This window comes from Campylobacter sp. CN_NE2 (assembly GCF_027797465.1).
In the GTDB taxonomy this organism is placed as follows: domain Bacteria; phylum Campylobacterota; class Campylobacteria; order Campylobacterales; family Campylobacteraceae; genus Campylobacter_B.
The window spans coordinates 288,013-518,698 of sequence record NZ_CP115608.1 but is presented as its reverse complement, the minus strand read 5'-3'; the positions used below and the strand labels follow the sequence as shown (position 1 = coordinate 518,698).

The 230,686-nt window shown below is 35.6% G+C and carries 201 protein-coding genes, 3 tRNA genes, 2 other RNA genes and 1 pseudogene (1 of these 207 cut by a window edge); 94 read left to right on the top strand and 113 right to left on the bottom strand.

What is annotated here, in order from left to right; translation table 11 throughout:
- A protein-coding gene (murG, locus tag PF028_RS02505) for an undecaprenyldiphospho-muramoylpentapeptide beta-N-acetylglucosaminyltransferase (RefSeq protein ID WP_270861170.1) crosses the window boundary here: on the top strand, positions 1–530 show its 3' portion. It extends 481 nt beyond the left edge of the window; only the last 530 of its 1,011 coding nucleotides appear in the window; the start codon falls outside the window, past its left edge; it ends in the stop codon at positions 528–530.
- A gap of 25 nt (positions 531–555) precedes the next feature.
- Here murG and PF028_RS02500 read toward each other — a convergent pair whose 3' ends face one another.
- The 3 genes from PF028_RS02500 to PF028_RS02490 form a co-directional block, all read right to left on the bottom strand.
- Positions 556–1,155: a DedA family protein gene (locus tag PF028_RS02500; protein ID WP_270861169.1), complete on the bottom strand. Its 600-nt coding sequence runs from the start codon at positions 1,153–1,155 to the stop codon at positions 556–558.
- 75 nt (positions 1,156–1,230) lie between these two features.
- The gene (locus PF028_RS02495) at positions 1,231–2,106 is read right to left on the bottom strand and encodes a peptidylprolyl isomerase (protein WP_270861168.1); all 876 of its coding nucleotides are present in this window, start codon (positions 2,104–2,106) and stop codon (positions 1,231–1,233) included.
- Positions 2,107–2,258: 152 nt separating this feature from the next.
- The gene (locus PF028_RS02490; RefSeq protein ID WP_270861167.1) at positions 2,259–3,035 is read right to left on the bottom strand and encodes a MetQ/NlpA family ABC transporter substrate-binding protein; all 777 of its coding nucleotides are present in this window, start codon (positions 3,033–3,035) and stop codon (positions 2,259–2,261) included.
- A 218-nt stretch (positions 3,036–3,253) separates the two neighbouring features.
- Here PF028_RS02490 and PF028_RS02485 point away from each other — a divergent pair, with 218 nt between their 5' ends.
- Complete coding sequence (locus PF028_RS02485; RefSeq protein WP_270861166.1) at positions 3,254–3,898, top strand: ferritin family protein; 645 nt, start codon at positions 3,254–3,256, stop codon at positions 3,896–3,898.
- 65 nt (positions 3,899–3,963) lie between these two features.
- Here PF028_RS02485 and PF028_RS02480 read toward each other — a convergent pair whose 3' ends face one another.
- The 10 genes from PF028_RS02480 to pbpC form a co-directional block, all read right to left on the bottom strand.
- The gene (locus PF028_RS02480; protein ID WP_270861165.1) at positions 3,964–4,728 is read right to left on the bottom strand and encodes a methionine ABC transporter permease; all 765 of its coding nucleotides are present in this window, start codon (positions 4,726–4,728) and stop codon (positions 3,964–3,966) included.
- Positions 4,725–5,690 carry a methionine ABC transporter ATP-binding protein gene (locus tag PF028_RS02475; protein ID WP_270861164.1) on the bottom strand — a complete coding sequence of 322 codons (966 nt, stop codon included), beginning with the start codon at positions 5,688–5,690 and terminating at the stop codon, positions 4,725–4,727. The genes PF028_RS02480 and PF028_RS02475 overlap by 4 nt, the downstream gene beginning before the upstream one ends.
- A gap of 83 nt (positions 5,691–5,773) precedes the next feature.
- The gene (locus PF028_RS02470; RefSeq protein WP_270861163.1) at positions 5,774–6,511 is read right to left on the bottom strand and encodes a hypothetical protein; all 738 of its coding nucleotides are present in this window, start codon (positions 6,509–6,511) and stop codon (positions 5,774–5,776) included.
- A gap of 66 nt (positions 6,512–6,577) precedes the next feature.
- The gene (locus tag PF028_RS02465) at positions 6,578–7,561 is read right to left on the bottom strand and encodes a diaminopimelate dehydrogenase (RefSeq protein WP_270861162.1); all 984 of its coding nucleotides are present in this window, start codon (positions 7,559–7,561) and stop codon (positions 6,578–6,580) included.
- A gap of 115 nt (positions 7,562–7,676) precedes the next feature.
- Positions 7,677–8,045, bottom strand: a complete 369-nt coding sequence (locus PF028_RS02460) for a DMT family protein (protein WP_270859445.1) — start codon at positions 8,043–8,045, stop codon at positions 7,677–7,679.
- The gene (locus PF028_RS02455; RefSeq protein WP_270861161.1) at positions 8,042–8,590 is read right to left on the bottom strand and encodes a DUF3226 domain-containing protein; all 549 of its coding nucleotides are present in this window, start codon (positions 8,588–8,590) and stop codon (positions 8,042–8,044) included. The genes PF028_RS02460 and PF028_RS02455 overlap by 4 nt, the downstream gene beginning before the upstream one ends.
- Positions 8,590–9,576: an AAA family ATPase gene (locus tag PF028_RS02450; protein WP_270861160.1), complete on the bottom strand. Its 987-nt coding sequence runs from the start codon at positions 9,574–9,576 to the stop codon at positions 8,590–8,592. The genes PF028_RS02455 and PF028_RS02450 overlap by 1 nt, the downstream gene beginning before the upstream one ends.
- Positions 9,577–9,589: 13 nt before the next feature.
- The gene (locus PF028_RS02445; protein WP_270861159.1) at positions 9,590–12,211 is read right to left on the bottom strand and encodes a valine--tRNA ligase; all 2,622 of its coding nucleotides are present in this window, start codon (positions 12,209–12,211) and stop codon (positions 9,590–9,592) included.
- Between the two features lie 144 nt (positions 12,212–12,355).
- Positions 12,356–17,488, bottom strand: coding sequence for an alpha-2-macroglobulin family protein (locus PF028_RS02440; RefSeq protein WP_270861158.1), 5,133 nt, complete (start codon positions 17,486–17,488; stop codon positions 12,356–12,358).
- Positions 17,489–17,561: 73 nt separating this feature from the next.
- On the bottom strand, positions 17,562–19,739 hold the full coding sequence (gene pbpC, locus PF028_RS02435; protein WP_270866832.1) for a penicillin-binding protein 1C: 2,178 nt from the start codon (positions 19,737–19,739) through the stop codon (positions 17,562–17,564).
- A gap of 64 nt (positions 19,740–19,803) precedes the next feature.
- On the opposite strand from pbpC, the gene PF028_RS02430 reads away from it, so the two are divergent.
- The 4 genes from PF028_RS02430 to PF028_RS02415 all read left to right on the top strand — a co-directional run bounded on the left by PF028_RS02430 (position 19,804) and on the right by PF028_RS02415 (position 24,505).
- Positions 19,804–21,831 carry an ATP-dependent helicase gene (locus PF028_RS02430; RefSeq protein WP_270866833.1) on the top strand — a complete coding sequence of 676 codons (2,028 nt, stop codon included), beginning with the start codon at positions 19,804–19,806 and terminating at the stop codon, positions 21,829–21,831.
- An 85-nt stretch (positions 21,832–21,916) separates the two neighbouring features.
- Positions 21,917–22,486, top strand: a complete 570-nt coding sequence (locus PF028_RS02425; RefSeq protein WP_270866834.1) for a low molecular weight protein-tyrosine-phosphatase — start codon at positions 21,917–21,919, stop codon at positions 22,484–22,486.
- Positions 22,487–22,591: 105 nt separating this feature from the next.
- Positions 22,592–23,143, top strand: a complete 552-nt coding sequence (locus PF028_RS02420; RefSeq protein WP_270861154.1) for a cytochrome c3 family protein — start codon at positions 22,592–22,594, stop codon at positions 23,141–23,143.
- A 15-nt stretch (positions 23,144–23,158) separates the two neighbouring features.
- Positions 23,159–24,505 (top strand): multiheme c-type cytochrome, encoded by a 1,347-nt coding sequence (locus PF028_RS02415; protein ID WP_270861153.1) that lies wholly within the window; start codon positions 23,159–23,161, stop codon positions 24,503–24,505.
- A gap of 349 nt (positions 24,506–24,854) precedes the next feature.
- Here the strand turns inward: PF028_RS02415 and PF028_RS02410 are convergent, their stop codons facing one another.
- The 3 genes from PF028_RS02410 to PF028_RS02400 form a co-directional block, all read right to left on the bottom strand.
- Positions 24,855–26,093 carry an ArsS family sensor histidine kinase gene (locus tag PF028_RS02410; protein ID WP_270861152.1) on the bottom strand — a complete coding sequence of 413 codons (1,239 nt, stop codon included), beginning with the start codon at positions 26,091–26,093 and terminating at the stop codon, positions 24,855–24,857.
- A complete protein-coding gene (locus PF028_RS02405) occupies positions 26,090–26,776 on the bottom strand; it encodes a response regulator transcription factor (RefSeq protein ID WP_270861151.1) in 687 nt (228 codons plus the stop codon). The genes PF028_RS02410 and PF028_RS02405 overlap by 4 nt, the downstream gene beginning before the upstream one ends.
- Before the next feature lie 102 nt (positions 26,777–26,878).
- Positions 26,879–28,294 carry a Do family serine endopeptidase gene (locus PF028_RS02400; RefSeq protein WP_270861150.1) on the bottom strand — a complete coding sequence of 472 codons (1,416 nt, stop codon included), beginning with the start codon at positions 28,292–28,294 and terminating at the stop codon, positions 26,879–26,881.
- A 176-nt stretch (positions 28,295–28,470) separates the two neighbouring features.
- Between PF028_RS02400 and PF028_RS02395 the strand changes: the two genes are divergently transcribed.
- The 6 genes from PF028_RS02395 (at position 28,471) to gatB (ending at position 33,973) form a co-directional block, all read left to right on the top strand.
- Positions 28,471–29,361: a J domain-containing protein gene (locus tag PF028_RS02395; RefSeq protein ID WP_270861149.1), complete on the top strand. Its 891-nt coding sequence runs from the start codon at positions 28,471–28,473 to the stop codon at positions 29,359–29,361.
- Between the two features lie 10 nt (positions 29,362–29,371).
- Entirely contained in the window at positions 29,372–29,749 is a 378-nt protein-coding gene (locus PF028_RS02390) for a heat shock protein transcriptional repressor HspR (protein WP_270861148.1), read from the top strand.
- 14 nt (positions 29,750–29,763) lie between these two features.
- Positions 29,764–31,404, top strand: coding sequence for a cation:proton antiporter (locus PF028_RS02385; protein WP_270861147.1), 1,641 nt, complete (start codon positions 29,764–29,766; stop codon positions 31,402–31,404).
- A 194-nt stretch (positions 31,405–31,598) separates the two neighbouring features.
- Positions 31,599–32,282, top strand: a complete 684-nt coding sequence (locus PF028_RS02380; protein ID WP_270861146.1) for a F0F1 ATP synthase subunit A — start codon at positions 31,599–31,601, stop codon at positions 32,280–32,282.
- Positions 32,283–32,364: 82 nt separating this feature from the next.
- A complete protein-coding gene (locus tag PF028_RS02375) occupies positions 32,365–32,502 on the top strand; it encodes a hypothetical protein (protein WP_270861145.1) in 138 nt (45 codons plus the stop codon).
- 52 nt (positions 32,503–32,554) lie between these two features.
- The gene (gatB, locus tag PF028_RS02370) at positions 32,555–33,973 is read left to right on the top strand and encodes an Asp-tRNA(Asn)/Glu-tRNA(Gln) amidotransferase subunit GatB (protein ID WP_270861144.1); all 1,419 of its coding nucleotides are present in this window, start codon (positions 32,555–32,557) and stop codon (positions 33,971–33,973) included.
- 54 nt (positions 33,974–34,027) lie between these two features.
- Here gatB and lolA read toward each other — a convergent pair whose 3' ends face one another.
- Positions 34,028–34,540, bottom strand: a complete 513-nt coding sequence (lolA, locus tag PF028_RS02365; protein WP_270861143.1) for a LolA-like outer membrane lipoprotein chaperone — start codon at positions 34,538–34,540, stop codon at positions 34,028–34,030.
- 121 nt (positions 34,541–34,661) lie between these two features.
- Here lolA and secA point away from each other — a divergent pair, with 121 nt between their 5' ends.
- The 4 genes from secA (at position 34,662) to PF028_RS02345 (ending at position 44,223) form a co-directional block, all read left to right on the top strand.
- Positions 34,662–37,289 carry a preprotein translocase subunit SecA gene (gene secA / locus PF028_RS02360; RefSeq protein ID WP_270861142.1) on the top strand — a complete coding sequence of 876 codons (2,628 nt, stop codon included), beginning with the start codon at positions 34,662–34,664 and terminating at the stop codon, positions 37,287–37,289.
- 39 nt (positions 37,290–37,328) lie between these two features.
- Positions 37,329–38,942, top strand: coding sequence for an LTA synthase family protein (locus PF028_RS02355; protein ID WP_270861141.1), 1,614 nt, complete (start codon positions 37,329–37,331; stop codon positions 38,940–38,942).
- A gap of 100 nt (positions 38,943–39,042) precedes the next feature.
- Positions 39,043–40,233, top strand: coding sequence for an ABC transporter permease (locus PF028_RS02350; protein ID WP_270861140.1), 1,191 nt, complete (start codon positions 39,043–39,045; stop codon positions 40,231–40,233).
- Positions 40,234–40,521: 288 nt separating this feature from the next.
- Positions 40,522–44,223 carry an autotransporter outer membrane beta-barrel domain-containing protein gene (locus tag PF028_RS02345; protein ID WP_270877205.1) on the top strand — a complete coding sequence of 1,234 codons (3,702 nt, stop codon included), beginning with the start codon at positions 40,522–40,524 and terminating at the stop codon, positions 44,221–44,223.
- Between the two features lie 69 nt (positions 44,224–44,292).
- On the opposite strand, the gene PF028_RS02340 is transcribed toward PF028_RS02345, so the two are convergent.
- Both PF028_RS02340 and rarD read right to left on the bottom strand, forming a co-directional pair.
- On the bottom strand, positions 44,293–44,706 hold the full coding sequence (locus PF028_RS02340; RefSeq protein WP_270861358.1) for a hypothetical protein: 414 nt from the start codon (positions 44,704–44,706) through the stop codon (positions 44,293–44,295).
- Positions 44,699–45,577 carry an EamA family transporter RarD gene (gene rarD / locus PF028_RS02335; RefSeq protein ID WP_270861357.1) on the bottom strand — a complete coding sequence of 293 codons (879 nt, stop codon included), beginning with the start codon at positions 45,575–45,577 and terminating at the stop codon, positions 44,699–44,701. The genes PF028_RS02340 and rarD overlap by 8 nt, the downstream gene beginning before the upstream one ends.
- A 99-nt stretch (positions 45,578–45,676) precedes the next feature.
- Here rarD and PF028_RS02330 point away from each other — a divergent pair, with 99 nt between their 5' ends.
- From PF028_RS02330 to PF028_RS02315, 4 genes are read left to right on the top strand one after another with little or no spacing between them, the layout of a single operon-like run.
- Positions 45,677–47,023, top strand: coding sequence for a class II 3-deoxy-7-phosphoheptulonate synthase (locus tag PF028_RS02330; RefSeq protein ID WP_270861356.1), 1,347 nt, complete (start codon positions 45,677–45,679; stop codon positions 47,021–47,023).
- Entirely contained in the window at positions 47,020–47,970 is a 951-nt protein-coding gene (locus tag PF028_RS02325) for a fumarylacetoacetate hydrolase family protein (RefSeq protein ID WP_270861355.1), read from the top strand. The genes PF028_RS02330 and PF028_RS02325 overlap by 4 nt, the downstream gene beginning before the upstream one ends.
- A gap of 12 nt (positions 47,971–47,982) precedes the next feature.
- Positions 47,983–49,416 (top strand): MBOAT family O-acyltransferase, encoded by a 1,434-nt coding sequence (locus tag PF028_RS02320; RefSeq protein WP_270861354.1) that lies wholly within the window; start codon positions 47,983–47,985, stop codon positions 49,414–49,416.
- Between the two features lie 9 nt (positions 49,417–49,425).
- Complete coding sequence (locus tag PF028_RS02315) at positions 49,426–50,565, top strand: hypothetical protein (RefSeq protein ID WP_270861353.1); 1,140 nt, start codon at positions 49,426–49,428, stop codon at positions 50,563–50,565.
- A 2-nt stretch (positions 50,566–50,567) separates the two neighbouring features.
- Here the strand turns inward: PF028_RS02315 and PF028_RS02310 are convergent, their stop codons facing one another.
- The 8 genes from PF028_RS02310 to PF028_RS02275 form a co-directional block, all read right to left on the bottom strand.
- Positions 50,568–51,251, bottom strand: a complete 684-nt coding sequence (locus PF028_RS02310) for a lysophospholipid acyltransferase family protein (RefSeq protein WP_270861352.1) — start codon at positions 51,249–51,251, stop codon at positions 50,568–50,570.
- Positions 51,232–52,506: a hypothetical protein gene (locus PF028_RS02305; protein WP_270861351.1), complete on the bottom strand. Its 1,275-nt coding sequence runs from the start codon at positions 52,504–52,506 to the stop codon at positions 51,232–51,234. Before PF028_RS02305 ends, PF028_RS02310 begins: the two co-directional genes overlap by 20 nt.
- The gene (gene purQ / locus PF028_RS02300) at positions 52,500–53,165 is read right to left on the bottom strand and encodes a phosphoribosylformylglycinamidine synthase I (RefSeq protein WP_270861350.1); all 666 of its coding nucleotides are present in this window, start codon (positions 53,163–53,165) and stop codon (positions 52,500–52,502) included. Before purQ ends, PF028_RS02305 begins: the two co-directional genes overlap by 7 nt.
- Positions 53,162–53,398 (bottom strand): phosphoribosylformylglycinamidine synthase subunit PurS, encoded by a 237-nt coding sequence (purS, locus tag PF028_RS02295; protein ID WP_270861349.1) that lies wholly within the window; start codon positions 53,396–53,398, stop codon positions 53,162–53,164. Before purS ends, purQ begins: the two co-directional genes overlap by 4 nt.
- An 8-nt stretch (positions 53,399–53,406) precedes the next feature.
- Positions 53,407–54,123 (bottom strand): phosphoribosylaminoimidazolesuccinocarboxamide synthase, encoded by a 717-nt coding sequence (purC, locus tag PF028_RS02290; RefSeq protein ID WP_270861348.1) that lies wholly within the window; start codon positions 54,121–54,123, stop codon positions 53,407–53,409.
- A gap of 9 nt (positions 54,124–54,132) precedes the next feature.
- A complete protein-coding gene (locus PF028_RS02285; protein WP_270861361.1) occupies positions 54,133–55,419 on the bottom strand; it encodes a S41 family peptidase in 1,287 nt (428 codons plus the stop codon).
- Positions 55,420–55,596: 177 nt separating this feature from the next.
- Positions 55,597–55,791, bottom strand: a complete 195-nt coding sequence (locus PF028_RS02280; protein ID WP_270861347.1) for a YbdD/YjiX family protein — start codon at positions 55,789–55,791, stop codon at positions 55,597–55,599.
- Complete coding sequence (locus PF028_RS02275; protein ID WP_270861346.1) at positions 55,775–57,850, bottom strand: carbon starvation CstA family protein; 2,076 nt, start codon at positions 57,848–57,850, stop codon at positions 55,775–55,777. Before PF028_RS02275 ends, PF028_RS02280 begins: the two co-directional genes overlap by 17 nt.
- A gap of 241 nt (positions 57,851–58,091) precedes the next feature.
- Here PF028_RS02275 and PF028_RS02270 point away from each other — a divergent pair, with 241 nt between their 5' ends.
- On the top strand, positions 58,092–60,665 hold the full coding sequence (locus PF028_RS02270) for an ATP-dependent Clp protease ATP-binding subunit (RefSeq protein WP_270861345.1): 2,574 nt from the start codon (positions 58,092–58,094) through the stop codon (positions 60,663–60,665).
- Between the two features lie 53 nt (positions 60,666–60,718).
- On the opposite strand, the gene PF028_RS02265 is transcribed toward PF028_RS02270, so the two are convergent.
- Positions 60,719–61,750, bottom strand: a complete 1,032-nt coding sequence (locus tag PF028_RS02265) for a hypothetical protein (protein ID WP_270861344.1) — start codon at positions 61,748–61,750, stop codon at positions 60,719–60,721.
- A gap of 105 nt (positions 61,751–61,855) precedes the next feature.
- Here PF028_RS02265 and truD point away from each other — a divergent pair, with 105 nt between their 5' ends.
- From truD to PF028_RS02220, 9 genes are all read left to right on the top strand, one after another.
- Positions 61,856–62,965 carry a tRNA pseudouridine(13) synthase TruD gene (gene truD / locus PF028_RS02260; protein WP_270861343.1) on the top strand — a complete coding sequence of 370 codons (1,110 nt, stop codon included), beginning with the start codon at positions 61,856–61,858 and terminating at the stop codon, positions 62,963–62,965.
- 116 nt (positions 62,966–63,081) lie between these two features.
- Positions 63,082–63,819 carry a hypothetical protein gene (locus PF028_RS02255; RefSeq protein ID WP_270861342.1) on the top strand — a complete coding sequence of 246 codons (738 nt, stop codon included), beginning with the start codon at positions 63,082–63,084 and terminating at the stop codon, positions 63,817–63,819.
- Positions 63,820–64,032: 213 nt separating this feature from the next.
- Positions 64,033–64,388: RNase P RNA component class A (rnpB, locus tag PF028_RS02250), an RNA gene on the top strand.
- Positions 64,389–64,483: 95 nt separating this feature from the next.
- On the top strand, positions 64,484–66,586 hold the full coding sequence (locus PF028_RS02245; protein ID WP_270861341.1) for a dynamin family protein: 2,103 nt from the start codon (positions 64,484–64,486) through the stop codon (positions 66,584–66,586).
- A complete protein-coding gene (locus PF028_RS02240; protein WP_270861340.1) occupies positions 66,583–68,391 on the top strand; it encodes a dynamin family protein in 1,809 nt (602 codons plus the stop codon). Before PF028_RS02245 ends, PF028_RS02240 begins: the two co-directional genes overlap by 4 nt.
- A gap of 196 nt (positions 68,392–68,587) precedes the next feature.
- Positions 68,588–69,046, top strand: a complete 459-nt coding sequence (locus PF028_RS02235) for a rhomboid family intramembrane serine protease (protein ID WP_270861360.1) — start codon at positions 68,588–68,590, stop codon at positions 69,044–69,046.
- Entirely contained in the window at positions 69,033–69,854 is an 822-nt protein-coding gene (locus PF028_RS02230) for a ferritin-like domain-containing protein (protein ID WP_270861339.1), read from the top strand. The genes PF028_RS02235 and PF028_RS02230 overlap by 14 nt, the downstream gene beginning before the upstream one ends.
- A gap of 9 nt (positions 69,855–69,863) precedes the next feature.
- Positions 69,864–70,436: a SixA phosphatase family protein gene (locus tag PF028_RS02225; RefSeq protein ID WP_270861338.1), complete on the top strand. Its 573-nt coding sequence runs from the start codon at positions 69,864–69,866 to the stop codon at positions 70,434–70,436.
- Between the two features lie 33 nt (positions 70,437–70,469).
- Positions 70,470–70,874 (top strand): hypothetical protein, encoded by a 405-nt coding sequence (locus PF028_RS02220; protein ID WP_270861337.1) that lies wholly within the window; start codon positions 70,470–70,472, stop codon positions 70,872–70,874.
- Positions 70,875–71,144: 270 nt separating this feature from the next.
- Here PF028_RS02220 and PF028_RS02215 read toward each other — a convergent pair whose 3' ends face one another.
- The 13 genes from PF028_RS02215 to PF028_RS02155 all read right to left on the bottom strand — a co-directional run bounded on the left by PF028_RS02215 (position 71,145) and on the right by PF028_RS02155 (position 79,798).
- Complete coding sequence (locus PF028_RS02215) at positions 71,145–71,405, bottom strand: hypothetical protein (RefSeq protein WP_270861336.1); 261 nt, start codon at positions 71,403–71,405, stop codon at positions 71,145–71,147.
- Between the two features lie 7 nt (positions 71,406–71,412).
- The gene (gene hypA, locus PF028_RS02210; protein ID WP_270861335.1) at positions 71,413–71,754 is read right to left on the bottom strand and encodes a hydrogenase maturation nickel metallochaperone HypA; all 342 of its coding nucleotides are present in this window, start codon (positions 71,752–71,754) and stop codon (positions 71,413–71,415) included.
- Between the two features lie 25 nt (positions 71,755–71,779).
- Positions 71,780–72,439 carry a hypothetical protein gene (locus PF028_RS02205; RefSeq protein ID WP_270861334.1) on the bottom strand — a complete coding sequence of 220 codons (660 nt, stop codon included), beginning with the start codon at positions 72,437–72,439 and terminating at the stop codon, positions 71,780–71,782.
- A 135-nt stretch (positions 72,440–72,574) separates the two neighbouring features.
- Entirely contained in the window at positions 72,575–73,579 is a 1,005-nt protein-coding gene (gene hypE / locus PF028_RS02200; protein ID WP_270861333.1) for a hydrogenase expression/formation protein HypE, read from the bottom strand.
- Positions 73,580–73,615: 36 nt separating this feature from the next.
- Entirely contained in the window at positions 73,616–74,713 is a 1,098-nt protein-coding gene (hypD, locus tag PF028_RS02195; RefSeq protein ID WP_270861332.1) for a hydrogenase formation protein HypD, read from the bottom strand.
- 6 nt (positions 74,714–74,719) lie between these two features.
- Positions 74,720–75,235, bottom strand: a complete 516-nt coding sequence (locus PF028_RS02190; RefSeq protein WP_270861331.1) for a pyridoxamine 5'-phosphate oxidase family protein — start codon at positions 75,233–75,235, stop codon at positions 74,720–74,722.
- Positions 75,236–75,240: 5 nt separating this feature from the next.
- A complete protein-coding gene (locus PF028_RS02185; RefSeq protein ID WP_270861330.1) occupies positions 75,241–75,753 on the bottom strand; it encodes a hypothetical protein in 513 nt (170 codons plus the stop codon).
- Positions 75,754–75,759: 6 nt separating this feature from the next.
- A complete protein-coding gene (locus tag PF028_RS02180) occupies positions 75,760–76,041 on the bottom strand; it encodes a HypC/HybG/HupF family hydrogenase formation chaperone (protein WP_270861329.1) in 282 nt (93 codons plus the stop codon).
- Positions 76,041–76,865, bottom strand: coding sequence for a hydrogenase nickel incorporation protein HypB (hypB, locus tag PF028_RS02175; RefSeq protein WP_270861328.1), 825 nt, complete (start codon positions 76,863–76,865; stop codon positions 76,041–76,043). The genes PF028_RS02180 and hypB overlap by 1 nt, the downstream gene beginning before the upstream one ends.
- 20 nt (positions 76,866–76,885) lie before the next feature.
- Entirely contained in the window at positions 76,886–77,026 is a 141-nt protein-coding gene (locus PF028_RS02170) for a hypothetical protein (RefSeq protein ID WP_270861327.1), read from the bottom strand.
- Positions 77,027–77,051: 25 nt separating this feature from the next.
- The gene (gene nikR / locus PF028_RS02165) at positions 77,052–77,477 is read right to left on the bottom strand and encodes a nickel-responsive transcriptional regulator NikR (protein WP_270861326.1); all 426 of its coding nucleotides are present in this window, start codon (positions 77,475–77,477) and stop codon (positions 77,052–77,054) included.
- Positions 77,478–77,617: 140 nt separating this feature from the next.
- On the bottom strand, positions 77,618–79,027 hold the full coding sequence (locus tag PF028_RS02160) for an alanine/glycine:cation symporter family protein (RefSeq protein WP_270861325.1): 1,410 nt from the start codon (positions 79,025–79,027) through the stop codon (positions 77,618–77,620).
- A 114-nt stretch (positions 79,028–79,141) separates the two neighbouring features.
- Positions 79,142–79,798 carry an NlpC/P60 family protein gene (locus tag PF028_RS02155; protein ID WP_270861324.1) on the bottom strand — a complete coding sequence of 219 codons (657 nt, stop codon included), beginning with the start codon at positions 79,796–79,798 and terminating at the stop codon, positions 79,142–79,144.
- Positions 79,799–79,915: 117 nt separating this feature from the next.
- Here PF028_RS02155 and murA point away from each other — a divergent pair, with 117 nt between their 5' ends.
- From murA to PF028_RS02100, 11 genes are all read left to right on the top strand, one after another.
- Positions 79,916–81,178, top strand: a complete 1,263-nt coding sequence (murA, locus tag PF028_RS02150) for a UDP-N-acetylglucosamine 1-carboxyvinyltransferase (protein WP_270861323.1) — start codon at positions 79,916–79,918, stop codon at positions 81,176–81,178.
- Complete coding sequence (locus PF028_RS02145; RefSeq protein WP_270861322.1) at positions 81,175–82,362, top strand: molybdopterin molybdotransferase MoeA; 1,188 nt, start codon at positions 81,175–81,177, stop codon at positions 82,360–82,362. The genes murA and PF028_RS02145 overlap by 4 nt, the downstream gene beginning before the upstream one ends.
- 40 nt (positions 82,363–82,402) lie before the next feature.
- A tRNA-Gly gene (locus PF028_RS02140) sits at positions 82,403–82,477 on the top strand.
- 25 nt (positions 82,478–82,502) lie between these two features.
- Positions 82,503–83,054, top strand: a complete 552-nt coding sequence (locus PF028_RS02135; RefSeq protein ID WP_270861321.1) for a UbiX family flavin prenyltransferase — start codon at positions 82,503–82,505, stop codon at positions 83,052–83,054.
- Complete coding sequence (coaD, locus tag PF028_RS02130; protein ID WP_270861320.1) at positions 83,051–83,521, top strand: pantetheine-phosphate adenylyltransferase; 471 nt, start codon at positions 83,051–83,053, stop codon at positions 83,519–83,521. The genes PF028_RS02135 and coaD overlap by 4 nt, the downstream gene beginning before the upstream one ends.
- 3 nt (positions 83,522–83,524) lie before the next feature.
- Positions 83,525–84,121: a dTMP kinase gene (gene tmk / locus PF028_RS02125; protein ID WP_270861319.1), complete on the top strand. Its 597-nt coding sequence runs from the start codon at positions 83,525–83,527 to the stop codon at positions 84,119–84,121.
- Positions 84,118–85,356 (top strand): histidine--tRNA ligase, encoded by a 1,239-nt coding sequence (gene hisS / locus PF028_RS02120; protein WP_270861318.1) that lies wholly within the window; start codon positions 84,118–84,120, stop codon positions 85,354–85,356. Before tmk ends, hisS begins: the two co-directional genes overlap by 4 nt.
- Positions 85,349–87,184, top strand: a complete 1,836-nt coding sequence (gene speA, locus PF028_RS02115; protein WP_270861317.1) for a biosynthetic arginine decarboxylase — start codon at positions 85,349–85,351, stop codon at positions 87,182–87,184. The genes hisS and speA overlap by 8 nt, the downstream gene beginning before the upstream one ends.
- Before the next feature lie 8 nt (positions 87,185–87,192).
- Complete coding sequence (gene cysE / locus PF028_RS02110) at positions 87,193–87,891, top strand: serine O-acetyltransferase (protein WP_270861316.1); 699 nt, start codon at positions 87,193–87,195, stop codon at positions 87,889–87,891.
- Positions 87,892–87,969: 78 nt separating this feature from the next.
- Entirely contained in the window at positions 87,970–89,142 is a 1,173-nt protein-coding gene (locus PF028_RS02105; protein ID WP_270861315.1) for a pyridoxal phosphate-dependent aminotransferase, read from the top strand.
- A gap of 320 nt (positions 89,143–89,462) precedes the next feature.
- Positions 89,463–98,684, top strand: a complete 9,222-nt coding sequence (locus PF028_RS02100) for a hypothetical protein (protein WP_270877204.1) — start codon at positions 89,463–89,465, stop codon at positions 98,682–98,684.
- A 64-nt stretch (positions 98,685–98,748) separates the two neighbouring features.
- Here PF028_RS02100 and lpxD read toward each other — a convergent pair whose 3' ends face one another.
- From lpxD to PF028_RS02080, 4 genes are all read right to left on the bottom strand, one after another.
- Positions 98,749–99,696, bottom strand: a complete 948-nt coding sequence (gene lpxD / locus PF028_RS02095; protein WP_270861430.1) for a UDP-3-O-(3-hydroxymyristoyl)glucosamine N-acyltransferase — start codon at positions 99,694–99,696, stop codon at positions 98,749–98,751.
- A gap of 21 nt (positions 99,697–99,717) precedes the next feature.
- Positions 99,718–100,194 (bottom strand): acetolactate synthase small subunit, encoded by a 477-nt coding sequence (gene ilvN, locus PF028_RS02090; RefSeq protein ID WP_270861429.1) that lies wholly within the window; start codon positions 100,192–100,194, stop codon positions 99,718–99,720.
- Between the two features lie 11 nt (positions 100,195–100,205).
- Positions 100,206–101,891, bottom strand: coding sequence for an acetolactate synthase large subunit (locus tag PF028_RS02085; protein ID WP_270861428.1), 1,686 nt, complete (start codon positions 101,889–101,891; stop codon positions 100,206–100,208).
- A gap of 114 nt (positions 101,892–102,005) precedes the next feature.
- Positions 102,006–102,551 carry a hypothetical protein gene (locus PF028_RS02080; protein ID WP_270861427.1) on the bottom strand — a complete coding sequence of 182 codons (546 nt, stop codon included), beginning with the start codon at positions 102,549–102,551 and terminating at the stop codon, positions 102,006–102,008.
- A 123-nt stretch (positions 102,552–102,674) separates the two neighbouring features.
- Between PF028_RS02080 and pta the strand changes: the two genes are divergently transcribed.
- Both pta and PF028_RS02070 read left to right on the top strand, forming a co-directional pair.
- Positions 102,675–104,165: a phosphate acetyltransferase gene (gene pta / locus PF028_RS02075; protein ID WP_270861426.1), complete on the top strand. Its 1,491-nt coding sequence runs from the start codon at positions 102,675–102,677 to the stop codon at positions 104,163–104,165.
- Complete coding sequence (locus PF028_RS02070) at positions 104,165–105,361, top strand: acetate kinase (protein WP_270861425.1); 1,197 nt, start codon at positions 104,165–104,167, stop codon at positions 105,359–105,361. Before pta ends, PF028_RS02070 begins: the two co-directional genes overlap by 1 nt.
- 40 nt (positions 105,362–105,401) lie before the next feature.
- Here the strand turns inward: PF028_RS02070 and PF028_RS02065 are convergent, their stop codons facing one another.
- The 9 genes from PF028_RS02065 to PF028_RS02025 form a co-directional block, all read right to left on the bottom strand.
- The gene (locus tag PF028_RS02065; RefSeq protein WP_270861424.1) at positions 105,402–106,844 is read right to left on the bottom strand and encodes a Mur ligase family protein; all 1,443 of its coding nucleotides are present in this window, start codon (positions 106,842–106,844) and stop codon (positions 105,402–105,404) included.
- An 8-nt stretch (positions 106,845–106,852) separates the two neighbouring features.
- Positions 106,853–107,773: an alpha/beta fold hydrolase gene (locus tag PF028_RS02060; RefSeq protein WP_270861423.1), complete on the bottom strand. Its 921-nt coding sequence runs from the start codon at positions 107,771–107,773 to the stop codon at positions 106,853–106,855.
- A gap of 80 nt (positions 107,774–107,853) precedes the next feature.
- Entirely contained in the window at positions 107,854–108,075 is a 222-nt protein-coding gene (locus PF028_RS02055; RefSeq protein WP_270861422.1) for a type II toxin-antitoxin system prevent-host-death family antitoxin, read from the bottom strand.
- Between the two features lie 60 nt (positions 108,076–108,135).
- On the bottom strand, positions 108,136–109,188 hold the full coding sequence (locus PF028_RS02050) for a D-alanine--D-alanine ligase (RefSeq protein ID WP_270861421.1): 1,053 nt from the start codon (positions 109,186–109,188) through the stop codon (positions 108,136–108,138).
- A 24-nt stretch (positions 109,189–109,212) separates the two neighbouring features.
- Positions 109,213–109,767, bottom strand: a complete 555-nt coding sequence (gene ruvA, locus PF028_RS02045; RefSeq protein ID WP_270861420.1) for a Holliday junction branch migration protein RuvA — start codon at positions 109,765–109,767, stop codon at positions 109,213–109,215.
- Entirely contained in the window at positions 109,764–110,315 is a 552-nt protein-coding gene (locus PF028_RS02040; protein WP_270861419.1) for a hypothetical protein, read from the bottom strand. Before PF028_RS02040 ends, ruvA begins: the two co-directional genes overlap by 4 nt.
- Positions 110,315–111,226, bottom strand: coding sequence for an MlaD family protein (locus PF028_RS02035; protein WP_270861418.1), 912 nt, complete (start codon positions 111,224–111,226; stop codon positions 110,315–110,317). The genes PF028_RS02040 and PF028_RS02035 overlap by 1 nt, the downstream gene beginning before the upstream one ends.
- A gap of 2 nt (positions 111,227–111,228) precedes the next feature.
- Positions 111,229–111,972, bottom strand: a complete 744-nt coding sequence (locus PF028_RS02030) for an ABC transporter ATP-binding protein (protein WP_270861417.1) — start codon at positions 111,970–111,972, stop codon at positions 111,229–111,231.
- Positions 111,969–113,072, bottom strand: coding sequence for an MlaE family ABC transporter permease (locus tag PF028_RS02025; RefSeq protein WP_270863790.1), 1,104 nt, complete (start codon positions 113,070–113,072; stop codon positions 111,969–111,971). Before PF028_RS02025 ends, PF028_RS02030 begins: the two co-directional genes overlap by 4 nt.
- 83 nt (positions 113,073–113,155) lie before the next feature.
- Between PF028_RS02025 and murJ the strand changes: the two genes are divergently transcribed.
- The 8 genes from murJ (at position 113,156) to pgsA (ending at position 122,293) form a co-directional block, all read left to right on the top strand.
- A complete protein-coding gene (murJ, locus tag PF028_RS02020) occupies positions 113,156–114,553 on the top strand; it encodes a murein biosynthesis integral membrane protein MurJ (RefSeq protein WP_270861415.1) in 1,398 nt (465 codons plus the stop codon).
- Complete coding sequence (gene cysS, locus PF028_RS02015) at positions 114,540–115,946, top strand: cysteine--tRNA ligase (protein WP_270861414.1); 1,407 nt, start codon at positions 114,540–114,542, stop codon at positions 115,944–115,946. The genes murJ and cysS overlap by 14 nt, the downstream gene beginning before the upstream one ends.
- Positions 115,943–117,685, top strand: a complete 1,743-nt coding sequence (locus PF028_RS02010; protein WP_270861413.1) for an ABC transporter ATP-binding protein — start codon at positions 115,943–115,945, stop codon at positions 117,683–117,685. The genes cysS and PF028_RS02010 overlap by 4 nt, the downstream gene beginning before the upstream one ends.
- A gap of 61 nt (positions 117,686–117,746) precedes the next feature.
- Positions 117,747–118,811 carry a quinone-dependent dihydroorotate dehydrogenase gene (locus PF028_RS02005; RefSeq protein ID WP_270861412.1) on the top strand — a complete coding sequence of 355 codons (1,065 nt, stop codon included), beginning with the start codon at positions 117,747–117,749 and terminating at the stop codon, positions 118,809–118,811.
- Entirely contained in the window at positions 118,811–120,064 is a 1,254-nt protein-coding gene (locus tag PF028_RS02000; RefSeq protein ID WP_270861411.1) for a M16 family metallopeptidase, read from the top strand. Before PF028_RS02005 ends, PF028_RS02000 begins: the two co-directional genes overlap by 1 nt.
- Entirely contained in the window at positions 120,057–120,953 is an 897-nt protein-coding gene (gene dapA / locus PF028_RS01995) for a 4-hydroxy-tetrahydrodipicolinate synthase (protein WP_270861410.1), read from the top strand. Before PF028_RS02000 ends, dapA begins: the two co-directional genes overlap by 8 nt.
- An 11-nt stretch (positions 120,954–120,964) precedes the next feature.
- Complete coding sequence (locus tag PF028_RS01990) at positions 120,965–121,741, top strand: enoyl-ACP reductase (RefSeq protein WP_270861432.1); 777 nt, start codon at positions 120,965–120,967, stop codon at positions 121,739–121,741.
- Positions 121,742–121,756: 15 nt separating this feature from the next.
- A complete protein-coding gene (gene pgsA, locus PF028_RS01985; RefSeq protein WP_270861409.1) occupies positions 121,757–122,293 on the top strand; it encodes a CDP-diacylglycerol--glycerol-3-phosphate 3-phosphatidyltransferase in 537 nt (178 codons plus the stop codon).
- Between the two features lie 517 nt (positions 122,294–122,810).
- Here pgsA and PF028_RS01980 read toward each other — a convergent pair.
- Positions 122,811–130,097 carry an autotransporter outer membrane beta-barrel domain-containing protein gene (locus PF028_RS01980; RefSeq protein ID WP_270877203.1) on the bottom strand — a complete coding sequence of 2,429 codons (7,287 nt, stop codon included), beginning with the start codon at positions 130,095–130,097 and terminating at the stop codon, positions 122,811–122,813.
- 356 nt (positions 130,098–130,453) lie between these two features.
- Here PF028_RS01980 and rseP point away from each other — a divergent pair, with 356 nt between their 5' ends.
- Positions 130,454–131,566: an RIP metalloprotease RseP gene (rseP, locus tag PF028_RS01975; protein WP_270861312.1), complete on the top strand. Its 1,113-nt coding sequence runs from the start codon at positions 130,454–130,456 to the stop codon at positions 131,564–131,566.
- Positions 131,566–132,213 carry a YggS family pyridoxal phosphate-dependent enzyme gene (locus tag PF028_RS01970; RefSeq protein WP_270861311.1) on the top strand — a complete coding sequence of 216 codons (648 nt, stop codon included), beginning with the start codon at positions 131,566–131,568 and terminating at the stop codon, positions 132,211–132,213. Before rseP ends, PF028_RS01970 begins: the two co-directional genes overlap by 1 nt.
- Before the next feature lie 146 nt (positions 132,214–132,359).
- Here PF028_RS01970 and PF028_RS01965 read toward each other — a convergent pair whose 3' ends face one another.
- The 12 genes from PF028_RS01965 to mltG form a co-directional block, all read right to left on the bottom strand.
- A complete protein-coding gene (locus PF028_RS01965) occupies positions 132,360–133,484 on the bottom strand; it encodes a GDSL-type esterase/lipase family protein (RefSeq protein WP_270861310.1) in 1,125 nt (374 codons plus the stop codon).
- A complete protein-coding gene (locus PF028_RS01960; protein ID WP_270861309.1) occupies positions 133,474–134,658 on the bottom strand; it encodes a DUF459 domain-containing protein in 1,185 nt (394 codons plus the stop codon). Before PF028_RS01960 ends, PF028_RS01965 begins: the two co-directional genes overlap by 11 nt.
- Complete coding sequence (locus tag PF028_RS01955; RefSeq protein ID WP_270861308.1) at positions 134,658–136,022, bottom strand: MBOAT family O-acyltransferase; 1,365 nt, start codon at positions 136,020–136,022, stop codon at positions 134,658–134,660. Before PF028_RS01955 ends, PF028_RS01960 begins: the two co-directional genes overlap by 1 nt.
- A gap of 134 nt (positions 136,023–136,156) precedes the next feature.
- A complete protein-coding gene (locus tag PF028_RS01950) occupies positions 136,157–136,639 on the bottom strand; it encodes a flavodoxin domain-containing protein (protein ID WP_270861307.1) in 483 nt (160 codons plus the stop codon).
- Positions 136,640–136,754: 115 nt separating this feature from the next.
- Positions 136,755–137,306 carry a 2-oxoacid:acceptor oxidoreductase family protein gene (locus PF028_RS01945; protein WP_270861306.1) on the bottom strand — a complete coding sequence of 184 codons (552 nt, stop codon included), beginning with the start codon at positions 137,304–137,306 and terminating at the stop codon, positions 136,755–136,757.
- Positions 137,303–138,148 carry a 2-oxoglutarate ferredoxin oxidoreductase subunit beta gene (locus PF028_RS01940; protein ID WP_270861305.1) on the bottom strand — a complete coding sequence of 282 codons (846 nt, stop codon included), beginning with the start codon at positions 138,146–138,148 and terminating at the stop codon, positions 137,303–137,305. The genes PF028_RS01945 and PF028_RS01940 overlap by 4 nt, the downstream gene beginning before the upstream one ends.
- A 1-nt stretch (position 138,149) precedes the next feature.
- Positions 138,150–139,271 carry a 2-oxoglutarate synthase subunit alpha gene (locus PF028_RS01935; protein ID WP_270861304.1) on the bottom strand — a complete coding sequence of 374 codons (1,122 nt, stop codon included), beginning with the start codon at positions 139,269–139,271 and terminating at the stop codon, positions 138,150–138,152.
- A 3-nt stretch (positions 139,272–139,274) separates the two neighbouring features.
- Complete coding sequence (locus PF028_RS01930; protein ID WP_270861303.1) at positions 139,275–139,577, bottom strand: 4Fe-4S binding protein; 303 nt, start codon at positions 139,575–139,577, stop codon at positions 139,275–139,277.
- Positions 139,574–140,494 (bottom strand): lactate/malate family dehydrogenase, encoded by a 921-nt coding sequence (locus PF028_RS01925; protein WP_270861302.1) that lies wholly within the window; start codon positions 140,492–140,494, stop codon positions 139,574–139,576. Before PF028_RS01925 ends, PF028_RS01930 begins: the two co-directional genes overlap by 4 nt.
- A gap of 20 nt (positions 140,495–140,514) precedes the next feature.
- The gene (locus tag PF028_RS01920) at positions 140,515–142,713 is read right to left on the bottom strand and encodes an NADP-dependent isocitrate dehydrogenase (protein WP_270861301.1); all 2,199 of its coding nucleotides are present in this window, start codon (positions 142,711–142,713) and stop codon (positions 140,515–140,517) included.
- Between the two features lie 116 nt (positions 142,714–142,829).
- Positions 142,830–143,546 (bottom strand): acyl-[acyl-carrier-protein] thioesterase, encoded by a 717-nt coding sequence (locus PF028_RS01915; RefSeq protein ID WP_270861300.1) that lies wholly within the window; start codon positions 143,544–143,546, stop codon positions 142,830–142,832.
- Positions 143,547–143,552: 6 nt separating this feature from the next.
- Positions 143,553–144,494 (bottom strand): endolytic transglycosylase MltG, encoded by a 942-nt coding sequence (gene mltG / locus PF028_RS01910; protein WP_270861299.1) that lies wholly within the window; start codon positions 144,492–144,494, stop codon positions 143,553–143,555.
- 131 nt (positions 144,495–144,625) lie between these two features.
- On the opposite strand from mltG, the gene PF028_RS01905 reads away from it, so the two are divergent.
- Complete coding sequence (locus PF028_RS01905) at positions 144,626–147,208, top strand: YhdP family protein (RefSeq protein WP_270861298.1); 2,583 nt, start codon at positions 144,626–144,628, stop codon at positions 147,206–147,208.
- Entirely contained in the window at positions 147,205–148,266 is a 1,062-nt protein-coding gene (locus PF028_RS01900; protein WP_270861297.1) for a tyrosine-type recombinase/integrase, read from the top strand. The genes PF028_RS01905 and PF028_RS01900 overlap by 4 nt, the downstream gene beginning before the upstream one ends.
- Here the strand turns inward: PF028_RS01900 and PF028_RS01895 are convergent.
- The 4 genes from PF028_RS01895 to PF028_RS01880 all read right to left on the bottom strand — a co-directional run bounded on the left by PF028_RS01895 (position 148,256) and on the right by PF028_RS01880 (position 150,969).
- Positions 148,256–148,909 carry a DUF3137 domain-containing protein gene (locus PF028_RS01895; protein WP_270861296.1) on the bottom strand — a complete coding sequence of 218 codons (654 nt, stop codon included), beginning with the start codon at positions 148,907–148,909 and terminating at the stop codon, positions 148,256–148,258. The genes PF028_RS01900 and PF028_RS01895 overlap by 11 nt on opposite strands.
- A gap of 279 nt (positions 148,910–149,188) precedes the next feature.
- Positions 149,189–149,542 (bottom strand): holo-ACP synthase, encoded by a 354-nt coding sequence (acpS, locus tag PF028_RS01890; protein ID WP_270861295.1) that lies wholly within the window; start codon positions 149,540–149,542, stop codon positions 149,189–149,191.
- 188 nt (positions 149,543–149,730) lie between these two features.
- The gene (locus tag PF028_RS01885) at positions 149,731–150,222 is read right to left on the bottom strand and encodes a peptidylprolyl isomerase (RefSeq protein WP_270861294.1); all 492 of its coding nucleotides are present in this window, start codon (positions 150,220–150,222) and stop codon (positions 149,731–149,733) included.
- A gap of 9 nt (positions 150,223–150,231) precedes the next feature.
- Positions 150,232–150,969: a YebC/PmpR family DNA-binding transcriptional regulator gene (locus PF028_RS01880; RefSeq protein ID WP_270861293.1), complete on the bottom strand. Its 738-nt coding sequence runs from the start codon at positions 150,967–150,969 to the stop codon at positions 150,232–150,234.
- Positions 150,970–151,228: 259 nt separating this feature from the next.
- Between PF028_RS01880 and PF028_RS01875 the strand changes: the two genes are divergently transcribed.
- From PF028_RS01875 to PF028_RS01825, 11 genes are all read left to right on the top strand, one after another.
- Entirely contained in the window at positions 151,229–151,426 is a 198-nt protein-coding gene (locus PF028_RS01875; protein WP_270861292.1) for a heavy-metal-associated domain-containing protein, read from the top strand.
- 24 nt (positions 151,427–151,450) lie between these two features.
- Positions 151,451–153,619 (top strand): heavy metal translocating P-type ATPase, encoded by a 2,169-nt coding sequence (locus tag PF028_RS01870; protein ID WP_270861291.1) that lies wholly within the window; start codon positions 151,451–151,453, stop codon positions 153,617–153,619.
- Positions 153,620–153,782: 163 nt separating this feature from the next.
- On the top strand, positions 153,783–156,335 hold the full coding sequence (locus PF028_RS01865) for a bifunctional aconitate hydratase 2/2-methylisocitrate dehydratase (RefSeq protein ID WP_270861290.1): 2,553 nt from the start codon (positions 153,783–153,785) through the stop codon (positions 156,333–156,335).
- A 167-nt stretch (positions 156,336–156,502) separates the two neighbouring features.
- Entirely contained in the window at positions 156,503–157,759 is a 1,257-nt protein-coding gene (locus PF028_RS01860; RefSeq protein ID WP_270861289.1) for an ankyrin repeat domain-containing protein, read from the top strand.
- 34 nt (positions 157,760–157,793) lie between these two features.
- Positions 157,794–159,482, top strand: a complete 1,689-nt coding sequence (locus PF028_RS01855; RefSeq protein WP_270861288.1) for a Na+/H+ antiporter NhaC family protein — start codon at positions 157,794–157,796, stop codon at positions 159,480–159,482.
- The gene (gene trmA / locus PF028_RS01850; RefSeq protein WP_270861287.1) at positions 159,483–160,589 is read left to right on the top strand and encodes a tRNA (uridine(54)-C5)-methyltransferase TrmA; all 1,107 of its coding nucleotides are present in this window, start codon (positions 159,483–159,485) and stop codon (positions 160,587–160,589) included.
- Positions 160,586–160,981 carry a CoA-binding protein gene (locus tag PF028_RS01845; RefSeq protein WP_270861286.1) on the top strand — a complete coding sequence of 132 codons (396 nt, stop codon included), beginning with the start codon at positions 160,586–160,588 and terminating at the stop codon, positions 160,979–160,981. The genes trmA and PF028_RS01845 overlap by 4 nt, the downstream gene beginning before the upstream one ends.
- Positions 160,981–162,192: a threonine ammonia-lyase gene (gene ilvA / locus PF028_RS01840; protein ID WP_270861285.1), complete on the top strand. Its 1,212-nt coding sequence runs from the start codon at positions 160,981–160,983 to the stop codon at positions 162,190–162,192. Before PF028_RS01845 ends, ilvA begins: the two co-directional genes overlap by 1 nt.
- Positions 162,193–162,295: 103 nt before the next feature.
- A complete protein-coding gene (locus PF028_RS01835) occupies positions 162,296–163,009 on the top strand; it encodes a DUF4230 domain-containing protein (RefSeq protein ID WP_270861284.1) in 714 nt (237 codons plus the stop codon).
- Between the two features lie 80 nt (positions 163,010–163,089).
- The gene (locus tag PF028_RS01830) at positions 163,090–164,070 is read left to right on the top strand and encodes a YceI family protein (RefSeq protein WP_270861283.1); all 981 of its coding nucleotides are present in this window, start codon (positions 163,090–163,092) and stop codon (positions 164,068–164,070) included.
- A gap of 292 nt (positions 164,071–164,362) precedes the next feature.
- Positions 164,363–164,596: a hypothetical protein gene (locus PF028_RS01825; protein ID WP_270861282.1), complete on the top strand. Its 234-nt coding sequence runs from the start codon at positions 164,363–164,365 to the stop codon at positions 164,594–164,596.
- Positions 164,597–164,893: 297 nt separating this feature from the next.
- Here PF028_RS01825 and PF028_RS01820 read toward each other — a convergent pair whose 3' ends face one another.
- Together PF028_RS01820 and PF028_RS01815 are read right to left on the bottom strand one after the other, a co-directional pair.
- Positions 164,894–165,364 carry a hypothetical protein gene (locus PF028_RS01820; RefSeq protein ID WP_270861281.1) on the bottom strand — a complete coding sequence of 157 codons (471 nt, stop codon included), beginning with the start codon at positions 165,362–165,364 and terminating at the stop codon, positions 164,894–164,896.
- Positions 165,364–165,576, bottom strand: a complete 213-nt coding sequence (locus PF028_RS01815) for a hypothetical protein (protein ID WP_270861280.1) — start codon at positions 165,574–165,576, stop codon at positions 165,364–165,366. The genes PF028_RS01820 and PF028_RS01815 overlap by 1 nt, the downstream gene beginning before the upstream one ends.
- 367 nt (positions 165,577–165,943) lie before the next feature.
- On the opposite strand from PF028_RS01815, the gene PF028_RS01810 reads away from it, so the two are divergent.
- The 10 genes from PF028_RS01810 to PF028_RS01765 all read left to right on the top strand — a co-directional run bounded on the left by PF028_RS01810 (position 165,944) and on the right by PF028_RS01765 (position 174,220).
- Positions 165,944–166,330, top strand: a complete 387-nt coding sequence (locus tag PF028_RS01810) for a hypothetical protein (RefSeq protein WP_270861279.1) — start codon at positions 165,944–165,946, stop codon at positions 166,328–166,330.
- Positions 166,331–167,022: 692 nt separating this feature from the next.
- Entirely contained in the window at positions 167,023–167,247 is a 225-nt protein-coding gene (locus tag PF028_RS01805) for a hypothetical protein (protein ID WP_270861278.1), read from the top strand.
- A gap of 292 nt (positions 167,248–167,539) precedes the next feature.
- Complete coding sequence (locus tag PF028_RS01800; RefSeq protein WP_270861277.1) at positions 167,540–167,683, top strand: hypothetical protein; 144 nt, start codon at positions 167,540–167,542, stop codon at positions 167,681–167,683.
- 4 nt (positions 167,684–167,687) lie between these two features.
- Positions 167,688–167,816: a hypothetical protein gene (locus tag PF028_RS01795; RefSeq protein WP_270861276.1), complete on the top strand. Its 129-nt coding sequence runs from the start codon at positions 167,688–167,690 to the stop codon at positions 167,814–167,816.
- Between the two features lie 28 nt (positions 167,817–167,844).
- Complete coding sequence (locus PF028_RS01790; protein WP_270861275.1) at positions 167,845–169,299, top strand: hypothetical protein; 1,455 nt, start codon at positions 167,845–167,847, stop codon at positions 169,297–169,299.
- Positions 169,299–169,700 (top strand): hypothetical protein, encoded by a 402-nt coding sequence (locus PF028_RS01785; RefSeq protein WP_270861274.1) that lies wholly within the window; start codon positions 169,299–169,301, stop codon positions 169,698–169,700. Before PF028_RS01790 ends, PF028_RS01785 begins: the two co-directional genes overlap by 1 nt.
- A complete protein-coding gene (locus PF028_RS01780) occupies positions 169,700–170,788 on the top strand; it encodes a zonular occludens toxin domain-containing protein (protein ID WP_270861273.1) in 1,089 nt (362 codons plus the stop codon). Before PF028_RS01785 ends, PF028_RS01780 begins: the two co-directional genes overlap by 1 nt.
- Positions 170,727–171,875 carry a type II secretion system protein GspD gene (locus PF028_RS01775; RefSeq protein WP_270861272.1) on the top strand — a complete coding sequence of 383 codons (1,149 nt, stop codon included), beginning with the start codon at positions 170,727–170,729 and terminating at the stop codon, positions 171,873–171,875. The genes PF028_RS01780 and PF028_RS01775 overlap by 62 nt, the downstream gene beginning before the upstream one ends.
- Positions 171,876–172,014: 139 nt before the next feature.
- Entirely contained in the window at positions 172,015–173,349 is a 1,335-nt protein-coding gene (locus PF028_RS01770; protein ID WP_270861271.1) for a rolling circle replication-associated protein, read from the top strand.
- Positions 173,309–174,220 (top strand): tyrosine-type recombinase/integrase, encoded by a 912-nt coding sequence (locus PF028_RS01765; RefSeq protein WP_270861270.1) that lies wholly within the window; start codon positions 173,309–173,311, stop codon positions 174,218–174,220. The genes PF028_RS01770 and PF028_RS01765 overlap by 41 nt, the downstream gene beginning before the upstream one ends.
- 117 nt (positions 174,221–174,337) lie before the next feature.
- On the opposite strand, the gene PF028_RS01760 is transcribed toward PF028_RS01765, so the two are convergent.
- The 3 genes from PF028_RS01760 to ssrA all read right to left on the bottom strand — a co-directional run bounded on the left by PF028_RS01760 (position 174,338) and on the right by ssrA (position 174,972).
- A tRNA-Met gene (locus tag PF028_RS01760) sits at positions 174,338–174,412 on the bottom strand.
- Positions 174,413–174,436: 24 nt separating this feature from the next.
- Positions 174,437–174,511: transfer RNA gene (locus PF028_RS01755), tRNA-Gln, on the bottom strand.
- Between the two features lie 101 nt (positions 174,512–174,612).
- Positions 174,613–174,972, bottom strand: a transfer-messenger RNA (tmRNA) gene (ssrA, locus tag PF028_RS01750).
- A 105-nt stretch (positions 174,973–175,077) separates the two neighbouring features.
- Here ssrA and panB point away from each other — a divergent pair.
- From panB to PF028_RS01720, 6 genes are all read left to right on the top strand, one after another.
- Positions 175,078–175,872: a 3-methyl-2-oxobutanoate hydroxymethyltransferase gene (panB, locus tag PF028_RS01745; RefSeq protein ID WP_270861269.1), complete on the top strand. Its 795-nt coding sequence runs from the start codon at positions 175,078–175,080 to the stop codon at positions 175,870–175,872.
- A 154-nt stretch (positions 175,873–176,026) separates the two neighbouring features.
- Complete coding sequence (locus tag PF028_RS01740) at positions 176,027–176,230, top strand: hypothetical protein (RefSeq protein WP_270861268.1); 204 nt, start codon at positions 176,027–176,029, stop codon at positions 176,228–176,230.
- A 148-nt stretch (positions 176,231–176,378) separates the two neighbouring features.
- Positions 176,379–177,401 (top strand): Holliday junction branch migration DNA helicase RuvB, encoded by a 1,023-nt coding sequence (ruvB, locus tag PF028_RS01735; RefSeq protein WP_270861267.1) that lies wholly within the window; start codon positions 176,379–176,381, stop codon positions 177,399–177,401.
- Positions 177,402–177,434: 33 nt separating this feature from the next.
- Positions 177,435–178,481 carry an AI-2E family transporter gene (locus PF028_RS01730; protein ID WP_270861266.1) on the top strand — a complete coding sequence of 349 codons (1,047 nt, stop codon included), beginning with the start codon at positions 177,435–177,437 and terminating at the stop codon, positions 178,479–178,481.
- Positions 178,482–178,841: 360 nt separating this feature from the next.
- Positions 178,842–179,495, top strand: coding sequence for a tetratricopeptide repeat protein (locus PF028_RS01725; protein ID WP_270860947.1), 654 nt, complete (start codon positions 178,842–178,844; stop codon positions 179,493–179,495).
- A 20-nt stretch (positions 179,496–179,515) separates the two neighbouring features.
- Positions 179,516–181,297 (top strand): Na/Pi cotransporter family protein, encoded by a 1,782-nt coding sequence (locus tag PF028_RS01720; RefSeq protein ID WP_270860946.1) that lies wholly within the window; start codon positions 179,516–179,518, stop codon positions 181,295–181,297.
- A gap of 90 nt (positions 181,298–181,387) precedes the next feature.
- Here the strand turns inward: PF028_RS01720 and PF028_RS01715 are convergent, their stop codons facing one another.
- The 9 genes from PF028_RS01715 to PF028_RS01675 all read right to left on the bottom strand — a co-directional run bounded on the left by PF028_RS01715 (position 181,388) and on the right by PF028_RS01675 (position 190,158).
- On the bottom strand, positions 181,388–181,726 hold the full coding sequence (locus tag PF028_RS01715) for a chaperone NapD (RefSeq protein ID WP_270860945.1): 339 nt from the start codon (positions 181,724–181,726) through the stop codon (positions 181,388–181,390).
- Complete coding sequence (locus tag PF028_RS01710; RefSeq protein ID WP_270860944.1) at positions 181,723–182,625, bottom strand: hypothetical protein; 903 nt, start codon at positions 182,623–182,625, stop codon at positions 181,723–181,725. The genes PF028_RS01715 and PF028_RS01710 overlap by 4 nt, the downstream gene beginning before the upstream one ends.
- 65 nt (positions 182,626–182,690) lie before the next feature.
- Entirely contained in the window at positions 182,691–183,212 is a 522-nt protein-coding gene (locus PF028_RS01705; protein ID WP_270860943.1) for a nitrate reductase cytochrome c-type subunit, read from the bottom strand.
- A complete protein-coding gene (napH, locus tag PF028_RS01700) occupies positions 183,209–183,988 on the bottom strand; it encodes a quinol dehydrogenase ferredoxin subunit NapH (RefSeq protein WP_270860942.1) in 780 nt (259 codons plus the stop codon). The genes PF028_RS01705 and napH overlap by 4 nt, the downstream gene beginning before the upstream one ends.
- Positions 183,985–184,725 (bottom strand): ferredoxin-type protein NapG, encoded by a 741-nt coding sequence (gene napG / locus PF028_RS01695; RefSeq protein WP_270860941.1) that lies wholly within the window; start codon positions 184,723–184,725, stop codon positions 183,985–183,987. Before napG ends, napH begins: the two co-directional genes overlap by 4 nt.
- A gap of 2 nt (positions 184,726–184,727) precedes the next feature.
- Positions 184,728–187,505, bottom strand: coding sequence for a nitrate reductase catalytic subunit NapA (napA, locus tag PF028_RS01690; protein ID WP_270860955.1), 2,778 nt, complete (start codon positions 187,503–187,505; stop codon positions 184,728–184,730).
- Between the two features lie 388 nt (positions 187,506–187,893).
- The gene (locus tag PF028_RS01685) at positions 187,894–188,685 is read right to left on the bottom strand and encodes an energy transducer TonB (protein WP_270860940.1); all 792 of its coding nucleotides are present in this window, start codon (positions 188,683–188,685) and stop codon (positions 187,894–187,896) included.
- A gap of 2 nt (positions 188,686–188,687) precedes the next feature.
- Complete coding sequence (locus PF028_RS01680; RefSeq protein WP_270860939.1) at positions 188,688–189,422, bottom strand: class I SAM-dependent methyltransferase; 735 nt, start codon at positions 189,420–189,422, stop codon at positions 188,688–188,690.
- Between the two features lie 10 nt (positions 189,423–189,432).
- Entirely contained in the window at positions 189,433–190,158 is a 726-nt protein-coding gene (locus PF028_RS01675) for a molybdenum-dependent transcriptional regulator (protein WP_270860938.1), read from the bottom strand.
- A gap of 134 nt (positions 190,159–190,292) precedes the next feature.
- On the opposite strand from PF028_RS01675, the gene PF028_RS01670 reads away from it, so the two are divergent.
- Genes PF028_RS01670 through PF028_RS01655 form a run of 4 tightly spaced genes read left to right on the top strand, consistent with a single transcriptional unit; the run spans position 190,293 to position 195,048 of the window.
- The gene (locus PF028_RS01670) at positions 190,293–191,291 is read left to right on the top strand and encodes a FecCD family ABC transporter permease (protein WP_270860937.1); all 999 of its coding nucleotides are present in this window, start codon (positions 190,293–190,295) and stop codon (positions 191,289–191,291) included.
- Complete coding sequence (locus tag PF028_RS01665; protein ID WP_270860936.1) at positions 191,288–192,052, top strand: ABC transporter ATP-binding protein; 765 nt, start codon at positions 191,288–191,290, stop codon at positions 192,050–192,052. The genes PF028_RS01670 and PF028_RS01665 overlap by 4 nt, the downstream gene beginning before the upstream one ends.
- Positions 192,049–193,059 (top strand): ABC transporter substrate-binding protein, encoded by a 1,011-nt coding sequence (locus tag PF028_RS01660; RefSeq protein ID WP_270860935.1) that lies wholly within the window; start codon positions 192,049–192,051, stop codon positions 193,057–193,059. Before PF028_RS01665 ends, PF028_RS01660 begins: the two co-directional genes overlap by 4 nt.
- A 9-nt stretch (positions 193,060–193,068) precedes the next feature.
- Entirely contained in the window at positions 193,069–195,048 is a 1,980-nt protein-coding gene (locus PF028_RS01655; protein ID WP_270860934.1) for a TonB-dependent receptor, read from the top strand.
- Positions 195,049–195,217: 169 nt separating this feature from the next.
- Here the strand turns inward: PF028_RS01655 and modD are convergent, their stop codons facing one another.
- Both modD and PF028_RS01645 read right to left on the bottom strand, forming a co-directional pair.
- Positions 195,218–196,063 carry a ModD protein gene (gene modD, locus PF028_RS01650; RefSeq protein WP_270860933.1) on the bottom strand — a complete coding sequence of 282 codons (846 nt, stop codon included), beginning with the start codon at positions 196,061–196,063 and terminating at the stop codon, positions 195,218–195,220.
- 114 nt (positions 196,064–196,177) lie between these two features.
- Entirely contained in the window at positions 196,178–198,019 is a 1,842-nt protein-coding gene (locus tag PF028_RS01645; RefSeq protein ID WP_270860932.1) for a menaquinone biosynthesis decarboxylase, read from the bottom strand.
- 167 nt (positions 198,020–198,186) lie between these two features.
- Here PF028_RS01645 and PF028_RS01640 point away from each other — a divergent pair, with 167 nt between their 5' ends.
- Entirely contained in the window at positions 198,187–199,050 is an 864-nt protein-coding gene (locus tag PF028_RS01640; protein WP_270860931.1) for an EamA family transporter, read from the top strand.
- Positions 199,051–199,056: 6 nt separating this feature from the next.
- On the opposite strand, the gene PF028_RS01635 is transcribed toward PF028_RS01640, so the two are convergent.
- The 11 genes from PF028_RS01635 to PF028_RS01585 all read right to left on the bottom strand — a co-directional run bounded on the left by PF028_RS01635 (position 199,057) and on the right by PF028_RS01585 (position 208,129).
- Positions 199,057–199,878, bottom strand: coding sequence for an alpha/beta hydrolase (locus PF028_RS01635; RefSeq protein ID WP_270860930.1), 822 nt, complete (start codon positions 199,876–199,878; stop codon positions 199,057–199,059).
- Between the two features lie 8 nt (positions 199,879–199,886).
- The gene (gene hemC / locus PF028_RS01630; protein ID WP_270860929.1) at positions 199,887–200,831 is read right to left on the bottom strand and encodes a hydroxymethylbilane synthase; all 945 of its coding nucleotides are present in this window, start codon (positions 200,829–200,831) and stop codon (positions 199,887–199,889) included.
- The gene (locus PF028_RS01625) at positions 200,828–201,250 is read right to left on the bottom strand and encodes an FxsA family protein (RefSeq protein ID WP_270860928.1); all 423 of its coding nucleotides are present in this window, start codon (positions 201,248–201,250) and stop codon (positions 200,828–200,830) included. The genes hemC and PF028_RS01625 overlap by 4 nt, the downstream gene beginning before the upstream one ends.
- Before the next feature lie 72 nt (positions 201,251–201,322).
- Complete coding sequence (locus PF028_RS01620; protein ID WP_270860927.1) at positions 201,323–202,117, bottom strand: DUF3298 and DUF4163 domain-containing protein; 795 nt, start codon at positions 202,115–202,117, stop codon at positions 201,323–201,325.
- Position 202,118: 1 nt separating this feature from the next.
- Positions 202,119–203,834: a proline--tRNA ligase gene (locus PF028_RS01615; protein WP_270860926.1), complete on the bottom strand. Its 1,716-nt coding sequence runs from the start codon at positions 203,832–203,834 to the stop codon at positions 202,119–202,121.
- Positions 203,824–205,131: a glutamyl-tRNA reductase gene (gene hemA / locus PF028_RS01610; RefSeq protein WP_270860925.1), complete on the bottom strand. Its 1,308-nt coding sequence runs from the start codon at positions 205,129–205,131 to the stop codon at positions 203,824–203,826. Before hemA ends, PF028_RS01615 begins: the two co-directional genes overlap by 11 nt.
- Positions 205,131–206,036, bottom strand: coding sequence for a polyprenyl synthetase family protein (locus PF028_RS01605; RefSeq protein ID WP_270860924.1), 906 nt, complete (start codon positions 206,034–206,036; stop codon positions 205,131–205,133). Before PF028_RS01605 ends, hemA begins: the two co-directional genes overlap by 1 nt.
- A gap of 2 nt (positions 206,037–206,038) precedes the next feature.
- Positions 206,039–206,287 carry a DUF2018 family protein gene (locus PF028_RS01600; RefSeq protein ID WP_270860923.1) on the bottom strand — a complete coding sequence of 83 codons (249 nt, stop codon included), beginning with the start codon at positions 206,285–206,287 and terminating at the stop codon, positions 206,039–206,041.
- A 66-nt stretch (positions 206,288–206,353) separates the two neighbouring features.
- Positions 206,354–206,974 carry an HAD family hydrolase gene (locus PF028_RS01595; protein ID WP_270860922.1) on the bottom strand — a complete coding sequence of 207 codons (621 nt, stop codon included), beginning with the start codon at positions 206,972–206,974 and terminating at the stop codon, positions 206,354–206,356.
- Positions 206,971–207,672, bottom strand: a complete 702-nt coding sequence (locus PF028_RS01590; RefSeq protein WP_270860921.1) for an SIR2 family NAD-dependent protein deacylase — start codon at positions 207,670–207,672, stop codon at positions 206,971–206,973. The genes PF028_RS01595 and PF028_RS01590 overlap by 4 nt, the downstream gene beginning before the upstream one ends.
- Positions 207,673–207,796: 124 nt before the next feature.
- Entirely contained in the window at positions 207,797–208,129 is a 333-nt protein-coding gene (locus PF028_RS01585; RefSeq protein ID WP_270860920.1) for a hypothetical protein, read from the bottom strand.
- A 204-nt stretch (positions 208,130–208,333) separates the two neighbouring features.
- On the opposite strand from PF028_RS01585, the gene PF028_RS01580 reads away from it, so the two are divergent.
- The 5 genes from PF028_RS01580 (at position 208,334) to PF028_RS01560 (ending at position 211,751) form a co-directional block, all read left to right on the top strand.
- Complete coding sequence (locus PF028_RS01580) at positions 208,334–209,626, top strand: O-acetylhomoserine aminocarboxypropyltransferase/cysteine synthase family protein (protein WP_270860919.1); 1,293 nt, start codon at positions 208,334–208,336, stop codon at positions 209,624–209,626.
- Between the two features lie 10 nt (positions 209,627–209,636).
- Complete coding sequence (locus tag PF028_RS01575) at positions 209,637–210,050, top strand: RrF2 family transcriptional regulator (RefSeq protein WP_270860918.1); 414 nt, start codon at positions 209,637–209,639, stop codon at positions 210,048–210,050.
- An 11-nt stretch (positions 210,051–210,061) separates the two neighbouring features.
- The gene (gene cysK / locus PF028_RS01570) at positions 210,062–210,976 is read left to right on the top strand and encodes a cysteine synthase A (RefSeq protein ID WP_270860917.1); all 915 of its coding nucleotides are present in this window, start codon (positions 210,062–210,064) and stop codon (positions 210,974–210,976) included.
- A gap of 99 nt (positions 210,977–211,075) precedes the next feature.
- Entirely contained in the window at positions 211,076–211,495 is a 420-nt protein-coding gene (locus PF028_RS01565; protein ID WP_270860916.1) for a VanZ family protein, read from the top strand.
- Between the two features lie 97 nt (positions 211,496–211,592).
- Positions 211,593–211,751, top strand: coding sequence for a DUF1328 domain-containing protein (locus PF028_RS01560; protein ID WP_270860915.1), 159 nt, complete (start codon positions 211,593–211,595; stop codon positions 211,749–211,751).
- A 52-nt stretch (positions 211,752–211,803) separates the two neighbouring features.
- Here the strand turns inward: PF028_RS01560 and hypF are convergent, their stop codons facing one another.
- The 14 genes from hypF to PF028_RS01490 all read right to left on the bottom strand — a co-directional run bounded on the left by hypF (position 211,804) and on the right by PF028_RS01490 (position 227,587).
- Positions 211,804–214,134: a carbamoyltransferase HypF gene (gene hypF / locus PF028_RS01555; RefSeq protein ID WP_270860914.1), complete on the bottom strand. Its 2,331-nt coding sequence runs from the start codon at positions 214,132–214,134 to the stop codon at positions 211,804–211,806.
- A complete protein-coding gene (locus tag PF028_RS01550; protein WP_270860913.1) occupies positions 214,094–215,626 on the bottom strand; it encodes a hypothetical protein in 1,533 nt (510 codons plus the stop codon). The genes hypF and PF028_RS01550 overlap by 41 nt, the downstream gene beginning before the upstream one ends.
- Positions 215,616–216,161, bottom strand: coding sequence for a HyaD/HybD family hydrogenase maturation endopeptidase (locus tag PF028_RS01545; protein ID WP_270860912.1), 546 nt, complete (start codon positions 216,159–216,161; stop codon positions 215,616–215,618). The genes PF028_RS01550 and PF028_RS01545 overlap by 11 nt, the downstream gene beginning before the upstream one ends.
- Positions 216,158–216,829: a Ni/Fe-hydrogenase, b-type cytochrome subunit gene (cybH, locus tag PF028_RS01540; RefSeq protein ID WP_270860911.1), complete on the bottom strand. Its 672-nt coding sequence runs from the start codon at positions 216,827–216,829 to the stop codon at positions 216,158–216,160. The genes PF028_RS01545 and cybH overlap by 4 nt, the downstream gene beginning before the upstream one ends.
- 10 nt (positions 216,830–216,839) lie before the next feature.
- Positions 216,840–218,558, bottom strand: coding sequence for a nickel-dependent hydrogenase large subunit (locus PF028_RS01535; RefSeq protein ID WP_270860910.1), 1,719 nt, complete (start codon positions 218,556–218,558; stop codon positions 216,840–216,842).
- 2 nt (positions 218,559–218,560) lie between these two features.
- On the bottom strand, positions 218,561–219,715 hold the full coding sequence (locus PF028_RS01530; RefSeq protein WP_270860909.1) for a hydrogenase small subunit: 1,155 nt from the start codon (positions 219,713–219,715) through the stop codon (positions 218,561–218,563).
- A 205-nt stretch (positions 219,716–219,920) separates the two neighbouring features.
- On the bottom strand, positions 219,921–221,762 hold the full coding sequence (gene htpG, locus PF028_RS01525) for a molecular chaperone HtpG (protein WP_270860908.1): 1,842 nt from the start codon (positions 221,760–221,762) through the stop codon (positions 219,921–219,923).
- 219 nt (positions 221,763–221,981) lie between these two features.
- On the bottom strand, positions 221,982–222,986 hold the full coding sequence (locus PF028_RS01520; RefSeq protein ID WP_270860907.1) for a bifunctional 3,4-dihydroxy-2-butanone 4-phosphate synthase/GTP cyclohydrolase II: 1,005 nt from the start codon (positions 222,984–222,986) through the stop codon (positions 221,982–221,984).
- Positions 222,987–222,995: 9 nt separating this feature from the next.
- Positions 222,996–223,487, bottom strand: a complete 492-nt coding sequence (locus PF028_RS01515) for an HIT family protein (RefSeq protein ID WP_270860906.1) — start codon at positions 223,485–223,487, stop codon at positions 222,996–222,998.
- A gap of 46 nt (positions 223,488–223,533) precedes the next feature.
- Positions 223,534–224,328, bottom strand: a complete 795-nt coding sequence (gene trpC, locus PF028_RS01510; RefSeq protein ID WP_270860905.1) for an indole-3-glycerol phosphate synthase TrpC — start codon at positions 224,326–224,328, stop codon at positions 223,534–223,536.
- Positions 224,325–225,617, bottom strand: a complete 1,293-nt coding sequence (locus PF028_RS01505; protein WP_270860904.1) for a hypothetical protein — start codon at positions 225,615–225,617, stop codon at positions 224,325–224,327. Before PF028_RS01505 ends, trpC begins: the two co-directional genes overlap by 4 nt.
- Positions 225,593–225,970: a YkgJ family cysteine cluster protein gene (locus PF028_RS01500; RefSeq protein ID WP_443101174.1), complete on the bottom strand. Its 378-nt coding sequence runs from the start codon at positions 225,968–225,970 to the stop codon at positions 225,593–225,595. The genes PF028_RS01505 and PF028_RS01500 overlap by 25 nt, the downstream gene beginning before the upstream one ends.
- Positions 225,951–226,640, bottom strand: a complete 690-nt coding sequence (locus PF028_RS01495; RefSeq protein WP_270860903.1) for a tRNA1(Val) (adenine(37)-N6)-methyltransferase — start codon at positions 226,638–226,640, stop codon at positions 225,951–225,953. Before PF028_RS01495 ends, PF028_RS01500 begins: the two co-directional genes overlap by 20 nt.
- The gene (locus PF028_RS01490) at positions 226,637–227,587 is read right to left on the bottom strand and encodes an NAD(P)-binding domain-containing protein (RefSeq protein WP_270860902.1); all 951 of its coding nucleotides are present in this window, start codon (positions 227,585–227,587) and stop codon (positions 226,637–226,639) included. Before PF028_RS01490 ends, PF028_RS01495 begins: the two co-directional genes overlap by 4 nt.
- 77 nt (positions 227,588–227,664) lie before the next feature.
- Between PF028_RS01490 and PF028_RS01485 the strand changes: the two genes are divergently transcribed.
- On the top strand, positions 227,665–228,897 hold the full coding sequence (locus tag PF028_RS01485) for a glutamate-5-semialdehyde dehydrogenase (protein WP_270860901.1): 1,233 nt from the start codon (positions 227,665–227,667) through the stop codon (positions 228,895–228,897).
- Positions 228,898–228,930: 33 nt separating this feature from the next.
- Positions 228,931–230,112 (top strand): replication-associated recombination protein A, encoded by a 1,182-nt coding sequence (locus PF028_RS01480; protein ID WP_270860900.1) that lies wholly within the window; start codon positions 228,931–228,933, stop codon positions 230,110–230,112.
- A gap of 185 nt (positions 230,113–230,297) precedes the next feature.
- Here PF028_RS01480 and PF028_RS07755 read toward each other — a convergent pair.
- Positions 230,298–230,510, bottom strand: a pseudogene (locus tag PF028_RS07755) (hypothetical protein); the annotation flags it as partial.
- Positions 230,511–230,686 lie beyond the last annotated feature (176 nt).

Here is a 230,686-nt window from a genome sequence, read left to right as displayed (position 1 = left end):
CTAGGGTGCGAGAAAGCGTGAGTACGATTATATTTTTAGGCGGTTCGCAAGGAGCTAGTTTTATAAATTCACTTGCTACCAAACTTGCGCCAAAGCTTGTAAATTTAGGATATGAGATAATTCATCAGTGTGGCGAAAAAGAATTTGAAAAAATTTCGCAAATTTACAAAGAGCAAAATTTAAGCGATAAAATCACGCTTGTGGGTTTTTGCACAAATTTACACGAACTTGTTGCAAAGGCGGATCTATGCGTAGGCAGAAGTGGCGCTAGCACACTTTGGGAGCTATGTGCAAATGGGATTCCTGCGATATTTATACCATTTCCTTACGCAGCAGGAGATCATCAGTTTTATAATGCTAAATTTTTGCAAGAGCAAGGTTTGTGTGCTATCGTTCGCCAAAACGAAGCAGATGAAGAAAAAATTCTGAATTTAATCCAAAATTACGCCGTTAAACAAATAAGCGAAAATTTACGCCATACTATCGATAAAAACGGCGCAAAAACCATAATCGACGATGTTTTGAAATGATTAGCCAAAAAATGATGATAAAAATCTATTTGCTTCTTTTTACAAAAAACAGATAAATCGCCGAACTTAGGACGATAAAGATAAATAATAAAATCGTGATTAAATGTAGTTTTTCTTTTATCAAATTTTCATTTTCGCCGATAAAATAGCCAAGAGCGAGTAAAATCGCTACCCAAATTCCAGCACCCAAGCCGGTAAAAATAGAAAATCTAAAAATATTCATTTTTGCTAAACCTGCCGGTAGGCTTATATACTGGCGAATTCCAGGGATCAAACGGCAGTTAAATGTCGAAATCTCGCCGTGGCGATTAAAAAAATCTTCAAATTTAGCAAATTTTTCATCCGTTATGCCAATAAATTTGCCGTATTTTTCTACTAAATTTCGACCGAAAAAATAGCATAAATAGTAGTTAAATATCGCTCCTGCTAGACTTCCGCCCACTCCACATAAAAATGCCGCCGATAAATTCATTTCGCCTTTACTGGCTAAATAACCAGCCGGAATCATCGCTACTTCGCTAGGAAACGGGAAAAAGCTACTTTCTAAAAACATCATGCAAAAAATTCCGATATATCCCCATGAGCTGACGGTTGAAACGATAAATTCGATAATTTGTGAGAGCAAATTTGACCTTTTTCTGTGAATTTAAAAAGGCGAATTTAACACAAAAATAGCATTAAATTCGCAAGATTTTAAAAATTATTTTTTAGCAGGAGCTGCTTTTTCATCAGCCTTTGGCGCAGGTAAAGGCATTTTGTATTCAACTTTTGCTTTTTCAAATAAATCATCGGCTTTTTTATCCAATGTTTCTTTGAATTTTTGACCTTTTAAACCTTCTTTAATGCGCTCTTTGAGTCCGTCAAAAGGCATTTTTTCGGCTTTTTTGCTTCCTTGTTTATAGATTACATGGTAGCCAAATTGCGTTTTTACAGGCTCTTTTGAGATTTCGCCGTCTTTTAGAGCAAATGCAGCATCTTCAAATTCTTGCACAAAGATACCTTTGCGAACAGAGCCTAAATCTCCGCCATTTTCTTTGGCACTTGGATCTATCGATTTTTCTGTTGCAAGTTTTTTAAATTCATCTTTTAAGCTCTCTTTTTTAGCTTTTGCTAAACTTGCGATTAACTCTTTTGCGACTTTTTCATCTTCAACCAAAATATGGCTAACGCTTACTTCTTCCGGATTTGTGAAAATATCGCCGTTTTCGTCATAATATTTTTTGGCTTCTTCATCGCTTACGCTAACTTTTTTGAATTCATTTTCTTGCCACATATTAAAGATAATACCTTCTTTTGCTAGTTCGATTTGTTTTTTAAATTCAGCGCTATCTTCGATACCGCTTGCTTTTGCTTCTTTCATCAATAATTTATATTTAATATAGCTATCAACTATATTTTTTTTGTCTTCATCTGTGATTTTGCTGGGTTCTGCGCCCATTGCGTGCATACTTTGTGCTTCTACAAGCGGAGCTATATCTTCATCGCTTACACTTATATCGCCTGCGGTTGCTAAAACTGCGGCATTTAGGCTCATTGCAACAGCCAAACTAAGAGTTGTGAAAAGAAATTTTTTCATTGTTATTCCTTAAATAAAAAATTCACGCTATTATAGAAAAATAGTTTAAATGATAATGCAATGCGAAGCGAAAATTTGGATTTTTTGTTAAATTTTGTATGAAAATTTGATAAATTTGCCCGAATTTTACGGGCAAATTTAGGTTTATAAATTTAAAAAGCAGAGATAACTGCGCCTTTGTATTGTTCGGCGATGAAATCTTTTACTTTTTGGCTTTGTAAGGCTTCATTTAGAGCTTTGATTTTTGGAGCGTTTTCGTTACCTTCTTTAACTGCAACGATATTTGTGTAAGGGTTACCTTCTGCGCTTTCTAACACCAAAGAGTCTTTAACAGGATTTAAATCTGCGTTAAAAGCGAAGTTTGAGTTGATAACTGCGATTTCGACATCATCAAGCGTTCTAGGAAGCGCAGGGCTTTCAAGCTCGATAATTTGCAAATTTTTTGGATTTTTTGTTATGTCGATTGGAGTGCGAAGCGCTACGCTCGTATCTACTTCAATAAGACCTGCGCTAACTAGCAAATCCAAAGCTCTGCTTTCGTTTGTCGGGTCATTTGGCACTGCGACTTTTGCGCCGTCGCTTAGTTCGTTAATAGCTTTGATTTTTTTGCTATAAACTCCCATTGGCTCTAAATGAACGCCGATAGTTTTAACTACTTTTGTGCCGTTATTTGCGTTAAATTCGTCTAAATACGGCTCGTGTTGGAAGTAGTTTGCGTCCAAATCACCACTATCTGTGGCTTTATTTGGCGTAACATAGTCGTTGAAAACCTTGATTTCAAGATCAAAACCTTTTGCTTTTAGATCGTCTTTTACAACCTCTAAAATTTCAGCGTGTGGAATCGGGGTAGCACCGACAACTAAACTCTCAGCCAAAGCTGAACTTACTAGGCTTGCACCAAGCAATGCTGTTAGAATTAATTTTCTCATTTTTTATCCTTTATTTAAAAAATTTCGTTATTATACAAAAAGCAAAAGTAAATGTCAAGTCTTTTTATAATATTTTTTATAATATTTTATAAAAATCCCTAAAATATGGATTTATAAAAATATATTATTTTACTATTTTTATATATAAAATATTTCTAAGCACAATTTAAATCGCTTTGAGTTATCATAAATTTCAAATTTTTGATAAAGGAGAGAGTATGAGACAATATGAAACATACAAATGCGACAAATGCGGCTGCGAAGTCGAAGTGCAAAAAGTAGGTGGTGGCACACTTTCGTGCTGTGGCGAGCCGATGAAATGTATCACAGAAGATCTAACGCAAGTAAATTTAATGAAAGCGTTTGCCGGCGAATCACAAGCTAGAAACAAATACGATCTTTACGGAGATTTAGCCAAAGAAGCAGGTTTTCACGCTATCGCAAGGCATTTTTACGAAGCAGCCGAAAATGAAAAATGGCACGCAAGAGCCGAGCTAAAAGCTCACCACGCAGCAGCAGGGATTCCGCTAGATAAAATGGATAAAAACCTAATCGACGCCGCAGCCGGAGAGAGATACGAGCATGAAAGCATGTATCCTGCGTTTGCTCAAATCGCGACAGAAGAAGGCAAAAAAGAAGTCGCAAGGCTGTTTAATGCTATCGGCAAGGTTGAAGTCGAACACGAACGCGAATACAACGAACTTCAAAAAATCTTGCTTGAAGAAGGATTTTTTGAAAGTTTTGATGAAGAAGTTTGGGTTTGCGAAATTTGTGGCCATGTGCATCGTGGCAAAAAGGCTCCGGGTGCCTGTCCTTTATGCAAAGCTCCAAAAGAGTATTTCAAAAAACAAAGATTAGTTTGATTTAGAAAATTTCGTATCACTTTTGGGTGATACGAAATTTAAAATTTGGCTAAAAAATTTAGATTTTATTTTTTCGTAACCTTATATAGCAAATCCCCAAAACTCTGAATAATCTGCACGATAACGATGAGAATAACAACCGTATAAGTCATAATATCAGGGCGAAAGCGTTGAAAACCAAAGCGAATAGCCACATCGCCTAAACCGCCGCCGCCCACAGTCCCAGCCATAGCTGTAAAGCCGATGATGACGATCAAAGTTAGCGTTATGGCGTTTATAATCGACGGCAAGGCTTCTACAAACATTACGCGAAATATGATTTGGGCTTTGCTGGCTCCAAAACTCTTCGCAGCTTCGATGATGTCGCTACTTACTTCAAGCAGAGCATTTTCGATAAGTCGTGCGATAAACGGAGCCGAGCCGATTGTCAGTGGCACGATGGCTGCTGTTGTGCCGATACTCGTGCCGATAAGAAATTTGGTAAATGGAAAAAGCACAACAATAAGTATCAAAAACGGAAAGCTTCTAAGCGTATTTACGACGACATCAAGCGTGCTATAAATGGCTTTGTTTGGCATAAGTCCGTCTTTGCGAGTCAAAATCAGCAAAATGGCAAGTGCTGAACCAATAATAAAAGCCAAAAGCGTAGAAGTAAAAGTCATATAAAGCGTGTCGATGACTGATTTTTGGAGTTCTGCATAAATTTTATCGTTAAATTTATAGCCTTTTAATCCCCAAAATTTTTCACTCCCAAAAAGCACCAAAAATGTAATAAATAGTGTTAAAGCAGTTTTAAAACCAAATTTCAAAAATAAATTTTTCTCGCTCATTTTCTCTCCACAATCTCGTAAATCACGCCTTTTTCGGCTACAAATTTTTCCACAGCTTCAAGCTGACTTGGAAGCACATTTATCACTAGGCTTCCCACGACGCTTTTATCAAGGCGCTCTAACTTACCCCAAACTATGTTGAAATTTATGCCAAGCTCGTGCGCCATGTGCGTAATAATGCTATCAAACGCCACACTCGGCGGAAAGAAAAGCTTAACATTTATATTATTTTGTGGCAAAATTTCTTCTTCGCCTAAAAATTCCTTCATGTTTTCATCAGGGTGCAAAAACAGCTCCACGATGTCGCCACTGCCCACGACAACGCCGTCTTTAAGCAAAATCGCACGATTTGCAATGCTTTTGACGACCTCCATTTCATGCGTAACAAGAACAATGGTAATGCCAAGCGTTTTGTTGATTTCTTTTAACAAATGCAAAATCTGCGTTGTGGTGTTTGGATCGAGCGCAGAAGTGGCTTCGTCGCTAAGTAGGATTTGCGGTTTTAACGCCAACGCCCTTGCGATCGCCACTCTTTGCTTTTGACCGCCTGAAAGTTCGCTTGGGTAGGCGTTTGCCTTATCTTTAAGACCGACTAGAACGAGTAGTTCGCCGACACGCTCTTTTATGTGATTTTCATCAAATTTCCAAAATCTAAGCGGTGTAGCGACATTTTCAAAGACGCTCTTTCGGCTCATCAGCGCAAAATGCTGGAAAATCATACCGATATTTTTGCGAAATTCACGGATTTCATCGCCTTTTAGGTTTGCGACTTCCTTACCTGCGACTTTGACACTTCCTGCTTGGTAATCTTCTAGCCCATTTATACAGCGAAGCAGGGTGCTTTTACCTGCGCCACTATGCCCCACAATAGCGAAAATTTCGCCTTTTTTAATATCGGCTGAAACACCTTTTATAATCTCGTTATCGCCAAAACTTTTATGCAAATTTTCGATTTTTATCACTAAATTTTCCTTTTAAATTTTCAATCCGATGGATTTTAACCAAATTTGCATAAATAGTGAATAAAAGCAAATTTATAGTGAATTTAGTTATTAGGTTGAAAATTGAATTTTCTAAATTTTATTTTTTTACTAAAAACTGAAAGAGTTCGTGGAATTTCATCTATATCCATATCGAGCCTTTCTATAAAATATTCTTTTAAATTTTGATATTCGTCTTTTGTGGTTATTAGAATATTAATCATGCGCAAATCGCTAGTTTCGCCGTATAGAACAAGCTGGTCATAAATGCCAAAAAATCCTGCACTTCCATTATGTAAATGCATAAAAAATTTTGTTCCAAAAAGATTTATCGCCACCACCACAAGCAGAGCCAATCCATCGTGAAATTTACCCATCATACATATTCCGCTAAACCAAAACAATAAAAATAAAATCATCGGCAAAGTTATCTTTTGGTGCTGTCCCCAACGATAATCAAAGCTTATAGCCATTGCACCAATTTGATTTAAATTTAAAGATTTATAAATTATATTCTCTTTGTAATATTCAACAACCGAATTTTTTAGCACAAAATACACATTATTTTGATGCCCCATACGAATAAAAAATATTATCAAAACAAAAGGTAATAATCTAAAATTTTCAACCTTAAATGATGGACTTGAAACCATAACTGCGACAAAAAATACAACACTGATAATCGCCGATATGATAGAATATTTCATATAATCGTAAAATGTATAATCCTTGATGATTATCGGCTCTTTGTCATAATCCCTTAAATTCGTAATTTTCAAATTCTCTTTGTCGTTTAAATTCACAATTTCTACTCAAAAATTCTTTTTAAATCTCGCCGTGCAAATTACAAATTCGCACGGCAATAAATTTTACAAAATCTCTTTTCTGAGCTGCTCAGGGGTTTTTGGCGAGATTAGCGCAGGTGCGATGTCAAAAATGCTAAATGCACCGCTTTTGCCCTCTTTATGCAGTCGGTGCGCCGCTCTTGCATACGCCACTAGCACGCTAGCTGTGAATTCAGGGTTTGAATCAAGTTTTAGGCTAAATTCGATTAGGTGTTTTGTCTCGCCGTGCTCTCCTGTGCTACCGCTTCTTAGCACGAAGCCACCATGCGGGATTCCGCCGTGTTCGCGTTTTAGTGTTTCAAGGTCGATAAAATGCACGGTCGTATCGTAATCAGCGAAATAATTTGGCATTGTTTTGATTTCGTTTTCGATTTTCGCCTTGTCTGCGCCGTCTTCTACTACCACGAAACACTCACGCAAATGCTTTTCACGGGTGCTTAAATTTGGATTTTCTCCGGCTCTGACACTTGCTAACGCGCTTTCTATCGGCACTGTGTATTGTCTAGCATCGACTACACCTTTGATTCGGCGGATAGCGTCAGAATGCCCTTGGCTCACGCCTTTGCCCCAAAATGTGTAGCTCTCGCCGCTTTCTAGCACGCTTTCGCCCACAAGGCGGTTTAGCGAAAATAGACCCGGATCCCAGCCAATAGCGATAATGCCGACATTTCCGCCGCCTTTGGCTGCGTTATCTACATTTGCGAAGTGTTCAGGGATTTTGGCGTGTGTATCGAAACTATCGACAACGCAGAAGTTTTTGGCAAACTCTGGCGTTTGAGTTGGCAAATCAGTCGCCGAGCCACCGCAAAGCACCAAAACATCGAATTTTCCCTTGAAATTTAAGATTTCATTCACACTATAAACACTCGCGCCGCAGGTTTTCACGCTAGCTGGCTCACGGCGAGAAAAAACGCCAAAAACTTCCATATCGCTTGTGTTTCGCACGGCTAGTTCGACGCCACGACCTAAATTTCCATAACCTAAAATTCCTACTTTGATTTTACTCATCTTTTGTCCTTTTTATTAAATTTTATTTCTGAATTTTGCCTATTTTGCGGGTTTCACGGAACCATCTCAAATCGCCAAAATCGTTTTGAAAAACCAAAAAATATCATAAAATTTCCTATTTTTTAAACATAAAATACACAGCCAAAACTAGAAAAACAAAGCTTATAATGTGGTTTATCCGAAAGGCTTCGCTTTTGAAAATCAGCAGTGCAAACACGCTAAAAACGCTAAGCGTGATGACTTCTTGCATGACTTTTAGTTGCCAAATGTCAAACGAACCGCCGTTGCCGATGTAGCCGTATTTATTGGCTGGGATCAGCAGACAATACTCGAAAAACGCCACGCACCAGCCAAATAGAATAATCCCAAAAAGCCCAAGGTTGCTAAAAAACGGGATTTTGGTAAATTTCAGGTGCGCATACCAGGCAATCGTCATCAAAACATTTGAAAAAATCAGTAAAATTATGGTGTAGTATGGTTTCATTGTGCGCCACCTAAATTTTTTTCTAAAAATTCTTTTAGTGGTTTTAAATAATCATCTTCAAAATTAAAAGCATTTCTTAGTTCGTCTAATTTAATTTTTTCGTAATTGGTTTTTAAACCACAAGCTTCTAAATACGCATAAATTTTTGATTTGTTTGATAGTTGCTGATTTATACACTTTTTGTATTTTTCAAAACACTCTATAAATTTTGTATTCGTGGCAATTTTTACATACAATGTTTCTAAATTTCCATTGTCTTTATTGTTTGGAAAAAGAAAAATTTCATATTGAGCATTTGAATTTATATTGCTTATTTGTTCTTTAATATTATCTTTGGCTGCTTCTAAATCATCATCGGCATCGAAAATAACCAAAAATTTATCTTCAATTTTTTCTATTTCATTGGTATGGATAATATTATCTTTTCCACCTTTTTTATCTTCTTCGCCTACGACTGTAATTTTGTAATTATCATTTATATTTAAATGTTCTAAATAAAATTTTATAAAAATTTTATCACTTTCGCCTTCAACAAAAATTCTCATTAAAAGCCCCTAATTTCATTATCTAAATCAAGTTCTCTAATAAATTCTTTTTGTGAATATTTTATATAATCAGTAGAACCGTCTTTTTGTTTAAAAATATTAAATACGCTTACCAAATCCCCAAATTTTCCACTATCTAATATAATATTTGCTTTTTTTAAAAATTCTAAACTATGTGTAGAAATAAAAAACTGAATATTTTCATTTTTTGCTTTATCAAATATTATATTTAAGACCATATCTAACGCAGAATAATGAAGTCCATTTTCTATCTCATCTATGATTATAGTTTTATCGCCACGCACAAGCAAAGCACAAATAGTAGCATAAAAAATAAAACCTTGACCCATTTGTTTTATATTTATTGGTTTTTGTAAAGAACGCATACGAATGTATAGATTATCTTTTTTTAATTCACACTCATAGATGTCTTTGTTTTCTTCGTCAAACATTTTAATATAATCTAAAAATTTTTCTTTTTTTTCATTGTTGTCAATAAGTTCATTGTATGCGTTTGCTAAAATTTTTGCTTGATGATTACTATATATTAAATTTGCAGTTTCTGATACATTCATTGGTTTATAAGTGCGTTGCACTTGTTGATTTGTATGAATTGTGTTACCAATAATCGGATCTTTTAGCTCATTGGTTTTAAAACTAAATGTTAAAGTTCTTAAATTTGTTTTTATGGTTACTTTATTATCTGTATTCTTACCGTAAAATAAACCTTCGAGTGCATCGTCATCATATATTTGTTGAATAATGCCATATTGTGAAATTTGCTGTTGCATAACTTTTTGTTCTCTAAATTCCAACATATTGTCAAAAGCATAATTTTTTGGTCTTTCATATAAGAGACTTAACGCCTCTAAAACACTTGTTTTACCAGTATTTGCTTTGCCGACAAATATATTTATATGAGATAAACCACTGATTTCAAGCTCTTTCATACTTTTAAAATTTTCTATTTTCAAATATTCCACCATTTTGACACTCCTTTTAATTTTTCACTCCCAAATTTGCGAGTTCCCCGCAAACTTTACTAAATTGCTCTTTTGCGTTTGCTAAGCCGTTGCGATTGGTTTCGATGACGCTAGCTGGGGCTGAGGCCATAAATTTCTCATTTCCTAGCATATTTTCTAGTTTGCTAATCTCTTTTTCAAGCTTTGTTTTTTGCGAATTCAAGCGATTTATGATAGGGTTTAAATCCACGCCTTCAAGCGCGACAAAGCTTTCTAAATTCGCACTCACATCACGCACGGCATTTGCCACAGGGGCGCTTACAAACTCAATTTCATCGCATTTGGCAAGAGTTTTGATATAATCTTTCGCCTCGCTTAAATCAAATGAGCTTAGCACAAAAGCCTTTGCGATTTTGGCATTTCCTAAATCAATCGTCGCTTTTGCACGACGAATGCTCACAATCGCTTCAATCACGCGCTCAAAAAGCTTTTCGATCCCTTCGTTTTGTGCCGAAGTTTTTGGGTATCTCATCATGGTTACGGATTCTCCGCTCTCCAACGAAGTGCCGCTAAGCTCATGGTAAAGATACTCGCTGATAAACGGCATAAATGGGCTTAAAAGCTTCAAAGCTTCTTTAAAAATCATACCAAGCTCAGGGATTGCAGCCTTGTTTGCTTTACTTAGCTCAATCCCCCAGTCGCAAAATTCGTCCCAGAAAAATTTATACAAATCAGTCGCAGCGTCGTTGAAGCGGTATGCGTCGAGATTTGCCCTGATCGAATTTACACACGCCTTAAAACGGCTTAGCATATACTCTCCAAGCTTCGTTTGAACCAAATTTTCGTCCAAATCACCGAATTTAGCCGAATTTAAAAGCAAAAATTTACTTGCGTTATAAAGCTTATTTACAAAATTTCTATAAATCAAAAGCTTATCATCGCTTAGGCGTAGGTCGCGACCCTGCACGCATAAAACGGTCAGGGTAAATCGCAAAATGTCGGCTGAATACTCATCGATTTTATCGAGCGGATCGACGATATTTTTGCTTGATTTACTCATTTTTTTGCCGTCTTTGTCCTTAACTAGGGCGTGGAGATAGACATCGTGAAATGGCAATTTGGCAGTAGCATTTTCGCATTGGAAAAACATTCTTGCAACCCAAAAGAAAAGTATGTCAAAGCCCGTAATCAGCATAGTATTTGGGTAAAACTCTTCCAAATCGCTCTCATGCCATTTTTCATCTTTTAGCGCGTCGCCGTTGCCCCAGCCAAGTGTCGAAATCGGCCACAAGCCGCTAGAAAACCAAGTATCAAGGACATCTGGGTCTTGCGTGAATTTCGAACTACCGCATTTTGGGCATTTGCTTGGGCTTTCATTTTCGTCCGCCCACTCATGTCCGCACTCGCAGTAAAACACAGGAATTCGGTGTCCCCACCAAAGCTGACGGCTAATGCACCAGTCTTTTAGCTCTCTCATCCACGCATTAAAGCTATTTATCCAGTGCGCTGGGAAAAACTCAGCCCCACCGTCATTTACCATTTTTATGGCGTTTTTAGCGATGTCTGATTTGACAAACCATTGCTTTGAGATATAGGGCTCGACGACATTTTTACAGCGGTAGCAATACCCAACTTGATTTTCGTAATCTTCGATTTTTTCGATAAAGCCTAGCTCATCAAGCTTTGCGACGATTTTATCTCTGGCTTCAAGGCGTTCAAGTCCTTTAAATTCGCCACAATATTCGTTTAAAATACCCTTTTCGTCAAAGATTGTGATAAATTCCAAATCGTGGCGATTGCCGACTTCGTAGTCGTTTTGATCATGCGCTGGGGTAACTTTTACGCAGCCTGTTCCAAATGCCATATCGACATGCTCGTCGGCGATGATTTGAATTTTGCGGTTTATTATCGGTAAATTTACGAACTTGCCGATTAGGTGTTTGAAGCGTTCGTCGTTTGGATTTACCATTACTGCGGTATCGCCGAAATATGTTTCAGGTCTAGTAGTCGCCACTACGATAAATTTATCTTTTTCGCTGTCTAAATAGTATCGCACATAATAAAGTTTGCCCTTATTTGCCTTGTGTTCGACTTCCACATCGCTAAGTGCGCCGTCGTGAGTGCACCAATTCACCATATAATTGCCTCGCACGATTAAGCCCTTTTCGTATAAATTTACAAAGGCTTTTCGCACGGCGTTTTTAAGCCCGTCGTCCATGGTAAATCTCTCTCTACTCCACGCTGGACCCACGCCAAGGCGGCGGATTTGGCGAACTATCGTGCCGCCGCTTTGCTCTTTCCATTTCCAAACATGTTTTAAAAACTCTTCCCTGCCGATTTCTTCTTTTTTTATGCCTTTGGCTAAAAGTTCGCGTTCGACGACATTTTGAGTGGCGATTCCTGCGTGATCGAGTCCTGGTTGATACAGCGCTTTGTATCCGTCCATGCGTTTATAGCGCGTCATAATGTCTTGGAGTGTGCAAGTCAGCGAGTGTCCTATGTGCAAAACGCCCGTTACATTTGGCGGGGGCATCATAATGCAAAATGTTTTGCCTTTTTCTTGGATATTTTTGTTGCCGTCGATCTCGAAATAACCGCGCTCTTCCCAAATTTTATAAAATTTTTCTTCAACTTCTTTTGGATTGTAAAAATCTGCCATGTTTTCGCCTTTTAAATTTGTGAATTCATAATAAATTCGGCGATTTTATCAAAATTTGTATAAAGAGTTGATTAAAGCTGAATTTACGGATATTTTAAAGTGAATTTTGGCGAAAATTTATTTCGCCAAAATTTATAAATTTTTTCACTCGCTAACCTTAAATTTAAGCATTTCTAGGTCGTAGTCGTTTAAGCTTTCATCTTGCATATATTCGGCTTTTACAGCAGGAAGCGAGCATTCGCCGCTTATGACGACATTTAGCGGCGTAAAAATGGTAATCTCGCGCGTAAAATCATTTGGAAAATAAAGCACTCTATCGAAAAGATATTCTTTGTGGTTAAATTTGGCTTTATCTTGCGTAAATTTTGTGCGAGTGCTAGGATAAAGTCTTTCATTTACCGTTTCAAAACAGCTACTAACGGCTTCATCGATAGCTAAATTTCTCACCCAAAAATTCGAATAAACCTTAATTTTAGAAAAAATTCTATCGCCGACTTTTAGGCTATTTAGATCTACTTTTTTGCCGTTCGTATCGGTGAATTCTCTAAAAATTTTAAGCTCGGGATTAAATTTTGCAAAAGGTTTATCAAATTCGCTAGGATCGAAATCCTTGTGTTTTAAAGGCACTTTTTCATAACCAAATGATAAAAGTGAATAAAATACGCCTTTTTCATCTTTTGGCATAATCGAAATTTGAGGATTTTCAAGAGCAAATTGCCTTGAAATTTGAGCACTGAATTCATCTATTTTTCCGTCAAATTCAAGTGCAAAATTCGCCTTTGTATCGCCATTTTTAAAATATTCATCAAAAGCTCTGACTATAAAAGCTCTTTCTTGCGTGCTTTTGATATTTTCAAAATTATTTGTTAAATAGTCTATAAAACTTAGCGAATTTTGGTTTGGCTCTAATGTCAAGGCATGGACAAAAAGCGCAAAAGCGATATTTCTATAACTGCTATCAAAAACAACATCATCAAATTTACCAATATCGTTTAATTGCGAATTTATTTTTTGCAAAACAATATCAAATTCTTTTTGCATATTATTTGTTTTTAAAATGTGCGCCATCATATAGCGACTATGCAAACTTACATCGTAAATAAGGTTATCAAACATAAAATTTATCTCGCTTACCGGTAGCTGTTTGTGGCGATTTAAAATAAAATTTGCATAGGTTTTTAAAAAGTTATTTTTGAAATTTGTTTTCAAATATCTAAATATCAGTTTGCGTTGATTTTCGCCGATGAAATTATATTTTTCATCAAATTCTAGCAAAATATCAGCTGCATAAACCGAAGCATACTCGTTTGTATGCCCGTAAGCCGACCAGTAGCCAAAACTGCCGTCATTTTTAAGACGAGAAATAACTACCCTTGCGTTATCTTTGATTTTATCTAGCGTTGTGGCGTTTTTATCTCTTTGATAAAGATGATTTAGCGCGACCATTTTTGAAGTGATTTGCTCGGTGCAACCATACGGATATGAGTTTAAATCATGCACAAAAGAGATTGCATTTGGCGTTGCCGAAACATTTACAAAGGCGTTTTTATAGCTTTCATCGCCTAGATTTAAATCTATTTTTGACTTTGCAAAGCCTGATTTGAAAAATTTACTTGCAGGGAATTGCGAAATAACGCTAAATTTGAGTTTGTTTTTATAGATTTTATCTTTATCTTGGACTATAAAATTTAAACTCGCATTTCCTAAATCACGCGCATTTAGGCTGAATTTTTCATGCGAATTTGAAAGAGCTTTAAGGTTTATATTTTTATTAAATTCTCCAAGGTTTAAATTTGGCGAATTTTCAATTTTTAGCGTTAAATTTTTATCCGAATTTGTCGTATTCATAAGCGTTAAAGAAAAATCAATCTTATCATTTTTAACCAAATATGTAAGCTCGGAAGGTTTTATAACCACTTCGTCTTTTATGTCGATATATGAATTTGTAGAATTTATCGTGTTATCATCGACACTTAGGGCTGAAATTCTAACTTTTGAATTAAAATTGCTTGGGAATTTTAGTTCAAATTCAGCCGTTCCTTGTTCGTTTGTTTTTCCGCTTTTCATAATGACAAAAGAGCGTTCCTTGCGTTTTTGCACAGGACTTGCATCTCGCTTCATGGCAGCGAAATTTGCCATAACCATATCGCCGCCGAATTTAAGCTCATCGGCATTAGTAAAATATGTGCTTAAATCATTGTAAATATCATAATATCGCATTGCAAAATAAATCGGCGTATCAAAAGCCTTAAAAGCGTCTAGTTCTTGCTGGTTGATGATATTTAAAATTCCCATATCCGCGGCAAATAAAACAACTTTTGAGTTTGGTTCTGCGCTTACTATTATCTTTGTTGTTTCGCCGTTTTTGCTTGATTTATCGTGAAATAGCGAAATAGGGGATTTATGAGATGAGTTATCGACTTTTACTGCTAAATTTGCAAATGTTCGTAAAGGCGCATTTGTAGGCGTTGCAGGGCGGAAAATAGAAGCTGAGATATGACCGCCTGTGAAGTTTTGCGGAACTTTTAGCTCAAATTCGCCACTGCCTTGTTTGAACTCTTTTACGACAAAATCAGCAATATCATCGCTAACTAACGAAACGCTTAAAATTCCATTTTCAATCGGCGAATTTATAATACCTTTTATGATTTCTCCCGGTTTAAAAGAGGTTTTTTCTAGCACTATTTTTGCCGTTGTTATGGATTTTGCATCAAGTTTGCCATAGTATCCCCAGCCGCTAACATCGACTTTGATACTAGCGCTACTTCCGCTTAGATAATCATGAGCTACAACCAAATAATCGCCACCGCTTTTAAATTTATAATCAAATTGCGAATTTTTAGTTTTAAAACTATCCATAAGTACGAAATTTAGCTGTTCTGCGTAATAATCTCCATTAAAAACATAATCGTAATCTTTTTTGTAAATTTCAATATCAATTTCACCGGAAATTGGCTTTTTAGCCGCGCTATCTAGTAAAATAGTTTGAAAATTTACACTATCATCTGTTTTTGTAAAGCGTTTGTTTGCGCTAATGCCGATTATGTTTTTATACGGAAAATAGGCAACATCTTCATAAGCATTTACCATTTTTCCGCCGTCATTGACGCTGAAATTTAGCAAAATATCATAAGCATTTGATACATTTTGATCTTGCAAAGGTGCGATGATTAGCTCTTTTTCGCCGTTTTTATCAAGTCTAAAAAATATATTTTCAAATTCGGTATTACCGGCTTTTTGCAATAGCTCATTTTCAAATGAAAAATCTTTATATTCATCGAATTTAAGCTTTTTATCAAACATTGTAGCGATTAAATTTCCGTCCATATCGCTACTTGGAGCGCCCAAAAGGTAGTTAGATACGGCTTTTATTTTTATAAATTCATTTCCAAAATACTCTTTTTTATCCGTTATAATGTCGTTTTTAATGCGATTTGGAATAAAATTTTCAACGCTAAAATTTTTACTTGCTATAATTTTGTTTTCGAAAATAGCGTCAATGCGATAAATTCCTGTCATCTCGCCCATTTTTTCATCGATTTCAACAACACCAAAATCATCGGTTTTAACGCCTTTGCTTAGAATTTCTATATTTTTTGGATCAAAAATGCGTAATTTTATCGGAACGCCTTTTATGGCAGAAAAGTCGCTATTTTTTAGTATAAAAACGCCCTGAATTTGCTCGTTTGGATTGATTAAATCACTAGCTAGATACAAAAAGCTTCGTTTTAGATTTTTTGTCGGCTCAGACTCCATAACGGCATTATTAAAAATCAAAAATGCACTTTCTTTGCCGTTTTGAATAAAAATCGATTTTGGTTTTTTATCCAAAAAATCTTTATCACTAATCTTTAAAATTCCGTTTTTATCGGTTTTGTCGTTATAAATTATTTCGTTAGTATCAGAATAAATCAAAACATTTGTTTTTGGCAGAATTTCGCCCGAACTTAGCCTTGAAGTCAAAATCAAAATTCCGTTTTGACTAAGTGTGGCAGTCGCGCTAATATCGCTTAAATATACGATTTTATCGATAGTTTTTAGCTCTTCTCCGTCTTTATAAGCGACTGAAATTTTGTAAATTCCGTCCGTATAACCTTTGAAATCAAAATTTATTTTTCGCTCGATAACTTCATTTTTTGCCCCGCCGATGTCGAATTTTTGGCTTAAAATTTCTTTCGTGTATGGGTAGGCGTTGTCATCAAAATTTAAAAAATATCGCAAATTTTGATCCAAAAGTTTTGAGATCATAACGCTGATTTCATTTAAATTTGAAGCTTTAAAGCTCACAACTGCCGACTTTGGCACGAATTTTTTCTCATCAGAAAAAGCGATAAAAGGTTTTCTATCTTGTGTTAAAATTTTAAAGTTCAAATCTTCTCTAAGTAGAGTATAATTATCCCCAAATCCCCTTAACAGCGTGATTTCATAATTTTCATTTGGCAAAAATTCATCGCTTTTTATGTCTATATAGTAGTTTGCGTTTTGAGGAATTTGCTCTTTTATACTCTCATCATGGCGATAATATCCGCAATATGACGGCTCGGAAATGCTAAAATTCGAAACACCTTTTATGCGAACAAATTTGCTAGATGCTCTAAGCCAGTCTTTGAAATAAAGCCTAATGCCTAATTTTCCGTCATCATAGCTATATCCGGTAGCTGAAACTTCTGTCAAATTTATGGCGTTTTTATTATCTACAAACGGTTCTTCGTCGGTTTTTAAAATCTTACCTGATTTGATTTTTACGCCGAATTTAGATTTCAAAGAATTAGAAATCTCAACGGCGATTTTATCCATTTTAGCGTTATAATCGATAAAAAATGTCTTGTAATCAGCTGTGCGAATTTCATGCGTTATATCGTTTTTTGCCAAATTTTCCATTTTATATACAGTTAAATTTGATTTCAGCTCATCAATATCGACAAAATCGTTAAATTTGGCGACAACTAAACCACTTTTTATTTTGCGAAATTCGCTTAGTCCAAACGAATTTGTAGAAAAGCTAAATTCGCCGCCGTCCGGAAGCGAACAATTATACTTTTTTCCTGCTATTAACGGAGTTTTTGGATAAAATTTGATTGTCCTAATTTCGCCGTTATCGATAAATTCGTAAGTTCCGTTTATTTTGGGTTCGCATTTAAAAATTTCATCTTGTGTGATAGAAAATTTTTTATCCATGAAAATATCGCTAAATTCGATATAGTTTCCCTTTTGCATCACGCTCACACCAAAAGCCATGCCACATAAAAACGGCAAAATCAAAATTTTTTTCAACATTTTTTTCTCCGTAGTTTTATTTGAATTTTAAAATTATATATCTTCAATGCTTTTTTATGAATAAATTTGGAAATTATTCGGTAATTTCGAAGTTTGCGCGGGTTAAATTTGAATAATTATCAAGGCATTTAACGATATGTTTGCCTATACTAAATTCCTTAAAAAACGGCTTTGAATTTGGTATCTGTGTGTAATTTCCATCGTCAAATGAGATAAAAATTTCATCGCCAAAAATCGCCGTACAGTGAATTTTTAAATTTATTTTTCCGTCCGTTAAAGCTAGAAACTTTTTTTCATTAATATCGTTTAAAATAGGCTTTAAGCTTTTAAATTTAGCACCACAATGCCCATTTTCAAGTTCTTTTGTATCTAAAAAATTATTTTTCAAAAGATAAAAAAGCTCTTCGTTTTTGTAAATTTCGCAACTTAAATTTCTATCTACACCTTCTATGACAAAATCTTCTTTTTCGTCTTTGCAGCTATTTTCATAGTAAAAATCGGTGCAAATTTTGTGTTTTTGGATACCTTGTGGCTGGTTAAAATTTGAAATTTCATAATTTTTATCCAAATAATCAAACATATTAAAAGCAACCCGTGCTGCGCTTATTCCGCCACTTAAATCGTTTGTTTTGCTTCCGTCAAAATTCCCAAGCCAAACGCCAAGCGTGAATTTTGGCGTGAGAGCTACCGTATAAAGGTCTTTTGCGCCTGCACTTGTGCCTGTTTTAAACATTAAATTTGGCTTATTTTCGGTATTTTTCCAAACTGAATTTAGGTAACTTCGCGGGGCATTTTCTAGCATTTTTGTAACCAAATACGCGCTTTGTGGAGTTAAAATTTGCTCGTTTTTCCCTATGATACGACCTGCTATTTCAAGCGGTTTTAGCTTTCCGTCCTTTGCAAACACGCTATAAAGGTGAGTTAAATCCAAAAGTGAAAGCGAAATTCCACCAAGAGCGATACCTGCACCATAATATGCTTCATCAAAATCGGTTAAATTCGCCTTTTGTAGAGTGTAAAAAAGCGAATTTTTTCCTAAAATTGAATTTAATTTTACGGCAGGAATATTTAACGAAAAGCCCAAAGCATCGGTTGCAGTGATGATGCCGTAAAATTTTTCATCATAATTTTTTGGAGTGTAGTTGCTAAAATAAAGCTCGGTATCAACTAGCTTTGTTAGTGGCGTTATAATACCCATTTCTAGGGCTTTTGCATAGATAAATGGTTTTAGCGTTGAGCCTACATTTTTTGATGATTTTACGCCGTCGTTTTGCCCGAATTTTGCATTTAAATCGTGGCTTCCGGCGTAAGCTATAACTTGCATTTTTTCGTTATCGATTAGCACGGCTGCACCGTTTGCAACGCTTTTTGATTTTAAATTTTCAATCTCATTTTTTAAAAAATTTTCTAACGCAGTTTGAATTTGCAAATCTAAATTTGCCTTTTTTACGCCGTTTGTAAAGGCCAAATTCGCATAATGCACCGCATTGTTTGCATAAGCTAGTCTTGTATTTTCAAATGGCTCATTTATGGCTCTTATTTTTTGGTTTTCATCGATTATTTTACCCTTGTAAAGCTCGGTTATAAGGCGGTTTTTGAGCTTATTAACATTTGAAATTCTATCCAAGCGATTTTTATTTGGATTTTTTGGGATTACGCTTAAAAGCGCACTTTGAGCGATACTAAGTTCGTTTAAATTTTTACCGAAATAAAAATATGCCGCCGTTTTAACCCCTTCGATATTTCCGCCATAAGGGGCGAGATTGAAATACATTGTCAAAATTTCATCTTTTGTGTAGTGAAATTCAAGCTGAAAAGCATTGAAAATTTCGATTATTTTATTTGCATAGGTTCGCTCTTTTGGGTTCATCATTCGCGCTACTTGCATTGTGATTGTCGAACCGCCTAATCTTTGTGTAGAATTTTGCGTAAAATTATACGCAAAAGCCCTTAAAAGCGAGAAAAAATTTACGCCGAAATGGTTATAAAAATGTCTATCTTCAAAAAACAAAACGCTTTGTTTGAGATTTTGTGGGATTTCACCCAAGTTTGCATAAAATCGCCAAATGTCGTCTTTTGCGATTTTCATATTTATGATTTTATCGTTTCTATCAAGTAAAATTTGACTTTTTGGCTTGTTTAACATTTCCAAATTTAACGGAAATAATCTATCTAAAATCAAAAAACTGCCAAAACATAAAGCCAAAAAAATCAAACAAATTTTTGCAAATTTTAAAACTATTTTTTTCATTTTGTCATTATAAAAGAAATTTAATGAATTTAAGCTATAATTTGGCTTTTTTATAAGGATTTTTATGGACGCACTTTCGAAACTAAATACTGAGCAATACACAGCAGCAACAGCCCCAAAAGGCTATAATCTAGTAATCGCAAGTGCAGGCACAGGCAAAACATCGACTATCGTTGCTAGGATTGCGCATTTACTAAATTTAGGAACGAAACCTGAAAAAATCCTGCTTTTAACCTTTACAAACAAAGCAGCAAGCGAGATGATAGCTAGACTTTCGCGTCATTTTGATAAATCTATCACTTCAAAAATCGTAGCTGGCACTTTTCACGCAGTATCTTATACGCTACTTAGCAAGCTTGGCAAGGGCGTAGTTTTAAAACAACCAAGCGAACTTAAAACGCTATTAAAAAGCCTAGTTGAAAGGCGAAATTTTCATCATATAAGCGACATTAAACCCTACGGCGGGGCATATTTATACGATATTTACTCACTTTTTCAAAATAAAGAAATGAGCGCAAATTTTAGCGACTGGTTTGCTAGAAATTACGAAGATCAAGCCGAGTTTAGCGAAATTTATGAAGATATTTTGCGTGAATTTGAAGAAGAAAAGGCTAAATTTAATTACGCTGATTTTAACGATATTTTAATAAAAATGCGAGACGAGCTAAGAAATGGTGCGAAACTCGAATTTGACGAAGTTTTGGTCGATGAATATCAAGACACAAATTCGCTTCAAGGATCACTTATAGACGCTTTTGATCCAAAAAGTCTATTTTGCGTGGGGGATTTTGATCAAAGTATTTATGCGTTTAACGGCGCAAATATCGACATTATCGGCTCTTTTGGCACTCGTTATAAAAATGCAAAAATTTATGCGTTAAACATAAATTATCGCTCATCTTCTGCGATTTTAGCCCTTGCAAATAAAGTCATCGCAAACAATCCGCGTTTGTATGAAAAAAAGCTAATCGTCGGACGAGATGGCAAATTTGCTTCGCCAAAACTATTTATATATGATGAAATTATGGCACAATACGCAAGTGTGGCAAAATCTATCTCAAATTCGCCGTTTTCGCATGAAAATATAGCGATAATTTTTCGAAATAATTCATCGGCTGATGCGGCAGAAGTTTCGCTTAAAGAGCTTGGAATTTCGTGCAAACGAAAAGGCGGGATTAGCTTTTTTGAAAGCCGTGAAATCAAGGCTTTTATGGATATTTTTGGAATTTTGGTAAATCCAAAAGACATAATGGCATTTATCAACACTTGCGAATTTGCTCGTGGCGTTGGAAATGCCGTAAGCAAGGAACTTTTTGACGCTTTTATGCTTTTGGGGCATGGAAGCATTTTGCAAGGATTTATGCACCCTGATGAGAGCGTGAAAATTTTTGAGAAAAAGAGAAAAAATATAGGTCTTGGACTTTTTGAAGACATCGATACTATCGGCTCCGTAAGCCGTTTTAGCGAACTTGGTTTTGATGAATTTTTTAAAAGTCACCCGATTTTAAAATATAACAAGTTAAGTAGTGACGGGGCGGTATTTTTATATGAAATTTACAAACTTTTCAAAAAAGTCGGCACTAGCCAAAAATCGCTTAACATTTTAACTGAAATTAAAAATTCGCAAATTTTTGCTAGTATCGCCACGCAAATAGCGACAAAAAGGGCGACTTTAAAAAACGGTAAGGTCGATGAAGATAGAAAAAAAGAAGAGAATGAGCGAATTTATAATAAAGTTGCGATTTTAAATGAAATCGCCGTAAAATATGCAAATGCCGAGAAATTTTATAACTTTTTAACAATGGGTTCAAAGGAAATGAGCGAGGGCGAAGGTGTGAATTTGCTAAGCGTTCATGCCAGTAAGGGTTTGGAATTCGATCAAGTTTTTTTGGTTGATTTAGCACAAAATCGCTTTCCAAATTCGAAGCTAATGGCTATTGGCGGCAGCTTGGACGAAGAAAGACGGCTTTTTTATGTCGCTGTTACCAGAGCAAGGGACGAGTTGGTTTTAAGCTACGCAAAATTTGATAAAATTCGCAAAATTTCATACGAACCAAGCGTGTTTTTAAAAGAAGCAGGAATGGTAAAGTAGGGCAAATTTACTAAATTTGCAAAATTTTTTTTTAAGCTAAATTTAAAGCAAATTCTAAAATAAATTTGAAAATAGGAAAAATTTGATGAAAAAGATACTATTTATTTGTCACGGAAATATTTGTAGATCGCCGATGGCTGAGTTTGTGATGAAAGACTTGGTTGAAAAAGCAAATTTAACTGATGATTTTTTTATAAATTCGAAGGCAACGAGCACCGAAGAAATCGGCAATGGTGTGCATTATGGCACGATAAATGAATTAAAAAAACATGGCATTAAAATTTATCCACACACAGCTACGCAAATCAAAAAAGATGATTATCAAAATTTTGATTTTTTGATATGTATGGATAAAAATAATATTCGTAACCTTTCCCGCATTATGGGAACTGATGTAAATAATAAATTTTTTTTGTTACTAGAATTTTCAAATTTAGATAATAATGAAAATGTAACACAATTTATCAAAACACAACAAAATGCAAATGAAAATAAATGCAGTTTTAATGACAATTTACGACAAATTTTAACTCAAAATAATTCGAATTTGAATTTAGAAATTGATGATCCGTGGTATAGCGGAAACTTCGCTAAAACTTATATTGACATTAAAAAAGGCTGCGAATCATTATTAAAAATTTTGAGAATGATTTGAAAAAATAAAAAAAATTTGATTTTTCTCATTTGTTTTTACCCCAAAATTTGGTATAACTCGCAAAATAAATTGTAACAAAATACCTAAATTAAAAAGGACTTAAATTTGAAAACCTCAAAACTTTTAATCTTTTTGGTTTTTATACTTGGCGGTTTGATTGGTCTTGGTATTGCATTAGCGAGTGCCGAGATGATTCATAAAACAGGAGATGACAAATTTTGTAGTAGTTGCCATGTCATGGAGCCTATGAGAGATTCTTATTTGCAAGATACTCATGGCGGAAATAACGCAATGGGCGTAAAAGCAGAGTGTGTAAGTTGCCACTTGCCACACGATAGTGTTTGGAATTATACATACAAAAAAGCCATGAACGGCATTAGCGAAGCTTGGCAAGTTGCGTTTTCGGATCCTGAAAATAACGACTGGGAAGCAAATCGTAGAAATAAAAAAGAATTTGTTTATGATAGCGGTTGTATGAGTTGTCATGAAAATGTCAAAAATGCAACAGCTTCAAATATGAAATCATTTTTACCACACCGTGATTATTTTAACGGCATTTCAAATAAAACTTGTGTCGAGTGTCACGAAAATGTTGGTCATAAAAATTTAGGCTTTCATTTAAAAGAGAAATTTAGTAAAGTAGAAAACACCAAGTAAAAGAAAGGAGAGAACATGTTCAAAAAGATTTTCTTGGCAGTTGCCTGTTTGTCCGTGATGTGTTTTGCGGAAAATGTAGGCGATGTAAATCTTATGAAGGGCATGAAAGTTGATCGAAAACTTTCTGCTCAGGCGGTTGAGTGTATCGAGTGCCATACAAAAGAGAGTCCGGGCATTGTAAATGACTGGAAATCTTCTCGTCACGCTCATGCTGGTGTAAGTTGTGTTGATTGTCACAATGTCCCTGCGGACAATCCAATGGCAATCAAAGCTGCTCACCCAAAAGATAGCACTAACCATGTAAGTATGTTGGTTAGTTCAAAAACTTGTGCGAAATGTCACGAGAAAGAGGTTGCTGAGTTCAACCAAAGCGGTCACGCAAGAGGCGGCGTTCAAATGTTCGCTAAAAAGCCTATGCTTGAACTTATGTATCACTATGAAGGTGCAGATCACCCTGATTTAAAAGATGCTCCTGCGATCACAGGCTGTATCCAATGTCATGGTTCTGTTATCAAAATGGATAGCGCAGGAAAGCCTCTAAAAGAGACTTGGCCAAATTTTGGTATCGGTACTGCATATCCTGACGGCGGAATCGGAAGCTGTGTTGCTTGCCATAGCAGACATAAATTTGACATAGTAGAAGCTAGAAAACCAGAAGCTTGTGCTTCATGTCACTTAGGACCTGATCATCCAAACATTGAAATTTTTAACAATTCAATGCACGGACATATCTACAACACAGAAGGCGACAAATACAAATTTGACAGCGCACCTGATACATGGGATGTTCCTGATTATAGAACTCCAACTTGTGCAGTTTGCCACATGTCAGGTATCGGTGAGCTAAAAACTACTCACAATGTTAGCCTTCGCTTGAAATGGAACCTATGGGCTCCGCACAGCAATCAAAGAAGCGGTGGATTTGACACTGCTGCAAAAGAGTGGGCAGAGGGCATGAAATTAACAACAGGTAATGCTCTTGCTGGTCACCCAGACGGTGCTGATGCAGGTAGAAAAGAGATGGCAATGGTATGTAAATCATGCCATACAAGCACATTTACAACTAACTTCTTTGAAATGGGTGATAAACATGTAATGCTTTATAACTTCTATCACGATGAAGCTATGAAAATGCTAAATGAGCTAAAAGAGAAAAAACTTCTCAAAGATGATGAATGGAGTGATGAATTCCAAAGAGCATACTACTACTCATGGCACCATGAAGGTCGCCGTATGAGAATGGGTGCGATGATGGGTGCTCCTGACTATGCTCACTGGCATGGTGTATTTGATGTTCAACAACAAATCAGAAAAATGAGAACTATTTACCAAAAACGAATTGAAACTGGTAAAATAGAATAATCTGATTCTTGTCGGATAAATTTGCAGGCGTCGCTATTTGGCGACGCCTTTTTTATTTTAAATTTTTAATTGTACTCTAATTTCTATGAATATATTAAAATTATGTTGTCATTTTTTAAAAAAATTATGTTTTACTTTTACTTTGTTACTTTTTTGCTCACAATAATATAATTTTATAATTTTAGGTAAAGTTAAAAAAGAGATCTAACAGTTTAAAATATAAAATCCAAATTTAAAAATTCATTGCTTTTTTAAATTTAAGAAAAAATTTTTTATTTAAAGGTAATAATATTATAAATAGTAAAGTAAATATAGTTCGATGCTTATTCGGATAATTAAAATATTTATGTTAGAGTATAATACTACTACTAATATTTTCAAAACTAAAAATATTTTCGCCGTTTTCGTGGCGATATGTTAGCTCTAAGCCGTGAGCTTTTAAGATACTATCTACGATATAAAGTCCAAGCCCGAAGCTTTGTTTGGCATTTTCGCCTTTCGCAAAAGGTTCTATATAAAATTTAAAATCCTTACTTAGTGGCTCTCCGCTTGTGATAAAATCTAAGCATTTTGCATTTGCGACTATGCGAATTTTTTTATCGCTACCATATTTTAAGCCATTGTCTATGATATTTTTAACGGCGATTGAAAATAGCTTAAAATCGACATTTATACTAAGTTTGAGTGGATTTTCTAAATTTACTCTCTCTTTGTCACACATTGCTAAATCAATGGCTTCATTTACTATATCTTCAACGCTACAATCTATAAAATTATCTAAATTTATGCCAGAAGTCGCCCTTTCAACAGCGGCAAATTCGTTAATCAAGCTTTCCAATCTTTCAAAAACCGAAATCAAACGATCTTTGTTTTTGCTTTCTTCTATCATCTCGGTTGCGATTCGTCCCTTTGTAATGGGCGTTTTAAGCTCGTGCATAATGTTTCGCAAAAACAAATGCCTAGATTCATTTAATTTTTTAATCTGCATAACCGAATCATAAAATGCCTTTGAAACATCGGAAATTTCGTTATTTCCAACGCTAACATCTTTTATATTTAAATCGCCGTTAGCAAATTTATTAATCTCTCTTTTTAGTTTGCGAAGTGGTTTGATTTTTCGTATCGTAAAGATATAAGTTACCAAAAGTGTAATTAAAACGGCAAAATAAACCAGCCTAAAAAAGTCATAACGATAAGGTTGATACTCTGAATCATAAAGTAAAATAAGCTCATTTTTTCGTTCGATTTTTAAATAATGTTTTTTTTCAAAATATAAAATAGCTCCTGAACCCAAGCTTGTTGCCATTTCGTATAAATTTTCGCTTTTAGTTAAAACTTCATTTTTTGTTGGTTCGTCCTGGACTTCGGGAATTTTAAAATTTTGCATTTGGCGTTTAAATTCGCTCTCGCTGATTAAGTTATTCATTTTATAAAGATATAAATTTGTTACGATTTCATAGCGAGTATTTAACTCTCTACGGTAGTTTTCTTTGTCGTATCCGATAAGCCACCAAAACATTATCGAAATAGCCACGATAGCCAAAACAAATATGAAAGTTATCGTAAAAAATATCGAATTTCGTCTCATTGGATTAGTTTGTATCCTACTCCGCGAATAGCGTGGATATATTTTGGATTTTTTGGATCTTCGCCGAGTTTGTGGCGAATTCGTCCGATGATGACATCTATGCTTTTAATAGTCGAATCTTCATCGATTGAAGCGCAGTTATAAATAAGCTCTTCTCGTGTGATTGCGCCACCTTCTTTTTTTATTAAATAGCGTAAAATGTCATATTCTGCAACCGTCAAATTTATCTCTTTGCCTTTTAGGGTTATGATATGTTCGAATTCATTTAGCACCAAATCTTTATTTTGCGGTGCCAAATTTGACGCTACGCCTAAACTTTGTTGGCGGCGGATATGACTTTTTATCCTAGCTAGTAACTCTTTTGGATCATAAGGCTTTGGCAGATAATCATCAGCGCCAAAATCAAAAGCATTTATTTTATCGGTTAAATCGTGTCTTGCGCTTGAAATGATAATCGGTATATTGTTTGTTTTGCGAATTTCTTTGCAAACTTCAAGTCCGTCCATACCCGGCAAAGTCAAATCCAAAATAATCAAATCAAAATTTTCTAGCTTTGCTCTTATTTTAGAAAGTCCGACATAAGGATCTTCTACGATAGTAACTTCCATATCAAAAGGGGTTAAATAATCAGATAAAATCTCGGCAAGCTCGGTATCATCTTCAATCATTAAAATTTTTATCATTGTTTTTCCTTTTTTGGGCTTGATTATAGCAAAATAAGGATTAAATTTGAATTTGTAAGAAATTCGGAGCAAAAATTCGCTCCGAATTAGTGTAAATTTGGATTATTTTATAACTAAACCTTGTGGAATTCTATTTCTAATAACCCAAACAAGGGTTTTTTGACCTTTGTAGTCTCTTACAAGCTTATTGAAATCTTCGATATTTTTTACATCTTTTTGACCGATTTGGATGATAACATCGCCGGTTTTAAAGCCAAATTCTTCTGCTTTTGAATCGTCTTCAACGCCAGTTACCAAAACTCCGTTAATATCGCTATCAAGGCGATATTTTTGGCGAAGCTCATCATTTAGATTGCTAAGTTTAAGTCCGTCAATCGCGCTTCCACCTTTGGTGCCACTACTTTTTTCATCGCCACTCATACTATCTAGCTTGATTTTAGCTGTTTTCATAGTTTTGTCGCGCTCAAATTCGACTTCGATTGTTTTATTTGGCGGCATTGAGCCGATTAAATTTTTTAGTTCATTTGAATTTTTGATTGTTTTATCATCGACTTTTGTTATCAAATCGCCTCTTTTGATACCTGCTTTATCGGCAGGAAGATCTTTTTCAACACCTACGATAAGAGCACCTTCTGTGTTTTTATAAATTTCTTTTTGATCTTTTGTAAGATCGCCTATCATAACGCCGATATAGCCGCGTTCGATTTTGCCGTCGCTAATTAATTTTTGTGCAACATCTTTTACCATATTTGACGGGATTGCAAAGCCTATGCCGTTATTTCCGCCGCTTCTGCTAAGAATAGCTGAATTTATGCCTATTAATGCGCCACGACTATCGACTAACGCACCACCTGAGTTGCCCGGATTTATCGAGGCATCTGTTTGGATAAAATTTTCATATTGATTTAAGCCGATATTATTTTTATTTAGTGCTGAAATTATGCCTTGCGTAATCGTTCCGCCCACGCCAAAAGGATTTCCGATAGCAAAAACAATATCGCCTTCCATTAAGTCGTTTGAATTTGCAAATTTGATAGCTGAAAGATTTTTTTCTTCTATTTTGATGATCGCTAAATCGGTCTTAGAATCTGTGCCGATGATTTTGGCTTTATACTCTTTGTCATTATCAAGCAAAGTTACCAAAACTTCGTCTGCGTTTTCTACGACATGGTTATTTGTGACGATATATCCGTCATTTGATATAATAACGCCTGAACCAAGAGAGCTTGATTTTCGCTCACGCTGTGGCATATCAAAACCAAATCCGAAAAATTGTTTAAAAAACGGATCGTCAAACAGCTCGCTCATCGGGTGTTGAGCTGATTTTAGCGTTTTACTTGTCGAGATATTTACGACCGATTTTTTGGCTTCACTTATTGAACTATGAAAAGATAGCACTACATCGCCGTTGTAAGCCGGATTTAGTCGATCAAATTTGCTCGGAGCTTCGTTAAAATTTATACTAGCACCAAAAAGCAAACCGGCTGTCAATGCTGAAAACATAATAATTTTTTTCATTAAATTTTCCTTATAAAAAATTTTGGTAAATTATATTTTTTTTATCAAAATATTTTTTTAATGAATTCTAATTTTTTTCCCAAATTTAAAGCAAATTTAGTTTAAACTTGATTGACATAGACTAAACTTTTATGATAAAATATATGTAATAAATTTACAAAAATAAAGGAAGGAAAATGGCTGATAATAAAAGCCTTTACGATACTTTGGGCGTTTCAAAGGACGCAAGTAGCGAAGAGATAAAAAAAGCTTATCGCAGACTTGCTAGAAAGTATCACCCAGATATAAATAAAGAAGCAGGTGCAGAAGATAAATTTAAAGAGATAAACGCGGCGTATGAAATTTTAAGCGATGAAAATAAACGAAAACAATACGACACTTATGGCGATAATATGTTTGGCGGACAAAATTTCGGTGATTTTGCACGAAGTGCTGGAAATATGGACGACTTAAACGAAATTTTAAAAAATATTTTTGGCGGTGCATTTAGCGGTGGTTTTAGCAGTGGTGGAAGTTATCGCAGTAGCGGCGGATTTGGCGGATTTGATTTTGGCGGTTTTGGTAGCGAAAATTTAGATATAAATGCAAATTTAAGCATACCTTTTGAAACTGCCGTTTTAGGCGGAGAAAAAGAAATTTCCATAAATAATCAAAATATCAAAATTCGCATTCCAAGCGGAGTAAATAACGGCGAAAAACTGCGAATTCGTGGCAAGGGCAGGGTTTCAAGCAGAAACGGAAATGTCGGCGATATAATTTTAAGTTTAAATATTGAAGAAAGTAGCGAATTTAAAAGGCAAGACGATGATTTGTATAAAAATATCGAAATTCCGCTTAAAACTGCACTTTTTGGCGGTAAATTTGAAGTAGAAACTTTTAAAAAACCAGTAACCATAAAAATCGCACAAAATACAAAAAACGGACAAAAAATTCGCCTAAAAGGCTACGGTGTGCAAAATCGCAAAAGCAAAATTTACGGAGATTTGTATTTGGTTGTAAATGTGGTTTTGCCAAATGTCGATGAACTTGATAGTGAAGTTCGAAAAATTTTAGAAGAAAAGCTTTAAGGAGGCTAAAATGCAAGGATATGATGAGCCTGTTTATCTTATAAGCGTTGTGGCAAAGGTGCTAAATTTGCACCCGCAAACGCTTCGTCAGTATGAAAGAGAGGGTTTAGTCGAACCCGGTCGCACAGAGGGAAAAATGCGACTATATTCGGAGCGAGATATTGATAGAATAAAAATGATTTTGCGTTTGACAAAGGATTTGGGTGTAAATTTAGCGGGAGTTGATGTGATTTTGCAACTAAAAGAAAAGATTGATGAATATGAAAAAATCATCGATGAATTAAGAGCTGAGCTTGATAAATTTAACTCATCAAATTCACGCAAAAATCAGCTTGTCAAGCGAAAAAGTAGTTTTGATTTGATTTTTTTTGAAAGCGAAAAAGAGTAAATAAAGAGTAGGGTATGGAAATTTTTATCGAACTTTTTCTTATTGTTACTGCATTGGCTGTTGTTTTAAATGTGATTTTTAAGGCATTTGATATTCCTACGATTATCGGTTATATAATAGCCGGAATTTGCCTTTCACAAATGGCAAATATCACTCACACAAAGATTATTCATGCAGAAGAAATAGTTCATGTCGCCGAATTTGGCGTAGTTTTTTTGATGTTTACTATCGGGTTAGAATTTAGTTTTAAACATTTAATGAGTATGAAAAAGGAAGTTTTTTTTAACGGCTTTCTTCAAATGTCCGCTTGTGGTATAGTTTTTTCTATGTTGATAGAAAATTTCTTTGATATAAATATCAAAACAGCCGTTATAGTGGGGTTTGCACTCGCGCTTTCATCGACCGCGATTGTGTTAAAAATACTAAACGATACAAAAGATATAAATCAAAATTACGGCAGAAAAGCTCTTGGAATTTTGCTTTTTCAGGATTTAGCTGTAATTCCTATTTTGCTTATGATTGATATTTTTGCAAGTGCTGATAATACGCCTGTAAATTCACTCATTTTTAAAACTGCCGTAAGTGCAACTATCGTTTTGCTTTTACTTTTTGTTTTGGGAAAATTTGTCTTTAACAAAGTCCTTTATTTTGTCGTTAAAACCGAATCAAAAGAGACATTTATAGCTACAATTTTATTTATCGTTGTAGGTGCTAGTTTTTTAGCTCATATTTTTGGGTTTTCTTACACTTTGGGCGCATTTATCGCAGGAATGCTTATTGCAGAAACCGAATACAAGCACCAAATGGAAGCCGATCTTATCCCATTTAGGGATATTTTACTAGGTCTATTTTTTATCACAATCGGTATGCAGATAAATTTCGACACTATTTTAAATCATTACGGTATGATTTTGGTTTTAATCGTGCTTACAATGGCAATAAAAACAGGCGTTGTTTATGCGATTTTGATTTTGGCTAGTAAAAAGCGAGTTGCCTTAAAAGCGGCACTTTCGATTTGTCAAATCGGCGAATTTGCATTAGCGATTTTTGCGATTTTGATTTCAAGAAAGATGATTTCTGGCGAACTTGGGCAAATTTTAATCACCGTCGTAGTTGTAACTATGATTTTAACGCCGTTTATACTAAAAAATTTAAGCCGCCTAGCAAATCGCATAGAAAGCGAAGTTGAAGGGCTTGATGAAGATATTGGTTTTGATTTATCAAATTTAAAAAACCATATCATAGTTGCAGGATACGGACGCATAGGACAAGAAGTTGTGCGAAGATTGCAAAGTGGCGGATTAGAATATGCCGTCATCGATAGCGATGTCGAACTTGTGCATTTAGGACAGAGTAGGGGAGAGAAAATTTATTTTGGAAATTTAACACAAAAATCAACGCTTGATGCGTTAAATGTAAAAGAAGCAAGTGCGATAATTTTAACCATTTCAAACGAACAAAAGTTGGAACTCGTGGCAAAAATGATAAATTCTATGAATTTAAAAGCTGATGTCATAATTCGTTACACAGGAATTGGCAGAAAAAAAGAGCTTGTGGGTGAATTTGGCGAAAATTTTGTCTTTATAAAAGAAGAACGAGCAGTTGCAAACGCCCTTATAAACGAAGCTTTGCAAAGTAGAATGAGTAAAATTTAAATTTGCTAAATTTTTTTCTTAAATAGAACAAATACGCCTTTAAATAATTAAATTTATACAAACATTCGGATTTTTTCTGAATGTTTGCATGTCTAATTGCATAAAGAAATCGCAAATTTATCAAATTTTTAAATGAAATTTAATCAAATAAAAGATAGAATAACAGCTGAATTTTTTACTTTTAAAGGCTTTTTATGTTAAAAGATATGTTTCTTTTTGCGGGTAGTTTATTTACTTACAATCACACTTTTATCTACATTTTTCACCTATTGTTGGCTGTGGCGATTATCATAGCGATTGCGTATTTTTCGACTAGATCTATGCAGCTTGTTCCACGCGGTATCCAAAATGTAACCGAAGCTTATCTTGGCGGTGTTTTGAATATGGGAAAGGATACAATGGGAAATGAAGAACTAGCTAGAAAATATTTGCCGTTAATCGCAACTATCGGTCTGCTTGTATTTGTGGGAAATGTTATGGGTATAATTCCTGGTTTTGAATCTCCGACTTCAAGCCTAAATTTAACCCTTGCTTTGGCGCTTTGTGTGTTTGTTTATTATCATTTTGAAGGTATTCGCAAAAACGGAATCGTAAAATATCTAAAACACTTCATGGGGCCTGTTGCGGTTTTGGCTCCGTTAATGTTTGTTGTTGAAATCATCTCTCATTTTTCACGCATTATTTCGCTTTCTTTCCGACTTTTTGGAAATATCAAGGGCGATGATTTATTTCTATTAGTTATGCTTTCTTTGGTTCCTGCTTTTATACCAATGGTTCCGTTAGCATTGCTAACATTTATGGCGATTTTGCAGTCTTTTATTTTCATGGTTTTAAGCTATGTTTATCTAGCGGGTGCTGTTGTGATAGATGAGCATTAATCTCAAATTTAAAAGAAATTTTCTTTATTTTATATTAGGTGCATCGTGGGGGATTTTCTTTCTCGGTGCATTTTATTTTTTTATGCATTTTTTACCTTTTGGACTTAAATTTCTCTTTGCTTGCACGCTTCCTGGCATTGTTTTAATAGTGATTTTATCGCTTATAATCGATGTTTTTGATTTAAAACACAAAGATGAAAGTTCCGAGTGGGAAGAGTAAATTTAGGCAAAAAGTTGTAAAATGTCGCAAAAATTTTTGAAAAAGGTTCGTTATGTTTGAAACTATAATCGGTTTAGAAGTTCATTGTCAGTTAAATACTAAAACTAAGATTTTTTGTTCGTGTGCTACTAGCTTTGGCGAAAAGCCAAATACAAATGTTTGTCCGACTTGTCTAGCACTGCCGGGAGCTTTGCCTGTGCTAAATAAAGAAGCAGTTATTAAAGCCATTAGCTTTGGCACAGCCATAAATGCGACCATAAATGAAAAAAGTGTTTTTGATAGAAAAAACTATTTCTACCCTGATTTGCCAAAAGCATATCAAATTTCGCAATTTACCGTGCCGATTGTAGAAAACGGCGAACTTTTTATCAATATCGACGGAAATGAAAAACGCATAGGTATCACAAGAGCGCATTTAGAAGAAGACGCAGGCAAAAACAGCCACGAAGACGGACGAAGTTTGGTTGATCTAAACCGCACAGGAACGCCGTTACTTGAAATCGTAAGTGAGCCCGATATGCGTTCTAGCGATGAAGCTGTGGCTTACTTAAAAAAACTGCACTCGATTTTACGCTTTTTAAACATCAGCGACGCAAACATGCAAGAAGGATCTTTTCGCTGCGATGTAAATGTTAGTATTCGCCCAAAAGGTGATGATAAACTCTACACTCGCGTTGAAATTAAGAATTTAAATTCATTTAAATTTATCCAAAAAGCCATAGAATATGAAGTAAATCGTCAAATTTCAGCTTGGGAAGACGGCAAATACGACGAGTTAGTTTATCAAGAAACTAGACTTTTTGATACGAATAAATTTGCAACCAAATCAATGAGAAGCAAGGAAGATAGTGCAGAATATCGCTATTTCCCTGATCCTGACTTGCTAACGGTTATCATAGACGATGATATGATGAAACAGGGAAAGCAAATCCCAGAACTGCCTGATGAAAAGAAAATTCGCTATGTCGAGAAACTTGGCATTAAACCAAAAGATGCAGAAGTTATCATTTCAACCTATGAAAATGCAAAATATTTTGAAGATTTGATAAATGCAGGATTAGAGCCAAAACTTTGCGTTACTTGGTTGAGTGTGGAGCTTCCGGCTCGTCTTAAAAACGGTATGACTATCGAAAATAGCCCTGTTGATAGCAAAAAAATGATTTCTCTTTTGGGGCGAATTAGCGACGGCACAATCAGTCAAAAAGCGGCAAAAGATGTGCTTGATTTCTTGATGGAAAATGATGAAAGTGTCGATAGTGTTATCGAAAAACTTGGCTTAAAACAAGTTAACGATGACGGCGCGATAATCGCTATAATAGACGCAGTTTTAAGCGCAAACGCGGACAAAGTCGCAGAATATAAAAGCGGAAAAGATAAGCTTTTTGGCTTTTTTGTAGGGCAGGTTATGAAGGAAGGCAAGGGAGCATTTAATCCTAGCAAGGTTAATGAGCTTTTAAAAGCGAAATTATAAAATTTTAAGAATTTTTTGGAGAGATTTTAAATCTCTCCAAATATTTTAAAAAATTTACTGCGAAATTATGTCAAAATTTTGTGGAATTTCAGGGATCAATAAAGCTTCATTTACTTTTTGATCTTTTTGTGTCCCAGAAAGCGTGATTTCGACTTTGTTATCTAGTTTGTCTGTGTATTTTATCGTGTGCGGAAGCTCGTTTTTTAGCTCGATCTGATAGGTTACATCATCAAATTTAGCTTCATAAATTCCATTTTTATTTGGCTTTGCATTTGCCAAAATTTCGGTTAAATTTGGCGTGTTTTTTATCGTTGTGATTATGGCTTGTTCAAGGTCCGGCTCGATAACGACAACGCGATCAAAACTAAAATAAATATCCTTTAAATTTGGGCTTTCGTAATGCCAAAAAGCATTGGTTCTTGTGGCGATAAAGTTTCCTGCGTATTCGATTTTGGCTTCTTCGCTTGTTACGCTTTGTTTGAAATTTGAGCTAAGCGTTTTAAATTCAAGCGGATTTGCCACGATAAAACTTGCTAAAATCGATAAAGATAGGATAAATTTTTTCATTTTATCTCCTTTAAATTTGAAAATTTTGCATATTATAGCCATTTTTTGTGAGTATTTAATTAAATAAAAAATAAAATTGTGTTAAAATACCAAGTTAAATTTTTACAATACAAGGTGAATTATGATTAAATCAGTTATGCGTGGAATTTTTGGCACACAAAATGATAGAGTTGTTAAACGATATGCCACAAGAGCTTTACAAATAAATAAACTTGAACCAAAATATGAAAAAATGAGCGATGACGAGCTTCGCGGAGTTTTTAATGAATTTAAGGCAAAAGTCCAAGCAGAAGAAATTTCAATAGATGAAATTTTATACGATGTTTTTGCTATCGTGCGTGAAGCTTCAAAGCGAAGTTTAGGACTTCGCCACTTCGATGTTCAGCTAATAGGCGGTATGGTTTTGCACGACGGAAATATCGCAGAAATGAAAACCGGCGAAGGAAAAACGCTTGTTGCAACGCTTCCTGTTGTGCTAAATGCGATGACAGGCAAGGGCGTTCATGTCGTAACCGTAAATGACTATTTGGCAAAAAGAGACGCCGAGCAAATGGGCGTTTTGTATAACTTTTTAGGTCTTAGTGTCGGCGTTATCGTAGGCGGCGAATACGACGATACAAAACGCAAAGAGGCTTATAACTGCGATATAACTTACGGCACAAATAACGAATACGGCTTTGATTATCTGCGTGATAATATGAAATTTAGCAGCGAAGATAAGGTTCAAAGGGGACATAATTTCGTTATCGTCGATGAAGTCGATAGCATTTTGATTGACGAAGCTAGAACACCGCTTATAATCTCAGGTCCAACCAATCGCACACTTGATGGCTATATCAAAGCAAACGAAGTTGCAAAACAGCTAGTCCGTGGCGAAGCACCGCTTGATCCAAAAGAAAAACCAACTGGCGATTTTGTCGTAGATGAAAAAAATAGAACAATCTTACCAACCGAAAGCGGAATTTCAAAAGCGGAAAAGCTTTTTGGCGTAGATAACCTTTATAGCCTTGAAAATGCCGTTTTGAGCCACTATTTAGATCAGGCTTTAAAGGCAAATTATCTTTTTGAAAAAGATGTGCATTATGTTGTTAGAGACGGCGAAATCGTAATCGTCGATGAATTTACAGGTAGATTAAGCGAAGGACGCCGTTTTAGCGAAGGTTTGCACCAAGCGCTCGAAGCCAAAGAAGGCGTTGAAATAAAAGAAGAGAGCCAAACCCTAGCCGATATTACATTTCAAAACTATTTTAGACTTTATGAAAAACTAGCCGGTATGACAGGAACTGCTCAAACAGAAGCGACTGAATTTTCTCAAATTTACAAACTTGAAGTTGTTTCGATCCCTACAAATGTGCCTGTTATTCGCAAAGATCAAAACGATTTGATTTATAAAACAGAAGATGAAAAATTTGAAGCCGTGATAAATGAAATAAAAAGATTGCACGAAAAAGGTCAGCCTGTGCTTGTGGGAACTGCAAGTATCGAAAAGAGCGAAAAACTGCATAGTCTTTTGGTAAAAGAGAAAATTCCGCACTCCGTGCTAAATGCTAAAAACCACGAAAAAGAGGCGCAAATCATCGCAGAAGCCGGTGCAAAAGGCGCAGTAACGATCGCAACAAATATGGCAGGACGGGGCGTTGATATTCGCATAGACGATGAAGTGCGAAATTTGGGCGGTTTGTATATTTTAGGTACCGAACGCCACGAAAGTAGGCGAATAGATAATCAGCTCCGTGGTCGTTCAGGTCGTCAAGGCGATCCGGGCGAGAGTAGATTTTTCCTAAGTTTAGAAGATAATTTGCTTCGAATTTTTGGTAGCGACAAAATCAAAAATATCATGGATAGGCTTGGGCTTAAACACGGCGATAGTATCGAATCAAAAATGGTTACAAGGGCTGTTGAAAATGCGCAAAAGAAAGTCGAGAGTTTGCATTTTGAAGCTAGAAAACATATCTTAGAATACGATGATGTCGCAAACGAACAAAGAAAAACCGTTTATAAATATAGAAACGAGCTTTTAGATAAAGAATTTGATTTAAAAGAGAAAATTCTTTCAAATAGAGATGATTATATCGCAAATTTGCTCGATGAGCTTGAAATTTTTGATGGAGATTCGCAAGAAAGATTTGACTATGAAGCAGTTGCGACAAAGGTTATGAACGAAACAACCGAAGAAATCAGCCTTGAAGATCTAAAAAAAGCGACTGACTATAAAGAGTTAAAAGGTGCGATTTTAGAAACACTTGAAAAATCCTATGAAGAAAAAATGTCGCAAATTGATCCAGAACAACGAAAAAATATCGAAAAAATGCTTTATTTGCAAATCGTAGATCGCGACTGGCGAGAGCATTTGTATCAAATGGATATTTTAAAAACAGGTATCGGTTTGCGCGGGTATAATCACAAAGATCCGCTAACCGAGTATAAAAAAGAGAGCTACAATCTTTTTATGGAACTTGTAATGCGGTTAAAATCTGATAGTGTGCGAACGCTTCATGCTATAAGATTTAAAACACAAGAAGAAATACAAGCCGAGCAAAAAGCCTACGAAGAGCAAATGGCTAGACAAGCAGCAGCCCAAGCAGCCTCAATGAGACAAAATTTAGGCGAAAATTCGGAGCTAAATAATACGCCAAGGCAAAAAAAAGTAGGTCGAAATGAGCCTTGCCCTTGTGGAAGCGGTAAAAAATATAAAGACTGCTGCGGCAAAGGTGGCCCTAAAAAAGGCGTTTTTGCACAAAATGCGTAAAATTTTGCGTAAAATAAATTTCTGAAATAAAGGTTACAAATGAAAAAAATATCTTATTTTGTTACCTTTATTTTTATTTTGCTTTGTGCTATTTTTATCATTAACCAGCGAACAAATTACGGCATAATGTTTGGCGCATTGCAATTTTTGATACTATTTTTGGCTATGTTCGTTTTAAGCGGCAAAGTTTTAAAAAGCGTGAATTTTGCCGGTATTATATTGGTTTCACTCTTTTTTCTTAGCCGAATTTTTATGCACTATTACAAAAGACCACTTTTTTTAAGCGATTTTGTTTTATTTTCTAAGGTAGAAAATTGGGATACGATTTTGCAATACAAAGAACTTATTTTTGTAGTTTTAGCTTTTTTATTTTTGCTTTTATTTGCTATTTTTGGTTATGCGAAATTTAAAAAATTTGGATTAAAAAGTAGGATTTTTAGCCTTATTGTCTTGGTTTTACTTTGTATAATGCATCAAAATTTAATCTCAAACGAGAGAATCAAAAATTCTTGGTTAGCGACTTTTCCTGAACTTAAAGATAAATTTTTCAATTTTTCTATGTCGCTTGGTGCAATCGCCTATAAAAGCCCAAATTTTGGTAATAAATTCGAATATTTTAAAGAAAAAGTAGGGCAAATTCAAAGTTACGAAACTTCAAATTTAAAACCAAATTTGGTTTTGTGGCTTAGCGAAAGCACGATGGACGCTTCGTTATTTAAAGGAAATTTGCCAAAGCTTTCTATGTTTGAAAATTCGCAAAATACCAAATTTAATTCGCTCGTTAGAGTTCATACTTACGGCGGTGGGACATATAAGAGTGAATTTGAAGTTCTAAGCGGATTAAGTCCTGATGATTTTGGAGTTTATTCATCGCTACTTTTTCATAGCGTAGCAGAGCATACAAAGTTTTCTTTGCCAAAAATTTTGAAGCAAAACGGCTACAAAACCATAGTTTTAAACCCTTTTGTGCCGGGAAATTACAATGCAGGCGAAGCGTATAAATTTTTAGGATTTGACGAACAATATCACCCGTTTGATTTAGGCTATGGCGATAAAAAGTCGAATTTATGGCATATTTCAAGCACCGATATGGCGAATTTGGTTAAAAAACTTTTTGAAAAATACGATGAGCCGATTTTTATCTATGTTTTGAGCATGAACGAACACGGACCTTACAACAGGGCAAAATCAATCAAATTTAACCTTGATAAATTCTATGATGAAAAAACAGCTTTACAAATAAGCGATTATTATGAGCGTCAATCTGCTTTAAATGATGCTATTGAGAGCTTGGATAAGTTTTTAGCTAGTAACGAAAAAGAGTATGTTTTTGCATATTTTGGTGATCATCAAGGCGTTTTGGGCTTAAAAGAAAATGATTTTATTTACGACCATAAAAAGCCTTTTGAAATAACAAATTTTGTTGTTCGTGGTTCAAAAGGTATTAAAAAAATTGAAAATCCAAATTTGAGTGAGCTTGGGCTTATGGGTGGTGTTTTGCTAGAACTTATGCAGATTTCGCCTGATGAGTTTTTTAAAGCAAATTTTGCTATGAGAAAATTTTGCGACGGGATTGATGATTGCGCTGATAAAAATCTTTCAAAAGCCTATAAAAGTTATATTTTTGATGATTTAGCTTCGGCAAATAGATAGAATTTCGTAAATTTACATAAATTTGGTAAAATTGCTGTTTTTTAAAATAAATTTGCAAATTTGGCTGGTTTGAGCCAAGTTTTTTATAAAAAGGTTAAATTTGATTAAATATCTGCTTTTTAAATATTTGCGTTTTGATAAATCTCAGCCGTTTATCACGCTTTCGGCGATTTTGGCGTTTTTGGGCGTGAGTATCGGGCTTATGGTTTTGATTGTGGCGATGGCGATTATGAACGGATTTGACAAAGAATTCGAACGCAAACTTTTTACGATGAACTATCCGATTACCATTTTTGGGGCATTTAAAGGCGGAGTTAGCTTAGACGATGTAAATGAGCTAAAATCGCAGTTTGGTGATATGAAATTTAGCCCATATATTAGTTCGCAAGTTATCGTTAAAAACGGCGATAAGCTAGAAGGCGGGCTTGTTTTTGGCGTAAATTTAGACGATGAAAAAGCTATAAATTCGGTGGTAAATGACGGCATAAAAGAAGCAAATTTGGATAATTACGGCATTTTGGTCGGAAAAGGCATAAAAGATGAATTTATGCTAGAAAACGGCGAAAAACTGATACTAATTTTCACCAAAGGCGATCCAGGCGGCTTTACGCTGATACCAAAAATGAAAAGATTTGAAGTCCGCGCGGATTTTTCATCCGGGCTTATTGCCTATGATAAGGCATATTTATATACAAATGCGAAAGATTTAGCAGTCGTTTTGGGCTACGAAAGTGATAAATTTGATGGAGTGCATATTTATTCAGATGATCCGATGAACGATATTAAGCGCATTTCAGCTGTTTTGCCAAAGCATTTAAGAGCCATTGGCTGGTGGCAACAAAACGGAAACTTTTTTTCAGCCCTTGCACTTGAAAAACGCGCACTTTTTATCGTGCTAATGCTTATCATTTTGGTTGCGAGTTTAAATATTATTAGTTCGCTTTTGATGACCGTTATGAATCGTCGCCAAGAAATCGCGCTTTTGCTTAGTCTTGGGGCGAGTAAAAATGAAGTAAAAAAGACATTTTTTGCACTTGGTTCAGTTATCGGCGGAAGCGGGATTATTTTTGGGCTTATTTTGGGGCTTTTTGGCGTGTGGCTCTTTGGAAATTTTGACATTATAAATTTACCGGCTGATGTCTATGGAAGCTCAAAGCTACCGATGGAGCTTTCAAGCGTGGATTTGGCGATGATTTTAGTGGGAGCGGTTTTGATAGTGATTGCTTCGTCATATTATCCTGCTAAAAAAGCCACGCAAATCGATGTTTTGCAAACTTTAAGAAATGAGTAAATTTAACTAAATTCTATTGTCATTGCGAATTTTTTGCAAATTTCGCTTCCATTGTCATTGCGAAATTTGCAAAGCAAATCGAAGCAATCATCAAACTAAAATCAACAAAAAAACCTAAATTTGCAACATGATTTCTAAATTTTTAATAAATTTTTTAAATTTCAAAAACTTTTAAAATACTTTTATATAGTCATTTTAAAAATACTTTAAGCTAAACAAAAAAAAAAAAAGATAAAATTGACAAAATTTATATGTAAATTTGATTTAAATGACACAAAAGGAGTTTCTATGAAGACGCGTTTTGTAAAGCTGAGTTTAGTGGCTTCGGCTGTGATTTACGCTGTAAATTTAAACGCTGATAGTTTCACTGTAAATTCTAGCTCAGGTTACACAAATGGCACGACAGGCGGAACATACAACAACAAATGGTTTCGCCCGGGCAAAACTTCAAATTTAGCAGGCTCAGCCGGGTTTTTTGACGCAAAAGGCTCAAACATGGCTGTGCAAATAGTAAGCGGAACTCATAAATACACTCCATCATGGTATAGTCAAGCAGGGGTAAATTTAGGCGGAGCAAATGATGCGACAAATTTACAAAATATGAAAGCCGCACTCGAAATTATCCAAACGACAAATGAATTTAGAACAAATTCGCAATACGGGGAAAATAAAGGAGCCTTAAAAGTCAGCGATGTGTTGATGGCTGTCTCTCAAATACGAACAGATTGGGCTGCAAATTACAAATGGGGACATGCGACAATGGAAGGCATCGCAAGTGTCGCTGAAAATTTGGGTAACGGACTTAGCACGAGTAATATTTCTGCTGGTTGGTATAGCGAAAAGGCTTGTGTTATAAACCCTAATAGTCAAGAGTGTAAAAATTCTGTCGGACGCGGACAGACGGGGCATTATACAAATATGGTAGGAAATCATACGCTTACCGGCGCTGCTTATGCTACTGGTTCAAAAGGCAGGATTACAGGGGCTGTTTATGGTAGCGGCACGATATTTCCTACAAGCAATTACTATGATAAAATTGATTTTAATGACGGAATAGATGTTAATTTATATGCTGCTATGTTAGATGCTTATATTGATACAGGTTGGTATTTTTATAATGAAAATCAAGTCGTAAATGTTACCAACGGCGTAAATGATAATCAAGTGAAAATTTCAGCTGGTTATGCGATAGATGGCTTAAACGCTACCGGAAATTCTTTAACTATCCAAAGCGGAGCTAAATTTAACGAAGCACACGGTGGCTACTCGCTAGGTAATGGAAACGCAAATTCAAACATTATTGAAGTTAAAAATAATGCTAATATTTATCTAATCGTCGGTGGTCAAGCCCAAAACGGAAATGCAAATTCAAACAAAGTTACGCTAAATGAAGCTTCGGCGACAAATGTCAAAGGCGGCGTTACTACAACAGGTAACGCAAACGATAACGAAATAACCATAAGCGGTGGAGATATTAGTGGAGAAATAATAGCAGGACAAGGCTCTGGTAGCGCAACAGGCAATAAAATAACTATCAACAATAACACAAACATAAGTGATACCTACATAATAGGTAGTAAAACTAACAACCAAAGCGCACAAGGCGAGTTAAATTTGATATATGTAATAGCAAATAACGCAGATATAATTGGCGCAGAATCTACTTCTGGTGATGTCAAAGGAACTATTACGCTTGGCGGTAACAATGTCGCTACTGCTAAAAATGTCAATGTCTATGGCGGTAAAACAGGAAGCGGTAATGCAAATGAAAACACTGTAAATTTAGTAAATGTCGATATTAAAGGCGATGTCTATGGCGGATATAGTCAATCAGGCTCGGCAAATAGCAATACAATCAACTTCTACAAAGGCTCTGTCGCAGGAACGATATATGGTGCAAACAAATTTGGCTCAAACAATACCCTAAACATCGGCTCAGCCGACAACAAAGTAGCTTCCGGACTAAAAGCAGGAAATATAGCAAATTTTAACGATATAAATTTCTATCTAGCAGATAGCGTAGAAAATGAAGCGACAATCTTATCACTAACCGGTGGAAAAATAACAGATTTAGGCAATACTAATGTTTCTGTATATCTAGCTGATTCATCATCTATAACAGCACAAAATGTTGATTCTTGGGCTGTTCATTTGTTAAATAATAGCGCAAGCATAACAAATCCAAAAGGAACAAATACAAGTGGTGTAGCTACCGTAAATTTATCAGGCTTTGCAACAGTAGATGCCATCATAGCTCTTGCTAATAATAATACAAATTTGGATTTAAAATTCAACGCTACACCTGATAATCCTGGAACTGGTGGACAACCTGGAACTGGTGGACAACCTGGAACTGGTGGACAACCTGGAACTGGTGGACAACCTGGAACTGGTGGACAACCTGGAACTGGTGGACAACCTGGAACTGGTGGACAACCTGGAACTGGTGGACAACCTGGAACTGGTGGACAACCTGGAACTGGTGGACAACCTGGAACTGGTGGACAACCTGGAACTGGTGGACAACCTGGAACTGGTGGACAACCTGGAACTGGTGGACAACCTGGAACTGGTGGACAACCTGGAACTGGTGGACAACCTGGAACTGGTGGACAACCTGGAACTGGTGGACAACCTGGAACTGGTGGACAACCTGGAACTGGTGGACAACCTGGAACTGGTGGACAACCTGGAACTGGTGGACAACCTGGAACTGGTGGACAACCTGGAACTGGTGGACAACCTGGAACTGGTGGACAACCTGGAACTGGTGGACAACCTGGAACTGGTGGACAACCTGGAACTGGTGGACAACCTGGAACTGGTGGACAACCTGGAACTGGTGGACAACCTGGAACTGGTGGACAACCTGGAACTGGTGGACAACCTGGAACTGGTGGACAACCTGGAACTGGTGGACAACCTGGAACTGGTGGACAACCTGGAACTGGTGGACAACCTGGAACTGGTGGACAACCTGGAACTGGTGGACAACCTGGAACTGGTGGACAACCTGGCGATGATACTGATAATCAACAAACCGATGATGATAAAAAGAACGAAGAAATTCAAAAACAAAGAATGAAAGCTTCACAAGAGGCTAAGTCATTGTTAGAAACTAGATTAGCCAATGTTATACTTATTAATTCCGGTGGCAATATAGTATCTGATAATATAAATTCACTATTAAATGGCGAAACATTTGTTTTATCACAAGGAATTTCACAAGATGTAGAAACTGGTTCGCATGTAGAAGCTACCGGTGTAAATTTCGTCGCAGGTATAAGTAGCAACAACGAAACAAGTAAAGGCAATTTAACAGTCGGCGCATTTGCAGAGTATGGAAAAGGAAAATATGATAGCTATTTAGATGACGGCACACACGGCAAAGGCGATAGTAGATATTACGGTGGTGGTGTGGCTGCTAAATTTACGGCAAATTCAGGTTTATATGCCGAGGGTAGCCTAAGGGGCGGTAGAACAGATTATGACTATGCAAGTGATAATGGACTACTAAATACAAACAGCTTTACATTTGATCTAAAATCAAATTACTTTGGTGCGCATTTTGGTCTTGGTAGAGAATTTTATAGCGACAACAACATATTTGATTTATATGCAAAATACTACTATTTGCGTGTAGGCGGAAACAGCTTTACACAAGGTGGTGTAGGTGTCGAATTTGATAGCGTAGAATCTCATCGTGCAAGGGTAGGATTTAGAGATAGCTTAAAATTTGGCGAATATAACTCGTTATACATAGGTGCAGCTTACGAATATGAATTTGTCGGTGAAGCTAACGGTATGGTATCTCACCCTGCATTTGGTAGTGCAGGTATTGCTAGTCCAAGCCTAAAAGGCTCAACAGGCATAGGAGAAATCGGATATATCTTTGAAAACGGAAGATTTAGATTTGATATAGGTGCCAAAGGCTTTGTAGGTAGACAAAGAGGTTATAGTGGTAATATAGGATTTACATTTAAATTCTAGTTTAGATTTGTAAAAGAATTTACGGCTTTATAGTCGTAAATTCTTTTTTTAATTATTTTAGATTTATTTTCAAGATAGTTTTTTGAATTCACTCATTAGTTTTTCTTTTAGATTATCGCAAATTTCGGTTGAGTTTTGCAGATATTTTTCAATCACGCCGTCAATTTTGCTTAAAAAATTAAATAATTTTTCTTCCCAAACTTTTGCGTTTTTGTTCGTTGAGTGCATATTTTGGATAAAAACCAACTCTTTGCTTAGATTTGCAAGTTCATTTAAAAATTCATCTTTTTCATCGCTGTTTTTAAGTTCTTCTAGCCTTAAATTCGAAATTTGCATATCGATTATATCGCAAAATTTTATGTATTTGTCGTTTTGTGGCGAGAGTTCATAAATTTCAGCTTTTGCGACGATTCGTTTGATTTCACTATGCACTATGAGTGCTACGCCTACTATTACCAAAAAAATAATTGTAAAATTAACCATTTTTTGCTCCCTTTAAATTATCTATTGAAACTATTGCTATTCCTATCCAAATAATGATAAAACTTATTATTTTGTAAAAGTCTAAATTTTCTCCATACATAAAAACTGCGATGAGAATTTGCATAGTAGGGCTTATGTATTGCATAAATCCGAGTGTCGAAAGGCTTAGTTTTTGTGCGGCAAGATTAAATGTTATAAGCGGTAAAACCGTTACTATTCCGCTAAAAATGAAAATCGGCGCAAGGCGATTTAGTCCAAATTCCCCACTGCCACTACCGCAAAGAAAAAGTCCGTAAAGTAGCGCAAACGGAAATAAAAGCATAGTTTCGACAAAAAGTCCTTCCATTGAAGGCACGGCTAGTTTTTTCTTTAAAAGCCCGTATATCGCAAAACTTGCAGGCAAAATAATTGAAATAAAAGGCAATTTTCCAAGAGAGTAAATTTGGATAGCGATTGCGATAAAAACTAAAAAAACTGAGATTTTTCCTGCTAAATTCAGCCTTTCTTTTAAAAAAATCGCCCCCAAAAGCATAGAAAAAAGCGGATTTATAAAATATCCCAAACCGCTTTCAAGTATTTGGTCTGAATTTACCGCATAAATATAAATTCCCCAGTTTGATGCGATAAAAAGCCCCGTTATAAAGAGCGTTTTGAGCGTTTTTTTGTTGTGAAAAATTTCTTGTAAAGTGCGAATTCGATTTTTATATTTGATAAAGATTAGCAAAAATACAACCGACCAAATAATGCGATGAGCCAAAACTTCAAGTGCGCTAGCGTGTTCTAACATTTTAAAATAAATAGGAAAAACGCCCCACATAACAAATGTAGAAATTCCTAAAATAAGGGCTGTTGTTTGACTATTTTTTGGCATATCTTTCGCTTTTTTTGCGTGTATTTTAAAGTTTTTTGGTTTAATAAAAGCTTATTTTTGGTAAAATAATCCGCTAAATTTAAAATTAAAAGGAAAAATATGAGCTGGGATATAAATTCGTGGCAAAATTATAATATCTTGCAGCAGCCGACTTATCCGAATTTGGAGCAGTTGCAAGGTGTAAAAGAAAGATTGCAAAAATTACCGCCGCTTGTGTTTGCGGGCGAAGTGCGAAACCTTAAAAAAGAGCTTGCAAGGGCAACAAAAGGCGAAGCATTTTTGCTTCAAGGCGGCGATTGTGCTGAGAGTTTTTCAAATTTTAGTGCAAACAACATAAGAGATATGTTTAAAGTTATGCTTCAAATGGCGATTGTTCTTACATTTGCAGCAGGTTGCCCTGTCGTAAAAGTAGGGCGCATAGCAGGTCAATTTGCAAAACCAAGAAGTAGCGATTTTGAAGAAGTTGGTGGCGTAAAACTACCAAGTTATCGTGGCGACATTATAAACGGCTTTGAATTTAATGAAGCTGCAAGAGTTCCTGATCCAAATCGTATGATAGAAGCTTATCATCAAAGTGCTTCTACGCTAAACTTGCTAAGAGCCTTTTCAAGGGGCGGTTTAGCAAATTTACACGAAGTGCATAAATGGAATTTGGGCTTTCTTAAAAAGGGCGATTTGCAAGATAAATTTAACGAACTTAGCGATGAAATTTCGCGAACGCTTAAATTTATGGAAGCATGTGGCGTAAATACCGATAACTCGCCAAGCCTAAGCGAAACCGTGCTTTATACTTCACACGAAGCTTTGCTTTTGCATTATGAAGAGTGCCTAACTCGCATAGATAGCCTAACAGGAGATCCTTATGATTGTTCTGCTCACATGGTCTGGATAGGCGAACGCACTCGTGGAGTTGGTGATGCTCATGTGCATTATATGAGCGGGATTAAAAATCCTATCGGCGTAAAAGTCGGTCCAAAAATCGAAAGCGACGAGATTTTGCGTCTAGCAGATGCGTTAAATCCAAATAACGAAGCAGGGCGATTAAATGTGATAATTCGCATGGGAGCCGATATTATCGGCGAAAAATTGCCACAAATTTTGCGAAATCTTAAAAAAGAGGGCAGGGAAATTTTATATAGTATCGATCCTATGCATGGTAATACCGTAAAAACTTCAAACAACTATAAAACGCGCGAATTTGATAAAGTTTTAAGCGAAGTTAAGAGCTTTTTTGAAATTCATAAAGCCGAAGGCACCATCGCAGGTGGAATTCACCTTGAAATGACAGGTCAAGATGTAACAGAATGCACAGGCGGGGCGTTTAATGTAACCGAAAAAACGCTAGAAGAACGCTACGAAACGCAGTGTGATCCGCGTCTAAATGCAGATCAAGCGCTTGAACTAGCATTTTTGATAGCAGACAACCTAAAAGATAGAAACAAATGAGATTTGTTACATTTATGGATTTAAATCCAAAGCAAACGCTTGTTGAAACAGATAGCGACGGCATAGGCGGACTGAATTTAGGCAAATTGGAATTTGAAATTCCAAACGAAAAATTGGGCGTTTTAGGAAAAGACGAGAGCATTTTTGAATTTGGCGAATTTGGTTTAGAATTTGCCGATATGAACGATTTTATCATAAATAAAACCGAAAAAGATTTGCAAATTTTGCGTGAAATTTCGCAAAAAACCGGCGGAAAAAGCATGGCAGAAGTGCAAATTCTCGCCCCTATTATCACGCCACGCCAAGACATAATTTGTTTGGGCATAAACTATATGGAACACGCAGAAGAAAGCTATAAATTTAAAAATATCAAATTTGACGGCAAACGCGAATTTGCCGTGTATTTTTCAAAGCGAGTAAATGAAGCTATCGGGGATGGCGCGTTTATAGACGGGCATTTTGATGTAACCGAAAAGCTTGATTATGAGTGCGAACTAGCCGTCATTATCGGCAAAGACGCAAAAAATGTTGACGTGGAAAACGCCAAAGACTACATTTTTGGCTATACGATTTTAAACGATATTAGCGCAAGAGATTTGCAAAATCGCCACAAGCAGTTTTATTTCGGTAAAAGTTTAGACGGCTTTACGGCAATGGGACCGCATATCGTTACAAGCGATGAAATCAATAGCTCAAATTTGGATATAAAATGCTTTATAAACGGCGAATTAAGGCAAAATTCAAACACTTCAAAAATGATTTTTAATGAGCATTTTGTAATTGCTGAGCTAAGTAGTGCAATGACTTTAAAGGCTGGAACAATCATATCTATGGGAACGCCAAGCGGCGTTGGTATGGGTTTTGAACCGCCAAAATTCCTAAAAAGCGGCGATGAAGTGCTTTGTGAAATCGAAAAAATCGGAACTTTAAAAAATATCGTAAAATAAGAAGGCACAAATTTGCTCTTTAATAGCCCAGTTTTTATCTTTGCATTTTTGCCTATAACATTTTTTGTATATTTTTGGCTCAATCACAAAAGATTAAGCGAAGCAGCAAAAGCGTTTTTGGTTGTGGCTAGTCTATTTTTTTACGGCTGGTGGAATCCTGCGTATTTGCCACTCATTTTAGTTTCTATGGTTTTTAATTTTATGATTGGCTCGTATCTATCAAGGAATTTCGGCAACGCAAATTTAAAAAAGCAAATCTCGCCAAAAACGCTTCTTATCATCGGAATTTACGGAAATGTCGCACTTTTGGGCTATTTTAAATACGCAGATTTTTTCATACTAAACGCAAATTTTATCTTTGGCACCGAATTTGAGTTTTTAAAACTCACTTTGCCGTTAGCGATTTCATTTTTCACATTTCAACAAATCGCCTATTTAGTCGATAGCTACAAAGGCGAAACGAAAGAGTATGATTTTTTATCTTACGCTCTGTTTGTGTCGTTTTTCCCGCAACTCATCGCAGGTCCGATTGTCCATCACAAGGAGATGATGTCACAGTTTGCCAAAATTCGCAATAAAGTCAAAAACTACAACAATATTTTGCTAGGGCTTTTTATCTTTTCTATGGGGCTTTTTAAAAAGGTCGTCATCGCTGATACTTTCGCCGTTTATGCCACGCAGGGTTTTGATAAAATGGAGGTTTTAGAGTTTTTTACGGCGTGGCAGACTTCGCTATCTTATACTTTTCAGCTATATTTTGATTTTAGTGGATACTGCGATATGGCGATAGGTGCTGCACTACTCTTTAACATACGGCTTCCTATAAATTTCAATTCGCCCTATAAAGCTACTGACATACAGGACTTTTGGCGTAGGTGGCATATCACGCTAGGGCGATTTTTGCGTGATTATATCTATATCCCGCTTGGGGGAAATAGAGGTGGGCTTCCACGAACTTGTGCGAATTTATTTGCCACATTTTTGATAGGCGGAATTTGGCATGGGGCTGGTTGGACATTTGTATTTTGGGGCTTTTTGCACGGCATAGCACTGGTAATCCACCGCCTTTGGTCGCTTACAAAAATCAAACTACCAAACATTTTAGCTTGGATAATCACATTTAATTTTGTAAATTTCGCATGGGTATTTTTTAGGGCAAATTCGTTTGATAATGCTATAAAAGTGCTAAAAGGTATGGTGGGAATTAATGGCGTTGATTTATCAATAATACAAATTTTTATAGATGAAACATATACTCATACGAAAACCATACTATCTTATAATATTTTGACATTTATTTTGATTTTGGTATTTAAAAATTCGCTTATTTTCGCACAAAATAAAAATAAATTATCTTACACATTATATTTTTCATTTTTATTTTTAATAAGCATTTTATTTATGTTTATGGGCAAATACAGCGAATTTATATATTTTAATTTTTAAGGATAAAAAATGCAAAGTAAAAAATTTGTTTTTATATTTTTTGGTTTTTCGTTTTTTATGATTTTTGCATTTTTATTCGTGATTTGGTATAGAGACCCACTCCGTTTGTATCACAAGCCATATTCTTGCAAAAACGAAATTTGGAGTAGCATGAGACTAAGTGCAGCAGGGCTAATCAAGCATCATGATTTTGATAGCTTGATTTTTGGTACTTCTATGTTAGAAAACAGTTCCGCCGCAGAAGCAAACGCAAATTTGGGCGGGAAATTTATGAATTTATCGCTTTCAGGAAGTGATTTTTATGAAAGAGCGTTGATTTTGGATTTTGCATTTAGGCATAAAAATTTTAAAAAAATTATTTATTCACTTGACACAATTAAGTTTTTAAATCAGGACAAAGGACAAGAATATTATACTCTTAGTGAATTTAATTTTTTGTATGATGAAGATATTTTTAATGATATAAAGGTCTATTTTAGCGATAAATTGTTAAAGAAAATTTTTAAACTGGGAAAAAAATATCAGTGCCAAAACAGCGACTTTGATAGACCAAATGCTTGGTTTAAAAACGAGTCTGATAGCGTTAGATTTGGTGGTTTTGAAAATTGGATTAAAAATAAAGATCATTGGCACATAAAGGATAATTTCAAAGATATAAAAAATGCCGTATCAAACATGAAAAGCGGCGAAAATCAAAGTTTAGAAAATTTACAAACGCAAATTTTAAATTCAAAAAAATATATCGATGATTATCTTTTAAAATTTGTCAAAAACAAGCCTGACACCGAATTTTTGGTTTTTCTTCCGCCGTATTCTCGCATACATAATGCCATAGAATTTCACACTAAAAAGCGAGATTTTTTGGTTACAAAAGAAGTTTTGCGTTATTTGGTTGAGCAAAGCCAAATTTACAAAAATCTAAAAATTTACGCTTGGGGCGATACCGACTATCCTGATAATATCGCAAACTACAAAGATTTAACGCACTATTCGCATAAATTTAACTCTTTAATGCTTGAATATTTGCGCGATGGCATAGGACTTTTGACGCCACAAAATTTTGACGAATACTGCGCCAAATTCGAGCAAAAAGCAAAAGAATTCGACCTTATGTCGTATTATGAAAAGATAAAAGATTTGACAGAATAAATTTATTTTTCGTTATTGTATTTGTCTAATATTTCTTGCATTTTTGTTCGTGCATTTTCAAGCCAGTTTTTGTCATTTAAATCGATTAAATCAAGGCAGATGATTTTAACTAAACCACTTTTTAGCGTGAAATCGTGCGAATTCATAATCTCTTTTGTGCCGACTAACACGATAGGTTGAACCTTTAAATTTAGCTTTTCGGCGATGATTTTTGCACCTTTTTGAAATTCTAAAAGTTTATCGCCTTTGCGTCTAGTGCCTTCCGGAAACATCGCTATAACGCGTCCTTCGTTTAGGCGATCTTCGGCTTCTCTGACTATTCGAACGAGATCGCGTGGATTGTTTCTATCGACTGCTATCATTTTTGGGAGCGATAAAATTTTGCCTATTATTGGTATTTCTCCGATTTCTTTTTTGGCTATCCAGCATAAATTTGCAGGGTGCGTTTCTTCAAGTGCGATAATATCAAGTATGCTTTGATGATTTAGGATTATCATATCTGCTTCGTCACTAAATTCGCCGATTTGCTCGATTTTATATCCTATGCAAAAGCGTTGAAATTTAGCCCAAGCGCGTCTAAATTTGTGGTGAAATTTGTTAAACAGAGCCATTAATAGCACTACAACTGCGACTGTGCCGATGAAAATAGCCGCATAAATGAGCGCTCTAATTTTTCCTAATATCATTTTTTTCCACCCAGCCGATCTTTCCGTTTTCTAATAAAATTTTGTAATATTCGTTGTTTGCGTCTAAAATTTCGGCATTTTCGCTTTTTTGCGTTACATAAAAAATCGTTGAATTCGCAATCGGCAAAATTTTAACTGCCGTTTTTTCATTTAAAACTCCGTTGCCTTCTGGTTTTTGGAAATAAAAATTCACAGCCAAAACAAGTCCTGCAAATATAAGTGGCGTGATATTTTTACTAGCTATAAACATTACCACAAGTAGTGCAGCAAGGCTATAAATGGCAATATCTTTGTAAATTTTAAATTTGCTCTCTTTTGGATTTAGTCCGATTTGAGTGCTAAGATCTTCGGTTATTGCTCTTGCATCAACTGAAAAATTCTCCATTTTTTTGGTTTGCAAATTAAAATAACTAAAATCAAATTTAGTAATATTATTATCAAAAACGGCGAAATAATAACCGTTTTGATTTGCGTAATTTCCGCGAATGCTATCTACACCTTGTTTTAAAATGCTTGGATTTTCTAAATGAAATGAGCTTAAATTTGCGTTTTTTACGCTCAAATTTAGCGTTAGTAAATTTGAATTATCATCAAATTTTGTAGTTTTATAGTCTTTGACTTTAAGTTCGTCTGCTGCGATATTTGCGTAATTATCTTTTTTTGCTATATCGATAAATTCTGGTGATTGTGGTTTGATACTGGCTTCTTGAAAAAACTCGCCGTTTCGATTTAGCACAAGCGTCATATCGTTTATTTTAGCGTTTTTATCATTTGCTTCAAACCAAAGTGTGGCTTCTAACATATCTTCGCCGTTTATCCAAGTAAGATTTTCTGCATTTAGCCATTTTAAGCTTTCTGTTTTATCGATTTGTAAATTTGGCGTTACGCTGACTTTTTGTCCCAAATAAACGATGAAATCAATTTTAAAAATTTGATTAACATAGACTTTTTTTGGTGCATTTTCAGCTTTTAGCGTTAATTTTGTTATTTTTACACTTTGATAGACATCGCCAGTGCGATCTAGTTCGCTTTCATTTGTAGGCGCTAACATATCCAAATCATCAAGGCTAAAACTATCTTTTTTTTCGATTTCTTTTGAACTAAAAGTTATAGGAATTCGCTTATTGGATTTTTTAACATCAGTCTCTTTTTGCGGTGCAAATTTAGACAAATCTTCGAGCGAATTTATGTTTATATCGTCATTTCCAAAACTAAAACCAAAAAGTGCAAAAAGCACAAAAAGAACTCTTACCAAATCAAACCTTTTAACATTTTTGCGCCGTCATCGCCACCTAAAATCTTTTCGATAGCGCGTTCAGGGTGTGGCATAAGACCAAATATTTTTTTGTTTTTATCGCAAATTCCTGCTACGGCATCAACTGAACCATTTGGATTTGAAATCTCGCCGTTTTCATCGCAGTATTTAAGCAGAATTTGATCGTTTTCATACATTGATTTAAGTGTTTTATCATCGACATAGTAGTTGCCCTCGCCGTGCGCGATAGGAATATTTAAAATTTCATCTTTTTTGCAATTTGAAAGAAATTTATTGTCGTTTGAAATCACTTTTAAATGATGATATTTCGAGATAAAACTCAAATTTATGTTTCTATTCATCGCTCCGCTTAGAAGTTTAAGCTCTAAAAGCATTTGAAATCCGTTGCAAATTCCTAAAATATAACCGCCTTTTTTGGCATGTTCTACAACAGCATTCATAATAGGGCTAAATTTAGCAATCGCGGCCGTCCTAAGATAATCTCCATGGCTAAAACCGCCCGGAAGCACGACTAAATCAGCATTTATGCTAGTTTCTTTATGCCAAATGATTTGCGAATTTGCACCAAGCAAATCAAAAGCGTATTTTGTGTCCCGTTCGCAGTTTGTGCCGGGAAAATTTATGATTGCAACTTTCATAGAACTATCTCGTAATCTTCAATAACTGTGTTTGCTAGAATTTCATCACACATATCGGTTGCGATTTTTCTAGCTTTTTCTTTATCGCTTTCTTCGATTTCTAAAACGATTTGTTTGCCGATTCTAACATCGCCTACACCTTTAAATCCAAGTGAAGCAAGAGCGTGTTTGACGGCTTTTCCTTGCGGATCAAGTACGCCCGGTTTTAATTTTACATTTACTACAACTTTCATATTTTTCCTTAATTTAAAATTCGTCTTAAAACTTCTTCATAAGCAACTTTTACATTGCCTAAATTTTGTCTAAATACATCTTTATCAAGTTTTTGATTTGTTTTTGCGTCCCAAAAACGACAGCTATCAGGGCTGATTTCATCGGCTAGTAGGATATTTCCGTCTTTGTCAAGTCCGAGCTCGATTTTAAAATCAACTAGTTTTAGCCCTTTTTCGGCAAAGAATTTAAATAAAATTTCGTTGATTTTTCTAGCGATTGCTTTTAGCTCATCGATTTCGCTTTGGCTAGAAACTGCACCTAAAATAATAGCGTGTTCGTCATTTATCAGTGGATCGCCTAAATCGTCATCTTTATAACAAAATTCAACCAAAGTAAAAGGTAGCTCAGTGCCATCAGTAATGCCAAGTCGTTTTGTAAGTGAGCCTGTGGCGATATTTCGTGCGATTATTTCAAGTGGGAAAATTTTGCATTTTTTAACGAGTTGTTCGGTATCGTTTAGTGTTTCAACTAATGCAGTTTTAATGCCGTTTTCCTCTAATAAATGAAAAATTTGAGTTGAAATTTTGCAGTTTAGCGCACCTTTTCCGCTTTCTTCTGCTTTTTTAACGCCGTTAAATGCAGTTAGTGAATCTTTATACTCAGAGATAAGCAAATTTTCATCTTCGCTTACGCTCCACATTTTTTTGCCTTTTCCTTCGTAAATCATCTCTTTTTTAGTTGCCATAAAATTCTCCTATTTTTTTATATTTAAAACTTTAAGCGTATCTATTGCTGTTTTTAACTGAATATCATCGTTGATTTGAGCTTTTGTAATTATTTTTTTGTTATCTTTTTCTTTTGTTTCACTGCCTTCTTCTTTTTTAGGCTCGATTTTGGCTAACTCGCTCTCTAAATGTTTTTTCAAATCAGCTTCTTTGATAGAAAAATTATCTTCGCCTACTACCGGCACTTTGCCTGGATAAACTATGAGATCTGGCGTAACGCCGACAGCTTGGATAGTTCTACCGCTTGAAAGATAATACCTTGCGATAGTAAGACGCAAAGCTTCTTTATTTTCTATCGGTAAAATTACTTGAACGCTACCTTTTCCGAAAGTATTTTCGCCGACGACGACGGCTCGTTTTAGATCTTGAAGCGAACCGCTTACGATTTCACTAGCACTTGCGCTTCCGCCATTTACTAGCACTACAAGCGGTAAATCTGTAACTTTTTTCTTTGGATCTGCCTCGTGGCGTTCTTCTTTTGCGTCGCTTCTACCTTTTTGAGATACGATTAAACCTTTATCAACAAATAAATTTACTAGCCCGATAGCCTGATCTAAAAGTCCGCCTGGATTATTTCGCAAATCCAAAATAATGCCTTTTGCATTTGGCTGTTCTTTTATAAATTTAGCCGCATCGGCAGTTATGTGTTGGTCAAAATTTGTAATTCTTAGATATAAAATATTTTCATCTTCAATCATTTTTGCATAGGCAGACTCGACTTTTATAATATCACGCACGATTTCGACATCAAAAGGTTTGCTTTCGCCTTTACGGACAATCGTAAGCGTAATCGGAGTTTTTGGTTTTCCGCGCATTTTGGAAACTGCTTCGTCGATAGTTATGCCAAATGTAGCATTTCCGTCGATTCGCAAAATAACATCATTTGCTTTTATCCCTTTTTTATCGGCAGGCGTACCTTCGATCGGAGCAATAACCGTTAAAGCTCCGTCTTTCATACCAACTTGTATTCCAAGTCCGCCAAATTCGCCCTGAGTTTGCACTTTCGTATCATTAAAAGACTTTTCGTCCATAAAACTTGAATGAGCATCTAAATTTCCCATAAGTCCTGCGATTGTTTTATCCACGATTTCGGTAAAACTTAACTCTTCGACATAGTTATTTTCGATTATCGCCAAAGTTTTTGTAAGTTTTGCTAGTGCTTCTAAACGCGATTTTTCGCTAACTTCCTTTTTTTTCGTATCGGCAGCTTGAAGCTCTCCGCTAAAAAAAAGCCCCGCACAAAATGTTAAACACATACCGATTGTAAAAAATACTCTATTTGTTTTCAAAATTAGTTCGCCTTATAAATAAAATAGGCTGAATTTTATTAAATTTTGGCTAAAAAAAAGGTAAAAATTTGAAAATTAAATTGATTAAATTTAAAAAATCCCTTACAAATTTGATTGTAAGGGACTTTGGTTTAAGTTAGAAACTTAGCAACACCTAACTTGTTTGCCCTTTTTATCCTGAGCTTGGCGGAAAAATTCCGCTCTACTCATAGGTGTTTGATCTGGGTGATGAGTTTTAAAATGCTTCAAATATTTCTCATAACTTGGTAGCCCTATAATAGGAGCTACCGCATCGTCAATTTTATCGTAAGCGTTTTTAATTTTACTCAGCCACAACATAATCGCTAGCCTTTCTAATAGGGCTTTCAGCTAACGGATAGCTATCTTTGTCGCCGCTTGCAACTTTTGAGCAAATTCTAATAGTTTGAACTACCATAACGATAACAACAAAAATAAACAACGCACAAAGAACAGCATCGACAACATTGTTTCTAATAATTGCTTCTGCTTTTGCAATCGCAGCAGGATCGGTTAAGCTTGGAAGTTTTGCACTCCAATTTTGAGCTGTTGCTACATGGCTAACTGCGTCATGAATTCTTTCACCGTTTGCAGGAAGCATTTTTTGGATAGCGGCACTCATAGTAGTTACGCCAACCCAAACAAGCGGAACAATTGTAACCCAAGTATATCTTGCTTTTCCTTTTTTAAATAGTATAACAGTTGCAAGCATTAGCGCCATGCAAGCTAACATTTGGTTAGATGCACCAAATAGTGGCCATAGAGTATAAATACCGCCCATTGGGTCAGTTACACCGGCATATAGCAAATATCCCCAACCGCTAACGCATAGGAAAGTAGCAATTATGCCATAAGTATAGCTTCTAGTGTTCGCAAACGGCTTATAGACATTACCGATAACATCTTGAATCATAAATCTACCTACACGAGTTCCTGCATCAACAGCCGTTAAGATAAATAATGCTTCAAAAAGAATTGCAAAGTGATACCAAAATGGCATCATCTCTGTTCCACCGATGATTTTGTGGAATAGCATAGTAACACCAAGTGCAAATGTAGGAGCACCACCTGTTCGTGATAACATCGTATCTTCGCCGATACTCTTAGCTAAATTTGTTAGCTCTTCTGGTGTGATTTTAAATCCTAAATCTGCAATAACAGCATTAACTTTTTCAGCAGCCACGACAACATCTTTTCCAAGGCCACCCATGTTGATAGAAAAATACTCGCCCGGAGTTAGGATAATAGCAGAAACTAATGCCATCATACCAACTAAGCTTTCCATAAGCATAGAGCCGTATCCGATAAATAGCGTTTGTTTTTCTTTCATAACCATTTTTGGTGTTGTACCACTTGAAACAAGTGCATGGAAACCGCTAATCGCACCGCACGCAATAGTTACAAATAAAAACGGGAATATTGAACCTGCAAAAACAGGACCTGTTCCGTCAGTATATTTTGTAAGTGCTGGCATTTGAATACTAGGCATAGCAATAATAATGGCCAAAGCCATAGCGAAAATAACGCCAAGTTTCAAAAATGTGCTTAGGTAGTCGCGTGGAGCAAGTAATAACCAAACAGGTAAAATAGCTGCGATAAAGCCATAAATCATAGTTGCAACTGCAAGTTGAGTTTTACTTAGTGTAAATACATCTTTCCAGAATGGATCAGCAACAACCAAATGACCTGCCCAAAGTGCAATCATTAGTAGGATAAAACCTGCAATAGAAGCCTCTACAACTTTACCAGGTCTGATAAATCTCATCCAAATTCCCATTAAAATCGCAATAGGAATAGTCATAGCAACCGTAAATAGCCCCCAAGGTGAATCTGCAAGAGCATTAACAACAACCATTGCCAAAATCGCAACGATAATAACCATGATAAATAAGATACCGACCATAGCGATACCGCCAGTTACGGTTCCCATTTCCATTTTGATGATTTCGCCAAGGCTCTTTCCGTCATGTCGCATAGAAATAACAAGCACGATAAAGTCATGCACAGCACCTGCTAAAACAACACCAACTAGTAACCATAGCATACCCGGCAAGTAACCCATTTGAGCTGCCAAAACAGGACCTACAAGCGGACCCGCACCGGCAATAGCTGCGAAATGGTGTCCAAATAGAACATATTCATTTGTAGGACTATAATCCTTTCCGTCATTGTGAATATAAGCAGGTGTTGCTCTATTGTCGTCAAGTTCTAAAACTTTTGTAGCAATAAAACGACCGTAAAACTGATAGCCGATTGTGTAGATACACGCAGCGGCTACAACTAGCCAAGTTGCGCTAATTGTTTCGCCTTGGTTTAGTGCTAAAACACCAAAAGCCCAAGCGCCGATTAATGCAACCAAAGCAAAAATAGCTTTTTTCATTGGCTCTCCTTTTCAAAAAATTTGTTTCGCAGGAATTGTGCTAAATTTTTTATAAAAAGTTACTTAAAAACAAATAGAATATAAATTTTTACAAATAAAAAGCAAATTTAAAGTAAATTTAATCTTATTTACTTAAATTTGTCTTAAATATATACTAAAATTAAAAAATATTATTTAATAAACTTGACATTACTCGACTAAAAGTATATAATACGACAAATATAAAGTTAAGGAGAAAACTATGAAAGAAATATTCGAAATTTTAACTGACAAAATGCGCTCTGCTATCGATAGTGGCGTGTCTTTGGCTATTCACTCAAAAAATATAGAAGTAACAAATTTGCATATTTTTTGGGGTTTGGTTACGGACACCAGCTCGGTGGTTAATCAAATTTTAAACAAATTTGGTATCAATAAATCTGCCGTGGAGCTCGAATTTAAGAGCAAAATATCAAATTTGCCGACTAGTTCAAATGTAAGTAAAGAAAATATAAAAATTTCGCAAGGTGTGATAAATTCGTTAGAAAATTCAAAAGGTTTAATGAAAAGTTTGGGCGATAGTTTTATCGCTGTTGATACTTGGATTTTGGCGAATTTAAGTAGCGAATTTGGCGAAATTTTGGCGAAATTTTGCGACATTAGCGAATTTAAAAAAGAGCTTGAAGCGCTTCGTGGTGGGAAAAATATAAATTCGCAAACTGCCGATGAAACGCTAGAAAGCCTAAGCAAATTTGGCACAGATTTAACACAAAAAGCCATGCAGGGCAAACTAGATCCGGTCATCGGTAGGGACGAAGTTATAACACGCGTTATGCAAATTTTAATCCGAAAAACAAAAAATAATCCTATTTTACTTGGCGAACCGGGTGTCGGAAAAACGGCTATTGTCGAAGGCTTGGCTCAGCTCATCGCCAAAAAAGAAGTTCCTTTGAGCCTACAAAACAAGCGAGTTATCGCGCTTGATATGAGTGCATTAATCGCAGGTGCGAAGTATCGTGGAGAATTTGAAGATAGATTAAAAGCCGTCATTGACGAAGTTATCAAAAGTGAAAATGTGATTTTATTTATCGATGAAATTCATACGATCGTGGGGGCAGGAGCCAGTGAAGGTAGTATGGACGCTGCAAATATCTTAAAACCGGCTCTTGCGCGTGGCGAACTTCACGCCATAGGTGCAACCACGCTTAAAGAGTATCGCAAATATTTTGAAAAAGACGCCGCCTTGCAACGCCGTTTTCAGCCCGTAAATGTCGATGAGCCAAGCGTAAATGAAGCTATCGGAATTTTGCGTGGTATAAAAGAACGCCTTGAAGTCCATCACAATGTAACCATTACCGATAGTGCGTTAGTTGCGGCGGCGAAGCTAAGTCATCGCTATATCAGCGGTAGGTTTTTGCCTGATAAGGCGATTGATTTGATCGACGAAGCCGCTGCCGAACTAAAAATGCAAATAGAGAGCGAACCTGCGGCACTTTCAAAAGTAAAACGCGATATAATCGCACTTGGCGTTGAAAAAGAAGCCTTGAAGCTTGAAAATGACGAGAAAAACGAAGCAAGACTTAGTGAAATCGAAAAAGAGATTGCAAATTTAAAAGAAAAACAAAGCTCACTTGAAGCCAAATTTGAAAACGAAAAGTCCGTATTTAACGGCATTAGCGAAGCAAAAAAGCAAATCGATAGCCTTAAAAATGAAGCAAATTTGGCAAAAAGCAAGGGCGATTTAAGCAAAGCCGCCGAAATCGAATACGGCAAAATCCCCGAAACTCAGGCAAAGGTAAAAGAGCTAGAAGAAAAATGGGAAAATATGAAGGAAAACGGCGTTTTGCTAAAAAATCGTGTCGATGAAGACGCCGTGGCTGAAATTTTAAGCAAATGGACGGGAATTTCGGTGCAAAAAATGTTATCGAGCGAAAAAGAGAAGTATTTGCATATCGAAGAGCATTTAAAAAAGTCCGTAATAGGGCAAGACGCGGCACTTCACGCCATAGCAAGGGCTGTTAAGCGCAACAAAGCTGGTCTTATAAACGAAAATCGCCCGATAGGAAGCTTTTTGTTTTTAGGACCAACGGGCGTTGGCAAAACCGAGAGCGCAAAGACTTTGGCGAAGTTTTTGTTTGACGATGAAAAGGCGATGATTCGCTTCGATATGAGCGAATATATGGAAAAACACAGCGTTTCGCGTTTGCTTGGTGCGCCTCCGGGATATGTGGGGTATGATGAAGGCGGTCAGCTAAGCGAAGCGGTGCGTAGAAAGCCGTATTCTGTGCTACTTTTCGACGAAATCGAAAAGGCGCATAAAGATGTTTTTAATATCTTGCTTGGAATTTTAGATGACGGCAGGGCGACCGATAACAAGGGCGTTACGGTGGATTTTAAAAATACGATTATCATTTTAACGAGCAATATCGCTTCTGATAAGATTATGAATTTAAACGCAAACGAGCGAGAAAATGCCGTTAAAATGGAGCTTAAAAACTATTTCAAGCCTGAATTTTTAAATCGCCTTGATGACATTGTGATTTTTAATCCTTTGGGCGAAGATAATTTGATAGAAATCGTAAAAATTATGTTTGCAAATTTGCAAAAAACGCTCGAAAATAGGGGCATAACAGCGAATTTGAGTGAAAATGGGGCTAAATTTATCGCAAGTGTCGGATTTGATGCAGAGTATGGTGCTAGACCGCTTCGCAGGGCGCTTTACGAGCTAGTCGAAGATAAAATCGCCGATATGATTTTACAAGATGAAATCAAATCAGGCGATAAACTCCAAATCGACGCAAACGGCGAAAATATCGAAATAAAGGTTGTTTCGTAAAATTAAATTCTTGGCTTTTGTATAAATTTACAAAAGCCAAGATTAATAAAATGCTAAATCAAATTTACTTTTAGTTTGTGTTCGGCTAGACTAGCAGGTTTTTCGCCTTTGGCAAGGGCTAAAAATTCATCGCATTTTAAAACATAAAATCCACTCAAATTTCGCCCAAAAAAGTTGCAAATTTCGCCGTTTTTGCCGTCAAATAGCTCAAATTCTTTTTGGCTACCGACAAGCAAAAAATCAGCCCCGCTATCATAAGCGTCAAAAATAATCTCGCTTAAAATTCCAAGCGCACACTCTTTGTCGATTTCGTAAATTTCTGGGTTAAATTTAAGCTCTTTTGCTTTGAAATTTATGATTTTAGCACCTAAATTTTGTGCGATTTTTTCTATTTTTTCATCGCCATAGACTGCAACGCTAAATTCATCAAATTTATGCTTAAAATTGTTTTTACTCAAATTCTCGTCAAGGTCGCAAAGTGGCGTGATTTCCGGCTTTTTATAATTTAATTCCTTGCAAAAATATTCAAACGCTTCGCTTCCGTTAGCCAAATTTAGCACTTTCGTAAGGGTAAAATACGCCATTTGTGGTTTTATGATTTCACAAATTTGCGACTTTTTCTCAGGGTGTTTTTCGCATAAAAATTTTGCAAAAATAAAGCCAGAATTTCCAATATAATTTTCACTAAATTTAGCCATTTTATCGCAGTAAAAATTCGCCACTAAACTTTCATAAAATGCCTTGTCATCGCTATTTGCAAATTCTTTAAAGATTTCAAATTTTGCATTAAATTCATCGGCGTGAAAATTCAAATCTTTATACGAAAATCTTTCGCTAAGCGGTGAAATAGCAAGCTCTTTTCCAAATAAATTTATCAAATTTGATAAATTTTCGTCCAAACTTACGCCAAAATCATTAACTTTTGCAAATTTCGCTTTCGAAAAGTCGAAATACGGGTCATTTGCCTTAATATCATCAAGCAAATCTCTTAAAGTTTTGAAATCTAGTTTTTCGTAAAAATATGGCTTAAAATAGCTTAAAATATCGATTTTTGGCTCAAATCTAAAAACTCGCAAGTCAAACATAATTTCTCCTTAAAAAGTCGCATTTTACAAAATTTTGGCTTAATAAATAAGTTTTTTAGCCCAAATTTACTAAAATTCGCAAAATTTTTTACCAAAGGTAACACTATGCCAAATTTTTTGTATTATCTCACTCACGCCAAGATAAATGCGCATTTTAGCAAAAACTCGACCGATTTTGTCGTGCGTGAAGTCCCGCTTTATGAATTTAGCGGTAACGGCGAGTGGTGCGTGATTTTAGTGCAAAAAAAAGATCTTACAACTAGCCAAGCCTTGCAAATTTTTAGCGAACATTTAGGCGTGAAAATGCGTGAATTTGGCTATGCGGGGCTAAAAGATAAAGAGGGCTTGACGATACAATATATCTGTTTTCCTGCGAAATTTGAAGCAAATTTAGCGAATTTTAGCCACGAAAAGATTAAAATTTTAAGCCAAACTCGCCATGAAAATAAGCTTAGAATTGGGCATTTAAAGGGAAATAATTTTTTTATCCGTTTAAAAAAGGTGCTTCCTGTTGAAGCACAAAAAATCAAAAATGCCTTTAAAAATATCGCAAATCAGGGCTTTGCAAACTATTTTGGTTATCAAAGATTTGGCAAATTTGGAGATAATTTTGAGTTAGGTTTGGCGATACTGCGCGGAGAAAAGTCTATGAAAAACCCTAAAATGCGAGATTTTTTAATCAGTGCGTATCAAAGCAAACTTTTTAACCTTTGGCTTGAAAAACGCGTTGAGATTTCAAAATTCGCCAAAGAATTTAGCCTGAGCGAACTAGCAAAAATTTATGGTTTTGACAAAGAAAGCGCTAAGCAAATCGCTTCGCAACCGCAGTTTTATAAGCTTTTAAAGGGCGAAGTTTTGGGACATTTTCCGCACGGCAAATTTTTTCTTTGCGAAGATTTGGACGCAGAAGTGCAGCGATTTTTGAAACGAGATATAACAAGTGCAGGGCTTTTGGTCGGAAAAAGCGGTATCGTTTCAAGCGAAATCGCTAAAAAATTTGAAGATGAAATTTTTGGCGTTGCCAATGAATTCGCACACAAAATGACGGGCGGACGGCGATTTGCGTGGAGTTTTATCGAAAATGCAAAATTTTCTTACGATGAAAACAAGGCGCAGGTTTGTTTGGAATTTTATCTGCCAAAAGGCTCTTACGCCACCGTTGTTCTTGAAGAGATTTTGCATTGCGACATTTTCGACGGAGTGGGTGAGATATAAATTTTGTTATTGTAAGCAAGAGTAAGAATTTGCAAAAAAGCAAATTTATAATTTAACATCGGTGATTGCTTTATCGCTTCGCTTCCCGCAATGACAAAAAATATAAAGGATTAAATGTGGAAAATAAACTTCTAAATAATAAAGAAAATTCTAAAAGTAAAGATTTGAGAGATTATGACAAAGAGCCGATAATAATAAAAGACAAGTTGCACGAAATGCTAATTATTCAAATTTGCATATCTACTCTTTTTTTAATTTTTGTTTTAAGCTTAAATATTCCTATGGATAGGAAAATGTTTTTGATTTATACTAGTATTTTAGTTGATATTAAAACACTTAGAGAGATGAGTTTTAGAACTAAAATTTACATAAAAAATAATTTTATTGAAAAGAGAAAAGATAATATTTTAGTGGCAAAAATTAATATCGAAAATATCGACAAAATTTATAAAACACTAGATAGTGCCTTGCCTAAAAATAACTTTGACATAAATGGAAGCAAAATGCTAATAATTTTTGCTATTTTTTATTTTTCGATACTAGTTTTAACAGACGGTGTTTTATTTATGATTTTAGTGATTTTATATTTAATTGCTATTTGCGTTATTGGTTTTTTATTGCCACAATTTTTTGTGCATTGGAAATACAAAGCTAAAAATACCAGCTGGTTTTACGATATGCTTTTTTTGAAAGATAAAAATGGTAACTTTTTAAATTTTTTAATCACAGATGATAAAGAATATGGCGAATTAAAAGAGTATTTTTGGCAAAAAAGTAAGATAAATTTGGACAATACAATACAAAAAATTTCAGCAATTTATGAGATTAAAAAACAAGATTTAAAACATTTTTAATAAGGAGACAAAATGAGTGGTATCTTTGCCCACCGTAATGATTAAACAAAGAATTAAAGGTAATTTTTAATAAATTTAAAAAATCAAGAAAAACCAAAAAATTAACTAAAAATTATATTTTTTTTCGAAAATAATTCAAATTACATATAATTTTATGTAAAATTTTACGCTTCAACTTTTCATAATATTTTTCTGCTACAATCACGCTTACAAAAGGCATGGCAAACGGTCGCTTGAAAAAGAGGAAAGTCCGAGCTGCAATAAGACAGTGTCGCGTCTAACGGACGCCGAGGGTAACCTTAGGGAAAGTGTAACAGAAAGCAAACTGCCGAGACCAACGGAATTTAAGCATTTCAAATCTTTTGAAAGAAATTCGCTCGGTGATGGTGAAACGGCGAGGTAAGAGCTCACCGGTATCTTTGGCGACAAAGATAGCCTTATAAACCCGACACGCAGCAAGAAGGGGTGGTTTTGTCTTATATTTTACCCTTCGCTTGAACTTGGTTGCAAAATCAAGTCTAGATAAATGGCCGTTACAACAGAACTCGGCTTATCGCCATGCCTTTTGTGAGTTTTTGCTTAAATTTAAAAGAAATCTCATTTTTAAATCTAACTTTCAATAACTTTTTGCTAGACTATTTGGATTATTTTTATCGGAGATTTTATGGATAATTTTTTGGATAAAATTTGGGGGATAAATAGGCTTTATATCGATCAAAATTTGCTTTTTAAAACTGAGCCGAGTGTCGCTGCTATCGTGCTTGGTGCAAACTGCGAAAATTTTGAAAAGTTTAAGTCGTTAAATGCTTTTAAAGAGATTTTAAAATCACTTGGATTTGAAGTGGGAATTTACGGCGTTCAAGCCCTGCAAATCGGCATTATAAATGCTATAAGGAAGCTTAAAATTTCCAAATTTGAGATTTTGCTCGATATGGAGATTTTAAAAAATGAAAATATCATTTGCGAGAGCGAATTTGCAAGGATTAGCGAGTTTTTGTATGGTTTAAAAACTGATGATTTTGCGAATTTGGCGGTGGAAAATTCGGAATTTGCTTTTTATAAAAAGATTGATTTGTTAAATGAAAGCGCCGACAAACTCTCGCAAATCGATGAAAATTTTAAAAATAGATTGCAAAATGCCAAAATAAGGGCAAATTCTAGCAACTTTACCGTTTCGGTTACCGGCGTGATAAACGCAGGAAAATCAAGTATGCTAAATGCGCTTTTGGATTTTAATGTGCTTGGCACTTCAAACATACCTGAAACGGCGAATTTAACGCTACTTAAATACGGCGAAAAAGCAGGGGCGAAGATCAAATTTTATGATGAAAACGAAATGCAAATTTTGGGATTTTCCGATAAATTTAAAAATGAAATCGCTAAATTTAAAGCCGAATTTGGCGATAAAAATATCGAAATTTCCGAACTTATAAACTACACTTCGGCGAAAAATGAGATTTCAAAATATATAAAAATGATAGAAATGAGCCTAAATTCGGACATTTTAAAAGATAACATTAGCATTGTCGATACCCCGGGTCTCGATGATACGGTGGTTTTGCGTGAAGAGCTAACAAAAAATTTTATGTATGAAAGCGATGCGATAATCCACCTTATGAACGCTTCGCAAAGCTCGACAAAAAAGGATATGAGCTTCATCGTCGATACGCTAAAAAACTCAAAAAACAACTCGCTGATGGTCGTTTTAACTCACGCTGATTTGCTTAGCGATAAGGATTTAACCGATGCGCTAAAATACACTCGCAAAAGCATACAAGAAGAGCTTAGCGAGTATGAATTTGATGAAAATTTGATTTCAAATGTTTCGTTTTTTTGTATCGATAGCCTTAGTAAAAGGGGCATTAGTGAGCTTAAAAACCACATTTATGAGAGCTTTTTTGGCGAAAATTCGATTAAAGCCGGTGCGATTTTGGATTCATTTAGCAAAGAAATTTTGATTGTGGCGGATTTGATGATTTCAAATTTGCAAGAGCAAAGGGCGAATTTGCTAAGCGGAAAAGAAGAAATCATCGCAAAATCGGAGCAAATTTCAAAAGAAATTCTTGCGTTAAAGGCGAATTTAGAGCAACTAAGCGTTTCGTTAAACGATACGATTTCAAAGCTTGATTATAGCAAAAGTTTGGATTTTTCTGCGTTAAAATCGGCTCAAATAGTGATAAAAGATCGCATTTTAAGCGATTTAAGATATGCAAAAAACAAAAAAATAAAACCTGATTTTGATAGATTAAAAATCATCGCAACAAGCGGTTTAAATGATTGTATTACCGATATTTTTAGATCGTTTTCGCAACGAATCGCAAAAGATAGCGCGAATTTAAAAGCCATGCTTGGCGAGAGTTTTTACGGAATTTCTGACTTTAAATTTGATACCAAAAAATTTATGGAAGAAAACTTTAAAAAGCCGGATTTTAGCTTAATGAATTCAAATCTCATAAATGCACTAAAATCAAATTCCGATTTTAACGCACTTTCAAACGAGCTAGACGGGCTTTTTGGCGAATTTATAAGTGGGCTAAATTTAAGCGATGAATTTGCTAAAATCGCAAAAGATTGCACTCAAAGTTTTTTAAATGAAGTAAAAGAAATTTTCAAAAACCAAGAAGATAGCTTAAAACAAAAAGAATTTGACCTTAAATCGGCGTTAGAAATCTCAGGCAAAGACGCACAAAGCGCTCTTAGTCAAGCAGAAAATTTGCAAATCAAATTAAACGAAGTTTTAAGCATAAAACAAAGGATTTTAGCATGATTTTAAAGAATTTCATCGCCGAATACAAAGAAAAATACAATCCCGTTTTCAAAGACGGATTTTGGGGCGAATGCGAGAGAATTTGCGCGAAATTAAAAGATCCTAGCTTTCACCCGTCAAAAAAATTAATCGAAATTCTAAGTTCGATTTCGGCAATCGAACACGAAGCCGTTAAAATCGCCGTAATAGGGCAGTTTAGCAGCGGTAAATCGACATTTTTAAATACGCTTTTAGGTAGTGAAATTTTGCCCACAGGCGTGGTGCCGGTAACTGCAAAGCCAACGCTTATAAAATACGCTCCAAATGAAATGCTAAGCGTAACGCACACAAACGGGCAGGACGAAGTGCTTGAAATATCGGCACTAGCGAATTTTGTCGATCAGAGAAAAGATTTAAAAGATATAAAAAATATTACGATTTTCTGCAAAAATGAGATTTTAAAAAATATCTCATTTATCGATACTCCGGGGTTAAATTCTCGCTCAAATGCCGATACAAACGAAACTTTGGCGATATTTGACGAAGTTTTTGGCGTTTTGTGGATAAGTTTGATCGATAATGCCGCAAGAGCTAGTGAGATTAGCGAAATATCGCTACTGCCTGAGTTTTTAAAAGATACTTCGATTGCGGTTTTGAGCCAAAAAGATAGGCTAAATGACGAAGAGATAAAAAGAGTAAGCGAGTATGCCAAAAATACAATCGGAAATCATTTTAGTGCTATCGTGCCGATTTCATCGCACCAAGAGCGAAAAAATAAGCCAGATAGCGGTTTTAGCGAAGTTAAGGGCTTTTTAAATTCGCTTGAAAATAGACGGAAAAATTTTGCGATAAATAAGCTAAATTTGATTTTGGATTCGCTTAAATTTGAACGAAAATATTTGATTGAAATTTATGAAATTTTAGAAAATATTATCAAAACAAATGATGAAAAAATGCAGAATTTAATCACGCAAAAATCGCAAATTTACGCAGAAGAATTTGCAAAATTTTATGCCGAGATTAAAGAAATGTCGAATTTCATAAGCAAGATTATGGTTGAAAACATTAGTTCAAAACAAGCTTCATATTTTCGTAAGAAAAAGGGCTTAATCTCAAAAGAAAATTTTGAAAAAATCGATTACGAAAGTCCGTATTTTAACAAAGACGGCGCACTTTCAAATCTCATTTACAACGACGATCGCCTAGCAAATTTGTTTAGAAAATTTAAAAATCGTTTGGCTAAATTTGGGGAGCAAATTTTGAGCGAATTTGATGAAATTTATGCTAGTTTTGAAAACGAAATTTTGCTATTTAAGGGCAAATTTGAAAGCCTAGAACGCCAAAATGAGATTTTTTCTATGGAAGAGATTTCTTCTTTAAATAAAATCGCAGGCGAAGTTTATGAGCTGTTTTTGAAAGATTATGAAAGGGCGTTTTTTGAATTTAAGGGAAAAGTAGAGCTATTTTTTGAAAAAATTATGATTAAAATCGCCACAAACTACACAAACGCCGTGGTTTTGACGGCAGATTTTATCGATAATAAAATCGCAAAATCGATTTTGGATTACGAAGATGATAGCGCTACTTTTTCGCTTTATTACCCTAAATTTGAAGATTTTGAAAAGGTTTTGTTAAATAATTTGCACTATTATGAGTTTGAAAATGATTTTTTAGGCAACGGCGCGTTTATAAATAGGGCTTGCAAAAGCCTAGTTTTGGCTAATCAAACCACGACGGATAAAAATTTAAACTACATTTCCCAGCTAAAAAATCGTCAAATTTCTGCCTTTGATAGGCTGGAAAGTATAAATTTGGATTTGATTTAGTCTAAATTTTGCACGAAAAATGAAATCAAAAGCAAATTCGTGCTAAATTTATCAAAAAATTTAAAGGAAAATAGTGTTTTTAAACTCTTTTGAAATTCATAGCGCAAAAGCAACACTTGGTTTGATAATCGCAAATATCGCAGTTTTTTTAATAGTTTTGCTTTGCGAAATTATTAAATTTAAATACGATTTATATATGATTTTTGGGCTAAATTTTCTCTTTTTTCAGGGATTTTTTTGGCAACTTTTAACGACTATGTTTATGCACGGCGGAATTTTTCATATCGCTATGAATATGGCGGTATTGTGGCAGTTTGGAAGCATTTTAGAAAGAGTTTTTGGGACGAAAAAATTCCTGCTTATGTATTTTATAACGGGGATTTTAACTTCGCTTTTGTGTTTGATTTTTATCTATATAAGCGCAAAAAACGGAAACATTGTAAATATGGTTGGCGCAAGTGGCGTAATCTGTGCGCTTCTTGGCGTTTTGGCGTGTTATGATAAACGCAACGCAAAAGGCATTTTTGTGGCGATTTTACTAATGAGTTTTGCGCCACTGCTTGTAGGTTTAAAAGTAGCGTGGTATGCCCATATACTTGGCTTTTTAGTTGGTTATGGATACGGATTTTTAAAGAAGAGATATGGAATTTTTTAAAAGTATAGAAGAGATTTTAGAAGCCGGCAGCGTTGCAGAAAAAAAGGAAAAATTTGCAAAATTTTACGCAAAATTTTGCGTAAATGAAGTTGAATTTGAGCAAGAATTCAGCCCAAAACCACTTACCGAGCCGTTTTATGCAAAATTTTTAAAAATCGAGCAAGTAAAAGATATAAAGATAAAAAATAAAAATCTCAAAAAACAAAGTGTGGATAAAAATGCCCTGTTTTTGCACTCTGTGGCGCATATCGAATTCTCGGCAATCGACCTTGCGCTTGATGCGTGTTATCGCTTTGTAGGGCTACCGCACGAATTTTATGCAGACTGGCTTGAAGTCGCAAGTGATGAAATTCGCCATTTTGATATGATAAATGCTGAGCTAGAAAAAACAGGCTTTAAATACGGCGATTTTAGCGTTCATGACGGACTTTTTGAAGCGTTGAAAAAGACCGAGAATTCGCTTTTGGAGCGTATGGCGGTAGTGCCAAGGCATCTTGAAGCAGGTGGGCTGGATGCGAATTTTTACTTGCTTTCGCAACTTGATAAAAACCCAGAAAAATCGCATTTGAAGCCACTTTTAGAAGTGATTTTAAATGAAGAAATTTCGCACGCAGCTAAGGGCGACAAATGGTTTAAATTTGAGTGCGACCGACTTGGAATTTCGTATGATATTTTCTTTGAAATCGTGCAAAAACACTACCCAAAAGCTTACAAAACCACTCGCATGATAAATGAAAAAGCTAGGCTAAAAGCCGGTTACTCGCCAAAAGAGATAGAAAAAATCAAAGAGTTGCAAGGACAAATTTAAAGGACAAAAATGAAAAAAATTTATTTTATAAGACACGCAAAAACCGAAAAAATCGCAACGGCTGAGAATTTGCAAATTTTTTGTGATGAATTTGGAGATAAATTTTTAAGTGGTCGTGGTCACAACAAGGCAAACTTTGGTAGCGATTTTGTGCGAAATTTAAACGAAATAGGGCGAGAAGGGGCAAAAATTTTAGCCCAAAAATTCGCTAGAAACGGCATTTTGCCTAGCGTTATCATCACAAGTGGCGCAAATAGGGCAGTCCAAACAGCCCAAATAATCGCAAACGAATTAAAATTTAACGGCAAATTTATCACAAATGACGAGCTTTACGAATCAGGTCAGAGCGAAATGCTAAATTTTATAAAGCAACTTAATGATAAATTTGAGCGAATTTTCATCGTCGCTCATAACCCAACCATCGCTCTTACAGCTGATTTTTTATGCTTTGATTTTGAGATAGAGAGTTTTCCGCCAAGCTCGTGTTTGGGTGTAAAATTCCAAACTCAAAATTTCAGCCAAATCTCGCGAAATAGCGGTGAAAAAATCTTTTATCACAATCCAAAAGCAAATTTGTTATAATTTAAACTCGATTAAATTTGAAAGGAAAAATTTATGAATAAACTTTTTTTAACGGCGTTTTTAGGCATTATTGTTTTTAGCGGGTTAGGCAAAATAAATGCCCAAAATGTTTGCGAACTAGATTTTGTCAAACAAGAGCTACAAGCAAAATTCTCAAATGAAATGCTAACGCTCAAAAGTGCAAAATGCGAAAACGACACACTTATCTATGATTTCGCCTATTCAGCTAAGTATTCTGCCGCAATCGAAACAGCAAATGCAGAGCAAAAGGCTCAAAATGCGACAACCGTGAAAAATATGCTTAAATCAATGTATTGCGGTATGCCTGAATTTGAGCCTTATCGCACAAACAATATTGCCATACACTATAACTATTCGACAAAAAACTTTGCTAAATTCATAGAAGTTGAAATTTCAAATAAAGATTGTGAAAACTGATTTTTTTGAATTTTTTGCATTGTCAAATACTATGCCGAATTTGGAAAATTTTTAGGCTCTTAACTTGGAATTTACAAATTTGGCAATCTTTCAAAAAATCGTTTTTCGATAGCAAAGATACGACCGCAAGTCGCAAAACGCCAAATTTCGTAATATTTTGTATTGAAAACTGCAATTTTCAAACTTTTTTGTATTTTTCTTTTCGGCTACTCTCGCACAATATAATTTGCAAAATTTATTAAAAAAATTAGTTTGTATCAGAAAAAATAGTTAAATTGTTTTGAAATATATTTCATCGTTCTTGCGATAATCCAAAACACAATCAAAATATTCCCCATTATCAAAGCAAAAGCTAAAAATTGTATTTTCTATAAATTTTGGTATAAATTTACTCGGCAACTTTAATTTATAATCCTGTGAAATAATCAATTTCAACTCTTTTTCATCTTCAAATAAGCCCTCAATAACCCAAAATCCCTTATATTCGTTATTTATAAAAATTTTGCAATTCTCAAATTCGTTTAAATCCATAGCGCACCTATTCAATCACAAGTTGCATTAGATACAAATCTTCGCCGTCGGTTACCTTTAAATTTCTGCTCCCGCATTTTGGGCAGATGAAGTTGTTTTGGTCCAAAACGCCGTTGTATCCGCACTTTTCGCACTCTATAACGACATCTTGGATATGGATTTTTAGCTCGGCATTTTCGCAGACCGTGCCCTGCCTAAACACATCGTAGCAACTTTGCAAATAATGCGCTTCCACGCCACTTAGCCTGCCTACTTTGACTACGATTTCTTTGATTTCTCCGCCACCATTTTCGTTTAAATTTTTCTCGCAAAGCTCTACTAGGCTTTGCACTATCGACATTTCGTGCATTTGTATCCTTATTAAAAATTTGTCATTAAATTTCTTTTTCAAAAAAACTTTTTTGCATTTTATTTATATCTTTTCCCGTTTTATAAATAAAATACTTTCGAATTTCATTATATTGCGATTGCGTAGGGATATAAATTTTAATTACTTCATCATCTTTTGTTTTAATTTTTAATGTATCACGAATTCTAAAATGTCTTTCGCCTAATAAATATTGATGAAAAATAGTTGGAATAAAAATAATAAATATACCTAGTGCAATGATGAATATAAAAAACAAAAGCTCGTTTAAAGTTCCTATTAAAATAAAATAAGCAACATAAATCACACCCATAAAAATAACACAGGCAATGCCAAGCCATCTAGGAAAGGGCAACTCTGCTTTTTCGTTGTCGTATGGCGAAATTGCATAAGTAACTTTTTCTATTTCTTTAATATCGTTTAAATTTAACTCTTGTATTGGGAGATATTTATTTTTTGCGTGGGTAATTTTTGAATTTTCAAAATAATAATGGCTATTTTTACGCTCCGAATATCCGTCAAAGATAAATTTAAATATTGGAAAATATAAAATTAGCAAAAATATTTCTTTTTGAAGTCTTATTAAACCAAAAAATAAACCTATAAGACTAATAGAAACAAATAATACAACCGAAAAAATATTTACAGAAATCCCATAATCTTTCATAATTATCGGATTTTCGTCATAATTTCGTAAATTTGATTTTTTGACATTTGGTTTATTTTCTAAATTTTCGTTTTCCAAATTTATCCTTTTGTTTTTGCTGTTCGGTCAGTATCGTTTGATACTGAATTTTAAATTTCAGCAAATTCTAGGCAAAAGCTCACCCTTTGGAAGCTCCAAAAATCGCCCTGAGCCATACGCATTTTGGATTATCACCCTATTTTGCGATTTTGCCGTGCCTGTTACTTCGCCGATGATTTCGGCGTTTTTATCAAATTTACGCAACATTTCTAAGGCTTTTGCTTCATCGCCGTTAGCAACGACTGCGACAAAAGTGCCTTCGTTTGCCAGTTCGTAAGGCTCAAAACCTAGCAACTCGCACACGCCCACGACTTCATCGCAAACTACGATTTTTTCTTCGAAAACCAAAATTTCATTGCCAGAAATCTCGGCAAATTCGTTCAAAACTGCACTCAAACCCCCACGCGTAGCATCTCGCATGGCACTTATTTTCACGCCACTTGCTAGTAACTCCCCTACTACGCCGTTTAGCGGTTTGCAGTCGCTTTTAAGCTCACTTTCAAGCGAAAGCTCATCTCTGGCGGCCAAAATCACAGCCCCGTGTCTGCCCACATCGCCACTAAGCAAGATTTTATCGCCGATTTTGATATTTTTCGCCTTTATGTTTGGCGAAAGAATTTGCCCTATTCCGCTGGTGTTTATGAAAATCTTGTCGCATTTGCCGTGCGGGACGACTTTGGTGTCGCCACAGACGATTTTTACGCCACACTGCTTTGCCGTGTCGGCAATGGAAGCTAAAATTCGCTCAAATTCGGCAAATTCCAGCCCTTCTTCGATGATGAAACCCACACTGATAAAAAGCGGTTTTGCCCCCACCATGCAAAGGTCGTTTATCGTGCCACAAACTGCGATTTTACCGATGTCGCCACCGCTAAAAAATATCGGCGTAACGACATACGAATCAGTCGTAAAAGCTAGCTCGCCACCGAAATTTGGCAAAATCGCGCTGTCGTTGCACTCACGCAAAATTTCATTATCAAATGCCCTAAAAATCGTATCATTTATGAGTTTATTCATCTCTTCGCCACCACCACCGTGGCTAAGTAAAATCGTTTTTTTCAAAATTTATCCTTATTTTGTAAAATTTTACGCAAAATTTTATGAATTTCGTGCGTATTTGAAATACGCAGCACACGCGCCTTCACTACTTACCATGCACGAGCCTATCGGGTTTTGCGGGGTGCAGATCTTGCCAAAAACCTTGCAATCATAAGGTTTTGCCTTGCCACGCAGTATTTCTCCACAGATACACGCCCTATTTTCGCCTTTGCTTTGCAAATTTTGCAAAATTTCAGCGAATTTCACTCTCGCGTCAAATTCAGCGAATTCAGCTTTTAGTTTCATACCGCTTTTTTGGATTTCGCCAAGCCCTCGCCACGAAAAATCGCAAATTTCAAAATATTTATCTATCAAATTTAACGCAGTTTTGTTGCCGTCAGCCTTAACCACGCGGTCGTATTCGTTATAGACTTCGTGCGTACCAGCTTCAAACTGAGTTACCAAATTTAGCACACCAGCCATAATGTCAAGCGGCTCAAAACCGCTCACGGCGATTGGTTTTTTGTATTTTGTGGCAATATTTTCGTAAATTTTGCTTCCTGTGATGACGCTGACATGGCTAGGTCCTAAAAACGCGTCGATTTTGGCGTCATTGCCCTGCAAAATGGCTTCCACAGGAGCCGGGACGGTTACATGATTTATGTGAAAAAATAGATTTTTTAGCCCCAAATTTATCGCTTTATCCACCAAAACCGCACTCATCGGCGTGGTCGTCTCAAAGCCAATCGCAAAGAAAATGACATTTTTATCTGGGTTATCAACGGCGATTTTTAGGGCATTGAGCGGACTATAAAGTGCGCGTATATCGGCTCCGTCCGCACGCAGTTTTTGCAGACTTGTGGTGCTTCCTGGGACTCTTAGCATATCAGCCAAAGTGCAAAAAATCACGCCGTCCTGACTTGCTAACGCAATAGCTTCATCAATGCGAGCTCGTGGCATTACGCACACAGGACAGCCAGGACCATGCACGAAGTTTATATTCTCGCCCACGAGCGCAGGAAGCCCAAATTTCATAATGCTGTGCGTATGACCGCCGCAAATTTCCATTATATTTATAGGCTTTTTGCTTTTTTGCTTAATCGCTTCACTAAGTCCTAAAATCAGTTTTTTATCTCTAAAATCTTTGATTAAATCCATATTTTCCTACTTTAAAATTTTCGCTTTCGCCGTAATTTCGTAAATTTTAAATTCGTAAATTTTTGTATGATTTAACGCACTCAAAGCCGCCGTCTCGTAAGCACTCATAAATTTCGCACAATATTTTTCACTTAAAATTCGCAAGGCTTCTAACTTCGCTTTTTCGCCCGTGATTTCATACGCTTTTGTTTTTGCAACTACGCTTTTGTATTCGGTCGTAAAAACCTTATTTCCAAGCTCTTTTGGGTTATTTTTTATCGCTTCAAATTCGGCGTCATTTAAATTTGGCACAGCATTAAAACTAACGCAAACCACGCTCACATCGCGTCCGCCAGTGAAAAGCTCGGCTTTGCTTCCTTTTGTCGCACCATGTATAAAAATGCTATCATTTTCACGCACGATTGAAAGCGGTATTGAGAAAATCTCGCCGTCATCTTTCACGCACGAAAATACGGCGTATTGGGCATTGTCAATGATTTCGTAAGCTTCACTCCTGCTTAATTCTCTATCTTTTCTTCTCATTTTTTCTAATCCTTAGAAAATTTTAATCTTATTTTTCCTATAAAACGAGCCCATTCTACTCTCAAAAATCCCCTAAAATCGGCTATTACTTTTTTGATTTTATTCATCGGTTTGCTTTGAAATTTCACAAGCTCGCCATAAAACTGCTCCAAAAGTTTCACCATAACGCCGTCTTCACACAAACCATATGTCAAATTTCCATGATACCGCTCAGTGTAAAGCACTTTGCCAAAAACCGCCAAAGCTTCTGTCAAATCGTATTTTTGTATGTTTTCAGTGTTAAAAACATCGTCATTGTATTTTTCGCTAACGCCATGATAAATCGCAGCACCATAAGGTGCCAACATGTGCCAGTGCATAAAGCCTACGATTTCTGCAAAGTTGCCGTAGCAGTGCGTTTCATCGCCTATGTCTTCGCTCTCGCTCACGCAAAGCTTAAAATCTCGCCTTAAATCATCAATCGTGGCTCTTAAAAGCTCTGCGTCAAATTCCATTAAGCTTGAAAGCGGATTATACATTTAAATTTAGCCCTTGAAATTTGCCAAGCCCATATCGCCGTCATCTGTATCGATTTCGCCGTTATTCATTTGCTCGGCGATTTGCTCGTAAATTTTCAGGCTCTCTAAGGCGATTTGCGTGTCGATTTTTTCCATTGCGAAGCCAACATGAATAAGCACAAAATCCCCAACACTCACAGGTTCAGAGATCAGATCCAAGCTCACGCCACGCCTAACGCCAAGCGTTTCAACGGTTGCGAAATTATTTTCATCGATTGAGATTACTTTTGACGGGATTGAAAGGCACATTATTTAAATTCCTTTTTAAATTCCAAAAATTTTAGCCATTTTTCTAGCCCGGCACCTGTTTTGCTATCAAGTGCGATAACGGCGGCTTTTGGATTTAGTTTTTTGACTTCTTTTTCGACTTCGCTAACGCTAAAATCAAAATGCTCTATTAACGAGTGTTTGGTTACCACAACCAAATCCGCTGCGCGAAACATTACAGGGTATTTTGCGACCTTGTCGCTTCCTTCCGTTACGCTTAGAAGCACGACATTTGCGTGTGCGCCGACATCGTAGCTTGCAGGGCAGACGAGATTTCCGACATTTTCGATAAAAATCAAATCAAGCCCGTTGGTATCAAGGTGATGAAGCCCTTCATGCACCATAAAAGCGTCTAAATGACAGGCTTGTCCTGTGGTGATTTGATGAGCTTTTGCACCAGCTTTAATGACGCGATCGGCATCACGGTTGGTTTCTAAATCGCCTTCGATTACGCCAATATTAAATTTACCGCTTTTTATAGTAGCTTCTAATAGCGTTGTTTTGCCGCTTCCAGGGCTACTCATTAAATTAATACACAAAATCCCGTCTTCGTCGAAATGCTCTCTGATATGCGCTGCTTCGGCATCGTTTGCAGAGAGAATTTTTGTTATAACATCAATCGTTTTTTGTTCGTTTAATGTCGGGTGGGCGTGTTCGCCGTGCGAATGACCGTCGTGGCTGTGATCGTGCGAATGCCCGTGAGAGTGAGTATGAGCATGGTTATGCTCGTGAGTGTGCGTAGTGCCGTCACTGTGCGTGTGGCTGTGAGTGTGTCCCGAGATAGAACAACCGCAATCTTTACACATTTTATGTCCTTTTTTTAAAATTATATGAGCCTAGCTTTTTTGTGAGTTTGCAAATTTTCAGCTCGATAGCCAGACGGCTTATCTCGCTGAAAATTTACTTCACAACACAAAAAATCGTCGGCATAAGCCGTTAAATTTGCAAATTTGCAAAGTATCGGCATAAAATCATTAAATTCGCCGAATTTATTAAGCCTTTGTTATGGCAACTTTTGTTAATTTTGCGAATTTAACACCCTTTAAACCTGCTATTTTAGCGCTAAATTTTTCGATTTCATCGGCCGTGCCACGCAAATTTAGCACTTCTAAGCAATTATCGTGATCGACATGCAGATGATTTGTGCAGATGATTTCCACTTTTGCGTGGTGTTCAAGTTCTAACATTTGCGAAACCAAATCACCTTGATGATGCGAATACGCAATGCAAAGCACTCCAAGCATTTTTTCTTTGCTTTTTTTATCCCACTCATCTTGCACCATTTTTTCGCGGATTAAATCACGCACATATTCGCTTCTTGATGAATAATCAAGCGCTTCAACCCGCTTGTCAAATTCGACAAAAAGTTCGCTAGGAAGCGATACGCTAAAACGAACAACTTTTTCTTTTTCGCTCATATTTTATCCTTTTAAACTTGATATTTTATTCAAATTTAGTTGAAAATTTGCCTAAATTAAAGCATTATAATTTTTTGTTAGATGAAATTAAGAAATATTGTAAGAATTTAAGGTCGTATCGCTGGGCGATACGACAAAGTTTATCTTTTTATATAGTCATTTTGGTTATATTCTTTTGCGTCGTTAAAATCTTTTAAAAGCTTTACAACCGTTCCGCTAAGCAACAAAATAGCAATCAAGTTTGGAATAACCATAAGTCCGTTAAAAAGATCAGCTAATTCCCAAACAAGGTCGATTTTAAGAAGCGAACCCGTAAAGACAAAGGCGATAACTAAAATTTGCAAAAATATAATGCTTTTTGGTCCAAATAGATAGCGAACATTGATTTCAGCGAAATAATACCAGCTCATAATCGTTGTAAATGCAAAAAACAAAAGACAAATTGCTACAAAGCTATAACCAATGCTTTTTCCCAAAAGGTGCGAAGAAAAGGCTTCTTGCACAAGCGCAATTCCACTAAAAACTGCCGTTCCGTCAGCATTAAAGCTTACTACGCCGGAAGTTAAAATCACAAAAACGGTAATATTTAAAACTATAAAAGTATCGATAAAAACGCTTATAACGCCTAGCATTGCTTGATCTACTGGGTGTTTTACCTGTGCGACTGCGTGAGCGTGCGGGGTTGAGCCCATACCTGCTTCATTACTAAAAAGTCCCCTAGCCACGCCGTATCGCATAGCAGCAGCTATACTAGCTCCCGTTACGCCACCCCACGCAGCAGAGGGATTAAAAGCTGCTTTAATAATAAGCACAAATGCGTTTGGAAGCTCAGAAATATTTGCTCCTATTATACAAAGCCCAACAATAATGTATAAAATCGCCATTAACGGCACTACTTTTTCAGCAACTCTTGCGATAGTCTTAACACCGCCTATAAAAATCACACCACAAACTATGGCTAAAAGTGCGCCAAAAAAGCGTTTATCTATATCAAAAGCCTTGCTAAATCCATCGCTTATGGCGTTTGCTTGAACCATATTTCCCATACAACCAAGTGCCAAAATAATAGCAATAGCAAAAAATATAGCCAAAATTTTGCCAAATTTACCGCCGATTCCTTGCGAAATATAAAACGCAGGACCGCCTATTAGATGACCGCTTTTATCCCTTTGGCGATAAACTTGTGCTAAGCAAATTTCAGCGAAATTTGTCGCCATACCAAAAAATGCAGCAAGCCACATCCAAAAAATAGCTCCCGGACCACCCATAATGAGCGCTGTTGAAGCTCCCACTAAATTTCCCGTGCCGACTTGTGCTGCAATCGCAGTAGTAATTGCCTGAAATGAGCTCATACCGTGCTTTCCTGCCTTTTCGCCGTGCAGTGAAAAATCTCCAAAAAGTCTTTTTGAAGCTTGTTTAAATTTAAAAATTTGAACAAATTTAAGTCTGATTGTAAAGTAAATTCCGGTACCACAAAGCAGAGTAATCAAAAAATACGGTCCCCAAATAAATGAATTTAGTTCGGTTACAAATTTGGTTAAATTTTCCATTAAAATGCCTTTTTTATGCCTTAATTTTATTTTAAAAAACTTGTTATTTTACTTATTTAAGGCTTAATATAACTTAAAATTTGATAAATTTAAGTTATATTTTATTTGGAAATTTTAATTCACTTTCCCAAATCCTGCGAAGCGATTTGAAGTAAGACAGCTTTTATCATTTCTTTTACAAACAACTATATAGCTATTTTCGATTTTTTTGCCGTTTAAATGGATATTTTTCTTATTTAAATTCATATAATCACTTTTATTTTTTCCGCGCGTATTATGCACAAAACGAATTCTTCCGTCAGGGTAAATTTCACGAATAACGCCGATATGGCTAATCTCACCGTTTATTTTATGTTTATTTGTGCGAAGCGTATTTTGAAAAAACACCAAATCACCGATTTGTGGTTTTTCGTTGCTTAGGCGTTTTTTGTTTCTATAATAATTAAAAATCGCCTGAGTTTTGCGTTTATTTGTGTAAAATTTATTTAGTTCGTTATTATCAAAAAAAACCGACTTATGCTCATTATTTAGCACGGTTATAAATCCGCTACAATCCCCGCCCTTTTTCGTGCCGATATATTTATCAATACTTTCTAGCAAACCAGCATGTTTTTTTGCCCTTTGTTCCGGGCTTTGAGCTAAAAGCAGTGCTTCAAATTCTTTATCTAACTCAAAAAATTCAGCTTCACTTATATCATTATACGGGCTTTTAAAAAGCGAACAGCCGATAAAAAGTGTCGCAAAAAGAAATAAATTTACAAATTTAAACATATCAAATTCCTAAATTTTAGTTTTCACGAAAGCGATTTTAACATAAAAAAATAATGAAATGGTTAATTTATAAGCTAAATTTTGTATAATTATAGGATTTTTTATTTTGGAGAGATTATGTATTACTTACAAATTCAAGGCGGAAGCAGCCTAAGCGGCGAAGTGAAAATCAGCGGTGCAAAAAACGCTGCATTGCCACTTATCGCGCTTACTATACTATCTAAAAATGAAGTAAATATTAAAAATTTGCCCGATGTTTCTGACATAAAAACACTTATTTTATTACTTTCAAATTTGGGTTCAAAATTTGAATTTATCACGCCAAATCACGCTAAAATCGATACAAAATCTATAAATTCGACAAAAGCAACTTATGACATAGTTCGCAAAATGAGAGCTTCGATTTTAACTCTTGGACCACTTCTTGCTAGATTTGAGCATTGTGAAGTAAGTTTGCCGGGGGGTTGCGCGATTGGGGCTAGACCTATTGATTTGCATTTAAGTGCATTAGAAAAAATGGGCGCAAAAATCGACATTAAAGAAGGCTATGTCGTTTGCGATGCAAAAGGCGGTTTAAAGGGCGCAAATATATCTTTTGATAAAGTAACCGTTACAGGAACGGAAAATATCATCATGGCAGCAGCCCTAGCGCACGGAGAAACAAAGCTAATAAATGCCGCAAAAGAACCAGAAGTGGTTGCACTTTGCGAAGCTTTGGTAGAAGCAGGAGTAAAGATTAGCGGTGTCGGAACCGATGAAATAACGATACAAGGAAGCGGCGGAGAGCTACTTGATATAAAAGAAATCAGCGTAATTCCCGATCGCATAGAAGCTGGAACCTACCTTTGCGCTGGTGCCATTACAAAATCAAAAATTACCGTAACTAGCGTAAATCCAAATCATTTGGGTGCGGTTTTGGCTAAATTTGAAGATATGGGTTTTAAATTTGATATAAATGACGATAAAATCACTATTTTGCCACCTGAAATAATAAAACCTGTTAAAATCACAACTGCTGAATATCCAGGCTTTCCGACCGACATGCAAGCGCAATTTATGGCACTAGCGTGTGTGGCTAAGGGCACAAGTGTCATCGACGAAAGGCTTTTTGAAAATCGCTTTATGCATGTCAGCGAACTTTCACGCATGGGAGCCGATATTAAACTAAACGGGCATATCGCCACCATTAACGGCAAAGCTTTAAATTCAGCCGATGTTATGGCGACTGACCTGCGTGCTAGTTCTGCGCTTGTTTTGGCTGCTCTTGTAGCAAACGGCACGACAAAGGTGCATAGAATTTATCATCTAGATCGTGGTTATGAAAAACTCGAAGAGAAATTTCGAAAACTTGGCGCAAAAATAGAAAGGCTTGAAGAGTGAAAAGCTTAGATGAAGCGATAAATTCGGTAATCTCGTGCTTAAATTCAAACCTAAAAAGCGAATTTGTAAATTTAAATGTAGCTTTGGGACGAGTTTTAGCTATGAGCTTTAAGGCATTACGAAATTCGCCCGTTTTTGATAACTCTGCACTCGACGGATATGCCTATAATGTCTCATTTAAGGGCGAATTTTTGCAACCAGTAGAACCTACTATTTTTGCAGGTTGCAAAGAAATTTATGAAATAAAAGAAAACGAAGCACAAAAAATAATGACCGGCGCACCCTTTCCAAAAGGCGCAAATTCGGTAATTCGCCTTGAAGATGCCGAATTTGAAAATGGAAAATTAAAAATGCCAAAAGATCCAAAATTTGGCGACGGACACCGAAAAATGGGCGAAGAATTCGCTAACGGCGAAATTCTCATACAAAAAGGCGAAATTTTAACTCCGACAAAAATCATGCTTTTAGCTTCGCAGGGCGTAAGCAAAATAGAAGTTTTTACTAAACCCAAAATCGCCCTATTTTCAAGCGGAGATGAGCTTTTGAATTTAGGCGAAAAGGCTGGTAATTTTGGCATTTTTGATGCAAATTCTCATGGCGTATCTGCCCTACTTTTATCTAACGGCTTTGAGTGCGAAAATTTAGGCATTATAAAAGATGATTATGGCGTGGTTTTGGATACTTTGAAAAAAATTTTTGAAAATTATGATATAGTTATCACAAGCGGCGGTGCTAGTGTCGGAGAAGCCGATTTTATGGAAAAAGTAGCACAAGAACTTGGCTTTGAAAATATTTTAAATGGAGTAAATTTAAAACCGGGCGGAAAGCCTATGAAATGCTTCAAAAATGGCGAAAAACTATTTTTTATTCTTCCCGGAAACCCTATGGCGGCTTATATTTTATCGCTTGTTTTTATTTTGCCGATTTTAAGGTATTTAAGCGGAAATTTGCACTTTAAAAATATCGAATTTGACGCCGTTTTGGAAGGAAATTTAAAATTTAGCCCAAAAAGAGTAAATTTGATTTTGGGCGAATTTAATGAAGGTAAATTTATCCCAAAATTTGATAAATTTAGCTCTTTTATGATTTCTCCGTTAGCAAATTCTAGCTTTGTTTTTTTAACTCCGCTTGGTAAAGAGTGCCTAAATAACGGCGATTTAATAAAAATTTTAAAGGCATATTGACAAATGAGAAAAATTTTAGTAAAATCACATTTCTTTTTTTGCGGGAATAGCTCAGTGGTAGAGCGCGACCTTGCCATGGTCGATGTCGCGAGTTCGACTCTCGTTTCCCGCTCCACTTCCTTTTTTAAAAGATCTCAAAAATGAAAATCTTAGTTTGCATTAGCGGTGCTAGTTTTGCTGGTTTGGGGCTTGATTTATTACAAAATTTATCAAATACAAATCACGAAATTTACGCAATCGTAAGCCAAAATGCAAAAATAGTTTTACAAAAAGAAGAAAATATCAAATTTAACCAAAACGAATTTAAAAATGTCATTTTTTTTGATAATGACGACATTAGCGCAAGTGTCGCATCAGGGTCATTTGGTATAGAAAAAACGATAATAGCGCCGTGCTCTGTAAATTCTCTTGCAAAAATCGCCAACGGAATTTGCGATACGCTTATCACAAGAGCCGCCGCGGTTGCACTAAAAGAGCAAAAAAAGCTGATTCTAGGTGTCAGGGAAATGCCATTTAGCCCTATTTCGCTTCGCCAAATGAGCGAATTAGCAAATTTAGGCGTAATAATCGCGCCACCTGTGGTTGCAAACTACGCAAACTGCGAGAATTTGGGTGATTTAAAAAATTTTATAATCGGAAAGTGGCTTGATTTATTAAATATTGAAAATGAAATTTATAAAAGGTGGAAATGATGAAATCGTGCATTTATCCGGGGACTTTTGATCCTATTACAAACGGACATGTTGATATTATAACACGGGCTTTGGGAATTTTTGATAAAGTCTATGTGGCGGTGGCAAAAAGTGAGAGCAAAAGTCCGTATTTTGACCTTGATTTGCGTGTAAAAATGGTAAAAATAGCACTTAAAGATATGCCAAATGTCGAAGTCATGGGTTTTGATAACCTGCTTGTTGATTTAGCAAAAAGCCTAAATACTAAATTTGCAATTCGCGGTCTTAGGGCGGTTAGCGACTTTGAATACGAACTTCAACTAGGCTATGCAAATAACTCGCTTTGGAGCGAATTTGAAAGCGTATATCTTATGCCAAGTCTAAAAAATGCCTTTATTTCAAGTTCGATTGTCCGCACTATTTTTAGACATGGCGGCGATGTTTCGCATTTGGTTCCAAATGAAATTTTGCCGTATTTAAAAGGATAAGAGTTGCTAATTACATTCGAAGGAATCGACGGTGTTGGAAAAACCACGCAAATGGAGCTTTTAAAGCAAATTTATCCAAATGCAATTCTCACAAGAGAACCGGGCGGAACCGAATTTGGTAAAATTTTACGCAAAATTTTACTAAATGAAAACGGCGAAAAAAATGAAATAAAATCAAAAAATGCAGAAATGTTTCTATTTTTGGCTGATCGAGCCGAGCATTACGAAAAAGTCGTAAAACCAAATAAAAATGAGCTTATTTTATGCGATCGCGGCTTTATCTCAGGCATTTCTTATGCTTTGGCAAATGATAAAGATGCAGATTTTAACGAGCTTGTAAATTTGAATAAAATCGCACTGCAAAACGATTTTGGCGATAAATTTATATTTTTTAAAATCAGCGAAAATGATTTAATGGCGCGATTAAAAGAGAGAAATATAGAATTTGATCGTATCGAAAAACGGGGAATTTCATATCTTATGCAAGTCCAAGAAAATATGCAAATGTGCCTAAAAGCCCTAAATTTAGACTTTTTAACAATCAATGCAGTAGAAAAAATATATGAAATTCACGAAAAAATCAAGGAGTTTATAAAATGATAAAAGCACTTCGCGGAATGAACGATCTGTTTGACGAAAAAGCAAAACTTTACACAAAAATAGTCCAAATTTGCGAACAAGTCGCAAAAAACTACGGATATGAATTTATAGAAACACCAAAGCTCGAAGAGACGGCACTTTTTAAGCGAAGTGTGGGCGAAAGTAGCGACATTGTCGGCAAAGAAATGTATGAATTCAGCGATAAAGGCGGAACTAGCGTGTGTCTTAGACCGGAAGGCACAGCTGGGGTGGTTAGAGCCTTTATAGAAAATAAATTTGATAGAGCAGGCGGTGTGCGAAAATATTATTATTTTGGCAGTATGTTTCGCTACGAACGCCCGCAAAAAGGTCGTTTGCGTGAATTTCATCAATTTGGCGTAGAGTGCTTCGGACAAGGAAGCGTTTATGAAGATGCAAGTGTGATTTTGATGCTAAATGAGATTTTAAATCGCCTTGAAATTCGCACCACGCTAAAAATAAACTCACTAGGAGATAGCGAGTGCATGCCAAAATACAAAGAAAAATTAGTGCGATTTTTGGACGCAAATAAAGCAAATTTATGCGAAGATTGTTTGCGCCGCATTGCCACAAATCCGATTCGAGTGCTTGATTGCAAAAATGAAAATTGTCAAAAAGTCTTGCAAAATGCACCTTTGATAACCAAAAATCTAAACGAAACTTGCCAAAAAGATTTTGAAAAACTACAAGTTATCTTGCGCGAGAATGGCGTTAAATTTGAAGTCGATGCGAAGCTTGTTAGGGGGTTAGATTATTATTGTAAAACTGCGTTTGAGTTTATCAGTGATGAAATCGGTTCTCAAAGTGCAGTCGGCGGCGGCGGACGATACGACCGCTTGGTAGAATTTCTTGGCGGTCGCCCTACTTTTGGTGTCGGCTTTGCTATCGGAATCGAAAGACTAATGGAAATTTTATCGTTAAAAGAAGCTAAAAAAGAGCGAGACGGCGTTTATATCTGTGCGATGGACGAAAAATATATCGACAGAGTTTTTGCTTTGGGACAAGAACTTCGCAAATTTATAAAAACCGAAATCTCTTACGAAGCAAAAAATTTAGCCAAACACCTTAAAAACGCAGACGCAAAAGAAGCCGAAATTTTCCTTTGCATGGGCGAAAACGAAGCCCAAAAAGGTGAGCTTTGGTATAAAAATTTGGTAACAAAACAAGAAAAAATGGTAAAATTATCAAATATTAAAACGGAGATTGAAAATGCATGATTATGGATTAAATATCTGGGGAAATTCGAATTTTACGGTTGATAGCGGTAAAGTTTGCATAAATTCAGACTACAAACCGGCACTTGTCGATATTATAAAAGAAATTCGAAGTGATGGAATAAGAGGCCCTATTTTGCTTCGTTTTCCACACCTAATCAAAAAACAAATTGTCGATATTTATTCAAATTTTAATCGCGCGATAAAAGAATTCGAATACGAAGGCAAATTTCACGCAGTTTATCCGCTAAAAGTAAATCAATATCCCGGTTTTGTAAAAAATCTTGTCGAGCTTGGTAAGCCCTATGGATACGGGCTAGAAGCCGGTTCTAAACCTGAACTTCTTTTAGCTATGGCGTATAATAACGAAAATGCGCCAATTACCGTAAATGGTTTTAAAGATAAAGAGCTTATAAATATCGGTTTTATCGCCGCTGAAATGGGGCATAATATCACGCTTACAATCGAAGGTCTAAACGAGCTTGAAACAATAATCCAAACCGCAAAAGAACGCTTTGCGCCAAAACCTTTTATAGGGCTTCGAATTCGTCTGCACAATTCAGGTAGCGGAATTTGGGCGAAAAGTGGCGGTATAAATTCTAAATTTGGTCTAACTTCGACTGAACTTATAGAAGCTATAAATTTGCTAAAAGAAAACAATTTAATCGATAAATTTACAATGATTCATTTTCATATCGGCTCGCAAATCACTGAAATTCACCCGCTTAAAAAAGCTTTGATAGAAGCCGGAAATATCTATGCCGAACTACGCAAAATGGGTGCAAAAAATTTAAAATCGATAAATTTAGGCGGCGGTTTGGCGATTGAATATTCGCAGACAAACGAAACCACAAGCAGAAATTATACACTAAAAGAGTATGCAAACGATGTTGTGTTTTTACTAAAAACTATCGCCGAGCAAAAAAATGTCGATCAGCCTGACATTTTTATAGAAAGCGGTCGCTATGTAGCGGCGAACCACGCTGTTTTGGTGGCTCCTGTGTTAGAGCTTTTCACACAAGAATACACAGAAGCAAAACTTGCTCTAAAAAAAGAAAATCCGCCTGTGGTCGCTGAGCTGTATGATTTGTATAAAAGTTTAAAGCCGTCAAATGCACTCGAATATCTCCATGACGCCGTTAGCCACATGGAAAGCGTTTTAACGCTTTTTGATTTGGGCTATGTTGATTTAATAGATCGCTCAAACGGCGAAATTCTCGTTCATCTCATACTTCGCAAAGCATACGCTATGCTTGGAAATAAACAAAATTTTGAAGAATTTATCAAATTTCAAAATGAAGTGCAAGAAAAATATCTTGTAAATTTTTCATTATTTCAGTCTTTACCTGATTTTTGGGGCTTGGGACAGCATTTTCCGATTATGCCGCTTGAAAGGCTAGATGAGCGCCCTACTTTATCGGCATCCATTTGGGATATTACTTGCGACAGCGACGGCGAAATCGGCTTTGATAGTAAAACAAATCCGCTTTTTTTACACGATATTAACCCTGAGCTCGAAGAGTATTTTTTGGGATTTTTCCTTGTGGGAGCCTATCAAGAAGTTTTAGGTATGAATCATAATCTTTTTGCACACCCGACAGAAGCGACTGTGATTTTAAAAGACGGCGGATACGAAATAGAAAATTTAATAGAATCACAATCAGTTATCGATATACTCGAAGATATGGATTATGATGTTTATGAAATTCGCGATACGCTAAATGAGAGAATAGAAAAGTCAAATTTAGTCGATGAAAAGCAGAAAAAGCACATTTTAGGCGAACTTTATCTATTTTTAAATGATAATAGCTATCTAAAAACAATTCAATAAGGAAAAAAATGAGTTTTTGGCAAATTTTAAAAGAAGACTTTACCGAACCAAAACGCCAAGATCCGGCGTATAACGGAATTTGCGATCTGTTTTTTTGCTATCCGGGCGTTTGGGCGTTAATCAACTATCGCTTTGCTCACTTTTTTTACGAGCGAAATTTCAAACGCCTTGCAAGATTTATTTCTGGGGTTTCGCGCATTTTTACGGCGGTTGATATAAATCCGGGTGCTAAAATCGGGCGAAATGTATTTTTTGACCACGCCACAGGCTTGGTTATCGGCGAAACTGCCGAGATAGGAAATAACTGCCTTATTTATCAAGGTGTTACGCTTGGCGGAGTTAGTTTAGGAAAAGAAAAACGCCACCCGACACTTGAAGATGGCGTCGTCGTAGGCGCGGGAGCAAAAATTTTAGGAAATATTACAATCGGAGCAAATTCAAAGGTCGGAGCAAATTCGGTCGTGGTAAAAAACATACCTGCGAATTCCACAGCCGTTGGCGTTCCTGCACGAGTTGTCGGCACTTGCGAAAAAGATCCGTTTGCGCACGATAAAATTCCTGATATTTCAAAAGAGCTTATCAAGTATCTCATCGGCAGAATTGAAAATTTGGAAAATTGCCTAACCGACAATAATATCGAGCTTGGCATAAAAGATAGAGAGCTAGATAAAAAATATGAATCTTACTTAAATTCGCTAAAAAATTAACATTAAAATTTGCTGAATTTAAGCTATTTTTTAAGCCGATTTTGGTATAAATAATGTTTGCTAAATTTAGGAGGAAATATGATACTTTCAAATCGCATAGGAAGACTTAGCGAGAGCCTTACAATCGCAATTAGCTCAAAAGCAAAAGAACTAAAAGCACAAGGAAAAGATGTCGTTATTTTTAGTGCAGGCGAGCCTGACTTTGACACGGCGGAAGTTTCTAAAAAAGCCGTTATTGACGCAATGGAAAAAGGCTGCGGTAAATACACACCAATACCTGGAACAAATGAAATCTTAAACGCTGTTGTCGGTAAATTAAAACGAGATAATAATTTAACTTATAAAACTAGTCAAATCATCACAAATGTAGGCGCAAAACACTCATTATTTAACATTTTTGAGTGTATTATAGATGGCGGCGATGAGGTCATAATCCCTGCACCATACTGGGTAACCTACCCTGAAATCGTTAAATTTTGCGGTGGAAAACCTGTCATCATCGATACAAAAGCCGAAAATAGATACAAAATCACAGCAGAAGAGCTAAAAAAGGCAATTACGCCAAAAACAAAAGCCCTTGTGCTTTGCAGTCCTAGCAATCCAAGCGGTGCAGTTTATAGCAAAGAAGAGCTTGAAAGCATAGCAGAAGTGCTAAAAGGCACCGAAATTTTGGTTTTAGCCGATGAAATTTACGAAAAAATCATTTTTGATAAAAAATTTGTAGCCGTTGCAAGTATCAGCGAAGATATGTTTAGGCGAACTATCACTATAAACGGACTTAGCAAGTGTGGAGCGATGCCAGGTTGGAGATTTGGATACTGCGCGACTGCGATTGATGAGCTAGCAGCAGCTATGCGAAAACTTCAAAGCCAAAGCACAAGCAATATTTCAAGCATAGTTCAAGCAGGTGCGATTCCTGTTTTAAACGGCGAAGCTGATGATTATATCGAAATAATGAGAAAAGAATTTGGGAAACGCCGTGATTACGCCGTAGAAGCGATAAATGCGATTGACGGACTAAGCGTAGTTAAACCTGACGGTGCGTTTTATCTATTTATCGACTGCTCAAAGGTCGAAAAAGATAGTATGAAATTTTGTATGAATTTGCTTGAAAATGCGCTAGTAGCGACTGTGCCGGGCTGTGGGTTTGGTATGGACGGACATTTTAGAGTTAGCTTTGCTTGTAGCATGGACGAGCTAAAAACAGGCATTTCACGCATAGCCGAATTTGTAAAAAACTATAAAGCTTAATAAATTTGCAAATTTAAATCCGTAAATTTAGCTCAAATTTACGGATTTTTCTTTTAAATTCTTATTTTATCATTATTTTGTAATTCGTTTTTTTTTTTTTTTGTTTTGATAAACTTTTTTATTTTCTTAAACTTCTTGATAAATTTAATAAATAAACATTATAAATCAGTCCTATTTTGTGCTATTTGAAAACATATACTAGGCTACTTTTAGCAAATTTAGGATATAAAACATAAAATATATAATTTTTTATGCTAGAATCGGGATATAAATCAAAAAAAGAGTTTTTGATTTATATTTGTTACGCAAAAGGATTTGCTATGAAAAACCATAAATTTAACAATTTCAGTCTTGTTTTGGCTTCATTTTTATTTGCTGTTGGTGGCGTAAATATCACAAATGCAGCTATAATTGACGGAGCAGAATTGGTTGGTAATAGTTATAGAGGTGGCGGTACTGGTCATTCTACCAATACAAATCCTTCTGAAAATAATGTTACTATTGCCAATAGCGGTAGCGGTCAAACTTATACAACAGGTACAACTATTTATGGTGGCTATTTAAATGCCACAGGGAATGTTTTAAATAATAATGTATTCGTAACACAAATACAAGATACAGCGCCATTAAACTTACATCAAATACAAGGCGGTTTTAGCACACGAGCATCTAGTGGCGGAACCGAGACTGCAAGACAGGTAAATAACAACTCTGTTGTAATAACAGCATCAAATATTCAAGCTAATATATGGGCAGGTAGAGTCAATGGTACTTATGCAGGCAGTGCTAAATATAACACAACTATAATATCTGACTCAAATGTTACTCATAATCAATTAAGAGGTGCTATATCATATCCAAACAAAAGCACGGCAGATTATAATACACTATATGTCAAAAACAGCACAATGTATGCCAGTGGCAATAGCTATGAAATAACAGGAGCAATTGTCCAAGAAGACAACATTGGAAATACTAAGGATATAGGTACTGCGAGCTATAATCAGCTCATCTATGACGGAGTTACGACATATACTGACAGATATAAAAACTCTACTTCTAAAAATTTATTTGGTGGTGCTGGAAAACTAGGCAAAGCAAACAATAACCGAATATATGTAAGAGATTTAAATAAAGATGCAGATGATAGCGTCGTTACGATACAAACCAATGTCGTAGGCGGTGGAACTTGGAGAAATGATTCAGGTGGCGCAGAAGAAAATATAGCTGTTGTAGTTGGTGATAGCAAAGTCGCAAATGTCTATGGTGGTGCAGTAGGATTTGATGCTAATGGTAATCCAGGAACTGGTGAAAAAACAGGTGCAAATAAAAATTTAGTCATTTTAGATTTATTGGACAATGGAAAAGTCACAGAAAATGTATATGGTGGATATGTATCCGATGGGACAACTGGCGGAACTACGACAGGCAACGCCGTGTATGCCTTATCTGGAACAGTAAAAGGAAGCATAGTCGGTGGCAATAAAGACAATAACAATACCCTAATCCTAGGCAAAGACACAAGTAGTATCGGTACTATAAATGCAGGTGCAATTACTGGATTTGATAGTTTGCAATTCAATACTCTTGAAAAAAACGGCAAAGCTGTGTTAAATTTAACCGGGAATAAGGGTTCTGATTTAAATAACACTGAGATTAAATTTTTGCAAACTACCCTAAATACAGACACCGTCCAAGTAAGAGTCGGTGGCGAAAATAATGACACATTGGGTATCAAATATAGGGGTGATGGAAGCGGTGGAGCCAAGGCAATAGAAGCACTAACCAAAAATGCCGTTTCTTATAACGCAAAAACACTGGATAAAATTTCTGTTGTTACAGGTGGTGCTACGGCAAACAATGACATAGACGAAAACTTGACACGAGAAGATGGCTCATCCCAAGCAAATTACGGCATAGGTGATACGCTTAATTATACATACGACAATACAACTGTCGATTTAACTAAACCGGGCAAATACTATTTAATAAAATCTAATGAAAATTTGGAACACTACGATAAGATAAAAATTGCTGAACCGCAAAACGAAAAACGCAAAGGCGATAAAATCAAATACGAAAACAACCAAACAATAGAATTAGAGATAGTCGATGCATATCAACCTGACCAAGTTTATAGAATTTTAGACAAAGATACCTACACAAGAAATCTACGCGGTATGTTTGTAGAAGATAATAAAAGTCTTTTAATTACAGGAACAGACAGCATAGTAGAAGACTGGAATAGTGAGACTAAATTTGACAGCAATGAATTTACTCGATTTAACCAAGTCGACAACAAAGGCAACAGAATTTACATTGAAACAAACGCAACAGCAAATGCAGGTAATCTTAACGGTAAAACAATCTATGGCGGATATAGCGATAACAATGATACAAGTAACAACAACATCTATATCAATCAAGGTGCAAATTTAAGTAACGCTACAATCATAGGCGGATATTCTAAATCAGGTACAGTTTCAAACAACACTGTTGATTTAAATAATACTAGTGTAATAGCAGATATTACACTAGCTCAAACTGACGACGGAATCATAGATATAGCTACAAATAAATTAGTTAATGCAGATAATCAAAAAATAACAGGCTCTTTAACAGTAGCTAAATCAGATTCTGCAAATTTAGAAAACGCTACTTATACAATGCCTAAGAACATAGAAATAACAGGGGATTTCATCTTAGCTAATAGCAATAGCGGAAATACTTCAAATAATACACTAGATGTAACAAATGTAAAAGCTACAAATATCTATGTAGGAAAAAGCAGTAGTGGTGAAGCTTCAAATAATACTATCAACATAAAAGGCGATAAAGTAGAAGGTAATATTTATGTAGGATATAGCCAATCAGGAAATACAAATAACAATATCGCAAACTTTGAAAAAGGTGAAGTTACAGGAACAATCTATGGTGGAAACAATGGCACAGGCAATACTCTAAATGTAAAGGATACCAAGCTAAAAGCAGGAAATGTGGCTAACTTCCAAGTTATAAATTTCGACAATAGCAAGTTAGCTTCTACTAAGGATAATAATGCTAATGCAGCTTTGATTATAACTAAAAATGAAGCAACTGATTTAAGTGGAGTTAGAATAGATATTTCAAATAACCCATACAATATAGAAAACAATCCGGGTTATGCTACGCTAGATAAAAATAGCAAATACTATCTAATCCGTAATGAAAACAGCACATTAACAAACTACGATCAAATCACAAATACCCCTATGCCAAATCCAAGTAGCACAGTAGGAAATGGAGATATAGCAGTAGGCGCACTTCAAACAGATCAAATTTACAAGATAAAAAGCTCTGCTTTATACACAAGAAATCTAGCAGGTATGTTTGTAAGCAGTGATAAAAAAGATCTTTATATAACAGGTGCAAATGAAGTAGAAGAAAACTGGTCTAACAGCGATAACGAATTTAACAGTAATGAATTTATTAAATTCGGCAAACCTGATAACAAAGATAATCATATCTATATCGAAGCAAACGCTGGTAATTTAGGTGGTAAAACAATCTATGGCGGATATAGCGATAACAATGATACAAGTAACAACAACATCTATATCAATCAAGGTGCAAATTTAAGTAACGCTACAATCATAGGCGGATATTCTAAATCAGGTACAGTTTCAAACAACACTGTTGATTTAAATAATACTAGTGTAATAGCAGATATTACACTAGCTCAAACTGACGACGGAATCATAGATATAGCTACAAATAAATTAGTTAATGCAGATAATCAAAAAATAACAGGCTCTTTAACAGTAGCTAAATCAGATTCTGCAAATTTAGAAAACGCTACTTATACAATGCCTAAGAACATAGAAATAACAGGGGATTTCATCTTAGCTAATAGCAATAGCGGAAATACTTCAAATAATACACTAGATGTAACAAATGTAAAAGCTACAAATATCTATGTAGGAAAAAGCAGTAGTGGTGAAGCTTCAAATAATACTATCAACATAAAAGGCGATAAAGTAGAAGGTAATATTTATGTAGGATATAGCCAATCAGGAAATACAAATAACAATATCGCAAACTTTGAAAAAGGTGAAGTTACAGGAACAATCTATGGTGGAAACAATGGCACAGGCAATACTCTAAATGTAAAGGATACCAAGCTAAAAGCAGGAAATGTGGCTAACTTCCAAGTTATGAATTTTACAGGCAATATAGATTCTACTAAAAATGATAATACCAGTGCAGCTTTGATTATAACTAAAAATGAAGCAACTGATTTAAATGGAGTTAGAATAGATATTTCAAATAACCCATACAATATAGAAAACAATCCGGGTTATGCTACGCTAGATAAAAATAGCAAATACTATCTAATCCGTAATGAAAACAGCACATTAACAAACTACGATCAAATCACAAATACCCCTATGCCAAATCCAAGTAGCACAGTAGGAAATGGAGATATAGCAGTAGGCGCACTTCAAACAGATCAAATTTACAAGATAAAAAGCTCTGCTTTATACACAAGAAATCTAGCAGGTATGTTTGTAAGCAGTGATAAAAAAGATCTTTATATAACAGGTGCAAATGAAGTAGAAGAAAACTGGTCTAACAGCGATAACGAATTTAACAGTAATGAATTTATTAAATTCGGCAAACCTGATAACAAAGATAATCATATCTATATCGAAGCAAACGCTGGTAATTTAGGTGGTAAAACAATCTATGGCGGATATAGCGATAACAATGATACAAGTAACAACAACATCTATATCAATCAAGGTGCAAATTTAAGTAACGCTACAATCATAGGCGGATATTCTAAATCAGGTACAGTTTCAAACAACACTGTTGATTTAAATAATACTAGTGTAATAGCAGATATTACACTAGCTCAAACTGACGACGGAATCATAGATATAGCTACAAATAAATTAGTTAATGCAGATAATCAAAAAATAACAGGCTCTTTAACAGTAGCTAAATCAGATTCTGCAAATTTAGAAAACGCTACTTATACAATGCCTAAGAACATAGAAATAACAGGGGATTTCATCTTAGCTAATAGCAATAGCGGAAATACTTCAAATAATACACTAGATGTAACAAATGTAAAAGCTACAAATATCTATGTAGGAAAAAGCAGTAGTGGTGAAGCTTCAAATAATACTATCAACATAAAAGGCGATAAAGTAGAAGGTAATATTTATGTAGGATATAGCCAATCAGGAAATACAAATAACAATATCGCAAACTTTGAAAAAGGTGAAGTTACAGGAACAATCTATGGTGGAAACAATGGCACAGGCAATACTCTAAATGTAAAGGATACCAAGCTAAAAGCAGGAAATGTGGCTAACTTCCAAGTTATAAATTTCGACAATAGCAAGTTAGCTTCTACTAAGGATAATAATGCTAATGCAGCTTTGATTATAACTAAAAATGAAGCAACTGATTTAAGTGGAGTTAGAATAGATATTTCAAATAACCCATACAATATAGAAAACAATCCGGGTTATGCTACGCTAGATAAAAATAGCAAATACTATCTAATCCGTAATGAAAACAGCACATTAACAAACTACGATCAAATCACAAATACCCCTATGCCAAATCCAAGTAGCACAGTAGGAAATGGAGATATAGCAGTAGGCGCACTTCAAACAGATCAAATTTACAAGATAAAAAGCTCTGCTTTATACACAAGAAATCTAGCAGGTATGTTTGTAAGCAGTGATAAAAAAGATCTTTATATAACAGGTGCAAATGAAGTAGAAGAAAACTGGTCTAACAGCGATAACGAATTTAACAGTAATGAATTTATTAAATTCGGCAAACCTGATAACAAAGATAATCATATCTATATCGAAGCAAACGCTGGTAATTTAGGTGGTAAAACAATCTATGGCGGATATAGCGATAACAATGATACAAGTAACAACAACATCTATATCAATCAAGGTGCAAATTTAAGTAACGCTACAATCATAGGCGGATATTCTAAATCAGGTACAGTTTCAAACAACACTGTTGATTTAAATAATACTAGTGTAATAGCAGATATTACACTAGCTCAAACTGACGACGGAATCATAGATATAGCTACAAATAAATTAGTTAATGCAGATAATCAAAAAATAACAGGCTCTTTAACAGTAGCTAAATCAGATTCTGCAAATTTAGAAAACGCTACTTATACAATGCCTAAGAACATAGAAATAACAGGGGATTTCATCTTAGCTAATAGCAATAGCGGAAATACTTCAAATAATACACTAGATGTAACAAATGTAAAAGCTACAAATATCTATGTAGGAAAAAGCAGTAGTGGTGAAGCTTCAAATAATACTATCAACATAAAAGGCGATAAAGTAGAAGGTAATATTTATGTAGGATATAGCCAATCAGGAAATACAAATAACAATATCGCAAACTTTGAAAAAGGTGAAGTTACAGGAACAATCTATGGTGGAAACAATGGCACAGGCAATACTCTAAATGTAAAGGATACCAAGCTAAAAGCAGGAAATGTGGCTAACTTCCAAGTTATGAATTTTACAGGCAATATAGATTCTACTAAAAATGATAATACCAGTGCAGCTTTGATTATAACTAAAAATGAAGCAACTGATTTAAATGGAGTTAGAATAGATATTTCAAATAACCCATACAATATAGAAAACAATCCGGGTTATGCTACGCTAGATAAAAATAGCAAATACTATCTAATCCGTAATGAAAACAGCACATTAACAAACTACGATCAAATCACAAATACCCCTATGCCAAATCCAAGTAGCACAGTAGGAAATGGAGATATAGCAGTAGGCGCACTTCAAACAGATCAAATTTACAAGATAAAAAGCTCTGCTTTATACACAAGAAATCTAGCAGGTATGTTTGTAAGCAGTGATAAAAAAGATCTTTATATAACAGGTGCAAATGAAGTAGAAGAAAACTGGTCTAACAGCGATAACGAATTTAACAGTAATGAATTTATTAAATTCGGCAAACCTGATAACAAAGATAATCATATCTATATCGAAGCAAACGCTGGTAATTTAGGTGGTAAAACAATCTATGGCGGATATAGCGATAACAATGATACAAGTAACAACAACATCTATATCAATCAAGGTGCAAATTTAAGTAACGCTACAATCATAGGCGGATATTCTAAATCAGGTACAGTTTCAAACAACACTGTTGATTTAAATAATACTAGTGTAATAGCAGATATTACACTAGCTCAAACTGACGACGGAATCATAGATATAGCTACAAATAAATTAGTTAATGCAGATAATCAAAAAATAACAGGCTCTTTAACAGTAGCTAAATCAGATTCTGCAAATTTAGAAAACGCTACTTATACAATGCCTAAGAACATAGAAATAACAGGGGATTTCATCTTAGCTAATAGCAATAGCGGAAATACTTCAAATAATACACTAGATGTAACAAATGTAAAAGCTACAAATATCTATGTAGGAAAAAGCAGTAGTGGTGAAGCTTCAAATAATACTATCAACATAAAAGGCGATAAAGTAGAAGGTAATATTTATGTAGGATATAGCCAATCAGGAAATACAAATAACAATATCGCAAACTTTGAAAAAGGTGAAGTTACAGGAACAATCTATGGTGGAAACAATGGCACAGGCAATACTCTAAATGTAAAGGATACCAAGCTAAAAGCAGGAAATGTGGCTAACTTTAATATTATGAATTTTGCAGGAAATATAGCTTCTACTACTGATGTAGCAAGTTCAGCACTTATTTTGAGTTCTGCTAATGATGATACGAATTTAGACGGAGTTGAAATTTGGTTAAATGGAAACAAGTATAGCTCAAATTCTGATTATGGACTTAGTGCAAATCAAAAATATTATTTGATTGCTCACGAAAATAAAGCAAATGTAAATTATAAAAAATTGGCAAACTATACCTACGGAGCCGTTGAAAAGACAATAGGTGACGGCTCGGTTGCAATCGATGTAACACAGAGCGATCAAAATTATAGAATTATTGATAGTCAAACTTATACACGAAATTTACGCGGTATGTTTGCTGATGCAACGGCACAAAAAAATATCTATATAATAGCTAACAGTGAAATCAAAGAAAATATAGGTTCTTCAATAGGTGATGATGTATTTGAAAAATTTGGTAAATCAAAAACAGGTAATACTGTTACGATAGATCCTGACGATAAAAATAGTGATTTAGATTTAAGCAATACAGCTATCGGCGGAAGCGATAGCACAGGCAATACACTAAATGTCGGCAAAGACAATACAAATCCTATAAAAATGAATAAAATTAAAATCAGTAATGTTACGAATTTTGATACTATCAATATGTATTTACCTGATCCAAAACCTAATGAAACTGTTATAGAAATAAAAGATGGAAGCAATACCGATGTATCTAAGTCAAATATTAATGTATTTATCAACGATGTTAGTAAATTTACAAGTGGTAGAATTCATCTTTTAAAAGCTGATAACGGACAAGTTGTCTCAGATCCTAGCACTGTAAAAGTACAAATCGGTGCTATCGCAACTGCTGAAACAAATTCGCTTGATTTGGTTTATAAAGGCGGTTCTGGCGGCACAAGCACAGATCAAACTAAAATTTTTAACGAAGCTAGACTTGGTGGGCTTGGTGCTCTTTGGCAAGGACAATATCTAATCGCAAATCACTTAGATAGAGTAATCCCGGATGCATTTTCTGAGCTTTTCCCTTATGCTATAACAGAAAGTTATGACAAGCGCTTTAACACAGGCTCTCATGTCGATACGCGTGGTTTTAATGCAAATGCAGGTTTTGCTAGCAAAGGCACAAATAGCAGTGGCGAATTTACAATGGGACCATTTTTAGACTATGGTTTTTCAAACTATAATGCCTATCTTGATGACGGCACACATGGGGATGGCAAAAACTACTACATAGGCGGTGGTTTCTTTGGAAAACAAGAAAATAACTCAGGCTCATATTTTGAAGCGACATTTAGAATCGGTCAATTAGTTACCGAATTTAACGGAGATTTGACATTAAACGGAGTTAGAGAAAATTATAATTTTGATTTAAAATCAACTTACTATGCTTTCCATGCGGGGCTTGGAAAAGTTTATGATTTAAATGCAAATAATAATTTAGATATTTACGGACGATTTTTTTACACCCATATCGAATCTGCCGATACTACACTTAACGGCACTAAAACCGAATTTGACGCAGTTCAATCTAAAAAAATCAGACTTGGTTTCAAAGATGATTATAAATTTAATGAAAATCACGCTATTTACGCAGGTGCAGCCTATGAGTATGAATTTGATTCAAAAGCCGGCGGTAGAGTGCTAGTCTTAGGTAGCAACGCAGAAATGAAACAACCAAGTTTGCGTGGTTCAACGGGTATTGGCGAAATAGGCTATCAATACAAAAAAGATGAAACGCTTAAATTTGATGTAGGCGTAAAAGGCTATGTCGGCAAACAAGAGGGTGTAAGTGCGCAAATGGCAATTAGCATTGCGTTTTAATCGAACTAATTAAAATTTCAAAACCAAAGTCGTTTGTGCGACTTTGGTTTTTTTGAATTTGGTATTATTTATCTTTAAAAAATCTAACTATTTTTGCACTAAATTTAAGGTGTTCTTTGAGTTCCATTATTGGGTGGTATCCGGCGTAAGCTTTTCCGCCTTCTAGGTTTCTATTTACTCCGCCACGCGCTGCGACTTGTGCGAAGTCGCCGACACTCACATGTCCTGTACTTCCGCTTTGTCCGCCCATGACGACATTTCGTCCAAGCGTCGTTGAACCAGCAAGTCCCGTTTGCGAAACTATCAAACAACCTTCCCCTAAAACGCAGTTGTGTCCGATTTGAACGAGATTATCGATTTTTGTGCATTTTTTGATAAGCGTAGTTTCAAAAACAGCCCTATCAATCGTCGTGCAAGCTCCGATTTCGACATCATCTTCAAGCTCGACAATTCCATTGTGATAAATTTTTATATGTCTGCCCTCTTTGGTATGAGCATATCCAAAGCCGTCGCTTCCAATGACTGCGTTTGCTTGAATTTCGCAACGATTTCCGATAATAGTATCGTTATAAATAACGACATTTGGGTGAATAATGCAATCATCGCCGATTTTAACATTTTCGCCGATAAATGCACCGTGCATTATCACGCAGTTTTCACCGATTTGCGAATTTGAACCGATATAAACATTTGGCATAATGTTTGCAGAACCAGCTATTTTTGGCTCGATTTTTTTACCGATTAGTGGTTTTGCAAAATATTTGCTTAAAATCGCAAATGCTAAATGCGGATTTTCGCACTCTAACGCAATAGCCGAATTTAGCACAGCCGTGCCTTTTTTAACTAGCAAAAATCCGGCTTTGCTATCAGCGATAAATTTAGCATTTTTATCGCTATCGCAGTAGCTTAGCTCGCTTGCAGTGGCGTTTTTTAGCGAATTTAAAGCCGAAACTTCAAAATCTTTTCCGTTAAATTCGATATTTAAAATCTCACAAATTTTTGAAAGTTTCATCTTTAAATCCTTTAAAAAAATTTATATATCAAGTGCAACCGAACCGCTTCGAACGATGTCAATTGGATTGTATTTTTTGATAGTCTTTAAAAAGCCGTCGATTCTAGTCGAATCATCACACGCCATTAAAATTAGGCAATTTTCATCGCTATTTACAACGCTTCCGTTATATGCACTTAAAAGCGCATCAAGTCCTGCCAAACTTTCATTTAGCGAAATTTTTACTAAAACCATCTCTTTTTCGACAAATTCGGCATCTTCAATAACCTTATAAATAGGAATAAGCTTGTGAAGTTGCTTTACAATCTGTTCTATTACCCTTTTATCGCCCGAAGTTACGATTGTAAAACGGGATAAATTTGTATTTGGAATCGGAGCGACTGTAAGGCTATCGATATTATAACCACGCCCTGCAAAAAGCCCTGAAATTCGGCTTAAAACGCCGTGCTCGTTTAAAACTATAACAGAAATTATTCTTCTTATGCTTTCATTACACATTTTTCGCCCTTTTAATCCAAAATCATATTATATAAAGCACCGCCAGCTGGAACCATAGGCAATACATTTTCAAAGCGATCGATTTTAACTTCGATAAAACTTACTTTGTCGCTTTTTAACGCTTCGCTAAGTGCATTTTCAAATTCGGCTTTTGTCTTAACACTAAATCCAATACCGCCGAAGCTCTCGATTAATTTTACAAAATCAGGTTGAAGTTGTAAATTTGTAGATGAAAATCTCTGTCCGTAAAATAGCGTTTGCCACTGTCTAACCATACCCAAAAAGTTGTTATTTAGTATAATATTTACGACATTTAGATTATTTTCAACCATTGTCATAAGCTCTTGGATATTCATTAAAACTGACCCGTCTCCGACAAAATTTACAACTTGATTGTTTGGTTTTGCAAATTTTGCTCCCATTGCACTTGGCATACCAAAGCCCATTGTGCCAAGTCCGCCACTAGTTAGAAGTGTGCGTGGTTTTTTAAACGGATAAAACTGCGCTACCCACATTTGGTGTTGTCCGACATCAGTTACGATAATAGCGTCATCGTTTAGCATTTGGGCTGTTTTTTTAACAACCCATTGCGGTTTTAAAACTTCATCACTATCTTTAAATTTAAGCGGGTGAATTTCATCATACTTTTTGATTAGCTCTCGCCAATCTGCGTAATTTTCACTAGAAACTTCTTCTTTTACGCGTGGGAGCATCTCTTCTAAGACAGATTTAACATCGCCGACGATTGGAAAGTGTGCATTTACGATTTTTGAAATCGAACTTGGATCAATATCAACATGAATAATTTTTGCATTTTTTGCAAATTCGCTAAGTTTTCCTGTAACCCTATCATCAAATCTCGCGCCCAAAGCGATAATCAAATCGGTTTCGCTCATCGCCATATTTGCGGCATAGCTTCCGTGCATTCCTACCATACCAAGGCGATTTGGATCATCGTAATTTAAACTACCCAAAGCCATTAATGTTTCAACTGTCGGAATTTGCGTGATTTCAACAAATTCTCGCACCAAATCACTAGCATTTGAAGCTATAACGCCGCCACCCAAATACAAAATCGGTCTTTTTGAATTTGCTATTAGTTCTACGGCTTTTTTGATCTGTTTTGCGTTGCCTTTGTAAGTCGGTTTATAAGTCTGCATTTTTATATCTTTCGGATAATCAAACTCTCCCATAGCCGCACTTACATCTTTTGGCACATCGATATGAACAGGGCCCGGTCTTCCAGAACGAGCGATATAAAATGCTTCTTTTAAAATTCTAGGAAGTTCGGAAATATCTTTTACTAAATAATTATGTTTTACACAAGGGCGAGAAATGCCGATAGCATCGATTTCTTGGAAAGCGTCGGTTCCGATTAGCGAATTTGCAACCTGACCACTAATTAGCACAAGCGGAATCGAATCCATATAAGCAGTTGCTAATCCTGTTACGGCATTTGTAAAACCCGGACCACTTGTAACAAAAGCAACGCCGACTTCTCCGCTAGCTCTTGCGTATCCGTCAGCTGCATGGACGGCTGCTTGTTCGTGACGAACAAAAATATGTTTGAAATAATCTTGTTTGTAAATCTCGTCGTAAATGTTAAGTGCAGCCCCGCCTGGATAACCAAACGCCACTTTAACGCCCTCTTCACGCAAGGCTTCCATAATCATCTGCGAACCGTTTAAATTCTGCATATTTATACCTTTTTGATAAAGTTAATCTTGTATTATAATCAAAAATTAGCCAAATTCGGCTTAAATTTGCAAATTTAACATTAAATTTAGCTAAAATGTGAAAAATTTACACACTTACCAGCGTTTTTGAAATTCAAAATTTATTTCACCGCTTATGCAAATGTTATCTCCGTTTATAAAACAATCCCTGTTTCTTTGTGGAATTCTATGCGGGTTATCGTATCTGCGATTTGGAATTCTATGCGAGTTTCGATACGGCGGTCTTAGGCTACCGGTTTCTGTGATAGTTATATCTCCATAGGTGCTTTGGCGGCGGTATCTTGGCGGAGCATGTATTATGCGTGTTTTTTCTACCACTTGCACGGGCTGGATAATGGTTTTAGGTTCTTCTTTTGGCTCTTCTTTAACAACTGGTTTTTCTTTTTCTTTTATGTCAAAATTTTCTTCTAAAATGCTAGTGTCGTATCCGTTAAAACCTGTGATGAGTTTTAGTTGATTTTTATCGGTGATTTCTTTGTTTTTGCGATAGTTTATAAGCATATCAGCCCTTCCTGCATCGAGTTTGCCAATCGTCATAAGTTCGTATCTATCGGCATCATTTATGTTTATTTTACCAAATGCGATTTCAAAAAAAATCACAATCAAAATAATTTTTTTCATCTACATTGCCTTTTTTAAAAAGTAATTAAATTTTATGTGTTTTTATTAAATTTATGATAAATCAAATTTAAAAAAATAAATAAATATGATACAATCAAAAGATTTTTTTAAAAAGGACGGACAATGAACGGAATTTATATTCTAACTTTCTCTAAGGCTATTTTGCCTAAAATCAGCCAAATTTTTGGCTCAAAATTCAAAAATATAAAAATTTTTGAACCTATCGGAGACGGCGAGTTTTCGTGCTTTGATGAAAAAAGCGCGTTCGAGCTTTTAGCAAAAGGTGAAAAATCTAAATTTATAAAAACGATTATTTCGAAATTCGATGAAATGCGGAAAAATGGGGATTTTATAATTGTAAATGGATTTTTTGATTTAAAAATGTTTAATAAAACAAATCTTAATTTAGAACTTTCAAAACACTTAAATTTACAAATTCTTGCTTGTTTTGAAGACGAAAAAGAAGCCGATTTTTTTAAAAATTTAGCAAAAATTGCAAATGCACAAAATTCGCTAAATTTGATAAAAGAAAATTTTGTTTTTGATAGCGGAGAAAAATTTGCATTAAACGAAATTACAAACGAAAGCAAATTTTTTGATTTATTAGAAGCAAAAATGCCAAATATGGTTACTCCGCTTCGATTTGAAAATGATCTTTACGCAAAAGCGGCTTCAAATTTAAAATCAGTCGTCCTGCCTGAAAGCGATGATGAGCGAATTTTAAAAGCAGCTCATATTATAAATGAAAGCAAAGCCGTTAAAATCGTCCTTCTTGGCGATGAAAATGAAATCAATTCAAAAGCAAAAAATTTAGGTCTAAATTTAGACGGAATTCGCATTATAAACCCTGCAAATAATGAATATAGCGATGAATTTGCAAATACACTTTACGAACTTCGCAAAGCAAAAGGCATGGAACTAGAAAAAGCAAAAGCTTTGGTGAAAGATAGAACTTATTTTGGCACGATGCTCGTTTATACTGGCATTTGCGACGCTATGGTGAGCGGTGCTAGCACGACCACGGCTGAGACGATACGCCCTGCTCTTCAAACCATAAAAATGAAACCGGGCGTTTCAACTGTGAGCGGATCGTTTTTAATGTGTATGGATAGCGAAGTCTATCTTTTTGCAGATTGTGCTATTACGCCAAATCCGACCGCAGAGCAACTTGCTGGAATCGTAGTGAGTTCAGCTGCTACTGCTAGTGCCTTTGGAATCGATCCAAAAATAGCAATGCTAAGCTACTCAACAGGATCAAGCGGAAGCGGCGAAGATGTAGAATTTGTGATAAATGCGACAAATTTAGCAAAAGAATTGGCTCCAAATTTGGACATCGAAGGACCAATTCAATTTGATGCGGCAGTTGATAAAATTGTTGCTGCTAAAAAACTTCCAAATTCAAAGGTTGCAGGAAGTGCAAATGTATTTATTTTTCCAAATTTAAACTGCGGAAATATTTGTTACAAAGCCGTTCAAAGAACATCTGGTGCCGTTGCGATCGGACCGATTTTACAAGGTTTAAAAAAGCCTGTAAATGATCTAAGTAGGGGCTGTTTGGTCGAAGATGTCGTAAATACGATTTTAATTAGCGCAATTCAAGCAGGAGAAAACTAATGGAAATTTTAGTAATTAATTCAGGTAGTAGTTCGATTAAATTTAAATTTTTCGATATGGATAATAAATCCTGTCTTGCAAGCGGTGTCATCGAAGAAATCGGCTCTGAGCATTCAAAGGCTTCTATCGCAACTACCATTTTCCACACAGATATAACAGAACACATAAAAACACATGAAGAAGGTATCGAAGTAATGTATAGGCTTTTAAAAGATAGCTCTGTTCTAAAAGACATAAATGACATTGAAGGCATTGGGCATCGCATAGTGCAAGGGGCTGATTATTTCGATAAAGCAGTTTTGGTCGATGATGATGTTTTAAATAAAATCGAAGAACTTTGTCCATTAGCTCCACTTCATAATCCTGCAAATTTAGCAGGAATAAAATCTTGCATAAGTGCTGCTAAAACACCAAATATAGCTGTGTTTGATACAACTTTTCATCAAAGTATGCCACGCCATGCTTATATGTATGCCTTACCTTATGAATTTTATGAAAAAAATAAAGTTCGCAGATACGGAGCACACGGCACTTCTCATTGGTTTGTTTCGCGCACGGCAGCTGAATTTTTGGGAATTGATTACGAAAAATTTAATGCTATCACGCTGCATTTAGGAAACGGTTCAAGTATAAGCGCTATTAAAAACGGGAAATGCATTGATACTTCTATGGGTATGACGCCACTTGAAGGGCTTATGATGGGAACAAGGTGTGGCTCAATTGATCCTGCAATAATTCCATATATGGAAAGAGCAGCTGGATATGGCGCACAGGAAATGGATACTATAATGAATAAAAAAAGTGGTCTTTTTGGCATTTGCGGAACTAACGATTTGCGAAAGGTCGAAGAATTGATGGAAGCAGGTGACGAAAAGGCAAAACTAGCCTACGATATGCTTGTGTATCAAATAGTCAAACTTGTCGGCGCATATTATGCAGCATTAGGAAAAATCGATGCTATCGTTTTTACAGGGGGTATTGGCGAAAATGCCAATATTTTGCGCGAGAAAGTTTGTGATAAATTAGCGCACTTTGGTATCAAAATTGACAAAGCAGAAAATAGCGTTCGCAGAAAAATCAATAGAGATTTAAGCGCAACCGATGCTAATATCAAAACCTTAATCATACCGACAAATGAAGAGTTGGCGATCGCTGAACTCACAGCAGAAGTCTTAAAAGAAAAAAATCTAATCTAATCTCATTTAAATTCAGGCGCAAAACGCCTGAATTTAATCTTTATATAAAATTCGGTGCATCGTTTGAAAATAGTATCAAATCGCCTTGCCTTGTATATTTTGCTAGGTATTGGGTAAGTTTTGATTTATCTTTTATGATTATTAGTTTTTGTGGATCGATTTTGCTTTGAAGTGTAGCTAAATTCAGCTCTCCCGTTATCATTACAAGATCAAAAATTTCATTGATTTTTTCGCTCAATTTTTCGTTATCTTCTTTTGTGCTTTCTACGATTCCGGGCGTTATGATGACCTTTCTGCCGTCAAAAGTTCGCACAAGTTCGTAGCTAGAAAGCATTCCTGCTAAATTTCCGTTAAAGCTATCGTCGATTATGATTTTTCCGTTTGCTTCGATTTTTTGCAGTCTGTGTTCCACGCTTTGTAAATTTGCGACTGCTTCGTAAATTTCGTCGTATTTTAAGCCCAAAAATTCGGCTATTTTAATACAAACTGCTAAATTTTCAGCGTTAAATTCACCCAAAATCGGTGCAAAAAATTCTCTAAATTCATCGCCGAATTTCAAAGAAAATTTAATTCCGTCAAGGTTTGCACTTAGAATTTTCAAATTTTCATTGTAAATTACCTGTTTTTGGGAATTTTCTAAATTCGTAGTAGTATGCAAAAACGCTTTTTGCAAATTTGGACTTTGCAAGGCTTCAAGCTTGGTAGCACGAACATTTTCTACGCTTTTAAAATACTCGATATGTTGCGCCCCTATTTCGCCGACGACGACGAGCTGTGGGCGTAAAAACTGCGTAATCTCAGCGATGTCGCCACTAAGCCTAGCTCCCGCTTCGGCGATATAAATTTGCGTATCAAGTGGCAAATCATCGTTTATATCTTTCATTAGCCCACCCAAAGTATTTACCGAACGGGGCGTTTTGTAGCAGTTAAATTTGGTTGAGAGAATTTGATACAAAAAGTTTTTAATACTCGTTTTGCCGTAACTTGCAGTGATTTGCACGATTAGCAAATTTGGAATTTGCGTTAGTTTTTGCATTGCTAAATTTTTGAATTTTAAAAATAGGTATTTTTCATAGGCAAAACTTGCCAAAAATGCCGCTGCTAACGGCAAAAACAAAGGAAAAATTTGAGTTTTTAAGACAGCGCAAAGTATCGTAAAGATCGTACCAAAAAGTAATAAAAAGCCAAAAAATCGTTTAATGCGTGGTGTAAAAACTAGCTTTTTATCAAGTTTTTTGTGCCAAAAAATAAGGCTTGGCAGATAAATCACAAGAAAATAAATCGCAAAAAAGGCACTTCCAAAAAATGCACTTAAAAAATGCAAAATAATCGGAATTATCAAAAACCAAACATGCCAAAGCGGTTTTGTAAAATGGAATAAAATTCGCTCAAATTTATAAGAAAACCACTGCAAACAGGTGATTAGGTAAAAGCCTAATGCGAATAAAAATAAAATATGAATTAGCACGAAAAAAAATGTCATAAAAAGTCCTAAATTTCTAAATTTTGATTTGGCAGACCTGCACGAGTTTGCGCTGAATTTTGTGCCAAATCTTGCGGATTTTCAAAAAGTTCAAAGCTGCTTAAATCTTGCAAATTTTGTGATAAATTTTGCGAATTTAAATCAAAATTTTCTAAATTTTGTGAATTTGATATAGAATTTTCCAAATTTGGCATGTTTGTGGCAAATTCTGCTAGCTCTTTTTCGATTGTCTTAGCGATAAATTCGCCGTTTTTTATGAAAAAAAAGTGATCCCCATCAAGCGGATAAAATTTACTATTTTTGATTAAAGAGTGAATTTTTTCTCCACTTTCAAAGTGTGTGGCAGTATCTTCCCTGCCCCAAAAAATGAGCGTTTTAGTGGAACTAACGCTTTTAAAATGCTCAGTAAAATCTTCATTTACGACTAATTTTAAAATTTCATACATAGTCTTGCTCATGCCTTTGACATCGCTTGTGGCAAAAAATTTATAAAATTTAGAAAGTCCAAGCATTTTTAAAATTTTAAAAATAGCGATTTTTAGGCGAACTTTAAGTGGTTTTGGCTCTAAAATACCAGCACTACTTAACAAAATCAAATTTTGTGGATTTAGCAAGGTTGCCACTTTGCCGCCAAAGCTATGCCCCATAACAGCAACCGGCTCATAGCCCATTTTAGCGATAAATTCTTTAATGATGCTAGCGTAATCTTTCGTGCAAATCGGCGAAGAAACACTGCTTTTGCCAAATCCCGGCAAATCAACATAAATTTGGGAAAAAGAGCTAAATTTACCCTTAAAAGCAGCCGTCATAAGCTCTTTTTTTGCGCCCCAACCATGTAAAATCAAAATGTAAGGCTTTAAATTTGTATTTAATGCTTCGTATGAAATTTTGTAAGAAACGCCGTTATATTCGATTTCTTTTGATGCCATTTTATGCCTTTGCAATTTTGGCACAAAGGCATCTGGCGTGTAAATTTAGCGAATTTGTAGTTTCTAAAAAGAGTAAAAATCTATTTATCATTTTCACTCTTTCTTTGCGAATATGCGATTTTAAGAAGTTCAACCGCTTTTTCAAATCTTTCAAATTCTGCCATACTTAAAAGCACGGCTTCGAATTTGTTATTTTTGACTATCAAAGCTTTTTTAATATCTCCGTTTGTAACCTTGTTTAAAACACTACTGAAATTGCGAACAATCTCGGTTGCGGTGTAAATTTCATCTTTATTAATCATAAAATCGCTCCATTTTAATAAAATTTTACGCAAAATTTAGCATAAAATTTTAAATATCTTTTACTTAATATCCATAAGTTTGTCTATCAAATCGTATGAAACAGGAATTTCTTTTGGCAATTCAATAGAATTCGCTAATTTTTTGATAACTTCTGTAAAATTATCAAAAAGATAATTTGCCATACTTCCCGGACATGGATTGATTTCATTTAGATAAACTTCGTTATTGATAACAAAAAAATCACACCTAATCAAAGCTCCATCAAAGCCACCCGTATTGTAAATTTTATGAAATGCTTCTTTCATATTATCTTGGACTGATTGTCCAACTGCGGCAGGCTCTATCTTACCTGTTCGAGAAAAATCCATATATTTTTGATCAAAATCTAAATAATCTTTTTTTACAGGCTCTTCTATATTTGAATATATAAATTTACCATCAATCTTACAACCTGCAAGATTGTATTCTTTTATATTTGCTACATACGGCTCGACTATCGCTGTGTCATCTAAGTCAAAAGCCTTATCCATAGCAATATCTAATTCGTGAGAGTTATTTACTATACCTATGCCGATACTGCTACCAAGTCTAGCCGGTTTTAAAATAAGCGGATACTTAAAAGTTGCGAGTGAATTTTTCTTAACGATTGCATAGTTTATAGTTTTAACTCCCGCAAGAGCAGCTAAATTTTTAGTTAAAATTTTATTATAGCTCAAAACACTAGCTTCAATCCTAGGACCAATGTATTTTATGCCAAAGAAATCGAACAAAGATGCCATTTTGCCGTCTTCACCGTCACAGCCGTGAATTAAATTTATATAAACATCAACAGGAAATTTATCTTTTGAAAACATTCCGTTTAGATAAAAACCGCCGTTTGAAATATGCAAATCTTTTGGCTTGCCAAAACCAATTCCACCAGTTTTATACGCACCGTCTTTGAAATAAGACGCAACCATATTTTTTGGATCGATTAAATAAAATTTTCTATCTTTATCGCAAAATATATATGCAACATCTTCTGACTTAAATACCTTACTCAATGCAATCGCGGAAATTATGCTAACTTCATGCTCATAGCTTTGACCGCCAAATACAACTCCAAGTCTCATTTAAACTCCTTTAAATTTTTGTTATCAAGCTAATTTTTTTAACGCTTCTTTTACAAGTTCAGCCGTACTCGTGCTAGAACACTCGCTCAAAACCTTATTTATTTTATCTCTTTTAAAACCCAAACTTTCTAATGCCATTGCCGCTTCGTTTTTATAACTCTCGCCACTAGAAAATTCCATTAATTTTGCGTCTCCTAGCTCAGCCACTATGCGTCTAGCTGTTTTTGGACCAATGCCCGGAACGCTAGTTAGCGTAGCGGTATCGCCGCTAATAACCGCTTTTGAAAAACTCTCACTACTAAGACTAGAACAAACAGCCATAGCTGTGCTAGCGCCTATTCCGCTTAATTTTATAAGCATTTCAAACATTTTTTGCTCGTCTGCTTCTAAAAAACCAAAAAGCAAATTTGCATCTTCTCTAATAATCTGAGTTATTAAAAGTTCTATTTTAGCATTTTTTTCGAGTTTTGCACTACAATTTAATGAAATATTTACACTATAACTTATGCCATTTGATAATTTTATCACGCAGTTTGTTGGCTCTTTTTTTGTTATAATGCCCTCAATCGCAACTATCATTGCACCGCCTTTAAAATGTCATCTATCGCTAAATTCAAAGATTTATTTAAACCCATAAAAATACTTTCTGAGCTTGGATCGGGAACAAAAACGCTTTTTGTAACAATGCCGGATTTTACTTTATTTAGCGAATTTAAAATTTCATATCCTATGGTAACGACGGCTTGATCGCCATTTACTTGAAGTGCGATAAGGCTTGTTTTCAATTTTAACTCATTTTCATTTGAGATAAAAACAGGTCGTAACTCGCAAGTAGAAAATGCTCCGTCAATGAGAGCCTTATAGACCATTTCGCTAGGCATTGTGATAAATTTAGAATCTTCTACAAACCAAGCCTTGTTTTTATAATCCACAATTAAAATATCGCGTCTATCGACTAAATTTGTTGCCATAACTCTGTCTATAAAAATATTTTTGCGATTTTGGACTCTGTTTTTGCATCTATCACCGCTAAATTTAAGCTCATAATAATCATATCTAGCCCCTTGTTTAGCCAAACAACCGCCAAATAGTAAAATCGCAAACACGCAAAGTATCAATCTTTTCACTATCTTTTTTCCTTTTTTGTATCTCTAAAAAAGAATTCATAAGGGTTATCTTCAAGTCTAAATAACGCCCCTTGAAATTCCCTTAATGCACGATTGAATTCTATCAAAGTAACCTTTGCTTCACTTAAAGTCGGGTCCAAAATCGCTTTTAAATTATAATCGCCCTGCTCGATTCGCTTTGCCATCATACTTTGCGTTTTATTCATAGCGTTTGCGAAATTTGTCGCCGACTTTGCAAATGTGTTGAAATTTTTTAACACTTCGTCTAAATCTTTCTCTCGCTGACTTAAATCAGCCACGATTTTATCGGCATTTGAGATAATACTATCAATATTTTTAAATCTTTCGTCGTTTTGTAAATTTGCACTAAATTTTTCTAAATTTGCCAAAGTTACATTTAGTTTTTCTATATTTTCTTGCGACATTAAGGTATTTATCTTTAAAATCATCTCGCCGACACTATCTGTGATAACTTCTGCTTTGGAGCCTATTTTATCTAAAAGCGTTTTATCAAGCGCAATAATCGGTTTTTCATCATTTGGAGCAAAAAGCTCCCCGCTACCACGAGTTATATTTAAATGCGAAATTCCGGTTAGTCCCTGCGTTTCTATTTCGGCAACGCTATCTTTGGAAATAGGCAATTTTCTTTTAATCGAAGCTTCGATTTCGATAATGCCGTTAGCGACATCGGCAAAATCAATCTTTTTGATAATTCCTGCATTTACGCCTAAAAAACGCACTTCGCTATTTTCTTTTATCCCCGTTGGTAAATTTTTTGTATGAATAAAATATGATCTATAAGCTTCATTTGGATCTGTTTTTGTCGCCATCCACCACATAAAAGCCCCAAAAAACGCTAAACAAACCATAACAAAAATTCCCACAATCGTATATGAACTTCTATTTTCCAAATTTAACTCCTATCTCGCATTTTAAAAAGCTCTTCAAGCGGATTATTTTCTAAATTTGCAATCTCTTTAATATCGCCTTCAAATGCGATTTTTCGGTTATCGATAATCAAAAATCTATCCAAAATATCAAAAATGCTATCGACATCATGCGTAACCATAACAACGGTTAAACCAAGACTATCTCTTAACTCACAAACTAGCCTATCAAGGGCTCTTGCACCAAGCGGATCAAGTCCCGAGTTTGGCTCATCTAAAAATAAAATTTTGGGGCTTAATGCTAAGGCTCTTGCTAAGGCAACTCGCTTTTTCATACCGCCACTTAGCTCGTTTGGATTTAGCATAGCATGTTCTTTTTTTAGACCCACTTTTTGAATCCAAAAATTCGATAACTCATTTATATCTTTTTCGCTATAATCGCTATATTCACGCAACAAAACACCGACATTTTCAAGGACACTCATAGAACTATAAAGCGCTCCAAATTGAAACATAACACCGCATTTTAGCTGAATTTGCTTTCGCTTTTTTTCATTTAAAGCCCAAATATCGCTCTCATCAAACATTGAAATTTTACCGCTTTTTGGCTCTTTTAAGTAAATTAGCGTTTTCATTAGCGTTGTCTTTCCGCTACCGCTACCACCTAAAAAGCCGTAAATTTCGGCTTCATTTACGCTAAAACTAACATTGTCGTGCATTGTTTTTTCGCCAAAAGCTGTGGTTAAATTTGTAGCTTTGATAATGCTCATATCCCAAGCTCCGAAAATGTTACCGCAAAAATGGCATCGATCGCAATTACCCAAAAAATGGCATTTACAACGCTAATTGTAGTGTAAATTCCGATACTTTGCGTATTTCCTTGCACTTCAAAACCACGCATACAGCCAATTAGCGCGATTATCGCACCAAAAAACGGCGCTTTTATAAGACCTACAAAAAAATGTCTAAGCTCGACGGCTTCTTTAAATCTAGTCAAATAATCGCTAAATAAAATATCCAAATAGGCATTGCAGACTATCATTTGTGCTAAAATGCTGATAAGATCTGCTATGCAAATGACAAACGGCATTATCAAAATCATCGCTAAAATTCGCGGCATTGATAGGAAATAAAAGGGATCAAAGCCCATTGTTTTCATCGCGTCAATCTCTTCTGTGATTTTCATAACGCCTATTTGAGCGGTAAAGCTTGATGATGTCCGACCCGCAACTACGATAGCTGCGATTAGGGGTGCGATTTCACGCAAGGTTAGTGTTCCCATAATGTCGATTATATAGATACTTGCACCAAATTGAGAAAGCATATCAGAGCCGATATAGGCTAAAACAACGCCGATTAAAAAAGCAGTTAGTCCTACGATAAAAAGCGCATCAATTCCGCTATCTTTGGCAAAATTTACAACTTCTTTAAAGCGAATTTTGCTTGGGTGAAGTAGCATTTGAAAGAATTTAATCACAAATTCGCCCAAAAATGTCGCCAAATTTAGTAAATTTGAAATTCCCAAAACTACGCTTCGTCCGATTTGAGAAAAAATATTTTCACTATTTTTTTGTGGAATATCTTTAAAATCGATATTTTCGTCATTTATAAATTCAAAAATGGCTTTAACTTTTCTGCTTTCATCGCTAAATTTATAAATTTTTCCGCTGAGTGATTTTTTTAGCAAAACTGCGGCAAAATAGTCTAAATCGCTCAAATTTGAAAAGTTTAAATTTATATTTCGTGCATTTTGAATATTTTTTTTGAGCTCATTAAAATGAGCCTGTTTTAGCTTATAAGTCCAGTCGCCGTTAAGATATATAGTAGTTTCATCGCCGTTTTGCAAAACGGAAAAAGGCGAATTTGCCAAATTTACAAACTCCTAAACTTTGAAATAAGCAAAAATTATATTATAATTTGCCTTTGTATTTTATAAAAACTTTACGGATAGGTATGTTTAAGGGCTTTTTTACAAATAGTTTTGGAATTTTAGTTTCACGCATTTTAGGCTTAGTGCGAGATCTGATGACAGCTTCCGTGCTGGGGGCTGGAATTTGGAGTGATATATTTTTTGTAGCGTTTAAACTACCAAATTTATTTCGTAGGCTTTTTGGCGAAGGCTCCTTTACACAGGCATTTATGCCAAGTTTTGCCCATGCTAAAAAAAAGGGAATTTTTGCTGCTTCGGTGCTACTTAAATTTACGATTTTTATACTTTTTTTAACCTTTGTCGTTTTACTTTTTGCGGCGTTTTTTACAAAAATTTTAGCCCTTGGATTTGATAAGCAAACCATAAATTTAGCCGTTCCTTTCGTGCGAATAAATTTTTTATATCTAACATTTATCTTTATCGTTACGCTATTTGCGGCAATGTTGCAGTATCGTGATCACTTCGCCACGACGGCATTTTCAACGGCACTCTTAAATTTAGCGATGATTGTGGCTTTGATTTTAGCTCGTGAAAAAGATGATAAAACTATCGTTTTATATCTTAGTATCGGCGTTGTCGTGGGCGGATTTTTGCAACTTTTAGTTCATATTTATGCCTTGAAATTTACAGGACTTTTAAAGGTGCTGCTGGGCGGTTTTTCACGCATAAAAAATGGCGAAAAAGCCGATACAAAAGGCTTTTATAAAAACTTTTATCACGGCGTTATCGGCTCATCGGCTTTGCAAATTTCAAGTTTTGTCGATACTTGGTTTGCTAGTTTTTTAGCGTTTGGAAGCATTAGTTATTTATACTATGCAAACCGAATTTTTCAACTTCCCTTTGCACTTTTTGCGATTGCGCTTTCGGTTGCAATCTTCCCAAAAATCGCAAAACAAATCAAATCAGGCAACGACAAAGAAGCCCAAAATTTACTAGAAAAAAGTTTTTATTTTTTACTTTTTTTGCTTTTAGCTTCGACTATCGGCGGAATAATGCTTAGTTTTGAAATTTCGTGGTTACTTTTTGAACGGGGCGAATTCACAAGAGAAGACACGATAGAGTGCGCAAAAGTCTTGGCTGCTTTTATGGTGGGTCTAGTTCCTTTTGGTTTAGCAAAGCTCTTTTCGCAGTGGCTATATTCGAAAATGAAACAAAAGGAAGCTGCTAAATTTTCTATTCAAAGTTTAATTTTAAATGTCGCTTTGTGCGCTATTTTTGTTAAACCTTACGGAGCTGCCGGGTTAGCATTAGCTAGTTCGCTCTCAGGCGTTTTTTTGCTTTATAAAAATATAAAAGAATTTGGATTTAATAACTTTTTAGCTATAATTAAATTTCGCAAATTTGTGCCGATTTTAGCCATTTGCGTGGTTGAAATCGTTATTTTATACTTTTTCAAAGGCTTTATAAATGGTTATTTTTGATAGTGTTAAAAGAAAAAAGGTCGAATTTACGCCAGAGGATAAAACTTGCGTGAATTTTTATGTTTGCGGTCCGACTGTTTATGATGATGCGCATTTAGGACATGCAAAAAGTGCGATTAGCTTTGATTTGCTTCGTAGAGTTTTGATTGCAAACGGATACGGCGTTAAATTTATAAAAAACTTTACCGACATTGATGATAAAATCTTAAAAAAAATGAGCGAAACTGGCAAAAGTTTAGAAGAGATAACCGAATTTTATATAAAGCGTTATTTGGATGATATGGACGCTTTAAATGTCCTTAGAGCCGATGTCGAACCAAAGGCGACTGAAACTATCGCTGAAATCATCGCTTATATAAAAAATTTGCTTCAAAATGGCTATGCTTATGAGATTACGGGCGATGGAATTTACTTTGACACGGCAAAAGATAGCGATTATTTAAGCCTTAGCGGAAAAGCAAACGATTTAAGTCACCAAGCAAGAGTTGTCTCAAATTCAGCCAAAAAAAGCGAAAAAGACTTTGTTTTATGGAAATTTGATGAAAACTGGTATGAGTGCGAATTTGGAAAAGGTCGTCCCGGTTGGCACAGCGAGTGCGTAGCGATGATAAAAAAGCATTTTGGCAAAAATAAAAGCGAATTTTGCATTGATATTCACGCAGGCGGTCTTGATTTACTCTTTCCGCACCACGAAAACGAAGCCGCTCAGTGTCGTTGCGGTGAGCGCAAAAATTTAGCCAAATACTGGCTTCACAACGGCTTTGTGCAGGTAAATAACGAAAAAATGAGCAAAAGCTTAGGAAATAGCTTTTTTATAAAAGATGCTCTTAAATTTGTGCCGGGCGAAGCTTTGCGATTTTACCTTATGAGTTCGCATTACCGCGCAAATTTTAACTATTCGCTTGAAGATTTAAACGCTAGTAAAAAACGGCTTGATAAAATTTATCGCCTTAAAAAACGGCTTTTTGGAGTGAGCGCGGGTGCGGTAAATGCCGAATTTCGAGCTGAAATTTTATCTGCTTTAAATGATGATTTAAACTCATCTTTGGCGCTGGCAAGTTTGGACAATTTTATAAATTTTGCAAATGAATATTTAGATAAAAATCCAAAAGATAAAATCAAAAAGTCTGAATTTATGGCAAATTTGGGCTTTGTGGCTGAAATTTTGGGAATTTTACAAATAGATGAAAACGAGTATTTTCAATTTGGCGTAAGCGATGAAGACAAGGCTAAAATCGCCAAATTTATCGCTCAAAGAAGCGAAGCAAAAAAAGAGAAAAATTTCGCTCTTGCCGATGAGATACGAGAAAATTTAACCAAAATGGGAATTTCCATTATGGATACGCCAAGTGGCACCATTTGGGAAGTTATGAACGAAAGCGATAAAAAATGAAGGAATTTTTGCAAATTTTAAAGCGATTTAGCCCGTTTTTCAAAGATTTTAAAGTTCAATTTTTCTTTGCGATTATCGGTATGATTTTAGCTGCACTTGGCACAGCCGGGTTATCTTATATACTCGAACCCACAATGGACGGCGTTTTTGTCGAAAAAGGCGAAAACTATCTCAAACTCATACCATTTGCGATAATCGCCATTTTTTTAGCAAAAAGTCTTGGTAACTTTATGCAGACATATTTTACAGGCTACATAGGACAAAATGTCGTTAGAATTTTTAGAGAAAAAATCCTATCTACGCTAATCTACCTTGATATGAGCTTTTTTCATAAATTTAGAACAGGCGAGTTGATGAGTAGGACGATCAATGATGTCGAGCGAATTCGAACTATCATCTCAAATATGATACCTGAATTTTTTACAAATTTAATCACCATAATCGGACTTTTAGGCGTTGTGATTTACCAAAGTCCAAAACTAGCATTTTTTGCCTTGATTGTGCTTCCGTGTGCTGTATATCCACTTTCTCGTCTTGCAAAGCGAATGAGACGAATTTCAAAAGCTTCACAAGAAAAAACAGCAGATATAAACTCGGTTCTTAGCGAAATTTACTCAAATATCGAAATCGTAAAAGCAAATAACGCCCAAAAAAGTGAAATAAAACGATTTTCGGAAGAAAACTACCGAATTTATAGACTAAATTTCAAAGCTATCATCACAAATGGTCTAGTTAGCCCGTTAATGGAAATGCTAGGCGGTATCGGTATTGCCGTAGTCATCTACATAGGCGGAAAAGAGGTCATAGATGGCGCTATGACGCTTGGTAAATTTACTTCGTTTGTAGCAGCACTTTTTATGCTTTATACGCCTATAAAGAAGGTTACTAGCGTGTTTAATAATATGCAAGATGCAATAGTAGCGAGTAACCGAACTTTTGAACTAATCGATAAAACGCCGTCCATCATCGGCGGAAAGAAAGAATTTCCAAAAAATATAAATTCTCTTTCGTTTCAAAATGTCAGCCTAAACTACGGCGAAAAAACGGCTTTAAAAAATATAAATTTTAGCGTAAATAAAGGTCAAACTATCGCACTTGTTGGCAACAGCGGTGGCGGAAAAACTTCGATTGTAAATTTGATTATGAGATTTTACGATACCACAAGCGGAAATATTTTGGTAAATAATGATGATTTGTGCGAATTTAGCCTTGAAAGTCTGCGTGAAAATATCGGTTTTGTAAGCCAACGCATTTACATTTTTAACGACACTATCGCAAACAATGTCGCTTATGGTAAAACTTACGATGAAGAAAAGGTTATAAATGCCCTTAAATCGGCAAATGCTTATGAATTTGTAATGGGGCTTGAAAACGGAATTCACACAAATTTAAATGAATTTGGCACAAATATAAGCGGCGGACAAAGACAGCGAATCGCCATTGCTAGGGCATTGTATAATAATCCGCAAATTTTGATTTTCGATGAGGCAACTTCTGCGTTAGATAATGTCAGCGAAAAAGCCATTACAGAAGTGATAGAAAAAATCAAAACTGATAAAATCGTATTTATCATAGCGCACCGTCTTAGCACTATCGAAAACGCAGGTAAAATCGCAGTCGTAAATAACGGCGAAATCGTAGGTTTTGGTGACGATGAAAAGCTAGTTAGAGAGTGTGAAATTTATCAAAAACTAAAAGGAAATTTCGCTTACGAAAACAAAGATACAAGCGAAAAATAGATGAATTTAATCCGCTTTTTAACTAATTTTTGCTAGAATTTTGCGTTTTTCAAGGATAGATATGTATTATAAAACTTTAAAAAAATTGCTTTTCAAATTTGACCCCGAAACAGCTCACGGCTTAGCCGAATTTGCTCTTAAAAACGGCGGAAATTTTGATTTTATACTAAATTTGATTTCTAAAAATTTTTCTTATCAAAATGAAGCTTTAAAACAAAATATTTTTGGGTTAAATTTTGCAAATCCGCTTGGAATCGGCGGTGGCTTTGATAAAAACGCAACGATGATAAAAGCACTAAACGCACTTGGATTTGGCTATTTAGAATACGGCACTTTCACGCCAAAACCACAACCCGGAAACGCTAAGCCTCGCCTTTTTCGCCTAATAGAAGAAGAGAGTTTGCAAAATGCAATGGGCTTTAACAACAAAGGCTGGGAAGCTATCGCAAAAAGAGTAGAAAAAATTTATCCTTTTAAGGCTCCCTTAATCGCAAATATCGGCAAAAATAAAATCACGCCAAACGAAGATGCGTTAAAAGACTATGAAATTTTAACGCAAAAATTCAAAGATTTATGCGATATTTTTGTTATCAATATTTCATCGCCAAATACCCCAAATTTGCGTGATTTGCAAGATGAAAAATTTATAAAAGATATTTTTGAAACCATGAAAAGCATAACCGATAAACCAATCTTGCTAAAAATCGCCCCCGATATGAGTTTTGGCAAAGCGATTGATTTGTGTTCTTGTGCCGTGCAAAACGGCGCAAACGGCGTAATCATCAACAACACAAGCATTGATTATAGCCTAACGCCAAAGGCAAAAGATTTTGGCGGACTTAGCGGAAAGCTAATCACAAAAAAAACAAAAGAGCTTTTTAAAGCTGTGGCAAACGAGCTTTTTGGAGAAACGATTTTGATAAGTTGCGGTGGTATCGACAACGGTAAAGAAGCCTATGAACGCATAAAAATGGGTGCTAGTTTGGTTGAAATTTACACAAGTTTTATCTTTAAAGGTCCAAGCGTGATTAAAAATATAAATTCGCAAATTGCTGAGTTGCTCGAAAAAGACGGATTTACTAATATTACCCAAGCAATCGGCGTAAATGCTAAAAAGGCAATATAATGTTTCCTAAATTTGATAAAATCACCCTAGAAAACGGACTTGAAGTTTATGCGGTACCTGTGAATTTAGGAAGTAGCGTTATAAGTGTCGATATTTTTTATAATGTCGGCTCAAAAGATGAAATCATGGGCAAAAGCGGTATAGCCCACATGCTAGAACACATGAATTTCAAATCTACAAAAAATCGCAAAGCAGGAGAATTTGATAAAATCGTAAAAGGCTTTGGCGGTGTAAATAACGCGAGCACGGGGTTTGATTATACTCATTATTTCATAAAGTGTTCAAATGCAAATTTAGAAAAATCGCTCGAACTATATGCTGATATTATGCAAAATTTAGATTTGCAAGATGATGAATTTCAGCCCGAGCGAAGCGTTGTCTTAGAAGAACGCAGATGGCGGACCGATAACGATCCAAGCGGATATTTGTTTTTTAGACTTTACAATACGGCTTTTTCGTATCACTCTTATCACTGGACGCCAATCGGCTTTAAAGAAGATATAAAAAACTGGACGATTGATGATATAAAGGATTTTCACGCTAAATTTTATCAACCAAAAAATGCCGTTTTGATTGTCGCAGGGGATATTGAAAAAAATCAAATTTTTGATTTGGCTAAAAAATATTTCGGTAATATCGAAAATAAAAGCGAAATCCCACAAAATCACTGCACCGAGCCAGTTCAAGACGGAGAAAAATCTGCTATGATTTATAAAAAAAGCGAAGTTGATATTGTGGCTATTGCTTTTAAAATTCCGCCATTTAACCACGCAGATCAAGTAGGACTAAATGCCCTTGAAGAGTATCTAAGCGGCGGCAAAAGTTCGCTTTTTCAACGAGTTTTAGTTGATGAGAAAAAGTTGGCAAATTATGTTGGAATTTATAATATGTCGGCAAAATTTGAGAATTTATTTATTATTTTTGCTTATGCAAATATCGGCATAAAAGCTGAAATTTTGCGTGATGAGATTTTTGATTTAATCGAATTTGCAAAAAACACAGAAATCACAGATGACGACATGACAAAAATTCAAAACTCTGTTAAAAAAGATTTTATCTACTCACTTGATAGTGCTTCAAAAGTCGCTTCTATTTTTGGAGATTATATCATTAGGGGCGATTTGGACGCTTTATTTGCCTATGAAAAAGGGATAAAAAATTTACAAAAGGCAAATTTAAAAGATTGTATGGAAAAATATTTGGTTAGAAAAAATTCAACAACGATGATATTAAGAAAGGAAGAAAATGAATAAAAATGTCATTACAGGCTCGATGGTTGCGATAATCACGCCTTTTAAAAACGGAAAAGTAGATGAAGTAAGTTACGCAAAACTGATAAAAAGACAAATCGACAATGGCATAAATGTGATAGTTCCTGTTGGGACCACAGGCGAGAGCGCGACTTTGACGCATGATGAGCATAGAATTTGCATAGAAATCGCCGTTGATACATGCAAAAATACAGGCGTAAAAGTCCTAGCAGGGGCTGGCTCAAACGCCACACATGAAGCTGTTGATTTAGCTAAATTTGCTCAAAACCACGGAGCTGACGGAATTCTCTCCGTTGCGCCATATTACAACAAACCTACGCAAAAAGGGCTTTATTTGCACTATAAAGAGATAGCAAATTCTATCGAAATCCCGGTATTACTTTATAATGTCCCGGGCAGAACGGGTTGCGATATTTCAGCCGATACAATCATAAAGCTATTTAACGATTGTGATAATATTTACGGCGTTAAAGAAGCAAGCGGAAGTATCGATAAATGCGTGGATTTACTAGCGCATGAGCCTCGCCTTGTAGTCGTTAGTGGCGAAGATGCGATAAACTATCCGATTTTAAGCAACAGCGGAAAAGGCGTTATCTCTGTAACAGCAAATTTACTGCCTGATTACATTGCAAATTTGACAAATTTTGCGATGAAAAACGAATTTTTAAAAGCAAAAGAGATAAATGATGATTTGTATGCAATAAACAAAATTCTATTTTGCGAAAGCAACCCAATACCGATAAAAGCGGCAATGTTTTTAGCTGGTCTTATTGATACGCTTGAATATCGCCTACCACTTTGCGAACCAAGTAGCGAAAATCTCAAAAAAATCGAAAGCGTAATGAAACAATACAATATAAAAGGATTTTAATGAAAGAGTTTATGAACGAATTTAAAGGAAAAACATTAGTTATCAGTGGCGGAACGCGTGGCATTGGTCGAGCGATAGTTTTAGAATTTGCCAAATGTGGCGTAAATATCGCTTTTACATACAATTCAAATGCAGATTTAGCCAACGAACAAGCTATTGAGCTTGAAAAAGAATTTGGCATAAAAGCAAAAGCATATCCGTTAAATATTTTAGAGCCTGAAACCTACAAAGAGCTATTTTTAGAAATCGACAAAGATTTCGATAGGATTGATTTTTTCATCTCAAATGCTATTATCTCAGGTCGCGCAGTAGCCGGTGGATATACTAAATTTATGCGTTTAAAACCGCGTGGTATAAATAATATCTTTACTGCAACCGTAAATGCCTTTGTCGTGGGCGCACAAGAAGCAGCTAAACGCATGGAGCTAGTTGGCGGCGGTAGCATAATAAGTCTAAGCTCAACAGGAAATTTAGTCTATATAGAAAACTACTCAGGTCACGGCACGGCAAAAGCAGCAGTCGAAGCCATGGCAAGATACGCCGCGACTGAGCTTGGAGAGAAAAATATTCGCGTAAATGTCGTAAGCGGCGGACCTATCGAAACTGACGCTTTAAGAGCATTTACAAACTACGAAGAAGTTCGCGATATGACGGCAAAATTATCACCTCTTAACCGCATGGGTCAGCCAACAGACCTAGCAGGTGCGTGTTTGTTCCTTTGTTCGAGCAAGGCTAGTTGGGTAACAGGTCATACATTTATCGTCGATGGCGGAACGACTTTTAAATAAAATTCGGAAAAGCAAATGTGGAATTTACCAAATATCTTAGCTAGTTTTCGTGTTTTACTTGCGCCTTTGTTTTTGTATTTTCTGATTTTAGCAGGAAACAACGACACGAGTGTCCATACAAGTTGGCTAAACTACTTTGCCGCACTTGTTTTTGTCATCGCTTCGGTAACGGACTTTTTTGACGGATATATCGCTAGAAAATGGAATCAAATCACAAAACTAGGCTCGATCATCGATCCACTAGCCGATAAAATGCTTACACTTGCGGGTTTTTTGGGACTTGCTCTCATTGACCGTGCAAATGTCTGGGCTGTTTATCTTATTTTGATCCGTGAATTTTTTATCACAGGATTTCGCACGGTTATGGTTAGCGAAAATATCAGTGTTTCAGCGTCCATGGCAGGAAAGGTAAAAACCGTTTTTCAGATGATAGCAATCGGCTTTTTAACCATGCAGTGGAAAGGCGGAGAGCTTTTACTTTGGATAGCCGTCATCTTAACGCTATATTCAGGGTTTGAGTATATTTTTGCTTATCTTAAAAATAGAAAATAAATTTGCAAATTTTTAGATTGTTTTTCTTTGCTTGTTCGCAATGACATATAGAGAAAATTTTTTCTTTATTGTCCTTGCAAACTGAGCGAGAACGATTTTTATCCATTGTCATTGCGAGAATTTACGAAGTAAATTCGAAGCAATCACCAAAGCTAAAATAACCAAAATGCGAATTTGCAAATTTAAAAAATTCAAAAAGAGTAACCAAATTTTATAAATTTTCCAAAAAATCAAATTCTAAATTTAACCATTGGCGATTGCCACTAATTTGCCTAACGGCAAATTCTCGCAATGACAATGCAAATTTATTTAATTATTGACGATTGTTTTGTTCGTTTTCTTGCAATGACAAATTTTAGATTACTTTACTGCGTATTTTTTCTCAATGACAAATTTTTTTATCATTTTGAACTTTTATTAGAATACCAAAAAAAAATTTCATAAAAATAAAAAAGGGAAATTTGACAACTTCTGCCAAATTTCCCTGAATTTAAGAGTTAAATTTTATTACAAATAATTAAAATTTAAATGTTACTCCAAGATTTCCGCTATATCCCTTTTCTTTTCCGACATAACCTTTTGCACCAGCTTCGAATTTGATAGAGCTATTTTCATAGACATAGCCTATTTCTCCGATACCAGTTGAGCCTTTTAGTTTAGGACTTGCAATGTCAGCACTTCCAAAGGTTGGTAAGCTTAGAGTTCCTTTTGATTCTCCGTCAAATTCATATTGATACGAAGCCCCTACATAAAGTTTGCTTGTATCACTGAATTTGATATTATCTTTAAAACCAACTTGTGTTCTAAGAGAAGTTACACTATCAAAGTGAGTTTGAATTCCGTTTAGAACTATATCATTACCTGCTGTTTTAGCCCAAATACCCCTTGCAAAAATATCTAACTCATTTGAGTTTGTTAGATTAAATATCTTGCCTAGTCCTAAGTGGGCTCCATAGTAGGTATTGCTTATATCAAATTCTTTATAAGCAGCTGTTGTTTCATAGCTTGTTTTTGCTTTTCCTACTCTACCGCTTATTTCTGTGTAGAAGTTATTTAAAGTGGTAAATCTAGCAAATGCTCCACCGCCTATAAATTCAGTTTTACCGCTTCCTGTTGTGCCGTCATCTAAGAAGCTATCATATTCTCCTTTGCCGTATTCTACAAATAGACCTGTTGTTAGGTTTCCGCTATTAAAATAATCATTTCCTGCGACACCTGCATTTGCATTAAAACCTTTTATATCTATGTGGGAGCCTGTTGTGTCTTCTTTATCGTATCCGCTTACAAAAGCAAATGTTACTGCTTTTCCTAAATCTAAATTTGAATTTGTAGAATTTGCACCATTTGCAGATAAAGCTGAATTTGCATTATTTGCCGAATTTGCAATATTTCCTAAATTTGATACAAGTAAATTTGCTCCTTCATTTACCGCTGTGCTTTGAGATAGTTTAGTTTCTAGTAGTGTTTTTGCACCGGCATTGTTTGCAGTGATATTGCCTATACCGCTACCACCGCCAGTGCCTGAACCGCCAGTGCCTGAACCACCTGTACCTGTTCCACTACCACCAGTGCCTGAACCACCAGTGCCTGAACCACCAGTGCCTGAACCACCAGTGCCTGAACCACCAGTGCCTGAACCACCAGTACCTGAACCACCAGTGCCAGAACCACCAGTGCCAGAACCACCAGTGCCTGAACCGCCAGTGCCTGAACCACCTGTACCTGTTCCACTACCACCAGTGCCTGAACCACCAGTGCCTGAACCACCAGTGCCTGAACCACCAGTGCCTGAACCACCAGTGCCTGAACCACCACCAGAACCTGAACCACCAGTATCAGGGTCGCCGTCAAATGATATGTCTAAATTCTTAGCCGTGCTATCAAGGGCGATTTTACCTGTTATATTGATAAGACCTGCGATATTTACATTTGTCAAATGTGCTTTGCCGTTTGCTTCTGTAAAGCCCGTTATGCTTCCAGCTGTTTGGATTAGATGAATTTTATCATCTTTGCTTGTTATGCCTGTGGCGTTGCTTAGGTAGGCATTTACTTTTGTGTTTGTTAGGTCGGTTGTGCCTGTGCCTGTTAAGCTTAGAGCAACTTGTCCGTTAGAAGCAGAGCTTGGCAAGTAGAAATTTATCTCTTGTGCGGATATATCATTTGCTGTGATTGAACCTAAGCTCATAGCATTTGAGCTATCACCAAAATTTACAACATTATCTGCCCATATATCTCCGCTGATATTTGCTTTTGCATTTGAGAAATGAATATCTCCAAAATATGATTTTAAATCATCATTTATTGTTAAATTTGTATTTGGATTTAACACTATATCATTATCGGCTACGATATAGTAGTTAGCATTAATATCACCTGATAAATTCAAACTATTAGCACTTGTGCTACCATTTAGCGTAGAGTTAGCTATACTTACATCACTACTTGCGGCATTTATCTCTCCTACATTTTTAGCATTAGCAAGATTGATTATAGTTTGCTCAGTTAGGTTTATTGCTAAATCCTGATAGTCAGCACCATTTGTTAAATTTATGGTTATGCCATCAACCACACCTGCTTCGTCATCGCCGAAAGTATCGCCTGTGATAGTTTCGACCGAATTTGCCGTGTCTGTAATATATAGGTCTTTTTTGTCGCTACTTTGGAAAATTCCGCTTTTGGCGACATTATACTGGGTGCTTCCAATTACATTAAAGACATTGCCGAAGCTTTGAGTGGCTAAAAGCCAAGCGTCATTTACGCTTATTTCGCCGCCACTTTTTAGTAGATAGTATTTATTTCCCGTGCCGTCAATGTAAGCTTTATAACCGTCAGCCGAACCATTAACTTTTATGGTTGTATTTGCTAGGTTAGTATTGGCTGTGCCTGTAAGAGTTAAAGCTGTTTGCCCGTCATTTAGCGAACTATCTAAATAGAAATTTAAATTTTCAAAATTTACTATATTTTCAGCTTTTAGTTTATCCATAGCTACGGTTTGTGTGCTAGTGCCTATGTTTAGGGTGTTGTATTGAGGCAACATGCCGCCTGATATGGTTCCGCTTACAGCTCCGCTACTGAAATTTACGGTATTTGATGAAGTCATACCTGCATATATATTATTATTGAAATTTGAACCTATATTTACGGTATTTCCGCTATCTGATACGGCAGTAGTTCCGTTTGCGCCATTGCTAGAAGTAGCGTCTGTGATAGTTACTAGTTCTTCACTATCAAAGTCGCTCGTGATACCAAATTCTTGCTCTTTTTCGTTGCCTTTATCATCTACCATAGTGCGAGTGAATTTATCACTAGCTGTGATATTAAAGATTTTATCCTTAGAGCTCCACTTGATGGCAGGGTCGCCGCTAAATGATAGGTCTAAATTTTTGCCGGTGCTATCAACGGCGATTTTGCCTGTTACATTGATAAGACCTGCGATATTTACATTTGTCAAATTTGCATTGCCGTTGGCTTCTGCAAAGCCTGTTATGCTTCCGGCTGTTTGGATAAGATGAATTTTATCATCTTTGCTTGTTATGCCTGTGGCGTTGCTTAGATAGGCACTTACTTTTGTGCCACTCAAATCAACAGAATTTGCGACTTTCAAGGCAGTTTCATCGTTGGCGACATTGCTTGGCAAATAGAAATTTAGCTCTTTTGCTTTTAAAGCAGAAATATCATAAATGTCCATTACCATAGCATTGCTACTATCGCCGAAATTTGCGGTTTTTACATCTATACTAGCTCCCGTATCAAATGTCGAACCGTCTTTTATGTCTAGGGTTGAACCACTACTTATCACGCTTCCGACATTATGAGCGTTTGTTAGATTTATGGTTGCAGAATTTGCGATATTTATGTTAAGTTTAGCATAGGCGCTATCTGCTAAATTTACAGTTATGCCGTCTCTTATTCCTGCTTCGTCATCGCCGAAAGTATCGCCTGTGATAGTTTCGACCGAATTTGCCGTGTCTGTAATATATAGGTCTTTTTTGTCGCTACTTTGGAAAATTCCGCCTTTGGCGACACTATACTGGGTGCTTCCAATTACATTAAAGACATTGCCGAAGCTTTGTGTGCTTTTTAGCCAAGTATCATTTACATTTATAGTTCCTGTGCCTGTGTTTTTTAGCAAATAGTATTTATTTCCCGTGCCGTCAAGGTATGAGCTAAGGTTATCTACGGTTATGGTTGTTTTTGTTAGGTCGGTTGTGCCTGTGGTTGTTAAATTTAGCGCAACTTCGTTGGCATTTAAATCTGAGTAGAAGTTTAAGTTATCGAAATTTTTGATATTTTTAGCTTTAAGATTTTTTGCCTTTGTTGTGCTAGTGCCTATGTTTAGGGTGTTGTTTTTATTTATCGTAAATGTGCCATTAAAAGCGCCGTGTATTTCAGCTGCCGATGTATCTCCGCCTAGAAGTGTTACGGTGCTGTCGCTTACATTGTTAGTACCAGCTGGTGTATAACCTGCATAAATAGCATTTGTTACGGTACCGCCGTTTATAATGACTTCATTACCGATAGCCTTTCCACTCATAGATAAGCCACCATAAATTTCTTTTACTTCTCCGCTATTCATAACGACTTTATTACCGCTAACATTTTCACCAGCAGTAGTATAACCGCCAAAGATGCTGTAATCAAACGAATTTGCACCTAAATTTACATTTACGGTATTTCCGCTAAATGAGTCAACAAAAGTTCCCCCTGTGCCGTCGCTATCAGTAGCGTTTGTGATAGTTTTTAGTTCTTCGCTATCAAAAGCATTTGAGATAGTAAATATTTCATCTTTTGTATTTGTGCCGTCTGTCATAGTGCGTTTGTATTTATCAGGTGCTGTGATATTAAAGATTTTATCCTTAGATGACCACTTCACAGGGTCGCCGCTAAATGATAGGTCTAAGTATTGAGCCGTGCTATCAACGGCGATTTTACCTGTTACATTGATAAGACCTGCGATATTTACATTAGTTAAAGTTGCATTGCCGTTGGCTTCATCAAAGCCTGTTAGAGAACCTTTTGTTTGGATTAGATGAATTTTATCATCTTTGCTTGTTAAGCCTGTGGCGCCACTTAGATAAGCATTTACTTTTGTGCCTACTAGGTTTTTCGTGCCGGTATTTTGCAGACTTAGAGCAACATTTCCGTTAGAAACATCGCTTGGCAAATAGAAATTTAGCTCTTCTGCTATTATATCGCCTACTATAATCGAACCTAATCTCATAGCGTTTTTACTATCGCCGAAATTTATAGCCTTAGTTGTAGCTACCGTTCCACCGATATAAGCCCCGGCGTCTGAGAAGTTGATATTGCCTTGGGCTGAGTTTAAACCGCCTATTATCGATAAAAATGCATTTGCCGTTATATCATTTGTAGCATAAAAACTACCGGTAGCGGTTATCGTCCCTGTGCCTAATAAATTTAGGCTCTTGCCATGCACTAATTCTCCTGTAAATGACGAAGAATTTATATTTATATCACTATTTAAAGCCACTACATTTCCGACATTTTTAGCATTATTAAAATTTATCGTAGCTTGTCTAGACGGAGATAAATTTATTTTTAGATTACTATAAGAAGCGTCTGCTAAATTTATAGTTATGCCGTCTTTATTGGTTCCTGCTTCGTCATCGCCGAAGGTGTCGCCTGTGATAGTTTCGACCGAATTTGCCGTGTCTGTAATATATAAGTCGCTTTTATCGGCACTTTGGAAAATTCCGCCTTTGGCGACATTGTATTCAGTTTTTGAAGTTACATTAAAGGTATTTCCCGTAACGCTTTGAGTGCTTTTTAACCAAGCGTCATTTACATTTATAGTTCCTGTGCCTGTGTTTTTTAGTAGATAGTATTTATCTCCTGTGTTACCTGTAATGTAAGCTTTATATCCGTCGTCTGTGCCATTAACTTTTATGGCTGTGTTTGTTAGGTCGGTTGTGCCTGTGCCTGTTAAGCTTAGAGCAACTTGTCCATTAGAAGCAGTGCTTGGCAAATAGAAATTTAAATTATCAAAACGATAGATATTGTTAGCTTTTAGCGTATTCATATTTGCTAACGGAGCAGTAGAGCTACCTATGTTTAGGGTGTTATTTTGACTTGCAGATGAGGCATTATCAGTAAAGCCAAATATATCCCCTGATGTATCTCCGCCTAGAAGTGTTACGGTGTTGTCACTTACTTCGCCACCACGGCTACCTCCGGCAATGATATTACCTGTTACTGTGCCACCGTCTATGATGATTTCATTACCGCTGACTTTTCCTGTTTGGCTAGTCCAACCGCCATAAACATCTTCTATCTCTCCGCCGTTTATAAAGACTTTATTACCGCTTACTTCGCCATAACCGCTAGTACCACCGTTTATCCAAAAAACAACTCCTTTGTTAAGATTTACCGTATTACCGCTAACATCTTCATTGATGTCATAATCTCCACCGCCAAAGATAGCAATACTAGATGGATTTGCACCTACGAAATCGATATTTACGGTATTTCCGCTAAATGAGTTAGCAAAAGTTCCCCCTGTGCCGTCGCTAGAAGTAGCGTTTGCGATAGTTTTTAGTTCGCCAATATCAAAACTATCTGTGATAGTAAATATTTCATCTTTTGTATTTGTGCCGTCTGTCATCGTGCGAGTGAATTTATCACTAGCTGTGATATTAAAGATTTTATCCTTAGATTTCCAAGTCGCAGTCGATGTCGCAGGGTCGCCTGTGAAGTTTAAATTTAAATATTTTTTATCACTGCTTACGGCTATGTTACCTGTTAAATTTATTAAACCTGCTATGCTGACATTTGTGGCACCATAAACATTGCCACTAAGCGGAGTAGTTAGCGTTCCTGCGGTTTTAATAAGGTGTATAGGGTAGTTTGAGCTTAAATTTGTAGCACTAGCAAAATCGACAGCTACGGACGAAGCACTTAAATCTGTCTCGCCTGTGTCCGTTAAAGTAAGAGCTACATCGTCTTGGGCTATATCTCCGCCTAAATAAAACATTATGCTAGGAAAATTATAGATATTTTTTGCTTTTGCTTTATTCATAGCTAACGCAGTAGAACTGTCGCCTAAAAATAGCATATTTTTTGAGCTAAAATCTTGTCCGCTACCTGCGACTTTTACAAAAGTAAGAGTACTTGGGTCAAAGCCGTTACTTACCATAGAAGTTATCGCAGCAGTATCTACGCTAACGCCCACTCCGCCGTAAATGTCGCCCTTAACTTCTCCGCCGTAGAAATATACGCTATTTCCTGTGGCACTCCCTGCTCCGCTAACTGCCGTCATACCGCCTACAACATCGTTATTTATAGTGCCGTCAAGGATAATTACAGAATTTACATCGGCACTTTCTAAACCGATACCGCCGATAGCGTAATCTGTCGTGCCGCCGTTGATGGTTACGGTGTTTTGATTTGCAGTGCCTAGATATACGCAGTTGCCAAATACTACACACAAAGCGTTTTCGACACCTGCACTAAGTCCGCCTATGATACCTTTTGCCGTGCCATTGTTTAGAGTAACTGCGTTAGTATTTGCAGTCTCCGGCGAACCTGTGGCTAACTGATACCCGCCAAAGATATAGTCGTTAAACGAATTTGTGCCTAAATCGACATTTACGGTGTTTGCGTTTGAGCTTGTTAGCTCGTTATCGCCAAACCTTTTTGTAATCTCGTTTTTAGTCACACCGCCGTCGGTGGAATACACAGCCTTGCCGCCCTCCCACGAAATGTCATAGTCCGCAAGTGCCAAATTCGGAGCAACCGCCATAAGCGTAGCTGCCGCTACAACGCTAAATTTGAGTGAAGATTTCATATCATTTTCCTTTGAAAGGTGGTTTTGTTTAAATTTGATTTGTTTTTTTGTTAAAATCGCAAAATGCCTAAAAATAGAGCATTTTAAGCGATGACGGGACAGAAACAAAAAAAAAAAAAACGCTCAATTTAAAATCTATTAATAATACAAAAAAAAAAAAAACGATTTTTTAATGAGTGCTTATGTTTAGCTTAAATCTGTGAGAAAATTACAAAAGTGAGAATTTTATAAAAAAAATCGCAATGGCCTTAAAAATAAATTTTAAAATAAAACTAAAATTACTTAAATTTCCCAAATTAAGCCCAAATTTTATCTTTTTTGCTACAATCACAAGAAAAATTTATTAAAGGTTAAATTTGAAAAGTATTTTATTAGTTTTGGCGATTTTAGGGGCTGGATTTTATTTTTACGGCTTAAATTTTATGCTCGTGCTACTTGCGATTTCATTTTTGATTTTTTTCCACGAGCTTGGGCATTTTTTGGCAGCAAAAAAGCTAGGAATTTGCGTAAATGTTTTTAGCGTTGGCTTTGGCGAAAAAATTTACACCAAAAAAATCGGACAAACTGAGTATGCCATAAGCGCAATCCCACTTGGCGGCTATGTCAGCCTAAAAGGACAAGAAGATTTAAACCCAAACGCTAAAAGCGACGATAGCGACAGCTACACTACCCTGCACCCATTGGGACGCATTTTTATACTTTTGGCAGGTCCTGCTTTTAACATTATTTTGGCGTTTTTTATCTATATCGCACTTGGCTACATAGGCGTGGAGCGACTTGCGCCAAAAGTCGGTAAAATCGGCGAAAACTCCGCCGCTGCCACCGCAGGAATCCAGCTAAATGATGAAATTTTATTTATCAATCAAAACAAAATCAACGAGTGGGACGATATATCGAAATTTGTTACACTTGAACCGCTAAATTTACAGCTTAAACGAAACGGAGAGATTATAAATTTAACTCTCACGCCAAAAATCGGCGAGAAAAAAAATATGTGGTTGGAGACGATAAAAACGCCGTTAATCGGCATTTCGCCAAACGGCGAAAGCGTGATACTAAAAAATACGGGGCTAAATTCGCTAAAATTTGCACTTGATGAAACTTACAAAGCTTCAAAGCTGATTTTAGTAGGACTCGAAAAGCTCATCACAGGCGTCGTTCCGGCACGAGAAATGGGCGGAATCGTCGCTATAACTGACATCACGGCAAAAGCAGTCGCCTTTGGTCCGAGCGTGTTTTTATTTATCGTGGCGCTCATTTCTGTGAATTTAGGCATACTAAATTTGCTCCCAATCCCCGCACTTGACGGCGGACATATCGCATTTAACATTTACGAGCTGATTTTTAAAAAGCCCGTCTCCGAGCGCGTATTTGTCGCACTTAGCTATGTCGGCATGGCGCTTTTGTTTGCGTTAATGGCATTTACGATAATAAACGACTTTTTGCGACTTGGCGGGGCGTATAACTGATGAATTTAGAGCAAATTTGGCAAAATATAGAAACAGCTAGACAAAAGTGTGGCGTGTGGGAAAATGTCCGTCTAATCGCCGTTAGCAAAAATGTAGATACTGACGCAGTGGAAAATCTCTACTCGCAGGGGCAAATCGAATTTGGCGAAAACCGCGTCCAAGAGATGAAGCGAAAATGCGAAATTTTAAGCGACCTGCCCCTAAAATGGCACTTCATCGGCTCACTGCAAAGTAATAAAATAAATCATCTACTTTCCCTACGCCCTACTCTGTGGCAAAGTTGCAACTCTTTTGAGCTAGCCCTTGCCGTAGATAAAAGAGCAAATTTCACGCTAGATACGCTTTTGGAGATAAACTCAGCAGACGAAAGTAGCAAAAGCGGGATAGAAATTTCACGCGCGATTGATGAGTATTTAAAGATAAAAGAGAGTTGTGAAAATCTAAATTTATGTGGTGTTATGAGTATCGGCGCACACTCGGACGACGAAAACGAAATCGCTAAAAGCTTTGAAACTACCTTTCGCATTTTTGAAAATTTACGCCAACACGGCGCAAAAATCTGCTCAATGGGTATGAGCGACGACTACGAACTCGCCATAAAATGCGGGTCAAATATGGTTAGACTTGGACGGATTTTGTATAGGTAAGAAAATGGAAAATAATAATTCAACACGCAATATTGAAAATGAAAAATTAAATATTATTATTTACAATACAGATATAGAGATTAAGCCTATTTTTGTAATGACAAAAAATGATAAAACTTTGCAAAACTTATTAAAAAAGCTAGATTTTAATTTCCAAGCCTATTTTTTAATGCATTTGCCAGTATTTCGCCGATTTTTTCGTATCCTGCTTTTGTGAAATGAATATCGTCATTTTTAACCAAGCCACTTGCTTTCCATACGCTCCAACCGCCGTTTGCTTCGATAAAATCTCTTAAATCAAAATACATTGTGCGATTGATTTGTGCTAGGCGCATTACGGCATTTCGCACATCGCTCACACGAACGGCTTTTGGGCTAGGTGGCGGCGAAATCAACAAAAACCTAGCACTTGGCTGCGAAATTCTAAGCTTGTCGATTAGCTCTTGCAAACCTTTGCTAAATTTAGCGATGTCTAAATCTTTATCCATAGCATCATTTGTGCCGTAAGCAATGACAAATAAATCATAATTTAGCTCGTCAAAATCCCGTATAAACGCGTCTTGGCTCCATTTACGATGAATATGAGAAAACGCCCCGTTTAACGCACACGAGTCGGCGAATTTCGCATTTTGGGATTTGAAAATTTTGTATCCGCCAAGATAAATATCATCTTGAAGCGTGGTTATTATTAGCGGGAATTTAACGCTAAATTTGGAGTATTCCCAGCTATTTTGCATATTTTGTGAGATGATAAATTCTTTGTTTGTGGCGTCTTTGACATTTAGAATTTCGCCATTTACAGAACCTTTATGCAAAATTTCAAATTCAAACTCACCGCTAAGCTGTTTTAGTCCTAAATTCATACTCGCACCTGCATTTTGCGCCCACGCCACAACGCCACAAAGCGGATAATCATCAAAATCTTCAAGCCGTGAATTTATAGTCGTAAAGCCGTGCTGGGAGTAGCTTAAATTCTCGCTTTTTTGAAATCTCGGCATAATAGGCAGAACAAAGCCAATGCTGTTTTGGTTAAAAAAGTTTTTGCGAAACGAATTTATCGTATCATCACTGGCAAAATGCGAATCGCCGAAAAATTTAATCCCAAAGCCGTAATCGTTCATCGAATAATTTGTCATCAAAGGCATTTGATTTGAGCCGAAATTTACGATATTTATGGCTTTTATGTCTGAGACTTTTATCTGTTTGCTTAAATTTACACAGCCCACCAAAACGAGCGAGAAAATCGCCACAGAAAAAAATCTAATTAACATTTATCATCCTTAAAATTTCTTTTGCTATTAGCATTGAACCTGCTTTTGTTATGTGAATTTCATCGTCTTGGCGAAGTTTTATCGTTTTATTTCCCAAATTTAAATGCGAAATATACTCGCCGTTTTTGCAAATATAATCATCTGTTCGCATAAAAATTCCGCCAAATTTTGTATTTTCTTCTTTGTAAATTTTATTTAATTTGCGAATTTTAGAATCAAACGATTTCTTTTTCATACAAGGAAGCGAAAGCCAAAGCACCTGTGCGCCACCGAGCGAGGCTGTTTCGTAAATTTCATCGATATTGTTTTTGTAAAAATTTATCCACTGCTCTGAGTAAAACTCCCTATTTGCGCCGTCAATGCGTTTGCCCCACACATCGTTTGCACCAAGCAATACAACAACAAGCTTAACACCGCCAACTTCGCGCATAGTTTTTTTGATTTCCTTGTTAAAATCGTGATATTTTTTTGTCAAAAGCCCTGTGCTGTGTTTGCTAAGATCAAAAGCCCTTAAATTCGACTTTGGAAAAATCTGCTTTGCCGCTCTTGCGACATACTCCATAACGCTATCGCCGACAAAAATCACACCATCGCCCGAATTTAAAGAAATTTTAGTTCCTGTGCGTTTTGGTTTTATACTGGCTATTTTAACTTCCGGCTTTGCTAAATTTTCATCTGCATTGGCTGCTAAATTTGCCGTTTTATTTGTGTCATTTTGCTCTGTTTTTTGAGAATTTTGTGCGATTTTTTTTGCATTTTCACGCAACTGCAAAATTTTCTTTTTATTATCTTCTAAAATTTTATTTTGCCGTGCCAATTTTTGGTTTTTGGCATTTTGCTCTTTGCTTTGGCGAAAATACTCAAAAACTTCTTGCGAAATTTGCGTTAAATTCATATCTGTTGCCATGAAATTTTGCTCTTTTGGAAGCGTTAGAGAATTTAGCAAATTTTCGCAAATTTTTTCGTTTGGATTTGTAAATTCGATTTCATTTTTAAAGCCGTTTTTGACGAATTTATAGGCTTTTGCGCCACTTCCTAAGCACGAATTTGCACTAATCTCACGCAGATTAAAATCGTTGTGATATTTTTGTTCTAAATATGTAAAAAACGATTCTTGCATAAAAAAAAGCGAACAAAGAGCGCAAAATAGTAAAGTCGCAACAAATTTAATCATCAAAAACTCGCATAAATAAAATTTGGAATTCCGCTTGGCATAAATGTAAAAATAGCGATAAATAAGGCACTTAGCACAATCGGTTTAAGCGCAAACGGCATTTTTTGTAACGCTAAATTTAGCCTTTCTTTGCCGTTTGTAAATTTGGTATAAAAAAAGAGCAAAAAACAGAGCATAACGGCGATAACAAACTCAGAATATGACGAATACAGCCTAACTTCACCCAAAGCTTTAAAAATATTTAAAACATCGCTAAATTTGTCATTTGCGAAAAATACCCAAGCAAAACTAACATATAAATAGTTTAAAAACACTGCTAAAAACGGCGTTTTAATCCGCCACGATGAGGTTAAATTTAAAAACACCACAGCCACGCCGTGCAACAAACCCCAAATCAAAAAATTCAGCCCAACACCATGCCAAATTCCTGATAGCCCAAATGCGATTAGCAAATTTAAAGAACGCCTAAATTCGCCGTGGCGATTTCCGCCAAGCGGGATATAGACATAATCTTTTATAAAATTTGATAAACTTATGTGCCATCTTTGCCAAAATTCTTTCACATTTTTTGAAATATAAGGCATATCGAAGTTTTTTGGCAACTCAAATCCAATACAAAGCGCAAGAGCCGTAACAATATCGACATAACCGCTAAAATCGGCATACAACCAAACTCCGTATAAATTTATAGCAAGGAGAATTTGCATAAATGAAAAGCTGTGTGGATCATCAAAAACGCCTGTTACAAAATCGCCCAAATAACTTGCGATAATGAGCTTTTTAACGGCTGCGAAAATCAAAAGCGTAAAAATCAAATCTGCATTTTTAAACTCTCTTTTTCGCTCGAATTGTGGCATAAGAAATTTGCTTTTGCAAATCGGACCTGCAACAAGTGTCGCAAAAAAGGACAAATAACAAGCAAGAGTTAAAAATGAAACAATCTTTTGCTCTTTTTTGTAAATCGCCGTAAGATATGTAATCGAAGCAAAAGTATAAAATGAAATTCCTATCGGAAAAGCGATTTGTAAATTTATGCTTTCAAAGCCAAAAAACGCTAAAACTGCACTAAATTCGGCATAAATTTGGTCGTAATATTTGAAAAAACAAAGATAACAAATCGCAAAAAAGACACTCGCAAGAAGCGCAAATTTGGTCTTTTTATAATGTATAAAAAAAGCAGAATAGTAAATAAAAGCCGTGTAAAATAAAATAACTAGTAAAAAATGTGGGCTAAAAGTTAAAATAAGCGCGTAATTAAAAAGCAAAATCAGATAATTTTGCGTTTTGTAATGATTTTTAAAAGCCCAATATATGCAAAAAAATAGTATAAAAACGGAAAAAAATTCAATCGAAAAAAAACTCATAATCTCCCCATAAAATGAAAAATCGATTATATAAAAATATTCATAATAAATTCATAATACGGACTAAAAATTTATAATTTTTTTGATTTAAAATGAGAATTTAGCCCCTATTTTTGGGGCTAAATTTAAAAAAATTAGAATTCGTTTTTGAATTCGCTTATCCATTTATCGGCTCTATTTTGCCACTCTTTATCGCCTTTAAAGTCGATTGTAAGACCAACAAATTTGCCGTTTATAAACGCGCGTGAGTAGTTAAATTTATAACCTTCCGCACCCCAAAGACCAACTAAATTTGCTTTTTTTAGCACAGGCAAGAAAGCTGCTAAACCACTACAAAAATCATCAGGGTGTCTTTCTTGATTTCCGACACCTACAAGAGCGACTTTTTTGCCACCCAAATCAGTAGAATTTAGCAAATCAAGTTTATCATCAAATTTAGCATGAATTTGACCATCGCCGTGTGTTGAAACTGCCAAAACAAGTGCATTTGCATTTGCTAAATCATCGCTTGTTAAATCTTTTGCTTCTTTTGCTTCAAAGCCAAGCTTATTTGCGATATATTCGCCAACTACTTTTGTATCGCCACCTTTTGTAGCATAAACTAACAATTTTGCCATTAAATTTTCTCCTAAAAATAAAAAATATTTTGTAATTTTAGCTAAATAAGATAAATATTGTATTAAAAAAATAAAAAATTTGAAAGCCCGAATTTACCGAGCTTTCAAAATAAATTTAAGCTTTTAAAGCTTCTTTCGCGTATTTAGTTCCCAAATCAAACGCCTTTTCATTTACCGCTTTTGTCTTTTCAGGAACGGTTGAAAGCATCTCTTCTTTTACGACATTGGCTTCCATACATTTTGTAAATTCAACGGCGATTGCGAGAGCAACAACGCTTTGAGTAATCACATTTCCGACTTCGTATTTTGCGATTGTAATAATTGGAATTTCGTAAATTTTGAATTTTTTACGATCTTCATCTGTCGGTTTTACCAAATTTGGCTCGATTACGACGATTCCGCCCTCTTTAACATCTGATTTATAAAGATTATAACCGCTTTGAGCAGTCGCGATCATAAAATCAATCTCGCCGTCATTTGCATAAGGATACAAAATTTCATTGTCATCTAAAATAATATCAACTTTTGTCGGACCGCCACGCACTTGCGAAGTATATGTCGAAGCTTTTACGCCGTAACCGCCTTTTGCGATTTTAGCGGCAGCTAGAATTTCTCCTGCTAGGATAACGCCTTGACCGCCAACGCCTACAAATCTTAACTGGTTCATTTTATCTCCTCAAAATTTATAGCTGTTTTGTTTTGTGCTGCTTCGATGACTTTTTGGTAAGCTTTTGTGTATTCGATATGCGAATCATCTTTATGCAACACGCCAAGCGGGAATAGCCCTTTGCGTTCTTCTTCGCTCATAGCCTCAAATTTTACCTTTGAAATAGTGCGTTTATCGATCCAATCAAGCATTTTTGTAGCTTCGCCCATTTTGTTTTTACGACCCAAATTTATGTGGCAGTTTGAGAAAATGTCAAAAAAGCTATATCCGTCGTGTGAAAAACCTTCAACAAAAAGTTTTTCAAGCGCATTTGGATTTAAAACGCTTTGGCGACCTACAAATGTAGCTCCTGCGCCTATTGCAAGTTTTGCAGCGTCAAAATTTGGATCGACATTTCCGTATTGAGCTGTAACAGTCCAAAAGCCTTTTGGCGTAGTAGGGCTTGTTTGCGAATTTGTAAGACCATAGATAAAGTTATTTACCAAAATATGATTTAGACCGATATTTCGTCTGCAACCATGAATCGTATGGTTTCCGCCAATCGCTAGTCCGTCGCCATCGCCTGTAACAACGATAACATGCTTATCAGGATTTGCTAGTTTTATTCCTGTTGCGTATGCAACGGCTCTTCCGTGCGTAGTATGAACGGTGTTACAATCAATATAGCTTGACATTCTACCGCTACAACCAATACCGCTAACAACGCAGACATCGTCCATATTCCAGCCCATTTTGTCAATCGCTCTAATGATACTTTTTAGGATAACGCCGTCGCCACAACCCCAACACCAAAGTGTCGGCATTTTATCAACTCTCAAATATTTATCGTAATTAAACGCCATTTTAAAACTCCTTAACTTTTTCGATAATCTCAGACGGGCTTAGCGGTCTGCCGTTTGCTTTAAGTAGAGTTTTGAAATCATCTCTTAAAGTTACTCTTTGAATTTCTTCTAAATATTGACCTAAATTTAACTCGGCAACCAAAATTTTCTTAAATTTTTTACCGATTTCTTTTAGCTTTTTCTCAGGGCTTGGCCACAAAGTAATAGGTCTAAATAGCCCTACTTTTACGCCTTCGCTTCTAAGTTTATCGATAGCAGCTTTTGCTGAGCGACTTACGCTTCCATAAGCTATAATGCAAATTTCGGCATCATCAAGTTTGTATTCTTCGTAAAGCGCGATTTCATCAGCGTGAGCGTTGATTTTATTAAATAATCTTTTAATATTATAATCAACCATTTCGCCGTTTTCTGTCGGAAAGCCCGTATCGCCGTGATGAAGACCTGTTACATGGTAGTGATAACCTTTGAAAAATTTATTCAAAACTGCCGGTTTATCGCTATTGGCTTTATAAGGTTTATAATCTTTTGGATCTCCGTTAAATTCGGCTCTTTGCTCGATTTTTAAATCAGCGATTTCAGGGATATTAGCTTTACCTTGCATATGTCCTAGCGTTTCATCAAGTAGCAAGAAAACAGGCGTCATAAATTTAGTCGCCAAATTAAAAGCTCTAACGGTTTCAGTGTAAGCTTCTTCTAATGATCCAGGACATAAAGCGATACTTTGGTAATCGCCGTGGCTTGGAGTTTTTGCTTGTAAAATATCGCCTTGTGCAACGCGAGTTGGAAGACCTGTTGATGGACCGCCACGCATAACATTTACGATAACAAGTGGAATTTCAGCGATAAACGCTAGACCAATTTGCTCTGATTTTAGTGAAATTCCAGGACCAGAGCTTGCCGTCATCGCTTTTGCACCGCTCATAGCAGCTCCTAATGCAACCGAAATTCCTGAAATTTCATCTTCCATTTGGATAAATCTACCACCTGCGCGTGGCAATAATTTACTCATCTCGTGAGCAACTTCGCTTGACGGAGTAATCGGATAACCGCCGAAAAAATTACATCCGCACTCAACAGCAGCTTTTGCCGCTAAAATATTTCCTGTTGATATAACTTCTCTCATCGGTTATTCCTTTGGTTTCATAAAGTTATTTGCTTTGATTTTTTCAGCCAAAGCTTTGCTCTCAGGCGTTAATTTGCCGAATTTAAAGCCTTTTTCTGCAACATAAATCGCAAAATCAGGGCAGTGGTTCTCGCACTCCCTGCAACCGATACAGGTGCTAGGGTCGATAACTTCGATCATCATGCCTTGGATAGCATTTTGATCTTCTCTCATAGCCAAAGTTCCGCTTGGGCAGTAGCTAACGCAAATGTTACAAGCTTTGCAACGCGCTTCATCAACCCATACGGCGACATTTTGTTCAATCATTTTGTCTCCTTATTTTGAGTTTTTATTTCAATATTTTTTATTTTTTCTTTAAAATATGCAAAATTTTGCGTAAAATTTTGCGAATAATTAAATTTCAAAATCTCTTTTACACCGAATTTTCTAAGTTTTACAAATCTTCCGCAAGGAACTTCGCTTTCATCAATAACACTACAAATAAGCGTTTTATCTTCTTCTGTCATAATTTGTTTTATGATTTTAACAATCCCGCTAGCAGGGGCTAAAAACGCAGAAGTACCTAGCAAATTTACGATTTTTGGACCACAATTTTTAGTACTTTGCGAGATTTCATCGAATTCTTTATTGCTAAATTCGACTTTTTTATTATCTATAAAAATTTCGTCTTTTAAAATTTCCATTTTATCGTTATGAAAGCCCACAACACTAGCTTTTATTTGTGAAATTTTTTCATTTTTCAAATTTGAAATTTCACATTTAAGTCTAGCGCTATCTAGTTCTCCCGCCATGCCAATAACTCGATTTTTAGGAAATCCGCTTGATTTGTAAGCTGTATAAACCATAAAATCAAGCGGATTTGTAACTAAGATAATAACCGAATTTGGTGCGATGTTGGCAATTTTAGCAGAGATTTCGCTAACTATTTTTGCATTTATTTTTAGTAAATCTTCCCTGCTTTGCCCTGCTTTTCGTGTTTGCCCTGCCGTTATAACGACTATGTCATAACTGCTTAAAATCGCATAATCGCTTCCGCCGATAACCTTTATATCTTTTTCAAAAACGGCACTAGCATGTGATAAGTCAAATGCCTTGCCGATTGCTAAATTTTCGATTATATCAACAAGTGCGATTTGTGAAATTTTATCGCTAAATTCGGAGCAAATCAATCCGTATGCGACATTTGCACCGATATTACCTGCTCCGATAATGCCTATTTTCATCTTTTCCCCAAATTTCAAATCTAGTCGATAATTTTATTTAGCGTAGCACTTGGTCTCATAACTGCGTTTGCTTTGTTTTCATCAAACATATAATAACCGCCCATATCCACAGCTTTGCCTTGAACGCCAAGTAGCTCGTTCATAATCTTTTCTTCATTTGCTTTTAATTCGTTAGCTAAATTTTCAAAATCGCCTTTAAATTTGGTTTTTGATAACTCATCAGCCCAATACATCGCCAAATAAAAATGGCTTGTTCTATTATCAGGCTCACCTGCGTTTTTGCGTGGAGCTTTATCATTTTTAAGCCAAGTTGAAACAGCGCTATCAAGGGTATCTGCAAATATTTTTATATCACCAGAGTTTTTGATTTCAGCTAAATGTTCTAAACTTACAGCAAGAGCTAAAAATTCGCCCAAACTATCCCAACGCAAGTGATTTTCTTTTGGAATTTGGATTGCGATTTTTGGCGCAGAACCACCAGCACCAGTTTCAAACAAACCGCCGCCATTTAGTAAAGGCACAATTGAGAGCATTTTTGCGCTAGTTCCAAGCTCTAAAATCGGATATAAATCTGTCAAATAATCTCTCAAAACATTTCCCGTTACGCTAATGCAGTCTTTTCCGCTTCTAATGATTGCGTTTGATTTGATAATCGCGTCATAAGGATCGCAAATTTCAATATCAAGCCCACTTAAATCATAATTTTTAAGTTCGCTCTCAACGATTTTTTTGATATTCATATCGTGAGCGCGGTTTTTGTCTAGCCAAAAAATAGCTTTCGCTCCTGTTGATTTCGCACGATTTACGGCTAATTTTATCCAGTTTTTAATAGGCTCATCTTTTGCCTGTGTCATTCTAAAAATATCGCCTTTTTCAAGTGCAAATTTAAAAATTTCATTGCCTTTTTCATCTTTAATGCAAATTTCGCCGTCTTCGCTCATAATAAAAGTTTTATCATGGCTTCCGTATTCTTCGGCTTTTTGAGCCATAAGACCGACATTTGAAACCGTGCCTATCGCAGCAGGATTTAGCTCTCCGTTTTGTTTTAAATCATTTACCATTGCCTGATAAATCAAAGCATAAGAGCGATCAGGAATCACGGCTAGTGTGAATTTTGTTTCGCCATTTTTATTCCAAAGTTTTCCGCTATTTCTTATCATCGCAGGCATTGAAGCGTCAATTATGACATCGCTTGGAACATGCAAATTTGTAATGCCGTTATCGCTATCGACCATTGAAATTTCCGGTCTTAAATTTAGAATTTCGTTGTATCTATCTAAAATTTTCTTTTTGCACTCGTCACAAGGCAAATTTTCGATTCTTGCGAAAAAGTCTTTCATGCCGTTGTTTTCATTTACACCGACATTTGCAAGTTCTGTTTTGAACTCTTCAAAAATTTCTTTGAAAAATATTTTAACAAAATGTCCAAACATCACAGGATCGCTAACTTTCATCATCGTTGCTTTTAAATGAACAGAGTATAAAAGCCCTTTTTCTTTGGCATAATCAATGCTTTTAGCGATAAATTCATCAAGTTTTTTCGCACTCATAAATGTCGCATCGATAACTTCATTTTTCTTTACAGGTAGCGTTTTTAAGAGCTTTTTCTCTCCGTTTTTATTTGTAAATTCGACATTTAAGGTCGTAGCGTCAGCAAAAATATGCGATTTTTCATTTGCATAAAAATCGCCTTCGCTCATCGCTAAAACTTCTGTTTTGGTATCTTTATCCCACTTTCCGTTTCTGTGCGGATTTGCTTTTGCGTATTCTTTTACTGCTTTTGCGCTTCTTCTGTCTGAATTTCCTTCGCGTAAAACAGGATTTACAGCGCTTCCCAAAACTTTTTGATAACGAGCAAAAATATCTTTTTCTTTTTCGTCTTTTGGCTCACTAGGATAGTTTGGAACCATAAAACCTTTGCTTCTTAGCTCATCTATACAAGCAACAAGCTGTGGCACGGAAGCCGAAATATTTGGCAGTTTTATGATATTTGCGCTTTTTTCTTTTGTCATATCGCCCAAAATTTTCAAAAAATCAGGGATTTGTTGTTCAGGTTTTAAATAATCAGCAAAATTTGCTAAAACCCTACCCGCAAGTGAAATATCCATCATCTCAATATCAACATTTGCACTTTTTAAAAATCGTTTAATAATAGGAAATAGCGAGAAAGTCGCCATCGCAGGGGCTTCATCCGTGTAGGTGTAAATAATGTCGCTCATAATTTCTCCTTTGCAACTAAAAATTTTTAAATTCTATCAATTTTTACATAAAACAACTATTTAATTAAAAATGATAATTTGAATTTAAGTAATATTTAAGTCTAAAATTATCCAAATTAAACAAATTCCAAAATCGCTTTTAAACTATCTTTATCATTATAAATTGCCACGATATGCGAATTTATGGCTTTTGCATATTTGCAGATGATTTTTTCGCCAAATTTTATACTATTTTTATATGAAATTCTAATTTTTGAAAAATTCATATTTTTATAAATTTCATCAGGCAAAGCTTCATACGCAAAGTGCAAATAAAGCGTATTATGGACATGGTTATTTATGTCTATGTCGCTTTTTCGGACATTTATAGCGGTTTTGGTATCAAAATTTTGTGGAATTTCTATTTTTTTAACTTCAAATTTAGTATCAACGCTTTCAGGCTCATACATATCGATTAAAGATTTATCGATTTTGCCAATTTTTGAATTTATCAAATCAAACAAAATCCACTTAGAACTACCCTTTATATAAACTTCATTTTGAGCACAAAGCTCATACTCCCTAATACTATAAAGTGGCGATTGTCGCGGTAAAATCCAAGTTTTAACTTCAAATTTAGCTTCGCCGTTTTTTGGATATTTTAAAATCTCAATATTCCACTCATTTAAAACCCAGCTTTTTCCGTTTTCTAGCATTTTTGAAATACTATTTCCGACCAAATCAGAGTGAATTCCGCCGGAATTTTCAAAAAATTCCAAAACTTTTTCAATTTTAATATTGCCGTTATTTTCAAAATCGTTAAATAGCGGAAAATAATCGCTTTTTACTATCATTTTGCCCTACTTTCTTGCTTTTGCTACATTTCTTTGATGTTCGGCGATGGTTTTTGCAAAGTCATGTGCGCCTTTTTTGCGATCAAGCATAAAATATAGATAATCTGTCGTAGCAGGATTAAGAGCGGCTTTTATAGCGTCTTTTGAGACCGTGCAAACGGCACTTTTTGGTAATCCGTCGTGCAAGTATGTATTAAATTCGCTAGTGTCTGTGCGAATTCGCTCAGGCGTAACCCTAATATGCGAATACTCACCGTAATTTAGCGTTCCGTCCATTTGAAGTTTCATATTTTTAGCTAAACGATTTTCGATGACAGATGCGACAATCGGCATTTCATCAGCATTTGCAGCTTCTTTTTGAATAACAGAAGCCTTGATTATCACGCTTTGCCAAGCAGTTATATTAAAATCTCCCAAAATTTCTTTGCTTAAATTTTCATGGAATTTAAGCGAAGAATTTACCAAATGTTTTATAATTCCTGCTTCGTTTTCATCTTTTGAAATTTTATATGTTTCAGGCACTAAAAAACCCTCATAAAACGGCGTAATCGCATTATATTCGCTTTGAAGTTTTTCAAAATCAAAATTATGATCTTTTGCTAAATTTTTCAAAAACACGATGGTCGTCTCGCCCGGAATCAGCGTAAAGCTTTGCATTAGGGGCTTAGCCTTTGTTAGCTCATATAAAAAATCAATTTTAGCTAAATTCGTGCCTGAAAGCTCGAAACTTCCCGCCTTAGCATGTCCAAAACTAGCTAAAATTCTAGCATCAAATTTAGTAAAATATGGATATTTTTTTGAAAGTTCGGAAAGAATTTTGACTGCCGAGCCTTCGGGGATTTCGACTATTTTTTCGTTTGGAATTTTTGTCGTTAAATCAGATAAAAAAACACCCACAACCACCAAAATAGCTTCAATCAAAAAACATAAAAATCTAAAAAATTTCATAAATAAATCCAAAGTTTAAATTTAAAAAACCGAAAAAATTCGGAAAATTTAGGCAAAATTATACACGAAAACGGCAAAAGTTTGAATAAATTTTACAAATTTTAGTTATTATACGCAAAAGGTTTTTATTTATGAGCAGTTTTTTTCGTTTTTTTTATAAATTTTTTATCGCATTAGCTCTTTTGTTTGTCGTGCTTGTTTTGCTTCTTAAACACGGCGTAGAGTTTGAAAATTTGCACTTTTCAGGTGCAAATTTGGATAAATTTTTTATAAAACTAGATGAAAATATTATCCTAAAAATCGAAAATTTAACAATTCCAAAATCGCAAAAACAAGATGAAAAAGAAGAAAAAAATCTTGCTCAAATTCAACAAAGCCTAGTAAATCAAAGTAAAAAAATCATAACGCTAGGCAAATTTTTTCAAGAAATCGATATAAAAAATATAAATCTTGGTGATCAAAATATTACGCTTTTTTATAAAAATAACACTTTTTATATAGACAATCAAGAATTGCGTGTAAATACCAAAATTACGGAGCTTGATGACGGCGAAGTAAAGTTTTTTTTAAACGATTTTGAACTTAAAAATTTTAACCTTTATTTAGGCGGCGAGCTAACCACTGACACAAAACATAACAAATACAAATTCGACGGTGTTTTTAGCTCTCACGAACTTGACGGAAAATTCGAATTTGATATAGTAGGCGATATGTTAAATTACGAAATTTACGATGTTCATGCATTAAGTTTAAAAAATTTTATGGACGAATTTGCCAAAATTACCGATTTGCACCCGGAAGTTAAAAGCTGGATTTACGGTAAAATCGTAGCACAAGAATACACAATAGAAAATTTGCGCGGAAAGCTAAATTTACGCTCGGGGGATTTTTTCCCAAATGATTTAACAGGAAGCGCATTTGCTAAAAATTTAAAAATCAAATTTGAAGAAAGCATTGAACCGGCAGATGTCGATGAAGCGCATATTTCGCTAAATAACGGCGATTTGAGCTTTTATCTTAAAAACCCTTATTTTAAGGGCAAAAATATGTTCGGTAGCAGCGTTAGCATAAGGCGAATTTTTAGCGACAATCCAAGCTTGTTGCTTGATTTACAAACAGACGGGGTTTTAGATACCGATTTGGTTGCGATTTTAGGGGCTTATGGTATAAATTTACCGCTTTATCAAACAAACGGAAAAACCGACGGCAGGGTTATTTTAGATGTTGATTTGATAAATTTGGGCGTCAAAGTTGGCGGTTTTGTAAGGCTCGAAGATGCCGATATCATCATCTCCGATGCTCCATTTAAGAGCAAAAAAGCAAATTTAACGCTTGGCAAAGAAAAGATGATTTTAAAAGATTCAAATCTTAAAAGCGATATTTTTGATTTAAGTGGAGACGGAGAATTTGATTTAATCAACTTAAAAGCCGATTTTAATGCTATTATAAATAGTTTAAATATAAATTTCAGCGGTAAAAAAATACTAAATTTAAAAAACGCAAAAGATAGATTAAAGCTCGATTTTAAGGATATTCCGATTTTAAGTTCGCAGTTTTTAAATACAGATATTAAATTTGACAAAACCACAACCATAAGCGTTAAAAAATTTGAAAATTTGGTGCAGTTTTCGCCGTTTTTAAAAAATTTAGGTATAAAAGGCGGGGATTTGAAAATTTCAACAAAAGATTTTTCAAATTTCGATATTTTGGGAGAAAATTTAAAATTTGATTTTGGAATTTTACACAAAAACGGCAAAGCCTACAATAGCGACAATCTTAAACTAAAAATCACGCCAAATTCCGTAAGCGGGGAAAGTGAAAGTAAAATTCTCTCTTTTAAAATGGATAAAAATGAAAATTTGATAAATATTCATAATGCCGATTTTATCGTAAATTTTGGCGATAGCGGTGTTAAAATCGCCGAAAATTTAAGCGATAAAATAAATTTTAATGGACAAAATTCAAATTTAATCTTAAAAGATTTAAATAAAACGCTAAATTTTACTTCTTACAAAGGCGTATTAAACGGCACAGATACCGAGATTGATGCCAAATTTGAAAAAGGCGATATTAAACTTAAACTCAAAAAACACCTTTTTCAAGCACTAGCAAACGACATAGAAAGCAAAACGATAAATTCACTACTTGGAAGCCAAAGTTTTGAGAGCGGAGTATTTAGCCTAAAAGCAAGTGGAATCGATCCTAACGAATTTAAAGGCGAAATCGAAATTCAAAATACATTTTTGAAAGATTATGTTTTATATCAACAACTTTTATCGTTTTTAAACTCAATCCCGTCGCTTTTAAGCTTTAAAACGCCGGATTTTAACGACAAGGGTTTTACCGTTAAAAATGGAAAAGCCTATTTTAGACGAAGTGGTGAAAAAATCATCATCGAAGCTATGGATTTTGTAGGCACGAGCGCTGATATTGCAGGAAGTGGCGAGATAAATTTAAAAAATAAAAATATAAATATCGATTTAGAAATCAAATATTTAAAAGACGCAAGTTCGTTTATAAGTAAAATTCCTTTGCTGAACCACATTATTTTGGGCAAAGACGGCACGATTTCGACAATCGTCGAAATTCGCGGAACGCTTGATAAACCGACATACAAAACAGGCGTTGCAAAAGATCTAATCTCAACTCCGTTTAATATCATCAAAAATACGCTAACGCTGCCGTTTGTCATATTTGAAAGGGATAAAAAATGAAATTTGAACTTGATTACAAAGAGAGCTTTGAAAAGTCACTACTTTTTTGGCTTACTAGATTTGTTAAATTTAAACTTAGTTCGCTCTCAAATAAAGAGCTAAAAAACCATGAACTTTTTACAAAAACAAATATGGCGTTAAATTCGGAGCTAAAAAATATAAATGAACTTGAAATTCTAGCAAAACAGGCAAGAAATGCAGGTCTAACCGGCATAAATACATATTTTAATCCATTAAAAAAGCTTTATAGCGTGCTTTGCGAATACAACCTAAAAAGCCTAAAAAATATCGACGAAGAACTTTTGAGTGAAATTTTAGCCAGTATCACAGGCGGACTAAGCGATGCGAGTAAAAAAAACTACCGCATAGCCGTAATCAATTTTTTTGGATTTATCGACCGACAAAATGAATTTGACGGCGCTTCGCATAACTTTGGCATAACTTTGAAAAACTGGGGTGGCGTTGGCGGTGGTCGTGGCGTGAAACTACCTGAGTTTATGAGTGAAGATGAGATAAAAAGGTTTATCGAAGCTATCGATTTGGCTGATTTTGGCAAAAATACACATAGAAATCAGCTTATTATCAAAATTATCATTTATACTGGCATTAGAGTCGGAGAAGCGTTAAATTTGAAGAAAAAAGATATTAGCGAAGACGGCGATTTATACATTTTGCGAATTCGTGGCAAAGGAAACAAATACCGCACGGTTATGATAAAAAAATACCTAATAGACGAGCATTTAAAGGCTTTGCCGATAAATTATAACAATAAAGACGGATATTTATTTATAAATCGAAACGGAGCGCCGATAACTCAGGCTTATGTCAGCAGAAGCGTTGAAGCTATTTTGATGAATGCTGGAATTCGCAAAGAAAAAAACGGAGCCCACATGCTTCGCCACACCTTTGCGACAATGCTTTATAAAAAGCAAAAAGATTTGGTTTTGGTTCAAGAAGCTTTGGGTCATGCTAGTTTAAATACTTCGCGAATTTATACCCATTTTGATAGCCAAAAACTCCGCCTTGCTGCGCAAATCGCAGAAGAATTTAACGAGTAAGTTTTTGATTTTTCAAAACGGTTTTTGGGTAGATATTTAGCGTCAAATTTAGCTCGTCGATAACAGAGAGAATTTCTAAAAATTCATCTCTAAAATAATGAGCCTGTGCGATACTTGGTGCAAAAAAGAAACTAGGTTCAAAAAGATTTTTACTATTTTCTAAAAATAGATAAAATTTTCCGTTTTTAAACGCCGCACTTACAAAACCAAAATTTTCATTTGCGTTGATTTTACAGAGTCTCTCCATAAAACTAAAACTTAACAAAAATCTAGTTTCCGTTTTGTCGGTCGTTTCAACATCAAAAATTTTGTTAAATTCTGTATCGTCGAGTTTATCAGAATTCATTTTATAACTATAAATTTCTTTGTTTTTAATTTTTAAATCATATTTAAAATCTTTGTAAAATTCACAAGAAAATATCGCACCATGTGTATTTTTATAACGAGAATATTCAGCAAATCTAAAATTTAAACCTTTATAATTTCCACTTATAAAATCGGATAAAGCATATTTGCCAATTCCCGTATTTTTTAATTCATCATAATCATATAAAAAACTTTCTTTTTCATATACGAAATTTTTATCAATATTTTTTATAGCTTCAATTACAAAATTTTCTTTAAAAAAAATTTTCGTAGTCAATATTTTTATGAAAAATTCTCCCTAAATGAAACCATCCTACCATATATAAATATGGTAAAAAAAGCATTTGCAAAACTGGATTATCTACAAAAAATTTAACATAAGAAAACACAATGTAAGGCACACATACGCAAGTGCAAAACATCATAAAAATCTCTTTAAACACAAATATTCTAAATTTTTTAAATTCTTGTTTTGTTTTTTCAATAGAATTTAATAAGTCTTCATTTGACAAAAATCTACTACTTGGATTAATCGGAAATACTAACTTGGTAAAAGTCAATTCTCGCGCTCCAAAATCACCGCTGCGATGGCGAAATTTCCGTCGTGGCTAATGCTAAGAGCTGAGTTTTTTATGCCAAATTTGGCTTTTAAATTTGGTGAAATTTCAAAAAACGGCGCACCTTTTGGCGTTTTTGCGATTTTTATATCCAAAAATCCACACTCGCCACCAATGCCCGTGCCAAGAGCCTTTGAAAAGGCTTCTTTGGCAGCGAAAAATCCTGCCAAAGTTTCATCGCTTTTTATCAAAGCGATTTCATCATCGCAAAAAACGCGACGCAAAAATTTTTCGCCGAATTTTTCTTTTAGAGCCGATATTCTGCTAATTTGCACTATATCTATGCCTACCATTTTTTATCTTTAATCTCTTTTTTTGGCAAATTTATTTTTTGATTTATCAACCACTGGCGATTGCCACGACGACTACGCCGTCTCGCAATGACAGATTAAACAAATTTGCTTTTTTTGTCATTGCGAGCGAGTGAAACGAACGAAGCAATCGCCAAACTCAAAATAATCAAAATGCAAATTTGCAAATTCTACAAACTCTCTTTAATTTCGATATTTACGATTTTGTCGCCCTGTCTGATACTATCAAGCACTTTTAGGCTCGGCTCGTCGCAAATTTGCCCAAACACGGTATGAACGCCGTCAAGGTGCGGTTGTGGGCTGTGGCAGACGAAAAATTGACTTCCGCCCGTGTCGCGTCCTGCGTGAGCCATACTTAGCGTTCCACGCAAATGTCTGTGTTTTTGCCCTACGCACTCGCATTTTATACGCCAACCGGGACCTCCGGTACCTGTGCCATACGGACAGCCACCTTGTATCACAAAATTTGGGATAACTCTGTGGAAATTTAGCCCTTTGTAAAAGCCGTCGTTTGCCAACGAGGCAAAATTCGTAACAGCCTGTGGCGCTTCATCGCCAAAAAGCTCCAAATTCATATCGCCTTTTTCGGTTTTGATAACGGCGAATTTAAATTTCGCTAACTCAGACTGATTTATTTCATAAATTTTCAAATCTTCTCTCATATTAAATCCTTATTCGATATTTGTATAAACTGCCTGAACATCGTCATCTTCTTCGAGTTTGTCAAGCAAAACTTCTATGTCGGCTAACTGCTCGTCACTAAAAGATTGTTTATTATTTGGCACGAATTTTAACGCCCCGCTGATAAGCTCCAAGCCCATTTTTTCGATACCTTCGTTAAGTGTGCCAAAGCTCTCATACTCGCCATAAAGCGTGATAGTTTTTTCAGTCTCGCCCTTGTCGTTTTCGAATTCGTTTAGCTCGATTTCGCTTAACCCAAAATCAATCATTTCAAGCTCGATCTCGTCCATATCCAAATTTTCGCTAAATTTGACTTCAAAAACGCTCTTGCGTGAAAACATAAAGCTAAGGCTTCCGCTTGGCAAAAACTCGCCTTTTGCTTTATTGAAAATCGATTTTATATTTGCAACCGTGCGTGTAGGGTTATCTGTGGCACACTCGACGATGACAAGTGCGCCGTGTGGGGCTTTGCCGTCATAATGGATAGTTTTTATATCCACGCTATCTTTACCACTAGCGCGTTTTATCGCTGCGTCGATATTGTCTTTTGGCATATTTTGCGCCCTAGCTGTGGCGATTGCGGTGCGAAGTTTTGGGTTCATATCAGGGTCGCTACCGCCTTCTTTGGCTGCCATTGTGATTGCTTTGCCGAGTTTTGGAAAAAGTTTGCTCATCTTTCCCCATCTAGCTTCTTTTGAAGCTCGTCTATACTCAAACGCTCTTCCCATGAAAATCCTTGTAAATTTAAAATTTAAAACTTGTGATTGTAGCAAAATTTGGCTTAAATTTTTGGTAATGCGATTATTTGGGAATTCGATTTGCTTAAATTTGTCATTGCGAGACTTGCCGTTAGGCAAGTCGTGGCAATCGCCAATGATAAAATAAACAAATTTGTATTTATTTTAACCACAAATAAAAATTTAAATGTTGTAAAAATATTTAACTTTTTGATATACAATTTCAAAAAAATTTTTTAAAGGACAAAAAATGAAATTTAAAGTAAATAACATAAACTGCGAAAATTGCGCTAAAAGTATAAAAAACGGCTTAGAAGAAGACTACGGCGAAATCGTCGTTAGCGTAGCAGATAAAACCGTCGAAGTAAATTTAAACGAAGAAAACGCAGAAGCTTTTAAAAATGATTTAAGCGATCTAGGCTTCGAAGTGGTCGCAAAAATCGACTAAATTTAGCGAATTTTTCAAATTTAAATGTCAAAAAAAGAAAATCTAAACATAGTCGGAATGACCTGCGTGAATTGCTCGAACGCAATCGAGCGAGTTACGCGCAAGATTGACGGAGTTGAGAGTGTAAATGTCAGTTTTACGGCTGGTTCTGGCGAATTTATAGTGCGTGATGAAGCCACACTTGAAGCCGTAAAAGCAAAAATCACAAAACTAGGCTACGAAATCGCCACAAACTACGAAGAGCTGGAAGCCAAAAAGGCGCGAAATTTAAAAAATATGCTTTTTAAATTCGTTTTAGCCGTGATTTTAGCGTCTTTTATAATGCTAATTGAGATGAAAACAAATTTCAGCTTCGCCGTAAAAGCCCTACTCTGTGCGATTTTAGGTGCCGTTGTGCTTGGCTTTTGTGGCAAAAACTTTTTTTACCACGCGCTAGGCTCACTTAAAAACAAAAACTACGATATGAATGTGCTGGTCTCTCTTGGCTCGTCTGCGGCGTATTTGTATTCGCTAGGAAGTGCGATTTTTGTCCATTTTAAGGGCGGAAACGAGTGGGCGAATTTGTATTTTAGCTCTTCATCGATGATAATTGCTTTCATATTGCTTGGAAAATACCTTGAAGAGCAAAGCAAACTAAAAGCGAACGACTACATTAAAAAACTTATCGATTTAAGCCCAAAAAAGGCGGTTTTGATTAACCCAGACGGCACGACAAGCGAAATTTTGGCTAACGAACTAAAACCCGGCGATAAAGTTTTAGTAAAAAACGGCGCGCAAATCCCGGGCGATGGCATAGTCATAAGTGGCGAAGCTGAAATCGATACGAGCCTGATAACCGGTGAGAGCTTAGCCGTTTTTAAAAAGACGGGCGACAGCGTAAATGCTGGGTGCGTGAGTGTCGCAGGAATTTTGCAAGTGAAAATCACCAAATTTTCGCACCAAAGCGTTTTGGCTGAAATCAAAAATTTGCTAAGCGAAGCAGGAAGCAAAAAAATGCCGATTTCTCGCTTTGCCGATAAAATCGCAAATATCTTTGTGCCAAGCGTGATTTTTATCGCCGTTTGCGTGTTTGTGATTTGGCTAGTCGCAGGAAAAGCCCATATCGGCTTACTTTGCGCGATTTGCGTTTTGATTATTTCATGCCCTTGCGCTTTGGGTTTGGCTACACCCATTGCGATAGTTTGTGCTATTTCAAATGCCGCTAAAAACGGCGTTTTGGTGAAAAACCCGGAAGTTTTAGAAATCTTAAAAGATACGAAAATCGCCGTTTTTGACAAAACAGGCACACTCAGCAGGGGCGAAATTTCTGTAAATTTTACAAATTTAAGCGATGAAAATCTCGCACTAATCGCAAGCGTGCAAATGCTTAGCGAACACCCAATTTCAAAAGCGATTGTGAAATTTGCAAAAGAAAAAGGGCTTAAATTTGCTAAATTTGACGGGGAATTTGAGAGTTTACTAGGTCGTGGTATAAAGGCGCAAAACGGCGAATTTACGCTACTAGCGGGAAATAAAGAGCTTTTAAATGAAAACGGCGTGGAATTTGAAATGCCAAAAAATGCAGATGAATTTTTATCTAACGGCTTTGGCGTGATTTTTGTAGCGATAAATGCCGAATTCGTGGGCTTTGTGGCACTTAGCGACATTTTGCGTGATGAAACCGTAGAGTGCATAAAAACGCTAAAAAATCAAGGCATAAAAACCATAATGCTAACAGGCGACAACGCCAAAACAGCGAATTTCATCGGCAAAAGTTTAGGCGTAGATGAGATCATAAGCGAAGTTTTGCCAAGCCAAAAATACGAATTTATCGCAAATTTAAAAAACAGCGAAAAAGTCCTTTTCGTAGGGGACGGCATAAACGACGCTCCGTCTCTTAAAACCGCCGACATAGGCGTTGCGATGAACTCGGGTAGCGACATCGCCAAAGGTGCCGGGGACATAATCTTTATCAAAAACGACTTGCGAAATTTGGCTTATTTGATAAATTTGTCGCAAAAAACCATGACGACGATAAAACAAAACCTTTTTTGGGCGTTTTTTTACAATCTCATCTGCATACCTGTGGCGGCAGGAATTTTATATCCTTTATGGGGTGTCTTGCTAAAACCGATGTTTGGCGCAGCTGCAATGTGTTTTAGCTCAGTAACCGTGGTGCTAAATTCGATTAGACTAAAATTTGCGAGAATTTAAATTTACAAATAATTTTACATAAAATATTACTAAATTTAACGAATTTTGAGTGCAAATTTGCTAAATTTAAACTTAAAAAACCTACTTAACCATTTTTATAAATAAAAATTATGTTTTATTTTTGTAAAATATTAAGTTTTGAATTTTATTTTAAGGAAAAAATATGGCTTTTTTACAAGATTATGAAAAACATGTTGCCGAGCGCTTGGAGCTAGGCATACCACCGCTGCCGTTAAACGCAGAACAGACAAAGGAAATTTGCGACTTACTAAAAAACGGCGATAGCAAAAGCGAATTTTACGCTGATTTGCTTGAAAATCGCGTAAGTCCGGGCGTAGATGATGCCGCGAAAGTCAAGGCTGAGTTTTTAAATGAAATCCTAAATCACGGCTTAGAAATCGCCGTTATCAGCAAAAAAAGAGCTGTCGAAATGCTAGGAACTATGCTTGGCGGTTACAATGTCATCGTGCTGGTTGCCTGTTTGCAAAATAGTGATAAAGAAGTAGCAAGTGCCGCTGCAAAGGCTCTTAGTAATACAATTTTCGTGCATGATTATTTCAACGAAGTTGAAAAACTAGCTAAAACTAACGAATTTGCAATGCAAGTGCTAAAATCATGGGCAAATGCCGAGTGGTTTTTAAGTAGAGCTAAAATTCCTGAGCTTATCAAAGGTATCGTTTTTAAAGTCCCGGGAGAGACAAACACTGACGATCTAAGCCCTGCTAGTGAAGCTTTTTCTCGCTCAGACATTCCGCTTCACGCAAATGCAATGCTAGTAAAACGCCAACCAGGAAGCCTAGAAAAAATCGCAGAGCTTAAAAAAAGCGGTCGCCAAGTTGTCTATGTAGGTGATGTCGTAGGAACGGGAAGCAGCCGTAAAAGTGGCGTGAATTCGGTTCAATGGCATATCGGCGAAGACATAAAAGGTGTTCCAAATAAAAAAACAGGCGGCGTAATCATCGGCTCGACTATCGCTCCGATTTTCTTTAACACAGCAGAAGATAGCGGTGCGTTGCCGATTGTCGCAAATGTCGATAAACTAGAAACTGGCGATGAGATAGAAATTTATCCATTACAAGGCAAAATTCTTAAAAACGGCGAGTGCGTGAGCGAATTTAAACTTCTACCAAACACAATCGAAGATGAAATTCGAGCCGGTGGTCGAATTCCGCTTATCATCGCTAGGGGACTTTGCGCGAAAGCAAGAGCTAGTTTGAATTTAGAGAGCGAAAATATTTTCATAAAACCGGAACAACCAAAAAGCGACGAAAGTGTTGGCTACACACTAGCCCAAAAAATGGTAGGTAGGGCATGTGGCGTAGAGGGCGTAAGAGCAGGTATGTATGTAGAGCCACTCACACTCACGGTTGGCTCACAAGATACAACTGGCCCTATGACAAGAGATGAGATAAAAGAACTAGCAAGTCTTGGCTTTGGTGCAGATATGGTTATGCAAAGCTTCTGCCACACGGCAGCTTATCCAAAACCAAGCGATGCGATTATGCATAAGACCTTACCAAATTTTATGAGTAGCCGCGGCGGCGTGGCACTTCGTCCAGGGGACGGCGTAATCCACTCATGGCTAAATAGACTAGTTTTACCTGATACGGTAGGCACAGGTGGCGATTCGCACACGAGATTTCCTATCGGCATTAGCTTTCCAGCAGGTAGCGGTCTAGTCGCATTTGCAGCAGTTACAGGAAGTATGCCTTTAAATATGCCAGAATCCGTGCTTGTTAGATTCAAGGGAGAGTTGCAACCAGGCATTACGCTTAGAGATTTAGTAAATGCAATCCCTTACTATGCGATTAAAAAAGGTTTATTAACCGTCGAGAAAAAGGGTAAGAAAAATATTTTTGCAGGAAAAGTGCTTGAAATCGAAGGTTTGGAAAATTTAAAAGTGGAACAAGCATTTGAGTTAAGCGACGCTTCGGCTGAGCGAAGCGCAGCAGCGTGTGCCATTGCGTTAAATAAAGAACCGGTGATTGAATACATCAAATCAAACATCGAGCTAATTGATGCGATGATAAAAGACGGATATGAAAATGCCGTAACGCTTGAACGCAGAAAAGAAAAAATGAAAAAATGGTTAGAAAACCCTGAACTTCTAAAAGCAGATTCTAACGCAAAATACGCAGAAGTGATTGAAATCAATCTAAATGATATAAAAGAGCCGATTTTAGCGTGTCCAAATGACCCTGACGATGTAGCGACACTAAGCGAAATTTTAAGCGATCCAAAAAGAGCTAAAAATATCGATGAAGTTTTTGTGGGAAGCTGTATGACAAATATCGGGCATTACAGAGCGCTTGGCGAAGTGCTAAAAGGCGAAGGTCAAGTGCCTGTTCGACTATGGATAGCACCGCCTACAAAGATGGACGAAAAACAGCTTAGAAGCGAAGGATATTACGCGCTATTTGGCGCAGCAGGAGCTAGAATGGAAGTTCCTGGTTGTTCGCTTTGTATGGGTAACCAAGCCAGAGTGCGTGATGAAGCGATAGTATTTTCTACTTCGACAAGAAACTTCGATAACCGCATGGGCATGGGCGCAAAAGTTTATCTAGGCTCAGCCGAACTAGCAGCGGTTTGTGCGATGCTAGGCAGACTTCCAAGCGTGGCTGAATACCTAGAAATCGTGCCTAAAAAGCTTAACGGCAAAGAAGCACAAATTTATAGATATTTAAATTTCAACGAAATTGAGAATTTTTCGTTGTAAATTTACAAAATTCGGCAAATTTGATATTTTAAATTCGCCGAATTTTTAAAAAAATAAAAGTCGAAATTTCCATAATTTCGGCTTTTTTAAATTTAAAAAATGTTATAAGCTTAAAAATATTTTTTTTTGATAAAATATAGTTTTTAGTTTCAAAATTTAGGTTTGATATGAAAAAAATTATCTTCTCGGTTTTTTTACTTATCTTAGCAAATTCGCTATTTGCCTCGACATGCGACGATATACAAAAAGATCCAAATTCGTATTTTGTAAATATGGTTGCAAATCCAAAAGATGATTTTGTGTATCTAAACTCAAATTTTGAGTGTGAAAATTCGCTTTTAAATTTGAAATTTTTAAAACAACTTTATAGGCTAAGCAAAGAAATCCGTAACGAAAATATCGATTGCGTAGGAAACACAGCAATCGTAAATGAAAAAAAATTCCAAGAAAAATTAGCTTTTATAGCAATCGCACCAAAAATTTATGAAAATGGGCTTGATAAAACGCAAGAAAAACCAAATTTGCAACGCTATGAGGTTTGGTCGCATAAGAGTATAAAAAATTTTATGCTTTTTGATAAATTTAAAAACGAATTTGATAACGCAAATGTAAATTTAACCGAATTTTTCAAAAAAGATTTTGATGAAAACTATGCAAAAGTTATCGCAACAACTGCCTTAAATGAATATTTGAAATTTGCATTTGAAAATCACAAAGAAAATTTGCAATTTAGTGAAATTGAAGAGCTTTTGCTCCAAAAAAATATCAAAGCCGATGAGATAAAAGATTTTATTTTTTCTTGCGAATGTAGTGAATTTGGGCTAACAACAGCGTTAAATACGGCACTTTTGCACGGCAAAAATACTCAAATTTTGAAGGCTTTGATCGACCGTGGTGCCAATGTAAATTACGGTGATGAAAATTCAATCTTTTTTGCACTAAATTCGCCTGAAAATATCAAATTTTTACTCGCAAATGGTGCCGATATGAACTACAAAAATAGTTTTGGTTTAACGCCGATTTTTTATGTTGTAGAAAAAAATGATCCCGAACTTCTTAAATTTTTTATCTATAACGGCGCGAAATTAAATGTAAAACTTATTTCAAATACCGAAAAAATGGCGTTTATTTCAAGTAATTACGAACCATATCAAAACCTGTGCGCTTTTAATGAACCGTCAAAAACGCTTTTAATGCATGCAGCCGAATTTGGCGATAAAAATATAACTGAAATGCTAGTTAAAAACGGAGCAAATGAATTTGTGCTAGATGATTTTGGCTTAAATGCGCTTGATTATGCCATTTTGAGCGAAAATAACGAAACAATACAATATCTAAAAAATTTAGGATTGAAAGAAAATATACAAAAAGAGGAATTTTATGAGAGCGAGACAAATCAAACTAAACAAGCTTCAAATTTTTAAAAAATAAAATCATAAATTTTAAGAAAGAGCAGATATGAAAAGGATTTTTTTATTTTTATTATTGCCTATTTTGGCATTTTGTGACGAAGATTTGGCTGCGAAAAATTCTGAATTTTTCGGCATTTTAACGCTTATTCCGCCACTTGTGGCGATAGTTTTGGCTTTTATCACAAAAGATGTTATTTTTTCGCTACTTTTGGGCGTTTTAAGCGGAACTTTTATGATAAGCGTTAGCGAAAACGGAATTTTTAGCTCATTTATCAAGGCTTTTACCGACCTTTGTGCTAGGGTTATTAGCTCAATGGCTGATTCATGGAATGCCGGAATTTTGCTTCAAGTACTTTGTATCGGCGGCTTAATCGGACTTATCACCAAAATGGGCGGAACAAAAGCATTAGCCATTTGGCTTAGCCAAAGAGCTAAAACTCCGCTTTTATCGCAAATTTCGACTTGGTTTATGGGAATTGTAATTTTCTTTGATGATTATGCAAATGCACTTATCGTTGGTCCGATTATGAAACCGGTTATCGATAAATTCAAAGTTTCACGCGCAAAACTTGCTTTTATCATTGATGCGACAGCTGCGCCGATTACAGGCTTAGCGATTATTTCGACTTGGATCGGACTAGAAATTTCACTTATAAAATCATCTTACGAAATCATCGGCATAACCGACATTAACGCATTTGGCGTATTTATCGAAACGATTCCGTATAGATTTTATAACATTTTTATGCTATTTTTCGTGCTTTGCACTGCCTTGATGAGTAGAGAATTTGGACCTATGTATAAGGCTGAAATGGCAGCAAGATCTGGCGAAATACACAAACAACACTTTACAATCTCAAATTTAGACTCACAAACTTTCACGCCAAAAGAAGGCATTGTTTTACGCAAACGAAACGCTTTGGTGCCGATTTTAGTGATGATTGTGGCTTCATTTGTGGGATTTTATTTTAACGGTCTAGCAACGCTTGAAGGCGAAACGCTAGAAGCAGTAAAAGCTGCACCGCTTTCGTTTATGGCTTTGCGTGAAACATTTGGCGGGGCAGATGCTTCTGTGGTGTTATTTGAAGCTGCCCTATTTTCTTCGCTTGTCGCCGTTATAATGGGAATTTCGCAAAAAATTTACGGCGTAAAAGAAGGCATTGAGATTTGGGTTGGCGGCTGGAAAACTATGATTATCACGGTTGTGATTTTACTATTAGCTTGGTCGTTAAGCTCTGTTATCAAAGATCTTGGCACGGCAAAATACCTTGTCGAAGCGCTTTCAGATACGACGCCAAAAGTTTTACTACCGATTTTGATATTTATTTTGGGTTCATTTATCTCATTTTCAACCGGAACAAGCTTTGGCACAATGGGAATTTTAATGCCTTTGGCAATTCCATTAGCCCATGCAGTCGGCACTCACTATGGACTTGATGGAAACGAACTTCACGCCTACATGTGCGTAAATATCAGCGGTGTGCTAACAGGAGCCATTTTTGGCGATCACTGCTCCCCTATTTCAGACACTACGATTTTATCGTCAATGGGCGCAGGTTGCGATCACATCGAGCATGTTAGCACACAGTTTGTCTATGCGCTAAGTGTTGGAGCTATTACCATTTTACTTGGCTACGTGCCTGTTGCGTTTGGGCTTAGCGTTTGGTTATCGCTACTTTTAGGTATGACTGGTGTTGTTTTGCTTTTAAAAATAGTCGGCAAAAAGGTAGATTAGTTGAACTGCGAACATTTTGGAATTTGTGGTAGTTGCACACTAAATTTGCCTTATAGTGAGCAAATTTTGCATAAAAAAGAGCAAATTCGCTCACTTTTTAGTGAATTTTATAAAGGTGAGTTTGAATTTTTTTCTTCGCCTGAGCAAAACTATCGAAGCAGAGCTGAGTTTGGACTATATCATGACGGCGACGAGCTAAATTTTGCTATGAATTCGCTAGACAAAGAAAAAGTTATCATTAAAAATTGCCACATAGTCGAGCCAAAAATCGCAAATTTGATGAACGAAATTTTGCCAAAGATAAAAGAAAATCGTAATCTAAAAAGCAAAATTTTTGGCATAGAATTTGTTGCTTCAAAGCATGATTTAATGGCGATTTTGCTTTATCATAAAGATATTTTTGAAATCAAAAATGATTTAGAAAATTTAGCAAATTTGCTAAAAATCAAACTAATCGCAAGAAGTCGCGGTAAAAAGCTAGTTTTTGGCGGCGAAAATTTATTCGACGAATTTGAAATAAAAGGCAAAATTTATCGCTACACATACGAAGCTACGGCATTTTCGCAACCAAATAGAAGCGTAAATGAAAAAATGATCTCTTGGGCAAAAAGTTGTGTGAGAGATGGGCGAGATTTTTTGGAAATGTATTGCGGACATGGAAATTTCACAATCCCGTTAAGTGAGAATTTTAAAAGCGTTCTAGCGACCGAAATCAGTAAAAATTCAATCAAAAACGCCCTAAAAAACTGCGAAATAAACGGCGTAAAAAATATTAAATTCGTGCGAATTTCAAGCGAAGATTTAATGAGCGCATTTAAAAACGAACGCGAATTTCGCCGTTTAAAAGAGCAAAATATAAATTTAAACGAATTTGATTTTTCGCATATTTTAGTCGATCCGCCACGCGCCGGGCTTGATGAAAGTGTGCTTAAATTTATTAAAAATTACGAAAATATCATTTACATTTCGTGTAATCCACAAACGCTTTATCAAAATTTGCAATCGCTTTGCGATACGCATAAAATCGCTAAATTTGCGATTTTTGATCAGTTTGCACACACCGAGCATATCGAGTGCGGAGTTTTGCTAGAAAGGATAAAAAAATGATAGAAGAAATTTTAAAAAATGCCAAAAATATCGCTATCGTGGGACTTAGCCCTGATGAAGAAAAAGATAGCAATCGCGTGGCAAAATATTTAATTTCGCAAAATTTAAATATTTTTCCGATTTATCCTAAATTTGATGAAATTTTAGGTCGTAAAGTTTATAGAAATTTAAAAGAAATTAATGATAAAATTGACATTGTCGTTATGTTTAGAAAAGGCGAATTTGCAAATGAGTTGATAAGCGATGTCATCGCGCAAGGTGCAAATACGCTTTGGTTACAGCTTGGCATTTTTAACGACGAAGCAGGAAAAATCGCCGAAAATAACGGCATAAATTTCGTTCAAAACAAGTGCATAATGGTAGAATATAAAAATTTGAAAGGTTGGAAATAATGGTTGATTTAAACAAAATAGTTCAGGCAAAACGCACTATTTCGGGCTTTGTAAATAAAACGCCTTTTGCGTTATCGCCAAAAATGAGCAAAGCTTACGAAGCAGAAATTTATCTAAAAAATGAAAATTTGCAAAAAACGGGAGCTTACAAAATTCGTGGTGCTTTTAATAAAATCGCTCATCTTAGCGAAGAAGAAAAAGCTAAGGGTGTAATTTGTGCCAGTGCCGGAAATCACGCACAAGGCGTTGCCATTTCGGCAAAACATTTTGGCGTCAGAGCCGTCATCATCATGCCAGAAGCCACTCCGCTTTTAAAAGTAAGTGGCACAAAGGCTCTTGGCGGCGAAGTCATCTTAAAAGGCGATAATTTCGACGAAGCTTACGCCTATGCGCTAGAATACGCAAAAGAGCAAGGGCTAACTTTTGTTCATCCATTTGATGACGAATTTGTCCAAGCAGGTCAAGGCACAATCGCACTTGAAATGCTTGAAGATGTTGCTGATTTGGAGTATTTGGTTGTGCCTGTGGGCGGCGGCGGACTAGTAAGCGGCGTTGCAAGTTGCGCTAAACAGATAAATCCTGATATAAAAATCATCGCCGTTAGCGCAAAAGGCGCCCCTGCAATGTATGAAAGTTTCAAGAAAAAAGAAGCAATAAATTCAAAAAGCGTTCGCACGATCGCCGATGGAATTTCCGTGCGAGACACAAGCAAAATCACGCTAAAAACGATATTAGAGTGCGTTGATGAATTTGTGCAAGTCGATGATGAAGAGATAGCTAGTGCGATTTTATATCTGCTTGAAGAGCAAAAAATCATCGTCGAAGGTGCAGGTGCTGTGGGAGTGGCTGCCTTGATGAACGCTAAATTTAACTACCCAAAAAACGCAAAAATCGGCATAGTGCTAAGCGGCGGAAATATTGATGTGCAAATGCTAAATATCATCATCGAAAAAGGTCTAATCAAATCGCATCGCAAAATGACAATTATCGTAACGCTTGTGGATAAACCAGGAGCTTTGATGAATTTAACCGAAATCTTACGAAAAGCAAACGCAAATATTGTTAAAATCGATTATGATAGATTTTCAACTAAGCTTGATTACGGCGATGCTGCTATAACTATCACGCTAGAAACCAAAGGCAAAGATCACCAAGAAGACATTGCTTATGCGCTTAAAAATGCGGGATATGATTTTAAAGAGATTTTGTAAATTTGGTTAGAATTTGTGGAAATTTGCAAATTCTAACGCCGTTTTTATTTAAAATTTGTCGCAAAATTCGTGCTATAATAACGCAAAATTTAAAGGTTGAAAAATGGATTTTTTCTTACTTATTGCTAATGTTATTTTGATCGCAGGTATTGTTTATTTCGCTTTTTTCAAAGACAAAAAAAGCGAAAAACTACAAAAAAACGAAGTTACAAATAGTCTTTTAGAACTTAAAAACATAGGCGAACTTAGTGTTTTTAGAATTTATTCAAAAGAGATAGTAACAAGCACTTCAAAGGCATTTGACGACGATTTTTTGGGAAAAATTCTAAATTTTCCTATGACAGAGAAAAAAATCGCCGTAATTTTTGAATTTGAAATAGATTTTATATATGATTTGCTAAGTCCCGAGTTTAAAATTTCGCCTTTGGGAGACGATAAATACGACATTTTAATGCCGCCTTGCAAATATAAAGTTTATATGGAAAATATCAAATTTTACGACGAGCAAGAAGCAAAATTTATGCCATTTTTCTTGCCTGAATTCATTAGTTCTAAATTAACCGGCAAATTTAGCGCAGAAGAAAAAAACTCGCTCATCAAAAAAGCGCAAGATGAAGCAAAAAATTTATCACTTAAAATCATAAACGATCTTGGCGGAAAAATTCATAAATCTGCCACAGATACACTTGAAGCCATAGCAAGAAGCTTTGGTGCAAAAGAGTTGATTTTTAAATTCCAAGATAAAACTATCGATAGAATTGATGTGCAAAATGGCGAAATCGCCATTGTAAATACAACACAAAAGCAAATCGAATAAGATAAATTTTGAAAATTTTAATCAGTTATTAAGCAAATTTTACTGATAATTAAATTTATTTTTTTACAAAGGAAGGAAAAATGAGAAATATTATTTTGGCACTTTGCGTTTTGGCTTTGATAGCCGGTGGCGGTTATTATTTTACCAAATCCAATGACAACAAACCAACAGCTAATTCATCTAGTCAAAGCGTAAGCAAGAGCAGTCCGATAGATGAAAAACCTATGGTTACGCTAAATAAGCAAGAACCCGTTCAACCTAGTGCGCCGGTAGAGCAAAAACCTGAACCAACACAAGAGTCTGCACCTGCTACGCAAAATCAAGCACCTGAAAATCAAGCAGACAAGCCGGTTCAAAATCAAAATAAACAATCTACACAAAACACAGAAAGCCAAGCAGCTCCTGCAAATGCAGAACAAGCAAACGCTCAAAATCAAGCCAATCAAAACGCCAATGTTGCAGCAGAACAACCTGCAACACAAACTGATGAAGCAGCAAAAGAAGAGCCAAAAGCTGATGTAAAAGGTATTGAAATCGATCCAAGTGGCGCTAGAATCAACTTTTTAAGCTATAAAATGCCAAATAAAATGAAAGTTCCGGAAACAGGCACTCCTGCTACATTTAAAACCGTGGAATTTAATTTTGCTAACCAAAGCGGAAGCGTTGCTGAAATTTTAACAAATTCGACAGCAAAAATTGATTTAAGTTCTATCGATACAAATAAAAATGCTATTCGCGATAACAATGTTAAAAATAAATTTTTTGCTCACCTTGCTTCGCAAGAAGTAAGTGGAAAAATAACAGGTGTTAAAGGCGATGATACAAGCGGAGATTTAACTTTAAGTCTAAATTTCAACGGTATTGAAAAAGAAGTTCCACTTAAATATGAAGTAAAAGACGGCAAACTAACAGCCACAGGCGAAATCGATTTGGTCGAAGGAAATTTGTTTAACACGGCAGAAGCTTTTGAAAAATTTGCTTCTGAACCAGTTATACAAGGTTTGCATGGCAAAAAAAGCTGGTCAGATATACAAATCGGCTTTGAAGTGCCTGTAAAATAATTTTAAACTATATTTTGGCGAATTTGCGAATTTCTACATTTTGCAAATTCGCCTTTTTTTATGCAAATTTAATAAACAAAAAAGCTAAATACCACAGAATTTGATAAATTTTATTTCGAAATATATTAAAAATTTGATTTGTAAAAAATGGTTGCAGAGGACGGATTTGAACCGCCGACCTTCGGGTTATGAGAAATTCGTGCGTTATAATTTGGCATTTTATACCCTATTTTACGCCTTTTAAGTTGAAATTTAAAAAAATATTGTATCATACTTTTAAAAAAGGATTTTTATGCCAAAACTAGATGAAGCGAAAGAAAAGTTAGCATTTTTAAAATTTTGGCTTGGTTTGATTGTTGGTGTCTTTACTGCCGTTGCGGGTTGGACTTTAAATAAGTTTGATATAAACGAGAATATTTTAATCGCCATTGCTTTACTTGTTCTTGTTGTATTGCTTGTAATTTTTTGGCTAATTGTTAAAAGAGTAAATGCGACAATTAAAGAAATTGGCAAGATGAAAAAATAAGGAGTATCAAATGTTACAATATTTGTTTTTAGCAGTTGTTTTTATAGGATTTTTGATTATTGGATATGGTGCCTTAAAAACTACAAAAACCGAATAATTATATTTTGGTGTATTGGGGGCAAAGCCCCATAAAATTCATATTTATGTTGATATTTTAATTTATTTCTATTTGGATTTTTTCTTTGTTATTCTGTTTTTTGTTTTCTTTTTTTGCATTTTGTTTTGTTCTCTCGTCGTTTATTTCTCAATCTACTACAATATCCATATAGATATTTGGGTCATCTGTATATTTTAATTTTACTTATTCCAGTATGTATCAACTTTTTTAATATTTTTTCTATGCCCTATACAAAGCGGTTCGCTATTTTTATTTAATCCAAATTTGTAATGTGTAAAATTAATGTATGGATTCCAAAGACTAAATTCCATTTTTAATTCTGTATAAATCGCTGCTGATAATAAAGGCTCTTGACAAACTAATTTTTCTACTGCATTTCTGAATTCTGTTGTTGTATATTTCTTATTTTCATCTACTTTCATCTTAAAAATAAATTTGTTATCTTTATAGTTATAATTATAGCTATATGGTGTTTTTAAATCTAGTTTGTTAAATAGTCCTTTTTCTGCTCTTTCAAATATGTATTTTGCTACTTCATTTGCTGTTTTGGTTTTATACCAGTTTTTAAATCTTTTATATTCATAATCAAATGCTTGATTAGCAAATGATGAATTTAATATAAATGTAATTATAAAAAATATTCTTTTCATTATTCACCTTTTTCTTTCAAATTTATTTTTTTAGATGAATATTTTTCTTTTATACTTTCTAGTTTTTTTAAATATGCTTGTGTTTCTTTTATTTGTTCGTCTAATGCTAAACCTTGATTTATTAGTCTTATTAGTTCTGGTTTTTCTTTTTCCCAGTTATTAAGTGTTCCCCTGCTTATGTTTAATAGTTCCGCAAGTTCTTGTCTATTCATTTTTTACACTTTCTTTAAAAATTAAGGATTTTTGTTTAATTATTAGACAAAATAAGAATTTTTTAAGTTATTTTTCATTACAATTCTTTTGTGATTTTGTTTAATTATTAAACAAACAATCTAAAATTTTTAAACTATTGTTTATCTATTGCACGATAATTTTACAATAGTTTTTTTAAATTTTAGCTTTTTACGACTATACCGCAAGATATATGTGCTCTTATGGGTTGAAGTTAGCGTAAATCTGAATTTGAGCTAAGTATCTCAAAAAACTACTTCGGAGCGGTTTTAGAATATTTCTCTTTCTTTCCGCTCTGTCTGTTTTAATTAGAGAAAAACCAAATTTAACTAAAAAAAGGAAGAGACTATGAATTACATAGAACAAAATTTAAAAGTGAATTACGAAATTCACAAGGCTATCGCTAAAAGTTCTGCAAAAGGCGAATTTAACGGAAGAGCTTACTCTGCAAGTGTTCGTATAACTGCTAGAAACCTTTTCGAAGAAGAAAACGAAACTACAAACTGCGTTGATGTTAAAGAAACTGAACTTACAATCAAAATCCCTTGCAAAGATGATTTAACAGCAGGTGTTTTAACAAACAAATTTAACACATATTTTCGCAATGGTGGCATTTTAAAAATCGTTGCTGGGCTTCCGTCTTACAATATGGGCTCTTATGTTCTTACAACTGATGAAGATGACGCATATTTTATCAACTTTTTAAACAATGTCGATAAATCAAAATCTAAATAGTTTAACAAAGCCGATTTTAAAAAAGTCGGCTTGATTAAGTTATGAGATTTATTCTCGTGTTCCTTAATTTATCGAACTTTATGTTTAAAAAAATCAAATTTAAATTTTTACATAATGATTAAATAAAGAAATGGGGTATGGGGCAAAGCCCCATAAATACCAATGCAAAAAGCGTAAAGAAAATGCGAAGCATTTTTAGCTTTTTAGCATTTGTTGCAACTCTACAACTTGCAGTCAGTTCATAGCGTAAGGCTTCTTTAATTGCAGTCGTAGATTTTTCGCCCCTAAAAACAAATTTAAATGTTTTGGTTTTCTGAATGTTTGATTTCTCCTAAGTATGAGTTTAAACTGCTTAGGCTCTTTTTGTTGGAAACCTTTAAGAGCCTTTAATTTTTTTAGTTCATCGTTCAGAATTTTCATTATTAAAATTTAAAAATTAGCTATGCGAAACAATTTACGCCTAAATTTGCTGAAAATTTATTGAAGCAAATTTAGTGTCGCACGGGGCAAATAATATGCCTTTTGCTTGTTGTTTGCCCCGTGCGAAGCGTAGCTCGTAACTCTTGTTGAGAATGGCTAATTTTTAAATTTTAATAATGAAAATGATCCATTCCAAACACTATAAAAAATTTTTTGTGAAATTTGTTTCAAATTTGACAAAAGGTTTCCTAAATTTTTACAAGGAGTTCTTTATGAAAATTAAAGAATTTATGAAAACTGGTAAAGCAAAAGTTTTAGCAGTTGTTGGTGCTAGTGCTGTTGGTGCAAGTAGTGCATTTGCTGACATTACATATACTGCTGGTAGTGGTTTTAGTGGAACTATCGATAGCGTTCCTTTTACTTCTATGGCTGGTATCGTTGTAGGTCTTATGGGTATAGTTTTTGCTGTTAGAGCTGGTTTAAGACTATTACGCTAAAAATTTTAGCTCAAATTTTTGGTGAGACGATAGAAAATACTTGTATTTTCATCGTATCGCCAAAAATTGAGCCGACAAACGGAGCGAACTATAAAATAAGTCTATGAAATAGGCTTATTTTATAGTTCAATGCGAAGTGCGTTCAGTCGCTTTGCGTTTAAGGTGTTTAAAATGCAAATTGATTTAATCAAAGCAGGTTTGATTTTGAATTCTTTTTTCGTTTTGCTTCTTGTTGCTTTTATGGTCGTTAAATCGGTTTTGCTTGGACTTGATATTTTCAAAAGGTAATACTATGCAAGGCTTTAATATACACGAAATGTATTCAACTCTCGGCATTAGCTTCCCTGAATATTGCTATTTTATGGCTCTTTGTGGTTGTTTGTTTGGCTTTGCGTTTTGTATAGCCGTTTTTATGTTGATACTTAATTTAAGGTAGAAAAATGGAATTTGTAATTATTCCGCTTGTCGGTTTTGAAGCGTTTGATTACTTCTTTTCTATTTTCTTTTGGCTCACTTTGCTTTGCGTTCCTATACTGCTTGTTTTCGTGCTTTTTACTCGCAAATGGTAGCTAAAATGAAAAAAGAAAGAGAAACAAAATGAAAAAACTACTCTACTTACTACCATTTTTAATTTTAAATTTCTGTTTTTCTATCGGTATTTCTTATATGGAGTATGATTTAACTTCTCGTAATCATACTTTGATAGAAAGTAACGCCGTTTTGTGGGTTGATGAATATAAAAATGGCTCTCAATTTTGTGCTTACACTCTAAAAAGTGAAAATTTAAAACAAAATTCTATCGGTTTTAATGGCGATGAAGGCAATTATTTTACTAATTATTTCGGAACTCCGCCTAATATACAGCCTGATTTTACTTTTGTTTATCATTTTTTAAAAAAATTTACTGATAAATGTTCTGATGGTTATGATGGTTGCATTTATTTCGCCTATGAACTTTATGAACCTAAAATTAATTGTTCTCGTTATAATTCTAATGGTTCTTGCGCTTCTGGTCGTAAAGTTTGTGCTTATTGTAATCCAAGTGCTGGTTCTTATTTTAATAGTGATACTGGTCAATGCGATACAAACTGCGATTTAATACCAAATTTAAAATTTCGCTCTGAATGCCAATGTAAAAAGGCTGGTTTAGGTGGTTTTGTTAAAAGTTATAGAACAATGGTTATTACTAATTGTTCTGCGGACAATCCTAATTGTGTTATTACAGAAGAATATTACGGCGATAGGTGTCGTATTGAATGTGAAAATGACGATTTAATTTTAGATGTAGATTTTTGCTATATTGACGACACAATCAAAAACACAGATTGCCCCGACGGTGGCACTACTTGCGATAACGGAAATAATAACGACGATAACAACAATAACAATGATGATAATAGCACTGGTGGCGGTAGTTCAAGTGGTAATTTAGGCGGTGGCGGTGGTCCTGAGTCTGATTATTGCAAAGACCATCCTGAAATTTGCTACCCTGATAATAATAATAGCGGTGGTAACACTGGTGGCGGTGGCGGTAACGGCGGTGTTAACACTGGTGGCGGTGGTAGCGCTGGTGGCGGTGGTTCTACTGGTGGCGGTAACAATGGCGGAAATAATAACAATGATAATAACCCTAACGGACACGAAATCACGCCAAGCGGTGGCGATAATCCCCCAAGCGATGACACAGGCGACGATGACGGCGAATGTAAAGGCGATGAATGCAATGTAGATTATGGCGGAATTGATGATTTAAACAATGCTGTAAGTGACGGAATAAATAAAATTACAGGTATATTTGATGACGCAAAAGGTAGCGTAATCGGTGTTTATGACACTATTAAAAAAGGCGGTTTAAGTGATTTTCGTTCATCTTGTGGCGGTAATTGCGGAAGAGTGTTTTATTTTGAATTGCCAAATAAAAGAATTCCTGTTGAAGTAAATTTATGCGAAATTACAGACAATTTTAAGAGCGTTTTATATCTTATTTTTTACGCTCTTTTTGTAACTATTTTCAGCATTGCTATTTTTAAATTTGTTTCAAGGTTGATTTAATGCCTGTTTTAGCTATTATCGGATTTTTTGGTTCTTTTGTTAAAAAATGGGCTGGTGCTATAATTCGCTTTGGCGTAATGCTTACTATTGTTGTTTTTTTACTTGGTTTTTTTGTTTCTTTTTGTGCTTCTATTATTGGCGTTGTATATTTTGCTTTAACACAGGTAAATTCATTGCTTGATTTTATAAATTCTCGTATGGCTTCAAGTGATGATATGGTTTCTCTTTTTTTCTCTGTTCTTTGTTCTCTTGGTATAATTGATGCGTTTAGTGATGCTTGGAGTTTATTTAAGCCTATATTTTTTACTTTGATTACCTTACTTGCTTTAAAGATAGTTATTAAATTTGTTGATAAATTTAAAACTGCTCTTACTGATTTATTCATTTCAAGGATTGATTAATGGCTATTTCATATCTTACAGGCATACCAAAGAGTGGAAAAACTTACCTTGCTGTTTATAAAATTTGGGAGAATTTCGTAAAAGAGCCTAAAAAATCTCTTTTCGCAAAAGAACCGCCAAAAAATAAATATAAAATTTGCTATACAAATATAAATGAATTCGATTTTTCAAAAAGCGATAAAATCGAGCTTTTAAAAGTAGATGATTTTAAATATAATCTTTCGCTTCTTTATGATTTGTATCAAGCTGGTGCTAATGATACGGAGCTAAATTTAAAAGCCGATGAATTTCTTTTAAATCACTCTTTAATCGTAATTGATGAAGCACATAACTTTTTTACAAAAAAAGATGACATTTTGACTTGGTGGCTTACTTATCACGCCCATTTATATCAAGATATTTGGCTTATAACGCAAGATTTAAGCTTAATCGATACAGGATATAAAGCCGTCGCTGAATACTTTTATAAAGCTGTTGAACCTGCAAGGCGTTTAATTACTTCTCGCTTTCGTTATCAACAATTTTCAAGCTATAAAATGAACGGCGTTGATCTCATTAAAGGCGGTGGCTTTACGCTTCCTGCAATTGATGAAGTCTTTAAAATGTATGTTGCAGGAGAAAAGACAAAAGGTTCAAGTATTGTTGTTAAATTCTTTGCATTGGCTTTGATTTTATCATTTATTACTTTTGTTGCTTTTAATCTTTATATCAAAACTTTAAGTCCTAAAAACGAAGAAATAAAAGAAGAACCTATAAATCAAACTCAAATTCAAACTATACAAAAACCTATAAAAGAAGAAAAAAAGGAAAATGAAATTTTACCTTTCATTTATGAAGTTAGGTGTTATTACGATACCTGCAAAATAAGCGATAAATACGAAAAATTTGATTTATCTTATCTTTCCTTTTTGCTTTCTCGCTCTCCGCCTGAATTTGCAAAAAGAAAAGCTATGAGTAAAGGCGTTTTGATTTATATAGTTGGCTTTAAAAAGCCTGTTTTTGACAATTTAAAAAAGGAAGAGAAAAATGAAAAAAGTCTTTTTGATAATAACCTTTTGTATGGCTCTGATAAACGCAAAAGAGATTGAAGTTAATTTGTTAGATTTTGCAAATTTGGCGAGTGAAAACTCTAAAACTGATATTTTACTTTCTGATGAAATAGAACCAAATAACTACTATTTTTATACTTCTAAAAATTCAGATATTAAAATAGGTCATTTTCGTAAGGCAATAGAGAGTAAAGGATTAAAACTCATTTTAACTGATGATTTTTATTATGTCGTTCCAAAAAATGATGAAAATGTAACTTTTACTGATAAAAAACTTCGTTATTTGCCACTTGAAAACAACTCATTTAACGATATAAGCGGAATTATTTCCGCTCGCATTGATACAAACACGACTTATATTAGCTCTACAAATTCGGCGGTTTTTATGGCTGATGATGAAGAATATTCAGAAATTTTAGAGTTTTCAAAAATGGCTGATAAAAAGCTAGAACAGGTAAATTTCAAGCTTACCATACTTGAAACAAATACAAATGATTACAGAGATTTAGGAACTCACATAAATTCGCTCGGCGATCTTGTAACTCATAGCGATTTAAACTATTTTATAAATTTGATTACTATGCCATTTACTGCTGAAACAAATATCATAACAAACAAGAAAAAAGGCTTTTACGGCGTTTTATCACTACTCGAACAAAACGGCGTAACTACAATTAAGCAAAGCCCTTTTTTGGTTGCAAAAAGCGGAAAAGAAGTTTATTTTAGTTCTGTTGAAAATATTCCTTATCTTCGCAATACTTCGTCTTACTCGAATAACGGCACTACAACCCAAACAACTTACGATTATAAAGATGTCGGACTTAAAATCAAAATTCGCCCTGTTGTCTTAGAAAATATGGTTGATTTTGATTTGGATTTGGTCGTTGAAGATATTGTCGATAACACCACTTTAACGCCACGCACAAGCAAAAAGGAATTAAAATCAAATTACAGCTTAAAACGGGGCGAAATTTTGGTTTTAAGCGGTATAAATAAAAATGTCGAGTATTCAAAGCGTAATGGCATACCGCTTTTAAAAGATATACCTATTTTGAAATATTTGTTTTCAATAGAGCAAGATTATAAAAGCACAAATATTATAACTTTGACAATAGAAGTAAATTAAGATGATAAGCACTGATTTTAAAAAAGGTTTTTGGCTTTTTGGCGTTTCTTTGAGCGACTGCGAACCTATAAGCAGGAGCGAAAAGAACGCCCCTTGTCAATTTAATAAAAAACTCTCACTATTAAATAAAGCTTAAAATATGAGTTACGGATTAAGTGAATTTGACCTTGATTTTGTTCGTGCAAAAATCAAAAAACAAAGAGATTTTTTAGAAAATACCAAATTTATAAACTCTTTCGGCGAAGAAAAAACGCTTTTAAGCGTTTCAAAGTCTGCAAATTTTAGCGGTTCATATTACGCTGAAATTGCAAATCGCACAAATACAATTCACAGCTTAACGGTTAAAAATGCTCTTGTGCCTGTGTTTTTGACAATTACATTAAACGGCTGTTTTAGAAAAGCATTAGTCGGCAATTTTAGCACTTTTACTACAAAAGATATAAAAAGCTTACCTATCGAACAAAAGGCTAAATTAAACTCTAATGAGTGCTTTAATATAAGGGATTTGGTAAATGTTCTTAATTATAATTTTGACAAATTTAATAAGCGATTTCGTAAAATTTATCCAAATGAAAAAATGCAATATATACGCACTTTCGAACCGCATAAAAAAGACGGCGTTCCGCATATTCACGCCTTAATTTATGTTCCAAAACATACAATTCCTTATTTATTACAGGCTTATAAAGATATTTTCTATGCTTCGCAAAATTTGCGAAATGATAGACTTTCAAACGAACAACGCAAAAACGGCGAAATTAACGGCTTTCAAATAACTCTTAAAAATGCGACTGGTTATGTTATGAAATATATTACAAAAACATTTATAAACTATAATGAAACCGATGAGATAAACGAAGTTCAAGCGTGGTTTATAAAACATAAAATTAGGCGTTTTCTAAGCTCTCGCACTCCTATTCCGTTATGGGTTTATCGTAAAATCAATTTTATAAAAGGATTGCAAGATTTCGCAAATTTAAATATTTTAAATGATATTGATGACACTTTAATCGAGTGGGATTATGGCGATAAATCAATATTTATAAGCATACCATATACTAGCGAAGAACTTATTTATGAAAACGGACATTTGCTTTATTATGTCTGCGGTCGCTTAAAACACGAATACAAAAAAGAAATTTCTATGAATTTCAAACCTAAAAATTCATCTTTTAAATTTGCTCGTGATGAAAACGGAAATTATATCAAAGAAAACTCTAAATTTGAGCCTGAAATGCTTTCATCTTGGACACAAAAACCATTTTCAAAAATGACAAATTTAGAATTAACCGATTTATATTTAAATTACGATTTAGAATATATGAACCCGCAAAAACTCGGTATTTTAGAAAATGAGCTTTTTAATCGTGGTTTGAATTGTTTTACTCATAAAAAAGAAAAACACGATTTAAACGATATTCACGGCTTAAAAAATGATTTTGCAAGTCGTGGAATTCAACCTTTGGATTTTTAAAATGACTTTGAACGCTCTTTTTGATGATTATATCTCTTTTTATGAGTTGATTTTACGAGAACATACGCTAAAAAGCGATATTTGCTCGTATAATAAACACATAAAAAATACAATCGGCAAAAAAGACATAAGAGATATAAATTTCATTGATATTCAAAAACTTTGTAACGATTTAATCAAAAAAGGCTATAAGATAAAAACGATTAAAAATATCCTTGCAAAATTGCGTGTTGTTTTTAAGCTCGGCATAAAACTAGAAATTATAAATAAAAATCCTTGCGATTTCGTGGAATTGCCTAAATTTGACAATAAACGCTATTTTGATTACTCTTTGAAAATTCAAAAGAAATTCATAAAAGCTATTTGCGAAAACAAAGGCGTAAATGCCGATATTTTCTTTTTTCTTTTGCACGGTCGCCGAAAAAGCGAAGTATTAAATTTGCGTTGGTGTGATATAAATTTTAAAACAAAAACTTATATCGTGCCCTGTCAGATAAACAAAGCAAAACGAGATATGATATATTCAATGTCAGATGAGCTTTTTGATAGACTTTATGAATTATATGGAAAATCAAAAAATACAAATGATTTTGTTTTTATAAATCCTAAAACAAATACCAAATTTACAGATTTACGCCGTTCTTGGAATTCGCTTTTAAAACGAAATAATTTACCAAAAATAAGACTTCACGACATAAGGCATTTAATCGGAACATATTCAATCAATTATTTAAAATTGCCAGTGGAGCAAGTATCTTTTACGCTCGGTCATACAAATATAACGACAACGCAAAAATACATTACGGCTAATGTAAAAAAATCAAAATATACGATAGAAAATTTAATAAATTCCGTAAATTTGTCCGGCTAAATTTAACGCTTTCAAATACCCTAAAAATGGGCGTTTGAAAGTGCTAAATTTAAAGAGTAAAATTAAGAATTATTTAAGATTGTTTTGAGTGCTTTCAAAGTGCCTAAAAATGGTAATTGGTTGCAGAGGACGGATTTGAACCGCCGACCTTCGGGTTATGAGCCCGACGAGCTACCACTGCTCTACTCTGCGACAAAAAAGGATTTTAAAAAAGAGTGGATGGGGTAGGAGGATTCGAACCTCCGAATGATTGGACCAAAACCAATTGCCTTACCGCTTGGCGATACCCCAGCCGATAAAAGAAATATGATTATATAACTTTAAAGTTTAAAAAATGCTTATTTTTGGATTAAATTCACAAAAATTTACGATAAATTCAAAAAAAAAAAAAATGGTGGAGGTGTGCGGGATCGAACCGCAGTCCAAAAGCGAACTACCAAAGCCTCTACATGCTTAGCAAAAGTGAAAATCTCGCCCTAGCTTGCTCACTTTCCAAAACAACTCGCCAAAGCAAAGACTAAATTTCGCCCCGTATCTCGTCAAAACACGAAACTAGCTATTTAAAATTACCCGCACACTCGCCTAAATAGCATCAGCTCGCAGCAGGGCTCAACTGAACTTACGCGATTTTTGCGTAAGCAGGAGCAAAATTTTTGTTATTTGCGTTTAATTTTAATTTGGATTTTATACGCTATATCCAAAGCGACATGCCACCGTGATAAATCCGTTCCTGTCGAAGCCAAATCACCCCCGATAAGAAAGAATTCGCAATTTTACTTCATTTTTTTTTAGTTGTCAAATTTAAGTTTGAATTTGCTAAAATTTCGCTCAAATTTACCAAATTTTGGAGCTTTAAAATGGCAAAAATCACAATTTCAAATTTATATAAAATGAAAGAAAACAACGAAAAAATCGTTATGATAACCGCCTATGACGCCTTGTTTGCCAAAATTTTTAACGACCAAGTCGATATGGTGCTAGTAGGCGATAGCCTAAATATGAGCTTTGGCGGACACAATGAGACCATCGGCATAAGTGTCGATGAGATGATTTATCACGCAAGGGCTGTTAGGCGTGGCTTAACGCACCCGTATTTGGTCGTGGATATGCCGTTTTGTTCGTGCGCTACGCCCGAACTTGCACTTAAAAACTGCGCCAAAGTCTATGAAAAAACAGGTTGCGACGCCGTTAAAATCGAAGGCGGAAAGGACTTTGCGGCTACCGTCGAGCTTTTAAGCAAAAATGGCATTGCCGTTATGAGCCACATAGGCTTACGACCGCAACTTTCTCGTTTTCAAGGTGGTTACAAGGTAAGCGGTCGTGAGAAAAACGCACTAAATTCGCTTATTGATGACGCAAAAGCCGTGCAAAATGCGGGAGCGGTTTTGCTTCTGCTCGAAGGGACGATTTCAAGCGTGGCTAACGAAGTAATGAGCGTCGCAAATGTCCCTGTCATCGGTATCGGCGCAGGGTCGTGCGACGGACAGGTGCTAGTGTGGAGCGATATGCTAGGATTTTTTGACGAATTTAAGCCAAAATTTGTAAAACGCTACCTAAACGGTGCCGAACTCGTGCGAAAAGCCGTGAAAAACTACGCCAACGATGTCAAAAAAGGCATTTTCCCAAGCGAAGAATTTGAGTATTTGAAGTAAATTCGCAAATTCAAAAGGCAAATTTGCAATAATTTGCCTTTTTAAATTTTTTATCAACTTTTACGCAAAAACTACGCAAAATCCTTAAATTTAAGCTTTACAAAAAAACGATATTATTATGAAAATTTAATTATTCTAAAACAAAGGATACAAAATGAATATCACAAAATCTTTATTTAAATTTGCTATTGCATTAGCAGTTGCTTTTGCGTTTGTTGGTTGCGGTGAAAGCGAAGAAGAAAAAGCACAAAAAGAACAACAAGAAGCTATTAAAAAACTTGAAGAAAAGGAAAAAAGCAGAAAAGAAGAAAGAGACAGAATCGCAGAAGAAAATAAGAAAACAATGCAATCAGTATGACAATAATCTATCGGCATTTTGCACGACTTGAAAAATAAAAATCAAGTCGTGCAAAATTAATACAAAAAAACAATATTTGCACAAATTTAAACACCAAATCAGCCAAAATATAATAAACTAAGAAATTAATTAAATTTACGAGCAAAAAATGGAAAGAATTGTAGAAATAGAAAAATTTAGCGTTGAGAGCGAATTTGAGACCAATTTGCGTCCTGTTAGCTTTGATGATTATATCGGGCAGGACAAGATAAAGCAAAACTTAAAAGTCTTTATCGCCGCGGCAAAAAAACGAAACGAGTGCCTAGATCACGCACTTTTTTACGGACCGCCGGGCTTGGGTAAGACCACTTTGGCGCATATCATCGCAAACGAAATGGGAGCAAATATCAAAATCACCGCCGCCCCAATGATAGAAAAAAGCGGCGATTTGGCTGCAATTTTGACAAATTTAGACGAAGGCGATGTTATTTTCATAGATGAAATTCACAGGCTCTCCCCTGCTATCGAAGAAGTTTTATATTCGGCTATGGAAGACTTTCGCTTAGATATTATCATTGGCTCAGGCCCTGCTGCTCAAACGATTAAAATCGATTTGCCAAAATTTACGCTTATCGGTGCTACAACGAGAGCCGGTATGATTTCAGCACCACTTAGGGATCGCTTTGGTATGCAGTTTCGGTTGCAATTTTATACACCAAAAGAACTAGCTCGTATCATCGAAATCGCAAGTGCAAAACTTGGCAAAAAATGCGAAGAAAATGCTAGTTTGGAAATCGCTAGACGCAGTCGCGGAACGCCTAGAATCGCACTTCGTCTTTTAAAACGCATAAGGGATTTTGCCGAGATAAATGATGAAAATGTCATCACAAAAGAACGAGCCGGTGAAGGCTTAAACGCACTTGGCGTAAATGAGCTTGGTTTTGATGAAATGGATATAAAATATTTGGAAATCCTTTTTGAAGCAAAACGCAGAGCCATGGGGCTAACGACCATCGCAGCGGCTTTAAGCGAAGATGAAGGCACCATAGAAGATGTCATAGAGCCGTATCTCTTAGCTAACGGATATATCGAAAAAACGGCAAAAGGACGCGTGGCGACGGATAAAGGTCGCAAGGCTTTTGGATTGCCGTGCCTTGAAATACCAAATTCAAAAGGGCTTTTTGATGAATAAATTTGCAAATTTAGACAAAACGGCGGTAAAACTATGAAAACAAGTAAAATATTTTTTGCGTGTTTTATTGTGTTTATGTTATGCTGGGTTTTATACCTATTTAATCCATTTTTGCTAACGATTTCGATAGGAATTTTACTTGCAGTTTCGACTTCGGGTTTGCACTATAAAATTTTAAAATTTACAAACCATAAACGCACATTATCGGCACTTTTGACGACTTTGATTTTGTGTTGTATATTTTTTGTGCCGTTTATCTATGCCGTAATTGCGATATTTAAAAATGCTGCGAATTTAGACGCTACATTTATCAGCCAAACGGTAAATTTTGTAAAAAATTACGATTTTTCACTTTTGCCATCGCCTTTTGATAAATTTGAAGCAAATATTCGAGAATTTATCGTAAATTTGGACTTTGGCGGTATCGCAAAACAAGGCGCACTCTATCTTTCGACACTTGGGAAATCGAGTGCCAAATTTATCGCAGATATGGGCTTAATCATCATTTTTTACTTTTTTACCAATCTTTACGGAAAGGATTTTCTGCTTTTTGTTCGCAAATCCACGCCCATTGGCACAAAACAGCTAAATTATATGTTTTCACAAACTGCAAATACAATGAGCGTCGTGTTTTATTCAACCATTTTTAATGCGATTTTACAAGGATTTTTATTTTCGATTATCGCAGGAATTTACGGACACGATGCTGTTTTAATGGGGATAATTTTTGCTTTTTCATCACTAATACCGGCTATCGGTGGTGCGCTAGTATATGTGCCAACGGCGATTTTCGAACTCGCAAACGGCAACACAAGTGGAGCGATTATTATTTTAATTTATTGTGTCGTGCTAATCTCGGTTCTAGCCGATAGCTTTATAAAGCCGCTAGTCATTAAATTTATAAATTCAAAACTTGTAACAAGACCGACAAGCATAAATGAGCTTTTGATATTTTTCTCAATGCTTTCGGGCATTGCGACATTTGGATTTTGGGGTGTGATTTTAGGACCTGCGATTTTAACACTATTTATCGCGGTACTAAATTTATATTCTCAATTACGAGATAAGGATTTTATATAAAATTTTATGATAGAATTCATAAATTTTCAAAGGATTATTTGTGAAAACAAGCGAAGCGCTCGGCATAGCCGATGTTTCTTGCGGAGCGAAGCGTAGCAGAGTAAAACAAGCGAAGCGCTCGGCATAGCTGATGTTTCTTGCGGAGCGAAGCGTAGCAGAGTAAAACAAGCGAAGCGCTCGGCATAGCTGATGTTTCTTGCGGAGCGAAGCGTAGCAGAGTAAAACAAGCGAAGCGCTCGGCATAGCTGATGTTTCTTGCGGAGCGAAGCGTAGCAGAGTAAAACAAGCGAAGCGCTCGGCATAGCTGGTGTTTCTGTGAAAACAAGCGAAGCGCTTTTTCGTGAAAGGAAAAATGTTTCTATGAAAAAAATTATTTTAACTATTTGTCTTACCCTTAGCGTAGGATTTGGTGTCAATTTACAAACTCTTGTTGATGAGTGCAAAAACGACAATTTTGCAAGTTGCTCCGATGTAGGCACTGTTTTATATCAAGCAGGCGAATTGGAAACAGCTGTGCAATTTTGGCAAAAAGCTTGTGACGGAAAAAATCCTAGCGGTTGTCAAAATTTAGGCGTTTCATACCATTTTGGTCAGGGCGTAGAAAAGGATTCTAAAAAAGCTTATGAGTTATGGAATTTTGCCTGCAATGCGAACGAATACAATGCTTGTTATAATCTTGGAAATATATACAAAGAAGGGGTTACGGTTCAAAAAAATGACATTAAAGCAAGAAATTATTACGATAAAGCATGCAATAAAAATATATGGTTAGCATGTTATTCGCTTGGCGACATTTATATCGCAGAAGGACAAAATGTTCAAATAAACGCAATGGGAATTGATTTTTATAAAAAAGCTTGTGAAAACGGCAAAATCGGTATTAGCTGTTTTAAACTCGGAAATATTTATGATAAAGGAATAATAGCTAAAAAAAGTAATTCAAAAGCCGAAAACTACTATAAACAAGCTTGTCAAAATGGTTTTAAAGATGCTTGTGAAAAGGTAAGAAATTAGATTTTTACACAAGGAGATAAATGTCTGTCATTAAATGGCTTCAAACTTACAGACAAAGCGTTATATTTGCCGTTTTGGTTATCGGCGTTTGCGTTTGTATGTTTGTAAGTAAAAGCTTTATGACGATTGCCTTTGGAATTTGCATATTTTTATACGCTATTAGTGTTTTAGAAAAAAGTTTTGCTTCATTTACGATTATCGAAAATTTTCTTAAAAAAACTACTGATAAACGCTATAAAAGCTTTTCATTTGGCTTTATAACCACCTGCTTAATGCAATCAAGCGGACTAGTTAGCATTTTAGCAATTTCCTTTTTAAGCGCAGGTCTTATTAGCCTTACAGCTGGACTTGCTATCATTTTTGGCGTAAATTTAGGCACGATCGCAGGTGCATGGCTTATCGCAGGTGTTGGCATAAAAGCCGATATTGCGTATTACGCTATGCCTTTAATCGTCGTTGGAATGCTATTTTTATTCAAAAAAGGTGAAAATTCCAAAGGTTTTGGCTATTTTTTATTTAGTATCGGGCTTTTGTTTTTAGGAATTGCTTACATAAAAACAGGCTTTGATGGCGTCAAAGAAAGCTTAGATCTCACAAAATACGCTATGAGTGGCGTTGGCGGACTTTTACTTTATACTGCCGTCGGTATCGGCGTAACCATCGTCATGCAAAGCTCACACGCCACTCTAACTTTGGCTATAACAGCACTTAGCTTCAATCAACTAAGCTACGAAAATGCCATTGCTATCGCAATCGGCTCAAATGTCGGAAGCACCATAATGGCAGTCATCGGCTCGATAAATGCAAATTTAGAAGGCAAAAAACTAATGGTCGCTCATGTAATCTTCAATGTTACAAGTGCGTTAATTGCCCTGATTTTTATAAAATTATTTATGTTTTTAACGGATAGGACTTCCGAATTCGTCGGTATCGCACAAGACGATTTTGTCCTAAAACTAGCTGTTTTTAATACATATTTTAATGTCGTTGGCGTGTGTCTTTTTTATCCTTTGACTGATTTTATGGCAAATTTGCTTAATAAATTTGTCAAATTTAACAAAAAACGCTCGAAAGTTGATTACGCAAAGTATCTTGGAGAAAAAACAGATAATTTTAGCGATAGTGCTTCTATTGTGCTGGTTAAAGAAATGGAACACTTATATGAAAATACAAGCTCAATTTTGGCAAAATCTATAAGCATTTCCAAAAGCGACATTGCTTCGCCAAATTCAAGCGAAAAAATCATTGTCTCTCGTCAAACTCCGCTTAAAATCGACTTTGATGAGCTTTATAGTAATCGCTTTAAGGAAATTTACTCGCAAATTATGGAATATCTCATAAATGCAAGTCAAAATGCAAAAAAAGATGACTTGAATAAATTTATGGACATTAGGCGCTGTGCCCTACTTTTAGCAGAAGTATTAAAAGATATGAAAAATGTCCAGCCAAATATATATAAATTTATGACATCAACCAACCCTTACGCCAAAGCAGAATATGACAAGCTTCGCATAAAAATGCTTCACGGACTTAGGGTAATCGAAAAAATGAGAAGCTTGAAAATAGATGATAAAGCCGGTTTAACCGAGCTTCGTGCTTTGCGTGAAGAGTATCGAAGTATCTCGCTTGAACCAGACGCATTGCTTGAAGAGAAAAAAATTTCAAACAAAATGGCAACTTCGATGATAAATGATATTGAAATCATTAAAGGCATAACCAAAAAACTTTTAAAAATCGTTGAAATCAGCCTTGCACACAAAGATGATGAGCTTTCAAATTTGGTAATCCAAAATTTGTCGTAAAGTTAGTCTAAATTTTGCATAAAATTCATACAAATTGATAAATTTGAACTCAAAAAATTTAATAGCAAATTTGACTAAAAAATTTAAAAACTAAATTTTTAAATGGCCACCATATTTGATATTTTTGATTTCAGGTTCGTCATCGATTTTTTGCATAATGCTTTCGATGTCGTTGTTGTTTGCAGCTTCGATTTGCTCGTCAAGGTCTTGATAGCTATAAATCATCGCAACATCGCTTACGCCTTGCATAGCCTGTATGGTTTTAAAAGTGTTAAGTTCTTGATCTAGCGTATCAGTTTGAATTGTAGCTACGATTTTATTATCTTGTGCTGCAACTACTTCGCAAAATTCCATTTTAGCGACATTATCAGCCAAATTTTGTAAATTTACTTCGTTATTCGTGTATATTATTATGCTTGAAATATTCATTTATATCTCCAAAAATGTATTGTTTTGTCGTATCCTGCTCCGATTAGATAATCATCATAAAAAGTCATATTGTTGATTATTTCGCCGTTATATTCGATTTTTTTGATAATTTCACCATCAACATTTATGATATTGATGCCATCTTCATCGGTAAATGCACCAAATTTATCGTTTAATGCAACACTATAAACTAAAAATCCTGCATCGAAAAATTTAGAAAATGTTCCGTTTTCGTAATAACAACTTTTGTCATTTGAACCCGCAATAGCCCTATCGCCGTAAAATGCTACGCTAAAAATATTATCTTTTTGGATACTTTTTTTACGCAAGAATTTTTTATTTACGGCATCAAAGAAATATATAACGCCACCTTCGTTTGATAACATCAGAGTATTTTTCTCCCTATCAAAGAAAACGCCACCAAAAGGCGAATCTGAAATTTTGTGTTCAAATGTAACTTTTTGCGAATTTATGTCATAGTATATGATTTCGCTTCCAATTCCTAACAAAAGCAAGGTATTTTCATCAAAGAAAATTAGCTTTTTTATCCCTGTTATAGGCGGAGTAAAAGTTTTTAATTCGCCGTTTTCTAAAATTCCCAAAACTTTACTCATATAATCGCCGTTGATTAAAAGTGCAAATTTATCGCCAAGCTTATCAAGATCTATGATTTTAGAATCAATATCGCCATCGACATAGCTCTTAATTTTTGGCAATTCAAAAATTTGCGTTGCATTTTCATCGCCGTGCGTATAACGAAACAATTTTCCAGCATCAGTCCCTGCGAAAATTTCCCCGTCTATTTGTTTTAAAATAGCAATATTTCCGACAACTTCAATCTTATGATCGGCAAAAAGCATACCTACTAAAATCATAAAAACAGCAAAAAACTTTTTCATCTAACAGACCTTTTTAAAAAATTGTGTAAATTTAGCCAAAATTTGGCTAAATTTACAACAATGCGTTATCTAACATTTACGCCTTGATTTAAAACATCAAGCAAATTCGAGCTAGTGTTTGAATCTTTAAATCTACTAAAATCTGCTTCAAAATTGTTTTTTACAAGCTGTGTTGCGTTAGATTGCACAACATGGCAAGAAACACAGTCGTATCTCGACATAGATAGCGCTCCTTCCAAGCTTTTTTGATTTTCATCACGCAAATCTGTCATGTGGCTCTTTGGATATGACTTTATTTGCAACGGCTCGGCAGCTTCTGGCGAGTGGCAAGAAAGACACATGTTATTATCAGTCGTAATCGGAAGCATATCATCTAGATTATGCGGGATTAACGGCGGAGCATTTTCAAAGCTTCTTTCTAAAACAGCATTTGCTCCCGGTGCTTCTGCTTTCCATTCATAAGTCGGCAAAGCAAAATTCTCGTTAGTATAATCAGACCTAAAAGTCGGCTCTGATTTGTTTGCACCGTCAGCTGCAAACAAACTTACGCAAGCCGCAATACTTAGGCACACAAGTAATTTTTTCATTTTTTTTCTCCTAAAATACTGAAATTCAAAGCATCATCATCGCAAACCTCAACGCAACGACCGCAACTAATACACTCAGAGCCGATTTTAAAATCCTTTTTTGATACTAATTCTAAAATATGAGCTTCCGGGCAAACTATTTTGCATTTGTTGCATTTTGTGCAGTTTGCTTGTTTATGATAAATGCGAATTAAACTAAATTTACTTATTATCGCCCAAAATCCGCCAAGCGGACAAATATGGGAACATATTATTCTATTTCCTGCGAAAATTTCAAAGATAATGATAATAAGAGCTATGCTAAAAGCTGAAATGCTAAGCGAAGTTACAGCTCTTGTAAAAAATCCGATATAATTTAGCGTCTCAAACGCTGCAATACCAAATAATCCGCTACAAATCAGAGCTAAAATCATTAGATAATATCTTGCATTTTTACTAACGCTTAAAATTTTTGTTCTTATACCAAATTTTTCTCTTATCCATGCAGCCAAATCACTCAACAAATTTACAGGGCAAACCCAACCACAATACGCCCTTGGTGCAACCAAAGCATAAAAAATAAGAACGATTAAAGCTCCTATTAATGCGGTCGTACCCAAACTCAAACCTGCTAAAAGTAGTTGAAGCGTAGCAAACGGATCGCTTAAATTTATGCTATCAAATAGCATTGACGAGCTTAAATTTCCTTGCAGAATTTTCACACCATAGCAGTTTCCTGCTATAAAAAGTGCAAGTATGCTAAGCTGAACTATTCTTCTTAAAATTGTGTAAATCATAGTTCGCCTCCATTTAAGTAATCAACGCCTTTTTTCAAGTCTAGCTTGATTTTGCTATCAACTTCATCAAGCCTTGCGTCATCGCCTTCTACCCAACCTTTGATATAGTTATCGTTTGGAATACCAAGAACTAAATTTCTAGGCAAAATGGTTATGGCAGGTTTTGTTGTTATACAAACCTTTTCGCATTTTCCACACCCCGTGCAATAATCACTATCGACAACAGGAAGCAATAATGCGTGTTTTTCGGTTCTTTCGTTGCGTTTATATTCGATAAATAAAGCCTTATCCAAAACAGGACAAGCCCTATAACATGCATCGCATTGAATTCCAAAGTATGCAACGCAGTTTTTTTGATCAACAACCGCAACGCCCATTTGTGCTTTATTTATATTTAGCTTATCATTTTCGCTAACTAAATCTTTATCTAATGCGCCAGTCGGACACGCCACAGTGCAAGGAATATCTTCACACATATAGCAAGGAACTTTTCGTGGTTCGAAAAACGGTGTCCCATTTGGCACTCCACTATCGCGAAATTCAGCTAATTTTAGCGTATCAAACGGACAGGCTTCCACGCAGAGTCCGCAACGGATACATTTGCTCATAAATTCTTTTTCATCAAGTGCACCCGGCGGTCTAATGCGAATTTTATCTTCCGCTCTTGCGAATTCACAAAATCCGCTACCTCCTGCAACAACTAATCCGATTAAACCTAAAACTTCGCGTCTTTGCATAGCTAAGCCTTATAAATTTTTACAGCGCATTTTTTATAGTCTGTTTCTTTTGAAAGCGGACAAGTCGCATCCAAACAAACTTTATTGATAAAGACATTTTCATCAAACCAAGGAACATAAACTAGACCCACAGGCGGAACATTTCTACCTCTAAAATCTACTCTAACTTTTACTTTTCCTCTTCTTGATTCTACCCATACAATATCATTTTGAGCTATGCCTAATTTCTTTCCGTCAGCTTCATTCATAAAACAAAGTGCCTCAGGAACAGCGCGATACAATTCAGGAACACGCATTGTCATCGTGCCTGAATGCCAGTGTTCTAGCACACGACCTGTGCATAACCATAGCGGATACTCTTTATCCGGCATTTCGCATGGATCCATGTAAGGGCGGAAGAAAATTTTACCTTTATTTTTAAATGAAGTTTTTTCTTCTCCCGATGTTGCTTTTGCCATATCTCCGGTCGGCAATGCGCCTTGGTTTCCGTAAAATGCAAAATCACCGTTTGGATTTGCTTTTTTAGCGTATGTATCGTAGCGAGTGTTAAATCTCCATTGAGTCTCTTTTCCATCGACAACTGGCCATCTAAGACCTCTAACTCTATGATATGTATCAAAATCAGCTAAATCGTGTCCGTGTCCGTTACCAAAAATTCTATACTCTTCAAATAGATATTTATGGATAAAGAAACCATAACCTGTGAATTCTTTTCCGTCGCTTCCGATTACTTTTCTACTATCGCCGAAAACTTCGGTACAATCAAATCCTGCGATGATTGGATCGTCTGCTTTGAATTCTTTTGCTCGTTTGTTTGCAAACAATACATCAAATAGAGTATCTTCTGGATCGTAACCCATTTTTTTAGCTTCTTCTAAAACATCTGGCAAAGTTAGCTTATCATCGATTTTTCTCTCGCCCCAGAAATCTTTAATCTTAAAGCGTTTAGAGAATTCTAAAATTTGCCATGTATCACTCATCGCTTCGCCTACTGGTAATACTTGTTGTCGCCAGTGTTGAGTTCTTCGCTCAGCATTACCGTAAGCTCCCCATTTCTCATAAATCATAGCGGTCGGTAAAATCAAATCCGCTACTTTTGCAGATACGCCCGGATATGGATCGCTTACAACGATGAAGTTATCCATTTCGCGTGCTGCTTTGATCCAGTGATTTGCATTTGCAGTATTATGCCATGGGTTATTTACATGAACCCAAGCAAATTTAACCGCTCCGTCTTCAATATCTCTCATTAGTTTTACATAAGGGAAGCCTGGTCTTGGGTTGATAGTTCCTGCTGGAATTTGCCATACTTTTTCAGTCATTTCTCTGTGTTTTGGATTTGCTACAACCATATCAGCTGGCAATCTGTGGCAGAAAGTTCCTACTTCTCTTGCGGTTCCGCAAGCACTTGGTTGTCCTGTTAGCGAGAATGCTCCGTCGCCCGGTTTAGCTTGTTTGCCTAATAAGAAATGCACCATATAGCTTTGTTCATTTACCCAAGTTCCTCTTTGGTGTTGATTCATACCCATTGTCCAGAAGCTAACTACTTTTCTGTTTTTCTCGATATATAAATCAACTAGGGCTTGAAGTTTTTTCTTAAAGCTTTCTAAATCTTCATTATCATCGCCTTTTGCTAGTTTTGCAACAAAATCAAGCGTATAAGGTTCTAATGCTTTTTTGAAATCATCAAATCCGATTAGCCAATGCGAATCGGCTTTACCGTTACTTTTATTTTCTAGTGTATCTCCTGCCTTCATACCTAGATATGCCAAAGTTACACCTTCGTTTTCGCTTAGAACTTTTGAAACTTCTTTTGCTACGGTATCAACTTCTTTTGGATCAAATTTAGGGTGTTTTGGATTTGGTCTCATACCATAACCAATATCAACAGGACCTGTCGCAAACACACAGTGCTCTTTTACGAATTTTTCATCAAAAGCTTCTGGGTGGTTATATAAAATTTCATGAGCGATCAAATTCCAAATCGCAAGGTCAGTATGAGGTTTAAAAATAATCTCAATATCTGCAATGCTTGAAGTTCTACTTGAAAAAGTTGATAAATTTACAACTTTTACGCGATCTGGGTTTTTAAGCTTGGCGTCATTTACGCGAGACCACAAAACTGGGTGCATTTCTGCCATATTTGCGCCCCAGCAAACAACTGTATCTGTTAGCTCGATGTCATCAAAACAACCTGATGGTTCATCTATACCAAATGTTTGCATAAACGCAACAACCGCACTTGCCATGCAATGGCGGGCATTTGGGTCGATATTGTGAGATCTAAAACCAGCCTTGATAAGCTTAACAGCCGCAACACCTTCCATGATAGTGTATTGACCGCTACCAAATACAGCTAGTCCGCTTGGACCTTTTTCGGCATAAGCTTTGCGGAATTGTGCTTCCATAACATCAAAGGCTTTTTGCCAACTAACTTCGCCGAATTTACCTTTTTTGTCAAATTCGCCTTTTTCGTTCATACGCAAAAGAGGTTTTGTGATACGGTCTTCACCATACATAATTTTTGCGTTAAAGTATCCTTTAATGCAGTTTAAGCCACGATTTACAGGGCATAGTGGATCGCCTTTTACGGCTACGATTTTTCCACCCTTTGTAGCAACCATAATACCACAGCCGGTTCCGCAAAAACGACATGCCGCTTTATCCCAGCGCCAGTCTTTTTCGCCATCCGCTGCACTTGCTAGGCTAGGAGCCGAAATACCTGCGGCACTGCAAGCAGCAGCGGCAGCAGAACTCTTGATAAATTCTCGTCTGTCCATAAGAGAACCTTTCATAAAAAAATCAACACCCTACACGGGTGTTCAGCAACATAATAATACAAGATTATTCGTTAAAATGGTTGATTTGTATCAAATACGATAAATTTACTCTTTTGAATTTATTGAATAAATTTTAATAAAATAGATAAATTTAGTCGCAAATATCATAAATTTTAAAAATTTGAAATTGCGTTTAGTTATCAATTATAAAAGATGAATTTTTTTGTTTTTAACCATGTTTTTTTAAACAATTTTTTTATTTTTTTAAGAAATATAATTTTAATAAAATTACGAATTTATATTTGTTTAAAAATTAATGCCAGATACCATTACAGCGAGTTATATTGATAAAAATATAACTTTATTTTTTACTAAAAGATAAAAATTTTTAATTAGTTAAAGTAAAATTTATGCTAAGTGTAAAATAATCTGATTTATCAGGTTTTGGAAATTTTGATTTTGTTTTTTTGACCGCATTTAGTGCTGCATTATCCAAATTTAAAAAACCAGAGCTTTGCAAAATTTGCAAATTTTCAATTCTTCGCTCTTTTGTGTAATAAAATCCAATCTTCACGCTTCCTGTTTGGCGAAGTTTTCTAGCTTCGCTTGGATAATTTTGCTTGGCATATTTTGATATTATAGTTTTTAAAATAGCCGAAATATCGGAATTTGCAATCTTATTAGAATTTTGATTTAAATTTAAACTATTTGCGCTATTTATGTTATTTAAATTTCCGCCTAAATTTGCACTTTGTGAATCTAAATTTACTGAATTTTTAGATTTTTTTATTTTCGCATTTTCCTGTTTTTTTGGTTTTGCCAATGTCTGTTTTGGTTGCAAAATCGGTTCTGATTTTGGCACAATCTCTTGTAAAACTTCTTTTTCTACTAAATCATCGGTAAAGTTTTGTAAATTTTCGTTTTCTACTAAATCGTCTTTTTGTAAATTTTCATTTATATCGTTTGGAAAGTTTTTTTGTTCTGAAATTTTTTCATCATTATCATTTAAAAAGTTAAAATTATTTATATCAATCATCATAACATTTTCAAAATTTAGCGAATTTGATTTTGGTAAAATCGGCGAGAAATTTGCAAATTTTAAAATAGAAAAGACAAAGCAAAAATATAAAATCGTAGATGAGAAAAATCCGATAATATCGTATTTGCTAAAACCACGCATAATCAAACACTAAAAATAGTTACGCCTTTTTGTGCTTTTGTTAGTATATGAACGCCGTCAGCCTGCCTAAATTTAGCTACAACACTTTTAATATGATTTTCGTCAATATCTAATTCACAACGCATAAGCATTGTTTTTGCATATTGCATAGCCTTTTCTTCGCTCATTATGTTTTCCCAGTCTGCTTTGAAAAGTTTGCTTTTAAATTTGATATTTAAATCATCTAAAATTTCGTGCATATTGGCTGTTTTTATACAACCTTTGATATTTGGATTTGGTTTTTCTATTAACAAATCCAAAAATTCGCACTCTTTATACCCGCCCCAAGCGATATAAATTCCAAGATTTTTTGTCAAATTTATAAATTTATGTGCGTTTTTAACGGAATTTATGGCAGGACACAAACTAGCAATAGCAATATCAAACCCTTTTTTTGGCTCAAATTCGTCAAAATTGCCCCTAATTGTAGTTATTTTTTTATCAACTCCTAATCTTTTTGCGTCATTTTTAAGAATTTCTAACATTTCATTAGACATATCAAGGGCAGTTATGCTAACTTCGTTTTTAAGTGCTATTTCTAGGTCGATTATGCCCGTCCCTGCACCAATATCGATAATTTCGCCGTCAAATTTAACGCCGTTATCATAGCAAAACGAAAGTGCAACCCCGACATCTCTCATCATATCGCTATCGCCGTAGTGCGGATAGTGTTTTGACATCTCGTCCCATGCGTTCATTTTTTATCCTTTATTTTCCGATTATTACGCTGTCCGGCATAAAACAAGCATAAACTTTATCGCCCACTTTAAATTCGCCAAATTCTTTGTTTTTTACGGTTGAAGTTAGTGTTAAATCAGCCAAATTTAGCGAAATTTGTGTTAATTTTTCACCTATTTTGATTTTTGAGATTTCACATTTTAAGGCATTTGGTAATTTTGGCTTTGTTGCTGAAATTCTAACCGAATTTGCCTTTATAACAGCTATAACAGCAGTTTCAACACTGATTTTAAGGCGTTCAAAACTATCTTTTGTGATATTTGAGAAAATTGTTGTATTTTTATTTATATAAAGTTCTAGTTCTACACTAACGGTATCTCCTCTGATACCACGCACAATTGCGGCAAATTGGTTTTTTGCACTTAAATTTGAAATAGCCAAGCTATTATGTTCTAAATTATCATCAAATTGCGATAAAAATTCATTTTCTTTGGCTTCGAGTTCCCTAAATTTGGAGATTAGCCTTTCGCCTTCATCGCTTAGTTTGCTTCCGTTTCCGATTTTTACGACTACGGGAGATTTGGCTAAATTGTTTAGGCTATCTACGGCGTCCCAAGCGGCTTTATAGCTCATTTTCATCGCTTTGGCAGCAGCGTTTATCGAGCCGCACTCTCTTATTTTTTCAAGTAGCTCAACTTTTCCGTGTCCTAGAAAATTTTTTCCGTCTTTTTCTATCCAAAGTCTTGATTTTATCACCTGATTTTCCTTTTTTGTGCGTGAGTTTATCACATTGTAGATAAAATTTGGCTTATTTAAAAATTTAGACAAATTTATATAAATTAAAATATAATTAGGTATAATTCTTGCGGAAATTTTTATAAAGTCGGACAATGGATAAAATTTGTATCAAATTTAGCGTTATTATAGTGCTTTTATGTATAGTTATTGTTTTGTCATTTTTCTTGGGTCATTATCAAATTGACACAAAAGAGTTATGTGATTATATATTTTTTAATATAAAAAACGACGAAATACAAAATCAAATTTTAATTTTGACTGAAATTAGACTTCCTAGAATTTTAACGGCGATTTTGATAGGTTCGGCACTAGCGATTAGTGGAGCGTTATTTCAAGGCATTTTTATGAACCCTCTGGTAAGTCCAAGTGTGCTTGGTGTTTTAAGCGGGGCTAGTTTTGGAGCAAGTTTAGCGATGATTTTTAAGCTTTCGCTCATTTATGTGCAAATTTCAGCCTTTTTATTTGGTTTTTTGGCTGTATTTTTTGCCCTGATGATTTCAAAAATTTATGGCAAAAACTCCACGATTTTAATGTTGATTTTGGGCGGAATTATTAGCTCGTCGCTTTTTGGTGCAGGATTATCATTTTTAAAATATATCGCAGATCCTGAAAATTCGCTTCCTAGCATAGTTTATTGGATGATGGGAAGTTTGGCACTAGCAAAGCTGGATTTGATTTTGGTTTTGCTTCCTTTTATGCTTTTGGCGATTTTAGGGATTTGTGCGTTGGCTAGAAGCGTTGATTTGCTCTCGCTTGGCGAAGATGACGCAAAGGTTTTAGGACTTGGAACTAAAAAAATTCGCCTTATTTTGATTATTTTAGCTTCATTTTTAAGTGCGAGTGCAGTTATGCTAGGCGGAATTATCGCTTGGGTGGGTCTAGTGGTGCCACACATTTGTAGATTTATTGTGGGGGTTCGCCACGCAGCTCTGCTTCCATTTAGCGCACTTTTTGGGGCTTTGTTTTTACTTAGCGTAGATACTTTCGGGCGAACCTATTTTAGCGTCGAGCTTCCTATTGGAATTTTGGTTAGTATGTTTGGAATTCCTATATTTTTGGTTGTGCTTAAAAATACAAAGGGTCTAAGATGATAAAAATTTCAAATTTAAGCGTGAAATTTGGTAACAAATTTGCTCTAAAAGATATAAATTTGCATATCAAAAAAGGCGAAATTATAAATATTTTAGGCTCAAACGGAAGTGGCAAAACCACGCTTTTAAGGTGCATTTTGGATTTGGAAAAATTTCAAGGGAGCATTGAGATAGACAGACAAAACACGGCAAATTTAACCCCAAAAATGATGGCAAATTTGCTATCATTTGTGCCACAAAATCATTTTATTCCTTATGATTTTAGTGTTTTAGATATTGTTTTAATGAGTCGCTTTGCAAATAGTTTTTATAAATACTCCAAATCTGACATCCAAAAAGCCGAATTTGCACTTAAAAAAACAGAAATTTTACATTTAAAAAATGAGATTTTTAGAAAACTCTCAGGCGGACAAAAACAGCTTGTCTTGGTGGCAAGAGCAATCGCAAGTAACGCAAAAATAATCTTGCTAGATGAGCCGATAAACGGACTTGATTTGTCAAATCAAATTTTGCTTTTGGATTTACTAAAAGATTTAGCAAATGATGATTATACCGTGCTTTGCACTACGCATTACCCAGAACACGCTCTTAAAATCGCAGATAAAATCGCTTGGCTAGATAAAGGTTACTTAATCAAATTTGACACGCCAAAAAGCGTAATAACAAAAGAGCAAATTTCGCAAATTTATGGTTTAAATAGCGAATTTATCAAAGATTGCAATGAAAATGAACATTTAATAATCTTAGGGAGGGATTCATGAAAAAGTTATTTTTTATTTTGGTGCTAATTTTGCAAACTCTGGCTTTTGGTTACGAAATTACCGATATGGTGGAGCGAAAAATCGCACTAGATACAAATATTACAAGAGCCTTTGGTGCTTCGCCACCGATGAGTGCAATGCTGTATATGCTCGCACCCCAAAAAATGGTAGGTAAAAACTACGAATTTTTGGAGGTTGAGAAAAAATATATGCAAGAACAAATGATAAATTTGCCAGTTCTTGGTGGATTTTTTGGTGGCGGCGGAAGTGGAGTAAATAGCGAAGCTTTGATTTCGGCTCGTCCGCAAGTCATTTTTTTGTGGGATTCTATGCGTAAAATGAGCGAAAAATTCGAAGATGATTTTATGAAATTTAAAATTCCAAGCGTTTATCTAAGGCAAGAAAAACTTGAAGATGTCTATGAAAGCATAAATTTAATGGGCGAAATTCTAGGCGTGAAAAGTAGAGCCGAAAAACTAGTAAATTTTGGAAAAACAAATATCGCTTTGGTTCAAAAAGTCGCCCAAAAACAGAATGAAATTCCAAAAATTTACTTCGCTCACGGACTAGACGGGCTTGAAACTCAGTGTGAAGGGGATAGATTTTTTGATGTGGCAAGTGTGGCGGGAGCGAAAAATATCCACGAGTGCGAAAATAAGATAAATCGCCCTAGAATCACGCTTGAAAAGCTTTACGAGTATGACCCTGATGCGATTTTTGTGCGTGAAGTTAGCCTTTTTGAAGAGCTAAAAAAAGGGGATTCTGCGTGGAAAAACCTAAAAGCCTACAAAAACAAAAAAATTTTTTTAGAGCCGTCTAGTCCGTATTCGTTTTTGACTAGACCACCTACACCGATGAGATTTTTAGGCGTAGTTTGGATGTGTAAGATGCTATATGGCGAGAGTTGCGATATAGATTTAAATGCAAAAACAAAAGAATTTTATAAAGAATTTTTGCATTTTGATTTAAGCGATGATGAGATTAAAAATTTATACAAATTTTTTTAAGGAGAATTCATGAAAAAGCCTTTAATGCTTAGTTTGACAGCAACTTGCTGTCTTTTTGGCGCAGAAGTCTATGATCTTGGTGTTATAGAAGTTAGTGCAAAAGCCGATATTCACGCTACTAGCACTGATAGTGTAGATAGCAAAAAGATAGAAAATGCAAGAGATAAAACTATCTTAGAAGCCCTTAGAACACAACCCGGAATTTTCGTTTCAAGCTCTGGTCAGCGAAACGAAGATCAGGTGCGAATTCGTTCATTTCATAATAGCCGCGTGGGTATGTTTTTAGACGGAATTCCTGTTTATGTGCCGTATGATAAAAATATCGATTATAATCGCTTTACGACTTATGATATAGGCGAGATAAATATCCAAAAAGGCTATGTTTCGCCATTTCTTGGTGCAAATACAATGGGCGGAGCGATAAATTTGGTTACAAAACGCCCAACTAGCGAATTTGAGGGCGAACTTGGTGCAGGTTTTTTTAGTGGCAAAGGGTATGATCAGTTTATAAATTTAGGCACAAATCAAGATTATTTTTATGGAATTTTATCTTTTTCAAATTCAAAACAAGATTATTTTAAAGTGGCAAACCAAAACGATCCGCACGGTGTAGCAGACGGAAATAAAAGAGCAAATTCTGATAAAAAGGATATGAAAGTAAATTTAAAAGTCGGTATCACGCCAAATGAAACCGATGAATACTCATTTAATTATATCGTTCAAAGGGGGCAAAAAGGTCAGCCTTATTATGACGGCGATATGAATGCTCCTTTTGTAGGAAGAGGTATGAAGCTTCGCCATTGGTATTGGCCTGATTGGGATAAAACGAGTTATTATTTTTTAAGCAAAACCGCATTTGCCGACGAATTTATAACCTTAAAGACAAAATTTTACAGAGATGAGTTTTATAATAAACTTGAACTCTATCCAAATTTGCCAAGAAGCGGAAATCCTGATTTAAGCGAATATGATGATTACACTATGGGCGGTCAAATCGAGCTTGATTTCAAATTTAATGAAGCAAATATCTTAAAACTTTCAGTAGCCCTTAAAAATGATAATCACAAGGTTATAGATAGCACATCGCCTGGTGCCGACTTGACAAATAAAGCACAAACTTACTCTTACGCAGGAGAATATACCTGGGCTATAAATAACTATTTTACTTGGGTTGTTGGGGTTAGTTATGATTATAATAAAATCAAGAAAGCCGAATATAGAAATCAGGCTCAAACAGCCATTGAAGGCGAGTGGGAAAAATACAATGCTAGTGCATTTAATCCGCAAACGATTTTATATTTTACGCCGTTTAACGGAACAAATTTTTACGCTTCCGTTTCGCAAAGAACGAATTTTCCGACTTTAAAAGATAGATATTCGACTAGATTTGGTCAGTATGAGCCAAATCCTGATTTAAGTGAAGAAAAAGCGACGAATTACGAAATCGGCGTAAGTCAGCTTATAGCAAACAATACGCTTTTAAAATTCGCACTTTTCCACACAAAAACAAAAGATTATATCACGCAAATCAGAACACCTAGTGGTTTGAATAAAAATGTAAATGTCGGAAAAGAGGAGCAAACGGGTGCCGAATTTAGCGTAGATTCGCAAATTTTGGATAATCTTAGCGTGTTTGGAAATTATACTTATATGCACACACGCATAAAAGATAATGATGAGAACAAATATATCGTGGGAGTTCCGGAACATAGCCTTTTTGCGGGGCTTATTTACTCGCCGATTAAACAAATCGATATAATACCGCAAGTTCGCTATGAGAGCAAACGATATGCCAGTTCGGCAATATCCGATAAAGATTTCGTCAATAAAAGTTATACTTTGACAGATATAAAAATCGCCTATCGTCCGATTGATGACTTTGAGCTAAATTTTAGAGTAAATAACATTTTCGATGAAGATTACTCTTATGCTTACGGATACCCTGCACAAGGTAGAAATTACTACGCGGGATTTAAGTATAGCTTTTAAAAATTTGGCGGTTTAAGTGATGGAATTTGTGATAAATTCGCAAATTTTTTAACGAAATTTGCAAATTTAAGTTATATATTTAAAAATATAATGTATAATTACGCAAACCCCAAGTAAATTTGAACCTGTCCATTAAAATTCGGCGTTTTTGCAGACAACGCCGAATTTTTTAAATCAAAGATATTTTGCCGCTTAAATCCATAGCACCTTGCATATATGGTGCAGAAGTGATGATATAATCCACGCCAGTTTTTGCAAATTCATCGCAATTTTTCAAATTTACGCCACCTGCGGCACTCACGGCTGTATTTGGTGCGATTTCGTTTTTAAATTTAACACACTGAATAAGCGTTAAAATATCCATTTTATCGCATTGAACGACATCGACAGGATAGCTTAAAAGTGTTTTAAAATCGCTAAAATTTTCAATCTCAATCATAATTTTCTTTTCAGGCAATTTTGCCTTAAATTCAGGGATTTTTTTGCAAAATTCACTGAATTTTCCATAAATTTGAGTGTGATTTTTAAAAAACAAAACGCTATCATAAAGCCCTAGCCTATGTATCGTCCCGCCACCTGCTAGAACCGAATTCAGGCACATTTCTTTGGCAAATGGGATATTTTTTCTGGTTGCACCAAGCTCACATTTTGGATTTATTTTTTTTATTTTGCTAACCATTTCGTGCGTATAGGTTGAAATTTTGCAAGAGTATTCAAGGAAAATTTGCGTTACTTTCCAAGCCTTATGGATATTTGCGTAAGTTCCAACTGCCACGAAAATTTCGCTATTTTCGCTAAATTTCTGTCCGTCGCTCCCACAAAATTTAACTTCGCAATCTAAAAATTTAGCGATTTTTTGCGCCGTCAAAGAGCCCGAAAAAACCAAATTTTCCCTTGTAAAAATTACTAATTTTGCGTTTGAATTTAAATCAATATCATTAGCTTGTAAATCCGTAGTAAGGTCGCAAAAAGCCGTATCAGATTGGATATAATCCCAAATTTCGCTATCTTTCATAATTTTGCCTTTTGAAAAATTTTTGAAATTATATCATAATATAAATTTATATATAACTATTTTGAACCAACTTCATACAACTAAAATATTATTTTTTACTCTAAAAAATTTGAACTAAAATATATCAAATTTCAAAAATAGTTCTTTATCATCGTCGATGATTTGGCGTTTGATTAGATTTTCCACGACTTCTTTATCGCACAGAGTTTCATCTGGCCACTCTCGCTCGTAGCCTTCCCATGCGAATTTTGTAGTAGCGTCAATGCAAATTTGATCTCCGCTAATAAAAATATCCCTATTTGCATCAATATTATTTACAATTCGCCAAATGCTGATATAAAGGTTGTTTATGCTATTTTTTGGATCGGTAAAAATGACGATTTTAAAGTGATTTGCAAATTTCAAAATTCGCTCGAAACTCGCTTTTGCGTGTTCTTTTTTATCCAAATTTACCAACACAACAGGGTTTTTAATGTCCGTAAAATACTGCTTCAAATCCAAAATTTCAGCACAAACGCTTTTAAATTTGGCTAGCAACTCATCGTCGCTTAAAATTTCAGGCGAATTTGGCGAAAAATCGCTACTCGCATCGACGCCGAGCTTCCCGCCAAAACACGCATTTGGGCTAGCGTGATCGAGCTGATCGCAAACACCCTCACTAAAAAGCAGACTTTTTGGCGAAATTCTATCCAAAACATATCTAGCTAATGTCTCATAATCGCCTAAATCAGGCGCATTGCTATCCACGAAAATAGCGTGTTTGACAAAACTCATCTGTCCCACGCCCCAAAAAGCGTGCATTAATTGCTTTGCGTGAGCAGGGTATTTTGCGTCAAATTTAGCTAAAATCAGATTGTGAAAAACGCCGTTTTCAGGCATTTTATAATCAATTAAATCTGGCGCAGAAGTTTTAAAAAGCGGTAAGAAAATCCGCTCAGTCGCATACCCCATAAATTTATCTTCCAAAGGCGGTTTTCCGACCACTGTGGCGTGAAAAACGGGGCTTTTTTTGCTAGTTATCGCACTTACTCTCATCACAGGAAACGGCAAAACAGGCGTGTAAAAGCCCGTATGATCGCCAAAAGGACCCTCAAATTCTAGCTCATTTGTATCGACAAAACCCTCAATCACAAAATCGCTATCATACGGCACCAAAATATCATTTGTGAGCGATTTGACAAGCTTTGCAGGGCTTTTGCGAATAAATCCGTAAAGCAAAAGCTCAAAAATGCCCTTAGGAAGCGGTGCTTGGCCACACCAAATGTAAAGCGGATCGCCGCCAATCGCCACAGAAACGGGCATTTTAAGCCCTGCTTTTTTGTAATCATTATAAAAATTTGCGCCGTCTTTGTGGATTTGCCAGTGCATACCAAGGCGATTTTTATCGTAAATTTGAAGCCGATACATGCCTAGATTTTGCGTATTTCCGTGTAAATCCTTGATATAGACCTGCCCCATCGTGATAAATCTGCCGCCGTCTTTTTGCCAAGTTTTAAGCGCAGGAAGCTTGGTAAGATCGGCGTTTTCGCCCATAAATTTAAGCTCTTGGCACGGAGCGTTGCCTTTAAATTTAGTAGTAAAAACCTTGCGAAGCGAGATTAAATAACGCAAAAAATCAAGCTTTTCGCCCAAATTTGCAGGTTTTTTTGGTTTTAATAAATTTTCAATCTCTTTTGCAATCTCATCAGGTTTACGCCCTAAAATCAAATTTAGTGCCCCAAAACTGCCAAAAATATTAGTCAGCACAGGCGGATAAAAGTTGCCGTCTTTGTCTGTCGGACGGGTAAATAAAAGCGCTTTTGAATCATCTTTTTTCACTTCGATATAACTTGCGTGAGCAATCTCTAAATCAATATCACACGGCTCGTCAATCACACGCAAAAGCCCTGCTTTACTTAGTTTTATTATCCATTCATTTTGCCACTCGTTTTGCCATTTATTTTGCAAATTTTGCATATTTTGCCTTTAAATTTTATTTTTGGAATTATATTTTTTTTATGCCAAATTTATGATAAATTCAGCCTATTTTTCACAAAAATTTATCAAATTTAGGTGAAATTTTATCCAAATTTCAGATTTTTAATATAAAATTTGCCATTTAAAAATAACAAAAAAGGCAAATTTTGAATAAATTAATCATAGTTACGCTTATTTGGGCGTTTAGTTTTTCTTTGATTGGCGAGTTTTTAAAAGGCGTTGATAGTGCATTTTTGGCGTTTTTGCGTGTGTTTTTGGCTCTGATTTGCTTTTTGCCGTTTATGAAATTTCGTGGCGTAAATTTGGGTTTAGCAGCTAAAATTTCGCTCATCGGTGCCGTTCAAATCGGCGTTATGTATATTTTTTATTACAAAAGTTTTACTCTGCTTAAAGTCTATGAAGTGGCTTTATTTACGATATTTACGCCATTTTATGTAACTCTGATTTATGACGGATTAAAACTGAGATTTAGACCGCTTTACATTTTAAGTGTCGCAATCGCCGTATTTGGGGCATTTATCATCAAATTTAACGGCATAAACTCAGACTTTTTGCTAGGATTTTTATATGTGCAGATTGCGAATTTTTGCTTTGGTTTGGGGCAAAGTGCGTATAAATTTCTACTCGAAAGCAAAGGATATAAAGAGCAAAAAGAGCTTTTTGGTTACTTTTTTGCCGGAGCTAGTGTGGTTACATTTTTTGTCTTGCTTGGCTTTGGAAATCCCCAAAAATTCAGCGTTACGCCGTTTCAAATCGGCGTTATCGTGTGGCTTAGTGTCGCAGCAAGTGCGGTGGGATACTTTTTGTGGAACAAAGGTGCTTGCGAAGTCGATAGCGGCGTTTTAGCCATTATGAATAACGCCCTAATCCCGGCTGCAATCGTCGTAAATTTGGTATTTTGGCGACACGATGCCGACCTACTCCGCCTAATCATCGGCTCAGGCATAATCATCTTTTCGCTTTATTTACACAAAAAAATTATGCAGTTTTATGCGGAAAAGGTAGTTTAAAACTGCCTATTTTAGTTGTGATTTTAAAATTTCATAAAATTCTAATTTTGAGAAAATATCGTTATGCCCGCAGTTTAGCTCAAAAAATTTATCATTTGGCTTTAAAAATTTAGCCAAATTTTGCGAGTTTGAAATCTCAATCAAATCATCATTTTTGCCGTGGAAAAGTAAAATTTGCGAATTTGGATTTTTTGCTGTGAAATTTGCTAGAAATTTATCTGTCGGAATTTCATATTTTACTAAAAATTTTGGAGCAAATGGGATTTTTGAACTTGCTAAATCTTTAAAATTATAATACGCAGAAACCAAAATCAATCTTTTAATGCCGAATTTATCGGCAATTCTAGCCGATAAACCACTGCCGATAGAGTAACCCAAAATGGTGATTTCATCTTTTTTAAATTTACCTAAAACATACTCAAACATCAGGTCGGTATCATCAAAAAGCTCATTTTCACTTCTTATTTCACCACCACTTTTGCCAAAACCACGATAATCAAACACAAAAAAATCATAGCCCAAATTTACAAAAAACTCGCCGTATCGCCCCCAGCTATTCAAATTATCTGCGTTTCCGTGAAAAAATAAAATCGCACCTTTTGAATTTTTGGCATAAAAATGAAGTCCGTTTAAAGTAGCGTTATCTGGCGTTTTTAGATTTATTTCATCAAATTTTGCAAATTTAAACTCAAATTTATGATTTTGGGCTAATTTATTCGGCACGAAAATTAGCTTTTCTTGATAAAAATATAGCCCAGCACAAACCACCATATAAACGAAACAAACAATAAAAAATAATCTTTTTATTTGTCGCAAAATTCGTCTCATTTATTATTTTACGCCATACTCTCGGCGCGTTTTAAAAGCTCTTTTGCCCCTTTTGCGATAAATTTATCGGCGAATTTAAAGCCGATTTTTTGGCAGTTTTCAGCCTTTTCGCACTCGCTTTTTAGCACGATTGTTTCATCTTTTATAAATTCACTTCCATCAGGTAGCCCAACGATAGCGCGAATTTTTACTTCATCACCGACAATCTGCGCATTTACGCCGATTGGCACTTGGCAACCGCCCTCTAAACGCTCCACAAAACTGCGTTCGATAGTGGTTTGGATAACCGAGTTTTTATTATTTATAAATTCCAAAATTCCCAAAATATCACGCTCATCTTTGCACTCGATTCCAAGCGCTCCTTGTCCCATCGCTGGAATCATCTCGTCCAAGCTAAACGGCGAAAAATAGGCTATTTCTTTATCAAGCCCAAGCCTTTTCACACCTGCACTAGCCAAAATAATGGCGTCAAATTCGCCATCTTTTAGCTTTCTAAGCCTTGTATTTACATTTCCGCGAAGTGAGATAATCACCAAATCAGGGCGTTTTATAAGCAGTTGCATTTTTCTACGCAAACTCGTCGTCCCCACCCTAGCACCCTTTGGCAGGTCGCTAAATTTAGCGTATTTTTCGCTTACAAAGGCATCTCGTTCGTCTTCTCGCTCACTAATAGCAGCCAAAACTAGCCCGTCAGGGAAAACCACAGGCACATCTTTTAGACTATGCACGGCTAGGTGCGAATTTCCGGCTAACATGTGCTCTTCAAGCTCTTTTGTGAAAAGCCCCTTGCCTCCGATTTTGGCCAAGGGCGTATCAAGGATAACATCGCCCTTTGTTTTCATACTGACTAGCTCGACTTCTACGCCGTGCTTTTTTTCGATCAAATCTTTTATATGTTCGCTTTGCCACATTGCCAAAGCACTTCCACGCGTTGCGATTACGATTTTGTTCATTTTTTTTCCTCTTCTATGATTTCTACATCGATGATTTCTGAGTTATCATTTTGTTTATATTTTGTATTATTTTGTGAATTATTTTGCGTATAATTTTGTGTATTTCGCCCAAAAAGATTGAAATTTTTGATTAAAAATGACATTATGACGACTGCGACAGCCAAAATATCAGATAAAATTCCTGGCACCATAAATAAAATTCCACCTATAACATAACCAAATCCGCCAAATATCGAATTTAGCGTAATTCTTGGAATTTCTCTTGCGTTTGCAGTAGTGCTAAGCCCGACAACAGCCACGCCTAAAACGGCACTAAATAAAACTTCTACGACATAAAATAAAAAGCCGTTGTTATCGACAAAATGCGCCGTTATCAAAAGCTCCAAAATCAAATACGGAATAATTAAAAATTTCAACATAATTTATCTTTGATAAGGTTCAAAATTTGTTCTTTTGACACTTTGTTTTTCTAAATTTTTCATTTTATTGTCCTAAAATTTAAGGTATTCATCTTTTACAATACCTTTTAAATTTTCGTAAGGAATAACAATCTCAGGCATACCGGCTGCATAAGGTGCGATAGCATAAGGTTCATAAATAAATGTTAGCCCCTCATCTGAAAAATAAAATGCCGGATCGCATATTATGTCTGTTTTAGAATTTCTATCCCAAAAAAATTCTACGAATTCTTTTATTTCTTTATCTTGACAAGCTTTATTGCATTTTTCATTTATAGGATACCACTCTGTGCTAATAAAATTTATATATCCTTTATAAATTTCATCATAAAGTGCGTCAAAAGCCGTCTCTATGGAAACCAAAATTTCAGAAATATTCAACACATGGTCGCTAGAAATATCATATACAAAAACTTGCGAATACTCCATGCCATGCGCTCCACCTGCATACTGATGGCTATCTTGTCTGATTTGAACTAAATCTCCTTTTTGCGATACAAAACTCTGCCTTACGCTTAGACTAAAATCAAACTCTTGTTCTTTGACTTCTTCTTTATGGGCATTTTCCATATCTTCTACTAAATTCTGCACATATTTTTTAATATCTATATTTTTGATATTTTCGTAACATTCCATAAATTCATCTTGGAGTAAATTTGTGCCGCAAAAATTTAGTAGTTCATTTTTTAAAAAAATATTTAAATTTTCGTTATTGGTTTGTAAAAGCTCATACTCATATCCGTTATCATTATAGAAAATTTCGGTTTTTGGATTTAAATCCGCATATACAAACAATGCGCACATTAAAATCAAACCAATTTTTTTCATTTTATTCTCCCAAAATTTTATCTTTGATAAGATTTAAAATTTTATCCGCGCTCACGCTTTGTTTTTCCAAATTTGCTCTTGTTATAAATTCAACTTCGCCGTTAGCTAAGCCCTTGCCGACTAAGACAGCATACGGAAAGCCCATAAGCTCGTAATCGTTCATCTTAACGCCAAATCGCTCATTTCTATCATCAAGCAGAGCATTAATGCCTAAATTTTGACATTTTTCGTAAAGCTCGTTTGCAAATTTACAAATTTGCTCATCTTTTGTATTTGAAATGATGATTTCCAGCGCAAACGGCGATATTTCTTTATTCCAAATACAACCTTTTTCATCGTGGCTCGATTCTATCGCTACTGCCACAAGACGGCTCACGCCGATACCATAGCAACCCATAAAAAACGGCACACTCTTGCCGTTTTCATCTAAAAATTTAGCGTTCATTGGATCGGAATATTTTTGTCCGAGTTTAAAAATATGCCCAACTTCGATACCTTTGGTTTTATCTAGTTTCGCACCACAGCATGGGCATTTATCGCCTTCTTGCACGGCTATTAAATCTTTAAATCGCTCTGCTTTAAAGCTAACGACATTGCAACCGATAAAATGATAATTTTCTTCATTTGCTCCACAAATCATCTCACGGGCATTTTCAAGCTCTTTATCTATGTAAAATTCGGCACTCTCAGGTAGATTAAACGGTCCGCAAAAACCTGCTACAAAACCTGCATTTTTGACTTCATTTTCATCGGCATCTACTAACTCTAACGCTCCACACGCATTTGTAGCCTTTGTTTCTTGCAATTCGTCATCCCCGCGAATAAAAAACGCTACGATTTTTTCGCCGTTTTCGTAAATGGCTTTTTTCAAAACAGCTTTAATGGTATAAAATTTATCAACTTTGAAAAAATTCGCCACTAGTTCGATTGTTTTAGTCTCAGGGGTGTGAAATTTCATCATGCCGTCTGTCTCAGGGGCTTCGCAAGGTGCGATTTTTGGCGCTCTTTTAGCCGCTTCGACATTAGCAGCATATTTACAACCAGAGCAAACCAAAATATCATCTTCGCCGTTATCAGCCAAAACCATAAATTCCTTGCTTCCGCTTCCGCCGATCGCACCGCTGTCGGCTTCAACGGCTCTGAAATTTAGTCCTAAGCGAGTAAAAATTTTATTATAAGTTGCTTCCATTAAATCAAACTCTCGCCCCAAATCAGCTTCATTTGCGTGAAAACTATACGCGTCTTTCATCGTAAATTCTCTACCACGAAGTAACCCAAAGCGAGGTCTAGCTTCGTCTCTAAATTTGGTGTTGATTTGATAGATATTTAACGGCAAATTTTTATAGCTAGTAACCTTGTTTGCTACCATTAGCACGGAGCTTTCTTCATTTGTTGGACTTAGGACAAAGTCGTTTTCTTTTCTATCTTTTAAACGCAAAAGCTCTTTTCCATATACGGCGTATCGTCCGCTACTTTTCCACGCTTCTGCGGGAGTTACCACGCTAAAAGCGACTTCTTGCGCACCGGCAGCGTTCATTTCATCACGCACTACGCTGGTTATTTTATTTAAAACCATTTTTCCAAGCGGCATAAAGTTATATAGCCCGCTTCCTAACTGCTCTATAAAACCTGCACGAATCAAAAATATATGACTTGGCAAAACTGCATCTTTTGGTGCTTCTTTGATAGTCGGCGCAAAAAGCCTACTAAATTTCATTTTCTAACTCCGTTTCTTTTGTTTTATCTTCTTTTACAAAACTTTCATAAATTTCATTTAATCCAAAAATATCCAAAACAGCGTTAGTAGCGCTGTCTATCTCGTTTTTGCCATCTAAATTCTTTAAATTCACGCTTGGCGTATGCAAAAAGGCTTTAAAAACCTGATGGATTAGCTTTCTAGCTTCTTCTTTGTCGCTATTTTTAAGATAACCTTTTTTGATAGCTTTATCAAGCTCGTTAGCTGAGACTTCTCTTGCTCTTTGGCGAAGCGCTTTTACTATCGGCGTGCAAGCCTGAGTTTTGATTTCTTTGAAAAATTCGCTCGTGCTGCTACCAACGATACCATAAGCGATACGCGCCTGTTCTTCACGCAAAATCAAATTTCGCTTAACTATGTCTTCAAGGTCATCGACTGCATAAACTTCGATGTCATCGCTGTCGCTAAGCTCTATATCGCGTGGCACGGCAATGTCAAAAAAGTATCTTTTAAAATCCACGCTTTCGATTAAATCATCAGTTATAATCGCCCCTGTTGCGCCCGTTGCGCTAAAAATAAGGCTAAATTTGTTGATATAGCTTTTTAATTTTTCAAGGCTATCAAATTTAACTTCATCGCCAAGATTACAGGCTAAATTCTTTGCATTTTGCAAATTTCGATTTAAAATCGTAACCTTTGCGCCGTGCGTTAGCAAATGCTTACAAGCTAGTTCGCTCATCTCTCCTGCACCGATGACTACTGCTTCCACATTTTCAAGCGATCCAAGTTTTTCTTTTGCCATAGAAACAGCCACGCTTGAAACTGAAATCGGATTTTTAGAAATTTCGGTTTTGTTGCGAATTTCGGCGGCGCATTTTAGGGCTTTGGCGATTGCTTTTTTGATTTCATCGCCTAAATTTCCGTTTTCAAGCGCAAATTTATAAGCATCTTTTAGCTGACCAACTATCTGCGTTTCGCCTACAACAAGGCTATCAAGAGAAGCTGCGACCGAGAAAAGATGATGAATCGCGCCATAATCTTCATAAATATCAGCTCTGCTTTCTAGCTCGTCAAATTCGACACCGCTTACCTTTGAAATCGCCTGAACGACAAATTTCGACGCAACTTCAAAATTATCAACAAAAGCAAAAATTTCAACTCTGTTGCAAGTGCTAAGCACAAAACACTCTTTGATTGCCGAATTTGAGCCGATTAGTCGCAAAATTTCGCGTTTTTTAACTTCGTTTGAAAACGAAAGCTTTTCACGCAGAAAAATATCGGTATTTTTGTGAGTAAAACTCACGCTCATATAACTCATCAAAATTCCCTATTTATCATATTTAGAACTATTTCGTTTAATTTTTCATTTTTAAATTCGCTAACGCTTTGCAAAGCTTTTTCGCCGTAATTTTTAGCTAAATTCACGCACTTTTCTATGATTTTAAATTCGCCAAATTTTGCCTTTATCCACGCTGTTTCGTCCGAATTTAGCTCTTTTTTAAACAACGATTTTAGTTTTTCTTTATCATTTCCTTGCAAATTTTGATAAAGGTAAATATAAGGCAATGTCGTTTTGCCTTCTTTGTAGTCATTAAGTGCCGGTTTTCCAAGCTTGGCGCTATCTTGGGTAATGTCTAAAATATCATCGATTATTTGAAAAGCTATGCCAAGATTTTTGCCGTATTCGCCAAATTTGTTCGTATCAAGACCTGCCAAAAATGCCCCGCTCATCGCTGAACTCTCTATGAGTGCGGCTGTTTTTAGATAAATCATATTTAGATATTTTTTCTCATCATCGTTAAAACTCTCGCCCATTTTAACATCGATTAGCTCGCCGACAGAGAGCTTTGCGACACTTTCGGAGATACAACCTGCGATAAATTTATCAAATTTGGTAAGTTCGAAAAACGCTTTTGAATACAAAATATCACCTAGCATTACGGCGTTTTTCGAGCCGTAAGTAGCGTTTATGGACGGCTTTCCGCGTCTTGTGTCGCTCTCATCGATAACATCATCGTGAAGCAAACTTGCAGCTTGGATAAGCTCGATTATCGCGCAAAGTTTTAGTGAGCCTTCATTAATTCCTGCGATATTTAAAAGCAGTTTCGAGCGAAGTTTTTTACCTGAACTTAGCTCGTCAAACATTTTTAAAGCTTCATCACAGCCAAATTCTGCGATAAACTCACGCATAAAAAAATCAATTTTTTCTAAATTTTGCGACATTTTTACTCATTTGCACTTAAAATATTTGCCGTTAGCTCGATAAATTTATCGTTTAATTCGTCTGTAAAATCGAGTTTTTCATTTACATGAATTTCTACTTCTCTTTCGCTAATGCCGTGCTTAGCGCAAATTTCTTCATAACTTATAAGCTTCATTAAAAGCTTTGTGATTTCATCTTCGACCAAATTTCTGTTTGCATTAAACGCAATATCAAAAAATTTATCCCTTGGAGTGCCTTCAAAAATATCCATTTTTCACCTTTTTTAAAATCCGCAGATTATACCAAATTCTAAATTTAATTAAAATTAGGCGTAAATTTAAAGCCTAGAAATAATCTCCCACGCTTCATTTGGTGTTTTTGCGTTAGTTGCTGTTTTACTAAATTTCCCCATACCCCAAATCACTTGCAGATACGAAATATTCGCATTTTTAGCAGCAAATTCATCTTTGTTGCTATCGCCTAAAAAAATCGCCTTTTTGAATTCGCTTTGTCTTAAAACTTCAAAAAGCATTGTAGGATCGGGTTTTTGCGGAATTTGCTCGTTTGCTCCGATAACAAAATCAAAAAATTCCCTAACGCCTGTCATTTTTAGAATTCCGTCAAGCGTCTGAGTTGGCGCATTTGACGCCATTGCGATAAAAAATCCTGCTTTTTTGCATTTTTGCAAAAGTTCTAAAATTCCAGCATACAAAACTGCAAATTTTTTGTAATTTTCCACATAAACCCGCTCAAATTCGGCTCTTAAATTCGCGTCAATCTTATCTGTGCCGTAAAATTCGACAATGGAATTTTTACTCATATCGTTTATAACTTCAACGATAAATTCGCTTGAAAGTTCGCTCATACCAAGCCACTTTCGCATGTGATTTATGCTTTCACAAATCGCCTTTTCGCTATTTAAAAGCGTTCCGTCCATATCAAAAATTATCGTTTTCATACCATAAATTCTCCGTTTAAAAAAGCCCTAATATCATTTTCCCACTTTGGTGCAGCCGTAACGGCACTCTCGGTATAACATTTGTTAAAATATTTATCGATTCTTGAAGCGTCAAGGTTATTTAAAATGCTAAATTCGAAGTATCTTGTAAAACCTGCCACATCTAAAACTTCCCCGCTCGTGCCGATACAAACAAACATTTCGCACTCTTGCAAAGCTGCATAAAGGTCGCTATATCGCGGGGCTGCTTCGCCAAACATAACGATATTGTGTCTCATTTTTTCGCTTTTACATTTCCCACAAATTTGCCCTGCGATTTTTTCGTAACCGATATTTTGGACATTTCCGCACACTTCGCAGCGAATTTCGGGCAAAAATCCATGCAAATGGATTACGCTTTCGCAACCTGCCCTTTCTAATAAATCATCGACATTTTGGGTTTGCACGATGATTTTTTCACCAAATTCTTTTTTTAATTTTGCGATTGTAAAATGCGCTAAATTTGGCTCACAAGTGGCGAGTTGCGCCCTTCTATCATCATAAAATTTAAGCACTTTTGCTCTATCTTTTAAAAATCCCGGAACCGAGCAAACTTCGCTTATATCGTATTGCTCCCATAGACCACCGCTATCTCTAAATGTTCGCAATCCACTTGCAGCACTAAGCCCTGCTCCACTTAAAATCAAAACTTTTTTCATTTTCTCTCCAAATTTTAAAATAAAAATCAGCGCACGAAGTGCGCCACCGCTAAGGTTTTGCGGGGTGGGGGGGGTGCGGGGGCGGAGTGCCTCCTAAAAAACGCCCCGCCCCCGCGTAAATTTTTTAAAATTCATCTTTAAATTTACCTTTATGTTTATCTTTTTTATAAGTTTTTGAATTTTTTAGTTTTTCTAGCAAATTTGCTTCTTTTATCAGCTCGTCTTTGTTTTTATTTGCTAATACCGATTTCACGAAGTTTTCAAGCCCTTTTGTATATGGTTGATCCAAATAAACAGCTTGAATTTTTTTTAAAACTTCGTAGTTTTTTATCACGCGAATTTTAAATAAATTTTCATCGAAATCATCTCTTTTTAAAATCGAAATTGCCGATTTTGCGAAGCGTTCCAATGCTCTAATGTATTTTATGCGTTCGCTTTTATCATTTGCTACGCTCAAATTTAATCCTTTTTTGCCAAATAAAGCAAAATTATATCAAATTTAACTTTATTTTTTATTTTTCGCATATTTATTTAATATATTATTAAAATAATAAATTTTTAAAATAACGATATTTAGTTATTTTAAAAAACATATTTTAAAACTTGACAATAAAAAAAATATCTGTTATAATTCGCCGAAATTTTACAACAAAGGAAAAATATGGCAGATTTAAATTTCGAAACACTTGCCACACATGCAGGTTACAGCTCAAAAGAAGGCTATGGTTCTATGGCTGTTCCGATTTATCTAAGCACTGCTTACGATTTTGGCACTAGCGAAGAAGCAGCAGCTAGGTTTGCTTTGCAAAGTCTTGGTCCCATTTATACGCGTTTAAATAACCCAACCGTGGATATTTTTGAAGCTAGAATTGCTGCACTTGAAGGCGGCGTGGGCGCAATCGGCACGGCTAGCGGTCAAGCGGCTTCATTTTATGCAGTTGCAAATGTCGCAAGTGCGGGCGATAATATCATTATGGCGCAAAAAGTCTATGGCGGAACTTCAAATTTAATGCTTCATACGCTTAAAAAATTTGGCATTGAAACGAGAGTTTTTGACGCAGACAGCGCGAACGATTTAGAAAGCTTAATCGATAGCAAAACAAAAGCGATTTTTGTTGAAACGCTTTCAAATCCGCAAGTGGCGATTCCAAATTTCTATAAAATCATAGAAATCGCCGATAAATACGGCATTATTAGCATTGTTGATAACACAGTTGCTACACCAGTGCTATTTAATCCGATAAAAAAAGGTGCAGATGTCGTAATCCATAGTGCAAGTAAATATATAAGTGGTCAAGGCTTAACTATCGCAGGAGCCGTCGTAAGCGGGGCTAGCACAAATAAAAAAATCGTAGGAAATCCACGATATGCTGATTTTAACGAACCTGATGAGAGTTATCACGGGCTAGTTTATACAAATTTGGTAGAAAATTTCGACATTTTCACACTTAGAATTCGTCTTGGTCTGCTTCGTGATATAGGCGCAACAATGAGCCCATTTAGCGCTTGGCAACTCATACAAGGGTTAGAGACACTAAGCGTTAGAGTCAAAGAACACTCACGCAAAACGCAAAAAATCGCCGAATTTTTAGAATCCCACCCAGCGATAAAAAGCGTAAATTATCCGGGTTTAAAAAGTTCGCCGTTAAATAAATTTGTGCAAGAAAACTTTACAGACGGGCTATGTAGCGGACTTTTGTGTTTTGATGCAGGAAGCAGAAAAGTAGCTGATGATATTATGAGAGAAGTTAAAATATTTTCTGTTGTCGTAAATATCGGAGATAGTAAATCAATCATCACTCACCCGGCTAGTTCAACTCACTCACAATCAAGCGATGAAGAGCTACTTGGCGCTGGAATTACTCCTGGCTTAATAAGACTTAGCGTTGGGCTAGAAGACACTGATGATTTGATAAACGATCTAAAAAATGCAATCGAAAAAGCAATAAAATAAGGGGAAAAAAATGGCGCTTTTATCTACAAAAGGCGTTTATGGCTTAATGGCGATTCTAGAAATCGCCAAAGCTAGTGAAATATCGCCGATTAGCATAAAAGAAATCTCAGATAGAATTTTGGTTTCAAAAAACTATTTAGAGCAAATTCTAAACGGGCTTAGGGGTGCTGGGCTGATTGAAAGTATAAAGGGTAAAAACGGCGGTTATTTTTTGGCTTTATCAGCCGATAAAATCACATTTGCCGATGTTTTTAAGTCAATGGAAAAAGATTTTAAAATGACAAACTTAAAAATTGCCAATCCAAATTTGGAATTTTTCTTCAAAAAATATGATGAAAAACTGCTAAACATGCTCAGTGAGCCAATTAGCAAATTCGAAGAATATAAAGAAGAAAGCACCAAATTTTTGGATTTTAGTATTTAAAGGAAAAAATTATGAAAATAGCAAATGATGTAACTGAGCTCATCGGCAACACTCCGCTTGTGCGTATAAATTCGTTTTCAAAAAATGCAACTATTTTAGCAAAAGCTGAGTTTTTAAATCCTAGCCACTCGGTTAAAGATCGCATTGCATGGAGAATTATTAGAGATGCGATGAAAGAAGGCAAAATAAATAAAGACACTCTTTTAATCGAACCAACTAGCGGAAATACGGGCGTGGGCTTAGCCATGATAGCAGCAAAAATGGGACTAAAACTAATCCTAACAATGCCAAGCTCGATGAGTATCGAAAGACAAAAACTAATAGCCGCATTTGGTGCCAAAATCGTGCTAACCGATCCACAATTTGGCATGAAAGGTGCAGTAGATAAAGCAAACGAACTAGCAAACGAAAATGAAAATTCGTTTATCCCAAGCCAGTTTGATAATCCGTCAAATCCAAATGCTCACTTTGATACCACAGGACCAGAAATTTGGCGTGATACAGACGGAAATGTCGATATTTTGGTTGCCGGTTTTGGCACAGGCGGAACTCTTAGCGGAACGGCAAAATTTTTAAAAAGCAAAAATCCTGATTTAAAGGTAATTGCAGTCGAGCCGGGCGCATCGCCGTTAGCTAGTAGAGGGTGCGCAGGAAGTCATAAAATCCAAGGAATCGGAGCAAATTTTATCCCAAAAAATTTGGATTTAAATTTGATTGATGAGTATATCACTGTTGAAAACGATGATGCTTTTGCTACGGCAAAGGCTTTGGCGCAAAAAGAGGGTTTGCTTGTAGGAATTTCAAGCGGTGCAAATGTATATGCGGCTAGTATCATCGCAGGTCGCTATGCAAACCGCGGTAAAACCATAGTGACTACGCTAAATGATACCGGCGAAAGATACCTTTCAACAGATTTGTTTAAATAAATTTTTTAAATTTGGCATAAAATTTTAAAATTTTGTGCCAAATTTTGATTGTGAAATTTAATGAAAATTGATATTTATTCTTTAAAATTTAAGATTTTTATGCTTGTTATTTTTCTTATTTATTTTGCGTTTTTATTGCGTTTAGCCGTTTTTCGCGACGGATTTAGTGTGGATAAAATTTGGCAAGTCGGCAAATACAATCTCGTGCCGTTTTTAGACTACGCAAATGTCTGGCAAAACGGCGGCATAAAATCATTTTTGAGACTATTTTTTGGGAATTTAGGCTGGTTTTTTCCGCTAGGATTTTTTGCAAGATATAAATTTACGCTCACAAAAACCGCCAAAATCGTGCTTTTTGGATTTTTATTTTCGCTTTTGGTTGAAATTTTGCAATTTGTCTTTAAAACTGGTATTTTTGAACTTGATGATTTGATTTTAAATTCAATCGGCGTGTTTTTAGGTGCCAAATTTTGCGAAATTTTGTTAAAATTAAATAAAAACAATTACCCAATCGATTAATTTTACAATGAAATCATAAAAACTATAACTTTATTTATAAAAAATTGCTAAAATTACACTATCGCTTCGGCGAAAATTTTTTAACAAAGGATAAAAAATGCTTAGATATGCAATTATCTTTCTTGTAATCGCGATTATCGCTGGATTTTTTGGTTTTAGCGGCGTCGCAGGAACTAGCGCGTGGATTGCAAAAATCCTATTTGTCGTATTTTTGATTTTATTTGTTTTGTCTTTTATTTTCAAAAAATTTAGATAAATTTGCGAAAACTACACACAAATTCGGCTCTATTTGGAGCCGAATTTATTTTTTAATTCTTATTTAATGCACTTAAATACGCCATAAGTTGCCCAATAGCAACGCCACTATCGTTGCTCGGAGTGTTTTTGTGTAGATAAAATTTCACGCCACTATCACTAAATTTTTGCACAACTAAATTTAAAAGCGTAGCATTTTGGAAAACTCCACCACTTAGCACAACTTCTAATTTTCTATCTTTTGCGATTTGAAGCATAATTTTGGCGATAGAGTTTATAAAATTTGAAGCAGCCACGCTAAGTTCGTCTTTTAGCGCATTTAAAAAGGCGTTTTTCACGCTAATTTTGCCGTTTATTATCTCAAATTTATAGCGTTTTTCACTCTCACTCGTAATTTTTTTCTCATCAAAAAGATTTTCCAAAACCATACCGCTTTGTCCGTCAAAACTAACGCTTCTTTGGCCACAAATCACACTTGCAAATGCGTCAAAAATTCGCCCTAGTGAGCTAGTTTGTGGCGAATTTGAAGCTACCTTTTTCAAATTTGAGATTTCGCTTTCACTAAATTTTGACAAAAATTCACTCGCTTCATTTTCTAAATCAAATTTAAAAATCAGCGAAATTGCGAGTTTATAGATATTTTTGATCGAATTCTCGCCACCGATTAAGGCAAATTCGTCAAAATGCAAAACTCGCTCAAATTCAAACTCATCAAATTCCAGCACTTCCCCGCCCCAAATCGTGCCGTCTTCGCCATAACCCGTGCCGTCAAAGCTAAAACCAAGATATTTTTTACCACTTCCAAGCAGGTTATTATCCGCTAAATTCGCAACCAAATGCGCGTAATGGTGCTGAAATTTCACCACTTTAAAGCCTAAATTTTCAAAATGTTTGGAGTGCAAAAAAATTGGGTGCAGGTCGCCCAAAACAGCGTCAAATTTCAAATCATAAGTTTTGATAAAAATATCCAAAAGCGCGAAAAATCGAGCATTTGTGGCGATATTTTTTAAATCGCCGATGTATGGCGAGATAAAAATTTGCCCATCTTTGTATATTGCAAACTGGTTTTTCATCTCAGCCCCGAGAGCCAAAAACGAGCCTTTTATATCAAATTTGCTTTTATAAATTTGTGGATTTAACCCACGCGAAGTGCGTAAAAATTGCGTAAAATTTTGCATAATATTTTGCGAATTTTGCTCCGTGATTTCCGTGATACACTGTGCCGAATTTTGCACCACAAACCCCACGCTATCATCACTTGGCGTAATAATCTCTCTATCGTTATCCAAATAAAAATCTATGACTTTACCTAACTTTTGACGCAAATTTATTTCATCAAAAATAATCGGTTCGCCACTGATATTTGCGCTAGTAGCGATTAACGGGCGATTAAAATACTCAAAAATCAGCAAATGAACACCCGTATTTGCTAGAAAAATGCCAACCTTGCCTAAATTTGGCGCCACCGCATCAGCAAGAGCAAAATTTTGCGAATTTTTCGATTTTTCAACCAAAACTATCGGTTTAATCTGCGAATTTAATAGCTCTTTTTCATTTTCGCAAAATTTGCCAAATTTTTCAGCCATCTCGTAATCTTTACACATTATGGCAAATGGCTTATCGGGGCGATTTTTGCGAATTCGCAAATTTAAGACAGCATTTTCGTTTGTCGCGTCGCACATTATATGAAATCCGCCAAGCCCCTTTACAGCGACTATCTCGCCACGAGCTAAAATTTCACAAAGCATTTTAACCGCATTTTCGCCACTTTCTAAAATCTCGCCATTTTTATTTTTTAAAAAGAGCTTTGGACCACATTTCGCGCAAGCAATCGGTTCGGCGTGATAACGGCGATTTAGCGGGTCAGTGTATTCGCCAGCGCAAAACTCACACATTTTAAATTTAGCCATTGTTGTATTTGCGCGGTCATAAGGGAGCTTTTTAATGATACTAAGGCGCGGTCCGCAGTTTGTGCAATTTATATATGGGTATTTATATCGTTTGTTTTGCGGGTCGTAAAATTCGCGTTTGCAATCATCGCAAATGGCGAAATCAGGCAAAATGGGGTTAAATTTTTGCGTTTCTTGCGAGTGCGTGATTTTAAAATCATCATAAATTTGCGGTGAAATTTCATAAATTTCAAGCCTATCAATCCGCGCAAGTGGCGGAAGCTCAGCTTTAAGCCTTTTTTTAAGCTCTTTTATTTGCAAATTTGAACCATTTACAAAAATTTTCACGCCTTCGCCGTCGTTGAAAACTTTGCCAAAAAGCCCTAAATCAGCGCAAATTCTATAAACAAACGGGCGAAAGCCCACGCCCTGCACTGCTCCGAAAATTTCAAATTTAAAAGACTTCAAGTCCGTATTGGTTGCTAAATTTTGCATTGTGGCTGTTTTGTGTCAAATTTAAAATCAAATTTGCTAAATTTTTCTCTTCAAAAAGCGACCCTGTGAGCAAAATGGCTTCGCTTTCAAACTCTTCTTTTAATAAATCAAAATAATCGCTTAAAAAATACGCCAATGAATCGATAAATCCGTAGCTAAGCAACTTATCATCGCTTCCTGCTAGTTTAAAACTCATTGCGCTTTTGATAAATTTTATGCAGTTAAAGTTGCTATTTTTATCCACACTAAAATCGATTCTAACGCCTTTTTTGCCTAAAAAATCTTTTGAGCAATCAAGCAAATACTGCGCATCTTTATCAAATAAAATTTTACTTACTATATCAAAAAGTCCGTAAAAACTTGCATTTGCGTTAATTTTGCCTTTTGGAAAATCATAGTTTTTACTAAAATTTTCAAATAGTCTGCAACCGATTTCATCGGAGCAAATTTCATCTTTTAGCTCTTCGTAAGAGTTTGGAATTTTAATTTCTAGCATAGAAACTTGCAAATATTTATCAAAAACTTTTATGGTGTCGTTATGCTTTTTACTCAAAAAAACTTGCAATATTTTTTTGTCAAAAACGCCCATTTCATCGCAAAATAACGCAAAATTTGCTAAATTTTTATCATCTTTTGAATTTAGAAAATTTTCGCTTTTTTGGCTTAAAAAATTTGGATTATTTATTACCAAAAACTGCTCGTCCAAAACGGCGATTTTAATAAATTTACTTTTATCTGCTTTCACACTGACAAAGAAAATCTCTTCTTCAAAAAGTTTGCTAAAAAGTGCATAAATAAAAAAATCTCCTGCAAATTTGACATCAAAAAATGCCGGGACTTTTTCGTGATTGCCCTTAAAAATGGAGTTTGTTTTCAAATTTAAAAGCGGTTTTTCATAACTTGCAAGCGCTACGACGATTTTTTCATCGGCAACAAAAATTTTGCTTAACGCTTTTAAGGAAGTCGGCATCAAAAAATCTGCGTTGAAATCGGCATTTGCGTTTAATTCGCAAATTTGGTCATCAAGCTTGATTTGCAAATTTTGATTATGAAAAAGCTTGGTAAAACAAAAGTCCAAAAGTTCGTTAAAATTCTCTTTGCAAACTTGCTTAAATTCGCCATTTTGCAAAACATTTACGCCACTTAAAATTTCAAATTCATTTGCATTTAATGCGCCACTTTCTTGGTAGGCTTTTATAACGCTTGGCGTGAAATTTGCAAATTTAGCCCTATTTTGCGTAAAATTATGCTCTTTTGTAGTTTCTACGACTTTTACCGAAGTTTTAGCCAAAAATACCGAATTTGGAATTAAATTCATATATTCATCACTAAATTTCAAAAGCTCTTTTTCTTCGCCGATGACGAAAAGTCTGGTAAAATTTTTCTCTAAATTTAGTGTGTATTTAAGCCCACTTTTTTGCGCGTAAAAGTCCAAAAAATGGGCTATTAAGGCATTGTCGTTATCGTAAATAAATTCAAATTCAATTATCATGTTTTATCTTTTCAAATTCATCTGCTACATCTTGGACGCTAAAATTTGCGATCTTTTCATAAGAAAAACCAAGTTCAGTAATAAATTTTAACGCCTGTTTTTCCATAACTTGGCTTGATTTTTGAAGCTCGTTACTTATACAAAAGCTCATCGGCTCTATGCGTTTTGGAACAACGCCTAAAATGTGCGTTTTTGGCATATCGCCACAAAGCTCCATCATTTGCAGAGTTTGAAGCATTTCGATTTCGTGAGCCGATCCGCTCCATTTTATGGCATTTGGCATAACTTTGTAGTCAAAAAAATAGACATCGCCGATCTCGCCACCGTCAGCTTCAATACAATCAATAAGCAAAACTTCATCAAATTCTGCCAAAATCGGCATTAACAAATTTGCCAAAGTCCCGCCGTCGATAAATTCTATGCTGTGTTTGTCGCTTTTAAATGTGTAATTTTTTTGTAGCATTTTGGCAAAATGAACTCCGATACCTTCATCGGAGAACATTACATTGCCAATGCCTAAAACAAGGAGTTTCAAGCGCGAGTTTCCCTGTTAAATTTATATCCGCTGACAATAGCGTCTATCGCGCCATCTTTGCCTTTTACGGCATTGAAAATTGCCATATAAACATGCACAGGAACAAAGATTATAATAATATTCATACAGATATGATGAATGATCCTTACTTCACTAAGACCACCAAACATAGCTTCAACCGGGCGCAAAATTTCGTAGAAAAATCCACCAAGTCCGTCATGATAGATATGAACATATAAAATCATACCAGTTAAGCAAATAAGGAAAAGCACAAAATAAAATCCGATATAAGCGATGAATTGCAAAGGATTATAAACGCCGCGCAAATGCGGATGTTCGCCTAAAAATAGGTAATATTTAATCTGAGCTATCCAAACTTTTGGACTTAGAAAATCCCTTATACTAACTAGCTCTTTTCTACTTTGTATATCAAATAAAAATAGATACGATTTAAAAATTGTTGCCGCAATCAACACAAAACCAGCCACTAAATGGACAAATCGCCATTTAGCTTGTAAAAACAAATTTGGCTCACTGCTAACTGACGGAGCTATAAAAACATACGAAATGTAAAAACCTGTAACCACAAGCACGACAATACAAATCGCTCTTATCCAGTGAGTTAGCCTAAGACCTACGGAGAATTCATATTCAGGTGTTCGTTTCATATCAATCTCCTTATAAATTTGGATTTACCTTATACTCGCTAAGCTTATTGCCTTTTGTATCCATAACATGAACAGCACACGCAATACAAGGGTCATAAGAGTGAATTTTTCTTATGATTTCAAGCGGTTGGGTTAAATCAGCTATTTTAAGACCTATCAAACAAGCTTCATACGAGCCCATACCACCGTTTGCATCTTTTGGACTAGCATTCCATGTTGATGGAACTACTGCTTGCCAGTTTTTAATAACGCCGTTTTCGATTCTACACCAGTGGCTTAGGCTTCCGCGTGGAACATGACCTATGTATCTACCTTTGTATTCTTTGTTTTTATCGATTGTGTATTTGGCGCAAGTTTCAGTATCGCCTGATTTAATATTTGCAACTAGATTATTAAATGCGATTAGTGCATTATCAGCGATGATTTTTGCTTCCAACATACGACAAGCCGTTCTTCCCAAAGTCGAGAAAACTGCACCCAAAGGAAGTCCTGTATCAGCTAAAAATTTATCCACAACAGGAACGACATATTTATTTCCCTTTGCGTAATTTACTACAATATTTGCTAACGGTCCTACTTGAAGTGCTTTGCCTTCATATCTAGGAGCTTTCATCCAACTATATTTACCTTTTATATCAAGGACTTTTGTATCTTCCATTTCGCCTTTTGCATTTAGTGTTTGCTCAACCGTAAATCCTGTATAATTTGGATCTTGTTCGCCGTCATACGGGTGAAGTGGTTTATCATTTTTAAACCAAGTGTGAGTTGCTTCTTCTGTGATTTTTGCTTCATCTAGTTCTAATACTTTTGAAATATCACCATCAAGGATTAAGCCGCTTTCAAATAGCCACTCATTTGCAGAAAGTGGGAATTCTTGGTGAGTCCATAAATTTGCAACACCGACATCATTTAAAACGCTTGGTTCATTTGCGTAAGCTTTTCCAGCCATTACCAAATCAGGATAATACGCGCGGTTGATAAAATCAGCTACTTCTTGGAATTTAATCAAATACTCGCCAAGTCTAGCAGGACTTAATAGATCCATAACACAAGTTACGCCACCAACGGTTAGGCTTTGTGGGTGTGGTTGTTTTCCACCGAAAATAGCCATCATTTGAGCAGCAGTTCTTTGAATTCTTAAACATTCCAAATAGTGAGACAGCGCAATCAAATTTTGTTCAGGCGTTAGATGATATGTTGGATGTCCAAAATAGGCATTTGCAAATGGTCCAAGTGCGCCTTTTTCAACAAAAGCTTTTACTTTATCTTGAACCGCTTTTAAATGATCAGCACCACAAGCATAAGGAGTTTCGCAGTATTTAAATGCTTCTTCACTAGCTGCTCTTGGATCTGCACTTAATGCACTTACAATATCAACAAAATCAAGCCCGTGAAGTTGATAAAAATGCACAGGGTGATCGTGCAAAAATAGCGCTGAAAACATCAAGCTTCTAGCCAAAACTGCATTTAATGGCGGATTTATGCCAAGAGCATCTTCGACTGCCATAACAGCACCTTTATAGTGCGAAAATGTGCAAACACCGCAAATTCTTTGTGTGAAAAAGCCTGCATCTCTTGGGTCACGACCTTTGAGAATAGTTTCTATTCCACGCCACAAAGTAGCACCGCTGTAAGCTTCTTTTACTACATTATCTTCATCAACGATTACTTCTACTCTTAAATGTCCTTCAATTCTAGTAATCGGATCTACAACTAATCTTTGTGACATTATTATTCTCCTTTATCTTTTTTAAGTGTAGCAACGGCTGCATGAGCTGCGATGGCAACGCCTGTTACGGCTAAAACGCCAAGACCGATTTTATCTGCTGTCGCATCAGCTCCTGCTCCGTCAAAAACGGTGTTATAAAGTCTATCTGCCAACGGCTCTTCAAATGGTCCCATGTGATCCCAGAATTCAGGCTCAGAGCAACCTATACAACCATGACCTGCTTGGATAGGCCAACTTGTATGAGAGTTAAATCTCTCTTGTGAGCAGTTATTAAATGTATAAGGACCTTTGCAACCTACTTTATATAGACAATATCCTTGTTTTGCTCCTTCATCGCCAAAGCTTTGGACAAATTCTCCTGCGTCAAAATGACCTCTTCTTTCGCAAAGATCGTGAATTCTGCGGCCATAAGCCCATTTTGGTCTGCCGTAATTATCAAGTGCAGGTAGTGTTCCAAACAGAATATAATGAAGCACATTTCCTACGATATTTTTTTCGCTTGGCGGACAACCAGGAACATTTATAACAGGTTTATTTGTGATTTTGCTAAGCGGTTTTGCACTAGTTGGGTTTGGATTTGCTGCTTGAACACCGCCAAAACTCGAACAGGTTCCAATAGCAAAAATCGCCGCTGCAGAAGCTGCCGCATGTCTGCAATGCTCAGCACCAGTTTTTCCCAAAGGTCCGACTGTTAAATAAAATTCATCACTTCCGCTTGGAATACCGCCTTCTACCATCAAAATATAATTTCCTTTATATTTTTCAATCGCACCTTCTAGGTTTTCTTCTGCTTGCCAACCACTAGCAGCCATAAGCGTTTCATGGTATTCAAGGCTGATATAATCAAATATCAAACTATCGACTGTCGGTGTATCGGTTCTAACCAAACTCTCGCTACAACCTGTGCATTCTGCCATGTGAAGCCAGATAACAGGAAGTCTATCGGCTAACTCTGCCGCCCTTGCAACACTTGGTGCAAAAGCACTTGGCAGACCTATCATCGCCGTCATCGCTCCTGCCCATTTCATAAAATCACGCCTTGTAAAACCTTTTTCTTCAAGCATTTTAGCTATGCTTTTGCCGTCTTTCATCTTAGGCAACAAAGCAACTTTGTCAAGTCTATTGCTTATACTATCTAGAAGCTCATTATTAAGCATCTTTTCTCCTTAAATTTTCGTTATGTAACACGACATATTTTCAAACCGATATTTTATCAAATTTGTTACATTTTTCCACTTAAAAATTAAGTTATAATTTTTTTTTAAAATTTGCTTAAAAATAGTAATATTATATAAAATTCAGTGTTATCAAAGTATGCAAATTGATTGCATACTTTGATATTTTGGGATAAATTTGCTGAATTTATAGTGCTTTTGCGATAAATTTATTTAAATTTGCGATAAATTCGGCAGGATTTTCTAAATTTTGTCCATCACTTAAAATCGCCATATCCAAAATAAGCTCTGAAATTTCACCTATCATCACTTTATTTTGGACTAGTTTTTTGATGATTTCATGGTTTGGATTTATTTCAAGTATCGGTTTTATGGCTGGTAAATTCGTTTGCCCCATTTGTTTTAAAATTTGTTGTGTCGCAAAATCAGGGTCGTTTTTGTCAAAAACAAGGCAAGAAAGCGAATTTTCTAAGCGATTTGAAACACGCACTGATTTTACTTTTTCGCCTAAAATTTCTTGCATTTTCGCTGCGATTTCTTTTGCTTCTACGCTGATTTCTGCTTCATTTTTATCATCAAATTCGGCATCTTTTACGCTTTTTATTGCGATTTCGCCAAATTTGCTCACACTTGGCATAACGATCGGATCAATATCGTCATCGCAAATCAAAACTTCAATGCCTTTTTTGTTAAAATTCTCCAAAAGTGGCGATGATTTTAGCATAAGAGCATTATTTCCGCTGATATAATAAATCTCTTTTTGCTCTTCGCCCATAGCGTCTTTGTATTCATTTAGGCTGATTAAGCCGTCTCTTTTATTTGATTTAAAAAGGCATAAATTTAGAATTTCTTGTTGGTTTGGATTAAAGCCGTAAAGCCCTTCTTTTAGCACTTTGCCAAAAAGATTATAGAATTTTTCAAATTTTTCTTTGTCATTTTCTTTTAATTTTGCCAGTTCAGAAAGTATCTTTTTCACACTTGCTTCGCTGACTGCTTTCATTATTTTATTTTCTTGCAAAATTTCTCTACTGACATTTAACGGCAAGTCCTCAATGTCGATAATCCCACGCACAAAACGAAGATAAACAGGAAGCAGTTCTTTTGCGTCATCAGTGATGAAAACTCGCTTTACATAGAGTTTTACGCCACTTTGATAATCCACGCGAAATAGATCAAAAGGCTGATTGCTAGGTAGATAAAAAAGCGTTGTGTATTCATGTGTGCCTTCTGCTTTTGTATGTATGTGAAGTAGCGGATCGGCGCTATCGTGGCTGATTTGCTTATAAAATTCGTTGTAATCTTCGCTTTTTAGGCTAGATTTTGGCAGTCGCCAAAGCGCACTGGCTCTGTTTATCTGCTCATTTTTGATTTCATAAGTTCCTTCGCTTTGCTCATCTTTTGGGGCGACATATTCGCTTTTATCCATAAAAATCGGATACGGGATATGGTTTGAATATTTTTTGATAATGCTTTCGATTCGCCACTCATCTAAAAATTCGTCATCTTTTAAATAAAGCGTGATTTGTGTTCCAAATTCGCTCTTTTGGGCTGGTTCGATTGTGTAATCTTTCGTATCGCTACTCCATTTAAAGGCTTCGTCACTTAAAGCTTTTTTGCTTATAACTTCGATTTTATCAGCCACCATAAACGCCGAGTAAAAACCAACGCCAAACTGACCGATTAGATTGCTATCTTTTGCGACATCGCCGCTTAAATTTGCCATGAAGCCTTTTGTTCCGCTTCTTGCGATTGTGCCAAGATTGCTTTCTAATTCTTTTTCGTCCATACCGATACCTGTGTCGCTGATAGTTAGCGTTTTTTCGGTTTTATCAAGTTTAATGTCGATGCGTGGTGTATAGGTAAGTTTTTTGTATTCATCATCTGTCAAACACAAATAATTTAGCTTATCAAGAGCATCGCTTGCATTTGAGATAAGCTCCCTAAGGAAAATCTCTTTGTTTGAATAAAGCGAATGAATCATCAAATTCAACAAATCATTTACTTCGGTTTTAAATTTTTTCTTTGCCATTTTATTCTCCGTTTCTTTTATTAAATTAATAAATTTAAAATTTTTTAGCAGATTATACTATAAATTGCTAATAAATTTATTAAACTTGATATAAATTATATCAAGTTTAAAATATTAAAATTTAGATATGATTGTAAAAAAAAATTTACATTATGTTTAAATTTATATAATCAAATTAAATCATTTTAGAAATTTTAAAATAATATACGCCAAATTTAACTAAATTATATCTATCCCAAAACCGCTAAGACCTGCGAAACTATTTTGTTCGCTTTTGCTTAGGATTTTGATTTTTTTGATACCAAGATGAGCTAAAATTTGCGCCCCTATGCCGTAACTTTTAAAATCGCCCTTATGAGAAGCCGAATTTAAGGCTAAAAGCACACCGCTACTGCTCGCCAAAGTCTCTAAATTCGCCATAAAATCAGCGTAATTTTCATCTTGCATAAATTCTAAATCGCTACCGATTTTATGAAATTTGACATTGCAAATTTCGCCGATTTTACCGAAAATAAAGGCTTTGTGCGTGTTGCCGTCGTGGTCTGTTATATCGCAAATTTTGCATGTTTTACCGCAAATTTTACCATCGCTAAATTCGCCAAATTTAACCAAAGTTTCGTGTTTTAATCGGTATTCGACGATTTGGGCGATTGAAATCATATTTATATCATGCGTCTTGCAAAATTTTTCCAAATCATCGCGTCTTGCCATCGTGCCGTCTTCATTTACAATCTCGCAAATCACCGCGCTTGGTGAAATTCCGGCTAGTTTGCAAAGATCCACAGAACCCTCAGTATGCCCCGTGCGAACCAGCACTCCGCCTTTTTTGGCTATCAGCGGATTTATATGACCTGGGCGAACAAAGTCTTCTGGCGTAGAGTTTGGACGCGCAATCAAATCTATCGTCATATTTCGCTCATAGGCGCTTACGCCCGTAGTTGCGTCTTTTGCGTCAATCGTAACGGTAAAAGCCGTCTCGTGAGAAGATGTATTTTTATCGACCATAAGCCCTAAATTTAGTCTTTTGGCAATCTCATCATCAAGTGCCACACAAACAACGCCACGAGCATGCGTGATAGCAAAATTTACCTTTTGGGGGGTTGTAAAATTTGCTGCAAAAATTATATCGCCCTCATTTTCGCGATCAACATCATCGACCATGACAATCATCTTGCCATTTTTAATATCGTCAATAGCTTGTTCTACACTAACCATTTTAGCCATTTTTATCCTTTATTTTTTTATCAAATTTTCAAATTCTTTTTTTATTTTTTCATAAAGCGGAGCAAAGCTGACGCCGTTAATTCGCACATTTGCGATAGTTGTTATAAAATTCGTATCGCCGTTATATCTAGGAACTAAATGATAATGCACATGTTCAGCTATCCCAGCCCCTGCTGCACTTCCTAAATTCATACCGATATTTACGCCCTGAGCATTTACTGCTGTTTTTAAAACTTTTACGCCAAGACGGACAAAACGGCTCATTTCTTGCCATGCTTCTTCGCTTAGAGCTTCGATTTTATCGGTATGCTCGTAGGGAATTACCATAAAAGCTCCCGGCGTATAAGGATATAAATTCATAACGCCAAAGCAGTGTTGTCCGCGGAAAATCACGCCGTTTTGCTCGTCAAATTTAGCGTCCTTTGCCACATCGCAAAACGGGCAACCGCTGCGTTTTTCGGTAAAATAATCACTTCGCCACGGCGCACAAATATAATCCATTTTTTAAACCCTTTCTAAGTAAATTCATAAAATTTTACGCATTATTTTATGAATTTTTACCAAATTTAATATTTTTCAAAGCTTCGCCGACATTGGTTTGCCTCATAAAATGTTCGCCGATTAAAAACGCATCAACGCCGATTTTATTAAGTTCTAGTAGCTGTTCGTGGCTACTTAAACCACTTTCAGCGACAATAATCTTGCCATTTGGTATAAGCGGAATTAAATTTGCCGATAAGCTCAAATCAACCTCAAAAGTCTGCAAATTTCGGTGATTTATACCGATAATCTCAGCTCCTGCGAAAATCGCCTTTGTTAAATCTTCTTTATCGTGGATTTCAACTAAAACATCAAGCCCAACATGCAAACTAAATTCATAAAGTCGCTTCAAATCTGCCCTGCTTAGGGCTTTTGCGATAAGCAAAATAAAATCCGCCCCATAAACAAGAGCTTCAAGGATTTGATACTCATCGATGATAAAATCTTTGCGTAAAATAGGCGTTTTTGTATATCTTCTAACTTGTGGAATAAATTCCAAATCGCCCTTGAACCAGTGCGGTTCGGTCAAAATAGAAAAAGCATTAGTTCCTGCATTTTCATACGCCACGGCGATTTGGGTTGGTTCGAAATCAGCCCTAATAAGCCCCTTGCTAGGACTTGCTTTTTTGATTTCAGAAATTATGCGTAAAGGCTCATCTGCTGAGCTTTTAAGAGCCGGTTTTACAGGGCGTGGCATATATGGATTATAAGCTAAACTTTTTCCCAAATCATCAAAGCTAAATTTGGCTTTTTTGATTTCTAAATCAATTTTTGTTTGCTCTATAATTTTATCTAAAATCATTTTCCTGCCTTTTGCAAACACCCATTTATGGCATCTATATGCTCTTTTCCTTCGTCTGATTTGAAAAATTCTTTATCTGTGATTTTATCCATTTCGCTCTTTGCCTTTTTGCAATTTCCAAGTTTGAAATATCCCCACGCCAAAGAATCAATATAATAAGCCGAATTTGGCTCGATTTCAAGAGCTTTTTCGACAAATTCCATACCCTTTTTTATATCCAAATCATGATCAATTAAAATATATCCGTAATAATTCAAGTAAATAGGATTTTTTAGTTGTGGTGCGATGTTTTCGAATTTTTCAACAACGCTATTAAGAGTGTTTTTGTTTATATTTTTTTCCATAGATTCATATTCATAAATCGCTTCAATAGCTAAAAAATCGTAATTTCCACTATTTTTAAACTCATCTCTTGCTGTTTTCATCGCTAGGCTATAATCGCCTTTTTTGCCGTAAGCATCGATTAAAAGCTCTTTGTTATACGGATATTTTTTTAAAATTTCTATGATTTTATCGTAATCTTTAAAATGATAATGAATCGAAACTATATCATCTAAATGCGCCGTGTCGTTAGTATCGAGATACTGCGCTTCATCGATTTTGATGACATCATCGTATCTTTTTTCTATCCTATAAATATCGGCTAGTGCCGCACATGCTAAATTTCCGCAACCATAAATTCGCCTGTGTGTTTCCAAAAACGAGATTGCTTTTGATTTTTCGTTTAGTCTATTTACCAAAATATCGACGATACGGATTAAATTTTCTTCGCTTTTTTCGATTTCATAGGCACTTTCAAAATTTTTCAATGAATTTTCATAATCCCCCAAGCCGTATAAAATACTGCCTAAAACAGAGTAGTTTTTTGCCGTTTTTTCAACCCCTAAAAGCTTTTTTGCAGCACCTGAACTTTCCTCAAATTTTCCTTTTGAAATCAAATTTGCGATTTTTATACGCAAAAAATCGCTATCATCAGCCAATCTTTTTTCCCCGATACCCAAAAGCTCGGATAAATTCTTTTCATCTTTTATAAAAAATGCGATTTTAATGGCTTCTTTTAGATAAACTTCCGAATCTGTTTTTTTGTAAATTTGTTTATAAAGTTCAAGTGCGGCCTTTGGATTTTTATCTTGAAGTTCAAGCGCACTTAAAATATCAAAATTTATCTCTGCTTGTTTTTGTGCGTTTTGGGCTTTTTTAAGATCCCCTGTTGTTATGGCTTTATCGTCCGCAAAAAGCGAAATAAAGGACAAAAATAAAATTATTATAAGCGTTTTACTGCGATACATTCTTGCTCCAATTCATCAAAATTATCTTTAAAATGCTCCCAAAACGGGAAACTTCGGCACTGGCTCGGGCGAAATTCATAAACGCCACAATTTTTGTTTTTTTCGTCAAAAAACAGACACGCAAAGCCATTTTCATAAGGCTTTTCTTTTATGCTAAATTTTGTGCCGACTTTAAAAAGAAAAATCTCTTTAAATTTTTCTTTTGAAAATCCAAAAAATTCGCTCAAATTTGCAATTTCTTGCTCGTTAATCCAAATGTATCCGCTCTCACCTACGCAACATTTTCCGCCACAACTAGCGCATTTACTCTCATCAAAACTAAAATCAAATCCGCTACAAATCAACGCTTTCAAGCTCCGTTTTTTTAAAAATTTCTTCTGCTTTTTGCGTATAAAATTCACCTGAATTTACAAAAATCGGTTGCGAAATTTTGCAAAACGATTTAGAACTTTTTTTCGCCGCAAATATCGCTAAATTTGCATTTTTGCTTTCGTTTGGAAAAATAAATTGTAAATTTATCAAATTTAACTTAAAACTCTTTAAAATAACGCAAATTTCGGCTATTTGCTTTGCATCATAGCAAAAAATAAAACAACCTTGTGGCTTTAAATGCGAATTTGCCGTTTTTATCAAATTTTCAAGGCTTAAATTCGAAGCATAACGGCTGATTTTTTTATGCTCGTTTTCGCTCTGTTTTATATTTCCGTTATAAAACGGCGGATTTGAAATGATAAAATCAAATCTTTTTTCGCTTTTAAATTCGCCAAAATCGGCACAAATTATATCACAATCAATCCCGTTTTGGCGTGAATTTTTCTCTAAAATTTCTAAATTTTGCTTTTGAATTTCAAGGCAGGTCAAATTTATATTTTTAAAATCTCTTTTTAGCAAAAAACCCACCACGCCACTACCTGCGCCCACATCTAAAACTTCGCCAAAAACGCCAAATTCTTTTATAAAATTATACAAAAAAACGCTATCGCTATTATAGCGATAGCCGTCTTTTAGCTGGTAAATTTTCATCGTTTTATGATGTGTTCTACTATCGTGTGAGCGTGGTTTATAGCCCCCACGATAGAACCGCCGTTTCTAGTAACCAAATCCCCGCCAACATAAAGCCCATTTTGCGTGGTTTGACAATGCTCATCTACTATCGGAACGCCGTTTTCATCTAGCTCGATACCGCACTTTTTCAAAAAATCCGTCGGCGTAGTTCCGCCGATAGCGTAAATAACTCTATCATAAACAAATTCATCGCCGTTATTTAGCTTTACTAGCACAAGTCCGTTTTCATTTTCAAGTGCCGTAATATCAACGCCCATACGAAGTATAACGCCGCCATAACGAACTTCATGCATAAGCGCACTTTCGTTAATATCGTTTAATCTTGTAAATTTATCTTTTCTATAACAAAGCGTAACGATATTTGTATTTACAATAGAAAGTGCGTATTCGGCTGCCGAATTTCCGCCGCCCACGATGAGAACTTTTTCGTGAGCCGTGCATTTATCAAGGTTAAAATTTACTCTTTGTGTGATCGAAGGTGGAATTTTATAATCAGGTTTGTTTGGTTTTCCCATTTTACCGATTGCCACAACGACATTTTTAGCCTTAAATTCGCCGTTACTTGTCGAAATCGTAAAAAAATCGCCCGTTTTTTCGACTTTTTCAACTTCGCTTTTAAAGCTAGTATCGATTGCTTCGTTATCTAAGAGTTTATCGAAATAATTTAAAACGCTCTCTTTTGTTCCTGCTTCAAATTCGACATTTCCTTTTGTTTCGCTCTCCATACCTTTATACTCTTTATCAACGCGTTTGTTGTCTTTGTAAAATTGTCTAATAGTTTGAGAGTGATTATCGCCTTTTTCAAGCAATAAAACCTTTTCCACGCCGTTTGTTTTAGCTTCTACAATCGCCGCTAACCCGCACGGACCGCCACCAATGACTGCTATATCATATATATGACTCATACTTTTTCCTTTAAATTAAATTTTAAAACAAATTATAATACTATTTTGCAAAACATTTTATAAAAAAGGGGTAAATAATGTTAGAAATTTTATCGAAAGCAAAAAATTCGCAGTCCTTAATAGCAAATTTAACCCCTAAAATCAAAGAAAAAGTTATCAAAGACATGGCAATCCAAATTTCAAACGCAAAAGATGAAATTTTAAAAGCCAATGAAAAAGATATTAAAAACGCTACAAATAACTTATCTCCTGCGATGATAGCAAGACTTAAACTAGATGAAAAAGCCATAAATTCGATTATTGTATCTTTAAACGATACTGCTTCGTTAAAAGATCCGGTAGGTCGCGTGATAGATGGCTGGAAAAACTATTGTGGGCTTCAATTTCAAAAAGTAGCGATCCCAATCGGCGTAGTCTGCGTGATATACGAATCTCGCCCAAATGTTACAAGCGAAGTGGCTTCACTTTGCTTTAAAAGCGGAAATGCCTGTGTGCTAAAAGGCGGAAAAGAAGCCATAAATTCAAACAAAGCTATCGTCAAAGCACTTCACAAGGCACTTAAAGAAAACGGCATTGATGAAAGCTGTATTACATTTATCGATAGTGTCGATAGAAGCGATACCGAAAAATTAATAAAAATGGATAAATTTATCGATGTTATCGTGCCACGCGGTGGAAGCGGACTGATAAATTTTGTAACGCAAAACTCAACAATACCAGTTATAAAACATGATAAAGGCGTTTGCCATATTTTTGTCGATGAGAGTGCAAATTTACAAAATGCCCTTAAAATTTGCATAAACGCAAAGGTGCAAAAACCAAGTGCTTGTAATGCAGTCGAAACGATTTTGGTGCATAAAAATGTCGCTAGTGAATTTTTGCCGATGTTAAAAGCCGAATTTGACGCTCTTGGTGTTAAAATTCATGGCGGAGAAAAATCAGCAAAATATATCGACTGCGAATTTGCCGATGATGCAGACTATGAAACCGAATATTTGGCACTTGAAGTAAATTTGAAAGTTGTTAAAAACTGCGATGAAGCCGTGTCCCATATCAAAAAATTTGGCTCACTTCACAGCGATGCGATTTTAAGTAATAATGAAGCAAACATCGAAAATTTCGTAAATTCGCTAGAAAGTGCGTGTTTGTATGTAAATGCTTCGACCCGTTTTAGCGACGGATTTGAGTTTGGCTTTGGCGCAGAAGTAGGAATCAGCACAAATAAACTCCACGCACGCGGTCCAATGGGGCTAAATGAGCTAACAACTTACAAATATATCATCAAAGGAAACGGGCAAATTCGCGAATAAATTTGCAAATTTGCTTTAAATTTAGGGATTTTTATGAATTTAGCGCTTAAATTTCGTCCAAAAAAGCTTAGTCAAATACTCGGGCAAAGGCATATTATCGAAGTTTTTGCCAAATTTATAGAAAACAAAACAATTCCGCATAGCATATTTTTTGGCAATTCAGGAAGCGGTAAAACCACCCTTGCAAAAGTGGTAGCAGACGAGCTAAATTACGATTTTTACGAGCTAGATGCGACGAGCTTAAAAGTAGAAGAAATTCGCAAAATCTTAGCAAGATACGAAAATTCACTTTACAAACCGCTTATGTTTATCGACGAAATTCATCGCCTAAGCAAAACGCAACAAGAAGTTTTACTAATCCCAATGGAAAATTATCGTGCCGTTATCATCGGTGCAACAACAGAAAATCCACAGTTTGTGCTAAGTAGCGGAATTCGTTCTCGCTGTTTGCTTTTTGAGTTTAAACCGCTTGAATTTGGCGATTTAGAAAATTTGCTAGAACGGGCAAAAAATGAGCTAAATTTTGAAATTTCTGACGAAGCAAAAAAATATTTGATCCATAGTAGCGGCGGGGACGCGCGAAGTATGCTGAATTTGCTCGAATTTGCACTTTTGGTTGATAAAAATATCAGCCTTGAAACGCTTAAAACACTTCGAGCAAATGCCGTAAATGAAGGCGTTAGCTCGGATGATACGCACTACGCCTTAGCTAGTGCGATGATAAAATCGCTTCGTGGAAGCGACAGCGACGCGGCGATTTATTATATCGCTAGACTTATTGACGCAGGAGAAAGTGCCGATTTTATCGCAAGACGCATGGTTATACTAGCTAGTGAAGACATAGGAAATGCCAACCCAAATGCCCTAAATGTCGCAGTCAATACGCTTTTGGCAGTTAGCAAAATAGGACTGCCCGAAGCTAGGATTATTTTAGCGCAATGCGCCGTATATTTAGCACACTCGCCTAAGTCAAATTCATCATATAATGCCATAAATTCGGCATTAGAATTCGTTAAAAACGAGCCAAAACTTGAAATACCAAGATATTTGATAAATTCAGATACCAAAATCAAAGACTATCTTTATCCGCACGATTTTGGCGGCTGGGTGGAACAAAAATATCTTTCTAAACCTGTTAAATTCTACGAAAGCAAGGGGATTGGTTTTGAAAAAACGCTAGATGAGTGGTTAAAAAAGATAAAAGGCGAAATTTAAAATGCAAGATAGTGCCATATTTTTATATTTTATTCCGATTATAATATCGATAGTGCTTTTTATAGTTTGGCTTGTAGATACGCATATACAAAAACGAGATTAAAAAAATTTATGCGATAACTTTTATTAGCAAATGTGGCTCATAGCTCAAAATTTGACATGAATTTTATCAATTTTTATTATTTTTAATAAAAAAATACTAAGATATAAATTTCTGTCTTGTTATCAGAAAGCCCATAAATAACCGATAGACGAGAGATTTTTAAATCCAAATAATCGTAATATAATCTCTTTGCTTTGTCTTGTTTGATAATAAATCTTTTTAAGCAATCTTTGCATTTATAGAGTTGTTTTTTATTATTCGTTAGATCGTTTTTAGCTATGTTTTTGCCATCACAAAATTTGCATTTTTTAAGATTTTTTGCTCTCGTTTGGACGACCCTTTACAAATATAGATTACAATGGTGATTGTAGCGCTTTTCATGTCAAATTTTGAGCTATGAGCCTAAAATTTTTAATGATAAACAGAAAAAAGAGACAAAAAAAGAACTACATAGCACAAGCTTAATTTAAT

Excerpts from the sequence above, each read along its gene's own strand:
- PF028_RS02495 (WP_270861168.1), bottom strand. The coding sequence starts at position 2,106 with ATGAAAAAATTTCTTTTCACAACTCTTAGTTTGGCTGTTGCAATGAGC.
- PF028_RS02490 (WP_270861167.1), bottom strand. The coding sequence starts at position 3,035 with ATGAGAAAATTAATTCTAACAGCATTGCTTGGTGCAAGCCTAGTAAGT.
- PF028_RS02485 (WP_270861166.1), top strand. The coding sequence starts at position 3,254 with ATGAGACAATATGAAACATACAAATGCGACAAATGCGGCTGCGAAGTC.
- PF028_RS02480 (WP_270861165.1), bottom strand. The coding sequence starts at position 4,728 with ATGAGCGAGAAAAATTTATTTTTGAAATTTGGTTTTAAAACTGCTTTA.
- PF028_RS02465 (WP_270861162.1), bottom strand. The coding sequence starts at position 7,561 with ATGAGTAAAATCAAAGTAGGAATTTTAGGTTATGGAAATTTAGGTCGT.
- PF028_RS02460 (WP_270859445.1), bottom strand. The coding sequence starts at position 8,045 with ATGAAACCATACTACACCATAATTTTACTGATTTTTTCAAATGTTTTG.
- PF028_RS02455 (WP_270861161.1), bottom strand. The coding sequence starts at position 8,590 with ATGAGAATTTTTGTTGAAGGCGAAAGTGATAAAATTTTTATAAAATTT.
- PF028_RS02450 (WP_270861160.1), bottom strand. The coding sequence starts at position 9,576 with ATGGTGGAATATTTGAAAATAGAAAATTTTAAAAGTATGAAAGAGCTT.
- PF028_RS02445 (WP_270861159.1), bottom strand. The coding sequence starts at position 12,211 with ATGGCAGATTTTTACAATCCAAAAGAAGTTGAAGAAAAATTTTATAAA.
- PF028_RS02440 (WP_270861158.1), bottom strand. The coding sequence starts at position 17,488 with ATGTTGAAAAAAATTTTGATTTTGCCGTTTTTATGTGGCATGGCTTTT.
- pbpC (WP_270866832.1), bottom strand. The coding sequence starts at position 19,739 with ATGAAAAAAATAGTTTTAAAATTTGCAAAAATTTGTTTGATTTTTTTG.
- PF028_RS02430 (WP_270866833.1), top strand. The coding sequence starts at position 19,804 with ATGGACGCACTTTCGAAACTAAATACTGAGCAATACACAGCAGCAACA.
- PF028_RS02425 (WP_270866834.1), top strand. The coding sequence starts at position 21,917 with ATGAAAAAGATACTATTTATTTGTCACGGAAATATTTGTAGATCGCCG.
- PF028_RS02415 (WP_270861153.1), top strand. The coding sequence starts at position 23,159 with ATGTTCAAAAAGATTTTCTTGGCAGTTGCCTGTTTGTCCGTGATGTGT.
- PF028_RS02410 (WP_270861152.1), bottom strand. The coding sequence starts at position 26,093 with ATGAGACGAAATTCGATATTTTTTACGATAACTTTCATATTTGTTTTG.
- PF028_RS02405 (WP_270861151.1), bottom strand. The coding sequence starts at position 26,776 with ATGATAAAAATTTTAATGATTGAAGATGATACCGAGCTTGCCGAGATT.
- PF028_RS02400 (WP_270861150.1), bottom strand. The coding sequence starts at position 28,294 with ATGAAAAAAATTATTATGTTTTCAGCATTGACAGCCGGTTTGCTTTTT.
- PF028_RS02395 (WP_270861149.1), top strand. The coding sequence starts at position 28,471 with ATGGCTGATAATAAAAGCCTTTACGATACTTTGGGCGTTTCAAAGGAC.
- PF028_RS02390 (WP_270861148.1), top strand. The coding sequence starts at position 29,372 with ATGCAAGGATATGATGAGCCTGTTTATCTTATAAGCGTTGTGGCAAAG.
- PF028_RS02385 (WP_270861147.1), top strand. The coding sequence starts at position 29,764 with ATGGAAATTTTTATCGAACTTTTTCTTATTGTTACTGCATTGGCTGTT.
- PF028_RS02380 (WP_270861146.1), top strand. The coding sequence starts at position 31,599 with ATGTTAAAAGATATGTTTCTTTTTGCGGGTAGTTTATTTACTTACAAT.
- PF028_RS02375 (WP_270861145.1), top strand. The coding sequence starts at position 32,365 with ATGCATTTTTTACCTTTTGGACTTAAATTTCTCTTTGCTTGCACGCTT.
- gatB (WP_270861144.1), top strand. The coding sequence starts at position 32,555 with ATGTTTGAAACTATAATCGGTTTAGAAGTTCATTGTCAGTTAAATACT.
- lolA (WP_270861143.1), bottom strand. The coding sequence starts at position 34,540 with ATGAAAAAATTTATCCTATCTTTATCGATTTTAGCAAGTTTTATCGTG.
- secA (WP_270861142.1), top strand. The coding sequence starts at position 34,662 with ATGATTAAATCAGTTATGCGTGGAATTTTTGGCACACAAAATGATAGA.
- PF028_RS02355 (WP_270861141.1), top strand. The coding sequence starts at position 37,329 with ATGAAAAAAATATCTTATTTTGTTACCTTTATTTTTATTTTGCTTTGT.
- PF028_RS02345 (WP_270877205.1), top strand. The coding sequence starts at position 40,522 with ATGAAGACGCGTTTTGTAAAGCTGAGTTTAGTGGCTTCGGCTGTGATT.
- PF028_RS02340 (WP_270861358.1), bottom strand. The coding sequence starts at position 44,706 with ATGGTTAATTTTACAATTATTTTTTTGGTAATAGTAGGCGTAGCACTC.
- rarD (WP_270861357.1), bottom strand. The coding sequence starts at position 45,577 with ATGCCAAAAAATAGTCAAACAACAGCCCTTATTTTAGGAATTTCTACA.
- PF028_RS02330 (WP_270861356.1), top strand. The coding sequence starts at position 45,677 with ATGAGCTGGGATATAAATTCGTGGCAAAATTATAATATCTTGCAGCAG.
- PF028_RS02325 (WP_270861355.1), top strand. The coding sequence starts at position 47,020 with ATGAGATTTGTTACATTTATGGATTTAAATCCAAAGCAAACGCTTGTT.
- PF028_RS02315 (WP_270861353.1), top strand. The coding sequence starts at position 49,426 with ATGCAAAGTAAAAAATTTGTTTTTATATTTTTTGGTTTTTCGTTTTTT.
- PF028_RS02310 (WP_270861352.1), bottom strand. The coding sequence starts at position 51,251 with ATGATATTAGGAAAAATTAGAGCGCTCATTTATGCGGCTATTTTCATC.
- purQ (WP_270861350.1), bottom strand. The coding sequence starts at position 53,165 with ATGAAAGTTGCAATCATAAATTTTCCCGGCACAAACTGCGAACGGGAC.
- purS (WP_270861349.1), bottom strand. The coding sequence starts at position 53,398 with ATGAAAGTTGTAGTAAATGTAAAATTAAAACCGGGCGTACTTGATCCG.
- purC (WP_270861348.1), bottom strand. The coding sequence starts at position 54,123 with ATGGCAACTAAAAAAGAGATGATTTACGAAGGAAAAGGCAAAAAAATG.
- PF028_RS02285 (WP_270861361.1), bottom strand. The coding sequence starts at position 55,419 with ATGTGTTTAACATTTTGTGCGGGGCTTTTTTTTAGCGGAGAGCTTCAA.
- PF028_RS02280 (WP_270861347.1), bottom strand. The coding sequence starts at position 55,791 with ATGTTGTGGCTGAGTAAAATTAAAAACGCTTACGATAAAATTGACGAT.
- PF028_RS02275 (WP_270861346.1), bottom strand. The coding sequence starts at position 57,850 with ATGAAAAAAGCTATTTTTGCTTTGGTTGCATTAATCGGCGCTTGGGCT.
- PF028_RS02270 (WP_270861345.1), top strand. The coding sequence starts at position 58,092 with ATGAAAGAAATATTCGAAATTTTAACTGACAAAATGCGCTCTGCTATC.
- PF028_RS02265 (WP_270861344.1), bottom strand. The coding sequence starts at position 61,750 with ATGTTTGACTTGCGAGTTTTTAGATTTGAGCCAAAAATCGATATTTTA.
- truD (WP_270861343.1), top strand. The coding sequence starts at position 61,856 with ATGCCAAATTTTTTGTATTATCTCACTCACGCCAAGATAAATGCGCAT.
- PF028_RS02245 (WP_270861341.1), top strand. The coding sequence starts at position 64,484 with ATGGATAATTTTTTGGATAAAATTTGGGGGATAAATAGGCTTTATATC.
- PF028_RS02240 (WP_270861340.1), top strand. The coding sequence starts at position 66,583 with ATGATTTTAAAGAATTTCATCGCCGAATACAAAGAAAAATACAATCCC.
- PF028_RS02235 (WP_270861360.1), top strand. The coding sequence starts at position 68,588 with ATGATTTTTGGGCTAAATTTTCTCTTTTTTCAGGGATTTTTTTGGCAA.
- PF028_RS02230 (WP_270861339.1), top strand. The coding sequence starts at position 69,033 with ATGGAATTTTTTAAAAGTATAGAAGAGATTTTAGAAGCCGGCAGCGTT.
- PF028_RS02225 (WP_270861338.1), top strand. The coding sequence starts at position 69,864 with ATGAAAAAAATTTATTTTATAAGACACGCAAAAACCGAAAAAATCGCA.
- PF028_RS02220 (WP_270861337.1), top strand. The coding sequence starts at position 70,470 with ATGAATAAACTTTTTTTAACGGCGTTTTTAGGCATTATTGTTTTTAGC.
- PF028_RS02215 (WP_270861336.1), bottom strand. The coding sequence starts at position 71,405 with ATGGATTTAAACGAATTTGAGAATTGCAAAATTTTTATAAATAACGAA.
- hypA (WP_270861335.1), bottom strand. The coding sequence starts at position 71,754 with ATGCACGAAATGTCGATAGTGCAAAGCCTAGTAGAGCTTTGCGAGAAA.
- PF028_RS02205 (WP_270861334.1), bottom strand. The coding sequence starts at position 72,439 with ATGAAAGATTATGGGATTTCTGTAAATATTTTTTCGGTTGTATTATTT.
- hypD (WP_270861332.1), bottom strand. The coding sequence starts at position 74,713 with ATGGATTTAATCAAAGATTTTAGAGATAAAAAACTGATTTTAGGACTT.
- PF028_RS02190 (WP_270861331.1), bottom strand. The coding sequence starts at position 75,235 with ATGAGAAGAAAAGATAGAGAATTAAGCAGGAGTGAAGCTTACGAAATC.
- PF028_RS02185 (WP_270861330.1), bottom strand. The coding sequence starts at position 75,753 with ATGTATAATCCGCTTTCAAGCTTAATGGAATTTGACGCAGAGCTTTTA.
- PF028_RS02180 (WP_270861329.1), bottom strand. The coding sequence starts at position 76,041 with ATGTGCCTTTCAATCCCGTCAAAAGTAATCTCAATCGATGAAAATAAT.
- hypB (WP_270861328.1), bottom strand. The coding sequence starts at position 76,865 with ATGTGTAAAGATTGCGGTTGTTCTATCTCGGGACACACTCACAGCCAC.
- PF028_RS02170 (WP_270861327.1), bottom strand. The coding sequence starts at position 77,026 with ATGCCGATACTTTGCAAATTTGCAAATTTAACGGCTTATGCCGACGAT.
- nikR (WP_270861326.1), bottom strand. The coding sequence starts at position 77,477 with ATGAGCGAAAAAGAAAAAGTTGTTCGTTTTAGCGTATCGCTTCCTAGC.
- PF028_RS02160 (WP_270861325.1), bottom strand. The coding sequence starts at position 79,027 with ATGGAAAATTTAACCAAATTTGTAACCGAACTAAATTCATTTATTTGG.
- PF028_RS02155 (WP_270861324.1), bottom strand. The coding sequence starts at position 79,798 with ATGTTTAAATTTGTAAATTTATTTCTTTTTGCGACACTTTTTATCGGC.
- murA (WP_270861323.1), top strand. The coding sequence starts at position 79,916 with ATGTATTACTTACAAATTCAAGGCGGAAGCAGCCTAAGCGGCGAAGTG.
- PF028_RS02135 (WP_270861321.1), top strand. The coding sequence starts at position 82,503 with ATGAAAATCTTAGTTTGCATTAGCGGTGCTAGTTTTGCTGGTTTGGGG.
- coaD (WP_270861320.1), top strand. The coding sequence starts at position 83,051 with ATGATGAAATCGTGCATTTATCCGGGGACTTTTGATCCTATTACAAAC.
- hisS (WP_270861318.1), top strand. The coding sequence starts at position 84,118 with ATGATAAAAGCACTTCGCGGAATGAACGATCTGTTTGACGAAAAAGCA.
- speA (WP_270861317.1), top strand. The coding sequence starts at position 85,349 with ATGCATGATTATGGATTAAATATCTGGGGAAATTCGAATTTTACGGTT.
- cysE (WP_270861316.1), top strand. The coding sequence starts at position 87,193 with ATGAGTTTTTGGCAAATTTTAAAAGAAGACTTTACCGAACCAAAACGC.
- PF028_RS02105 (WP_270861315.1), top strand. The coding sequence starts at position 87,970 with ATGATACTTTCAAATCGCATAGGAAGACTTAGCGAGAGCCTTACAATC.
- PF028_RS02100 (WP_270877204.1), top strand. The coding sequence starts at position 89,463 with ATGAAAAACCATAAATTTAACAATTTCAGTCTTGTTTTGGCTTCATTT.
- lpxD (WP_270861430.1), bottom strand. The coding sequence starts at position 99,696 with ATGAAACTTTCAAAAATTTGTGAGATTTTAAATATCGAATTTAACGGA.
- ilvN (WP_270861429.1), bottom strand. The coding sequence starts at position 100,194 with ATGTGTAATGAAAGCATAAGAAGAATAATTTCTGTTATAGTTTTAAAC.
- PF028_RS02085 (WP_270861428.1), bottom strand. The coding sequence starts at position 101,891 with ATGCAGAATTTAAACGGTTCGCAGATGATTATGGAAGCCTTGCGTGAA.
- PF028_RS02080 (WP_270861427.1), bottom strand. The coding sequence starts at position 102,551 with ATGAAAAAAATTATTTTGATTGTGATTTTTTTTGAAATCGCATTTGGT.
- pta (WP_270861426.1), top strand. The coding sequence starts at position 102,675 with ATGAACGGAATTTATATTCTAACTTTCTCTAAGGCTATTTTGCCTAAA.
- PF028_RS02070 (WP_270861425.1), top strand. The coding sequence starts at position 104,165 with ATGGAAATTTTAGTAATTAATTCAGGTAGTAGTTCGATTAAATTTAAA.
- PF028_RS02065 (WP_270861424.1), bottom strand. The coding sequence starts at position 106,844 with ATGACATTTTTTTTCGTGCTAATTCATATTTTATTTTTATTCGCATTA.
- PF028_RS02060 (WP_270861423.1), bottom strand. The coding sequence starts at position 107,773 with ATGGCATCAAAAGAAATCGAATATAACGGCGTTTCTTACAAAATTTCA.
- PF028_RS02055 (WP_270861422.1), bottom strand. The coding sequence starts at position 108,075 with ATGATTAATAAAGATGAAATTTACACCGCAACCGAGATTGTTCGCAAT.
- PF028_RS02050 (WP_270861421.1), bottom strand. The coding sequence starts at position 109,188 with ATGAGACTTGGAGTTGTATTTGGCGGTCAAAGCTATGAGCATGAAGTT.
- ruvA (WP_270861420.1), bottom strand. The coding sequence starts at position 109,767 with ATGATAGTTGCGATTGAGGGCATTATAACAAAAAAAGAGCCAACAAAC.
- PF028_RS02030 (WP_270861417.1), bottom strand. The coding sequence starts at position 111,972 with ATGAGCATTATCAAAGCTACAAATTTAACCACAGCTTTTGGCGAAAAA.
- murJ (WP_270861415.1), top strand. The coding sequence starts at position 113,156 with ATGTTTAAGGGCTTTTTTACAAATAGTTTTGGAATTTTAGTTTCACGC.
- cysS (WP_270861414.1), top strand. The coding sequence starts at position 114,540 with ATGGTTATTTTTGATAGTGTTAAAAGAAAAAAGGTCGAATTTACGCCA.
- PF028_RS02010 (WP_270861413.1), top strand. The coding sequence starts at position 115,943 with ATGAAGGAATTTTTGCAAATTTTAAAGCGATTTAGCCCGTTTTTCAAA.
- PF028_RS02005 (WP_270861412.1), top strand. The coding sequence starts at position 117,747 with ATGTATTATAAAACTTTAAAAAAATTGCTTTTCAAATTTGACCCCGAA.
- PF028_RS02000 (WP_270861411.1), top strand. The coding sequence starts at position 118,811 with ATGTTTCCTAAATTTGATAAAATCACCCTAGAAAACGGACTTGAAGTT.
- dapA (WP_270861410.1), top strand. The coding sequence starts at position 120,057 with ATGAATAAAAATGTCATTACAGGCTCGATGGTTGCGATAATCACGCCT.
- PF028_RS01990 (WP_270861432.1), top strand. The coding sequence starts at position 120,965 with ATGAACGAATTTAAAGGAAAAACATTAGTTATCAGTGGCGGAACGCGT.
- pgsA (WP_270861409.1), top strand. The coding sequence starts at position 121,757 with ATGTGGAATTTACCAAATATCTTAGCTAGTTTTCGTGTTTTACTTGCG.
- PF028_RS01980 (WP_270877203.1), bottom strand. The coding sequence starts at position 130,097 with ATGAAATCTTCACTCAAATTTAGCGTTGTAGCGGCAGCTACGCTTATG.
- PF028_RS01970 (WP_270861311.1), top strand. The coding sequence starts at position 131,566 with ATGAATTTAGAGCAAATTTGGCAAAATATAGAAACAGCTAGACAAAAG.
- PF028_RS01965 (WP_270861310.1), bottom strand. The coding sequence starts at position 133,484 with ATGTTAATTAGATTTTTTTCTGTGGCGATTTTCTCGCTCGTTTTGGTG.
- PF028_RS01960 (WP_270861309.1), bottom strand. The coding sequence starts at position 134,658 with ATGATTAAATTTGTTGCGACTTTACTATTTTGCGCTCTTTGTTCGCTT.
- PF028_RS01955 (WP_270861308.1), bottom strand. The coding sequence starts at position 136,022 with ATGAGTTTTTTTTCGATTGAATTTTTTTCCGTTTTTATACTATTTTTT.
- PF028_RS01950 (WP_270861307.1), bottom strand. The coding sequence starts at position 136,639 with ATGGCAAAATTGTTAGTTTATGCTACAAAAGGTGGCGATACAAAAGTA.
- PF028_RS01945 (WP_270861306.1), bottom strand. The coding sequence starts at position 137,306 with ATGAACCAGTTAAGATTTGTAGGCGTTGGCGGTCAAGGCGTTATCCTA.
- PF028_RS01940 (WP_270861305.1), bottom strand. The coding sequence starts at position 138,148 with ATGGCGTTTAATTACGATAAATATTTGAGAGTTGATAAAATGCCGACA.
- PF028_RS01935 (WP_270861304.1), bottom strand. The coding sequence starts at position 139,271 with ATGAGAGAAGTTATATCAACAGGAAATATTTTAGCGGCAAAAGCTGCT.
- PF028_RS01930 (WP_270861303.1), bottom strand. The coding sequence starts at position 139,577 with ATGATTGAACAAAATGTCGCCGTATGGGTTGATGAAGCGCGTTGCAAA.
- PF028_RS01925 (WP_270861302.1), bottom strand. The coding sequence starts at position 140,494 with ATGAAAATAGGCATTATCGGAGCAGGTAATATCGGTGCAAATGTCGCA.
- PF028_RS01920 (WP_270861301.1), bottom strand. The coding sequence starts at position 142,713 with ATGAGCGACATTATTTACACCTACACGGATGAAGCCCCTGCGATGGCG.
- PF028_RS01915 (WP_270861300.1), bottom strand. The coding sequence starts at position 143,546 with ATGATAGTAAAAAGCGATTATTTTCCGCTATTTAACGATTTTGAAAAT.
- mltG (WP_270861299.1), bottom strand. The coding sequence starts at position 144,494 with ATGAAATTTTTTAGATTTTTATGTTTTTTGATTGAAGCTATTTTGGTG.
- PF028_RS01905 (WP_270861298.1), top strand. The coding sequence starts at position 144,626 with ATGAGCAGTTTTTTTCGTTTTTTTTATAAATTTTTTATCGCATTAGCT.
- PF028_RS01900 (WP_270861297.1), top strand. The coding sequence starts at position 147,205 with ATGAAATTTGAACTTGATTACAAAGAGAGCTTTGAAAAGTCACTACTT.
- acpS (WP_270861295.1), bottom strand. The coding sequence starts at position 149,542 with ATGGTAGGCATAGATATAGTGCAAATTAGCAGAATATCGGCTCTAAAA.
- PF028_RS01885 (WP_270861294.1), bottom strand. The coding sequence starts at position 150,222 with ATGAGAGAAGATTTGAAAATTTATGAAATAAATCAGTCTGAGTTAGCG.
- PF028_RS01880 (WP_270861293.1), bottom strand. The coding sequence starts at position 150,969 with ATGGGAAGAGCGTTTGAGTATAGACGAGCTTCAAAAGAAGCTAGATGG.
- PF028_RS01875 (WP_270861292.1), top strand. The coding sequence starts at position 151,229 with ATGAAATTTAAAGTAAATAACATAAACTGCGAAAATTGCGCTAAAAGT.
- PF028_RS01870 (WP_270861291.1), top strand. The coding sequence starts at position 151,451 with ATGTCAAAAAAAGAAAATCTAAACATAGTCGGAATGACCTGCGTGAAT.
- PF028_RS01865 (WP_270861290.1), top strand. The coding sequence starts at position 153,783 with ATGGCTTTTTTACAAGATTATGAAAAACATGTTGCCGAGCGCTTGGAG.
- PF028_RS01860 (WP_270861289.1), top strand. The coding sequence starts at position 156,503 with ATGAAAAAAATTATCTTCTCGGTTTTTTTACTTATCTTAGCAAATTCG.
- PF028_RS01855 (WP_270861288.1), top strand. The coding sequence starts at position 157,794 with ATGAAAAGGATTTTTTTATTTTTATTATTGCCTATTTTGGCATTTTGT.
- PF028_RS01845 (WP_270861286.1), top strand. The coding sequence starts at position 160,586 with ATGATAGAAGAAATTTTAAAAAATGCCAAAAATATCGCTATCGTGGGA.
- ilvA (WP_270861285.1), top strand. The coding sequence starts at position 160,981 with ATGGTTGATTTAAACAAAATAGTTCAGGCAAAACGCACTATTTCGGGC.
- PF028_RS01835 (WP_270861284.1), top strand. The coding sequence starts at position 162,296 with ATGGATTTTTTCTTACTTATTGCTAATGTTATTTTGATCGCAGGTATT.
- PF028_RS01830 (WP_270861283.1), top strand. The coding sequence starts at position 163,090 with ATGAGAAATATTATTTTGGCACTTTGCGTTTTGGCTTTGATAGCCGGT.
- PF028_RS01825 (WP_270861282.1), top strand. The coding sequence starts at position 164,363 with ATGCCAAAACTAGATGAAGCGAAAGAAAAGTTAGCATTTTTAAAATTT.
- PF028_RS01820 (WP_270861281.1), bottom strand. The coding sequence starts at position 165,364 with ATGAAAAGAATATTTTTTATAATTACATTTATATTAAATTCATCATTT.
- PF028_RS01815 (WP_270861280.1), bottom strand. The coding sequence starts at position 165,576 with ATGAATAGACAAGAACTTGCGGAACTATTAAACATAAGCAGGGGAACA.
- PF028_RS01810 (WP_270861279.1), top strand. The coding sequence starts at position 165,944 with ATGAATTACATAGAACAAAATTTAAAAGTGAATTACGAAATTCACAAG.
- PF028_RS01805 (WP_270861278.1), top strand. The coding sequence starts at position 167,023 with ATGAAAATTAAAGAATTTATGAAAACTGGTAAAGCAAAAGTTTTAGCA.
- PF028_RS01800 (WP_270861277.1), top strand. The coding sequence starts at position 167,540 with ATGCAAGGCTTTAATATACACGAAATGTATTCAACTCTCGGCATTAGC.
- PF028_RS01795 (WP_270861276.1), top strand. The coding sequence starts at position 167,688 with ATGGAATTTGTAATTATTCCGCTTGTCGGTTTTGAAGCGTTTGATTAC.
- PF028_RS01790 (WP_270861275.1), top strand. The coding sequence starts at position 167,845 with ATGAAAAAACTACTCTACTTACTACCATTTTTAATTTTAAATTTCTGT.
- PF028_RS01785 (WP_270861274.1), top strand. The coding sequence starts at position 169,299 with ATGCCTGTTTTAGCTATTATCGGATTTTTTGGTTCTTTTGTTAAAAAA.
- PF028_RS01780 (WP_270861273.1), top strand. The coding sequence starts at position 169,700 with ATGGCTATTTCATATCTTACAGGCATACCAAAGAGTGGAAAAACTTAC.
- PF028_RS01775 (WP_270861272.1), top strand. The coding sequence starts at position 170,727 with ATGAAAAAAGTCTTTTTGATAATAACCTTTTGTATGGCTCTGATAAAC.
- PF028_RS01770 (WP_270861271.1), top strand. The coding sequence starts at position 172,015 with ATGAGTTACGGATTAAGTGAATTTGACCTTGATTTTGTTCGTGCAAAA.
- PF028_RS01765 (WP_270861270.1), top strand. The coding sequence starts at position 173,309 with ATGATTTTGCAAGTCGTGGAATTCAACCTTTGGATTTTTAAAATGACT.
- panB (WP_270861269.1), top strand. The coding sequence starts at position 175,078 with ATGGCAAAAATCACAATTTCAAATTTATATAAAATGAAAGAAAACAAC.
- PF028_RS01740 (WP_270861268.1), top strand. The coding sequence starts at position 176,027 with ATGAATATCACAAAATCTTTATTTAAATTTGCTATTGCATTAGCAGTT.
- ruvB (WP_270861267.1), top strand. The coding sequence starts at position 176,379 with ATGGAAAGAATTGTAGAAATAGAAAAATTTAGCGTTGAGAGCGAATTT.
- PF028_RS01730 (WP_270861266.1), top strand. The coding sequence starts at position 177,435 with ATGAAAACAAGTAAAATATTTTTTGCGTGTTTTATTGTGTTTATGTTA.
- PF028_RS01725 (WP_270860947.1), top strand. The coding sequence starts at position 178,842 with ATGAAAAAAATTATTTTAACTATTTGTCTTACCCTTAGCGTAGGATTT.
- PF028_RS01720 (WP_270860946.1), top strand. The coding sequence starts at position 179,516 with ATGTCTGTCATTAAATGGCTTCAAACTTACAGACAAAGCGTTATATTT.
- PF028_RS01715 (WP_270860945.1), bottom strand. The coding sequence starts at position 181,726 with ATGAATATTTCAAGCATAATAATATACACGAATAACGAAGTAAATTTA.
- PF028_RS01710 (WP_270860944.1), bottom strand. The coding sequence starts at position 182,625 with ATGAAAAAGTTTTTTGCTGTTTTTATGATTTTAGTAGGTATGCTTTTT.
- PF028_RS01705 (WP_270860943.1), bottom strand. The coding sequence starts at position 183,212 with ATGAAAAAATTACTTGTGTGCCTAAGTATTGCGGCTTGCGTAAGTTTG.
- napH (WP_270860942.1), bottom strand. The coding sequence starts at position 183,988 with ATGATTTACACAATTTTAAGAAGAATAGTTCAGCTTAGCATACTTGCA.
- napG (WP_270860941.1), bottom strand. The coding sequence starts at position 184,725 with ATGCAAAGACGCGAAGTTTTAGGTTTAATCGGATTAGTTGTTGCAGGA.
- napA (WP_270860955.1), bottom strand. The coding sequence starts at position 187,505 with ATGGACAGACGAGAATTTATCAAGAGTTCTGCTGCCGCTGCTGCTTGC.
- PF028_RS01685 (WP_270860940.1), bottom strand. The coding sequence starts at position 188,685 with ATGCGTGGTTTTAGCAAATACGATATTATCGGATTTTTCTCATCTACG.
- PF028_RS01680 (WP_270860939.1), bottom strand. The coding sequence starts at position 189,422 with ATGAACGCATGGGACGAGATGTCAAAACACTATCCGCACTACGGCGAT.
- PF028_RS01670 (WP_270860937.1), top strand. The coding sequence starts at position 190,293 with ATGGATAAAATTTGTATCAAATTTAGCGTTATTATAGTGCTTTTATGT.
- PF028_RS01665 (WP_270860936.1), top strand. The coding sequence starts at position 191,288 with ATGATAAAAATTTCAAATTTAAGCGTGAAATTTGGTAACAAATTTGCT.
- PF028_RS01660 (WP_270860935.1), top strand. The coding sequence starts at position 192,049 with ATGAAAAAGTTATTTTTTATTTTGGTGCTAATTTTGCAAACTCTGGCT.
- PF028_RS01655 (WP_270860934.1), top strand. The coding sequence starts at position 193,069 with ATGAAAAAGCCTTTAATGCTTAGTTTGACAGCAACTTGCTGTCTTTTT.
- modD (WP_270860933.1), bottom strand. The coding sequence starts at position 196,063 with ATGAAAGATAGCGAAATTTGGGATTATATCCAATCTGATACGGCTTTT.
- PF028_RS01645 (WP_270860932.1), bottom strand. The coding sequence starts at position 198,019 with ATGCAAAATTTGCAAAATAAATGGCAAAACGAGTGGCAAAATGAATGG.
- PF028_RS01635 (WP_270860930.1), bottom strand. The coding sequence starts at position 199,878 with ATGAGACGAATTTTGCGACAAATAAAAAGATTATTTTTTATTGTTTGT.
- hemC (WP_270860929.1), bottom strand. The coding sequence starts at position 200,831 with ATGAACAAAATCGTAATCGCAACGCGTGGAAGTGCTTTGGCAATGTGG.
- PF028_RS01625 (WP_270860928.1), bottom strand. The coding sequence starts at position 201,250 with ATGTTGAAATTTTTAATTATTCCGTATTTGATTTTGGAGCTTTTGATA.
- PF028_RS01620 (WP_270860927.1), bottom strand. The coding sequence starts at position 202,117 with ATGAAAAAAATTGGTTTGATTTTAATGTGCGCATTGTTTGTATATGCG.
- PF028_RS01615 (WP_270860926.1), bottom strand. The coding sequence starts at position 203,834 with ATGAAATTTAGTAGGCTTTTTGCGCCGACTATCAAAGAAGCACCAAAA.
- hemA (WP_270860925.1), bottom strand. The coding sequence starts at position 205,131 with ATGAGTTATATGAGCGTGAGTTTTACTCACAAAAATACCGATATTTTT.
- PF028_RS01605 (WP_270860924.1), bottom strand. The coding sequence starts at position 206,036 with ATGTCGCAAAATTTAGAAAAAATTGATTTTTTTATGCGTGAGTTTATC.
- PF028_RS01600 (WP_270860923.1), bottom strand. The coding sequence starts at position 206,287 with ATGGATATTTTTGAAGGCACTCCAAGGGATAAATTTTTTGATATTGCG.
- PF028_RS01595 (WP_270860922.1), bottom strand. The coding sequence starts at position 206,974 with ATGAAAACGATAATTTTTGATATGGACGGAACGCTTTTAAATAGCGAA.
- PF028_RS01590 (WP_270860921.1), bottom strand. The coding sequence starts at position 207,672 with ATGAAAAAAGTTTTGATTTTAAGTGGAGCAGGGCTTAGTGCTGCAAGT.
- PF028_RS01580 (WP_270860919.1), top strand. The coding sequence starts at position 208,334 with ATGGCAGATTTAAATTTCGAAACACTTGCCACACATGCAGGTTACAGC.
- PF028_RS01575 (WP_270860918.1), top strand. The coding sequence starts at position 209,637 with ATGGCGCTTTTATCTACAAAAGGCGTTTATGGCTTAATGGCGATTCTA.
- cysK (WP_270860917.1), top strand. The coding sequence starts at position 210,062 with ATGAAAATAGCAAATGATGTAACTGAGCTCATCGGCAACACTCCGCTT.
- PF028_RS01565 (WP_270860916.1), top strand. The coding sequence starts at position 211,076 with ATGCTTGTTATTTTTCTTATTTATTTTGCGTTTTTATTGCGTTTAGCC.
- PF028_RS01560 (WP_270860915.1), top strand. The coding sequence starts at position 211,593 with ATGCTTAGATATGCAATTATCTTTCTTGTAATCGCGATTATCGCTGGA.
- hypF (WP_270860914.1), bottom strand. The coding sequence starts at position 214,134 with ATGCAAAATTTAGCAACCAATACGGACTTGAAGTCTTTTAAATTTGAA.
- PF028_RS01550 (WP_270860913.1), bottom strand. The coding sequence starts at position 215,626 with ATGATAATTGAATTTGAATTTATTTACGATAACGACAATGCCTTAATA.
- cybH (WP_270860911.1), bottom strand. The coding sequence starts at position 216,829 with ATGAAACGAACACCTGAATATGAATTCTCCGTAGGTCTTAGGCTAACT.
- PF028_RS01535 (WP_270860910.1), bottom strand. The coding sequence starts at position 218,558 with ATGTCACAAAGATTAGTTGTAGATCCGATTACTAGAATTGAAGGACAT.
- PF028_RS01530 (WP_270860909.1), bottom strand. The coding sequence starts at position 219,715 with ATGCTTAATAATGAGCTTCTAGATAGTATAAGCAATAGACTTGACAAA.
- htpG (WP_270860908.1), bottom strand. The coding sequence starts at position 221,762 with ATGGCAAAGAAAAAATTTAAAACCGAAGTAAATGATTTGTTGAATTTG.
- PF028_RS01520 (WP_270860907.1), bottom strand. The coding sequence starts at position 222,986 with ATGGCTAAAATGGTTAGTGTAGAACAAGCTATTGACGATATTAAAAAT.
- PF028_RS01515 (WP_270860906.1), bottom strand. The coding sequence starts at position 223,487 with ATGGATTATATTTGTGCGCCGTGGCGAAGTGATTATTTTACCGAAAAA.
- trpC (WP_270860905.1), bottom strand. The coding sequence starts at position 224,328 with ATGATTTTAGATAAAATTATAGAGCAAACAAAAATTGATTTAGAAATC.
- PF028_RS01505 (WP_270860904.1), bottom strand. The coding sequence starts at position 225,617 with ATGTATCGCAGTAAAACGCTTATAATAATTTTATTTTTGTCCTTTATT.
- PF028_RS01495 (WP_270860903.1), bottom strand. The coding sequence starts at position 226,640 with ATGAAAATTTACCAGCTAAAAGACGGCTATCGCTATAATAGCGATAGC.
- PF028_RS01490 (WP_270860902.1), bottom strand. The coding sequence starts at position 227,587 with ATGAGTCATATATATGATATAGCAGTCATTGGTGGCGGTCCGTGCGGG.
- PF028_RS01485 (WP_270860901.1), top strand. The coding sequence starts at position 227,665 with ATGTTAGAAATTTTATCGAAAGCAAAAAATTCGCAGTCCTTAATAGCA.
- PF028_RS01480 (WP_270860900.1), top strand. The coding sequence starts at position 228,931 with ATGAATTTAGCGCTTAAATTTCGTCCAAAAAAGCTTAGTCAAATACTC.